Origin of the sequence: Geobacillus sp. FSL W8-1251, assembly GCF_038005945.1 — a bacterium.
GTDB lineage: Bacteria > Bacillota > Bacilli > Bacillales > Anoxybacillaceae > Geobacillus > Geobacillus stearothermophilus.
In genome coordinates, this window is the sequence record NZ_JBBOUF010000001.1 from 1049859 (window position 1) to 1280544 (window position 230686).

The following is a 230686-nucleotide window of genomic DNA, read 5'->3' on the forward strand; positions in this document are numbered from 1 at the left end:
AAACGCCGTCTGTCGTAATCAAAGAGGTGCGCTTGCGATAAAGATTCTTTTGTAGGCGCTAGCCGCTCCTAACGCCGGCAAGCCCACCCGGACCGCTGCCGGCAACAGCACCGCCCCCATTAAGGCAACGGCTGGAGACGGCCAGAAAAACCAGGAGATGACCATCATCAAAATCCCGATCGTCCAATACGCCCAAGCCGGCGTGCGGATCAAGCGGACAAACGGCGATACCATGACATCATTGATGCCGGTCGCCGACAACACTTTGCTCATCGACACAATGATTGAGATGACCAAAATCGGCGGCAGCAATTCGGTAATGGCGTAAATAAAACTGTTAAACACCCCGCTGACTGCCGCGCTCAGTGAATGGGTAGCGACCGCCGCCAACAAAAAGATCCCAGCAATGCAAACGAGCGATGTATCTTTGCGGGCAACCATAAACCCAATGATGAGCATGATAAACAGCAAGTAAATCCAGTGCAGCGCCACAAGCTCTACACCCATACACAATCCCCTTTCCCCAACTTCCAGCCCGGCCCGCCGGACATGCGCCTGGGCTGGTGTACTACAGCATATGAAGCGGGAAAGAAGGTGTGAAACAAAAAAGAAGCGCTGCGCTGGGAGAGCATCAAGCAGAAACAGCACGTTAAGGGCTTTCCGTCGCCCCTTTCAAAAAAGAAAGACGCCGGCCTTGGCTCGAAAAGCGCTAATAGCCGGCGTTGGCCCTCCGGCGCGGGCGTCCATAGCGCCCGGCCGCCCAGATCCCCCACGCGTTTCCGCCCACCCAAGTGGCAAGCCAAAGAAAACGGGGGGAGACAGCAGCCAATACAAGGTGAAACAACGTATTTTGCGCGATGAGCAAGATGGCGAACAGCCGCATGGCAGCGGCGGGCGATTCCGTCCGCGGCAGCGGGTACAGCCGCGTCCATAGCGAATAACGGTGGCGATGAGGAAGCGCCGCCAATTGAACAGCGGTCGCATACAACACCAAAAGCACCGTGGCCGCCCTCATGTATTCATGGTCGGCCGCCGCGAGCACGACGCATCCGATGGCGGTTAGCCGCACATACAGCCCTGCGTACTCGCCGGCGCGCAAAAACGTGCGTACATACAAATGGAAAAAGACGTGCCGCGGCCCGTACGGAATAAAGGCCAGCAACGGGTCGAGCCAACGCCGCCGCTTCGCCGTCTCCCGCCATTCCGGAACGTCCGTGAACAAGTTGGCCACCCGGTAAAACAATCGGGCTGCGCGCTGCTCTTCGGCGATGAGCCGCTCCCACTTCCATGTTTTCCCTTCTGTCCACCGCCATAAGCAGACGGAAAGAGCGGCCATCAACGCGGCGACCGTTCCGAAAAACGGCCACGGCGCCGCCGCCAGCCAAAAGTACACGACAAGCGCCGATGCGCCCAAGCGGACAAGCGCGCTCCAACGATGAAACGACGGTTCAGCGATGTAATTCCCCTTCCAACTCGCCCATAAATTCCATAGTTTTAAACAGACGATGCCTAGCAAAAAGAGTGGCCACGGCACCGGCGAAAACCGGACATGGAGCGGTCCGGCCGCCAAAAGAAGCAAACATAGGCCGTAGGAGTGCCACACTGCAGAGAAAACAAACGCCCGGCGAATATATGGACGCAGCCGGCGCTCGGCCGGCAGCAAAAACACCATATCCGCTTCACGAAACAAGGTGCGCACCGAGCCTGACGCCGCCGCCCAACCAAACACCGCCGCAGCGATGGCTGGGTACGGAAATGAGGGGGGGAGCTGTTCGATCGAGCGTTTATACACGACCGCCGCCCAGCCCAACACGATGAACAGGCCGACAAGCAAATGGTCATTGAACATGTAACGCAAGTACCGGAGCCTTCGCCTCCCCTCCGCTCGAAAGCGCTCCTGCCAAAGCTTGCCGGCGTCCATCATGGCGCATCATCCTTTGTTAATTCAATGTACACCTCATCAAGCGTCGCATGTTTCAACCCGGACTGGCGGCGGATGTCATCAAGCGTTCCTTTCGCTTTCACGCGCCCTTGGTGCAAAATGACAAACGAGTCGCAATACCGCTCGGCTGTTGCTAAAATATGGGTTGATAACAAAATGCCGGCTCCCTTCGCCTTTTGTTCATTCATCCGCTCGAGCAGCGCATGAATCGCAAGCGGATCAAGGCCAAGAAACGGCTCGTCGATCATATAAAGAGGCGGTTCAAGCAAAAAGGCGCAAACGATCATCACTTTTTGTTTCATCCCCTTGGAAAAATGGGCCGGAAACGAAGAAAGACGCCGCTCGAGGCGGAACTCGCGAAGCAAGGGAGGAAGGCGGCGTTCGTATTCCTCCTCGCTCAACCCGTACGCCATCGCCGCTAGACGCAAGTGTTCTTCCAATGTCAGTTCTTCATACAACACCGGCGTTTCCGGAATAAAGGCAAACTGCTTCCGGTACGCCTCCGGCTCGGCCGCGAGCGTATAGCCGTTGATCGAAACCGTCCCGCGGCGCGGCTCCATCAAACCGATAATATGTTTGATTGTCGTGCTTTTCCCGGCCCCGTTCAAGCCAATCAAGGCCACTATTTCGCCGCGCTCAACCGAAAATGTCACATCCTCAAGCACGTTTTGCGCTGTATACCCTCCGGATATATGATCCACTTGCAAAAGCGCCATCGTCCGCTAACCCCTTCCACCGCGAAATGGCTTTTGCCCCCATTGTATCAAAGAGAAGCGGTTTTTACCAAAAAAGTTTGTTGCCCCTCCCTGCATAAACACTGCCTCTGCGGGCATGATAAATAGCGAAGAGGGGATGGGGATTCACCAAGCAAAGGCTGATGAACGATCCATCTGAAATGGGGTGTTCGTCAAAGACACCGTTGTGAGCCGCAAGACGTTGTAAACCGTTCATGAACAAGGGCCATCTGTCTGTTGCTGAGAAGCAACGAACCTGTCCAAAGGGGATGGTCGCGTTGAACAAAGGAAGCGCTCACGCCTAAACGACTTTGTCGCAAATGGGGTGTTCATCAAACGCACATTTGATTGAATCATCCTCTCCCCTTTTCACCAGCCGGGATGTAACCGCATGCGGGATTACATCCCGGTTTTTTTATGGTAAAATGAAGAAAACGAAAGGAAAGGGTGACCGTTCCTATGAGTGATTGCATTTTTTGCAAAATCGTCAACGGTGAGTTGCCGGCGGCGAAAGTGTACGAAGACGAGCATGTGCTTGCCTTTTTGGATATCAGCCAAGTAACGAAAGGGCATACGCTTGTCATCCCAAAAGTACATACAGAAAACGTTTTTACGCTTACGTCGGAGGCAGCCGGCTGTCTGTTTCGCGCCGTGCCGGTAATCGCCAACGCGCTGAATAAAGCGTTTTCCCCCGTCGGGCTCAACTTATTGAACAACAATGGCGAGCAAGCGGGGCAGACGGTGTTCCATTACCATCTTCACCTCATTCCACGCTACGGCAAAGGGGATGGGTTTGGCGCGGTCTGGAAGTCGCATGCAAGCGACTATACGCCCGCTGACCTGCAGGCGATCGCGGCCGCCATTCGCGAGCAGCTCGGCTGATCTCCCGTTGTTGAACAGCAGAAAGGTCAAGCCCACAAATAAAAAAACGGAAGCAGGGATGTTCTGCTTCCGTTTTTTTACTGTTTTCCTTGCTGCTCGATCACATCTTGTAAATCTTTGTCTTTGATCTCAACACCGGCATCTTTCACCAATTTGTCCACTTTTGACTGCATCGTCGCAGGATCAAGCTTGTTCCGTTTGACTTCAAACACAATTTCGTCTTTCATTTCGTTGAACGACTTTTTCTTTTCTTTGTCCGTCACTTTAATGATATGGTAGCCGTAATCCGTTTTCACCGGATCGCTCACTTCGCCGACTTTCAGCTTATAGGCGGCTTCTTCAAACTCCTTGACCATTTTCCCTGGGCCAAACCAGCCTAAATCGCCGCCGTTGGACGCCGAACCTGGATCTTGGGAGTATTCTTTGGCCAACTTGGCGAAATCCTCGCCTTTATCAAGCTTCGCCTTTACTTCTTTTGCTGTTTTTTCATCTTTGACTAAAATATGGCTGGCACGAATTTTCGGCTTGTAGTTGTCATAATACTCCTTCAGCTCTTTCTCCGTCACTTTTATGTCTTCAACGGCTGCTTTCGTCCGCAGCAAATCGAGCTTGACCATTTCGCGGATCACTTTTTCTCCGTTCTGCTGCACGGCCAAATCATATTGCGTTCCATACGCTTCCTTGATTCGTTCGATTTCGCGGTCGATCTCTTCATCGGTTACCTTGTATTTTTGGCTCAACACTTTTTCGTCAATCAAATCACGAAGGACGGATTTGCCGACGCGCTCTTTCATCTCATTATAAAATTCGTCTTTCGTAATATTGCCGTTTTTCGTTTCCACAATCGCTTCCGAACCGTCGTTGCTGCAGGCCGACAAAGCCATGAGCGAAACGACGGCAGCGGCCATCATCCATTTTTTCATTCGCTTCACAACTCCTACATCTTTTTTCGATTGAATGTTCCCACGCTTTCAAGCGGCGCAGATCGAATGGCGCCCAAGCGCGCCCAAGAAACAACATGCTCGCCTCTTCAGCCACGACAATAATTATACCATATTTTCAATGAAAAAAAAACCTCTTTCCGCTTTAGTCATCCGCCCATAACATGCACGCTTGTCATACATATGATGAGGATGAAGCGCTCGACAGGCTTCTTCTTACGAAAGGGGGTGTTACGATGAGCACACCTTATTCCGGAGGCTTTGCGTTGATTGTTGTGCTGTTTATTTTGCTAATCATTGTCGGCTGCGCCTGCGTCATCTACTAAACAAAAGAGGGTGTCCCCCGAAACCGGGAACACCCTCTTGCTTCTTCTTTCCCGATCGGCCGCACCGGCTCCTCGTTATGTAAACAACACTTCAAAATAAGAAGAAATCAATAAAATCGTAATCAGTACGTTGATCGTCCGGAAAACCGCCGGCTGCTGCTCCTCCGGGATGTCTCGCTGCGCACAAAACGAGTGAGTGAGCTGATTCAGAAAAAATAAAACCGCCACTGCCAGAGGGATAAAGTAAAGCGCCAAAACTCTTCCCCTCCTTCTCATCTTCACCAAACACCGTCCATGGCTTTAACTTTACCTCGTCCGCCGCCGGAAATCAATCTTTTTTCTCTCGAAAAATACGGTGAAGCGATTTTCCCTATTGGTGAATGCGCACAAATCCGGTAAAATATACGTAAACACGGTTGCACTTTATGCCAGCCAAAGGAGCACGGTGTATGGAGTCGTTGGAAAAGCGAGTGGCCAAGCTCGAATTTCACCAGTCATTGTTGCTGGAAATGGTCGATGAAATGAAAAAACCGTTTTACTCCCTTGTGATCCGCGCTGATTTGACCAAAGAAGAAGTCGACGCATTCCTATCGTTTTGCCAAGAGCTCGCCGAGCAATATGAGCGGCAAAAAGCGGAAGGGTTGACGATTTTCACCCCTCTGCTCGTGCAGTTTGCCGGGATGCTCCATCCGAACCTTCCGCTCGAACAAACGGTTGACGCCATGTTGGCCCAACAACTGTTTGTGCCGCTGATGACCGAGCTGAAAATGCTCATTCAAACCGTCAATTAGCCTGGCTGGCCAGCTCTTTCTCCTGCTCTGTCGCTTTCGCCGTCCGCCTGACGAGCTTGCCGTCTTGCTCGACAAAGTCTTCCTTAATGTTCTCAAACGCCCGCTCAAAAATTTCCATGAAATCATCGCCATAAATATTGCGGACGATGCACATCATTTCTAAAATTTCCGGAAACTTTCCGTACAACTCGCGCAACGGCAGCACCCCATTAAAAACGGCATTTTTCGTCGGGTCATACGTCTCCATCAGCTTCATCAACACTTCTTCGCCTTTTTCGGTCAACTCAATGTACGTATTGCGCTTGTCGTCTTGCCTTTTGGAAAATGAAAGAAGTCCTTTTTCTTCCAGTTTTTTCGAAAAGTTAAAAGCTGTCGAAACGTGCATCACACCAAATTTGGAAATTTCTGATATCGATACTCCTTTAAAATGGTAAGCAATCCATAAAATATGATGCTCATTAATGTTCAAATCGAATGGCTTGATCCATTGCTGCCAGTCTTTTTCAATCGATTTCCATAGCGCCTTGCTCAGCTGGGCGATCCGTTGGCTAAATAGCATTGCCTCTTTAACGGAATAATGCTGTTCTGTCCCCTTCATCGTTCCACCCACTCTTTCCCTCACCGTATTTTTTATTTCCTATTATATCAATAAAACAAAAAAGAATAAAGACAAAAATATTTATTTTTATGATTTTTTTGCATATTCATAGTAATAAGCCTAAGGAGACTGCCGCATACAGGAGGGAAAACGCAATGATGTATATACAATGGATGCTTGCCGCAATCGGATTCGTATTTTTCTGTCTTTTTATAAACACTTTCTTTTCTTTATGGAAAGCGCGGGCGTACCCGCCAAAGGCGCTGCTCAAAGAGCAAGCTTTGCGCTATATTGGAATAGCATCGCTTTGTCTGTTTGCCGCCTGGCTTCTCAGCTACGCTTAGCATTTGTTTGAATTTTCAAATAAATAAAGACAGGGAAGGAGCTGCAAACCAGCATCGTTCCGCCTGTTTGATAGCAAAAAACCCGACCAGTCATGATCGGGTTTTTGCCGTTTACACGTGTGCTGTGACGTTCATCCGCCGGAAAATGGACGCCGCAATCGGATAGATAATGGCCATGGCCACCGCATTTAACGCCGCGGTTGGCAGCACAATCGTGACAAACAGCGCAGAAAAGGTCGTTCCACCCGGCAACCCAACAATAAGGAGCGCCGCGGTTAAAAACACCGACCCGGAAATGACGGTGCCGACAGCCGCCAGCACCGCCGCCCCGACCACGGTCTGGCTGTACTTTTTCACCGCAAAGATCAGGGCAAAGACGACGAAGGCCGTGATGATTTTGTCGATCATATTCGGAAGCTGCCCGCCCGGAAATGTCGTCGTCATGGCGGAAATCAACCCGGTGGCGACGCCGACAAGACCGGCTGCCTTGACGTTTGGAAACAGCAAAATCGCCAACACCATCATCGCCAGCATCATATCCGGCTTCATTCCGAAAAACAACCCCGGAATGGCGGCGTGCAACACGGCTCCGATTCCGACTAACAGCGCCATCAATACTAATGTTCTGGCATTCATGCTCATCTCTCCTCATCTATTCTCATCTATTCTCATGCTCGAGAATTTTCTATTATTATATCACTTTGCAATACAAAAGTGAAGAAGAAAGTTTCAGGCAAAGCGGCGGCGAAAATCGTTCATAAACGATGCGAGCGCTTCGCACGCCTCAAGCGGCACCGCATTGTAAATCGACGCCCGGCAGCCGCCGACCGATCGGTGCCCGCCGAGCCCGACAAACCCGCGTTCTTTCGCCTCGGCGAGGAACGTTTTCGTCAGCTCCTCATTTGGAAGCGTAAAGGTGACGTTCATGAGCGAACGGCTCCCCTTTTCGGCGTGCGGTTTGTAAAAGCCGCCGCTTTCATCAATCGCCTCATACAGCATGGCCGCCTTTTGCCGGTTGCGCTCTTCCATCGCCGCCACACCGCCTTGCTCTTCGACCCATTCGAGCACGAGCGACAGCATGTAAATCGCAAACGTCGGCGGCGTGTTGTACAGCGAATTGCTCTTCTGGTGCGTCCGGTAATCCAGCATCGTCGGCAGCCCGTCCGGAATGCGCTCCAGCAAATCGTTGCGGAGAATGACAACCGTGACTCCTGACGGGCCGAGATTTTTCTGCGCCCCGGCGTAAATGAGGGCAAATTGACTGACATCGAACGGACGGCTTAAAATATCGCTCGACATATCCGCGACCAGGTCAACCGGCGTGTCTGGAAATTCCTTCCATTGAGTGCCGAAGATCGTGTTGTTGGACGTAATATGGACATAGGCGGCGTTTTTCGGCCATTTCACATCATCGAGCGGCGGAATATACGTGTAGTTCGCTTCTTTGCTCGACGCGACAACCGTTGTCAAACCGATTTTTTGCGCTTCTTTCAGCGCTTTCTCCGACCACGCCCCGGTCAGCACATAACAGCCGATTTTCCCTTCCGTGAGGAGGTTCATCGGTACCATCGAAAACTGCAAGCTCGCCCCGCCTTGCAAAAATAAAACGTCATACCCGTCCGGCACATTTAGAAGTCGCTTGAGCCGCTCTTTCGCCGCATTGTGCACCGCCTCGTATTCCTTGCTTCGGTGGCTTAATTCCATCACCGACATGCCGGTGTTTTGAAAATTAAGCAGCTCTTTTTGCGCCCGCTCAAGCACCGGAAGCGGAAGCGCGGACGGGCCAGCGTTGAAGTTGTACGCGCGTTTCATTGTTATCCCTCACTTTGCCTCCTGGTAGTCCGTTGATATTACTATCCTAACACGATTCAAAAAAAAAGAAAGAGAATTTTTTAAAAAAGCGTTTTCAAAAATCAAAAAAAGAAAGCCCTTGGCTATTGCAAGGACTTCGCTTGCTTCCGCCGCTCCCGTTCTTGACGGATGCGCTCCATATAAATTTCGCCTTCTTTTTCTATAAACGCCTCGTCGATTTCCCGCTCGCGCGCCGCTGTTTTTACAGTCATGTAGCCGCTGAAAATAATGCCGGCCACGACCAAATAAATCCACCATGGCAAACTGAACATCGCCATCCCCTCCTTGTACGCTTGTCTTACTACACTATACGCGTGAACGGCCAGCTGTATGCATGAAGAAAGAGGCGGGGACACCGCCTCTTTCCTCGGGACAACGCTTATGCTTCGTTTCGCTTCTTCTTTGTTTTCTTCTTCGTTTTCTTCCACTGTCGGCGCAGTTCGCTCAACGTTTCTTTCGCCTGTTCGTGCTGGGATGTCGGGACGATTTCAATGATCGGTTCGATCATGATCCATCCCTCCCTTGATCCGCCCCCTACTCTTTACTACCCGCGTTTTTTGGCTTTGAAACAGATAAAAACACCGGCTTGTAAAACGAGCGATTGTCAAGGGCAAAGACGCGTTCGGTGAATTCACCTGGTTTTACTTTCTCAAGCGCACGGTCGATCATCGTAATTTTCGCATCCAAATTGTCAATGTAATGAAGCACCTCGGCTTCTTTGACAAGCGGCGGCTTCGGGCTGCCCCATTCCGCCTTGCCGTGATGCGACAACACGAGATGCTGCAAAATGACGACTTCCTCACCTTGAATGCCGAGCTGTTCCGCCGCCTTGCTGATCTCGCTCACCATGATCGAAATGTGTCCGAGCAAATTTCCTTCCAGCGTATACACCGTCGATACCGGACCAGATAATTCCATCACTTTGCCAAGGTCATGCAAAATGACGCCGGCATAAAGCAAGTCTTTATTGAGCGACGGATAGAGATGGACGAGCGCCTTGGCGAGCTCGAGCATCGACACGACGTGGTACGCCAGTCCGGAGATGAATTCATGATGGTTTTTCGTCGCCGCTGGGTACTCAAAAAACGCCTTTTCGTATTTTTTCAACAAATAGCGGGTAATGCGCTGGATGTTTGGATTTTCCATCGCAAATATGTATTCCATCACTTTCGCCTTCATTTCCTCGCGCCCGAGCGGAGCCGTCTCCAAAAAGTCATCGATGCGCACCGCATCGCCCGGATGAGCAGGACGGATCGAACGGATGCGCAACTGCAATTTGCCACGGTAGTTATGGATGTCTCCCGCCACTTTGACGATGCACTCCGGCACATACCGCTCTTCATCATCTGGCGAGACATCCCACAGTTTCGCTTCAATGTCGCCGCTTTTATCTTGCAAAATCAACGTTAAGAACGGCTTGCCATTGCTGGCGATGCCTTTCGTTGCGGATTTGATGAGCAAAAAGAGATCAACTTGTTCCCCAACCTCATAATGGATGATGCCTTTCGCCACTTCGTTCTCCTCCGTTTCTCTGTACGTACTTTCTAGTATATCATAACGGGCAAAGGGCAAAAAGAAAGCCTTGCCGAAACGGCAAGGGAACATTAGCCCAAACGGCCCGTCCACTGTTTATTTTTTTGTTAGCTGAATGGCCCGTTTTATCTTAATTAGGCGAGAAGACTCCCACTTCAACGAAGCGAAGCGGAGTAAGTGGGAGATGAATCGCCTTAACTATATTTTGCTGAAAATAGGATAGATTCAGTAAAATATAGTATAATATAGTTAGATGGGAGGTGAAAAAATGTATTTTTGTATCAAACAACAGCTAAATGGTTTGACCAAAGAAGAATACTTGACTCTTCGAGAACTGTGCCATATTGCCAAGAACATGTACAACGTCGGATTGTACAATGTCAGACAATACTATTTTGAACACAAGGAATTTCTTAATTATGAGAAAAACGATCATCTTGCAAAAACTAACGAAAACTATAAGCTGTTAAACAGCAACATGGCACAGCAAATTTTAAAAAAGGTCAATGAAGCCTTTAAATCTTTCTTTGGTTTGATCAGTCTTGCCAAACAAGGAAAATATGACCACAAGGCTATCAGTATTCCAAAATATCTTAAAAAAGATGGCTTTCATTCACTGATCATTGGCCAGATTCGTATAGACGGCAACAAATTCACGATACCGTATTCTCGCCTATTTAAAAAGACTCACAAGCCTATCACGATAACGATTCCGCCTGTGTTACTGGACAAAAAGATTAAGCAGATTGAAATCATTCCTAAGCATCATGCCAGGTTCTTTGAGATTCAGTACAAATATGAAATGCCTGAAGATCAAAGAGAATTAAACGACCAAAAAGCACTGGCAATTGATTTAGGATTAAACAATCTTGCCACTTGTGTCACATCAGACGGCAGATCATTCATCATTGATGGGCGGAGATTAAAAAGTATAAATCAATGGTTTAACAAAGAAAATGCCAGACTTCAAAGCATAAAAGATAAGCAAAAAATCAAAGGCACCACTCGTAAACAGGCTTTGCTTGCTATGAATCGCAATAATAAAGTGAATGATTATATCAACAAGACTTGCCGTTACATCATTAACTACTGTATTGAAAATCAAATTGGCAAACTTGTCATTGGCTATGCGGAAACATGGCAATGCAATATGAATCTAGGAAAAAAGACAAATCAAAACTTTGTCAATATTCCTCTCGGTAACATAAAAGAAAAACTATATACATGCAACATGAAGAGTTAACTTCTCAGTCATCCTGCACACCCTAAGCGCTGCAGCACTTCCTCCGGACGTTCGTGGATGTAGTGGACAAACCGAGTAATGGCTTGAATGATATCGTTGCGATCCTTGTGAAATACATTGGCAATCACCGTATCTTTCAGCCATTTCCATAAGCGTTCGATCGGGTTCAGCTGTGGCGAATAGGGAGGAAGGTAAATAAAGTGAAAACACTGCCCTTCTTCCTGCAAAAACTCCTTGACCATTTTGGCATGGTGAATGCGGGCGTTATCCAACACCAAGACCATGAGACGGTCCGGATAGCGCTCTTTGAGCATTCTCAAGAAATCCAAGAACGTCGCGGCATTGGCAGCGGTCGTTTGATGAAGCACCGTTTCGCCATCGTGGATGTTGACCGCGCCAAACAGCGATACGTGGGCATGATGGCCGAACGTCGGCACTTGTTTTTGGCGGCCGACTTCCGACCATGTGGACCGCAAGACATGGTAAGAGCGGATATGTGTTTCATCAAGGTACAACAAGACCGAATCAGGATCCATTAAGTTTTTTTTTATGAAGTCGATCTGTTTCTCAAAATTCTTTTGTCGATCCGGATCGCCTTTCGCCAATGTGTAGGTCGGCCGTGTCCACGACAGCCCTTTGCGGTGCAGGAGTTTTCGCAACGCTTCGCGGGAAATGGAAACACCGAAGTGCTTTTCGACATAGGATTGCAGGAGTTTGGTGTTCCACGCCGAAGCGACGTCCCAGCCCAGTTCCGCGGGAGTGGTGGTCAACACAAGCTGTTTGATCTCTTCCTGCTGTTCTTCGGTGAGAAACGGCTCCCGCCCGGGGGCGAAATCCCGATGAAGCAAGAGCTCCAGACCGCCTTCGTTGAACAGCGACACATAATGGGAAACGGTTTGTCGGCACACGTTGACCATGGAGGCCACCTCTTTGCCCAAATAGCCTTCCATGACCAGGCGAACCGCCATCACCCGTTGGCGAAGAAGGGTGTTTTTGATTTTCCGTTCCTGTTTGCGAAGTGTCCGAGGTGTCCATCCGTGATCGTTGGTGATTTTGAGACGTTTCATGCAGAATTCCGCTCCTTTTCCATGCTTTTCCTTAGGAGCAGTATAACCGGAGTGGGCACCACTTATACGAAGGTTAACTTTTCAATGAGCATATATATAGAATATCTTTGTGAATTTTACGGCATTGAATTCTTGAAACAGGAAGAATCCTATACGTCTCAAGCCAGCTTTTTTGACGGCGATGAGATTCCTGAATATAATGCCGACAATCCAAAAGAATATAAGTTCAGCGGCAAACGTATTAAGCGCGGCTTGTATCGAACAAAGTCTGGCAAACTAATGAATGCTGATGTCAATGGCGCATTAAACATCTTAAAGAAAAGTAAAGCTGTAGACCTGAGTGTCTTATGCTCTAGCGGCGAAGTGGACACGCCTCAAAGAATAAGGATTGCTTGAAGCAGTCAAACTTCTTTGGAAGCCCCCACTTCAAATTTTCGCTAGAAAATTAAGTGGGGTAGTTCACATCCTTGAAAATGTTCATTCGTCCATACATCAGCACACCGCCTCGATACACTTTGGCGCCAAAATAGATCAGCAAGGCAGTCGTCGCCGCTAAAAGCACAAGGCAAAGCGCCACTTCCCACCCCGGCACGGAAACGAGGCCGATGCGCAAAAACATGAGCATCGGAGCGAAAAAGGGAACAAACGAGGCGCCGGTCACGAACGCCGCCTCTGGCGCATTCAAGCCAAACATCGCGATCATAAAGGCAGCGACAACCAGCATCATGACCGGCGTAATCGCCGGCTGTACATCCTCAACCCGGCTGACGAGCGAACCGAGCACGGCAAACAGCACCGCATACAAGAGGTAACCGAGCAAGAAAAAAACGAGTGCATACACAAAGATCGAGGCCGGCAGGTGATCCAATCCGAGGAAACGCCACACTTCCTGCCCGCTCGTTTTTAACGCGGCGAACGCAACGGCGAAAAACACGAAAAATTGCGTCAAGCTGACAAGCGCAACGCCGATGATTTTGCCAAACAGCTGTTGGACTGGCGGGACGCTTGACACTAAAATTTCCATCACGCGCGACGATTTTTCCGTCGCCACCTCCGTCGCGATCATTCCTCCATACATCAAAACAAACATATACATCGCGCAATAAAGATATCATTCAGAGACGGTTCCTCCAAGGCAAACAGACGAACCGCGAAGTTTCAGATAAAAGCAGGAATTTGCCGATCCAACCTCTAAACGAAAGAGAAATGAATGATGATTCAGCGAAAGGAGATGGTGACATGCCGACGTATACGTTGACCGCGTTTGAGCGCGACGGGGAAAAATTGCTTGATGAAACGTTTGAAGCCGCCAATGATGAAGAAGCGAAAAAAATCGGCGAGCAAAAATTGCGTGAGCGCGGCTGTTGGGACAAAACACACCGTTGCGTCAATGCCAGCGGCAAGCTCATTTTATTTCACCGCTAATCAAAATACCCCGGGGTTGTTCCCGGGGTGTTGTTATTTATCCAAATATTCCCTTTAATAGATTGATTTTCTCTTCCGTATATTCGGCGAAATGTTCGTTGTACACTTTCGGCTCTTTTGGATTCGCCTGGCGGGTGATGTTCCGCGTTTTCGGATCGACGAATTTGCTTGACGCCCCGCAGCCAAGGCCGATGATCGACTGCTGTTCTTCCATGATCATAATGTTGTATAGGCTCTCGTGCCCCGGCAAGGCGTAGCCGACGTTTTCCAAGTTGCCGAGAATGTTTTTTTGTCGGTACAAGTAATATGGGACATAACCGTGCTCCTTTGTCCACTCCTGGGCCGCCTTCATCATCGCCTGCACTTCCTCGCGGCTGGCGACTTTGTACTTTTGTTTGTTCTTTGTCATTTCCGACGCCCGCTTAAACGACAGCGTATGAACGGTCAGCGACTCGGGCAGAAGCCGTTCCGTCTGTTCAAGCGTATACGTAAACTCTGGAAGCCCTTCGCCCGGCAGTCCGATGATTAAGTCCATGTTGATGTTGTTCATCCCCATCTGCCGCGCCAAGTGGAACTTCTCAATCGTTTCTTCAACGGTATGATGGCGGCCAATCGCTTTTAACGTCTCTTGAATGTACGACTGTGGATTGATGCTGATTCGGTCGATCTTCCATTTTTTCAATACGTCAATCTTCTCCGGCGTAATCGTATCCGGACGCCCGGCTTCGACCGTGATTTCGCGGACGCGGTCGACGTCTGGAAATACGTCATACATATGAGCGTATAACCGATCCATCTCGTCGGCCGTAATGCTCGTCGGCGTCCCGCCGCCGTAGTAGATCGTCGTAATGCGAATGCCGCGCTCGCGCAAAAAGCGGCCGACTGCTTCCATTTCGTAATGAAGGCCGGCCAAAAAGGCGTCGACCGACCCTTGGCGGCCGTTGATGGCGTACGCTGGAAATGTGCAATACGCGCATTTCGTCGGGCAAAACGGAATACCGATATAAATGCTCACTTCATGAGCCAAATCGTATAAATCCGGCACGACCGTGAGCTGGCGATCCACGATCGCCTGCATTAGTTCGATTTTCTCCTTAGTCACCAAGTACTCCTCGGCCAGCTTCCGATGCGCCTCTTCTTTCGAAAGGCCTGAGCGCAAAAGCTGATGAAGCAGCTTGACCGGGCGGACGCCGGTCAGCACGCCCCACGGCTGAATGAGGCCGGTAGAACGCTCAAGCAACGTCAAATAGACATGCAAAACGGCGTTTTTCAGCTGTTTTTCGTACGTTTTCCCGTCAGCATCCGCCGGCGTGCTGCGTTCATGACTTACTTCCTCCACGCGCCCCGACGTCTTGTCAAGCAGCGTCCCCGAAACAGCGATGCCCCCGTCTTTCTTGACGGAAAACATAACGGCCATATCGGCCTCGGGAAGCGGCACGAGCAACAGCTCCGGCGCTTCGAAGAACAGCTCGGTCATCACCTCAAGCGGGCGCTGAAACCGTTCCGGATGCGGCAGTCCTTGAATTTCGATCCGCACGTTCATCACCTTTTCTTTCAAACTTCTTTCAGTGTACTGAACGGCTGTTTCCTTCGTCAAGCGGAAGAATGCACCTTTGCCGCCGACTTTATGGAAATGACTCTCTCCCGGCCAACTAGATTAAAAAAAAAAGCCGGACATTCGCTCCGGCCTCATTTTTATGATTTTCGTGAAAACGGCAAGCGCCAGTTGTCCGCTCACGGTTCGCTCCCCGCTCAAGCCTCTTACTGTTTCGTTTTGAGTTTTTGCAAAAACTCGATTCGCTGCTGCTTGCGGAAATGTTCTTTCACCATGTAGGCGACGCCGAGCTGTTCGTTCGAACGCGTCACCCAGTCGGCCGCCCGCTTCACCTCAAGCGGCGCGTTGCCCATCGCGACGCCAAGCCCAGCCGCTTCAATCGCCGGCAAATCGTCAAGGCCGTCGCCAATGACAACCGTTTCTTTCAACGACACGCCGATATGTTGAGCCAGCCGGCGCAACCCCGCTAGTTTAGACACTCCTTGCGGGACAATTTCCATTTTTCCGTTTGGCTGCATAATCATATCAATGGACGGAATCGATTTCGTCAATAAAGCGGCCGCTGCATCCCTCTGTTCGTCTGTAGCAAAATATACATCAATTTTCGGCACAGCGATCGGTTCGTCGATCAGCACATCGCCAAGTGAATCGACAAATTGAGTCGGATAGAAAAACGGGTCGCTTGAGGAGAGAACCGTTTGCACGACAAGGTTTTTCTTCACTTTCTTCCGATTGCCGAGCGAATACCGCTCATGCATGAGGCGGATGTTGCAGTTGAAATTTTCCAAAATTTGCACGATATTAAACGTCCGCTCCTCAGGGATCACGGCGTCAAACAGCCTATCATCAAGCGTTCTGGCAATCATCGCTCCTTGGAATGCAATGAGCATCCCATCAAGCCGCAGCGCTTTCGCCACTTTGCGGGCGGAAAGCAAATTGCGGCTCGTGATTAACGTAACATAAACTCCTTTTTTCTTCACATAGTCGACCGCCTCTTTTGTTTCGCGCGGCAGGCGGCCGTTGTTTTTTAAAATCGTTCCGTCAATGTTGAGTGCCAACAGCTTATACACGGCTGTCTCCCCCTTTTGTCCGTCTCAACCTCTCTTGCCGCCGCCAGCAAGCTGGGGGCGGCTTTGCATTCCTTATCATTTTTATGACTATGACGAAACGGGCAAAAAAAGAACACCCGACCGGGTGTTTTTCCTACCTTCCTTCCATAAATGAACGATGCAGCTCTTCAAGCGGCTTCATGGCGATTTGTTGCACTTCCGCGATCGTCATGCTCATTTGCTGCTCGAGCGCCATCAGACGGGCCAGTTTCTCATTTTGCTGGGCAAGCGCCATCGCCTTTTGCGCCTGTTCAATTTCATCCGGCAAAATAGCGGCTCCACGCATTTGTTTTTCGTGTAGCCGAAGCTGAATGTCACGGAAGTTAGCAAATAGCCGATAGGCGGTGTCGTCGTGTCGGACATGATCGTACGCCTGTTTCAGCTGCTGAAACGGCTCGCTCGCCCAGATCGCCTGTTCAAGCTGTCTTGCGAGCGCACGAAGAGATTCGGACATAAGAAGAAGCCTCCCACTTCAATATCGTTTACGTTCTAGCGTATGCGCCAGTCGGCGGTCATATGACTCGCTGCTACAACCATAGGCCGATCATGCCCTGGACGGCGCCGATTATTGCGCCAAGCACAGCGCCTAAATAGGTGATCATCTTCAGCTCGCGTCGGGCGATGGCCAAAATGATCGCCTCCAGCCTTCGGAGCGAAAACGATTCGACTTGATCACGAACGACATCTGCCAATCCAAGCTGCGCCACAACCGACTCCATCTGATCGCCGAGCAGGCGGACAGCAGCGGCAACCGCCTGCGGAACGAACCGGTCGAGTACGTCCTGTTCATATGGCGCAAGAAGATCGGCGAGCGGGCGGTGCAGCCAGCCGCTTCCCCGGACGAGGCCGCGGGCTGCGGCCTGCACCGCCTCGCTCATGCGTCTTCGTCCGACCATCTCCTCCACCGTTGCCAGCGGATAGTCGATCCATTTGTTCCATTCTGTCCAAAGGAGGCGGGCGATCGCCGCCCTTGTGCCGGCATGGCGCAAAAATTTGCCGATTTCCGGCTGCACTTTATCCACTAAATTGACATTGCCAAGCAGCATTTGCAGCACGCCCCCGACCATTCCCCGCTCTTGAAAAAAGCGTTGGATCATGCCGGAAAGCTGTTGTTTTCCTTCCGCGCTGCTGAAATACTCGAGCGCCCGGTCGGCCAAGTAACCGGCCAGCTGCTCGATGCGCGCTTCCATCGTTTCTTTCAACTCAAGCGGCAGTATATCGCAAATCGGCCGCGTGCGCCACGTTTGGCTCCATCGCTCATACGCCTGCGCGGCTTGTCCGGCCGCCAACGCCTCAAGACGCTCATCCGGAGAACGAATGCCGAGGCGCTCAAGCAACTGCGCCGGCGTCTCCCGGCGCGCCAGCCACCGTTTCAGCCACTTCCGTCCTTCCTCGACCACCCCCGCCATGAAGGCTGAATCGTTGAGCTTGCGCCGGAGCCCTTCCGGCGTCACCAAATGCTCGACAACCGTTTTCCCAAGCTGTTCCGCCAGTTCCCGCCTCCGTTTTGGAATCAAGCCGGGCGTAAACGGCAGCCGTTTCCCAAACAAGTACATCGGCTCGTGCGGGCGGAACAACATGACAATGGCGATCAAATTCGTCACCCCGCCGATAAGCGCTCCAACCGCCACCATAAACGACAAATAAATGAACGTCCCCATCGCCTTCCCCTTTCATCCGCGCCGCTGTCACCAAACAGCGGCTCTCATCATACGATACGATATAAACGTTTGCCTAATTGTTCATTATAGAACTTGCCTGACAAATGCGCAAATGAGGGACTGCGATGAGCAACCAACGAACCGTTGCCGTATTGACTGAAATAAAGGAAGACCGGGAACGGGCCTCTTTTGGCTCCATCCACCTTTTTTGTGAGGAACTAGTAAAATATGGAGAAACGCACAACCTTTTTGTTTATGTCACATCGCCGTCACTCTATTTGCAGCACACCGGATATCGGTTAACCGGCAGCGAATGGATCAAGGGGGGCGTGCCGCGGGCGAACGTCGTCTACAACCGCCTTCACTCCCGCAAGTCTGAATATGCGCCTGCCTTTCAGCAGCTGCTCGCCCGGCTTGACGAGGAAGACGGGGCGATGTTCAACCGCCGCTTTTTGCATAAATGGGAGGTGCACCGTTATTTGGAGCGGCATGAGTACTTGCATCCGTACTTGCCGAAAACGGCGCTGTGGGACGGCCAAGACTCACTCGAGGCGTTTCTCGCCGCCTTCCCGTCCGTCTTTCTCAAGCCTGTGCACGGAAGCCAAGGGCGGGGGATTTTCCGCATTGAATGCACCGATGAAGGAATTTGTCTCCGCCGTTCCACCTCTTCGTCATCGGCGCTATACCGCTCGGTTGCCGCGGCCGTTTCTGCCTTGCAGCCACAAATCCGGACGCCGATGATCATCCAGCAAGGCCTTGAACTTCAAACGATTGACGGCCGCCCTGTCGATTTTCGCCTTCTTTGCCATCGCATCCGCCACAACGATTGGCGCGTCACGTCAGCGGTCGCCCGCGCGGCCCCTCCCGAGCAGTTTGTCGCGAACCTTGCCCGCGGCGGAGTACTGATGGCAGTCAATGATGTCTTGCGGAAGTGGTATACGAGAGCGGACGTGTTCCAGCAGAAACAGCTTCTGAAAGAAATCGCACTGGAATCCGCCGCCGTTCTCGCCTCGGAAGCGGAAGGACTGTATGGAGAGTTTGGCGTCGATCTGGCCATTGACGTCCATGGACGGCCATGGATCATCGAAGTGAATACAAAACCGTCCAAACAGGCGGAAATGACGTTTTCTCAACAAACGGTGCGCCCATCCGCGAAAGCCGTGATTGATTATTGCCTGACATTGATGGAAGAAAAGGAGTGAACGACATTGATTTCACTCGGTTTTGTCACCCTTGATGAGCAACAGGAAAGCGCGTACTGCACCGAAGTAGCCCGCCGCGCCAATCAGTATGGCATTTCCATATACCGTTTTTCGCCGCTAGCGATCGACCCGCGAACGGAAAATGTCCGCGGTGTCGTCTTTGATGACAAAAGTGGAGAATGGACCGATGCCGTCTTTCCCATTCCGCCGTTTTTGTACGACCGTTGCTTTTACGGCCACGACGACCGTTCCAAAAAAGCGAAACCGATTATGCATTGGCTGAAGCAACGCCCGGATGTCACGTTTTTAGGCTATGGCCTGCCCGGCAAGTGGAGCGTCTATGAGACGCTTTCCGCCCATCCGCTGTTGTCGGCATATGTGCCGCCGACCGTCCGTCTTGAGCGCGCCGATCACGTGCTTGATCTCCTTCGCCATGAACAAGCCATCGTCGCCAAACCGGTGCACGGCTCTGGCGGACGCGGCATTTATATTATCCAGAAGAAAGGGAAGACATTGTCCGTTCAAGACGGGTGCGGCCAAGAGCGGGCCGTGATCACCCGCCGAAACGAACTTGAACAATTCGTCGCTTCCTTGCAGCGCCGGGACGGCTATGCGCTTCAACCGCTTCTCTCCCTCTCCACCGAGGCAAGAGAACCGTTCGACCTTCGTTTTTTGCTGCAAAAAGATGAAACCGGACGCTGGGTTGAACGGGTGCGGGCTGTGCGCATCGGACGCCCTGGAACGTGGGTGGCCAATCTCCGTGCTGGTGCAGACATGAGCCCGTTCGCTGACTGGTTCGACCACCTTCCTTCTTCGAAACGCATCTTAGTGCTGGATGGCATTGACACGATCATCCGTACGTTGCCGGCTTATATGGACAATGAACTCGGTCCGCTGTTTGAAATCGGTCTGGATCTCGGCGTTGCTGACAACGGAGCGGTTTGGATTTTGGACGTCAATTCCAAGCCGGGAAGGAAAATCATCAGCCTTCTTCCGCCAGAGCAGCAAAACGATATTTACGAAGCGCCGCTTCAGTATTGCCGGTTTTTGGCGAGCGAGGTGGCCAACCGATGATCTATCCATTGGTCATTGATGACAACGAGTCCAATACAGTTATCCTTCCCTCCTCACTGAAAGCGGACGGACGAACAGCCGTTGCCTTTGGCAGCTTCCTCGCTCCATGCACGATCATCTCATCTTCCGGACCGTCCGACAGCATCATCGTCGCCGGCGATGTCGCCCAGCGTCTGTTGATCCCGTTTGCCGCTAAGGTGCACGTGTTTTTGACTGACGAAGCCGTCCATATCGGACCGCTCGTCGGCGTTTTCACTGCTGGATTTACCAAGTCGCCCCATCGTCCGGTCGGAGGGCGCAGTTTTTTCTTCGCCAAACTGTTAGCGCAAGAAAAACAAGTCGGCGGGTTCGCCTTCTTGTTTGGCCTTCCTCATATCGACTGGGAGCATGGAACGGTCAACGGCTATTTTTACACGGAACGCGGTTGGGAACGGCATACGGTTCCGTTGCCGACGGTGATTTACAACCGCCTGCCGAACCGGCGCATTGAAAATGACGACATGTTCCAAACCGTGACGAAAACGCTGCAGACCGCCTATGGCATTCCAGTGTTCAACGGACGCTTTTTCAATAAATGGGAGGTGTACCGCCGGCTTGCCGTCCATCGCGACGCACGTCCATATTTGCCGGAAACCTCCGCCTATGTCACGCGGCAGACGATCGAACAGTTTCTCAACCGATATACGGGAGCGTATGTGAAACCGGCTGATGGCAGCCTCGGGCGCGGCATTTACCATTTGGTGAAAAAAAAGGATGCATACGAATGCCGCTTTCGTGACGAACACGGCGAAACGAAAACAACGCTGTTTCCGACCGCCATGGCGCTATGGCATCATTTGCTCACCCACGCCCCGCTTCATCGTTACGTCATTCAGCAAGCCGTCCCGCTCATCACCATCAACGGACGGCCGACAGATTTCCGCGTCCATACGAACAAAAATGAAAACGGCCAATGGCAAGTAAGCGCCGTCGCCGCCAAAATAGCCGGGCGGCGAAGCATTACGACCCATATGAACAGCGGCGGCATGGTCAAAACATTGGAAGAAATTTTTCCAAACACCGCCAAGCGCGAAACGGTGCTCGCCCGCCTCCGCGACGCCGCCTTGACACTTAGCCGTTGCCTCGATGAAACATCAGACACGTTAATTGGCGAAATCGGTTTTGATTTTGGGGTAGATGAGCAGGGAAACATTTGGATGTTTGAAGCCAATTCCAAACCGGGGCGCTCCATCTTTAAACACCCGGGCCTCAAGGAGGCTGATGAGCGGACGGCGCTGCTGCCGCTTGCCTATGCGGTCCATCTAAGCAAAACGGCCATCATCGATCCAGAGGCGTTTGGACTATGATCACGATCGGTTACCGGCGCGACGCCAATGAATGGGTGAGCAGGCGGCCGGACGGCTTCTATCGGTTCGGCCGCGGCGAGCTTGCCGCCGCCTCCCTCCCCGATCTTACCTTTGCGGTCAACGAGCAAAACGGGCGGGTCGGGCCGCTTGTCGGCATATTGGTGAGCGAATCATCCATTTCGGCTTTGCTTGGCGGAAGGAAACCATGGGTGGAGACCGTCATCCGCTCGCTTCATGCTGATGGCGGCATCGCCATCGTCAGCACCGCGGCCGGCATTGGCGAGAATATGGTCTCCGGTTATGTATTCGCCCCGGCGCTCGAACGGTTTGTCGAATCGTCCACTCCGTTGCCGGACGTCGTCTACAACCGAGTCAAAAGCCGGGAAGAAGAACAAAGTGAGCCGTTTCAAACAGCAGCCGCCCGGCTTGCCTCCCATGGCATCCCGCTCGTCAACCGCTCTTTTTTCCGCAAATCGGACGTTTGCCGCGCGCTGCAGACGGACCGCCGTCTTTGGCCTCACCTGCTGCCAACGGCGCCGGTCCGTTCGTTGGCTGATATTCACTCTTGGCTCCATCAATACGGCTGTATTTACTTGAAACGAGACGACGGGGCAAGGGGGAGCGGATTGCTCCGTCTCACCGCCTCGCCTGGGGCGGGAGCCATATGCGAATCCCCCCGCGGCCAAAAACGGGTAAGGTCGCTCGACGAGCTAGAGCCGCTTGTCCAATCCCATCGTTATATTGTTCAAGCAGCCGCCTGTACGGACACATGGAACGGGCGCCGTTACGATTTGCGCGTGCTCGCCCACTGGCAGCGCCATCGCCATACGATCACCGGCGTCGGCGTCCGCCTCGCCGGCCCTCGGTCGTTGACAACCCATGTATTTCACGGCGGAACGATCCTTCCGTATTCGGAAATTCAAAGCCGCATTGATGAACAGGCGCTCGAGCGCCTCATCGCCTGGAGCGGCGAACGCCTCAACGAGCAGTTCGGCCTTGTCGGCGAATTTTCTGCCGACATCGGCGTCGGAAAACAGCAGGAGCTTTACATTTATGAAATAAACGCCAAACCGATGGCTTTTGACGAGCCGGATATTGAAGCACGTCGGCTTCAGCGGCTCAATCGACTGTTTGCCGAACTAGCTCATCTTGCGCCATAGCAAAAAATTCTTTGCTATAACGAAGTGCCTGCTGCAGCACACCGTCTGCCGCCTGCCGGACGGCTCCGCTTAAACGCTGACTTACTTGTCGGCACAGCTTCGCTTTTTTCCACTCATCGGCGGTCAGCGCTTGCAGCAACTCGAAGCGGCCAGTGCTGGCCGCTTCTTGCTGTTTCTTTCTCTCACCCCAGCCTGCACCGGTCATCAAATGGTGAACATACTGCCAAAGTTGACGTTGTCGCTGAACCTCGGCGAAATACGTTTCCCATGTTTGCCCGTCTTCTTCAAGCGCTGCCAACTGACGAGCTTTTTCTTCAGCCGCAGCGGTCGTTTCCAGCAATTGTTTGATCACAGCAACCACCCTATTTCCCTCCCTCTAGAAATGTTGATTTATCAAGGCTTTTCGGCTCCTCAGGGATGTCCAAAAAATATTTTTCGACAAAATCCCTTACACCCTCCTTCTTGCCAGTCCTCTTTCATCCATATGAGCGAAGCGGATAGTCTATGCCTGTTTCGGACAAACTAGGAAAAAACGATGAGGAAGGAGCGAAACCATGGAGCGGAACGAAGCGGGGCGCCAAGACGCCTTATATGAGGGGCGCGATGAATATTACATGGATATTGACCGCATGATTAATGAAGGGATGGCTGGCGGCGTCGTGCACGGCCGCGGTGATGAGGTCAACATCGAAGAAGCGCGCGACCTGGTCAAAGAAGAACCGCCATACGACGCCGGCGAGTAAACGGAGCCGATTTTCCTGTCCACCAGGAAAATCGGCCTTTCTGTTATAATGAATGAAAAAAGGTAGAAAAGGGGGCGCCGTGATGTTAAAAGAGCTCGAATCACTTTATAAAGGGGACATTATCATCAACGGTCAACCGGCCGATCCCGAGGCGTACGAATGGTTTTACACCGCCGGGGGCGATGAGGTGGGCATCGCCAAAGAGCGGTTGACGGAACGAGAGCGGCAGCTGTTGGCGCTGTTATTGACCCCAGCCAACCGCCGGCGGGAGCCGGAAAGCGAAGAAGAACGGGCGTGGAAACAATGGATGGCCACCGGCCGCCCCGACGCTCCTGCGATGCTCTCTGCCCCATACTGCCGGTTCATTCATTTTCTCGTCAATCGCCCGATCGCCAACAAACAGGAATTTGCCGAAACGATCCACAACCTATTTGCCTCGCGGGTGCTGATCGTTTGGAATGAAGACAAGCGCGGGCTGCTGATTGAGGCCAAACAAAAACGGACGGCCGAGCCGCTCTTGCTGGCCGAAATGGCGGATGCGCTCGCCGCCGATTTTTATGCGACGATGCATTTGCTGATCGGCCCCGTTCGCCCGGTGAACGGGGAGCTGTACGAGTCGTTCCTTCTCGAGCAGCAATGTTTTGCCGCCGCCCGGCGCTTTTGGCCGAAACAGACGGTGTACGAATGGGAGGACGTCATTCCGCTTCCACTCCTTGAAAGCGCAGCAGACGACGGCAAGACAGGGCAAATTTTATCGTTTCTCGATGGGCTGGGCGAAGAGGAAGTGCGCGCCATGGAAACATTTTTAGAGTGCAATTTAAACGTCTCCATGGCGGCGAAAAAACTATATATGCACCGCAATAGCTTGCAATATCGGATCGACAAATGGGCCGAGCAAACCGGCATTGACATCAAGCGGTTTAAAGGCGCCGCGGCTGCCTATTTGGCTATTTTGCACCAACGCCGTGCGTAGCAGCGGACGCTTCCCCGTCATGTTGCCGAAAACGGGCGACTTTTTTTGTGCACCTTGTCTATTCACGAATATTCACATTCATCTATATAATATGAGTGTGAGAAAACGATTTCAATAAAGGGGGATTCGTGATGGCGGAACTCGTGTTGGATCATGTGTATAAGATTTACGATAACAATGTCACGGCTGTAAAAGATTTTAACTTACATATTCAAGATAAGGAATTCATCGTCTTTGTCGGTCCGTCCGGCTGCGGCAAGTCGACAACATTGCGGATGATTGCAGGCCTGGAGGAAATTTCTAAAGGCGATCTCTACATCGATGGAAAACGAGTGAACGATGTACCGCCCAAAGACCGCGATATTGCCATGGTATTCCAAAACTACGCCCTTTATCCGCATATGAGCGTCTATGATAACATGGCGTTCGGCTTAAAACTGCGCAAGTTCCCGAAAGCGGAAATCGAGAAACGCGTCCGTGAAGCAGCTCGCATTCTCGGCCTTGAGCAATATTTGGACCGCAAACCGAAGGCGCTCTCCGGCGGACAGCGGCAGCGCGTAGCATTGGGACGCGCCATCGTCCGCGATGCGAAAGTGTTTTTAATGGACGAACCGCTTTCAAACTTGGACGCCAAATTACGCGTGCAAATGCGCTCGGAAATCGCCAAACTCCATCAGCGTCTTGAAACGACAACGATTTACGTCACCCATGACCAAACGGAAGCGATGACGATGGCCACCCGCCTCGTCGTCATGAAAGACGGCGTCATCCAGCAAGTCGGAACGCCGCGCGAAGTGTATGAGAAACCGGAAAACATCTTCGTCGGCGGCTTTATCGGCTCGCCAGCGATGAACTTTATTAGAGGAACGCTGCAAGACGGCAAGTTTGTCGTCGGCCAGACGACATTCGGCGTGCCAGAAGGGAAAATGAAAGTGCTGCGCAGCCAAGGGTACGTCGGCAAGGAAGTCATTTTGGGCATCCGTCCGGAAGACATTCATGATGAGCCGCTCTTCTTGGAGGCATCGCCAATGACAAAAATTACCGCGCATGTTGAAGTCGCTGAGCTGCTTGGCGCCGAATCGATGATTTATTCAAACATCGGCGGCCAGGAGTTTGTCGCCCGCATTGACGCCCGCACGGAAATCAAGCCGGGCCACCGCATCGACCTTGCGTTTGACTTGAACAAAGCGCATTTCTTCGACGTCGAGACGGAGCGGCGCATCCGGGCGGCGGATGAGAAGTAAGCTCCCCCCCATTGTTTGTATATAGACTTATTCGGCTCTAGCGCATCGCTAGAGCCTATTCTTTAATGAACCGCACCTCCTCCTCCCGGCAGTGCGGGCAATAGAACAGATGGACGCATTCATGGTTTCGATATGTGTGCGGGTAACCGTCAGCAAGCTTCATCACATCCGCATCCATGTACGGACTGTAGTCATCGAAATAATCCGTCACTTTCCCTTGGTCTTCCATCGGCTGCCGGCAATAGCTGCAATACACTGTCACCCGGCGCAGCCCGTTGCAAAGTGGACACACATTCATGCTGCTTCCTCCTCTAAGATGCCTCTTACTTTTACATATTTCCTAATGACGGCGTCGATAAAACGTAAAAAATTACCATATTATCGCAGTGAATAACGGGCAAAAAACGTTCCAAACTATGAGTACCGCCAGCGAAACAGGACGCATGCCAAAACACTTCCGCTGGCGAACGCAAAAGCAGGTGGGCCGTTGGGTTCAGCCAAGCTTGGCAGCACGCTTCTTCGCGTGCAGCGCTGGTGCAAATCCAGCCAACCCAGCCATCAAAATTTCTAAGGGGAGATGATCAACTATGGCACGCAACAACAACAATAACCAACTGCTCGTCGCTGGTGCCCAACAAGCGATCGACCAAATGAAGTACGAAATCGCCCAAGAATTTGGTGTAAACCTTGGCGCTGACACGACTTCGCGCGCAAACGGTTCGGTCGGCGGGGAAATTACCAAACGCCTTGTAGCGATGGCTCAACAACAACTCGGCGGCCAATTCGGCAACATTCAATAACCGGTTGACAGACAACTTCATAATAGATGGCAAAAGCCCCAGGCAGTCAGCCTGGGGCTCTTCTATATTCATGCGGTCCGAAAGCGCCTAGACGCCCCCCGCCTGCTCGGCGAGCGGTTGCTGGCTCAAGGAAACAAGCACTTTGCGGATGCGACGGTTGTCGACTTGGCGGACGGTCAACGTCAGCGGGCCGTATTGCAACGTTTCGCCGACCGCCGGAATGCGCTCAAACATTTCAAAAATCCAGCCGCCCAACGTATGCGATTCACTTTCCGGCACGTCGATGTTCATCACTTCGCAAAATTCGTCAAGCGGCAGTTCAGCGCTGAATTCAAAACTATGTTCATCGATTTGACGCACGGTTTTTACCGCTTCATCATGCTCATCCCATATTTCGCCGACGATTTGCTCAAGAATATCCTCAAGCGTAATCAAGCCGGCCGTGCCGCCGAACTCGTCAACAACGATCGCCATATGCACTTTGCTTTTTTGCAGCTCCGGCAGCAAATCGGACACTTTCATCGATTCGACGACAAACAGCGGCTGGCGCAACAGCTCGCGGACGCACACGTCACGCTTTTGGACAAGTTCGCTGAAAAAGTCACTTTCCGACAAAATGCCGATTACGTTGTCAATATCCCCTTCATAGACCGGGATTCGGGAATATTTTTCCTCCAAAAATACATCGCGAATCTCTTCAATCGGCTGGTTGACCTCGACCGCCACCATATCGGCGCGCGGCGTAAAAATTTCTCCGACTAAAATTTCATCAAAATCGAGCGAACGTTGAATCAGCTCTTTTTCCTTGTTGTCGATAACCCCTTCTTCTTCGCTCAGCTCGACCATCACCTTAATATCTTCCTCCGTGACGGCCGGCACGGCAGCCCCGTTGGCGAATCGCCGGGTCATACGCTCTTTCAGGGCTTGAAACAATGCCGTAATCGGCACCATGAGCTTCATCAGCCCATAGGCCAGGCCGGCATACCGGATGGCGAGCGGCTCCGCGTACTCTTTCGCCATCGATTTTGGCAAAATTTCACCGAAGACGACAGACAAAACGGTCATGACCGCAATGGCGACAAATAAACCGGTCTGCTCCCCAAGCAGAGAAGCAGCGATCTCGATAAATAGCGCCACCGCGATGATGCCTGTTAGACGGCTGGCCATAGCAAGCGCTAACAATGCACGGTCAAGATGCCCGACCACTGCTTGAAGCCGCTTGTTGTTTGAATGCTCTTCCGCGTAGTGTTTTAACCGGGCTTTGCTGGCGGATGAAAACGCCGCCTCAGCCGATGCAAACAATGCGTTCGCGAGCAAGAAAAGGAAAAACCAACCGAACAACCTTAACGGCCACTCTTCCAACGAATCTTCACACTCCTATCGGACCATGACTATGTTATTCATATCCATTCCTTTCCCAAAACATGCCTGCTGAAGCAAAACTTTCGGCATCGGGCGGAATGAGGCTGCGCGGCTATCGGCAGCTGTTTCCGTTCCTTACCTTAAATATAACAAATTTTTCGCCAGCTGACTATAGCGGGAGGAATTACTTTCCATATATTACCATAAATCCACCTCAAAAAACGCGCCGAGGTGCGCCGGCGCGTTTTACGATTCGATCCAGCAGGAGCCAATAAAGTAGACAAGCACTACCAACGAGGCGATGTTCAACGTGACGGACCACTCATCCATCCATCTCCCCTCCCTTTGCCTTCTTACCTTCATCGTACTATATGGATAGCGGGAAAAACAGGGAAAACAAGACGGCTTTTTGACAGTTTTGTGACTGAAAAAAACAGGGACTCAAAAAAAGAGGTCCCCGTTTTCATCCTAAATAACGGTAATAAATCGTTTTCGCCTCGTTCACATCCTTTGTGCCGTGCACAAGCGCGCGCCCGTCGGCGAATACGACAAGCCGCTTGGCGCCGAGCGATACGGAGACGAGATACGGATTCGCTTCGGCCCGGAGCCCTTGGCGGCGAAAAAGAGATGCCAATTCGTTTACATCGTACTGGCGCCGGGAAGACGGGCGAATTTGCACCGAGTCGCGCCCGCACAGCACAGCGGTCTTCGTCTGATGTTCATAAGAAAGAAACGGATAAGATGGACGATGTCCGCACGTCGGACAGTCGTCTCTTTTGACCGCGTCAATGCGAATCGCTGCGTATTCATTCGTCCAAAGATCAAACGAAACGAGCTTGCCGCGCAGCGCGGCCCAGTCCTCGACTAAAACTTTCAACGCCTCAGCCACTTGGTAACTGACGACCATCTGCACTGCCGGACTGATAATGCCGGCCGTGTCGCATGTCAATCCCCCTTGCGGCACCGTTTCAAGCAAGCAATATAAACATGGGGTACGTCCGGGAATAAACGCGTAACTTAATCCATAGCTGCCGACGCAGGCGCCGTAAATCCACGGAATGCCATATTTGTAGGCAACATCATTGATGATCATGCGCGCATCGAAGTTGTCCGTCGCATCGATCAATAGGTCGGGCCGCTGTTCGACAGCCAATGATTCCAACTGTTCGGCGTCAGCCTCACCGACTATCGCGTCGATCTTGACCTCGCTGTTGATTCGCTCGAGCCGCCGCTTGGCCGCGATCGCCTTCGGCAGCCGCTCTTTCGCATCCACTTCGCTGTAAAGCTGTTGGCGCTGCAAGTTGCTCCATTCGACATAATCGCGGTCAATGATCGTCAGTTTGCCAATGCCGGCGCGCACGAGCGCTTCGGCGTTTCCTGTGCCGAGCGCTCCGGCGCCGATTAAGACGACGTGCTTTTCCCGTATTTTCTTTTGCCCTTCCTCGCCAATCGGCGCAAATAGTTGTTGCCGGGAATACCGTTCATTCAAACAACACTCATTCCTTCCGTTGGGCTGCTTGCTGACGCGTATCGTTTTTTCGGGATGCGCCCGGCTTCATAACCGAGCCGTCCCGCTTCCACCGCCAGCTTCATCGCTTTTGCCATTTTTACGGGATCAGCTGCGCCGGACACGGCCGTATTCAACAGCACCCCATCCGCACCAAGCTCCATCGCCAGCGCCGCATCGGCCGGCCCGCCGATGCCGGCATCGACGATCACCGGCACGGTCGCTTGCTCGATGATAAAGCTCAAATTGAGCGGGTTAAGGATGCCTTGCCCGGACCCGATCGGCGATGCCCCCGGCATGACGGCATGGCAGCCAAGCTCTTGCAAGCGCTTGGCGAGCACGACGTCATCAGACGTGTACGGCAAGACGATAAACCCTTCTTCCAGCAGCATTTCCGCTGCTTTTAACGTCTCAACCGGGTCGGGAAGAAGCGTTTTGTCGCAGCCGATCACTTCTACCTTAATCATATCACATAGCCCCGATGCTTTGGCCAGTCGGGCGATGCGGACCGCTTCCTCAGCCGTTTTCGCCCCGGCGGTATTGGGCAGAAGCTTATATCGGCTTAAATCAAGCTGCTCTAAAAAATTCGGCTGCTCCGGCGCAAAAATGTTCATTCGCCGGACGGCAAAGGTCAAAATTTCTGCGCCGGATGCTTCCACCGCTTCTTTTTGCACCTCAAGGCTCGGATATTTGCCCGTCCCGAGCAACAACCGCGAAGAGAATTCATACGGACCAATTTTCAGCATTTCAACCGCCTCCTACAAAATGAACAATTTCGACTCGGTCGCCATCCGCCAACGCCGTCACCGCGTATTCATGCTTTTGAATAATGCGAACATTGACTTCGACAATGGCCAGCTTTTGATCAAGTCGAAAATGGGCGAGCAAATCGCTGACCGTTTTCACTTCATCCGGCACGGCAACGTTCTCGCCATTAATGACTAAATTCATTCAACCCCCACCTTTTCTTCCGCGTGACGCGTTAATGAAAACGGTGACAAGTCAAACGCCGGCTCTTTCCGCTCTACTAGGTCGGCAAGCAGCCGGCCGGTGAGCGGGCTAAGCAAAATGCCGTTCCGGTAATGGCCGGCAGCGACAAATATCCCGCGCCGCTTTGGATGCTCGCCGATATAGGGCAAACCGTCTTTCGTTTGCGGTCGGATGCCGCTCCATGCCTTCACCCATTCTGCCTGTTCGACATCTGGAAGCAGACGGGCGGCACGGCGAAGCAGGCTCATCACCCCCGCGATTGACACGCGCCGGTCGTACGTCCCCGGCGTGGACGTCGCACCGATCAGCAGCCGGTTGCCGCGCTTCGGCACGATGTAACAGCCATTTTTCGCAAACACCGTCATTTGCACGAGCGGGGTTGGCGTACGCACCATGATGCATTCCCCCTTGACCGGGAATACAAAAAGCGGCAGCTCGAGCGCGGCCCCCAGACGCGCCGCCCAGGCGCCCGAGGCGATCACGACAGCGGCAGCGGCGAACGTTCCGCTCGCTGTTTCCACGGTATGCCCGCCGACATCCGAACGAATGTCAAACACTTCCGTATGCTCATACAAATGCGCACCGGCGGAGACAGCGGCTGAAACAAGAGCGGCAGCCAAATCCGGGGTGCTCACTTGCCCGTCTCCGGGAATGTACATGGCGCCGGCCAGCGCCTCGCCCGCAAGACGCGGCTCCAGCTTAAGCGCTTCTTCTGTCGCCAGCCAGTGAACTGTCTCACCCATTTCCTTCCAAAATGTATAATGGTGGTGCAACTCCTCCGCTTCTTCCGCATTCGTCGCAACTTTGAGCATTCCTTTTTCGACAAGTCCGATGTCAATACCGGTTCTCTCCCGCAATTCCGCAGCGAGCGCCGGCACGAGCGCCCGGCTTTGCAGGGCGAGCGGGATGAGCGGACTCGGCGCGGCGAACTCCGATTGCGCCCCCAGCATACCGGCCGCCGCGCTTGACGCTTCGCCGGTCATTGTTCCTTTTTCGAAAATCGCCACGCGGTGCCGCCGTTTGGCGAGCTCAAAAGCTGTCGCCGCCCCGATCACCCCACCGCCGACAACGACGACATCATAATGTGCCCCCATTTTTCCTCTCCCCTTTCACGATTTGCGCCAAACGTCTTGCTTCCACAACCGGATCAGGCGCTAAAAAGACAGCCGATAACACCGCCACTCCCGCGGCACCGGCCTCCATCACCCGGCAGGCGTTGCCGGCATGAATGCCGCCGATCGCAATAACCGGGATGCAGACGGACGCGGCCATCTCCCGCAACGAATCGATGCTGCGCGGCGGCAATCCAGGCTTGCTGGCAGTCGGAAACATATGGCCGTACAGGCAAAAGTGAGCGCCGTCCTCTTCCGCCTGCTTCGCCTCCGTCAGGCTGTGCACGGAACAGCCGACTGTCAAGTCCGGAAACGAACGGCGGACGGCACGCACCGGCAAGCTGTGATACGCGATCTGCACCCCGCCGACACCGAAGACGGCCGCGACGTCAACACGGTCATTGACGATGATTTTTTGCGGCGGCACCCCGGTGTAAAGCAGCGCGGTGACAAACTCGGCCACTTCGCGCGCCGTTTTTTCTTTCTCGCGAATGTGAATGGCATCCGCATACGGATGGATACGCGCACAAATGGCCGCGAATTCGTCGGCTGTTTGCCGCCCGGTGGAAATGAAGTGAAGAGCCCCCATCACAATCCCTTTCTTTCTGCCTACCGTACATCATGGACTGAAATATACGGGTAATGGACGCCCGCATAATAAGCGGCAACCAACAACGCAACGGTCAAGACGACAAACCAAATATCGCATTTGCCAAACTTGATTTCATAATAAAACGTACGCTGGCCGCTGTTGGAAAATTGTTTCGCCTCCATCGCCACGGCGATGCGCTGGGCGCGGCGGATGCTTTGTGCCAAAAGCGGGATGGCATAACGCTTCACTTTGCCAAGGCCGCCGCGGTTTGGCACGCCGCGCACTCTCAGCGCATACCGGACCGTTTGAAACTCCTCAATCATGATCGGCAGCAGGCGGACCGCCGCCAAAAAACTGTACGCATACTTCGGTTTCAGCTTCAATTGCTGCATGAGCGAATAAAACAGCTGCACCGGCCGAGTCGTCAAGGAAAAAATCAAGCCTAACAGCCCGAGCGACAAGGCGCGAAATCCGAGATGCATGCCGCGCCAAAAGCTTTCCGCTGTTACGTGGATGAGCCCCCAGCGAAACCACGTTGTCGTCCCTTCGCCAAACATCATCATCGATGAAGCAGTGGAAACAAAGATCAGGAAAAACGGCAAAAACAGCCAAACAAGCAGCTTTGCTGGATACCCGGTGCCGAAGCAAAACAAAACGAACAGGGCGAGCGACAAATTGATGAGCACGTTCGGGTTATGAATGAACAACACCGCAAAAAAGAGCATGACGAGCACAATGAGCTTCAAACTCGGGTTCGCTTCATAAAGCCATGTCTCACGGCGCTGAATGTCCCAGTTCATCGCCATGTTCCTCCTTCAGCCAATACAGGCTCCACAGCAGCGAGGCGCTCATCGCGAACAAGCGCTCCGTCTTCCACCACCCATCGTCTCGTCGCAAAACGACGGACAATTTGTTCGTCGTGGGTGACCATGATGATCGCCGCCCCTTGCCTTCGGTATGACTCCAACATCGCCAACAACGCAAACGTGTTTTTCGCATCCTGTCCAAATGTCGGCTCATCAAGCAAAAAGAGGCGTTGACCGGCGACGATCGAAGCAGCCACGCTCAACCGCCGTTTTTGCCCGACTGACAGCTGGTACGGATGCACTTCTTCCTTTCCGTCAAGGCCAAACGCGCTGAGCAGGCGGGTGACCGTCTCATTGATTTCCTCTTCAGATCGCCCCTCAAGCCGCAGCGAATACGCCAGTTCATCGCGCACAGTATGGGTGACAAATTGAAATTCGGGATTTTGAAACACGAACGCGATATGGCGGTAAAGCGGCTGCCGGAGCTCGATATCCTCCCCGAACAATGTATATTCGCCTTCGGTGCGAATCAGTTGCATCAACCCATGCAAAAGCGTGCTTTTGCCCGCGCCGTTTCGGCCGGTGACGGCGATCCATTCTCCCGCCCGCACAACCGCCTCCGGTACGCTGATTTTCACCTCCCGGCCGCGAAAGCCGCGGAAACGGTGAAGGCGGATCAGCTCCTCGCCTTCCTGCCTTTCCTCCTGGCGCACGATCGGTCCGCATTCCTCCCAAACGTCCGGGTGCCAAATGCCTTCCGCCGTCATGACGTCCTTATATCGGGAAAATACTTCCCTCGCTCCTCCATCGGCGATGATGCACCCGTCGCTGCCAAGCAACACAATCCGGTCGACGAAGTCAAGAACATGGTTGATTTTATGCTCGACGATGACGACCGTTTTGTCCCGGCTCACATCCCGCACCGCCTGCCATACGGCTTTCGTCCCTTCCTCATCGAGCAAAGCCGTCGGCTCATCCAAAAACAAAACATCCGGCTCAAGCGCAAGAACAGAAGCGAGCGCCAACCGCTGCTTCATCCCGCCGGAAAGCGTATGAATGTCGGTGTGCGGTTCGATCGCCAACCCGACTTGGTCCAACAGCAAGCGGATGCGGGCGGGCATCTCGCGGCGCGGCACACTTCGATTTTCGAGGGCAAACGCGATTTCCTCATCGGCATACGGCATGCAAAACTGCGTATCCGGATCTTGAAACACATATCCCCATCGTTCCGGCCGCTCAAGGCGCCCGGCTTTCATCGGCACGTCGATCGAGTGGGGAATGATGCCGGCCATCACTTGCAAAAGCGTCGACTTGCCGCATCCAGACGGGCCGAGGAGAAGCACTTTCTCCCCGGCAGCAACGGACAGCGACAAATCGCGGAACAATAAGTCGCTATGCCCTGGAAACTTCAGGCGCAGCTGTTCGATGACAATGGCTTGCTTCATCGGTCATTCCCCTTACCGGTTCAGCGCATCATAGTCCTCTTTGGAAACCGGCCGCCACATTTGCGTCACCCCGGTTTTCTCAAGCGCCTTGGCCAACGAAACGGCGAACACGCCGGAGATAAGAACGGCGCCGACAAAACGCGCCAGCAAAAAGAGCGCCATGTTCCACGGGGCGAGCGCCTCGATATATCCTTTGTAAAAGTCCATGATCAGCGAACCGACCGTCGCGCCGACGGCGCTGAGCGACACGACAAACACGTCAAACCGCCGATAGCGGAACGCCGCAAAGACAAGCTCGGCAAACAGCCCTTGTACAACCCCATAAATCAACACCTCAAGCCCCCACTGCGACCCCATCACCAACTCGCCCGATGAAGCCGCGATCTCGGCAAGCAGCGCCACCCCCGGTTTGCGGATTAGCAAATACGCAAGCGACGACGCGATAAACCACATGCCATAAATCAGTTGATCGGCATGAAACCCGAATACTTTCACCACTTCATACAACGGCCCCCACACTTTGTAAATGACGCCGAACACAACGGCAATGACAATCGTCGTTAAAATATCGGCCAGTTTCAACCCTTTCGATGTTGTTCCCATGAAAACTCCTCATTTCGTGTTGTCGCCGTTTCACCGGCTCTTCATGAGTTCGGCCGATGGCCACCGCTCCAGTCGGTACGCCATCTCCCAAAACTGATACTCATAGTCACTGCTGATCAAAAAATGCTGTTCCATCCGGCGCCGATCTTCCTCAGTCACGGCAGCGGTAATGGCGTCAAGCCGGTCGATCTGCTCCTCAACAAGCGAGCGAAACCAATCGGAGCTGTATGTACTGATCCACTTTTCATAAATCGGATCGTTCGGCCGGCACGTTTTCAGCCGCTCACCGATTTCGTAATACAGCCAATAGCACGGCAAAATCGCGGCAATGACATCGCCCAAATGCCCTTCATACGCCGCCCGGTACATATGCGATGTATACGCGTAAGCCGTCGGCGCCGGCATGAACGCAGCCCGTTCCTCTTCGGTGATGCCAAGCAGTCCGGCAAACGTTTCATGAAGCGACAATTCCGCTTCGCATGTGCTTTGGGCATGGTGCGCCAGCCGGGCCGTCGTCGCCAAATCCGGCGATTTCGCCGCCCCGATCGCCTGCACACGGGCAAAATGGCGCAAATAGTACGCATCTTGCATGACATAATAGCGGAATTTTGCGCGATCCAACGTTCCTTCGCCAAGCTCTTTGACAAACGGGTGACGGAAACTCGCCTGCCAGATCGGATCAGCCGCCTGGCGCGCGCGCCTTGCAAACGACATTCGTATTCCCCCTTTTTCCAAAATAAAAGCGCCGCCTTCTTTACCGATTCGCGTAAAGAAGGCGGCGCGAGCATACAGATTTTCCAATGCGGCCAAAGCCGGCCTGCAGCTCCTCCACTTCCCTACGCTGGCATTACCCAGATCAGGTGCTAAGGGTCTCAAAGTCACACTTTGATCTCAGCCTGTTTACAGGCCCCCCTAGTGGATGTCTGATTGTGATGAAATTTTCTTTACATTTATCATATCACGGCCGCATCGGTTGTCAACCTTTTTTTTCGGCTGTCATTGCGCCGCGCTCCGCAATTCGCTATGATAAAAGCGCAACGATTGATTACCGGATGGGAGTTGGAACTGATGGCGAAAGTGATCTTGAAGCGGCAACGAAAAAAACGGCTCGAACAAGGCCATCCGTGGATTTTTCAGAGCGAAGTCGACCGTATCGAGGGTGACATCACACCGGGAGATTTTGTCGATGTCTATAACCATCAAGGGTACTGGTTGGCGAAAGGCTACATCAATCCAGCCTCGCAAATCATCGTCCGGGTGTTGACGCAAAACCCGGATGACGAGCTCGATGAGCGGTTTTTCATTGAGCGCATCCGCCGCGCTTGGGCGTATCGCGAACGGATGCTCCCGGGCGTCCGTTCATGCCGCGCCGTCTACGGCGAGGCCGATTTTCTGCCGGGGCTCATCGTCGATAAATATGAGGACGTGCTTGTGGTGCAAATTTTGGCGCTCGGGATGGAAGTGCACAAAGAGTGGATTTTGCGCGGCTTGCTTGACGTGTTCGCTCCAAGGGCCATTTATTTGCGCAACGATGTGTCCGTGCGGGAGCTTGAGGGTCTCAAACAGGAAAAAGGGTTTTGGTACGGGGAAGCGGAGACGGAGATGGAAATCGAGGAGAACGGCGTGAAATACATTGTCGACATTGAAAACGGGCAAAAAACCGGCTTTTTCTTCGACCAGCGGCAAAACCGCGCCGCCCTCCGCCCGCTCATCGGCCCGGAGACGACGGTGCTTGATTGTTTCACCCATACCGGCTCATTTATGCTGAACGCCTGCCTGTACGGAGCGAAGCACGCCACCGCCGTCGACATTTCCGAGCATGCAATTGAGACGGCAAAACGAAATGCGGCCTTAAACGGATTCACAAATGTAGAATTTGTCGTCGCCAACGCATTCGATTACTTACGCGAAGCAGTGCGATCCGGCAAACAGTGGGATGTCGTCATCATCGACCCGCCGGCGTTCGCCAAATCGGCCCACGCGGTGCCAAAAGCGCTGCGCGGCTATAAAGACATCAATTTGAACGGGTTGAAACTCGTCAAAGACGGCGGCTTTTTCGTCACGTCGAGCTGTTCGTACCATGTTCGCCCGCACATGTTCCAAGAGATGATCGCCGATGCGGCGTTTGACGCCAAAAAAGTGCTCCGACAAGTGTACTGGAACGGCGCCGGCTATGACCACCCGAAACTGCTTGCCGCCAATGAAGGCGACTATTTAAAATTTGCCATCTACGAAGTGCACTCGCGGCGCTAAAGAAAAACGCTTAAGGACAAACCTTAAGCGTTTCTTTCTTGCCGCGGATGAAAAGGTTGTTCTTTGCGCAGCACGCTCAAGTAAACGAGCATCGAAACAAGCACCGAACCGGCGGCGGTTACATAAATGCTCGGATAGCCGAACCAGTGGCTGATTTGGCCAAACACCATCGCCCCGATGCCAACGCCTAAATCAAAAAAGGAGAAAAACGTTGCATTCGCCATTCCTTTCCGATGAACAGGGGCCCGCTCAACCGACCACGCCTGCAGCCCTGGCTGCACCATGCCAAAACCGAAGCCATACAATACTGCCGCCAAAAGCAGCGCCCATTCCCCCGGCAGCCAGGAGAGCAGCAGCATCGCAAGCAAAATGAGCCCCGCACCTGGGAGAAAGACAGCCCGATGCCCTTTCCGGTCATACAGCTGGCCGGCGAACGTGCGCGTCACCATCAGGGCGAGCGCATAAAGCAAAAAATACAGCTGCAAACCGCCGATCCCTTTTTGCGCCGTATATAGCGGCAAAAACGAAGCAATGCCGCCGAACGTCACCGTTAAAAAGAAGAGAAGCACGGACGGAACGAGCGCCGTTTTTTCGTAAAGGTCCCACTTGTTCGTCTCATAGCGCGGCCTTCCCTCCACTTTTTTATAGGTGATGGCCGCCGCAAACAATACGGAAGCAACGCCAAGCAGAGCGCAAATCAGAAACAAATGGCTAAACGGAATCATAGCGGCAAGCACAAGTCCAAGCGACGGACCGAAAGCGAGGGCGATGTTTCCTGACAATCCGTAATAACCCATTCCCTCCCCGCGGCGGCTGGCCGGAATGATGTCCGTCGCCACCGTTCCGGAAGCGGTTGTCGAAAACCCCCAGCCAATTCCTTGGACGACGCGCATCAAAAAGAGAAGAAGCATGCTGGTGATGACACTGTACGAACCGACCGAAACGACAAAAATGAGCAGCCCAAGCAAAAAGACAAACCGCCGTCCCCGCGTCTCAAGCGCATGGCCGGCAAACGGACGGACGAGAAGTGCGGAAAAAGTGAAAATCCCGACGACAAGGCCGATGAGCTGGTCGTTGCCGCCTAAGTGTTCGACAAACAGCGGCAGTGTCGGCAGCGTCATTTGAAATCCAAGAAAAATGAAAAAGTTGGCCAAGCAAATCAAAATAAAATTGCGCGTCCAAATTTTTTCTTTCTGTTCCGCAACAACTTGCCTTTGTTGCGCATTCATACCGATCCCCCTTGTACGATATATATTTCGTGTCCCTTAATATTTGTCAGTATAGCATAACTGTATGTTTTCGTTTAACAAAAATGTTTGTCCAGCACGTTTTTTGAAAAAAGCCGCGCAAAGGCGGCTTTTCTCCGGAGCGAGCCTATATATCGGCCGCCCCAAGCGGTGCGGCCGATCGAGTAAGGGGCTGACCCAAAACGCGAATGCGTTTTGGGATCAGCCCCCACTTTTTTGCCTCAAATATAGAAGAATCGCCCTTTTTTCTGGTAGAATAGAGTCACCAAAACCACTACCACCGAAAGAAGGGCGATTCTTTTATGAAACATGATCATATTTCCTTTAAAGAGTATACCATGGACAACCTCTCTTTGCCAAGCAACATCGCCGATCTCATTCCACGGGATAACATGGCCCACGTGGTTCATGAGATGGTTGAACGCATCCCGATGGAGACGTTTCTTGCTTACTACAAAGGAGGGGGCGCCTCCGCCTATCATCCGAAAATGATGACCAAAATTCTCCTTTACGCTTACACCCAAAAAATGTATCATGGCCGTGAGATTGCACGGCAGCTCGAAGTCCACCTTCCCCTCATGTGGCTAAGTGGATTTCAAAAGCCGGACTTCCGCTCCATCAATCGGTTTCGTTCGGAGCGGATGAAAGACCTGATTGACGACCTGTTCCGGGAAATGATCACGCTGCTCGTGGCCGACGGCTATGTCAAGATGGAAGATTATTTTGTGGATGGAACGAAAATTGAAGCGAATGCCAACCGGTACACCTTCGTTTGGCGCAAATCGGCTGAGAAGTACCAGGAGAAACTCCAAGCCAATGTCGATCGGCTGATTGCCCAGATCGAGGTGATCGTGGAAGAAGAAAAGGCGGAAGACATCGACCCTTCGCCGGCCTTTACGTCAGAAGAAATCCGAAAGAAAACCGAGGAGTGGGAAAAACGGTTGGAGGCCGAGCCGGACAACCAACCGTTGAAGAAGGCCATCAAGAAGATGAAGGAGGACTACTTGCCCCGCAGTGAAAAGTATGAACACCAACTCCATGTATGCGGGGATCGCAACAGCTATTCCAAGACCGATGTGGATGCCACCTTCATGCGGTTGAAGGAGGATCACATGCGAAACGGCCAGCTCAAGCCGGCCTATAACGTACAGGTGGGTTCTTCCGGCCAATTTATTTTGGGGTATTCCCTTCATCAGAGGCCGGGCGACACTCGTTGTCTTCTCCCGCATTTGGAGACCGTTCGAGAGAAGTACGGCGTGGAACCCGAACGTTTGATCGCTGACGCGGCTTATGGCTCGGAAGAGAACTACGTGAAGCTGGAAGAGAAGCACATATCGGCCTTGATCAAGTACCATACGTATGAGAAGGAGAACACGCGCAAGGTCAAGAAAAATCCGCATCATCAGCAGAATTGGACCTATGTGGAAGAAGAAGACGTTTGGATTTGCGCCAATGGGAAAAAGCTGGTTCGCACCGGAACTTCGAAACAGACCACGGAATCAGGATACACCTCGGTCACCCGACACTACCAATGCCATGAATGCGAAGGATGTCCGTTCCGTTCGGCCTGCACGACTTCCAAGTATGGACGAACCACGCAATGGAACCCCATCTATCATGAACAAAAACAGAAAGCCCGCGAACGGTTGGAGAGTGAAGAAGGGCAAGCCCGATACCGCCAACGCCAAACCGACATTGAGAGTGTATTTGGGCAAATCAAACAAAATCGCGGGTTTCGTCGCTTTGTCCTGCGAGGCCTCCAAAAAGTTTCCATCGAATGGGGGCTGGTTTGTGCTGCCCACAATCTTCTCAAAAAAGCCGCTAGGGACAAGCAATTGTCCTTGGTGGCGTAAATGAGGGGGAGAACAGAGTCGGAATTTTGTTCCGTTTGGTAAAATATACAAAAACCAGAGAGGGCTGACTCCAAAAGTCCGCTTTTTGGCGGACTTTTGGGTCAGCCCCACCATCCTTTCCGTTTCCGCAATGACACAATTTGCGCCGTATGATGCCTGCCATGCCATGCATACAGCGCGGTCAATACGTACAGCGGCATCGGCCGCAACGCTCCTTCCGGTTGGATGAGGCGATGAAAATCGGCTTCTGTCATCGACTCGAGCAGCGTCGTCCACCGTGCATGCAGTCCGTCAAGCAATAAAAGCGACGGTTCAATGGGCAGCGAGCAAGCATCGGCCGTTTTCGCCCATTCGCTTTCCGCAAACGGCTTCACCGTTGGGTCGTCTTCCGTCACTCCCCATTTCGTGCGCAAAAACGCGTTCATGCTTGCATCGGCCAAATGGTGGACGACTTGGGCCACCGTCCAGCCGCCGTCGCGGTACGGCGTGTTGAGCTGCTCATCGTTTAAGCCGAAAACAGCGGCCCTTAAGTCGTTCGGCAGCCCGCGGATGGCAGCAATCCACTCTTGCACCTTCCCATCCTCAAACTGCTGCGGCGCTTGAAACGTTCCGATCGGGTAGCGAATCGGATCGACCGTCCCCGTGTTGATCATCTCCCTTCCGTATTCATTCCACACAGAAAGGCAAATTCCTTCTTATTCTTTCCAGATGTATACGCGCGCCTCGTACGGTTTCAGCTTAAAACGCGTCGCATTTTTATGCGGACGGACCGGGTAGTTCGAGAGCGCCAAATCGCTTGACTGAAGGCGGAAGCCGTCATAGCGGTAAAGTGACGGGCGGTCCGACAAGTTGACGACTACAAGCGCGCGATCACGTCCGAGCGTTCTTGTGTACGCGTAAATGGATGGGTGGTTTTCCAAAAGCAGATCGTACGTTCCGTAAACAAACAGCTCATTCGCTTTCCAAAGCTGAATCATTTGTCGATAAAACGACCATACCGAGTTCGGGTCGCGCCGCTCGGCCTCGACATTGATCGTACGATAGTTTTCGTTCACCTTGATCCATGGCGTACCTGTCGTGAATCCAGCGTTTGGGGCATCAGACCATTGCATCGGGGTGCGCGAGTTGTCGCGCCCGGTTTGCCAAATGATCTTCATCACTTCCTCATGGGTCCGCCCCTTCGCCCGTTCGAGTTCATACAGGCGAAGAGCGGACACATCACGATAATCACGGATGTCATCGAACCGCACGTTCGTCATCCCGATCTCTTGCCCCTGATAAATGAACGGCGTCCCTTGCATGAAAAAGTAGAGCGCGCCGAGCGCCTTGGCGCTTTCCGCCCAATAGTCGCGGTCATTGCCCCACGTCGAAACGGAGCGGGGCAAATCGTGGTTTTCCAAAAACAACGCATTCCACCCGCGGTTTTCAAGCCCTTTTTGCCATTTCGTCAACGTCCGCTTTAGGCGGCGGACATCGATGGAACCATCCGCACTCCTTTCCCATAGCCCTAGATGCTCAAACTGAAAAATCATATTGAACACGCCGTTTTCTTCCCCGACCCATTGTTCGGCCTCATCAACCGTTACTCCGTTCGCCTCGCCGACCGTCATAATGTCATATCGCGCAAACGTTCGCTCTTTCAACTCTCTTAAATATTCCATAATGCCAGGCTGGTTCATATGCCCGGCAAACGACGGTACATACTTCAGCCCCTTCGGGTTTGGCAAATCGGGAAGACCCGGCTTTTTCTTAATGTGGGAGATCGCGTCGATACGAAAGCCGTCGATACCTTTATCCAGCCACCAGTTGACCATCTCATAAAGCGCCTGGCGCACCTCACTGTTTTCCCAGTTCAAGTCGGGCTGTTTGACATCAAAAATATGCAGATAATATTGACCCGTCCGCTCATCATACTGCCACGCCGAGCCGCCGAAAATGCTTTCCCAGTTGTTCGGTTCGCGCCCGTCTTTGCCGTCACGCCAAATGTACCAGTCGCGCTTCGGATTGTCGCGCGATGACCGCGATTCGATAAACCACGGATGCTCATCACTCGTATGGTTGATGACCAAATCCAAAATGACTTTCAACCCGCGCCGATGGGCTTGGGCAAGCAATTCATCGAAGTCATCCATCGTTCCAAACTCATCCATAATGGCATAATAATCGCTGATGTCATATCCGTTATCGGCGTTCGGCGACCGGTAAATTGGACAAATCCAAACGATGTCGACTCCAAGCTCCACCAAATAATCCAGCTTTTCGATGATGCCGCGAAGATCGCCGATGCCGTCGCCGTTGGCATCCATAAAGCTGCGCGGATAAATTTGATAGGCGACGCCCTCTTTCCACCATGTTTTTTTCAAGGCTTCCTCCCCCTTTGTGCACACGTTTTCACTATCCACTGTACACTACATGACGGAAATATACAACTCTCTTTTTTCAAGACTAGCGAAAAAATGATTGATGAACCCGTGGTGCTAGTTGAGTCTTAACGCTCAACTAGCCCAAGAACAACAAGGGAGTAAGCCAGTAAAATACCATCCTGTGCCGTTTCAAATCCAGAAACCGAGTTCGCTCGAATCTCGGTGATCCGATACGAATCGACTAAAATCGAAAACACGGTTTCAACACTTTGCGTTTTCGTTTCATCCACTGTTTCCATGCGTCCGATTGGCGAATTCGCTGATTTTTTCGAACGGGCGTCCAAAAAGCGACTCGATGCTCTTCGTACAGCTTCTTTTGCAGCGTTTGGCTGATATACCCTTGTCACCTAGGTTATATGGATGTGGAATTTGCATCATGACGGTTTCAGCGGCCACCCGATCGTGACAAGACGCTTCAGTGACGACATATCCCATCGGAAGCCCTTGGTCAGTGACCTGCAGATGAAGTTTCAACCCATAGAAAGCGATCTTTTTCGAAGCACAATAGCCAATATCCGCAATTCCACGAAACCGTTTGGCGCGATACATTCGGGATGAATGACACAGCTCGATCGGCAAACTGTCCACGATCGCATACGCATGGTGTTGTCCACGCTTGGCCAGCTGGTGCCGCATCCACTTGATCGCAAAGCCAAGCGCTCGGCAGCGACGGTTGTATCGAGAACGTTCAGGGAACAAGTCCTTGGAAAACAAATTCCCGATCACAAACCGATGCCAAGCCCGTTCGGAAGTGAAGCCTAACAACTTTCCAAGGACATGGACGGCGATGATGACCTCGCCCTTCTGTTTCAACAAATGAAGATTTCGACGTTGAAGATGAATCTGGATACTCGATAGTTGAGCTGATACAAAACACAAAATCGATACATATTGTTTTTGAAGTTTGGCTCGATCTGTTCTTAAAATTTATGGTGGACTATGAAGAATATCTCTAGTATTCCATATATAGCTGCTCATTCTGGGAATTTTCTTGAATTTTGGGAAAAATAACAAGAGAAGTGAAAACGAACAGCTTACTTCCGTTTTGTTGTTTGCCAAAAAAGTTCATGTTATAAAGAAAAGGAAAGCGTTATCAAAAAATTTGAGAAGAAGGAGTGAGTGGGCATGATGCAAAAAATTCAGCGGTTTGGTGCAGCTATGTTTGTACCGGTGTTGCTTTTTCCGTTCGCTGGTATAGTCGTTGGCTTGACCATCTTGTTTAAAAATCCTGATATCATGGGATCCATTGCTGATCCGAACGGAATGTGGTACAAGTTTTGGACGGTAGTAGAAGAGGGTGGATGGACGGTCTTCCGACAAATGCCGTTATTGTTTGTTATAGGCATTCCGATTGCGTTGGCAAAAAAGGCCCATGCGAGAGCTTGTATGGAAGCGATTGTTACTTATTTAACATTCAACTATTTTATTAACGCTATATTGACTCTTTGGGGAGATAAATTTGGTGTAGATTTCAGCCAGGAAGCTGGCGGAGTTAGCGGTTTGACAATGATTGCGGGAATCAAAACATTAGATACGAGCATTATTGGAGCGATCGTTATATCTTCTATTGTTGTAGCGCTTCATAACCGCTTCTTCGATACGAAGCTTCCAGATTTCCTTGGCATTTTTCAAGGTTCATCATTTGTGGTGATTATTGCGTTCCTTGTGATGCTTCCAGTTGCTTTAATAACAGCCTATATTTGGCCAATCGTACAACATGGCATTGCATCTTTACAAGGATTTTTGGCAAGCTCAGGAGTGCTTGGGGTTTGGTTGTATACATTTTTAGAGCGCTTACTTATTCCAACAGGGCTGCATCACTTCATCTACGGTCCATTTGTCTTTGGCCCTGCGGTTGTTGAAGGAGGAATCGCTAAGTATTGGATCGAGCATTTACCAGAATACGCAACATCTGCGCATTCTTTAAAGGAAATGTTCCCGCAAGGCGGATTTGCATTGCATGGGATGTCTAAAATCTTTGGCATTCCAGGTATTGCATTAGCGATGTATGTTACTGCAAAGCCAGAAAAAAGAAAACAGGTTGCAGGGCTATTAATCTCTGCCGCTTTAACGGCTGTTATTGCTGGAGTTACAGAACCAATTGAATTTACTTTCCTATTTGTGGCACCTTGGTTATTTGCAGTGCATGCATTTTTAGCAGCCACAATGGCAGCGGTGATGTATGCATTCGGCGCTGTAGGAAATATGGGCGGGGGACTGTTAGAAATCGCTACTTCAAACTGGATTCCATTATTTAAATATCATAGCACGACTTATTTAATACAATGGGCAATCGGGTTCATATTTATGATCATTTACTTCTTTGTTTTCCGATATTTGATTCTTAAATTTAATGTTGCAACGCCGGGACGCGAAGCAGATGATTCATCAGAGATGAAATTATATACGAAAGCAGATTATAAAGCAAAAAAACAAGCTAACCAAGAGTCAGTCAAGACTTTGTGGAGAACATTTTTTCGGTTCACTACGGGCGTTGTCAATCACTAGTTAGCGAACCATTTTAAGGAATTCATATCGTAAGCGCTTTCGGACTCTCATCCCTCATCTTGAAGTGATGATATTGTATTCCATTTTTTTACACCCAACCACCATCCCGGAGCGCCGACAACGCTTGATGGATCGGCGTCCCGGATGACCGCTGCAGACACGGTAGATTCTGACGCACCACATCTGCCCATAACCGTCCGGCCTTCCGTTTGGCCTGTTCGATCCGCTTGGACTTTGTTGAGGCCGAGGCCGCCGTTCGGGTCTCTTCTTCCTCCACCAACTGCCCATTTCTCCGCCAAATCCCGTCGATTCGGGCCGCCATCGCCCTCAGAAACGCCCGAAGCCCTTGGTCTTTCCAGCTGCGGCGGGATTTCACCCGATGCGCAAACCGGCTCATCACGCTCTCGGCGTGGCCCATCGGACGCATGCCGGTCGTCTCCACCCCTTGCTCCGACAGCCACTCCCGATAGTCCCGGATGCATCCCGGCATCGACTCGATCCGGCGAATCAAGGCGGCCAGCTGTTGTTCTTTGCCTTCGTCCCCCAACGTGCCGACCGCGCTGTTCAGCTCGACCAAAAGTCCTTCTTCGTCTTGTTTCGCCAGCTTCCTCCGCACCTCCCGCCAACGCGGATGGCCGGACAGACACTGACGCAGCTCCCGCGCCACATGAAATCGATCCAGCTGAAAGCACGCCCGCTTCCCAAAATACTCCCGGCAGGCCGTGATCCACGACGCCGCGTCGCCGTTGATGATCAAAAGGTCCCGGCACGGATCATAGGCATATTCGTTCATCAGCCACTCTTCAAACCGTTCCCACACGTCTCCCGCCCCTTCATGGAGGTAGTGGCGCCGGTTCACGAGCTCGAGCTGCGAACCGTTTCGTTTCCATCCCTCGTGAACCGCCAGGATTTTCTCTTCTTTCGCCCGTTTCCCTTTCCCCTGGCGGGAAATGAACAGCCCATCCGCCTCCACAAATAGCACTCGGCCGTGCCGTTGGGAAACAGGGCGGTGCAGCGAGACAGGGGCCTCCAGCACCAGTTGGCGAATCGCCTCGTGGCTTAGGACCGCATACCCCACGATCGACTCCAACGTACGGGCCGCTTTGCGGTAGGAAGAGCACTCTACGGCCAACTCGACCGCCGTTTCCTCGAGGCAAGGGCTGATCGACTGCGCTCCATCAAAGCCCAGTTCGGCATCCAGCAAGAAGGTATAGTTCCCCGTTTGCCGGTCATAGTAGTAGTTCCGTCGAAACGTCACTTCTCCAAACAGCGTTTGGATCGTAGTCGGCCGTTTGTCTTTCAGCTGATACCGGCGCTTGTCCCGCGCTTCCGCCAGTTGTTGATCAATCTCCTCCAAAAGGGCCGCCAACAAGACAGCGAACACCTTTTGAAGAGTTCTGACTAATTGTTCCTCCAGCTCTTTTAATAAAGGCCATTCTGTGGTAAGATGTTTCATGGACTCTCTCCCTCCTGTTTTATGGATGTTGGTCATCACCATCATAGCAGGGAGAGAGTCCTTTTTGCATGACATTTGCTTTTTTCTACCGCGCTTCGCTTGGTGGCCCCGACGAGCGTCGCGAACAAAAGTTCGCAACCCTCGTCGGGGAATCATTCCGGAATGTCACCCACAAATATTTTACTCACACGCTAACCAAAATGGCAGTGGCAACAGCTATACGGTTCAAGCATTACAATTTTTAGATGCGCTTGGCGGTCCTGAAAATATCGAGGCGGTTACCAATTGTGCCACACGTCTTCGCGTTAGTGTGAATGATGAATCAAAAGTCGCGCCGGATAGTGTGTTCAAGTCTGCTGGAGCTCATGGTGTCGTTCGTAATGGCAAGGCAATTCAAGTGATCGTCGGTTTATCGGTCCCACAAGTGCGAGAGCAGTTTGAGAAAGCTTTGGAAGAAAAGGGATTTAAAACAGAATCGTAACGATCATCTCATAATGATGAAGCTGGGAAAATTCTTATCTAATGTGAAAAAGAACGGAAAGTGTGATTAGGTCCAGAATGGCTGGAATCCATTGTTCCCATATTTTCGATTTGCTATAACAGTAATGAAAGCGCTCATCATAATATAAAAAAGGAGCATTCCCGTTAGGAGCTTTTCCGGGGACTTGATCAAAAAAAGCCCTCTTGGTATGATGCAGGGGTGTCAACCACATCACTCACCATACCAAGGAGGACTTCAGATGAATTGTACACAAAACTATAAAATTGATCGCTGTTTTTTTAAAGCAGCCATTTACTTTTTTTATGCAGTGCCATTGATTTTTGTCACTTGCCTGTACTTAGTGACGCTTCATGCGCATCAAACATTTTTCACTCCGGTAATCCGCGAGCCGATCATCACCATTATGTTTGTTATAGCGATGCTAAATCCTTTTTTTGCTGTATTAACAAAAGTAGCGGTAAATGATTTAGAAAACAAAAGGCATGTCAAGTTATCATATGTAACATTGTGGATGGTAGCTGCATCTCAATTGCTTATTGGAAATCTCTTTGCCAGCATCATTCTCCTATTCGGTTTGTATCAACAAAGAAAAGAACAACCCACGAGTGTTGATTATCCAAAATTATACATACGCCTTCCATAAATTTGGGCATACTCAAACAAAGCAGCGGCCATCCCGGATTTCCAATCGAGAGGAAGCTGCCCAGAGAAAAAACGGCGAACAAACGAAATGAAGGAAAGAGAGACGTTCGTCCGTTTTTTGGTTTGATCATACAGCCATCGCAGCAACACATACGCAATGAACGCCCCAAACAGCTGATTGTATACCGCATTTTCCGTCGTGCCAAACAAGGTTGGGACATTCAGATATTGCTTTACCCAGCGGAAAAAGACTTCAACGGTCCAACGTTGTTGGTACATGTCGGCAATGGTTTCCGCAGACGCATGGAAGAGATTCGTCACGACCCGAATGTCGCGGCCATTTGCATCTCGAAAGATCACTACCCGGTGACGCTTGGTCGATCGGCATTGTTTCGTCCCCAACTGGCACGTGAAGTCGGCTTGAACCGATGAAGATGTGCTGGAAAGGCGTTTCAAGCTTTTTTTCTGATGAAGTTCGATGTTGTCCTTCATTCGAATGACAAAGAGCTGATGCTGCTCCACAAATCGATCGAGGCGTTCGATTTTGAAATACGCCCGGTCTTCCACCAGCACTTGTTGAGCGTTCGTCAACTGTTCTCCCACCGGGCCATCATGACGCAGTCCGATGGTTTCCACCACGTCTGCCGGCAACGAGGATTCCGGCGAATACGCGACGTGCAGCTTCACTCCGGCGCGTTCGCCGTGATACGGAGCCCATGGGAGGCGGTTTTTCCCGACCGTGACGGTCGTCGAATCCACCACCCGAAGCGGTTTGGGAAACCGAAGCGAACGGCGGGTTTGGCGGTTGCACTTGGAAATGATCAACGCCAACAAGCGTTTCATGATGTCATAGGGAACTTCTTTCGCTTTCTTGGATACTGTGGAATAATGGAATCGCGGCAATCCATACAGAGGCCCCACATCGGCTCCGTGGCGAAAGCTTTTCCATTGATGCATGGCGGCCAGCAGGAAGAAGTGAATCAACTCGCGCAACGTAAAGGTTCGAGACGAATCACGATACCCAACCGCTTCGGCAATCAGTTGAATCTCTTCATCCGAAACAAGTTTTTGCATCAAATTCGGGAGTGTGGTATGCTTGTTCATAGAGAGCACCTCCTGGGTTTGTTTGTGTCGTTACTCACATTCTACAGGAAAGGTGCTCTTTTTTCTATACCCTTTGGATTTTATTGGATAATCAACACGCCTGGTCAAAATCCTTTACACAACTATTATATTCATTATTCAGAAAAATTTAAAGTATTTTTTATCTTCAGCTAACATATCGTTTGGTTCTATAGGAAACCTGAATCCGTGATGGTTGGAAATCAACTTTGATTTTGGTGTTAGTTCTATGGATATATGATCCATACATCCCTTTTTTTGATGATTCCCTGCACCACTTTCATGTTTGAAAACGAGATAAATCCTCTTTTATGGAGATACAAACCAAAAAAGAGACAAAAAAAGTACAGGGGGGAGTGATGGATATGAGTACCCGAACATCTGTTTGTTATCTTGCCTCTTTCCATTTTTGATACACATTCAGTAGGAGTATACTGTACCCACTCCTTCGCGTCAGTTTCATCCAGATCTGTCGTGATCGGCGGACGAGTCGACCTGCCATCGTGATCACCGTCTGAATAATCGTCTTGATGCGACGGCGTTTCACTTTGTGGTGCAACGGATGTCTCGGATCGCTTAATAGATCTTGTCCAATCAGACGAAGAAGATTGTAAACGAAGGCTCCCATGACCAACACGAGCGCATTCGTTTTCATCTTCCCAGATGGAAGCCGCTCTAAATCTAAGTCGCTCTTCAGTTCGCTATGAAACTGTTCGCATGTCGCATGGTCATGATACAACGCGAGCACATCGCTCATTCGAACATGCTCGTATCCTTTGAGCCGCACCCAATAGCTTTCCACTTCATAATCAGGAACGAGCATCAGCTGTCCATTGCGTTCCATCGTCCGTTCCGTCACTTGGGTGACTTGAACGTACGTATACGTGTTTCCATCGATCGCTGCCTTCTGTGGAAGGCATAGCTCATAGGTTTGTACTCCTTCGCTTTGTCCATCATCGACGCGTCTGCCCTTTTGCGAAGCGATCTGGAACCAAAGCGCTTTCGATTCTCGGCGTAAGTTTCGCTTGATGACAAAGTCCACGTCTTCCTTTAGGCATACGTGCACATTCGCTTCTGCATCGTTTCCTGCATCCATGCGAACAAGCAGACGAGATGAAGTCAGTTGACGAGCTCGACGGATAGCGGTGACTAAAAACGAGGGCATGTTGTCTTGCACATGTTGTTTCCCTGGACGCAACTCGGCATGAACGAGATACCCTTCCTTCCCTGCATACGCAAACAACGGTGTAAAACCGTCAAATCCTTTATACGTTCGACTGACTCCTTCTTTTTTCGTATCGGAGTTGTCAAATGGGGAACCATCTATATCAAGGGGAAGCCATGTCGTCTTTCCTTTGGTCCAACAAGGGGACAAAGTGGCATGTCGTTGAATCAACAGACGTATGGACTCCTCCCAAAGAATCGTTTCGGTCATCGGAAGACAAGCGAGCTGATCGAGTCGTTGTCGCAAGGTTGGAGAGGAAGGCACGTGCTGAATCCCCATCGATGCCGAAAAGATATCGTCCTGACGATACGCTTCGATATGATCGAAATCCGTTTTTCCTGTGGCAAGCAAGCCAATCATCGAGCGAATGACATCGCTATGGGAAATGTGCACTTCTCGACGAACCGTTGGAAGCCGAAGTGCGTTTACCCGTTTATCCAGTTTCGTTTGGTGCAGTAAGTAGCCAACGAGAGCAAGCCCAGCACTTGGGGTAATCGCTTCATCTGTCAATACAAACCGAATCGGGAAATCTTTCATCATATCACCTACTTGATGAAGAATCGTCAACGTCGTTTTCCCTTATCGTATCAACGGTTTGCGACCATTGTAAAGATGTTTTGTCACGGATTCAGGTAGGAGAGTTTTCCTGCCTTCCTATTGCAAAAAAGTATAAAACAAGGCTCTTCACCACAAGTTGTACTTGATCATTTAAGGTAGGTGTGCATAGAGGGTACAAAAAATGCGAATTTTCCTGTATGGTAAAGGTGACCAAACCAAACCATGGAGGGAAATTCGCATGTACTCTCAGTTTATCAAAGAACTCATCGATTTACCAGATGTTTTGATTCAAAAGGTGCGAAAAGAAGGGGAACGTTGGATTTTCGAACTTTCTCTACCCGAACAATGCCCGTTATGTCCTGTCTGCTTGAAGCGCACGATCAAAATGACAGACAAAAAGAAGCAATGGATGCATGGCTATGCTCAGCGAATCGGAATTTTTTGGATCGAACTTCCTGTCGAGCGCAGACGTTGTAGCACGTGTGGCGTGACGTTCAGCACGTCGTATCCAGCCATCTCTCCTCGAAGTGTGGCGACGGATGCTTTTCAGCGATGGGTCGCGCAATCTTGCATCGGAACATCCATTCAGGCGGTGGCTCGTATGCTCAAGCTTCCTTACACGACCGTTGAACGATGGTTTTATACCCATGCCCCTTCCTTCCTATCGAATGACGTCCAACCAAAGGCGGTTTGTGTCGATGAGTTTGCTTTTCGAAAAGGGCACGACTATGGAGTGGCGATCATGGATGCCGAAACGGGAGAAGTGTATACCGTTGAAGCAGGAAAGAACGAGGAAGCCATTGGGCGTGCATTGGCTCATGTATCTCGTTCCGTTCAGTATGTCGTGAGTGACTTGGCTCCAGCGATGAAAAAAGCGATTCAACGGGTTTGCCCAGAGGCGACACATGTCGTCGACTATTTCCATGTCATTCAGCTGTTTACCGATGCGTTAGAACGTTGTCGCAAATATTTGGGCAAAGGAGGCAAGAAACACGGAAATGTTCGTTACGTTTGCCGTTTATTGAGCCAATGCCCAGAGAAATTGACGGAGGAAGAACGTCAAATCATACGAGAATGGTGTAATGAAAGCGATTACTTAAAGTCTGTTTACCAATCGCTCCAACATGTTCGCTATGTGTTCAAAAGCAAAGATGAGCAACAGGCGAAACGTCGTTTGAACGCCTGGGTTCATCGGTATTTGTTTTGTCCTTGTTCTGCTGTTCGCGCCATCGCAAAATCACTCGTCAAACGAACAGACGAAATCATATCGTGCATTTTATCCCCTTATTCAAATGGGAAAATGGAGGGAACAAATAACAAGATCAAGCTGATGAAACGTCGGGGATACGGATACAGAAATATCCAGCGTTTTGCATTGCGGGTTCGGCTAGAAACAGCTAACATACTTTCATGACAGGTGCAAGTACAACTTTTGGTGATGAACCATTTTTTTACTAAAAAGACTTGTTTTAGGCTCTTCACCACAACATGTACTTGACAAGCAATACGGTTTCCTGCCCAAAGATGTGCAAAAATCACTGATTTGTTGATTTTCCCTCACAAGCGTAAATAGAGTATGTTCAGAAAAAATCAAGTACAACTTTTGGTGATGAACCAAAAAAATGTAATTACACCCATCGATTGTCTCCAGGTCCATCTGACGGTGCAACGGACAAAGCAACGATCAACTAATACTATCTCAGTAAAGGGTTCGAAAAGGTGAAAGCGATCGAAGCATTGTTATGGAGCATTGCTTTGCCTGGATTCGGGCAACTGTTGAACAAAAAGTATATAAAAGGAATTTTGTTTATTGCGTTGGAATTTGTGATTAACACCCAATCCCATTTCAATGAAGCCATCCGCCTCAGCTTTTTGGGACGTACGGATGAGGCCGCCCGCATTGTCGATATCGGATGGCTGATGTTTTATCCATGTTTATACTTTTTTGCCATGTGGGATGCGTTTAAAGACGCTGGCGGCGGGCAAACGCCGTACTCGTTTTTGCCGTTTGTCGTCTCCGCCTACTTTGTGACGGTCGGCTTGATGTACTCGTCGCACGTGACGATCGGCGGCGTGTTTTTTGGACCGATTTGGCTGCCGATCTTATCTGTCATCCCCGGGCTCTCCATTGGATGGCTGCTGCAATTTCTGCTGCTGAAATGGAAATAGCCATCCGCTTGGTGATTGCCCAGCCACAAAAGCCGCCAATTATTCATTGGCGGCTTTCGGTTTCGTCTCTTTGGCGCTTTTTCGTTTTTTTATCGTTCCCGCCACAATGACAGCGGCAACAACAAGCAACTCAAATCCATACTTCACGGCAGGATTGGCAAAATACGCCTTTAAAAACGGCTCATCGACGATCATTTTCGCCGCCGTCCAGGCGAGGACACCGGCGCCGATCGTAATAATGATTGGGAAGCGCTCGATCCATTTTAAAATAAACGTGCTGCCCCACACCATGATTGGAACAGAAATGAGCAGCCCAAGGATAACAAGGAGAAAATTTCCATGCGCGGCACCGGCGACCGCCAACACGTTGTCAAGCCCCATCAACGCATCGGCAATAATAATCGTGCGCATCGCTTCCCATAAACTTCCCCCAGCCTCGATATCATCGTGCCCCTTTTCCTCAACGAGCAGCTTGTAAGCGATACAGACAAGTAAGAGACCGCCAACAAGCAAGAGGCCTGGAATTTTAAGAAGCCATACAACGAAAATCGTTGCTAACGCCCGAACAACAACGGCGCCGGCCGTTCCCCAAATGATGGCCTTTTTTTGCTGATGCTTTGGCAAGTTGCGAGCCGCCAATCCAATCACAATGGCGTTATCCCCTGCCAGCAAAAGATCGATAATAATGATCGACAGCAACGCCGTCCAAAACTCCGCTGACAATACATCCATGGAACAATCCCCCCTGAATCCGTGATAAAAACGCGTTCAAACTGCTGAGAAAGCTTGATAAATCAACAAATATCACACTTTTTGCTTTTCACTCAATAAGTGAACATCCGAAACTGGGCTAAACCCTTGATATGATTACGTTTTCCGGTGCTTTTGATGAGCTGCTGTCACGGATTCAGGTCCCCCTTCACAAGTTATATTTTTCCTTTAGCGAAATCGGCGCCATCTTGATGACTTGTTGCAAAATAAACAGGAAGACGGTCAAATCATCGATCAAACCAAACAACGCAATCCAATCTGGAATGAGGTCAAGCGGCAACGCTATATACAAAAGCAGCAAACCGACAGAAAACAATTTTTTTCGCATTGGCACTTCATGAGAAACGAAAAATTCGAACAAAAACGGTAGAAAACGCCGGACATGGACGATGAAGCGAAGTCGTTTCCACCATTTGCGCATGTCATCCCCTCCGCTTTTTGTTCTTTTTGAAGCTGAACCTATCTTCTTTTACGATTATCTTCCCCCTTTTGTTCCATGACATGAAAGAAGGCCTTTACCATCCTTGGTAAAGGCCTTCATAAGTAAAAGAGACCTTTACCAACATCGGTAAAGGTCTCGCTAACAACGTCGCCGTTGCCAACAAAGCCGAGGGCATGCGCCCTGAACTGACGACTTTGCTGTTAAAGCTACTCCCCTTTAACAAAAGAAACTATATTCGTTTTTATATTTTCATGATATTCAATATTTATACCTGTTGTCAACTCTTTTTCTTGGCAAGAAATGAATCCAATTTATTGCCCCGCCGTAAACTTCAAACCAATGACTCCGACAAGAATGCAAAGCAAAAACGCCACCCGCAGCGCGTTGACCGGCTCGTTTAAAAACAACATGCCGACCAAGGCCGCCCCGAGCGCTCCGATTCCCGTCCACACCGCATAGGCGGTGCCGATCGGCAACGTTTTTATCGCCAGTGATAAAAAGTAAAAGCTCGCCGCCATCCCCGCAATCGTCACAACAGAAGGCCAAGGGGGCCCCCATCCGTCTTACACCGGGTCGTTATCGACGCCACTGTACGATTCAATCGCTTGATCGAGCGCCCGGTAGGCCTCAGCGAAAGCGTTTGTCGCCGATTCATCTCCCGCCTCGGCCAGCTCCATTCGCGCATTGCGCGCGTGAGTCACCGCACGGATGACATCTTCGATCATTTGCCGTTTATCCCTGGCGCTCGCTTTTAACCGTTCAAGCTCATGAATCGCCCCATCAAGACTCGTCGAGCGCGGTTCGTCAAACGATTGTTCCAGCTGCTCTTTCACACGCTCCAATATTTCTTTCATGATCGCCCATCCTTTCTCTATTCGTTGTCATCCGCTAGTGTGGGCGATTGGCGGCAAACTATGCATTACCAAGACGCTGAAATTGTGTTTACTTATCTACGTGCACATCTTTCAAACCAGCCCAAAACGCGGCGATGATCGACAGGGCGACGATGATCATCGGCGCATACATGATCAAAAATGTTTGCATTATCCTTTTCCCCCTTCCCATTTTCCTTTAACGTACGCCTTGTTAAACACAAAGAGGCGCATAAGCAAATAAAGTGACGGAATTAATAACAGGAGGCCGGCAATAAACGCGACGATCAACGCCATAGCCATCGTCTCATTCGTAAACCCGTCATAAATCGTCAAATACGGGTATAACAAATACGGATAATGTGAAATGCCATAGGCGTAAAAGGCGAACGCGTATTGAAACACCAGCGCAATAAACGCCCAGCCGAACCGCCGCTGCCGCCAAAGCAGCCAAACGGTAATGACAAAACACAAAAAGGAAATGACCAGCATCCACGCCACATTCCATAGGTTGGCGTAATGCTCGGGATTATGGTAGCGGAGCTGGTAAATAATGAGCAGCGCTGACAACATCGTCGGCCCGCTCCAAAGAAGAGCGTAGCGGCGCAACAGCGCCCGCGCCCGTTCATCCTTGGCCTCGTCCGCATAGTACGTTAAGAAAACGGCAGAAATGTAAAGAACGCTCGTCACACTGAGCAGCACAATGCTCCATGACAACGGGCTTGCAAACAGCTTCCCATAATCCAGCGTAACGCCTGAGGCGCCTACCTCCACAAACCCGCCTTCAGAAATCGTCAACACGATGGACAGGGAGGCCGGAATAAACAACCCCGTCAATCCATAAGCGATTAAATACCAGTTCCGTTCCGTCCCCCCATACGTATGAAACGCATAGTACGAGCCGCGAATAGCTAACAAAATGATGGAGATGCTCGCCGGGACAAGCAAAATAGAACCGTAATAATACGCCGTTTTCGGAAAAAAGCCGACAATGCCGACAAAGAAAAAGACAAGAAAGACGTTCGTCACTTCCCATACAGGGGAAAGATAGCGCTGAATGATGCGGTGCAAAATATGCTGTTTGTTTGCCCAATGGCTATAGGCGCTGAAAAACCCAGCCCCGAAATCAATCGAGCCAACGATAATGTACCCGAACAAAAACAGCCATAACACCGAAATGCCAATGACTTCGAGCGTCATGGCGCCACCTCCCCATTATTGGCCCGCTCTGCCAGCTCCCGTTCAACCGGGTTGCGGCGGAACATACGGATGAGCACTATTGCGCTCGCAATTACTAACACCATATACAAAAGGCAAAACAACACAAGCATCGTATCCACATGCGCCGACGATGTCGCTCCTTCCGCCGTTTTCATATAGCCACGCAAAATCCACGGCTGCCGCCCGACTTCCGCTAAGTACCATCCCGCCTCAATCGCAACCATCGCCAGCGGCCCTCCCGCCACCAGCAGTCCAAAAAACCACTTTTTCGCCGTCCACTTCCAGCGGAAAATCGATCCGAGCCAATACGCGGCTGCGACAACCATTAAAAACACCCCGATCGTGACCATCACATCGAATAAGTAATGAATGTACAGTGGTGGGCGTTCATCTTCCGGAAATTCGTTCAGCCCGGTCACAACCGCCCCCGGGTGGTTGTGCGCCAAAATGCTTAACGCATATGGGATTTTAATGGCATACTTCACCTCGCCATCCTCTGTCAGCATGCCAAACAACACGAGCGGCGCGTGGGAGCTCGTTTCAAAATGCCATTCAGCGGCCGCCAGCTTTTCTGGCTGGTATTCGGCTAAAAATTTGCCCGATAAGTCGCCAATCAATACACTGGCTACCGAAAAAATAAAAGCTGTTTTCATCATTAAATGAAGTGCCTTGCGATGATAAATGTGACGATTGCCTTTCCATAAATGCCAAGCGGCGATCGAAGCAAGCACGAATGCTGACGTCATATACGAAGTCGCCAGCACATGGGCGACTTTCGTCGGCATCGCTGGGTTGAACATAGCCGCGATTGGATCGATGTTGACAAGCTCGCCGTTTTTAAATTCAAACCCTTGCGGCGTATTCATAAACGCGTTCACCATCGTAATAAACATGGCTGATGCTGAAGACCCGATTGCCACCGGGATAAGCAAAAGCAAATGTTTTTTCTGATTTTCGAACCGATCCCATGTATACAAATAAATGCCGAGGAAAATGGCTTCAAAAAAGAAGGCGAACGTCTCCATGAACAGCGGCAAGCTGATCACTTGGCCAGCCAGCTGCATAAAGTTCGGCCATAAAAGCGACAGCTGCAAGCCGATCGCTGTTCCTGTCACCACGCCGACCGCTACGGTGATGACAAAACCGCGCGTCCAGCGGCGAGCGAGTAAGATGTAATGCATATCATTTTTGCGAATCCCAACCCACTGGGCAATGGCGATCATCAGTGGAACCCCGACGCCGATCGTGGCATAAATGATGTGGACCGTCAGCGTCAATCCCGTCAAAATACGGCTAAGCAGCACCGGATCGTAACCGTTCACGATTCATCCCCCCTTATGAAAACAAGCGACCAATCAAGGAAAGCAAGACAACAGCCGCAACAGCAAAGCTAACGAACACAAGCGTTTTTTCATGCCGCTTCCACATATCTACCCCCCCCCGAGCGAACAAACAGTGGTGAAGAATTTGTGACAATCATCACAAATTATCCACTCCATATTATTTCATAAAATCGGGGACGCTATCCGGCATGATTTTGAATAATTTGTGTCATTTTTTCACATATTCATCGTGACAAACAAAAAAAGCAGGAGATCCCTGCCCTCATGTTATAAATATTTCCGATGCACCGTTTTCCCGTCATACGTAAACAACATCGGCTTTTCCTCGACGACCGTCTCCATATGGACCGGACGGCCCCACAACTGATAAATGTATGGGAGCACTTTTTCTAAATACTTCAGATCGAGTTCGATTCCTTCATACCAATGCTTCAAATACAACTCTCCGTTGCGCATATAATCGCCGTCATTGACCGTGATATACGGGAATCCGCCGTTTACCCGCATGCTGACGAGTTGGTCGCGGATATGATCCCAGTTTTTGTCGACGATTTTATATTCTTTCCCCTGTTTTTGGAACAAATACATATCTTCGCGCATAACGAGCTCTTTCGTTAAATAGTTGCGCAAAAACGAAATGTCGGATTCGAGTTCGCGCACTTCAAAAATTTTCGCCCTCCCCGACCCCGGCTTGACGCCGTATTTTTTCATCTCCTCAGTCGGGTTGTTCCACCGCTCTTCAATGTCTTCAAAAATTTTCAGTCCTAAATAATACGGATTGATGCCAGTGCGCGACGGTTGCACGACGTTGGCGTTCAGTTTCGCAAATTCAATCGCCTCATCGCTCGTCAAATCCATCTCGCGCAAAATGCGCTGATGCCAATACGTCGCCCATCCTTCGTTCATGATTTTCGTCTCCAGCTGCGGCCAAAAATAAAGCATTTCCTCGCGCATCATCGTTAAAATGTCGCGTTGCCAATCCTCCAGTTCGCGGCTGTATTCTTCAATGAACAATAGCACATCTTTTTCCGGTTGCGGCGGAAACTTGCGCCGTTTTTTTCGCGGCGGCGTTTTCAGTTTGTCTCGCTCGTCAAGCGACCATAAATCGTCGTACGGCGTCGATGTTTTCGGAGGCTCCTCCTCTTCGTACACTTCCGTATCTTCCCACGTCCATGACAGCTTCGGCCGCAGGAGCGAGGGATCGATATGCTCCTGAATGGCCAAGACGGCATCCAAAAATTTTTCCACTTCCAATTTTCCGTATTGATGTTCATAATGCTTGATCCGCTCCGCTGTCGCCGCCATGCTTTCCACCATATCGCGCTTCGTGTTGCTGAAGCGGACGTTGTTTTTGAAAAAGTCGCTGTGGGCCAACACATGGGCGACGATCAGCTTATTTTGGATGATCGTATTCGTATCGAGCAAAAACGCGTAGCAAGGGTCCGAATTGATGATGAGCTCGTAAATTTTGCTTAACCCTAAATCATAATGAAGCTTCATTTTGTAAAACTGTTTCCCAAAGCTCCAGTGGGAAAATCGCGTCGGCATCCCATAGGCACCAAACGTATAAAGAATGTCCGCCGGGCAAATTTCATAACGCATTGGATAAAAATCAAGGCCAAATCCTTCCGCAATTTCCGTAATTTCCGCAATCGCCCGTTCCAACTCTTTCAGCTCGTCCTGCCGCATCCATCTCCCCCCCTTTTTCCTCTTATCACAATGTATGAGGGAAACGGTGTTTTGATACGTTCCATCGTTTGGCATGAACGCGCAGCGCCCCATTTTCATTTGTGGACCGTTGGTTTATAATGGTCATATACAAGAAATCGCGGCAAAGCGTGGTGGTCATTTGCAGCACTATTTGCATTATCTTATCGAACACTTCGGCTACATCGGCATTATGGTTGCGCTGATGCTCGGCATTGTTGGGCTGCCGATCCCCGACGAGCTGCTGTTGACATATGCCGGTTACCGCGTTTCAACGGGGGCGTTTTCGTATCCGCTCGCTTTTCTTTCCTGCTGGCTTGGAGCCATCATTGGCATCTCGCTCAGCTATATGCTAGGGATTACGCTCGGGCTACCGTTTTTGCATAAATTCGGTCCCAAGCTCCATCTTACAGAAAAACGGCTCGAGCAAACAAAAGCGCTTTTTTCGAAGCTCGGCCCAGCGGTATTGTTCATTTGCTATTTCATCCCCGGCGTTCGGCATCTCGCCGCCTTTTGGGCCGGCATGAACGCCTACCGTTGGAGAAAGTTTGCTTTGTTCGCCTACAGCGGGGCGATGGTGTGGGTCGCTGTCTTTTTGACGATCGGCTCCTATTTTGAAAGCCGCTGGATGGCCGTCAAGCAGTACATCCATGCCTACCGTCCATTCTTATTTCCAGTCTTTTTGGTCGCTCTTGGTTTCGCCATCTTCTATTGGTACATCCAGCAAAAGCGAAAAACACCGAGGTAATCTCCGGTGTTTTTCATTCTCTATGCGCGCTATACGTTCTCGCGCGGGCCGCGATGGTACGTTTCCGTCAGCAGACCCATAAACAGGCCGAATACGAACATAAACATCGAGGTCCCGATAATGCCGAGACTGATGATCGTCAAGAAATAGTCTTTGTTGTAAGCGCTTGCGATAAAAATAAGCAAAAACAGTACAACTCCGACAATCAATCCCACTGACGCCATCCATTTGCACATGTTGATGATTTCTTGCCCTTCGTGCCGTTTGTTCATTCTCATCATCCCATTATTTTGAGGATACTATCCTTGTCACAAAATTGCAACATTTATTTTTCCTTTTTCGTTTTCATTTCGGTTACAATTTATATTTTGCCTTCTGTCGCAACATTTACAGGGCAACAAAACGCCCCGCCGTCATACACTAACAATGACTCCTTCTTGATAAAGGAGGCATGCCGCTTGAACACCGTCGACTATGATAAGGCGCTCTATTACACGCATCGCTCCGAATGGGACAATTTGCTCATTTTAATGGTGCGTACGCCTGATGATATTTTGTCGAAAAAAATCGAAAAGTTTCTCCACGCTTATAATTTTGAACATGATTACTCCGTCATCCAGGAGCGGTTGCACGCCTTGCTTCGCTATATTGACCATGCGCTTGAAGTGAGCGAACAAAAAATGGGAGTCGAGCAGTACGCGCAGTTTTACTCTAAGACGAACGGGGAATTGGCTGATGCCAATTCCCCGCAGATTGTGCTGATCATTGCGCATAAGAAGGAGAAACGGTGCTGAGCACATCCTTTACGCGCCGCATGACAGCTTCTGTTAAGCGGACTAGTTTTTCTTCGCTGTCCTCCAGCGACGTCCCTTTGACGCCGAAGTACGCCTTCATTTTCGGCTCCGTCCCTGATGGACGCAGACAAAACCACGAGCCATCCTCCAAGATATACTTGAGCACATTGGATGTCGGCAAATCAATGGCCGTTTTTTCGCCGGTCAACGTGTTCGTCCGCTCTTTCGTTTTGTAATCCTCAATCACCGTCACCTTTTTCCCCGCGGCCTCCACCGGCGGCTGTTGGCGGAACGACGCTAAAATCGCGGCAATTGCCTCTGCTCCTTCTTTGCCTTTCAGCGTGAGCGATCGCTGCTCCTCGCGATAATAGCCGTACTGGTCAAACAATTGCAAGAGCGCCTCATACAACGATAGCCCTTGCTTTTTATAAAACGCGCACACTTCCGCCGCGAGGACAGCCGCCTGCACGGCATCTTTGTCGCGGACAAAACCGCCGATCAGATACCCATAGCTTTCCTCATATCCGAACTGGAACGCATATTGCCCTGTTTGTTCGTATTCCTTCATTTTTTCGCCGATGAATTTGAAACCGGTCAACGTATCGACCGTCTCAAGACCAAACGATTGGGCGATCGCCCGACCAAATTCAGACGTCACGATCGTTTTTAAGACAACACCATTTTCCGGCAGAGTGCCTTGAGCTTTTCGTTGCGACAGCAAATAGTGGAGCAACAAGCCGCCGGTTTGATTGCCGGTCAGCACGACATAGTTTCCCTTGTCATTTTTAACCGCCACGCCCAGCCGGTCGGCATCCGGGTCGGTGGCGATCAACAGATCGGCGTTCACTTTCTTGCCCAACTCCATCGCCATGGCGAAGGCCGCGTGTTCTTCCGGATTGGGCGAGGCGACCGTCGAGAAATTCGGATCCGGCAACTCCTGCTCTTTGACGACAAAGACGTTTTGGTAGCCGAGCTCAGCGAGCGCGCGGCGCACCGGTTTGTTTGACGTGCCGTGAAGCGGCGTAAACACGATATTGATCGCCGTTTCCCGAGCGAGCTCTGGATGGATGGAAATCGTTTTGACCGCATGGATATAAGCATCATCGACTTCGCTTCCGATGATGCGAATAAGGCCTTTTTCTCTTAACGTTTTCTCATCTTCCACATGAATGGCGAGCTCATTTTCGACTTCATTGACATAGCGGATCACTTGGTCGGCGACAGCAGGCGGCAGCTGGCCCCCGTCCTCTCCATATACTTTATAGCCGTTATATTCGGGCGGATTATGGCTAGCGGTGATGACAATGCCGGCAAACGCCCGCAAATAGCGAACAGCAAACGACAGTTCCGGCGTTGGACGCAATTCATCAAACACGTATGTTTGAATGCCGTTCGTAGCCAACGTTTTCGCCGCCTCCATCGCAAATTCCGGCGACTTATGCCGGGAGTCATAGGCAATGACGACCCCGCGTTGCTTCGCCTCATCGCCAAACGATTGTATGTATCGCGCCAATCCTTCCGACGCTTTTCGCACCGTATACATGTTCATTCGGTTCGTCCCCGGGCCGATCTCGCCGCGCATGCCGCCGGTGCCGAATTCGAGATTTTTGTAAAAGCAATCCTCCAGCCATCGTTCATCATGGCGGCGTTGTTCCAACAACCGCTTCAATTCCGGATCGAGCTGCGGCTCACGCAGCCATTGTTCGTATTTTTGTCTCCACTCCATCGCTGTTCCCCCTTGATTTTCATTTTCCCCGTTTATATATTCGTTCCCATCATACAATATACCTGCCAAAAGAAAAAGGATACCCTGGAAAAATATGGGCATCCTTTTTCCTCATTACCCTTGCGGCTGCGACGGTTCCGAAATGTTCGTCAACGCCTGTTCAGCCGCTTCGTTTGATGCGCTGTTCGTCGCAATATCGCCTAGTGCAACAATGCCTTGTAGCTGGTTGTTTTCCACGATCGGCAAACGGCGAACTTGATGTTGGGCCATGACATTCGCGGCTTCCTGCACGCTCATATTCGGCGTACCGGTGACGACTTGATTCGTCATGACCTCCGCTACTTTGACGGTCGACGGGTCTTTTCCTTGGGACGAAACACGCAACGTAATATCGCGGTCCGTAATCATCCCTTTGACTTGCCCGTTTTCCACAACCGGAAGCGCCCCAATATTTTTTTGGCTCATGATTTGCGCTGCTTCTTGCACCGTTTGGTTCGGCGAAATCGTTGCGACGTTTTTCGTCATAATGTCCTGCACTTTGTTTCCGCTGTTGTTCGTCAATGTGATCCTCCCCTTTCACCGATTAGTATGGCTCGTTTGTCGAGCGATATAGATAGAAAATGTTGTTTTCTTTCCTGCCCTTTGCCAGTTATGAATGGACGTGCCGTTTTCCATCCCTTATAATGGAGCTGAACAGTGTAAGATCGGGCAACGGTGTCTGCAACGGAAGAAGGGGAGAAGGATGGAACAAGAAAAACGCGCGGAACACTTGCTTTTGGCCGCATGGGCGACTGCGCTCATCGCCACCCTCGGAAGCCTTTATTTTTCGGAGGTGCTTGGGTACATTCCGTGCGACCTGTGCTGGTTTCAACGCATTTTTATGTATCCGCAAGTCATCATTTTAGGAATCGCCATCGTGCGCAAAGACGCTGCGGCAGCTCGCTATAGCTTCACACTTTCATTGATTGGCGGGGGTATTTCTCTGTATCATTATGGATTGCAAAAAATTCCGCTGCTTCAAGAATACGCCATCAGCTGCGGCCGCATTCCGTGCACAGGGCAATATATAAACTGGCTTGGATTTATCACCATTCCATTTTTGGCGTTCACTGCCTTTATGATCATTATGTTGTTAAGTTGGACCGTCATGCGCCAGCAAAGAAAGGAGAGCGAACGTTGAAAAAACTGCTCGCATTTGGCGGCATCATTGTCGTCCTGTTCGCTGCGATCTCGTTTATTACGATGTACGAACAAAAAGAAGCCGCAAGCAACAATCCTTACCATAAAAGTGAGCTCAACCCAGCCACCATCGCCCAACTTGACGACCCGAACTACCGCAACATTATTTTGCCCGCGAAGTTGAAACAGCAGCTGGCTGACGGCAAGACGCTGACCGTTTACTTTTACAGCCCGACATGCCCTCACTGCCAGCGGACAACGCCGATCGTCGTTCCTTTGGCGAAACAGCTGGGCATCGACTTAAAATTGTTCAACTTGCTCGAATTTGAAGACGGTTGGGACATATACCATATTGAAGCAACCCCGACCATTGTCCATTATGAAAACGGCAAAGAGGCAAAACGCATCGAAGGATACCATGATGAAAAAACGTTTCGCCGATGGTTTGCCTCACTGCCAATGCCAAAAAAATAAGGAGCTGCGCCTTTTACAAGACGTAGCCCCTTGCCCTACATCACCCACTGGTTCACAGCGGGAACATACATGCTGCACGGCATCGCCCGCTTATGGATAAACTGCTTGGCCCGAAATGGAAAGGTAATGCCATGACGAGCCAAAATGTTTTGGTTGCGGGCAAACAGCCATTCATATTGGTCGCACTCTCCATGTTCCCCCATATATTCGATGACGGTAATGAGCGACTGCAGCGCCGAAATGATTTGGAAAGCCTCCTTCATTGTTCCATTATATGCCACATGTTCGTGGTCCAGCGAAAGAATGCCCCATTCCTCAAATTGACGGATTTGTTCATCATCGAAGTAATACGGGAACACATCGGTATAAAAGTAGTTGAGCAAATACTGCATGTAATGCTCTTGTTCCGGAGTCGCTGCATACATCATTTTCAACGTCCTACCACCTTTTCTCGCCGCAATGCTTGCGTTCTCCATCACTAAGACGATACTATGAGTGTACCATATCTCGCGCAAGGATAGGGGTAGAAAGTGTTTCCACAGCTAACAAACAATTGGGAGTGTGACAACCTTTGTGGACAAGAAAAGGCGATTGGCTGGAATGCATCATCCCTAGCTGGTGGAGCGGTTTGACGATTGAACAGCTCCTGAAAGACGTATGGGCCGCCTCGAAAAAGCTCGCCCACCGTTGGCGGATGGAACACGGCGTCAAACTGAACGGCCAGGCTGTTCCCTGGAAGACGGTGCTCAACGAACGCGACCGGCTTCAGCTTTACGCATATGAGCCGGAGCCGTCGTTCATCGTTCCAGAATATCGGGAGCTTTCGATTTTATGGGAGGACGACCATCTGCTCGTCTTGAACAAAGAAGCCGGCATCGACATTCATCCGTCCGAACCGGGGCAAACCGGCACGCTCGCCAATGCGGTCGCGTTTTATTTGCAGTCGCAGGCAATTTTAACAAAAGTGCGCCACATTCACCGCCTTGACCGCGACACGTCGGGAGCGATTTTATTTGCCAAACACCCGCTTGCCGGTGCGACGCTCGATCGGATGCTCGCCCACCGTGCCATCAAGCGGACGTACGTCGCCCTTGTTCACGGTCGTTTGTCCCCGGAATCAGGAACCATTTCCGCGCCAATCGGCCGCGACCGCCACCATCCAACGCGCCGGCGCGTCTCGAAGACGGGGGCAAAAGCGGTGACACACTATCGCGTCATCAAAACATTCCCGTCAACATCGCTTGTCGAGCTTTCTCTCGAGACTGGACGGACGCACCAAATCCGCGTCCATTTGGCCCATCTCGGCCATCCGCTCGTCGGCGATGTGCTTTATGGCGGCAAACCAGTGTTTCATCGCCATGCGCTTCATGCCGCTAAGCTAACGTTCCGCCATCCGTTTACAAACGAAGAGGTCATTTGTCTCGCGCCAACAAGCGATTTTCCCACCGACCTTTCGCGCATTTACAATTGATCTACTCCGCCGTCCTTCAATGGAGAAGGGGATTTCTCGGCCGAAACGAGAAAAGGCAGACGCCCCCGTCTGCCTTACAAACGCAACTCCTCCTCTTCGGCGCCTGCCGCCTCCTCCTCTTTGCTCGGCTCTTTTTTTGCCACTTCCAGCGATTTCACATGATGGCCATCCATTTCCTTCACCGTAAACAAGTAGCCATCGATTTCTACACTCTCGCCTGGTTTGATATCATAATGCTTCGTTAAAATCCAGCCGCCGATCGTATCGACGTCATCATCGTCAATGTCCAGCCCAAGCAAGTCATTCACTTCGCTGATCAACACTTTGCCCTCCAAGATCAATCGATCGTCCATTTTTTGAATCAGCGGCGTTTCATCAATATCAAACTCATCTTGGATTTCGCCAACGATTTCTTCCAAAATGTCCTCGACTGTAACCAGTCCAGACGTGCCGCCGTATTCATCGACCAAAATCGCCATATGGATGCGTTCTTTTTGCATTTTGACCAACAAATCGTGAATGGCGATCGATTCAATCACTTGAATGATCGGGCGGATATAGTCTTTCATCTGCTTTTCGTTGGACGGATTGGCAATAAAGTCCGTAAACACCTCTTTCACGTTGATGAGTCCAAGCACATGGTCTTTATCGCCGTCAATGACCGGATAGCGCGTATACTTTTCTTCGCGAATGATGTCCAAGTTTTCCTTGACGCTTTTGTTAATATCGAGCGCCACAATTTCTTTGCGCGGCACCATAATTTCCTTCGCTATGCGGTCGTCAAAACGAAAAATATTATTGACATAGCGGTACTCTGACTGATTGATCTCCCCGCTTTTGTAGCTTTCTGATAAAATGAGGCGCAACTCCTCCTCAGAGTGGGCGATTTCATGCTCCGCCACCGGCCTGAGGCCAAACAGGCGCGTCACGAGCCGCGCAGAGTTGTTGAGCGTCCAAATGAACGGATACATGATTTTGTAAAACCAGATGAGCGGCTGAGCCGTAAACAGCGTAATCGCTTCCGCCTTATGAATGGCAAACGTCTTCGGCGCTAATTCACCGACGACGACATGCAAAAAGGTGATGAGCGAAAACGAAATGATAAACGCTAAAAAGTGGGAGACGGATTCCGATAAATGGAGGCGTTCAAACAGCGGCAGCAACATCCGCGCCACCGTCGGCTCCCCGAGCCAGCCAAGACCAAGCGAGGTGAGCGTAATGCCGAGCTGGTTCGCCGATAAATAGCCGTCCAAATTCGAAATCACTTTTTTCGCCGCGACCGCCCGTCGATTCCCTTCATTGACAAGCTGATCGATGCGCGAGCTGCGCACCTTGACGATCGCAAATTCAGAAGCGACAAAAAAGGCGGTGCAAGCGATGAGAAACGCCACCAACAGCAAACTGGCTATATCCAATTCGTCTCCGAGCGCGGATGAAGCGCCCAGGTTACACCTCCTGCACACAAAGGTTTCCATTGCAGCTGATAGACGATGATGCCGCTGGGCCGCCTTAGGCGGCCCAATATGTTACGATTCCTCATTATTGTTCCCTTGGGTGAAAATGAGCACATATTTCAGCAGTTCAAATACGGCGATCAACGTTGCCGCGACGTATGTCAGCGCCGCCGCGCCAAGCACTTTGTTTACGCCTCGCGCTTCATTTGGGGCGATCAACCCTTCAGCCAGCATAAACCGCTTCGCCCGTGCGCTCGCGTTAAACTCCACCGGCAAGGTAATGATTTGGAAGGCCACCGCCAGCGAGAAAAACAAAATGCCGAGTCCAATCAGCGAAAATTGATGGAGCACAAATCCAACGAGCAACAACAACGGCGCAACGCCCGAAGCGAAGTTCACAATCGGAAACATCCGGTGGCGAAGGACGAGCGCCGCGTAGCCTTGCTGGTGTTGAACGGCATGGCCAACCTCGTGGGCGGCAACGGAAATGGAAGCGATTGAACGCCCATAAAAGACCGGCTCCGACAAACGGACCGTGCGGGAAATCGGATCATAATGGTCGGACAATCGTCCCGGAACGACCTCAACCGGCACATGGTACAACCCGTGGCGGTCTAAAATCATGCGCGCCACTTCCGCCCCCGTCAACCCCGATGAGGCTGGAACTTCAGACCAGGCATTGAAATTGCTTGATACCTTCCATTGCGCCCAAAGCGATATCAGGAAGGCGATAAAAATGAAAATATCCATCGGATGGAATAGCATCACAGCACCCTCCGTTTTTTCAATGTTCATCAAATGTGTATACTATTATTTATTGTACTTGCTCACCTTTTCATACGTCAAACGGCTCGCTCCGGTTTCAAAAAAAAAAAAAAACAGCACCTGCATCGAGGCGCTATTTGGCTGATGGGGACATCAAAAATTGAAATTGTCTGGGTCAGGACCGACCCGTTTGTTCAAGTTCAACGCGTCGATCTGTTTCATTTCTTCGTCGGTCAGCGAGAAATCAAAAATATCAGCGTTTTCCTTGATCCGCGCCGGCGTCACCGATTTCGGGATCGTCACGACGCTGTGCTGCAAATCCCAACGCAACACGACTTGCGCTGGCGTTTTCCCGTATTTTTTGCCAATTTCAACGATTGTCGGTTCGGTTAAAATTTCCCCGCGCATAAGCGGCGACCATGCCTCAAGCTGGATGCCGTTTTCCCGGCAAAACGTAAGCAACTCTTTTTGCGTCAGGCGCGGGTGATACTCGACTTGGTTGACCATCGGCTTAATTTCGCAGTCAGCCAGCACATCTTGCAAATGGTGAATTTGGAAGTTGCTGACGCCAATCGCGCGCACATAGCCGTCTTTATACAGCTTTTCCAGCGCTTTGTACGTCTCTTTATACTTCCCTTTCACCGGCCAGTGGACTAAGTACAGGTCAACATAATCAAACCCAAGCTTTTTCAAGCTTGCATCAAACGCCTTCAGCGTCGTCTCATACCCTTGGTCGGTGTTCCATACTTTCGTCGTCACAAATACTTGCTCGCGCGGAATGCCGGATTCACGGATCGCTTGCCCGACCCCTTCTTCGTTTTCTTGACACTCCACACGGCTAAAGCCGTGGGATTCTTGGGTCGTTAACGCCCTCATCCATTTCTGGTTCGGACAACGCCCAAGTTCAGGGCTGTGTCATCAGCCCGTCCTACGGCAGAGCGTATAGCTCCGTAGGCTGATGGACTTTCGCTTACGCTACTCCATCCATCACAGGTACACTCATAATATTTAATGCACCCACGCGATCTCGATGGGTCGTGTACCCACAGGCTTGACAACGGTATTGACGGTCTTTCGCTTTGTTCTTTGCTCCGCATTGCGGGCAGAGTTGCGATGTGTATTTCGGGTCCACATACACAACCGAGATTCCAGCTAATTTCGCCTTATATTCGATAAACTTGGAAAGTTGATAAAAGCTCCATGTATGCAAGTGTTTTTCGTTTTTACGGCTTGTTCTTGCCGTCTGACGAATGTTCGTCAGCTTCTCTAATTTGATAACAGATACCTCTTCTTGAATGGCCAGATTGACGATCTGGCGGCTGATTTTATGATTGATATCCGTCATTACACGATGTTCTTTATTGTTCAATTTTCGAATGGCAGACAACTTCTTGAGTTTTCCTAACTTCTTTCTCTGTTCTTGATATTTGCGGCGTATATATTTGTTCATACGGCCATTGCCAAAAAATCGAGTCTTTCCTGTGGAAGTGACCGCCACCGCCGGAACTTTCAATCCAAGATCGACACCCATGACTTTTTCATTGTCCTTTTCACTTACAGGGACGTCGATCGACACTTGAGCATACCATTTCCCTGACTTCTCAACGATTCGCATGAGTCCAAGTTTCGCATTCGCAAGAAACTTTTGATCACGTTCGGTGATCATGGCACGGAATTTCGTCTTTTTCACTTTCCCATTTTGCATAATAGGGAAAGCGATGATATCTTTGCCAATGGAATAGTTTTGATTATTGACAAAATAAACCCGCTTTTTGAGAATCGGACGTTTCCCTGTTTTTTTCATCTTTTTAAATACACTTCTTGCATCTCGAATCGCTTGATTTAACACAGCGGAAGGGAGATTGGCATTGACATGCTTCGTTGTGATTTTAGGAAAGGATTTTTGGTCTTCCATTTGTTCAGTCAATTCATTCACCACTCGAATATACTCTTCTCCCAACTGACGAAGCAGTTGAGGATTGTGGGGAAAAAAACGAATATTCAAGGTGATGGTTTGCAACTGAATCACCCCCTTTTTTTCTGCGCTTCAACATATCGCTTAATGGTTTCGCTTGATACATTTCCTGCTGTACTCACAAAAAATGAGCGTGTCCATAAACTTGGCAAATGAGCAAGATGCTTAAACTCTTGCCTTAAGATTCGAGATGTCACTCCTTTCACTTTCGCCATAATTGCTGAAGGAGAATCCATTGGAAGACAGTTTAGAAACAAATGACAATGATCCGGCATTACTTCCATTGCAAGGATACGCCAATCATTTTCTTTACAAATTTGTTGAACAAGCTGTTTGAATCGAATTTCAACTTCACCAACCAACACTTTTCTTCGATAACGCAGACAAAAAACAAAATGATAATTGATGAGAGAAACGGTCGTTTTGGTGCGTCTGTACTGTTCCATACTTAAATTGTATCAGTTTGATTATTAAACTGCAACAAAATAGACGTTTCATCCCACCTCTAAAGAAGTGGGCTTTCACGTCTATTTTTTTGTAATACAGCGCAGTCTTGCAAACTGTTCAATCTGCTTCCCCCTCCAACATCGATATAGCTTTATTATGGAAAAACGTCCAGGAAAAAGCAAAATATATGCACAAAAAACGAGGAAAATATCCCCTCTCCGTCTCGCTCCATCCTTTTTTCATCCGCCGATTTGCAATGTGCAGTGCGTTTCGGGGCTCGTTTTTCTATATTTTTTGCCAAAATAAAAAACCGCCCCCAAAGGCTGTTCATACAGCCCTTAGGGGCAGATTCCCGTTCCTCACTTCGCGATTGTCATCTTCCCTTCCGCTAGATTTTGTCCAGCAGAAGGATGAAACTGAGTCAGTCAAGACTTTGTGGAGAACATTTTTTCGGTTCACTACGGGTGTTGTCAATCACTAGTTAGCGAACCATTTTCAGGAATTCATATCGTAAGCGCTTTCGGACTCTCATCCCTCATCTTGAGGCGATGATACGATATTCCATTTTTTTACACCCAACCACCATCCCGGAGCGCCGACAACGCTTGATGGATCGGTGTCCCGGATGACCGCTGCAGACACGGTAGATTCTGACGCACCACATCTGCCCATAACCGTCCGGCCTTCCGTTTGGCCTGTTCGATCCGCTTGGACTTTGTTGAGGCCGAGGCCGCCGTTCGGGTCTCTTCTTCCTCCACCAACTGCCCATTTCTCCGCCAAATCCCGTCGATTCGGGCTGCCATCGCCCTCAGAAACGCCCGAAGCCCTTGGTCTTTCCAGCTGCGGCGGGATTTCACCCGATGCGCAAACCGGCTCATCACGCTCTCGGCGTGGCCCATCGGACGCATGCCGGTCGTCTCCACCCCTTGCTCCGACAGCCACTCCCGATAGTCCCGGATGCATCCCGGCATCGACTCGATCCGGCGAATCAAGGCGGCCAGCTGTTGTTCTTTGCCTTCGTCCTCCAACGTGCCGACCGCGCTGTTCAGCTCCACGAGAAGCCCCTCTTCGTCTTGTTTCGCCAGCTTCTTCCGCACCTCCCGCCAACGCGGATGGCCGGACAGACACTGACGCAGCTCCCGCGCCACATGAAATCGATCCAGCTGAAAGCACGCCCGCTTCCCAAAATACTCCCGGCAGGCCGTGATCCACGACGCCGCGTCGCCGTTGATGATCAACAGGTCCCGGCACGGATCATAGGCATATTCGTTCATCAGCCACTCTTCGAACCGTTCCCACACGTCTCCCTCCCCTTCATGGAGGTAGTGGCGCCGGTTCACGAGCTCGAGCTGCGAACCGTTTCGTTTCCATCCCTCGTGAACCGCCAGGATTTTCTCTTCTTTCGCCCGTTTCCCTTTCCCCTGGCGGGAAATAAACAGTCCATCCGCCTCCACAAACAGCACCCGGCCGTGCCGTTGGGAAACAGGGCGGTGCAGCGAGACAGGGGCCTCCAGCACCAGTTGGCGAATCGCCTCGTGGCTCATGACCGCATACCCCACGATCGACTCCAACGTACGGGCCGCTTTGCGGTAGGAAGAGCACTCTACGGCCAACTCGACCGCCGTTTCCTCGAGGCAAGGGCTGATCGACTGCGCTCCATCAAAGCCCAGTTCGGCATCCAGCAAGAAGGTATAGTTCCCCGTTTGCCGGTCATAGTAGTAGTTCCGTCGAAACGTCACTTCTCCAAACAGCGTTTGGATCGTAGTCGGCCGTTTGTCTTTCAGCTGATACCGGCGCTTGTCCCGCGCTTCCGCCAGTTGTTGATCAATCTCCTCCAAAAGGGCCGCCAACAAGACAGCGAACACCTTTTGAAGAGTTCTGACTAATTGTTCCTCCAGCTCTTTTAATAAAGGCCATTCTGTGGTAAGATGTTTCATGGACTCTCTCCCTCCTGTTTTCGGTTGATGTTGACAATCACCATCATAGCAGGGAGAGAGTCCTTTTTGCATGACATTTGCTTTTTTCTACCGCGCTTCGCTTGGTGGCCCCGACGAGCGTCGCGAACAAAAGTTCGCAACCCTCGTCGGGGATCATTTCGGAATGTCACCCACAAATATTTTACTCACACAAGCATGTACCGTGTACTGCTCATTGAAGACGATCCGATGGTCCAGGAAGTGAACCGGCAAATGATTGAACAAGTGGACGGCTTCACCGTCATCGGCCTCGCTGGAAACGGTGAAGAAGGACTCCACCTCATTCACGAGCTCCGTCCGGATTTAGCGATGATTGATATTTACATGCCGCAGCTGGACGGCCTTGAAACAGTAAAGCAAATCCGCGCCCGCGGCCATGAAGTTGATATCATCGCCATCACAGCGGCAAGCGACATTGAAACAGTGCGCCGCGTCCTGCAAAACGGCGCCTTCGATTACATTTTGAAACCGTTTAAATTTGAACGGCTCAAACAGGCGCTGGGAAATTACCGGGCGTTCCGCCAGTCGCTTGCAGAAAAGGAATCGCTCACCCAGGCAGAACTCGATGCACTACGGCAAACGGCTGAACAACCTGCCGCCTCGCTCCCTGAACTTCCGAAAGGATTAAACGAAGTGACGTTGGAAAAAGTCGTCGCCTACTTGCGCCAGCACCGCTTCCCTGTTTCCGCCGAGGAAGTGGCCGAGGGCGTCGGCATCGCCCGTGTGACGGCCCGCCGCTACTTGGAATACCTTGAGAAAACGGGACAAGTGATACTCGATGTGCAATACGGCGGCGTCGGACGCCCCGTCAACCGCTATCAGTTGAAACGACTATAGCCTACCCGGTAGCCCACACGATTAACCGGGTGGGCAACTCTTCTTGTTTTCGCGGAACATTTCCTGTCTCCAGCCAATGGTAAAGAAGGTGAAACGCTCTTTCCCCAAGCGTAAAATGGGGGAGCGCCACTCGTCGCCGCTGTTTGGCGCGGGGCGCATGTCGCCTTGCACACCAAACAACAAGCCAAAACGAACAAACAGAAAAAATAGGGAAACGAGTCTGTTTGTTTCCACCGTTTCAATTGGTATAATGGGGGGTATATGGAACGTAGGGAGGAATGAACATGATTCGATACTGGAAACTGTTGTTCTCTCTCGCTGTCGCCTTCGTCTTGCTGGTTGGCTGTGGAACGAAAGAGCACGAGACGACACAGGCGGCAAAGGAAGAGCAGACAGCCGCCGATCAAAAACCATCGTCTGATGCGCCGTCATCCAAGAACCCTTCTCCTTCGAAGGAAGCAAAAGAGCAAACATCAACGAAAAAGAACGAAGAAGAGCAACGAGCGGCAGGAGGAGGACAACCCGCTGCTTCACAACCGACCATTTCATTGTCCTACCAAGATGGAAACCAAACCGTCACGAAAACCGCAACGCTGCAAACAAGCAACAATCAGCATTTTTCCCTCTATGTTTTGGAAGGATGGACCCTTGACGCCGAAGAACCGGGCGCCGATGTCTTGCTTCATGGCGAAGCATTCGCCCGCATCCGCTTGCTTTCGGAGGGGGAAACAAACTACGAGCAACTAGCGCAAGAACATGCCCAAGCGGTTGACGCCAACGCCGCCCGCCAACAAACGAACGGATTGCCTAAGCCGTTCGCTGATGCCGTTTGGTACACTGCCCAAGCGGACGGTGTCACCGTTCATGTCATCGCCAGCGCCCAACCAGCGCCAATGCTATTGACCGTGCACGCTCCACGCAATGAAGACGTGCTTGGCGCCGTGCTCGCCATGGCGGCGACGCTGCAAAAGCAATAACTTATTTTAGGGAGGGCGATTGCCCTCCCTTTCCAAAAAGGGTATTGTCAAAAGTTTATCCTCCACACTCACGGTTTTCCCTTGAGTTTCAACGGTTGGAAGAAAAAAAGCTTGCCACCCCCGTTGTTTTCGGCCATCATTGAGGTAACGACACCCAACAGCCAAAACAAAGGAGTGACAAGCTTTGTTACCTCAATTATTAGCCTATTTGCTCGAAATAATCAAGACCCAATATCAAATCATTGTGTATTTGATGGGTGTGATCGTGGGAAAATCCTTGAATCTCGAGGACTTGGACGAACCCATCCAAAAGCCGTACCGGAAACTTCAGGTCGATGACCTTCCGATCATCGATGTGCCGGAAACCCTTGATTACCGGAAGCTGTTGGCAGACTATGAAGCCCAGCACGGACGTCCTTTACGGCCCATCCAGCGCCGCGCGAATGCGAAACACCGTGTTCCGGATTCGTTGACCTGCCCTCGCTGCCAGGCTCCCTCTTCTTACCTGTACGCCAATAACGGCGGAAACGGGCAATACCAATGCAAAGTGTGCCAGTGCCGGTTCAACCACCGAAATCGGTTCACCAAGCAAGCGGTCTTTCGCTGCCCGCACTGCAAAAAGACGCTGGAAAAAATCAAGGAACGCAAAGAATACAACATCTATAAGTGCAAGAACAACGCTTGCCCGTTTTACCAGGCCAACCTTCGCCGGATGACGAAGAAGGAGCGCCAACAGTTTCAACAGGATCCTCAAGCCTTCAAGGTGCGGTATTTGTTTCGAGAGTTCTTGTTTGACTTTCTCCCGTTGGCTTCCTCGTCGCTCATCAAGCCGAAGGTCGATTTGTCCCGGCTGGCTGCGTCGCCGCACGTGTTGGGGCTCGTGTTGACGTACTACGTCAACTTTGGGATGTCCTCGAGGGAGACCGCCGCCGCCATGAAGGACATCCATGGCGTCTCGATCTCCCATCAGACGGTGCTCAACTACGCCAACAGCGTCGCGCTTTGGATCAAGCCCTTTGTCGACCGGTTCCCGTATGAGCTGTCCGGTTCGTTTTGCGGGGACGAGACGTATATTCGCGTCAAAGGGCGCTGGCATTACCTGTTCTTTATGTTTGACGCCGTCAAAAAGATCGTGCTGTCGTATCGCGTCTCGCCCAACCGGGACACGCTCTCGGCCATCAAGGCCATCGATGATGTCCTCAGGAAGCTAGCGTCCCTCCCAGACGACTTGTCGTTCGTCGTGGATGGCAACCCGATTTACCTGCTGGCGCAACACTTCTTCGCCCAGCACGGGATTTCGTTTGACGTCCGCCAGGTGATCGGCCTAACCAACGAAGATCCGGTCTCGGAAGAGTTTCGCCCTCTCAAACAGATCATCGAGCGATTCAACCGGACCTTTAAAGGCAACTACCGCCCGACCCATGGGTTTGGTGCGGAAGAAGGCTCGGTGTCCTTTGTGACGCTGTTTGTGGCGTATTTCAACTTCCTGCGCCCGCATAGCGCACTCGAAGGCCGGGTCCCGGTCGTCATCCCGGAACTGGCGGATCTTCCGCATATGCCGGCCCGGTGGACGAAGCTCATCGCCATGGCACAAGCGTTTCTCCAACAAGAGGCGGCCTGACTTTTTTGTCCGCCGGAGCCCGTTGAACAGAACTCCTGCCGGATTCGGCGAAGCGAACCCTTGACCAACCGAACACCGCCAAAGGTAAAATTCGGTCATGGCAAGGGCGGCTTTCTTATTGCCTTCTTTTTTGTCCCCGTCGCCCTTGACGACTCTTCCGCACCTTTGGCGGGTGTTGGTCAAGGGCGAATCCGGCCCTCCGCATGCCCCACGATGCTCAATGGGATGATCTGTGTGGAGTTTTCATAGAACTTTTGACGCTACCCCAAAAAGAAAAACCCCCTTTTTTCAGCTGCCAGAGGGTCAAACGAGCTGCTTGCTCTCTTCTTTGCGGAAAAATGTTTTCATCGCGTGGAACACATCTGATTTTTGCTTCAAAATATAATAGCGGAACTTTTCATCCTTAATATTGCGATACGCCGACATGAGTGTGGAATGGCGGTTGTACTGGTTGACTTCTCCATACCCAAACATGTTCGACACTTTCATCAGCTCTTGAACAAGCTTCACACAGCGGGCATTGTCCGATGTCAAGTTGTCGCCGTCGGAGAAGTGGAACGGATAAATGTTGTAGCGCGACGGAGAATACTTCGTTTCGATCAGTTCCAGCGCCTTGCGGTAGGCGGATGAGCAAATCGTCCCGCCGCTTTCCCCTTTCGTGAAAAATTCATCCTCGCTGACAACTTTCGCTTCCGTATGATGGGCGATAAAGGCGATGTCCACCGTTTCGTATTTCGTGCGCAAAAAGCGGGTCATCCAGAAGAAAAAGCTGCGTGCCATATATTTTTCCCACATGCCCATCGAGCCGCTTGTGTCCATCATGGCCAAGACAACGGCCTTCGATTCCGGCTTGACGACTTCATTCCACGTTTTAAACTTCAAATCTTCACGGTAAATCGGATAAAAGCCTGGTTTGCCGTTCATGGCATTGCGCTTGAAGGCAGCGAGCATCGTCCGCTTCTTATCGATATTCCCCATCAGCCCGGTGCGGCGGATGTCGTTAAATTCGATATGTTGGGTTACATTTTGATCCAGCTCTTTTCGTTGCAAGTTGGGCAGCTCCAATTGGCTAAAGAACGCTTCCTCAATCTCCATCAGTGACACTTCAGCTTCGTAATAATCTTGGCCCGGCAAATCGCCAGCACCTTGGCCTTTTCCTGGCCCTTGCCCCTCCCCGCTTCCGTCTCGGGCCACGACATCGCCGACTTGGCTGTCTCCGTTTCCTTGGCCGACGTGTTTGTTTTTCTCATAATTGTAGCGAATTTTATATTCATCCAGCGAGCGAATCGGAATCTTAATTACATCGCGTCCGTTGGACATAATGATGCTTTCTTCCGTAATCAAATCCGGCAAATTGTTTTTGATCGCTTCCTTTACCTTTTCTTGATGCCGCTTTTGATCGTCATATCCTTTGCGGTGGAGGGACCAGTCTTCTTTCGATACAACGAAATTCCCTTTCATATTTTCCCCTCCCTCTAGAAATGTTGATCTATCAAGGCTCCTTTGTTAAAATGGTTCTCACACTTTTCACTTTCCCGCATATACTTATGTTGGCGTCATCAAAACGGACCATCACTATGCCAAGTTGTTTATTTTATCCTATGCAAAAATTCAAAATAATTGACAGATGAATGCCGAAAATAGAAAAGCGAACAACGGACGGACAAGCCCGATTATCGATGCAAAAAAGCATGCCCCGGCGCTCTAGGCATGCCTAGCGGTTCAACAAGCTGCCGACATAACGGAGCAATTCATTGGCTGACGTGGAGTTGTACCCGTATTCATCAATGAGGCGGGCGACGACTTCGTTAATTTTTTTCAACTGCTGCTCATCCGGTGTTTTCGTCGACGTTGTAATTTTGACAATGTCCTTTAAATCCGCAAACAATTTCTTCTGGATCGCTTCCCGCAACCGTTCATGTGAATTATAATCAAACCGCTGTCCTTTTCGTGCATATGCCGAAATGCGAATTAAAATTTCTTCGCGAAACGCTTTTTTCGCATTTTCGGAAATGCCGATTTGTTCCTCGATCGAGCGCATCAGCTTTTCATCCGGATTCATTTCCTCACCCGTAAGCGGATCGCGCAGTTTCGTCTTGTTGCAGTACGCCTCGACGTTGTCCAAATAGTTATCCATCAACGTTTTCGCTGACTCTTCATACGAATAGACGAACGCCTTTTGCACTTCTTGTTTGGCGATTTCATCATACTCCTTGCGCACGAGCGAAATGAAATTCAAATACCGCTCGCGGTCTTCCTTCGTGATCGACGGATGCTGATCCAACCCTTCTTTCAACGAACGAAGCACGTCAAGCGCATTGATCGACAGCACTCCTTTGCGAATGATGCAGGCAGAAATGCGGTTGATGACATAGCGTGGGTCGATGCCGCTCATCCCCTCGTCCGGATGCTCCTTTTTCAGCTCCTCCACATCGACCTCGCTGAATCCTTCGATCATTTCGCCATCATACAAGCGCATTTTCTTCAATAAATCCACATCCGGCCGCTTCGACTCTTTCAGCCGAGTCAAAATCGTAAACATGGCCGCAATCCGCAATGTATGCGGGGCGATATGCACGTCGGCGACATCGCTTTCGCGGATCATTTTTTCGTAAATGCGCTCTTCTTCCGAGACGCGCAAGTTGTATGGAATCGGCATGACGATGATGCGCGAATGGAGCGCCTCGTTCTTTTTGTTGGCGATGAACGACCGATATTCCGTTTCGTTCGTATGAGCGATAATCAATTCGTCGGCGCTGATTAAAGCAAACCGCCCAGCCTTGAAATTGCCTTCTTGCGTCAGCGACAGCAAATGCCAAAGAAATTTTTCATCGCACTTTAACATCTCTTGAAATTCCATAATCCCGCGGTTGGCTTTGTTCAGCTCGCCGTCAAACCGGTACGCGCGCGGGTCGGACTCGGAGCCGTATTCCGCGATCGTTGAAAAATCGATGCTTCCCGTTAAATCGGCGATGTCTTGCGATTTTGGATCAGACGGACTGAACGTCCCGATGCCGACGCGGCGGTTTTCCGAGAAGAAAATGCGCTCCACTAGCACGTCTTCAATGCGTCCGCCGTACTCTTTCTCAAGCCGCATCATATTGAGCGGCGACAGCTCGCCTTCGATGCGAATGCCGTATTCGCGGTAAAAATCGTCGCGCAAATGGTGAGGAATGAGGTGAAGCGGGTCTTCATGCATCGGGCACCCTTTAATCGCATAAACGGCTCCGCGCTCCGTTTTGGAGTACTCCTCAAGCCCGCGCTTCAGGAGCGTTACCAACGTCGATTTCCCGCCGCCGACCGGCCCCATCAGCAGCAAAATCCGTTTCCACACATCAAGCCGCTTCGCCGCCGGGTGGAAATATTCCTCAACGAGCCGCTCAAGCGCCTCCTCAAGCCCGAACAGGTGCTGGCTGAAAAACTTATATCGTTTCCGCCCATTCACCTCTTCGACCCCAGCATCTTTGATCATATTATAAACACGCGAATGAGCCGACTGGGCCACCCACGGCTTTTCTTTTAAAATCTTTAAATACTCGGCAAACGTTCCTTCCCATTTCAACTTTTCTTCCTCTTCCCGATACCGGGCGATTTTTTGCAAAATATCCATAAAGGACCTCCTCACCCTTGGATGTCTAACAGCAAGATTATTACAATTTATGCGAGGATGTCCCGTATCATTCGCCGCAAAAAATTTTGTCTCCTAACAACCAACTGCGGTCATTCACATGCTTAGCCATATTCGCTATAATAAAGAGGGAAACGCCTGCCACTTTCATTATGAAGGAGGAACAAACGATGCGCACGTTGCTTGTGCTAGGGGTTATCATTGCGTTTTTGACGGCCATTTTCACCGCTGGCTATGAAGACAAACCAGACGTCAGACAATAAGACCAAAAAAACGACCTCCAGAGCGAAGGTCGTTTTTTTTGTTTATGACAACCCATAAAACCGTTGTTGGCGCAACGCTTCGTACACTAAAATGGCAGCCGTGTTCGACAAGTTTAACGAGCGTACTTTGTCATTCATCGGGATGCGAAGGCAACGGTCCATATTGGCCTCAAGCAGCTCCTTCGGCAGTCCGGTCGTTTCACGGCCGAACACAAAGAAAATATGTTTTTCTGTATCGCTGAAATCAAACGAATCATAATACCGGCGCCCGAATTTCGTAATGAAATAAAACTCCCCTTCCGGAAAGCGGGCGAATAGTTCATCAAGCGAGTCATAATACGAAATATTGACATACGGCCAATAATCAAGCCCGGCGCGCTTTAACATTTTATCATCCGTAGAAAAACCGAGCGGGCGGATCAAATGGAGCGACGTATCGGTTGCTGCGCACGTACGAGCGATGTTTCCAGTATTGGCTGGAATTTCTGGCTGGTATAGCACTACATGAAGCGGCATTTCCTTCACCTCAGCAACGTTTATTTGCGATCGATGATGTGAAAAAACTTATAGCGAATGTTCGGCGTATAGGCGCTTGAATCTTCATACGACCAATAGCGCATTCGGCTGTTTGTCGTATGGGCGTTCACAAGCGGCATCCCGTTCTGATCTTTCGCCACCACAATCGTTGAGTGGTCGAAGCGTCCGTCCCCTTGAAAATCATAACAGATGACATCGCCTGCCATCAATTGCTCCGGCTCCGCCACTTCCACCGCCTGCAAGCCAATGCGCGACCCGCTCAAATACCAACGAAAGGAATGAGCGACAGCCCAGCTGTAACTCCAACTTCCGTTTTGACACCACCATCCCCTCGCCCGGTTCGGATAGCCCGTCATCGGTGCCCCGCCCGCATACAAGCATTGGGAAACAAAATTCGTGCAATCCACCGGAAACGACGGAAACACCGGGTTATGCCGATTCCACCACGTTTCCGCATACCGCACCGCCCGGGCGCGGTCATACTGGTAAGAAAGACGATCTCCCGTCCATTGCTCTCGTTCGACGCGCGGCTCCTCCATATCCCCCCCCAATCGGTTGATCGGTTCATCAGCAACAAGCTCACCGCCAACAAAACAGGCGCATCGCTCCTCAACCTGTTCTTCTATATATAGTGAACCCCTTTGCTTAATTAAAAATTGATGGTGGGCAATATACATCACTTTCGCTTCCCGCTCAATGGTCTGCCTGCCGACAATTTGCCCCCGGATCGTGCAACGAACGATCTCCGCACCGCGCTTTTGGCAAAGCTGTTGCTTTCTTGCCGCCTCTTCGCTTCGGATATTGCTTTCCGACACAAACGAGCGGGCTCGCTCATCCAACCACGCGCGCAACTGTTTTTTCATGCTGCTTTCCACCACTTTCGTTTTTGTTACTACCTTATGTGGGGAAGCTGCGTTTTTTTCCCTATTCCTTTGCCTCAGCCAACAGTTTTAGTCCTTTTTCAATCTCAGCGATCACATCGGCATCCGCCTCCATTTGCCGCGCGGCCTCCAAATAAGGCTTAGCGCTTGGATCCCCGATTTTCCCGAGCGCCCACGCCGCCGTCCCGCGGATGACGGGACGGCTATCCTCTTTCAACAAACGCAGCAAATGCGGCACCGCGGTTTGGTCTTTGTAATGGGCAAGCGCCAGAATGGCATTGCGCTGAATCGGCTTTTTCCCACGCCATGAACCCGCCATGGCCCCAAATGTTTCTTGAAATTCACGGTTGCTCATCTGAAGCAGCGGGATGAGTTTCGGCTTTACCGCTTCCGGATCCGGCTCGAATTCCGGATGCAAATGAAAGTCTTTTCCCTTATTTTCCGGGCAGACTTGCTGGCATGTATCGCAGCCATACAGCCGATTCCCGATTTTCTCTCGAAACTCGTCGGCCAAAAAGCCTTTCGTTTGTGTTAAAAAGGAAAGGCACCGCTGTGCGTTCAGTTGTCCCCCTTGCACAAGCGCCCCAGTCGGGCAGGCATCAATGCATTTCGTGCACGTGCCGCATCGGTTTTCAACCGGTTCATCAGGGGGAAATGGAATATTCGTAATCATTTCTCCCAAATACACATACGATCCAAACTCTGGTGTAATAATAGAGCAGTTTTTGCCACTCCAACCGATCCCTGCCCGTTCCGCCACCGCCCGATCGGCGAGCTCTCCGGTATCCACCATCGAGCGAACGCGGGCATGGGGCACTTTGGCCAGCAAAAACTCCTCGAGCTGCTGCAAACGTTCCCGCAACACATTGTGGTAGTCCTTTCCCCATGAAGCGCGGCAAAAAACGCCGCGCCGTTCCGTCTTTGTCCCCCGCGGCGCATTTTTCATTTTAGACGGATAGGCAAGAGCAATGGCAATAATCGATTTTGCTTCCGGAAGAAGCAATGAAGGATTCGTCCGTTTCTCAATATCTGGTTCCTCAAAACCGGACTGATAGCCGAGCTCCTGCTGGCGGCGCAGCCGTTCCTTTAATTCCACAAACGGATCAGCGCTCGCAAATCCGATTTTATCAATGCCGATTGACCGACTGTACTCAATGACTTCCTGCTTTAATGCCATAACATCCATCGTTTTCCCTCCTTTCGTCATATATGGTAAAATGAAATCCGAGGTGATCAAGATGAAATGCGTGATATCAGAACAACTAAAGCAACGCCTTCCTTCTGGTAAATTCGGCGTCATCCGCTATTATCATATCGAGGTCAGCGATTCACCGCAAATGTTAAGGGGGCGGCTTGAGCTGTTTCAAGAATCTCTTTACATCGAGCTGCAGGAAAAGTCGATTGCCGACATTCCTGAAATGGTCGAATGGCGCCGTACTTTCAAACAAATCGGAACGGACCCAAGCCGCTATCGACCGTCAAGTGAAAGCCTGTACCGACGCATCCAGAAAAAAAGCTTCATTCCGCCTATCCATTCAGCGGCAGACATAAACAACTTTTTTTCACTCTATTATAAAATTCCGCTCGGCATCTATGATCTAGACCGCATCAACGGGACAGTGACGCTCACGATCGGCACGGAAAAAGATGAATACATCGCGTTAAACGGCCGCACAGTCAACTTTGCCAACAAACTCGTCAGCAAAGATGAACGAGGGCCGTTTGGCAGTCCGATCGTCGATTCGGAGCGGACCGCCGTGACGAGAGAAACGAAAAACGCTTTGCAAATCGTTTACTTTCTCCCATCAACGCCAGAAGAAACCGCCAAGCGCCATCTTCAAGCCATCCAAACGATGTTTGTGCAAATTCATGGCGGCGAAGCCGACGCCCAATTGTTCGTTTGATCTTCTCCCCCCACTTTCCTGCCGTTGGAAACGGGGGACTCCCTCCCTACCTGAACTCTCTCCCTACGCTCACGCGTGGAAGTGAGGGTCTTCTCGGTTTAGGGTGGTAAATAAAAAAACGCAATGCCTCGTTCTTTAACGAAACGAAACACTGCGTTGTCCCCAACAATCATAACGTAATTTTAAAGCTAACGAGAGATATTATAACAGACTTCCACACGCATCGCAAGAAAAAACGCAAAAATCGACAAAAGAAATTGTACAAAAGGGCACCAGAATCTCTGGTGCCAGCAACCAGTGACCCGTACGGGATTCGAACCCGTGTTACCGCCGTGAAAGGGCGGTGTCTTAACCACTTGACCAACGGGCCATTATGGCGGAGAAGGCGGGATTTGAACCCGCGCGCCGCAAAACTGCGACCTAACGGTTTAGCAAACCGTCCCCTTCAGCCACTTGGGTACTTCTCCAAAGAAATGGCTCCGCAAGTAGGATTCGAACCTACGACCTACCGGTTAACAGCCGGTTGCTCTACCGCTGAGCTATTGCGGAATGATGAGTAAGAAAGCTAGCCCAATACTTGCCCTGTCCCTTCCTCTGCCAGCGCTAATTCTAGGAAGCGAGATGCGTCGAGGCAACTCGCAGCAAATTCGAAGATGTGAAGCTCGTCGCTCCGATTTTGCTGTGGAACAATGGGGCATTGTTCGCCCATTATTATAGCGAATGACCCAAAAATATTCAATGGAAAATAATGGGCCTAAGTGGACTTGAACCACCGACCTCACGCTTATCAGGCGTGCGCTCTGACCAGCTGAGCTATAGGCCCATCAAAAGCGGGTGATGGGAATCGAACCCACGACATCAGCTTGGAAGGCTGAGGTTTTACCACTAAACTACACCCGCATAATATTTGGCTTAACATCCGCCACGCTATTTCCATGCCCCTTCCTCTACCAGCTGATTCATAGAAGCCAGATGCGTCGGGGCAACTCGAAGCTAATTCGATGATGCAGATGCTCGTGGCTGAGGTTTTACCACTAAACTACACCCGCAAATATAGAATATAATATAATGAAAAGGGCGACTAGTGGGAATCGAACCCACGCATGCCAGAGCCACAATCTGGTGCGTTAACCACTTCGCCATAGTCGCCTCGTTCTGGTGCCGGCTGCAGGACTTGAACCCGCAACCTACTGATTACAAGTCAGTTGCTCTACCAATTGAGCTAAGCCGGCACATTTAACATGAGTTACTGGCTCATATGATCTGCTCGGTTGTGCCTCTTCCTCTACAAGCTGATTCGAGGAAGTCAAATGCTCGGTGTCCCTTCCTCTGCAAGCTTATTCAAAGAAGTGGGATGCGTCGGGACAACTCGAAGCAGATTCAACGATGCGAATGCTCGTCTCTACCAATTGAGCTAAGCCGGCACGATTTTAAAGTGCATGGCGGAGGAGGAGGGATTCGAACCCCCGCGCGCCTTGCGGCGCCTCTCGGTTTTCAAGACCGACCCCTTCAACCACTTGGGTACTCCTCCAAAAAAGCAACAATAATAATAATGGTGGACCTTGTAGGACTCGAACCTACGACCGGACGGTTATGAGCCGTCTGCTCTAACCAGCTGAGCTAAAGGTCCGATAATGGTGGCGGTGGAGGGGATCGAACCCCCGACCTCACGGGTATGAACCGTACGCTCTAGCCAGCTGAGCTACACCGCCAAATTTAAGTCAAAAGGTGGAGCCTATCGGGATCGAACCGATGACCTCCTGCTTGCAAAGCAGGCGCTCTCCCAGCTGAGCTAAGGCCCCATGATAAATCGGGAAGACAGGATTTGAACCTGCGACCTCACGGACCCGAACCGTGTGCTCTACCAAGCTGAGCTACTTCCCGACAAAACGCGCTCGAGAGGATTCGAACCCCTAACCTTCTGATCCGTAGTCAGATGCTCTATCCAATTGAGCTACGAGCGCACGTGCCGAGGGCCGGACTCGAACCGGCACGGTAGTCACCTACCCCAGGATTTTAAGTCCTGTGCGTCTGCCAATTCCGCCACCCCGGCGGAAGTGGAGCGGAAGACGGGGCTCGAACCCGCGACCCCCACCTTGGCAAGGTGGTGTTCTACCGCTGAACTACTTCCGCAAGACGATGAGCCATGGAGGACTCGAACCTCCGACCCTCTGATTAAAAGTCAGATGCTCTACCTACTGAGCTAATGGCTCATGGTTGGGTATACACTCACAGTGAACGATGTCCCTTCCTCTACTAGCATATTCGAAGATGCAAGATGCGTCGGGACAACTCGAAGCCAACTCGATGATGCATCGCTCGTTGCTCTACCTACTGAGCTAATGGCTCATGGTTAAGATAACACTCTAAGCTTCATTTCACTCTACCTGCCCCTTTCTCTACAAGCTTATTCGAAGAAGTCAAGTGCGTCGGGGCAACTCGAAGGCAACTCGAAGCCAACTCGAAGATGTATCGCTCGTTTCTGAGCTCATGTTTCGCTAGTTGAATTTTTTCAAAATGGAAGATGCCGGCTGCAGGACTTGAACCCGCAACCTACTGATTACAAGTCAGTTGCTCTACCAATTGAGCTAAGCCGGCACATTTAACATGAGTTACTGGCTCATATGATCTGCTCGGTTGTGCCTCTTCCTCTACAAGCTGATTCAAGGAAGTCAAATGCTAGGTGTCCCTTCCTCTGCAAGCTTATTCAAAGAAGTAGGATGCGTCGGGACAACTCGCAGCAGATTCAACGATGCGAATGCTCGTCTCTACCAATTGAGCTAAGCCGGTATAATTTATAGTTTGATGGTGGCTCGGGACGGAATCGAACCGCCGACACAAGGATTTTCAGTCCTTTGCTCTACCGACTGAGCTACCGAGCCATATATTATTTTTTAACTCGCTCGTTGAATTGCTCTGTGCCTCTTCCTCTACCAGCTGATTCAAAGACGCTCGATGCGTTGAGGCAACTCGAAGCGAATTCGATGAAGCAGATGCTCGTCTCTACCGAATGAGCTGCTGAGCCGTATTTTTCATCTTTCACAATTTTGAAAGAATGGCGGTCCCGACGGGACTCGAACCCGCGATCTCCTGCGTGACAGGCAGGCATGTTAACCACTACACTACGGGACCAATTTTGGTTGCGGGGGCAGGATTTGAACCTGCGACCTTCGGGTTATGAGCCCGACGAGCTACCGGACTGCTCCACCCCGCGGCGATAGGAAATGATTCAGTTTCGATCATGTTCTGAGTAAATTTTTCGTTGCCCCTTCCTCTACTAACTGATTCGAGGAAGCCAGATGCGTCGGGGCAACTCGAAGCGGTTTCGAGGAAGCAAAGGCTTGTTGCTCCACCCTACGGCGATAAGAATACACAATTGGTGTAAGTGGTGGAGGATGACGGGATCGAACCGCCGACCCCTTGCTTGTAAGGCAAGTGCTCTCCCAGCTGAGCTAATCCTCCACGAAATTGCCTAGCAGCGACCTACTCTTGCAGGGGCGCTGGCCCCAACTACCATCGGCGCTGGAGGGCTTAACTTCCGTGTTCGGGATGGGAACGGGTGTTTCCCCTCCGCTATCACCACTAGGCAAGCGATTCAGTTTCGACATCATTTATTATACTTAAAAAATAAATGTTGTCAAGAAGGAAAGTCATTCCTTCAAAACTAGATAACCGTTTCGGGAAGAAGCCGGGACGCTTTCACTTTTCATTGTCTAGCTCCGGCTCGCCGCCGCTCGCCTGCGCTTTTCACTGTCTAGTTCCGGCCGCCATCGGCTCGCGACGCTTCGGTCCTGCTGCGGCGGGCTAAGCCCGCTCGCAGGCCCTCCAGCGCGCCTCGCCGATAAGCAGGCGGCCTCCACTTTTCTTGTTAGGTTAAGCCCTCGATCGATTAGTATCCGTCAGCTCCACGTGTCGCCACGCTTCCACCTCGGACCTATCGACCTCGTCATCTTCGAGGGATCTTACCCGCCTGACGCGGTGGGAAATCTCATCTTGAGGGGGGCTTCACGCTTAGATGCTTTCAGCGCTTATCCCGTCCGCACATAGCTACCCAGCGGTGCCCCTGGCGGGACAACTGGTACACCAGCGGTGCGTCCATCCCGGTCCTCTCGTACTAAGGACAGCTCCTCTCAAATTTCCTGCGCCCGCGACGGATAGGGACCGAACTGTCTCACGACGTTCTGAACCCAGCTCGCGTACCGCTTTAATGGGCGAACAGCCCAACCCTTGGGACCGACTACAGCCCCAGGATGCGATGAGCCGACATCGAGGTGCCAAACCTCCCCGTCGATGTGGACTCTTGGGGGAGATCAGCCTGTTATCCCCGGGGTAGCTTTTATCCGTTGAGCGATGGCCCTTCCATGCGGAACCACCGGATCACTAAGCCCGACTTTCGTCCCTGCTCGACCTGTCCGTCTCGCAGTCAAGCTCCCTTGTGCCTTTGCACTCTCCGAATGATTTCCAACCATTCTGAGGGAACCTTTGGGCGCCTCCGTTACCTTTTGGGAGGCGACCGCCCCAGTCAAACTGCCCGCCTGACACTGTCTCCCACCCCGATCAGGGGTGCGGGTTAGAATTTCAATACCGCCAGGGTGGTATCCCACCGCCGCCTCCACCGAAGCTGGCGCTCCGGCTTCCCAGGCTCCCACCTATCCTGTACAAGCGATACCAAAATTCCATATCAGGCTGCAGTAAAGCTCCACGGGGTCTTTCCGTCCTGTCGCGGGTAACCTGCATCTTCACAGGTAGTATAATTTCACCGGGTCTCTCGTTGAGACAGCGCCCAAGTCGTTACACCTTTCGTGCGGGTCGGAACTTACCCGACAAGGAATTTCGCTACCTTAGGACCGTTATAGTTACGGCCGCCGTTTACTGGGGCTTCGGTTCGCACCTTCGCTTCCGCTAAGCGCTCCCCTTAACCTTCCAGCACCGGGCAGGTGTCAGCCCCTATACGTCGCCTTTCGGCTTCGCAGAGACCTGTGTTTTTGATAAACAGTCGCTTGGGCCTTTTCACTGCGGCTCGTTCGGGCTCTTCACCCAAACGAGCACCCCTTCTCCCGAAGTTACGGGGTCATTTTGCCGAGTTCCTTAACGAGAGTTCTCCCGCGCGCCTTAGGATTCTCTCCTCGCCTACCTGTGTCGGTTTGCGGTACGGGCACCTCTTCCCTCGCTAGAGGCTTTTCTTGGCAGTGTGAAATCGGGGACTTCCGGATGACTCCGTCGCCATCACCGCTTGGCCTTACAATCCGCGGATTTGCCTACGGATCAGCCTTGCGGCTTGGACAGGCTCTTCCAGCCGCCTGCTCGCCCTATCCTCCTGCGTCCCCCCATCGCTCAAACGGGAAGGAGGTGGTACAGGAATCTCAACCTGTTGTCCATCACCTACGCCTTTCGGCCTCGGCTTAGGTCCCGACTAACCCTGAGCGGACGAACCTTCCTCAGGAACCCTTAGGCTTTCGGCGCAGAGGATTCTCACCTCTGTTTTCGCTACTCATACCGGCATTCTCACTTCTAAGCGCTCCACCAGTCCTTCCGGTCTGGCTTCAACGCCCTTAGAACGCTCCCCTACCGATGACCAACGGTCATCCCGCAGCTTCGGCGGCACGTTTAGCCCCGGTACATTTTCGGCGCAGAGTCACTCGACCAGTGAGCTATTACGCACTCTTTAAATGGTGGCTGCTTCTAAGCCAACATCCTGGTTGTCTTTGCAACTCCACATCCTTTTCCACTGAACGTGCACTTTGGGGCCTTAGCTGGCGATCTGGGCTGTTTCCCTCTCGACCACGGATCTTATCACTCGCAGTCTGACTCCCGGGCATAAGTCGTTGGCATTCGGAGTTTGACTGGGTTCGGTAACCCGATGAGGGCCCCTAGCCCAATCAGTGCTCTACCTCCAACACTCTCCATCCCGAGGCTAGCCCTAAAGCTATTTCGGGGAGAACCAGCTATCTCCAAGTTCGATTGGCATTTCACCCCTACCCACACCTCATCCCCGCACTTTTCAACGTGCGTGGGTTCGGGCCTCCAGCCGGTGTTACCCGGCCTTCACCCTGGACATGGGTAGATCACCTGGTTTCGGGTCGACGACGACGTACTTTTCGCCCTGTTCAGACTCGCTTTCGCTGCGGCTCCGCCTCTTCGGCTTAACCTCGCACGCCATCGTCACTCGCCGGTTCATTCTACAAAAGGCACGCCATCACGCATGAACGCGCTCTGACTACTTGTAGGCACACGGTTTCAGGTTCTCTTTCACTCCCCTTCCGGGGTGCTTTTCACCTTTCCCTCACGGTACTGGTGCACTATCGGTCACTAGGGAGTATTTAGCCTTGGGAGATGGTCCTCCCTGCTTCCGACGGGATTTCCCGTGTCCCGCCGTACTCAGGATCCGCTCGGGAGGGAACGAAGTTTCGACTACAGGGCTGTCACCTTCTCTGGCCGGCCGTTCCAGACCGGTTCGTCTACCCCGTTCCTTTCTCACTCCCACAATGAGCGGTCCTACAACCCCAAGAGGCACGCCTCTTGGTTTGGGCTGTTCCCGTTTCGCTCGCCGCTACTCAGGGAATCGCGTTTGCTTTCTTCTCCTCCGGGTACTAAGATGTTTCAGTTCCCCGGGTGTGCCCTCCATGCCCTATGGATTCAGGCATGGATACTGCCCCATTACGGACAGTGGGTTCCCCCATTCGGACATCTCCGGATCAACGCTTGCTTACAGCTCCCCGGAGCGTTTCGGCGTTTGCCCCGTCCTTCATCGGCTCCTAGTGCCAAGGCATCCACCGTGCGCCCTTTCTAGCTTAACCTACAGCGCTCTCGGCTTCTTCCTTATTGTCTAGCGTCGGCTCGCCGCCGCTCGGGGTCAAATAACCTTCGCCTTCCGGGTGCAAGCACCCTTGCAGGCGAAGAACATTTGCCCATCGCGGCGACCCGCGAGCCTCCGCTTTTCCGGTTATCTAGTTTTCAAGGAACGAGACTACTTCTTGAATTTGCTTCTCTGCAGTCTTGCGTCGAGGAATCCAGCTTCTCTGAATTCACTTGTAGACGCAGACGCAAAGCAACTGAAGGAATTTCTCATTCCCTCAAAACTGAACGAAACGAAAGCGCTGTGTATCGACAGTTGGCCATTGCGGCCTCCACTTTTCGTCTTGTCTAGCTCCAGCGCCTGGCTCTCTTCTGCCAAATAACCTTCCCCCTCGGGGTGCCAGCACCCCTCCGGGTGAAGAACATTTGGCTTCGAGAGCCGAACGCGGCGCTTCCGCTTTTCGTCCTTAGAAAGGAGGTGATCCAGCCGCACCTTCCGGTACGGCTACCTTGTTACGACTTCACCCCAATCACTTGCCCCACCTTCGGCGGCTGGCTCCCTTGCGGGTTACCTCACCGACTTCGGGTGTTGCAAGCTCTCGTGGTGTGACGGGCGGTGTGTACAAGGCCCGGGAACGTATTCACCGCGGCATGCTGATCCGCGATTACTAGCGATTCCGGCTTCATGCAGGCGAGTTGCAGCCTGCAATCCGAACTGAGAGCGGCTTTTTGGGATTCGCTCCCCCTCGCGGGTTCGCAGCCCTTTGTACCGCCCATTGTAGCACGTGTGTAGCCCAGGTCATAAGGGGCATGATGATTTGACGTCATCCCCACCTTCCTCCGACTTGTCGCCGGCAGTCCCTCTAGAGTGCCCAACCGAATGCTGGCAACTAGAGGCGAGGGTTGCGCTCGTTGCGGGACTTAACCCAACATCTCACGACACGAGCTGACGACAACCATGCACCACCTGTCACCCTGTCCCCCCGAAGGGGGAACGCCCAATCTCTTGGGTTGTCAGGGGATGTCAAGACCTGGTAAGGTTCTTCGCGTTGCTTCGAATTAAACCACATGCTCCACCGCTTGTGCGGGCCCCCGTCAATTCCTTTGAGTTTCAGCCTTGCGGCCGTACTCCCCAGGCGGAGTGCTTATCGCGTTAGCTGCAGCACTAAAGGGTGTGACCCCTCTAACACTTAGCACTCATCGTTTACGGCGTGGACTACCAGGGTATCTAATCCTGTTTGCTCCCCACGCTTTCGCGCCTCAGCGTCAGGTGCAGGCCAGAGAGCCGCCTTCGCCACTGGTGTTCCTCCACATCTCTACGCATTTCACCGCTACACGTGGAATTCCGCTCTCCTCTCCTGCCCTCAAGTCCCCCAGTTTCCAATGACCCTCCACGGTTGAGCCGTGGGCTTTCACATCAGACTTAAGAGACCGCCTGCGCGCGCTTTACGCCCAATAATTCCGGACAACGCTCGCCCCCTACGTATTACCGCGGCTGCTGGCACGTAGTTAGCCGGGGCTTTCTCGTGAGGTACCGTCACCGCGCCGCCCTCTTCGAACGGCGCTCCTTCGTCCCTCACAACAGAGCTTTACGACCCGAAGGCCTTCTTCGCTCACGCGGCGTCGCTCCGTCAGGCTTTCGCCCATTGCGGAAGATTCCCTACTGCTGCCTCCCGTAGGAGTCTGGGCCGTGTCTCAGTCCCAGTGTGGCCGGTCACCCTCTCAGGCCGGCTACGCATCGTCGCCTTGGTGAGCCGTTACCTCACCAACTAGCTAATGCGCCGCGGGCCCATCCGCAAGTGACAGCCCAAAGGCCGCCTTTCAACCGAAGACCATGCGGTCTTCGGTGTTATCCGGTATTAGCTCCGGTTTCCCGGAGTTATCCCGGTCTTGCGGGCAGGTTGCCCACGTGTTACTCACCCGTCCGCCGCTGACCGAATCAAGGCAAGCCCCAATCCGGTCCGCTCGACTTGCATGTATTAGGCACGCCGCCAGCGTTCGTCCTGAGCCAGGATCAAACTCTCCAAAGAAAGTTGATTGGCTTTTGCTTCGGCCCATGCGGACCTCCGCTTTTCGTATTGTCCAGCTTCGGTCCGCCGCCGCTCGGGGTCAAATAACCTTCGCCTTCCGGGTGCAAGCACCCTTGCAGGCGAAGAACATTTGCCCGTCGCGGTGACCCGCGGACCTCCGCTTTTCGTCGCGCTTCGTTTCGTTCAGTTTTCAAGGAACGAGACCTCTTCTTGAACTTACTTCGTTGCAATCTTGCGCCGAGGAATCCAACTCCTCTGGACTCCCTCAAACGCAAATGTGTTTTCCGCTTCCTAAAGCGACCCTTACATCATAGCATTTTTATTGTTTATTGTCAACAGCCTTTTATTCATACCGCTCCGCAACATTTTCCCGGAGCGACAGCGATTTAAAATATATCATCGTTCGACAAGGAAGTCAAGAGCTTTTTTCGGCCGGGTTGCCTCCTTCCTTCAATGATCTTGGCAACTGACATTTGTATAAACACAATGAAATTCCTAATAGCATCCATCCTCTCACCGGCTCCCTTCCATTTTTGGGGATCAGCAGAAGGGGACCGTCAAAATTCTTTTTTTACAACGTGTAATACCGTTCGAGCATTGTATTTCCTTTTGTCGGCATTTCCACGACGGTTAGCACTTTCCTTTCGACAAGATACTCAAGCATGATAACAAGATCAACCGAGTAAGGCGCAAACTGCGGATGACCGGTCATTTCCTCAATGCTCCAAGCACCATTTTTTTCTTTCAGCGCTTCGCATAAATGAGAGGAACCTGATTCTACGTAAGAATGAATCAAAAATTCACTGGCCAGCAACAAAAGTTCCAGCCGTTTCGGAAGCGGTTCTTCACTTCCAACGAGTTCTTCATACAGTTTATAAATCCTTCCATCCATTCGCTTGACTTGATTCCATACGGTCACTTCCGGGTAAAGTCCGTGCTCGATTACGGTCAATCGCGCCAAATGATGGAGGGCTTGCACCATATGGTTGTATGAGTCGAGCCAATGCTTGGCGGCAAACAGCGCCTTGCCATCTGTATAATGGCGGATCAGTTTGGCAAACTCGAGTCCCATTTTCAATCGCCGTTCTTTAGGCGGGAATTGCTCAAGGCGCTGGCGCAACTGCTGAACATAGCCGTTTCGGTCAAACACGACTGTTCCGTTGAACACCCAGTCGACCGCCTTTCGATGTGACCCGAGAACAAGCCATTCATTTAACTGCCGTTCACTGACTGCATAAAGCACCGCCTTTTTCTCGTTTAGTGAATACTGTCTGAGAAGCATAGGCTCGCTTTGCGGGTCGACAATGACGAGCAGCACGACATCAAACGTATCCGTTGTTGCTGCATGGAAAGCCGTTTTTTCAATCATTAAAATTCCGTGCGTGTTGCAGCGGTTTGCCCATTCGTGACAGATGGGATGCAGCAATTCTTTCATACCTCGCGTCCGTTGCAGAAAACCGGCCGCGATATCCGGGCGGACAAATCCCTCAGATATCCCCACATATCGATTGACAGACAACCATACGTTCCTATTTTGAGACGGCTGTTTTTTCTGCAACGTTTTTTCCTCCCTTCCACCGTCATCAATCATCACATTGCGTTTGTGCAGATGTTCAAACAATGCTGTCAACGCCTGTTTCATTTCAGAAAGACCAGAATGCTTGCATCCATGAAGCTGTCGTTTGTTGCGTCATTCGTTATTCGACAAAAAACGAGGAATTCCTTTCTTTAAAACGTCGATTTTGTTGATTTCTTCTTCGCGATGGGACCCCGTTTTATGGTATAGTGGTCTATGTAGGAGGGACTGTGATGAGCATCAAATATTCGAGCAAAATCAACAAAATTCGCACTTTCGCCTTAAGCTTGATTTTTATCGGTGTCATTGTCATGTATCTGGGGCTGTTTTTTCGTACGTCCCCGGTCATCATGACGTTGTTTATGTTGTTTGGGATGTTGTTTCTTGTCGCCAGTGGCATTGTATATTTTTGGATCGGAACACTCTCGACGAGAGCCGTCCAAGTCGTTTGCCCGTCGTGCGGCAAAGTGACAAAAATGCTCGGACGCGTCGATTTATGCATGTTTTGCCGTGAACCGTTGACGTTAGACCGCGAACTGGAAGGAAAAGAGTTTGACGAAAAGTACAACAAAAAAAGAAAAAACTGATAGCCGCCTTGTGCTATCAGCCTTTTAATCCGAATGCGCCGGCGCCCCGCTTTTTTGACAGTCAGGGCAGACTCCGTACACTTCCATGCGATGATGGTCGACCTTAAAGCCGGTGACGTGAGCGGCAAGCTGCTCGACTTCATCAAGCGCTGGATAGTGGAAATCGACAATTTTGCCGCACTCTTCACAGATGACGTGATAATGATTGGAAGTGACGAAGTCAAACCGGCTTGATGAATCGCCATATGTCAGCTCTTTGACAAGCCCGATTTCTTTGAAGACGCGCAAATTATTGTAGACGGTCGCTACGCTCATATTCGGAAATTTCCCTTCCAGCGCTTTGTATATTTCATCCGCTGTCGGATGGGACATCGAGGTGATCAAATACTCTAATATCGCATGACGCTGCGGCGTGATGCGTATGCCCGTCTTTTTCAACATGTCAAGCGCTTCCTTCAGCTGCTCGTTGGTAGACACCGTCATGCACCTCACTCTCCGTATAAGATAAAAAAAATTATCATTTTATAATATTTGTAATTAGTCTACAAGGAGTATATGCCTTTTGTCAATATAGATACCATTAATATATGGGCTCATCCATCTTTTTAACAAAAAAAAGGGGGTGGGAATCACTTCCACCCGCCGCATTTCCTTCATTTGAGGAGGTTACTATGCATTGTACGCAAAAACGTTGTGATTGATTGGACACTCACCTAGACGATGCCAATCGGGCGACTTCCGCGAGCGCCTCATCGACGTGCCCCTTCACTTTCACCCCGCGCCATTCTTGAACCAACGTCCCATCGGGGGCGATAATGAACGTGGAGCGTTCGATCCCCATATACTCTTTGCCGAAGTTTTTCTTTTTCTTCCACACTCCGTACATTTCTGCCACTTCATGTCGCTCGTCGGAAAGAAGCAAAAACGGCAGTTTGTACTTTTCGATAAACGTTTCATGCCGTGCAACCGGATCCGGGCTCACCCCTAAAATGACAGCGTTCAGTCCGGCGAATTGCTCGTGACGGTCGCGAAAATCGCACGCTTCTGTCGTGCATCCAGGCGTCATATCCTTTGGATAAAAATAAAGGACGACATACTGGCCGCGGAAGTCTGAGAGCGAAACCATTTTCCCGTTGCTTGCCGGCAAGGTGAAATCTGGAGCTGGCTGGCCAATGGCGATCGTCATAGCGTTCCCTCCGTCTCCTTAATGTCTTCTTTTAGCGTAACGAAGACAGAGGAAAATTGCAACTGTCAACGGCGATCCGAGTCAAATACCGTGCGCGTGACGATAACAGCAGGCATAATGTAGCCAAGCAGCGCCTCGGCGATGGCGATCCACCGCCCGATGCCGACCGGGGTGACGTCTCCGTATCCGACCGACAGGAGGGTCATGCCGCTTAAATATAGACTGTCTTCCAGCATAGACAGGCGGTTTCCTGCTGCACTGCTTGGTGACGGAGTAAATACATGATGGCCGTTGGCTTGCAAAATCATATAAATCATCGCAAACCCTAGCAGCATCGTCCCATACCATTGAACGAGCACCCATAAACTGTCAAGGGAGAGGCGGTGCGTTGCTTGTACGCTCGCTGTCCAAAGCGAAGTGATGCTGCCGAGCAACACGGCGGTCACCACTCCGAGGAATGCGTAATCCATTCGCTTCCCTCCACAAATTGTCCGTAGTTCATATATACACCGTGAAACGGACAATTATGCGGGAATAAGCCGCCTTCCCAATCGGAACAGCGTGTCGCCCTCAGAGCCATACATCCCCCTGTTTGGACGAGAAAGACTGTCGGCACAACTTTTCGTTTGTTGCCTCATCGCGTAAAAGCACGGGCTAGCACGCTTTTTAATGTAGCTGCGCTATGATGGAATCGATTTTTTTCGTCATCATTCAATTCAATTTCGATCACCTCGCGGATGCCATTGCGGTTAATGACAGCCGGCACGCCGATGTAGACGTCGCGCTCCCCATATAGGCCATCGAGGTAGGCTGATACGGTCAAAATAGCGTTTTCGTTATGCAAAATGGCGCGCGTCACGCGGGCAAGCCCCATCGCAATCCCGTAGTACGTCGCTCCTTTTTTCTCAATAATTTGGTAGGCGGCATCGCGCACATTGACAAAAATGCGCTCGAGATCTTTTTGCGCTTCTTCCCCTTTGGACTCGACCAGCTTGCGGATCGGCATGACGCCGATATAAGCCTGGCTCCAGACCGGGAGTTCAGTGTCGCCGTGTTCCCCAATAATATAGGCATGAACATTTTGCGGAGCGACAGAGAAATACTCGCCCAACAAAAAGCGGAACCGCGCCGTATCTAAAATCGTCCCCGAACCGATCACCCGCTCATGCGGCAGGCCGCTGAATTTCCACGTCGCGTACGTTAAAATGTCGACCGGATTGGTGGCGACGAGAAACAGTCCTTGAAATCCGGATGCCATGACCGACTCAACGATCGAGCGGAAAATGGCAATGTTTTTGTCCACAAGATCAAGCCGCGTCTCGCCCGGTTTTTGGTTGGCGCCGGCGCAAATGACAACCAAATCGGCATCGCGGCAATCATCGTAATCGCCGTGCCAAATGTCAACCGGCTTCGGCGCAAATACTTTCCCATGGTTGAAGTCCATCGCATCGCCTATGGCCTTGCTTTCATTCGCATCGATGAGCACGATCTCATCGGCAATCCCTTGATTCATTAAGGCAAACACATAACTGGCGCCGACAAACCCGGCGCCGATGACCACTACTCGGGCTCCACCGTTGTTTTTCATTGCATTCATCCTCCCTCAATATAATGCGAACACAGGCGTGTTGATTATCCAATAAAATCCAAAGGGTATAGAAAAAAGAGCACCTTTCCTGTAACCCGTGGTGCTAGTTGAGCTTTAGCGCTCAACTAGCCCAAGTGTAACCAGGGAATAAGCTAACAATATACCGTCTAGTGCCACTTCAAATCCGATAATCGAATTGGCTCGGATCCCCGTGATGCGATAGTGGTCAACCAGAACCGAGAACACCGTCTCGATCACTTTGCGTTTTTGTTGGATCCACTGCTCCCATGTCTCAGACGCACGATGTTTCTGGTTTTTTCGAGACGGAGTCCAAAGCGCCATTTGGTATTCTTCGTACAGCCTTTTTTGCAAGTCACGGCTAATGAATCCTTTGTCCCCAAAGTTATACGGGTGGGGAATTTGGGTCATCACGCTTTCGGCTGCGATTCGATCGTGGCAAGATGCTTCCGTCACCACATACCCCATTGGCAGCCCTTGATCGGTCACTTGAAGGTGCAGCTTCAACCCGTAGTACCATTGCTTTTTGGAAGCGCAATACCCGATGTCGGCGATCTCTTGAAACCGTTTGACGCGATGCATTCTTGCCGTATGGCACAACGGGAGCGGCAAGCTGTCCACGACGGCATAGGCATGATGTTGACCGCGTTTTGCCAGCTCATGACGGATCCATTTGATGGCGAAACCAAGCGCCCGGCAACGGCGGTTGTATCGGGAGCGTTCAAGAAACGAGCCGTTTGTGAACAAATTTCCCGTGACAAAACGATGCCACGCCCGTTCAGAAGTAAAACCGAGCAACTTTCCTAAAAGATGAATCGCGATGACCACGGCGTCTTCCTGTTTGACCAAATGGCGGTTGCGACGCTGTAGGTACATCTGAATCGATGACAGTTGGGCAGAGACAAAAAAGAAAATGGCGGCATATTGCTTTTGAATCTTTGCTTGATCTGTAGTAAAATGAAAGTGCTCTTGCATAGGGATTCTCCTTTCAATGTTTGGTTGCACTTTCATTTTAAGGAGATCCTCATGCAAGGGCTATTTTTATGCTTGTTTGAGTTTATCTAGCACCACGGGTTTCCTGTAGAATGTGAGTAACGACACAAACAAACCCAGGAGGTGCTCTCTATGAACAAGCATACCACACTCCCGAATTTGATGCAAAAACTTGTTTCGGATGAAGAGATTCAACTGATTGCCGAAGCGGTTGGGTATCGTGATTCGTCTCGAACCTTTACGTTGCGCGAGTTGATTCACTTCTTCCTGCTGGCCGCCATGCATCAATGGAAAAGCTTTCGCCACGGAGCCGATGTGGGGCCTCTGTATGGATTGCCGCGATTCCATTATTCCACAGTATCCAAGAAAGCGAAAGAAGTTCCCTATGACATCATGAAACGCTTGTTGGCGTTGATCATTTCCAAGTGCAACCGCCAAACCCGCCGTTCGCTTCGGTTTCCCAAACCGCTTCGGGTGGTGGATTCGACGACCGTCACGGTCGGGAAAAACCGCCTCCCATGGGCTCCGTATCACGGCGAACGCGCCGGAGTGAAGCTGCACGTCGCGTATTCGCCGGAATCCTCGTTGCCGGCAGACGTGGTGGAAACCATCGGACTGCGTCATGATGGCCCGGTGGGAGAACAGTTGACGAACGCTCAACAAGTGCTCGTGGAAGACCGGGCGTATTTCAAAATCGAACGCCTCGATCGATTTGTGGAGCAGCATCAGCTCTTTGTCATTCGGATGAAGGACAACATCGAACTTCATCAGAAAAAAAGCTTGAACCGCCTTCCGAGCGCATCTTCATCGGTTCAAGCCGACTTCACGTGCCAGTTGGGAACGAAACAATACCGCTCCACCAAGCGTCACCGGGTAGTGATCTTTCGAGATGCGAATGGCCGCGACATTCGGGTCGTGACGAACCTCTTCCATGCGTCTGCGGAAACCATTGCCGACATGTACCAACAACGTTGGACTGTTGAGGTCTTTTTCCGTTGGGTGAAGCAATATCTGAATGTCCCGACCTTGTTTGGCACGACGGAAAATGCGGTATACAACCAACTGTTTGCGGCGTTCATCGCGTATGTGTTGCTGCGATGGCTGTATGATCAAACCAAAAAACAGACGAACGTCTCTCTTTCCTTCATTTCGTTCGTTCGCCGTTTTTTCTCTGGGCAGCTTCCTCTCGATTGGAAATCCGGGATGGCCGCTGCTTTGTTTGAGTATGCCCAAATTTATGGAAGGCGTATGTATAATTTTGGATAATCAACACTCGTGATGCGAACACTTTCATATAAATATTTTACGCGAAAGGCGCACCGCAATGCATGCGCGATTGTGGCGATTGTTTGACTATTGTTTGTCCATTTCATGACAGACGCCGCGGCAAACAACGGGAGCACTCAGCTCCCCGTCCCGCGGTACCTCCTGACCCCGGCGTTCCAGAGCATCACGGCGATGATGAAAAACAACATGCCGACAACCGGGGTCAAAAACGCATAACCATACCATTCCTGCTTATGGAGAAAATACGAAGCTGGATAAACGCCGACAAAGGCAAACGGCAGCACCCACGTTAATATATAGCGGATGACGCGGTGATAAATATCGACCGGATAGCGGCCGTAGCTGCTGATGTTGTACATCATCGGCATGATGGATGTGCGGGCGTCGGCAAAAAAACTGATCGTCGCCAGTGAAATGAAAATGCCGGCGTAAATCAATGCACCGCCAATCACAAGCAAAATAAACACGAAGACATCATACCAATGAAATGAAAGAGACAAGCGGCTGCCGGCATACAGCATAATGATCAGCCCGGGCACAGCGCCAAGCAACGATTCGAGCTCCATCCGCTCCAAAATGATCTGGAACAGGCTGTGAACCGGGCGCGTCAACACGCGATCCATTTCTCCCTGAACAATGTAGCGCTCGTTGAAATCCCATAGATTAAAAAAGGCGCCAAATACGGCGTACGGCACAAGGAAAAAGCCGTAAATAAACAACATCTCATCGCGCGACCAACCGTGAAGCAGCGTCGTATGGCCAAACACGACGAGCAAGAACACCAAGTTGACCGCCTGCGCCATGAAGTCGGACAACCATTCAATCAGCAAATCCGCGCGGTATTGCCATTTTGTCTTCATGTACTGGGCCATATATTGAAAAAAAAACGATACGTAAAACAAAGTCTACCCCCCTTGCACAACGAGCCGTTTTTTCGCCACCCGCCATAACAGCACAATCGGAAACCATAACAGCACGGACCATGCCGCCTGCAGAAGCAGGCCATCACGGACAGCAGCTCCTTGAAAACTTTCTGTGATGATCATGCTTGGAATGTAGCTGATGGCTTGAAACGGCATATACGCCATGAGCTGTTGCGCCCAATCCGGGTAAAACGACAACGGCAAAATCAGACCGGAAAATAGATCAATAATAAACCGTTTCGCCCTCAGCAGCCCTTCATTTCGGAACGTAAAAAATGTCACGACTCCCGCAAGCAAGTTCAGCTCCGAAAAGATGATAAAGCTGAATAGAAGCGACAAGCCGAAAGACAGCCATGTTTTGGCGTGTTCCGGAAACTCGAGCGGCAAAAAGAGCGATACAACCAGCAACCCCGGCAACGATAGGAAGAACAATCGGAACAGCCCTTCGCCAAGCCCTTGCACCGCTTTCATCCCTAAATAGCTGTACGGACGGATGAGTTCCGTCGCTATTTTTCCATCGCGGATTTCCATCGCGATTTCGCGGTCAAGGTTGTTAAAATAAAACGCCCGCGCCAGCCAGGAAATGGCGACATACGTCGTCATTTGCCCAAGCGACATCCCTTGCATCGATGATTTGCCGCCATAAATAGCCGACCAAAGGAAGTAATACGCTGAGATGTTAATGGCGTAAATCAAAATGCCAGTATAATAGTTTGTCCGGTAGGCAAGCATCATTAAAAAGCGGATGCGGATCATCTCGACATACTTACCCATTAGCCGCACCTTCTTGATAAATATTGCGGATGATCTCCTCCGTCGGCACTTCATGAATGTGGATGTCTTGCAGTGGATAGCGGGCGGCGACGCGGCTGACGACTTCCGGCACGCCTCCTGATGGAACGTGCGCCACCCAAACGTTCGGCTGTTCACCTTGTTTCCAATTAACATCCAATCCAGTTGTCAGCTCCTGCAAGGCAACGAGGGTGGCTTCTTCAACAAATGTAAACGAAATCCGTTTTCCTTGGCCCCATTTTTCTTTCAACTGCCCGAGCGAACCGTCATAAATGATTTTCCCTTCATCAAGCATAATCACCCGCTCGCAAAGCGCTTCAATGTCTGACATATCGTGCGTCGTCAGCAGGATCGTCGTGCCATACCGTTCATTCAATTGCTTTAAAAACTGGCGGATGTTCAGTTTCACCAGCACATCCAAACCGATGGTCGGCTCGTCCAAAAACAACAGCGGCGGGTTGTGAATGAGGGCGGCGGCGAGCTCGCAGCGCATCCGCTGGCCAAGCGACAGCTTGCGCACCGGCTTGTCAAGGAGCGGACCGATGTCTAGCATCTCGATGACTTCGCCCATATGACGGCGATATTGCTCATCGGGGACGCGGTATACTTTTTTTAACAGACGAAACGATTCTTGCACGGCGATGTCCCACCATAATTGCGAGCGCTGGCCGAAGACGACGCCGATCGTCCGCACAAATTTCTCCCGCTCTTTATGCGGATTCATCCCGTTGACGACAATGCGCCCGGATGTCGGCGTTAAAATGCCGGTCAACATTTTGATCGTCGTTGACTTGCCGGCGCCGTTTTCGCCAATATAGCCGACGATCTCTCCTTGCCTGACCGCAAACGAAATGCCGTCCACCGCCCGGATGGTCGCATAACGGCGCGTCCATAAATCGCGAAACGCTCCGACGAGGCCGGAGCGGCTTTTGTGCACTTTAAATTCTTTGCGCAATTGTTCTACTTCGATGGCGTTCATCGTTCTCCTCCTGCCTCTTCATCACATCAACATCAAAAAGGACGTCATCCGCCCTTCTCCTATGTTGCAATTATACATAAATCGTTGCTATTTTCACCTTTTTTGTTTTTCCAGACAAGTGTGCGCGCTATGGTAAAATAAAGAGGAAGTCATCGGGGACAGGAGGATGAAGCGATGCAATGGACAAAATCGGAGCAATTGTATGAAGAAGCGCTCCAGCACATCGTTGGCGGGGTGAACAGCCCGTCTCGCTCATACAAAGCGGTCGGCGGCGGTGCCCCAGTCGTGATGGAGCGGGCGCAAGGGGCGTATTTTTGGGATGTGGATGGAAACAAGTACATCGACTACTTGGCCGCCTACGGACCGATCATCGCCGGGCATGCCCATCCGCACATCGCGGAAGCCATCCGCCGCGCCGCCGAGACCGGTGTGTTGTACGGCACGCCGACGCCGCATGAGATTACATTTGCGAAGATGTTGAAAGAGGCGATTCCGTCGCTTGAGAAAGTCCGCTTTGTCAACTCGGGGACGGAAGCGGTGATGACGACAATCCGCGTCGCCCGCGCCTACACCGGACGAAGCAAAATCGTCAAATTCGAAGGCTGCTACCACGGCCATTCGGACCTTGTACTTGTCGCCGCCGGCTCGGGGCCATCGACGTTGGGGACGCCGGATTCAGCCGGCGTGCCGCAAAGCATCGCCCAAGAAGTCATTACCATGCCATACAACGATGTCGACTCATTCCGTGAAGCGATGAATGTTTGGGGCGAACAAGTCGCCGCCGTATTGGTTGAGCCGATCGTCGGCAACTTCGGCATCGTCCTACCAAAACCGGGCTTTTTAGAAGCGATCAATGAGATTGCTCACAAGGAAGGGGCGCTCGTCATTTACGACGAAGTGATCACCGCCTTCCGCTTTATGTACGGCGGAGCGCAAAACTTGCTTGGTGTGGAGCCCGACTTGACGGCGATGGGGAAAATTATTGGCGGCGGTCTGCCGATTGGGGCGTACGGAGGACGCCAGAACATTATGGAACAAGTCGCTCCGCTCGGACCGGCGTACCAGGCCGGGACGATGGCCGGCAACCCGGCATCGATGCTTGCGGGCATCGCCTGCCTTGAGGTGTTGAAACAAGAGGGCGTCTATGAGCATCTCGACCGATTGGGAGCCATGCTGGAAGAGGGCATCCTTGCCCATGCTCGCCAATGCGGCCTGCCGGTGACCGTCAACCGCTTAAAAGGCGCGCTCACCGTCTTCTTCACGGACGAAAAGGTGGAAAACTACAAGCAAGCCCAGCGCAGCGACGGCGAGTTGTTTGCGAAATTTTTCAAGCTCATGCTCAAACAAGGGGTCAATCTCGCGCCATCGAAATATGAAGCATGGTTTATCACCCTCGCCCATACAGAAGACGACATCGCCTATACGATCGAGGCGGTCGGCAAGGCGTTTCGGCAGCTATAAGCGCTTGCGCCTCCGTCCCCCTCGTCAAACAGCGCCCGCGTCAGGCAGGCGCTGTTTTGTTTTCACTGCATTTGTTGACAATTTTGTGAACAAAGAAGGAGAACAGGAAAGGGTCATTGATTTCCACCTGCCTGCATGATATGATAAACATCAAATTCTGAAAATTAAGACTCGTATTTTTCATCCAGCAAGCAGTGGAGGAGGTGACCGGCGCCGAGGGGAGAACGCCCTCCCGACCGCGCCTAAGTATACATGGAGCAACGTACATATCGTTCGGCAAACGAAGCGAACCAACGCGGCGCCATACTGTTGGCGGCAATGGAAAAGCGGAACATCCCGACCAACGAACATGTCCAAACTGTCCTTCAGGCGCTTGCCCAATGGGGCGCAAAAGGAAACGCTGCGATTCAGCTGGACATCCCGCGCAAACTATGGATGGAAAAACTCGCGAATGCTGGACAAAATCCGGAAATTGCAACAAACAGCTATTTCACCGTCGGCCATATACACGTTGCGCCTTCCGCTGACGCTGAGCGGGTTCGGGCGCACCTTCGCCAATTGTGCAAACAGTTCGGCTTCATTCTTCTGTTCGAAACCATCCGGCCATCCGCAGATGAAAGCGCCTTGTTTTGGCAAATCGCCATGCTGCCAGGCGATGTATTTTCGTTATCAGACCGCTTGTTTCGACTGACGGCCGCTATGGAACGCGAGCCGCACGTCCGCGTTGCTTCGCTCGGCCACACTCATGTGATCTATCAAGCTTATACACTGGCTGATTTGTTGCGCGAACCGGATGTATCCCATCCGTTTTTCGCCTCAGCCGCTTCGTTCGCCTATGCCAATGGGGCGGAGTCTTTCTTTTGCCATCAGCGGCTCGGTTCAGCCGGCATGCTTGTCCATTGCGGGGAAATGTCTGTTGGCGCTGTGGAAACGCTTATTTACGACCACGGTTACAGCCTGCTCGAGGCAGCCGGAGCTGCCTTTTGGCCCGACGCGGCCAAACGACACAGCTTGCCGTCTATCGGACAGCTGCCGGCATGTTTGGCCGCCAGCTTCGAACAAGAAGCCGTATGGGTCGCCGGAACAGCCGGAGCGCTTTGGAAAACGGATGATTCCTCCCGTGTATTCATCGCCTCTCGTCCGCAGGGCGGCCATGCTGAACCGCTCGCTCCCGGCCAGCCGCTGGCGCTCATCCGTTCCACAACGGGGCGAACCCAATGGCTGAATGGCGACCATTTCCTCCAAGAGATGGCAATCCGCCTCTCCAATCGGCGCGATGCACATGCTCCGATCACCTTTTGATCCTTCACGCCCTGCTGATTTCGGCAGGGCGTTATATTTTTTTCCTTGCACTTATATTTTTTTCCTTGCACTCATATCTAAAAGTGTGTATAGTACTGAATGGTCTACGAAAATGGAAAAGGAGAGGTTTCCATAGATGAAGCTCGGTGCCCGCATTTTCAAAACGGGGATCGCGGTGGCGCTCGCCTTGTTTTTGGCGGCGCTCTTTCACTTTCCGTCACCGGTGTTCGCCGGCATTTCCGCTGTATTTGCCATGCAGCCAACCATTTATCGCTCATATTTGTCACTCATCGAACAAGTGCAGGCGAACGTGATCGGCGCCTTGTTCGCGATTGCGGCGGTTCTTATCCTCGGCCGCGACCCGCTGGTCGTCGGCTTGACGCTCATGATTGTGATCGCTCTTTGCCTAAAAATGCGCCTTGAATCGTCGACAATTTCCGTGGCGCTTGTCACCGTCATTGCCATTATGGAATACACGGATCGCCAATTTATCGAATTTGCGGCCATCCGCTTTTTAACGATTATGTTCGGCATTTTCGCCGCCTTTCTTGTCAACTTGATTTTCTTGCCGCCAAAGTATGAAAAGAAATTGTACGAAAAAATTCGCGATGAGACGGAAGCGATTTTGAAATGGATTCGCCTTTGTCAACAGCAGGCGACCGATCATCATCACTTAAAGGACGAGATCGAAACGTTGCACGAGAAAATGACGAAACTGGAGCACTTGTATTTAATGTATAAAGAAGAACGCACCTATTTTCGACGCCAACGCTTCCAAAAGTCGCGCAAGCTTGTGCTGTACCGGCAAATGATTGCCTCAGCCGACCGGGCGCTGTCCGTATTAAAATGGCTCCACCGCCTTGAGAATGAGTTGGGCCGCCTGTCCGACCCGTTTCGCCATGCCATCTTCCTGCACCTTGGCAGCCTGGTTGGGTATCACGAGCAAATGTTGCTGAAGTTTGTCCATCAAGCAAAGCCGCTTCCCCATCACATGTGGGCAGAAGGCATCGATCGCGAACGGGGGCAGCTCGCTTCCATGATTTACGCCGACGGGCAGCCACCTTCCGATTACCGCCTATTTTCGTTACTCGGCGCCATCATTGATTATGGAGACCGGCTTGAGCATTTAGACAAGTTAATTGATAGTTTTCACCATTACCATTACGATGACGAATTGGCCAAACAGCTCGAAAAGTCGGCAGGCGGCCGCTCCTAGCAGGCCGCCTCTCTCAATTTTTCATCCGCGGGTCAAGCGCGTCGCGCAGCCCGTCGCCCATTAAGTTAAAGCCAAGCACCGTCAGCATGATCGCCAATCCAGGGAAAATCATCGTCCACGGTGCTTGGGTCAAGAAGTCTTTGGCATCAGACAACATTTTCTTAATATTTTTGCTTACTACTGCAACTGCTGGATCGTCAACAAATGATAATAGCTTCCTCCCTTTTCCATCAGTTCCTCATGCGCGCCTCTTTCGACAAAAAAGATCCATGGGCAATGGTTTGCCCTCCACCCAGGGATGAAAATCCCCCTTTTCTTCCCATAATGAAGAATAGGCGCAAACAGTTCAACAGGACGTTATGCTTAATGGTGGCTTAGACCCTGTACGGAAAAGTGTTTGAATCCACTGGGTGCACCACCCATTGTCCGCCCTTTCCCGATGCGGAGGAAAGGTGACGACGAACGGAAAACTGCCGCATTTCTCCCGTGGATTCGCTGTTTGCGCACTCGATCATCGAAAAGGAGGATTTTCATCATGGATGTCATCTATCCTCGCTGCGCAGGATTGGATGTTCATGCCGAAACCATCGTCGCCTGCGCGCTATGGGAAGAAGATGGACACATTCAAAAGGACATTCAAACCTTCTCCACGTTCTCGAAGGGACTTGGCGACCTGCTTGAGTGGCTCGAAGAACATGGCGTCACCCATGTCGCCATGGAATCCACCGGCGTGTATTGGAAACCGGTCTTCGCCTTCCTCGAGGGCTATGTCGACTTGACACTGGCCAATCCGCAGCGGATCAAAAATGTCCCGGGAAGAAAAACCGATGTCTCGGACGCCGAGTGGATCGCCAAGCTGCTCCGCCATGGACTCGTTGAAAAAAGTTTCGTCCCCCCAGCGGATATTCGCGAATTGCGGGATTTTACCCGCCTCCGCAAAAAGTGGGTCGGACAGCTGACTTCGGAGAAAAACCGGATTCAAAAAGTGCTCGAGTCTTCCAATGTCAAACTCGGCTCGGTCCTCTCCGATCTCTTCGGCGTTTCCGGAAAAGACATCCTCGCCCGGCTGCTGGAGAAGGGATACGTGGACAAGGACGAGTTGGATGAATGCCTGCGCGGAAGGCTCAAAAAGAAAAAGCAAGCGGTGTACGATTCGCTGCTCGGCACCTTGACCGAACACGAGCTCCGTCTCCTTCGCCTCTTGTGGAAACACGTTGAGGAATTGGAGCGGCTCATCGAAGAAGTCGACCAACACATCGACCGCCTGCTCGAGCCGTATCGCGAGGAAGTGAACCTGCTGATGACCATGCCCGGAGTGAAAAAACAAACCGCCGCCGTCATCATCGCCGAGATGGGAACCGACATGAGCGTCTTTGAAACGCCGGAACGGGCGGCTTCATGGACTGGATTGTCCCCCGGCAACCATGAAAGCGCCGGAAAGCGAAAGAGCACGCGCACGACAAAAGGCAATCCCCATCTCCGATCGGCGTTATGCGAGGCGGCATGGTCAGCAGCTCGATCCAAGACGCATCCCTTGTCCCGAAAGTTTTGGTCGTTGGCGGCCCGGTGCGGGAAGAAAAAAGCCCTCATCGCCATTGCTCGGCGGATGTTGGTGATCATCTTTTGCATGATCTCCCGCAAAGAGCCGTTCCGCCAACCACAACTTATTTAGTCTAGCCAAAAGGCAGACAGGTTATACGAGATGCCTAAAATCGGGCACCTCTGCTTTCCTATTGCCTTTTTTGGCCATTTTCAGTATACCCTCACGGATCAGGAGCGTATACCGCACTCACCAAGTGGTGGGGATTTTCACGGAAAAGCAGAAAAAACCTGCCAGCGATGCCGAACAGGCTTTTTTCACGCCGCTATTTATTTTTGGTAAGCTTGAAACATCGCGTACCATTTGTCGATAAACTCGGGCGCAAACGGCCCTTTTCGCTCTTGAATCCAGCCGACAAGCTTATGGACGTTGTCTTTTAAAATGCGGTCAATCACATCCGGATAGTGCATCTCGCGGCGGTGCCGTTCGTACTCATCCTCATCGAGCAGCATATACGTCATGTCCGGAAACACTTTAATGTCTAAATCGTAATCGATGTATTTGAGCGCTTCCTCATCCCAAACAAACGGTGAACTTAAATTGCAGTAATAATACACCCCGTCCTCGCGGATCATGGCGATAATGTTAAACCAGTGCTTAGCATAAAAAAAACAAATCGCCGGCTCGCGCGTCACCCACGTCCGGCCGTCTGCTTCCATGACGAGCGTCTTGTCGTTGCCGCCGATCACATAGGATGGCGTTCCTTTTAACACGATCGTTTCGTTCCAAATGCGGTGAATCATCCCATTATGTTTGTAGCTATGGATTTGAATGATTTTCCCTTCCCGAGGATATGCCGGCATCATTCTTCCCCACTTTCCGACGGGAGCTTTTCTTCTGTATTATACCGTATTATACCGTGTTCTTTTGGCAATGAAAAGAAAAGCAGGCCGATTTGCCCAGGCCGGAACGGCCAAGCGGCGCGCTCCGTCTAGGCTCTGGACGCCATCTGTCCGAAAAATGCGCGGCGGATGTCTTCGACTTGCTGCTTCATTCGCCGCACTTCCTCGCGAAGCGCGGAGGTCGGCGCTTCGCGTTCGAGCTCGTCCAACTCGCGAGCAAGCTGGTCGCAACGCTCCATCTCATGTCGCAAAAACAGCGCTTCGTCCCCGGCATTCATCCACCCATGCCCCATCATTCTTCCTCCATTCTCCCTTCCCCTTTTGCCTCCTGGCTTTAACAAAACAGTTCGCTCCTTAAGCCGTTAATCCCTTTCGCTAATCTTGCAAAAGAGTGGCGGTTTTTGTCGCAAAAAAAGCAGGGGCGCGCTGCCCCTGCTTTTTCCTTCCATCTTCGGCCTATCGCCTGCGCTCTTGTAGCAACATACGCCGTCGTCACAACCGCCAGGCGTCAGCCATGGATGATCGTTGGTTACTGATTGACATTTTGCGCTTTGCGAGCTTCCGCTTGCGCATTTTGTTGTTTTACTTGTTGCACATTCGTCTCAGCCGCAAATTCCGTTGCGAATTGGCCTGCTTGAGCAGCTTGAGCCGATTGGGCATTTTGTTGTCTTACTTCTTGAATGTTCGTGCCAGCTGCTGTTTTGTTCGGTTGTTTGGCCATTGTTCTCACCTCCACATGCCTTACTATGCCCCGGAGGTGACGGACTTATCCGTGGACACTACAAAAGCAAAGATCTTCCACCATCAACAATAATCGTCTGCCCGCGAATCATCTCGGCGGCATCGGATAATAAAAACAAAACGGCGTTGACGAGATCGTCCGGTTTGACTGGGCGCCCAGCTGGCGTGTTGGCCGCCGCATCGGCGAGCAGCTCGTCGCGGTTCGGAAAATGCTTCAACGCCTCCGTATCAACTGCTCCGCCGGAAACGGCGTTGACGGCGATGTTTTTCGGCGCCAGCTCGACAGCTAAGTAGCGGGTCAGCGCTTCCAGAGCGGCTTTCGAGACGCCGACCGCCGTATAGTTTTCCAAATAGCGGATCGACCCAAGCGAGCTGATACTCACAATTTTCCCGCCGCCAACCCGCTCCATCCGTTTCGCCGCTTCTTGGGCGCAAAAGAGAAGCGCTTTGCTGTTGATGTTCATCGTCCAGTTCCAATGCGTTTCCTCAAGTTCCAGCGCCGGGCGCAGCACGCCGGAGGCAGCGTTGTTCACGAGCACGTCGACCCGTCCGAACGTTTCATCAATTTTGGCAAACATCGCCCGGATTTTCTCGACATCGCCAACGTTCGCTTTGACGACGAGCGCTTTTCTCCCGAGCGCTTCAATTTCACGAGCCGTTTCTTCAGCAGCGGTTTTGCTGCGGGCATAATTGACCACGATATCATATCCTTCTTGCGCCAGCCGCATCGCAATGGCTTTGCCGATGCCGCGGCTGCTTCCTGTCACGACCGCTACTTTTCCACTCATGTTTTTCCGCCCCTTTACGTATAATATAGCCGAATTCCACCGCGAAGGAGGCGCAGCCTATGTACGTTGGCCGCGATATGACAGAATTGTCCATGATCCCGAAAACGGAATGGACAGACGACGAACTCGCTCATTTTCACCATTCATTCCAGCAAATCGCTCCGTATTTAAACGCCGAAGGGCAAACGATCTACCGCGAAATTCTCGAAGAAATCGAAGCGCGCGGCGGCCTTGGGCGCCGTGAAGCGACGTATACAAACGGCACGATGACAGTGCCTGACTAATGCAGGCGGTGCGCTTCGCCTGCCTGTTCTTTGTACTTACGCCAAATACGCTGATGTGACACCGGAAACACATAAGACTCAAGCTCGTCGCCTGGCACGAGCCGGAGCGGCTCTTCCACCGGTCCGCCGTCAACTAGACGCCCGCGATACACCGTCAGCCGCCAAACTAGATGGGAAAACGCGTGATCAAACGAGGCAAACGGCTCGGCCAGCTCGATTTGCAAACCGTACCGCTCATGCAACATTTGTCCGAGCTTCTCTTTCCCTTCTTCCCCGCCTGTTTCACAGCCCGGGAATTCCCATAAATTCGCCAACAAGCCGGTGTTGCTGCGCTTGCGGATGAGAATGCGTCCTTCATCATCGGCCAGCACCGCTACTGCGAGCGCCACTTGTTTGACCGCTGTTTTTTTCGTTTTCACCGGCAGCTCTTCCGGCACCCCTTCGGCGAACGCTTGACAGTAGGCTTGCACGGGACAAAGAAGGCATGATGGGCGGCGCGGCGTGCAAACAAGAGCGCCAAGCTCAATCAGCGCCTCGTTAAACGCTCCCGGGTTTTCGTACGCCATAATCTCGCGGACGATTTGTTCAAACCGTTTTCGCGTCGATGGTTTCGCAACATCATCCGTCACGAAAAACAAGCGCGACAACACGCGCATGACATTGCCGTCCACCGCCGGTTCCGGCACGCCGTAGGCAAGGCTCAACACCGCCCCGACTGTGTACGGACCGACTCCTTTTAGCTTCGAAAACTGCTCCGGATCGTCCGGCACCTGCCCGCCGTACCGTTCCTTTACTTCCTTGACCGCCGCGTGCAAATGGCGGACGCGCGAGTAGTAGCCAAGCCCTTCCCACGCCTTCAGCACCTCGTCTTCTTCAGCCTCGGCGAGCGCCTCCAGCGTCGGAAACTGTTCTACAAACTTTTCAAAATACGGGATCACCGTCTCGACGCGCGTCTGCTGCAGCATCACTTCCGACACCCATACTTTGTATGGGTCTCGGTCTTTTCGCCATGGCAAGTCGCGGCGCTCCCGGGCGAACCAGTCAAGCAAATCGCGCTGAAACTCGCACGCCGGAAACCGCTTAGTCCACGTTGTGATTTTCACTATTCTTCCCCCATGATGCCTATTGTCCATCCCATTATACCAAAAAGCCCTCGGCGTGGCTTGCCGCACGCCGAGGGGAAACGGAAGGAAATCGTTCTCAACTTTCCTTAGCCGCCGAAACATAGGCGATTTGTTCATGCTGGGCTCGCAATCGCCGCAGCAAACCCGAACCCCATAATCGCCATCCCTGTAGCCAACCTGCGCCGGTCCGGGAACCATTTCACAAGCGTCGACACCGGCGCAATGTATCCGACGCCAAGCCCAATTCCTCCCAACACCCCGTAAAACAAATACAGCAAGTATTTCGAACCAAGCGCCACGGCCAAACCAGACCCCGTCACCCCGAGGCCAAAGAAGACGGCCGCCAATAGCCCGGATTTCCGCGGCCCGTGCTTTTCCACAAAATGGCCAAGGAACGCAGCCGACAAACCTAAAAAGCTGACAACTGAAACCTCTTCTTCCAAAACCAACAGCGTCCTGTGCAAAAGCAGGGCGCTGTTTTGTTTGCCAAAACACCATCCGCTGCCGGCTTGCGTCGGCAATGAATTTTAGTGATTCCGCCCCTCCCCAGCTGTCGGCGTCGTATGATACAATAGCCATACCGTTGTTTGCCCCAACTGGACAAGAGAACGGTTATTGGCCCGACCCCGGACGGGATATACTAACAAACGACGCTGACAAAGGAGGCGCCTTCACGTTGGATACAGGCACACATGTTTTGATGGGAGTGGCGCTCGGCAGCTTAGCATCGCTCGACCCCACCATTGCCCATGACCCGTTTTTATCCCATGCCGTATTGATTGGCACGCTCGCCGGATCACAGGCACCCGATATCGATACAATTTTAAAGTTGCGCAATAACGCCAAATATATTCGCAATCATCGCGGCATCACCCATTCGATTCCCGCCGTTGTCATTTGGCCGCTGTTGATCGTCGGCATCATGGCCGCCGTCTATCCGGAAACGGACTGGCTCCGCGTTTGGCTTTGGACGTTTGTGGCTGTTGCCTTTCACGTGTTTGTCGATATTTTTAACGCTTACGGGACGCAAGCGCTGCGCCCGTTCACAAAAAAATGGATCGCCCTTGGCGTCGTTCATACGTTTGACCCAGTTATTTTTGCGCTTCATTTGCTCGGCGTCGGCGCCCTGTTTCTCAACGTCCACCCCGGTTATGCGTTTCTCGTCGTTTATGCGCTCGTGGCCGCGTATTATGTGTTCCGCTTCCGCGAACAAGCCAACATTAAACAGCTCGTGCACGCCTCTATACAAGGAGTGACGGACATCATTACTGTGCCGACGTGGCGGCCGCGCGAATGGCATTTAGCCATTTCAACCTGCGACGAATTTTACGTTGCCCGCGTCAAACACGGCGAGCTCATCATCCTCGACCGCTTCCAAAAACGGCCGCTTCCCGACCACCCGGTGATCAACGCCGCCAAGCGCGATGAAAACGTCGCCGCCTTTTTGTCGTTTTCCCCGGTGTACCGTTGGGAAATGAACGAATACGACGACTATTATGAAGTGCGCTTTACTGATTTGCGCTACCGGAGCAAAGGATACTATCCATTCGTGGCCGTCGTTCAGCTAGACCGCAACCTCAACATTGTCAGCTCATACACGGGCTGGATTTTCAGCGAAGGAAGGCTGCGGAAAAAGCTCGAGGTGACGCCAAACTGACAGAGCGGCTTGTTTTGATCCAACAATTTGCACACATAAGCGCCGCCCTTCGTTTCATAATAAGAATACGTGTTGGCCATCCAACACGAGCTCGCCTCAAAAGGGGGAATGGGCCGTGCGAAATAAGGAACGCAACTTCCCGAACCAAAACAACAACAAGCTCGAAGGCGAGCCGCGCGCCAAAGCGGAATACGCGTCCAAGCGGGCTGACGGGACGACCAACACTCACCCACAAGAGCGGATGCGCGCTTCAGGCAAGCGCAGCGACTTCTTCTAAAGAGAGAAAAACCGGGGAGCATGGACACATTCGCCTGCTCCCCGGCACATTCAGCAGCGAGGTGAACGGTCATGAGTCACCATCAGCGCAAAAAATTTTATGACAACTTTTACTCGAATCCGTTCCAGCAGCCGTGGGCCAATCCGAAACACGCTCATTCGCAGGTGAACGGTGAAACGCAGCAAACGCTCGACCTCATCATTTTAGAGCGGGAGACGCGCAAGCAGTCGTAGCGAAAAAACTTAGGGGTTGTTCCCCCTAAGTTTTTTCTTTCGACTCGCTTTCCGTCTGGCTGCAAATTGATCCCGCCTGTCATGAGGAGGGCAAATTCGGCTTGCGGAGAAGCGAAATCGGCAACGCTTCTTCCTCCCCGTTTCCTTTCAGCCGCCAGCCCCAGGCAAACACTCCTTTTAAATAGCGAACTTTGAAATATTCCCCAGGTGCTCCTTCAATTTCATAAATCTCTCCCGGAGGAAAATCAGCAGGGTTAAGCATATACGCTTTCGCCATGGCCATTTTTCGCTCATAGACAGCATATTCATTCACCATGCCCATCTGCTCCGCCTTGCGCGCTTTCTCAGCCAACACGGCGATTTCCCGCTGCAACTCCTCTTTCGTCATCTCGCTATACCGTTTTTGGTCCTCTCTCATGGTCACGATCCCCCTTTTTGGTTTTCACCGCTGCCTTGCCCGCGCAGCCATTCATCGATCAAGTCGAGTGAAAACCCTTTCCGATAAAGGGCTTGGCGCATCTTTTGCTCATAAAGCGGCCGCGGGTGGTGCGCATAACGGCGGTGCGCTTTCTCCGCCTGAACACTGAGCGCCTCCCGTTCTTCTTGTTCAGTATGAGCGCCGCCATCCGCCAAAACGGCGGCAATCACCTCATGCGGAAACCCTTTGCGCATCAGCTGCTGCCGCACCCGTTCCAAAAACGCGCGAGCCGATTCAGCCCGGCGCTGTTTTTTCGCCTTTTCGTAAAGCGAGCGGGCGATGGCCATCTGTTCATCCAACGTATACTCCGCCAAACTCTGCTCGATCAAGCAGCCCAAAACACCGAGCCGTTCCAGTTCAGCGCGGATGAGAAGCGGCCCTTTCGCCGCCGTCTTTTTTTGCGTGCGCACGTAGGCGGCCGCAAACGCCCCGTCATCAACATACCGCTCAGCGCGAAGTTTTTTGAGCACTTCATCAATCACCGAATCCGGAGCGCCTTTTTTTCGCAAATGTGCAGCGACCTCATGCTCCGAACGCATCCGGTGCGCCAAAAAGTAAAGCGCCTGTTGATACGCCTTTTTCACCTCATCGGCATACACAATATGTTGAAGCAGGTCGTCGCTGATCTCCAACCCTTTTTTCAAGCGGAATTGAAGCAATACATCTTGATCAACTGTCAATCTCAACGACGGTGCGCCGTCACGGTGCACGACAATCCAAAATCGTTCAGCATTTTGTTCGGTTGCGACAATGTCGGCAATCGTTCCCATTGTTTGTCCCCCTTATCTTTTATGGTATCATAAGCAGGAACTTCTGACACCAAAAGCGAAGTCATAAAATAAACCAGTCGTACGGTCTCCCGCCTGCTTCGCCGCCCGCACTGGCTTCCGGTTCCCGCCTGGGCACTTCGCCTTCTCCTCGGCGAAATGAGCATGCTTGTTGCCGAAGGGCAACGCGTCATTCCGGAAAAGCTGCTGCAAGCTGGGTTCCGCTTTTCGTTTCCAACGTTAGAAGATTGTCTCACGGATTTGTTTTTGCCGCAAGGCTGACAAAAAATATCCAAAAAAATTAACAAAAAAGCAATTCCCTTTTTTCATCTAATCGTGTATGATAAAGAAGACTTCAGGGCAGTTGTGGTTCATAACCGCATACGGACAGGAATAAGGGGAAGGTAAATGGTGCGCCACCAGCGCTCGCGCTGGTTCTAGTGGGTTCCCGCTGGGAGGCTGCCCTCGGCATCCAAAGGAGGGATTGGCCATGTTGAAAAAACGCGAGCTGCAAGACTGCCATGCGCTGTACGAGCTGATGGTGCATCCGGACGTCTTCCCTTTCGTGCGCCAAAAAGCCAGCTCGTACGAAGAGTTTTTATTCATGACAAAACAGCTCATGGAGGCGGAAGAACGCGGCGAATTGATTTCGCGCACGATTTTAGACGAATGGGGAAACCCAATCGGCACGATCAGCCTCTTTGACATTCAAGACGGCGCCGGCTTTTTAGGAACGTGGCTTGGCAAACCGTACCACGGGCGCGGCTACAATCAGCGCGCCAAGGAAGCGTTTTTCCACGAACTGTTTTATGAGCTTTCCATCGAAACGGTGTTTTTGCGCATCCGCAAAGTCAATGTGCGCTCGATCAAAGCGGCGGAAAAACTGCCGTACGTCACGCCGGCCAATGAAACGCGGCGGGCGCTGCTCGAGCAAATCGGCGCGGATGTATACAATTTGTACGAAATTACAAAAGACAACTACACGCTTTATACGATGCGCCATCCCTCCTTTACGCTGGAAAAGGAACAACGAAAAGAAGCGTAAGCGCGGAAGGACGCATGACGATCGAAAAAGAGGCTGTCCGTTCGGACATCCTCTTTTATTTATGTATGCATAAAAACGGCTGGCCTCGTCCAAAATGGAACTAAAGGCATATCATGCAAAGCGAGGGAACGAGCGATGGAGGAAAAACGAAAACGCGAAAAAGTGAAGCATACGTTGACAAGCGCCCAAGAAGTAAGCTATGCCCGCGATTTTAAAATGGCGGACCAAGCGGGCGGTTACACTGCCAAAAAAGCGCGCCATTAGAAATGATTGCTATTTATATGGCGGCGCCGTCCATGCCATGCTAATGAATGAATCGTACGATTCACACTTCTTTATAGGGGGCATGGACGATGGGCCGATCTCGCGGACAACGGACGCGCGACAAAAACAAAGCAACTTTGCCGCAGGTTCCCAAACAATTGAAATCTGACGGCATTGACGTCGAATATTCGGCGGAATTTGCCGACCATGAAGACCTCGAGGCGCAGGCGCGCGCGGCCGCTGCTGGCATCCGCCGGCAAGAGCGCAAACGGTAACGGAAAGAGGTGTCCTTTCAATGGGACACCTCTTTCCTGTGCAGACCGCACCGTTATGTCGCCGCCTCCCCCGCCGGTTCGAGCACTTGGCTGTATCGCCTGTAAAAGAGGCCGAGCTCCCCTTTGTAATTGTCTTTCCATGGTTTTTCTTTGCCGCAATAATGAATAAAGACGGTGTTTTCCTCGATCCACGCCAAATTATGTTTTGGGTTGGGCAACAGCTGCAAAAAATCGTAATAACGGGCATCATAGTTGTAACGGTAGCCATCGACCGGTTTGATTTTGTCCCAATACAGCCCATTGAGCACATCTTGGTCAGGAAGGACAAGCTTAAACCGGTTGTCGCGGATAAACTGGTAAATGTCCGCGAGCCGGACGTGTTCGCGCATCGCCGCGATGTTCATCATCATGACGCCCGTGTTGAAATAACCTTTCGCATTCGGCGTTTTCAAGCGAAGTTTGTTGAACAAATTAGCCACTTTGGTCGAATGCGTATGCTCGGCGGCGATAAACCAGTTCCCCTCAAAGTCCATCTCATACAGCTCATCGATCGGATTGATGGCGACAATGTCCGGATCCAAGTACAGCACCCGGTCGACATCGGGCGGAAGAAACAAATGCGCCGCCAGCCGGTAGTACATCTCAGCCGTATAGTGGCGAAACACCGGAGCATCATGAAACAGCTGCGGGTCGACATAAATTGGCACCAGTTCATGCCCTTGCTTGCGAACGAAATCACTAAGCGCCCGAATCTCCTCCTCCGCAATGCGCGAATAAAGCAAATAAAATGTAAACGGGCGCCGGTTATTGCAAAATAACGAATACATAAGCACTTTCAGCGGTGGAAGATAATTGGCGTCTGCCGTCACTAAAATGCGGAACATGCATCATCACTTCCTTTGCGTCATCGTTTCCCCTTTCTCTAATTATATCTGAACGCAGGCAAATGTTGCCCCTTTTGGCCTTGGACAGCAATGTTTTCCTATCATCCTTTTCGTTGGATCATATTTCCTGTCCATGATATAGTGGAAAGAGAACAGAAAAAGGGGGATTGGAAACATATAGGGAATGTTCGTTGGGTGTTGGCTCTCATTTCGTTTTTAGCAATCACACTTTTCTCCTGCAGCAAACCGCCATCGCCGCACGATGCATTAAAAACGTACACCTCCTACTGGACGAAACAGCAATTTGCGAAAATGTACGACATGCTCTCAGAAGAAACGAAAAAAACAGTCGGCAAAGAGCAATTTGTTGACCGCTATAAAAAAATTTACGGCGACATCCAGGTGTCTCACTTATCCGTTGCCCCAGTCCCTGTTCATTCAGTAGCCAGTGTGCATGATGCCTCCACGATCCCCCCGTACTTTTTATCAATTTCCGCCGTAATCGTCAGCGTATCGTAAAGGCTTTTGGCCGCCATTCCGGCCGGCAGCCGCGCATGGCCGGCGATAAACTGCGTTTTCATCCGCTTTCCCTCTTTCCTCGTCTTTCTTGTTGCTGTTATACCAACTATTATCTTGTTTCGCGGCGTACATCTATTTTCCCTGCCTCGTTTGGCAGGCAGCAAAAAAAGCCGCCCGCCAAGCAAACTCGGCAAGCGGCAAATCGTTGCTTTTTAGCGCTTCTGCCTTGATGCAAGACGGCCTGCCTCCCAGTTCACCCACGCCCCGCTGTCTGGGTCAATCGAGGCGAGACGGAGCCAACCGTTTTGCACTTTGCGACGAAACTCTTCATTTCTGTCGAGCAGCTGCTCGATATAATAGGACGGCGCTTCGATGATGACAAGCAACCGAAGCGGGGCATGAAACAGTTCGCGATCGGACGCGGCGACCGACTGCCATGGAAAGCCGGCTAACAAGTCGCTCCCGTTCCCTTGCATGACGCCGATGCCGCCGGTCACCGTCTGGGTCGTTTTATCGCCGCTCCCGTAGTAGTGCGGTGCGACTGTTGAAGCGTAATATTGCAAGTTAATCCATTGTCCGACGGTCGCCGGCCCGGCGATAATGCCGGCGAGCGCCTCACCGGTCGGATCTTCGCGCCAATCGTAGCTATGCAAAAACACCCGGCCGTCTAAGTCCTTTCCTTTTGTCAACTTGCGGCGGCCGATCAAGAACGCAGCGTTCCGGGCCAATCCCCATTCTGGACGGATCTCGCTCCAATCAATGGCGCGCCGTTGCGCTTCCGCCACCGGATCGCGCGGCGTCTGTCCGACATGGGGGAGCTTTGCCATCCGCTCAGCGTTCGCACGGCGGCTCGCTTCGCCAAGCGCCTGCTTCAGCTGTCGAAACGCCGCCTCAGCCGCTGCGGACAACGGCGGCATATCAAGCCAGCGGACTTCATCGACGGTCGTAATATGTTCCGCAGCGACAAACACCGTTTCATCCGGAATGTTGATCCCTTCAGCCGCCAGTCCAGCGCGCACTTCCGGCAAGTTGGCCAACGCGGCGAATACGCGGGCGTTGAACGCTCCGGCCGCACCACCGCACGCCCCGCAATCGAGCGCCGAAGCGTACGGGTTGTTGGCCGTCTCGCTTTCATGGCCGCAAACAACCACAAGCGGAGCGAACGAAGACGTCAAGCCAATGTTGACGAGCAGCTGCTTCACGTATTGCACTTGTTCCTCGGTTGTAAAGCCGATCGGCAGTCCAGACGATTCATCCTTTCCATGGCGGTGGAGCGACAAGTCCGTCTTCGGCTTATGTTCGGCTGCCGCTTCCGCCTGGCGGACGACCCGGCCAGCCCAAGCCGGCGCGGCGCTGCGGGCGAAGGTATGAAGGCCGAGCCATGGTCCGCTCATTTCCGGAAGCAATAAGCCGGCCAACATATGCTGTTTGATCTTTTTAAACGTCTGGCCGACAAAGCGGAATGCATCGCGCCGGCGACGGTACGGACGCGCCGCTTCCAAAGCGGCGGTTTCGTTGATTTCATGCTGCGGCGCGACGATCGCCGGGCATGACGGGTGAGCGTCATCGCTGTCAAGTGCGCGCGTTTGAATCGGCAAGCCGAAAAAGCCGGCGCAGCCATACGTTTCAAACGGTCCGGCCGCTTCCAAATGGCGGCGGAACGGCTCGGAACGGACGTCGATGCAAAACAATAGCTGCGCTACCGCCTTCTTCGTCTCATCCATCGGCTGATGCGCCAATACCGCTTCTTTCAATTTCGCTTCATACGTATCTTCCCACGCTTCAAGCCAAAGATGACACCGGTCAATTCGCCAAAACCGATCGATAAACGCCAACCGGGCGCGCTGCTCTTTGCCGGACAGGTTCCGCCAGTCTTCCAGCGTCATCCCTCCCCAATGCAGCCAAGCGGCCAACAGTGAAAGAGCAGCGCCGATGTCCGCATGATCCTCCCGTTCAAGCGGCAAATATGGCGCCACAAGCGTCCATTCAAGCGACAGACGGACCGCCAAATAGTCAATCAATCCCCGCAATTCGTCGCCCGTCCGGCGCGACTGCCATACAACCATGCCAGCCCAGCCGGGCAACGCCAACAAATGCGCCTCCAAGTAAGCGGCGGTCTCTTCCTCCTGTACGCCAAGCTTCATCAACGCTTGACGCAGCGCCTCTTCCCCGTCGTGCGGCCAATCGGCAAGCCGCTTCCGTTCCTCTTTCGAGAGCGCCGGGTCGGCGGCGATGAGCCGGCGCCATGCTCCGTAAAACCCCAGCTCACGATGTGGAAGCGCCCATGGCGCCGTGTTCGAACCATAAAACAGTTTGCACCATTTGACGGTTTGTTGGTCAAGGCGTTGGCTTACGCCGTGCAACGCGGCGCCCGCCGTCCGAACAGCCGCCGGACGCCATGCCGCCGCATGCGCCAGCTCCGCCAGTTCCGGCAGACGAAGCGCCTCCTTGGGCACCGTCTCATTCCAAAGGAGGGCGCGGCACATTCGCTCTGCTTCTTGGCGCCGCACCGGGAGCGGCTTGTTGTCAAGCCAACGCTGCAGCCGCCGCTCGACGAATACAAGGTCAATCTCCCCTTTTGCCATCGCCGCATGGAAAACCGCCATCGGCGGATACAAATCAATTCCATGCGCCTGCTGCAGGCGGTCGGCTGCGTCGGCAAACGTCTGCTCTTCAAGCCCCATCCACGGATGGCGGGCGATAAAGGCGGAAATCGGCCAAAGCGGCGCAACCGCCTTTGCCGCTTCGCTGACAAGCATAGCAAGCGGGAGGGCTTCTGCGCCGGTGGGCTTCGATTCCCCCGTTAGCCGTTCAAGCGGCATTGCACTTTTACTCATGAGCCATTCCCTCCTTCAGATAGGATGCCAAATAACGGGGATGCGCCTCCATAGCCGCTGGGCGCGGCTCCCCGAGATGAACGAGATGCATATACACCCGAACGGCAAGCGCCGATGTGCACCGGTTTGCCAGCCAGGCGGCGGTCAATGCCGCCATCGCAAACAAGACGACTACTGTCCATTCAAACGCGGCAGGCGGCACAAAAACCGTCGCTTCCCCCTGGCCGAGCAGCGTCAAAAACTGATGGCGCACCGTTTCCGAACCAAACGCCAACACAGCCACCGCCGCCAGGCCCATCCAGCGGCCTTCGCGGAAATCGGCTAGCCGTCCCCAAGCGACCGCCGCCGAGGCCCCAAGCAAAAGCGCGCTCAGCAGGCGGGCCTGTTCATTCGGGGAAGCGAACCAAAAAGACACCCCAAGCAGCACGCCAAGGAGAAGACCTCCCTGCCATGACCCGCTTCCTCGTTGGAATCCCGGCCGGCCGATCCTCGGAACAACCGAACCGGACTGCAGAAAAAGCGTCGCTTTAAACAGCCCGTGCAGCACCAAATGCACAACCGCCGCCCCGTAGGCGCCGAGGGCGCATTGCACAAGCATAACTCCCATTTGCGCCATCGTGGACGCGACCAGCTGGCGTTTATAGTCCGCCTGCACCAAACTAATGCCCATACCAATCAAAATCGAGCAAAAGGAGATCACAAACAATGCGATATGCGCCCCCGTCCCGCTAAAGAGCGGGGAAAAGCGCCAAAGCAGCAGCCCGCCGGCATTGACGAGCCCCGCATGCATCACCGCCGACACCGGCGTCGGCGTCACCGCCGATTCCATCAGCCAACGATGGAACGGCCATTGTCCAGCCGGGATAATGGCGGCCAAAATAAGCAGTCCGTTCATCACCGCCTTCTCCCAGGCGTCTAGGCGGGCAAGGCGCTCCGCCGACAGCGCAGAAGCAAGCTGCCATTCGCCGGCCGCCGTTCCGAGCCAGACGGCAGCGATGACGACGGCCAGCCAACTCAGGCTGAACACGACCGCCATTTGCCGGGCGACAAACTGCGCCGGCCTCCATTCTTTTTTCAATGCCGTTAACGCCACAAGGCCCATCAATGGAAGCCCCCAGCAGACGGCAACGAGGCGCATGTCGCCGCTTGCCCATGTCAGAGAAGCGGCCGACACCGTCCACGTCAACAAGGAAAAATAGCGCCGGTAAGCGCGGTCGCCATGCAAATAGCGAACGGCAAACCGTTGAATCGCCCAACTGAGAAGTGAAATATAGACGGCCACCAACCAACTGACCGCATCAAACCGCCACGGCCCGGCCTCTGCGTTGCCGGCGCCGATCCATCCGGCGGCAGCCGCCGCTCCCGGAAGAAGCAACAGCCAGACGTGCACATGCACATACCGCTCCGGCATGCGCGGATGCAGCCATGCGGCTGCGCTGATGAAAACGATGGCCACTGCGGCGAGCCATCCCCATATGAACCATTGTGCTGCCATCACATTCTCCTCCCCTCGTCCTTTGTCTTCGTTCGGGAGAAAAAAGAAAAAACCGGCTATGTCAATCAGGCAACGCGACCAAAAAGGCCGCACCATTGCCTATAGATTGCCCATAGCCGGTTTACCTTCAACCAATCGTGAGGCGATTGTTTGAAGATCTCCCGCTGTGCAACAGACACCGGTCGGTTTCCCTTCAACGAACTTACACTGGCGTAAGTTTTTTGAAGGGCTCCCGACATGCTGTCCTTTATGTTTATCCTATACTTACTATACAAAAGTTGTTTCAATTATACAATAACTTTATAAAAAAATGCCTTCTTCAACTTTATAAAAAAATGCCTTCTTCGTCCGGAGCGCCGTTTTATGGCGATGCGGGCGAACATTTAGCCCGTCAGCTGTTTTTCTAAATCGTTGAACAGCTTAAAGACGATCACCCGCTCGCCCGTTCGGGTGCTTAAATCCGTATGGAAGCTCTTCACCTTCTCGCCGGTGATTTCAAAAATCATTTCTTTCAAGTCATCGACTCCAGACTCCACTAAACTCGTCCGCGACCGCTTCACCGATAACATTCCTTCTTTTGATTCGCAAAGCGCGTACTCGGCGGGCGTCAGGATGCCGTGCAACGAAACGATGATCATATCGCGCAAAATATCGGTTTTCACCGATACCGAACCGCGGCCAAGAAAATCTTTTTCCCATTTTGTCAATGCTTTGCTGATTTCCGATTCAATCGAACCTTTTGATTTGCCCATGCCTCGATCCCCCTTCAGCCAAACCGCGGCCTCCCCGCCGCCATCCGTTTCATTGAACTGATAAACATAATTATAACGATAATCGAAAGGGGACGCTAGACAAAATCAACGGAAACGAAAAGCGAAAGCAGGTTCAATCCGCTTCCGCCCGCAATGGTTCAGCGTTGGCGGCAACGGAGCGTCCGCAGCCGATTGAGCGCCGCCGCCAGCTCGAATCGGCGTGGTCGGGCAAGTTCACCCGGATGCCCTTTTCGGAACGAAACGGAGCCCAAGCCTTGGCGATCCCATTGTTCTTCGATCGCATCGAGCAGTTGGCGGACGGTTTTCTTTCCGTCGAACCATCCTTTTCGTTCCATATACAGCAGCGCCGCGACAATCGCCCGCGTTTGGCTGTCATCGACCAGCTGCTCAAGCGCATAAAGCAATAGATCGGTTTGCCCGTACTGAATGACGTGCCGTCCGCGCGCGACCGCTTTTTCTTTTTTTCCTTTTTGGCTGTTTAAACTCCCAGGCAGCGGAATGCGCTCATGAATGCAGCCGAACGACTCGCCGCCTTCCGCTTTCCGTCCCGACGGCATCTGCAAGGCGATTTGTTTTGCCTCTGCCGTCACATCAAACGGGACGTACTGCTCCATTTTGATCACGCAATCCGCGATATCCAAGTAATCCCCCAATCCGCCGACGACAAGAACGGTCGAAATGCCGTAATCGCGAAATAGTTGACGCGCCTTGTCGATATACGGCGTGATAGGTTCGGCATCTTTCGCCACGAGCGCCTGCATGCGTCCATCTCGGATGAGCAAATTCGTCGCGCTCGTATCTTCATCAATCAAAAACGCCGATGCCCCCGCTTCAATCATTTCGATCATGCTCGCGGCCTGTGAGGTGCTGCCGCTCGCGTTTTCCGTCGAAAACTGTTTCGTCTCTTTTCCATACGGCAGCGTGCCAATGAGCGGGGAAATGTCAACACTGGCGACGCTCCGGCCGTCTTCGGCGCGAATTTTCACCGCCCCGCTGTCCGTGATGACAAACTCCCGCCCGTCGCCGGCGACATGATCATACACGCCGTGCTCCAGCGCCTGCAGCAACGTCGATTTGCCGTGATAGCCGCCGCCGACAATCAGCGTAATCCCTTTGCGGATGCCCATGCCTTTGATCGGTTCAGCGCGATGCGGAACGGGGATCGCAATCTCCAGCTCTGGCGGACTTTGAAACGGCACCGCTCCACGTCGAAGCGGCTTGTCGCTCACTCCGCTCTCCCGCGGCAAAACCGCACCGTTCGCGACAAACGCCACCAATCCGTGTTCACGCAAATAGCGGCGAATGGCGTGCTGCTGATCGGCAAGCTCGACTGCCGCACGAATATCCTCCTCCCGAAGGCCGTACACCGCCCGCTCGATGACGGATGGAATTTGCTCGAAAAAGATGGCCTCGGCTTCTTTCGCCAAAATGCGACGCCCGTTCGCCGGCAACCCGACCGACAAACAGACAGTGACCGTCTCGTCTGTCACTTGCACTGCTGTCCGCTCGAGCACCTTCTGCTCCGGGGCATCGATCAAGACGAGCCCGCTTTTTCCCGATCCACGCGCCCGCAGCGGCCATTGCCGCAATTCATGATAGACGCGGCGCGCCAGCACATCTTCACAGCGGATGCGGCGCGGTTTCGTATTCATCCACTCCGCTGCCAACGCCGTTTTCGCCCGCGGTATGATCACGCGGACCTTGGACGGCTCAGCGAACGGATCGCCCTGCACGTGGTCAATCGCGAGCGTAAACAATGGAAACGAATACGTCCCTTCGATCGTTTTATACGCTTTATATCCCTTTTGATCAATGGATCGCAGCCGTTGTCTGAGCGTTTCCATGAAACCAGCTCCTTTTCCTCTTCATTCGTTGCCTCAACATACCCGAGTATGGCAAGACGACCTATATTGCCATTTTAAACGGGTAATATCCGTTCGAATCGACACGTATTGATACGGCTTTCCTCGTTCATCCAAAAAGGGGACAATGGTAGACTGAACCCAGTAGTAACTCCCGTCTTTCGCTTTATTTTTGATCTCTCTCCTCCATATCTTCCCTGTCCCGATGGTTTTCCACATATGACAAACATCTTCCAATACTCAACTTTCTTTCTCGTGATGAACGGTTATGTTTTCAGTGGAACGAGTTTATTTTGTGTTTACAACTTTAATACTAATCGAGCTACACTTTCTACATGCGCCGTGTGCGGAAACATGTCGACCGGCTGGATGTAGTCGACGCGGTATTGGGCCGCCAAGGCGTCGAGGTCGCGGGCGAGGCTCGATGGGTTGCACGAGACGTAGACGACCGTTTTCGGGCGGACGCCAAGGATCGTGTCAAGCAGCGCCCGGTCGCAGCCGACGCGGGGTGGGTCGACGATGATGACGTCCGGCTTCCAGCCTTCGTTCACCCATTTGGGCAGCCAATATTCCGCTTTGCCGACGACATAGTGCGTGTTCGTAAAGCCATGTTTGTCTGCGTTTTTCTTGGCGTCTTCAATCGCTTCGGGGATCGTATCCATGCCGCGCACTTCTTTCGCATCGCGGGCGAGCCACAGCCCGATCGTGCCGACGCCGCAGTAGGCGTCAACGATCCGCTCCGTTCCGGTGAGGGCGGCCGCTTTTTTCACTTCTTCGTACAGCTTGACCGTTTGGATCGGGTTAAGCTGGAAAAAGGCGCGCGCCGACAGTTCAAATGACAAGTCGCCGAGCGTTTCTTGAATGTACTCGTCGCCGGCGAGCACTTCGGTTTCGTTGCCAAAAATGAGCGACGTTTTTTCGCCGTTGATGTTTTGCACGATTGATTTCACTTCCGGAAGGCGGCGGCGAATTTCGTCAATGAGCAGCTGTTTGCGCGGAATGTCTTTTGTCGCTGTCACCAGCACAAGCTGGATGTCGCCCGTATGGAAGCCGACACGGACGACGATCGTCCGCACGACGCCCGTTCTCGTCCGCTCGTTGTAAATCGGGATGCGCAAGTCTTGCAAAATCGTTTTCACGATGTTCGTCACGCGCGTCGTTTGCGGATGCTGGATGCGGCATTCCGATAGGTCGACGAGTCGGTGGGAGTTGAGGCCGTACAGCCCGGCGAGCACCTTCCCTCTTTTCATCCCGACTTGAAATTGGCTTTTGTTTCGGTATTGCCACGGGTCGGCCATGCCGATCGTCGGGCGGATGTCAAGTTTGTCGACATCGAGGCGGCGGGCGTGGCGGCGCAATGCTTGGATGACGATGTCGCGTTTGGCTTCAAGCTGCGCTTCGTACGATAAGTGCTGGAGCTGGCAGCCGCCGCACTGGTCATAGAGCGGGCATGGCGGCTTGATACGGTTTGGCGAGCGCTTGCGGATGCGCTTGATTTTCGCCTCAGCGTAGGTTGGATGGATGTCCGTCGCTTCGACGACGACTTCTTCCCCCGGCAACGCGCCGGGGACGAAGACGACTTGTTTTTGGAAATAGCCGACCCCTTCGCCGTTAATGCCGATCCGTTGAATGGTCACAGGAAATTGGTCGCCTTTTTTGATTTTGATGTTCGTTTGTTGCTTTTCCATATCGGTCCCTCTCATTCAATGCTTCGCCACAAATAAAGCGCCGCATAGCTGGCGTACGGTTTCCACCGCTCGCCGAGCGCCGCCATCTCTTTTGCGGTCGGCCGCTTCGGAAGCCCGAATTGTTTTTCAACCGCCCGCTGCAAGCCGATATCCGCCGGCGGGAAGACGTTTGGACGACCAAGGCCGAAGAGGAGGAAGTTTTGCACCGTCCACGGGCCGATGCCGCGCACGGCCGTCAGCCGCTCCATCACCTCGCCGTCTTCCATCTGCTTAAGTTCATCAAGCCGCAGCTTTCCGTCAGCGATGAGGCGCGACACATCGACGATATATTCCGCTTTCCGCCCGCTCAGCTGCAAGGCGCGCACATCCTCGTACGAACGGGCGGCCACTTCTTCCGGGCGCGGGTAAAACCAAACGCCATCCACTTCTGTTCCGAACGTTTTCACAAACCGCTCCGTCAGCCGATAGCCGACTTTGAGATGAAGTTGCTGATGGATCAAACATTTGATGAGGCAAAAATATAGATCAAAATCGAGCACAAGCGGCATTCCTTCATACTCGGCAAACAGCGGCGCCAGGTCAGTGCGGCGGAAATGCTCGTGAATGGGCCCGAGCGGCGTCCGCCATTGAAACAGATGCGAAATCCGCTCCATCACCTCGTCTTGCCGCTCGGGAAAAGGAGCTGAAACGACAAATCTCGGGTCATCTTTTGTGCCGACGCCTTCCACCGTTACGGGCACGAAACAGCCGTCGAGGGCGAGCGGCACGGTGATGCGCTGCCGTTCCCGATCCACGGCCAACAGCGGGTCGAGCGAAAGCCGCTCAAGGGCGTGGGCGAAATCGTACGGCGCCGGCACCGTCACTGTTTTTGTCCACATCGCATTCACCTGTTTCTTTCGTCCGTATCCTCATTATAACGAAAAACACCCGCTGAACCAAACGGCTCACGGGTGGGGCTATTTTTCAAACGAAACCGCTTATGGGCGAAACAGCCACGGATGGAGTCCCATCTTTTTCGCCATCAATTCATCTAAGCTGGCAAACGTATACCCTTGTTTGCGCAAGTCGTCGATCACCTTCGGCAGCGCGTCGGCGTTGTCTTTCGATACGGAGTGCAGCAACAAAATCGCGCCTGGGTGAATTTGTTTCATGATTTGGTCATAGGCATATTGCCAGCCGCGCTGACGGTCGGTTTGCCAGTCGACGAACGCCAGCGACCAAAAGACGTGGTAATAGCCGAGCTCGCGGGCGAGAGATAACGTCCGTTCGCTGAAAATGCCGCGCGGCGGGCGAAGGTACATCATCCCTTTTTGCCCGGTCAGCTCTTCTGTCTTTTCCTTGACTTTTTCGAACTCTTCGCGCACCCGCTCATCGCTGGCGGTCGTTAAATCGGGATGGTGCCACGAATGGTTGCCGATGATATGTCCTTCGGCAGCCATTCGTTTCACTAAATCAGGCGCGGTTTGCAAATAATGGCCGGTGACAAAAAAGGCGGCCGGCACATGTTTTTCTTTCAAGATGTCCAAAATTTGCACCGTATAGCCGTTTTCATAGCCGTTGTCAAACGTCAAGTAAATCGTTTTTTCACTCGTATCGCCTAAATAAAACGCGTCATATTTGGCAAGCAGCTCATCGAGCTCTTTTCCCGCCGACGGGGGCTCGTGGTTTTCGCTCCGCTTGAATCCCCAATGGATCGCTTGATTGCTTGCGGCAAACGCAGAAGCGGGAAAAAGCGCAATCGCTAAAACGAGAGAAATAAGCCATCTCATGCCTGGTTCCTCCTTGGCCGCCGTCTTTTCCTCTTTTTTATTGTTTTCGCCCTCAGCTGCTTTACGCACGCCATTTTTTGCAAAAAAAGACCCCAAAAGCGGATGCTTTTGGGGAGTCACGCTGCCAATCGTTTCTTCACGTTTATTTGAACACCGGTTCTTTGAATTGGGCCAGTTTTTCCAACGATGATTTTTCTACATCTTCATGCAAGCTGTTGCCGTGCGAGTCCATCGTAACGACGGCGGTGAAGTTTTCAACACGCAAATGCCACATGGCTTCTGGAATGCCAAATTCCATGAGATCCACGCCTTCGACTGATTTGATACAGTCCGCATAATATTGGGCCGCGCCGCCGATGGCGTTTAAGTACACGCCGCCGTGTTCTTTTAACGCTTGCAGCGTCTTTGCGCCCATGCCGCCTTTGCCGATGACAGCGCGGACGCCGAATTTTTTCATAATGTCGCCTTGATACGGCTCTTCGCGGATGCTGGTCGTCGGGCCGGCGGCTTTGGCGTGCCAGCGGCCGTCTTCATCTTTTAGCATGACCGGGCCGCAATGGTAAATGATTTGCCCGTTCAAATCGACGGGGGCATCGTGATCCATCAAATATTTATGAATGGCGTCGCGGCCGGTGTAAATGACGCCGCTGATGCGGACGACGTCGCCGACGCGGAGCTTCCGCACTTGTTCTTCCGACAGCGGCGGAACGAGATCGATGACGCGCGTCTCTCCTTGTTCAAGCGCCGCGGCCGCTTCCGCTTTTTCCAACTCTTTTGCAAAATCGACGTCTTCGCCGTCTTGGTACAGCCATTCGATGATCTCACCGGTGGCCGGATCGATTTTCACGCCCATGCGCCGGAACGCCCAGCAGTTGTAGGCGACGGAGACGAAGAAGCTCGCCGGGATGCGATGCATGACGCCGATTTTACAGCCAAGCAGCGTCGATTCGCCGCCAAAGCCCATCGTGCCGATGCCGAGCTTGTTGGCGTTTTCCATAATGTATTCTTCCAGTTGGCGCAATTCTTCAATCGGGTTGACGTCATCAACCGGACGGAACAGCTGTTCTTTGGCGAGCTCATAGCCGGATGAGCGGTCGCCGCCGATGCCGACGCCGATGAAGCCGGCGCTGCACCCTTGCCCTTGCGCCTGATACACCGCATGCAAAATGCATTTGCGGATGCCGTCCAAATCGCGGCCGGCGCGGCCGAGCCCTTCGAGTTCACACGGCAGGCTGTATTGGATGTTTTTGTTTTCACAGCCGCCGCCTTTTAAAATAAGGCGAACGTCAATGTAATCGCTTTCCCACTGTTCAAATTTAATGACCGGCACGCCTTCCCCTAAGTTATCGCCGCTGTTTTTGCCGGTGAGCGAATCGACCGAGTTCGGGCGCAGTTTGCCATTTTTCGTCGCTTCGACAATGGCAGCCCGGATCGCTTTTTTCATTTCGATTTGGTTGACGCCGACCGGCACTTTGATTTTAAACGTCGGCAAGCCCGTATCTTGGCAAATCGGCGATACGTTTTCGTCCGCCATTTGAATGTTGCCAACGATTGTATCCAATGCCATCGCCGCCCGCGTGCCGGCGTTTTCGCGCGCTTTCGCCCGAGCGATCGCTCGACGGACGTCCTTCGGCAGCTTCGTCGACGTCTCGACGATCAAGTCGTACATGCTTTGCTGGAACTTTTCCATTTGTCTAAACGCCCCTTCCCATGCTCATCGTGCATAGGCAGTTGTCCTTATCTTTTTCTATTATACTCCGTTTCTCGCTGTTGTGTAAAAAATCTTTCTTTCCCATCTCATGATGGTTCCTTTCTCATCATACGAATGGGGTAGAGGCAAAACAGCTAAAACGATTGACAAGGGCTTATAAGGCGGCTAATAATGAAGGATGGAACTTTTTTATATAGAGAGAGGAGAAAGCGATGCGTTCATTCGCCATGCCGGCCATTACGCCAGCGTACGATCCGTGGGAGGCGTACGTTGATCTAGAAGAGTATGGAAAGTTGGAACTGACGAACGTCGAGTTTACGACAACGACGCTTTGCAATATGCGCTGTGAACATTGCGCCGTCGGCTATACGTTGACAGCGAAGGATCCCGAGGCGCTGCCGCTTGAGTTGTTGCTCCGCCGGCTTGAAGAAATTCCGCATTTACGCTCATTAAGCATCACCGGCGGCGAGCCGATGCTGTCATTAAAATCGGTTGAACAATACGTCGTTCCGCTTCTCCGCTATGCACATGAGCGCGGGGTGCGAACGCAGCTGAATTCGAATTTGACGCTTGACTTGTCCCGCTACGAAAAAGTGATTCCGTATTTGGATGTGCTCCATATCTCCCACAACTGGGGGACAATCGACGATTTCATCGACGGTGGATTCGCTATGATGGAGCGGAAACCGACGCGCGCCCAACGCGAGAAATACTTCCAGCGCATGCTTGACAATGCAAAAGCGCTGGCCAATGCCGGCGTGATGGTATCGGCGGAAACGATGTTAAACAAACGGACCGTCCGCCATTTGGAAACGATCCATCGCCAAGTCGTTGAGGAAATGGGCTGCCGGCGCCATGAAATTCACCCGATGTACCCAAGCGATTTTGCCAGCGCCTTAGAGACGCTAAGTCTCGATGAGCTGCGCGCGGCGATCCACCATTTGCTTGACATTCGCGATGAAAACGTCTGGATGTTGTTTGGCACGCTGCCATTTTACCCGTGCAGCGACAATGAAGACGATCTTCGCCTATTAAAGCGGCTGTATGAAAGCAAAAACGTCACCGTCCGCAACGACCCTGACGGCCGTTCGCGGCTTAATGTCAACATTTTCACCGGCGATGTCATCGTCACCGATTTCGGCGATGAACCGCCGCTTGGCAACATCGTCCGCGATTCATTGCCGGATGTGTATAACCGATGGCGGCGCTCGAAACTCGCCAATGAACTTCTTTGCCGCTGCCCGGCCGCTCGCTGCTTAGGGCCCAATGTGCTCGTCAAGCAGACGTATTACCGCGGCGTCGATTTTACAAAACGGGCGGCGCGCATCGCCCGATAAACAGCAACGCCGCAGAGGCAAGCGCATCATCGGCCATGCGCATAAAAAAGAGTCGGGCCCAAAACGCGCCTGCTTTTTGGGCCCGACTCTTTTATCTCGGCTGCTCGCTGACGACATAGGACATATACAGCCGGTCTTGCACCGGAATCCATGCCCCGACCCCTCTTGTCGTCACGTTTTTGACGACGATTTTCTTTTTGTTTCCTTTCAAGACGATATACACTTCCCCGTACGTCACTTTCCCTTTTTCATTCACAGCCGGAGCATACGCATACAAATAGCCCATTTTTTTCGCCGGCACGTTGTACGGCTGATCCTTTTTCGTGCCAAGACCGACAACGGTGCTGAAAGCGAGCGGTAAATTTGTTTTTTCCATGGCCTTGTTCAACATCATCCGTTTGACGGCGTCTTCATTCGGCACTTTCACCGTCAAGCCGCCACGGACGTATTTTTGCATTTCCTGTTTGTAATACAGTTTTTGTGCTGTGTCGCCGCCGCGGTTGTCGAGAAAATTCGTATTGACCTTTTGATACTCCCAATTTGTTGATGTTTCGAGCGATTGGTAGTTGAGTGGCCATTGGCCTAAATAAATCGTCGCCCGGTAGCCGATGGCCCACGGCGCGTTCGTTGCCGAAGATTCATTAAAGAGATGAACCAATTCAGGATTCTCAATGTTCACATTGGCTGATTTCAGCAGCTGTTTCGTAAACGAGCTTGGCTCTAGATGCGGCAAGTCTTGCGTTGGATTCGGGTATGTGTTCTCTTTCGAGATATCGATCACCGCACCGGGCGCCGGCTTTCCGGAAGCCGCCAATGCCGGGAACGCTGCCGCATACAGAAGCAGTGCGCTCGCAAACAGCGAAACCGCCCATTTTTTCATCGCATTCGCTCCTTTCTATCTCATATTCACTGTTATTTTCCGTCAAAACGCACCGTTTATCCGTGACAGTGAAAATTTCTTCCGTCCCGGCGCCGTGCCTCTGTCCAAAAAACCCGAGCGCCAACCGCCCGGGTGAATCCGTCAAAGCAAATAAAAACCAATGCCCATAATGATATAGGCCGCCAGCAGCGTCGCCCCTTCAAACCAGTTCGTATCGCCGTCGTTGGACAATACGATCATCAAGAGCACCGAAGCGGCCATCGCGACGAGTTCGGGAAGTGAAAAGACAAGCGGCATTTTTTCCGGAAACAAAAGCGAAACGAGCACAAGCACCGGCGCGACGAACATGGCGATTTGCAAGGTCGAGCCGACGGCGATCTCGACGGCGACGTTCATTTTATTTTTGTATGCCATCATGACAGCCGAAGCATGCTCCGCCGCATTGCCGACGATGGCGACGATGATGATCCCGATAAACAGCTCGCTCCAGCCAAACGACTCCGCCACGGTTTCGAACGTATGGACGAGCCGCTCTGACAAGTAGGCAACCGCGAGCGTAGCCAGTGCCAAAATGGCGGTCGCTTTTCCTTTTCCCCATTCCGGCTCCTCATGTTCTTCCGCTTCGTCCGATTTATGCTGGTATACGCCGCGGTGGGTGACAAGCCGGAAGTAAAGGGCAGCGATGTAAAGCAAAATCATAATAATCGAAATGCCGACGCTCAACGCAAGCCGTTCGCCGCCGTCCATTTGCATTGTAAACACTTCCGGAATGACAAACGCGACGAAAATGGCAAACGTCAGCAACCCGGCGTTATGGCGGGCGTCATAAATATTGAATTCTTGCCGTTTATATTTCAAACCGCCGACAAAAAACGATAACCCGGCAACCAACAGCAAATTTCCCAGCACCGAGCCGGTCAAGGAGGCGAGCACGACATCCACGAGTCCGGCTTGCAAGGCAAAAATCGAGATGATCAACTCGACCGCATTGCCAAAAGTGGCGTTTAACAGCCCGCCGATGCGCGGTCCGGCGACGATGGCCAAACTCTCTGTCGCCCGCCCCATATAGCTGGCGAGCGCAATGATCGTCAAACAATACAGCCCAAACATCAAGACGGTCGGCCAGTGAAGAAAGCCGCCGATTACTGACACCGGCACGCCGATCCATGCCATCCAGGCAAACAACCTGTTCATTTGTGTTTCTTCCACCTTTCCCATCAACATTTTTTCGTTGCATTGATCGTTGCTTGTATGTACGATGGAATACGGGCCAGCCGTTCCGCCGTGAAAAGACGGATTCTGTTTGTTCGCGGGCTGGCCAATTTAAAGAAGTGAGGATATGACGATGCGTTTTGCCATTTTAACTGCGGTCGTGGCCATCTCTGGCTTGTCCCAAGGAATGTTGCTTCCGCTGTTAGCCATGTTGCTTGATGAACAAGGCGTCCCTTCGTCCGTCAACGGGGTGCATGCTGCTGCTCTATATATCGGCGTGCTGGCCATTTCACCGTTTCTGGAGCGTCCGTTGGTGAAGTATGGGTATCGACCCATCATTCTCCTTGGTGGTTCTATTGTAATATGTTCGCTCACTCTTTTTCCACTTTTTTCTTCATTTTTTATTTGGCTGGCTCTCCGTTTTTTGATCGGCGTCGGCGACCATATGCTTCATTTCGCGACGCAGACATGGATCACCGACTTTTCGCTGCCGGCTAAGCGCGGGCGGCGTCTGTCACTGTATGGTTTGGCATTCGGCCTTGGTTTTACAGCCGGCCCGCTTCTCGCTTCGCTCGCCTCGATCAATGAGGCGTGGCCGTTTTATTTGGCCGCTCTCCTCAGTTTCAGCGGATGGGTGGCCGTCTTTTGGCTGCCAAAAGAAAAACCGAAGCCGTTTGAACGCTCTTCCTCAGCCGCCGGCCGGTGGGTCGGTGCATGGAAACATGCATGGCCAGCGCTCTTGCTGCCGCTTGCCTACGGCTTTTTGGAAGCGTCCCTTCATTCCGTGTTCCCGCTGTATGCCTTGCGCAAGCAGATGAGCGCTGAACAGATCGCCTTCATTTTGCCGTTTTTCTCGTTAGGCGGCATCGTCTTTCAGCTCCCGCTCGGGGCGCTCAGCGACCGGTTCGGGCGGCGGGCGGTAATTCGTTTTGCCTTGCTGGCCGGCGCCAGCTGTTTTTTGGCCGTGCTCACGGTCGGTGCGTCCACTGTCGGGCTTGCTGCCTGTCTGTTTGCCGCCGGCATGTTTACTGGCTCCCTTTTTTCCCTTGGCATTGCCTATATGACCGACTTGTTGCCGAAAGCGCTCCTCCCGACCGGCAACTTGTTGTGCGGAATGCTGTACAGCCTCGGCAGCATGGTGGGCCCGCCCCTTGCCGGAAGCGCCGTCGATGCGGCAACGAACGCCTTTTTTCTAACGGTCACCGCTGTTCTTCTCATCCCCGCCGTCTGCCTTTCCGGACGGAAGGAACAGGAAAAAGCGGCTTGACCGCTTTTTTATTTTTTGTTTTTTTAAAAAAATCATTGACCATTTTATTTTCAGTGTTATATAATAAAACAAGATAACAAGTTACTGTTTTAAAACAGAAAAAAGGAGTGGCGATGATGAGCAGAGCAGAACGGAAAAACATGATCGATTTTATCGAAAAAGTGCGGGGTTGTCGCGGGAAGAGCTCGCCTGCATAACTGACGCCGAGATCGAGTACATTTACGAGCGGTATTACCACCATCATGAAGAAATTGTGGAGTAAAGCGCCGTTCGCTGACCGCCCCAGCGAAAAAGGTGTCCCGCATTGGGACACCTTTTCTAATGATAGCCGTTTTGGCCGTTGGCGCTGCCGCTCGTTTTATGTTTCGGCCTGTTTTTCCCTTTTTGCTTCGTACCCCCGTCTTTTTTCGTGTGCTTCGTCATCGCAATCCCCCCTGTATCAAAATCCCCCGCATCGTTACGTTATCCGGTTTGCGGAGCATTTATGCACATCAACGGAGCCGCTTTCTTCCTTCACGTTCACAATCGAAAATGGCGTTCATTTCCCCTCCTAACACGAGAATCATGCCCGATAAATAAAACCAAATCATCAGCACAATCATCCCGCCGAGACTTCCGTACATGGCTGTATAGTCAGCAAAATGGTTGACATAATAGGCAAACGCCCATGATATCGCAATCCAGCCGGCGGTGGCGAACAAAGCGCCGCGCACGACATTGACGCAACGCAGCTGTTTGTTCGGGGCAAAATAATAAAGGGCGGTAAAAACAACAAACAAGATGATCACACTCGTCACCCAGCGAAATGTGTTCCATATCGTCAAAAACGGCTGCGACAACCCGAGGGTGGAAAACAAAAACAACCCGATCATCCGCCCGAATACCGGCAATACAAGCATAACGATAATGACCGCGATCATCCCGAGCGTCAGCACAATCGACAGGCCCCGCACAACCCAAAACGGACGGTCCTCTTGTACGTCATATGCGCGGTTTAACGCCCGCATAATGGCGCTCATGCCGTTCGATGCCGACCAAATGGCGCCGATAATGCTTAACGACAGCAGCTTTCCGTTTTGCTCATCCATCAGACGGTGGACATTCGTCTCGATCAGATGAAGCGCTTCTTTCGGCGCATACTGCCGCACAAGCATAAGCACATCTTCGTGCGGGATCGGCAAGTAAGCCAGCAGCGTCATTAAAAACAATAAAAACGGGAACAACGACAACAGAAAGTAATACGCCAATTCCGCCGACAGCCGCGGAACTTCATCCTCCGTAAAGCGCCGGGCCAACTCGCGGATGAACGTCATATCCACCAACACGGGTCGCCCTCCTTTTCCGTTTTTTCATCATTTTCTTTCCCTAGGGGCCAGCCGATGATCGCGGACGATCGCGTCAAGCAAATGCTCGCAGCCGGAGCGAATCAAGCGGTACACTTCGGCAAAATTCCCGGTATAATACGGATCCGGCACATCGTCTTTTTCCCGATCCGGGACAAAATCAAGCAGCCGGGCGATCACCGCCGGCGAATTCGGCCCGGCGAGCCGGCGCAAATCGCTCAAATTGGCGGCGTCCATGGCGATGATGTAATCAAATTCCTCCAAGTCGCGGCGCCCGACTTGCCGGGCGCGGATGCCGGAATAATCAATGTCGTTTTCACTCAAAATCCGCCTTGTCCCCTCATGCGGCGGCTCCCCGACATGCCAGCTGCCCGTTCCCGCTGAATCAACGACAATCTGTCCGTCAAGCCCCCGTTCGTTCACCAAATGACGGAATACCGCTTCCGCCATCGGCGAACGGCAAATGTTGCCGAGGCAAACAAACAACACTTTGACCATCGAAGCAGCCACTCCTTTCCATCCCGTTTTCTTGGCATTAGTTTTCCCTTTTCATCCAAGCGCTTGATAGCCGCTTTCTAGCAGCTCGTGCACATGCACCTATATTTTACCACCTAACGCTGGCGTGGACTATATTGCCTCTCCCCTTTTTCACCGCCGGTGTGGTACAATACATGATAACCTGCCACGAAAGGAGCGAAACCATGGATTTATCGAAACCGTCCGCAGAAAACGTCGAATATATCGTTGAACAGCTGAAGAAAAAATTAAAAGTGCTCAATTTTGATGCGATTAAGCCGGCCCATTTTTCCGAGGCATGGTATGACGAACTGAAAGACATTTACGACATGGTCATGAAGCGTGAAACGTTCAGTCCAAGCGAAATACAGGCCATTGTTGAGGAGCTCGGAAGCCTGCGCAAGCGGTAATCCTCTCCTTCCGTCACCGGATGGAAGCATCGCGAAGCTGCCTATGTATATAAAAAAATTCCTATCGAAAAACTAGGATTGACATTAGCGCCAATTGTGTTAAAATTTTAATCAATATAAATTGCATACGCTTATCAAGAGCGGGGGAGGGACTGGCCCGATGAACTCCGGCAACCTGCCGCGTTTGGCAAGGTGCTAATTCCAGCAAAATGGGATCCATTTTGGAAGATAAGGCGTCCCTCGTTCTTCCGCTCTTTCCGAAATGGAAGGGGCGTTTTTATCGCCAGGCTGCCCGTTGCCGGATGAATATCCGACTAATTATGTTGATTTTCTTTGTTTTTAAGGAGGGGGAAACGATGCTCACGTATGACCAATGGGAAACGGCCGAAAAACCGTCTTTTCCGTCCGATGATGAAACGAAAGGGGCGTTGGCTGTCCTTGCTTGGGCGTACCGCGAATACGGCGATGACATTGTCTATGCGTGCAGTTTCGGCATTGAAGGGATTGTGCTCATTGATTTGATTTCCCAAGTCAAGCCGGATGCGGAAATCGTCTTTTTGGATACAGGGCTGCATTTCCAAGAGACGTACGACACGATCGCGAACGTACAGGAAAAATACCCGTCGCTCCGCATCGTGATGAAACAGCCGCACTTGACGCTGGAGGAGCAGGCTGCACAGTTCGGCGATGAACTATGGAAACGCGATCCGAACAAATGCTGTGAGTTGCGCAAAGTCATTCCGCTGCGGGAAGTCTTGACCGGCGTCACCGCCTGGATTTCCGGCTTGCGCCGCGAACAGTCGCCGACGCGGCGCCATGTCGAGTACATCAATAAAGACGACAAATTCCGCTCCATTAAAGTGTGCCCGCTCATTCATTGGACGTGGAAAGACGTTTGGAATTACGTATATAAACACGGTCTTCCGTACAACGTGCTCCATGACCGGGGCTACCCGAGCATCGGCTGCGCCCCTTGCACAGCGCCGGCATCGGATCCGAACGATTTGCGCTCCGGGCGCTGGGCCGGCCAGGGGAAAACGGAGTGCGGGCTCCATCTCACATAAGGGGAGAACAACGATATGCTCCTTGCCATTGCCTTTATTGTGTCCTTTTTCTTCGCCATGAACATCGGGGCGAGCGGCGCGGCCGCCTCGATGGGCGTCGCGTACGGGTCGGGCGCCATTCCGAAAAAGTCGATGGCCCTCCTTCTTTGCGGCATCGGCGTGTTTCTCGGCAGCCTCGGCGGCGGAGAAGTAGTGAAAACGATCGGGTCGGGCATTATTCCGTCTTCGATCCTCACCGTCAAAATCGTCGTCATCATTTTAACGGCGGCGGCCATTTCACTTTTTGCGGCGAACATCATGGGCATTCCGCTCTCGACGAGCGAGATCACCGTCGGATCAGTCGTCGGCGTTGGCATCGCCTATCAGGCGTTGTACTTTCATAAGCTGCTGTTTATCGTGTCGGTATGGATCGTGATCCCGATCGTCGCCTTTTCGTTTACGCTGGCTGTCGGCAAATGGTTTTTGGCGCTCAAGCGAAAATATCCGCAGCTTGAACAAGGGCGCTGGCAAAAAACATTCATGGCCTTGCTCGTTGTCACCGGCTTTCTCGAGGCGTTTTCCGCCGGCATGAACAATGTGGCCAATGCCGTCGGGCCGCTCGTCGGCGCCGGGCTGATGGCGGTCGGGCCGGCAACTATCTTCGGCGGCTTGTTTGTCGCTGCCGGCGCCCTGTTGCTTGGGCATCGCGTGTTAGAAACAAACGGAAAGAAAATTACAAACTTCTCCCCGTTTGAAGGAAGCGCCATTTCCGGCACGGGAGCCGTGCTCGTCATCATTTCGTCGCTGTTTGGTTTGCCTGTTCCGCTTACGCAGATTACGACATCGGCGATCATCGGCATCGGCACGGCGAAAAGCGGGATGTCGATTTGGCAAAAGCGGATTGTCGTGCAACTGTTGAAAGTGTGGTTTGTTTCGCCAATATTTTCCCTTGTCATTTCGTACAGCCTTGTGAAACTGTTGCTTGACAGCGATGTTTACACGGTGATTGCCATCTTCAGCGTCTGCCTGGCGACGCTTGGCGTCATCAGCTTAAAAAAAACAGTCGCCGAAGAAGAGCGTTCGCTTCATGAACATGGCGGCGGCATTTAATGAACATCTATCAATCTAGGAGGTTATGAACATGAGTTTGAGCATTCCGCATGGCGGCACATTGATCAACCGTTGGAATCCGGATTACCCAATCGATGAAGCAACGAAAACGATCGAGCTGTCCAAAGCCGAACTAAGCGACCTTGAGCTGATCGGCACAGGCGCCTACAGCCCGCTCACCGGGTTTTTAACGAAAGCCGATTACGATGCGGTCGTAGAAACGATGCGCCTCGCTGATGGCACTGTCTGGAGCATTCCGATCACGCTGGCGGTGACGGAAGAAAAAGCGAGTGAACTCGCTGTCGGCGACAAAGCGAAACTCGTTTATGGCGGCGACGTCTACGGCGTCATTGAAATCGCCGATATTTACCGCCCGGATAAAACGAAAGAAGCCAAGCTCGTCTATAAAACCGATGAACTCGCTCACCCGGGCGTGCGCAAGCTGTTTGAAAAACCAGATGTGTACGTCGGCGGAGCGGTTACGCTCGTCAAACGGACCGACAAAGGCCAGTTTGCTCCGTTTTATTTCGATCCGGCCGAAACGCGGAAACGATTTGCCGAACTCGGCTGGAATACCGTCGTCGGCTTCCAAACACGCAACCCGGTTCACCGCGCCCATGAATACATTCAAAAATGCGCGCTTGAAATCGTGGACGGCTTGTTTTTAAACCCGCTCGTCGGCGAAACGAAAGCGGACGATATTCCGGCCGACATCCGGATGGAAAGCTATCAAGTGCTGCTGGAAAACTATTATCCGAAAGACCGCGTTTTCTTGGGCGTCTTCCAAGCTGCGATGCGCTATGCCGGTCCGCGCGAAGCGATTTTCCATGCCATGGTGCGGAAAAACTTCGGCTGCACGCACTTCATCGTCGGCCGCGACCATGCGGGCGTCGGCAACTATTACGGCACGTATGATGCGCAAAAAATCTTCTCGAACTTTACAGCCGAAGAGCTTGGCATTACACCGCTCTTTTTCGAACACAGCTTTTATTGCACGAAATGCGAAGGCATGGCATCGACGAAAACATGCCCGCACGACGCGCAATATCACGTTGTCCTTTCTGGCACGAAAGTCCGTGAAATGTTGCGTAACGGCCAAGTGCCGCCGAGCACATTCAGCCGTCCGGAAGTGGCCGCCGTTTTGATCAAAGGGCTGCAAGAACGCGAAACGGTCACCCCGTCGACACGCTAAAGGAGGAGCGAGATGAGCACGAATATCGTTTGGCATCATACATCGGTGACAAAAGAAGATCGCCGCCAACGCAACGGCCATCATAGCGCCGTCCTTTGGTTCACCGGCCTGTCCGGATCCGGCAAATCGACGGTGGCGAACGCCGTCTCCAGACGGCTGTTTGAGCTTGGCATTCAAAATTACGTTCTCGATGGTGACAATATCCGCCACGGGCTCAATAAAGACCTCGGCTTTTCCGCCGCCGATCGGACAGAAAACATCCGTCGCATCGGCGAAGTCGCCAAACTGTTTGTCGACAGCGGCCAGTTCGTGTTAACGGCATTCATTTCGCCGTTTGCCGAAGACCGGGCGCTCGTTCGCCGCTTAGTCGAGGAAGACGAATTCATTGAGATATATGTCAACTGCCCGATTGAGGAGTGCGAGAAGCGCGATCCAAAGGGGCTGTATCAAAAAGCGCGCCGCGGGGAAATCCGCGAATTCACCGGCATCGATTCGCCGTATGAAGCGCCGGAAGCGCCGGAGCTGACCATCGAAACGCATCGTTATTCGGTGGACGAATGTGTCGAGCAAGTGCTCGCGTATTTGCGGGAGCGCGGATTCATCCCCGCATCGGAAACCCATTAACGATACCGTGTCTCCCACTCGAAAAAAGAGTGGGAGACGATTTTACAAAGTCGTTTTCATGCCACGGCCAGGCGTTTACAATGAACATCAACGGAACGTTTGCGCTGCTGCCGGCAGCTGACGGGATCACGACAGAAAGGGCTGAAACAACGATGGGGAAAGTATATTTGGTCGGGGCCGGCCCCGGCGATCCGGAACTCATTACCGTCAAAGGGTTGAAATGCATTCAACAAGCCGACGTCATTTTGTACGACCGCCTCATTAATGAGGACTTGCTGGCATATGCCAAGCCAGACGCTGAACTCATTTTTTGCGGCAAGCTGCCCGGCTACCATGCTATGCAGCAGGAAACGATCAACCGTTCACTCGTTCTGCATGCAAAAAAAGGAAAAACAGTTGTCCGTTTAAAAGGCGGCGATCCGTTTGTGTTCGGGCGCGGCGGTGAAGAGGCGGAAGCGCTCGTTCAGCACGGGATCGAGTTTGAGATCGTCCCTGGCGTCACATCGGCCATCGCGGCGGCCGCTTACGCCGGTATTCCTGTCACCCATCGCGAGTTCAGCTCCAGCGTCGCCTTTGTCACGGGGCATCGCCGCGACGGAACCCGCGAAGACATTAAGTGGGAAAGCCTCACCAAAGGCATTGATACGATCGCCATTTACATGGGCGTCCACAATTTGCCATACATTTGCGGTCAGCTGATTAAATACGGCAAGGCGCCGGATACGCCGACGGCGATCATTCAGTGGGGAACGACCCCCATCCAGCGCACGGTCACCGGCACGCTGTCGACAATCGCCGCTATTGCCGCCAAAGAACGCATCGAAAATCCAAGCATGGTCATCATCGGGGATGTCGTCCGGCTGCGCGCCAACATTCAATGGTTTGAGCGGTTGTTGTCATCATCGGCAGCCGCTGGCGCCACCTCGTGAGGCAATGGCGATGGAAGCCATTTTGTACGTCAGCCACGGCAGCCGGGTTCCGGCTGCGCGCCGAGAAGCAGCCCGCTTCGTTGAACAATGCAAGGCGGCCATCGACATCCCGATTCAAGAACTGTGCTTCGTTGAGCTGGCTGAGCCGGATATTGCGACCGGCGTTGACCGTTGCGCCGCCCAAGGGGCAACCCGTGTGATCGTCATCCCGTTGCTGCTTCTATCCGCCGGACATGCCAAACAGGACATTCCGGCTGCGCTTAAAGCAGCGAAACAGCGCCATCCGTCTTTGGAGATCGTCTGCGGAGCGCCGTTTGGCGTCCACGATGCAATGATTGACATCATCATCGACCGCATCGGCGAGCAGCCGGCGCCGCTTGACCATGAATCAATGGTTCTGCTGATTGGCCGAGGCAGCAGCGACCCGGATACGAAGCGCGACATCGCCGCTATCGCCCGGCGCTTGCAAGAAAAAACGAGCGTGCCGCACGTTGACGTTTGTTTTCTCGCCGCCATCCGCCCGACGCTTGACGAAGGGTTCAAGCGGGCGCAGGCATCCATATACCGGCGCGTCTTTATCGTGCCGTATTTGCTGTTTACCGGCGTTTTAATGAAAACAGTCGAACGGAAGCTGCAAGCGATGCCTGTTTCCGATCAACAGTGGCATTTATGCTCATACTTAGGGGATCATCCGCGGCTTGTAACGCTCATTCAACAACAGGTGCAGGCGCTGTCGGCAGCGAAAAAAGGAGCTTGAGCAGACAAGCTCCTTTTTTCATGGTATGATGGAAGCGAAGCGACCGCAGCGAAGGAGGTCTTCAATCATGATGAAACGGGTTCATGTCATGGTCGAAGGGCGCGTGCAAGGCGTCGGGTTTCGCTATTTCGTCCAACACGAAGCGCTCAAACGCCAGCTGACCGGCTGGGTGAAAAACAACGATGACGGGACGGTGGAGATGGAAGCCCAAGGGCATGAAAGCGAGCTCCAACTGTTTTTGGATACGATTGAAGCCGGCACGATGTTTGCCAAAGTTTCCCGCATGCACGTTGAGCCGCGCCCCGTCCGCCCTGACGAAACTAAGTTCCGCATTGTGTACGGAAGCGGCATTTGACTGTTGCACCGCTTTGGATCTATTCCCAGCGCAGACGTTGTCCGTCTGCCGCCAAGCGCTCTTTCCACCAATGAAAAAGCGCGATCACCATCCGTCCTGCTTAAGCCGGCCGCAAATGCGGCGCCGCATATTGAAAACACGTCTCCAAAATGGCCGTATTCGCACGCTCATTTTTTTGCTGCGCTTCACGGCAAAACGGATGGAATACATCGACAGCCGCTTGCGGGTACTCCCCGCATATGTCCACGCCGAGCACTTTTTTATAGAATAGCAGAAGGCGCAAACAAGCGAGCAGCCGGGAAAGCGGCATCATCCCCTGATCCCAGTTCGTCACGGCGTCTTCGCGGCGCAGCGCATCTTTATCAATGCTGATATAGACGCTCCCGGTCGGAATAGCGTCCAAAAGCGCCGTCGGCCATTCATCGTGATCATCGAAAGGAAGAACTGTAATCTTTGGAGATAAACGAAGATGGCTTGGAGAACATGACGGACCAACAATGATGACTTTTTGCAGCTGCGGATGTCCGAGTGCGTAAGCGACCCACGAGCCGCATGAAATGAGGCGGTCGCTCCCCCCTTCGGCATCGGTATGATGGTCAAACAAGACGAGCGTAAACGGCTCTTTCATCTCCTTTATGAGCAAATAGCTTACATAATGGAAGTTGCCGTTCCCGATTAAAACCGCTCCGCGCATCCGCCGACGGCGCAGCCGCCGTTCGATTTCGGCGAGAGCCTCCCCGCTGCAATACAAATTCGTCTCCGGCACATCCGACAGATCGATCCATTCGTGCGGAAAGCGGAACAATCGCTTTTGCGGCCGGTAAGTGCCGTCAAAATTGAGCATCGTGACACCATTGCCTTGAAACCCCATCGATCATCACCCTTCTTTCGTTGAATCATCATTCAACGCTTTGTAGGTGCGGATGAGTCCAAGATGTGTCTCTTTTTTTATTATACAATAGAAGTCGAAATAGTTCCGCTCACACGCCTCGGTCATGTACAATAATAGAAAAACAAACAGCAAGGAGGGAGCCGCTTGCAACCGATCGACACGGCCGCCGTACAAGAGGCGCTGAATCGTTTTGCCAATCGCGACGTATATATTCATTTGGAAACGACGAACGGAGCATACGCCTCCCATCATAACGATGGCTTTTATTCCGTCGGCGCCTACATCCGCAACGCCCGCATCCGCTTCACCCGCGGCAAAATCACCGGCCCGGGGCCGTACCGCGTCGGGCTGAAGCTTCAAATCGGCTGGGTGTACGCCGAAGGGCTGACCCATTGGGAATGGACGAACGAAGGACAATTGTTGTTGGCCGGACACGATTACGAAGGGAAACTGGCTGTCGCTCTTGAGCTGAGCGACACGCCGTTCGCATAAGGAGGGGCTTGCGATGAAGGAACGACACGTACTTGTTGTGTTTCCCCACCCGGATGATGAGGCGTTTGGCGTTTCGGGCACCATCGCCCAGCATGTGCAAAGCGGCACACCGGTGACGTACGCCTGCCTGACCCTTGGGGAAATGGGGCGAAACATGGGCGTGCCCCCGTTTGCCAACCGCGAAACGCTTCCGCTCATCCGCAAGCAGGAGCTGGAAGAAGCGTGTCGCGTTCTCGGCATTCGCGATTTGCGCCTGCTCGGGTATCGCGACAAAACGGTCGAATTTGAGGATGAAAACGAACTCGCTGACCGGATTGCCGCCATCGTGGCAGAAACAAACCCGTCGCTCGTCATCACGTTTTACCCCGGCTACAGCGTTCACCCTGACCACGATGCATGCGGCGCTGCAGTCATCAGCGCCTTGACGCGCTGGCCGAAAGAAGAACGGCCGACCGTCCATTGTGTGGCGTTTGCGAAAAACTGTGAACAAGATCTTGGCCAGCCAGACGTCATCCGCGATGTCAGCCCGGTGATCGAGACGAAGCTGGCCGCCATCCGCGCCCACCGTTCGCAAACCGAAGGGCTGATGCAAGCGGCATCCAAACGCGGCGATGCACTTGCTTGGCTCAAAACAGAACGGTTTTGGACGTATCGGTGGGATGACTAAACGTATACAGGCGCCGGCCGCACCTCCAAGCTGGCTGAACCGGCACGGCCGGCCCGCCGCCGAAAAAAGGAAGCCCGCCTTTCACGTGAGGCTTGGGCGCCTTTTTCGTTGGCATAGGCAGTGAAGAAAACACCAGCCCGCCCAACCGGATCCGGAACAGGCATTGTTTCCGCTGGAATGTTTCAGATGGGTTGCAATCCGAAAGCGGCCTCGGCGGCCAGATCCCCTTTCAGCACGGTGACGGCTTTTCCTTCGAGCTGAACCCTCTCGCCTGCCACCATCACCCGCACAATGCCGCCGCGGGCTGAAGCTTGGTAGCCGACTAACGTCGTTTTCCCAAGCTTGTCCGCCCAATACGGCCCGAGGCAACAGTGGGCGGAGCCGGTAACCGGGTCTTCCGGCACACCGAGAGCTGGAAAAAAGGACCGCGATACAAAATCCACTTCTTCTGCCGCTGAACGGCTTGTCACAATGATGCCGCGCGCATCTACTTCTTGAAGCAGGCGGAAATCCGGGGTCAGTCTGCGCACCTCCTGTTCTGAGCCGATTTCCACCAAATAATCGAACCGGTTGCGCCCGATAAACAGCGGTTCAGCTGGCAAGGCACCAACAAGCGCAGCAGGAGGCGACTCAACCCGCACTGGCGTTTCGTTCGGAAAATCGAGCCGAATCCAACCATCGTTGTTTATAGCCGTCAATACTCCGCTGTTCGTGAAAAAGGCAATCGCTTCATCTCGGCGGTGTTCCCCGCGCTCCCACAGCACATGGGCACTCGCCAACGTTGCATGGCCGCACAAATCAACCTCTGCTTTAGGGGTAAACCAGCGCAGACGATAGCCGCCCTCATGTGGAACTATATACATGCAACATGAAGAGTTAACTTCTCAGTCATCCTGCACACCCTAAGCGCTGCAGCACTTCCTCCGGACGTTCGTGGATGTAGTGGACAAACCGAGTAATGGCTTGAATGATATCGTTGCGATCCTTGTGAAATACATTGGCAATCACCGTATCTTTCAGCCATTTCCATAAGCGTTCGATCGGGTTCAGCTGTGGCGAATAGGGAGGAAGGTAAATAAAGTGAAAACACTGCCCTTCTTCCTGCAAAAACTCCTTGACCATTTTGGCATGGTGAATGCGGGCGTTATCCAACACCAAGACCATGAGACGGTCCGGATAGCGCTCTTTGAGCATTCTCAAGAAATCCAAGAACGTCGCGGCATTGGCAGCGGTCGTTTGATGAAGCACCGTTTCGCCATCGTGGATGTTGACCGCGCCAAACAGCGATACGTGGGCATGATGGCCGAACGTCGGCACTTGTTTTTGGCGGCCGACTTCCGACCATGTGGACCGCAAGACATGGTAAGAGCGGATATGTGTTTCATCAAGGTACAACAAGACCGAATCAGGATCCATTAAGTTTTTTTTTATGAAGTCGATCTGTTTCTCAAAATTCTTTTGTCGATCCGGATCGCCTTTCGCCAATGTGTAGGTCGGCCGTGTCCACGACAGCCCTTTGCGGTGCAGGAGTTTTCGCAACGCTTCGCGGGAAATGGAAACACCGAAGTGCTTTTCGACATAGGATTGCAGGAGTTTGGTGTTCCACGCCGAAGCGACGTCCCAGCCCAGTTCCGCGGGAGTGGTGGTCAACACAAGCTGTTTGATCTCTTCCTGCTGTTCTTCGGTGAGAAACGGCTCCCGCCCGGGGGCGAAATCCCGATGAAGCAAGAGCTCCAGACCGCCTTCGTTGAACAGCGACACATAATGGGAAACGGTTTGTCGGCACACGTTGACCATGGAGGCCACCTCTTTGCCCAAATAGCCTTCCATGACCAGGCGAACCGCCATCACCCGTTGGCGAAGAAGGGTGTTTTTGATTTTCCGTTCCTGTTTGCGAAGTGTCCGAGGTGTCCATCCGTGATCGTTGGTGATTTTGAGACGTTTCATGCAGAATTCCGCTCCTTTTCCATGCTTTTCCTTAGGAGCAGTATAACCGGAGTGGGCACCACTTATACGAAGGTTAACTTTTCAATGAGCATATATATAAAAAGGCCGTCTCAGACAAATTCATTTCTGCGGCAACACGCTGCATCCACTCATCACGGGCCGGCTGCGGCAACAAGCAGACGGCCGCCGGGTTGCCGGCAAACGGCCGGTCAGTGAACGCATCGACAATATACATCGGAATGTTTATGGCTCTTTCCCTCTTTCCCCGTTTCGTTCTTTTTCGTTCACCAATAGCTGGGCCAACTCTTCATCCCATCGGCCGCGCTGCCGGAAAGACTCAGCAGCGAGCGCCCGAAACAGCCGCTTTCGTGCGGCATCGTCCGCCACCTCACGCAAAATGATATCGCGGGCCTTCTGCAAAAACTGAAGATACGGCTCATACTCTTCACCATACTTCTCCTCAAGCTCGCGGCGGATGCGACGGGCAAGCGCCGGACTTGCTCCCCCGGTCGACACGGCAATGGTGAGCGGACCGCGGCGGATGACAGCGGGAACGTGAAAATCACACCGTTTCGGGTCATCCACGACATTTACGAGTTGGCCGGGCGCTGCTGCTTGCGCCACCGCTTCGTTCACATTCCGGTCGTTTGTCGCCGCAATGACAAGAAACGCTCCTGCCAAGTCGTCTTCAGCGAACGTTTTCTTACGCCAAACGATCTCTCCTTTGGCCGCGAGCGCTTCAATGTCCGGCACCGCCTCCGGGGCGATTACCACAACGTCCGCTTCTGCTTCAAGCAAACCGTAAACTTTCCGCGCCGCCACCTTCCCGCCGCCAACGACGACCGCGCGGCGGCCGCGCACATGAAGAACAATCGGATACCCCACGGCGCAACCCCCCATTCCGGCATCCATCAGGCAGACTGAGTCGGTTTCTGCGCACAAACAGGCGCAATCTTCCCCGACCGCCTGCCTTGGCTGACAACAAAAAGTAAAAAAAGAAGCCGTGCATCGAACACGGCCTTTTTCTTCATTATATCATCCTTGTTTCACTTCTTGAAGCCATTTCGCCAACCGTTCATTTTTCTTTTTCATATGCTCAAGCCATTGCGGGAGCAGTTTTTTCATGGCCTGTAAACTAGCACATTATTTCAGAATCCCTTTTTCAAATTATTTCAGGCGGATTCGGAAATAATGTGCAAAATTTTTGCGGATTGTTCCGGATTTTGCACATTCTTTCGGAACGTTTGCACGCTCTTTCAGATGAAGATTTCCAGCGCGCCTGATGGACCTATGGAAAAGAGAAAGCACAAAAGAGGCCGATTCGGCCCCTTTCGTGCTAATACCCCATTTCCTCTGCGGCCATGCGCACCACTTCTTCGTCAATGGCGTCCTTTTTCAGCTGATACCCGTATAACAGGCACGTCGTGGCCAACGTGTTGATCACCCGAGGCCATCCCCGCGACTGCAGGGCAATCGCCTCTAACGCCGATGGGGTGAAGATCGGATGCTTCGCCCCGGCCTGTTTCATCCGATGTTCGATGTAGCCCGCCACCTCTTCCTTCTCCAGCGGCCCCATCCGGTATCGCATGATGATCCGCTGGTCGAGAGGGCGGTGCTGATTGAGCCGCAGCTTCCCCTGTAAATGGGGCAGCCCGGCCAAAATCAAGACAAATGGGTTGGTCGAATCCATCTCAAAGTTGAACAAGATCGCGATGTCCTGTAAAAATGCATCCTTCGCTAAATGCATCTCATCCAAAATGAACACCGGCGTGATCCGCCGTTCATGATACAATCGCTCGATCGCCTGCTGGATTTGGCGGAAGAGGTCTACCTTGCGGTACTTCGGTTCCTCTCCTAATCCCAAGGCCAGTCCACGGTAAAAATCCATCACGCCTCCGGTGGATAACGGAAAGTAGACGACATGATACAATGATGGATTCAATGACTCTTTCAGCGCCCGAAGGGCGAACGTCTTGCCCGCCCCCGGCTCTCCGATCAACAGCCCGATCCCCCGGGTTCGTTTCACGTACTCCAGCGCCCGCAACGCTTCCTGAAATGACGCCCCTTGATACGCCTCGGACGGGTCTGTTTCTTTCGCAAACGGCTCCCGCGAAAGGGAGTAAAACGATTTATACACCGTGTTCTCCCTCCTTCGCCGGAATCGCCGCAAACGGGGACCGATGGCGTTTTACATAGGCATTGTCCTCCAAACGCACCCGAATGGCTTCCGCCACCCGTTTGCCCTCTTCGTACACATAGACGCCTCGTTCGTCATAGCGGAGCTCAATCGATTGCCCAATGAACCGAGGCGGCACTTCGTATAGCTGTTTATTCAGGGTGATTGTGCCATCGGCTTTCACCTTGCGGTGCTCCCGTTTCAGAAAAATCGCATCCAGCCAATCGCCATCTTCGATGAACGACACGAGATGCACTTGCGATTGAAACACCTCATGCGGCGTTTTTCCGTCCAGTGAGGCGTGCGGTTTTCGATGATACTCCTCTTCAAGCCACTTCCAAAAACGCTCGTTCAACTCGTCAAGCGATTTCGGCGGATTCAGCTCCAACAGTGGATAAAACCGTGTCTGTACGGTGCGGAAGAACCGTTCGATTTTTCCCTTGCTTTGCGGGTCATACGGCTGGGTGTGGATGAGTGTAATCCCCATCTCGGCGCACGCATACTGCAGCACCTCGGACCGATAAATTTTCCCGTTGTCCGAGTAAATGCGTTTCGGCTTCCCGCAACGAAGCACCGCTTCCTTCGTGACGATCCGCAGCCCGTCAAACTTCTCCGAAGGGAAAAATTGGGCATATGGCACTAACCGCGAGCAGTCATCGATATACGCGATCAAAAACGTTTTCTGGGCTTTCCCATGGACGCGAATCGTGGGTCCATGGGATAAGTCCCCTTGCCATAGCTCATTGATCTGGTCATACGCAAAACGCTTTCGCTCCGGCATCGGCAAGATTTCTTTTCCCACCAGGTTGTGTTTTTTCAACAATCGGTATATAGTAAAGTAAGAGGTATGATTTTCTGGGATTTCCCCCTGCTCGATCAGGTGTTCGTAGAACACCGTCACGGGCATGGTGGGATGTTCTTTTCTTAGGGCTAAAATATGATCCTCATCATCGGGCGACAGACGCCTTGAGTGGCCGCGGTCCGAACGGCGCTTCGGCTTTAAGGCGTCAAAGCCCCCTTTTTTGTATCGGGTGCACCAATCGAGGATCGTCTTGGCTGCGATTCGTTTGTCGCCCTGGTGGGGAACATGGTGCACTCGCTCGCTCACCTCTTTCAGATACGTCTTCGGTTCCACCTGCCCATTCACCAACGGAGCGATTAGCCCGTACCGAAACAGGGCAATGTCGTGTCTCATCGACTCATTCATTCAAATCTCCTCCTGGTCTCACTTGGAATCAGGACCGTTCCGGTCCGTCTGCCCTTATCGTACCGGATCGCTTCTTCTCCGTCGATAGGAAAGGTTTGTGGGAACCTCAACCATTTCCAATTTAGGATATATATGTAAAATCAGGATCCCATTTAATTCGCAAAAGGGTGTCGGAATCCGTCCTCCCACATGTCTCTGATGACCGAATCAAGACCGTGTTTCTCCAACGTCCGGATCCACCAGGAAGCCCGTTCCTTTTCTTTTTTCACGATAGGGCCTATGATCCTCCACCGCCTCGCAAAAAAACTATGAAGGCTTGATAGGTTTCGGTAGAACCGTCGGACATAAAAGATGATGCCGTCCTTTGTCAGGAGGAACGGAGCCCGGTTCGTCCCCTCGGTCAATCCCAACTGCTCTTTCACGACTTGCCATATGGCGGACAACGTATACTGAAAATACGGGAGGAGAAAGGAAGGCAGCACACTCACCGTCTTCAAGCATTCCCGACAGCGATACCGGACAATCCAAATGCGATAATCACCATGTGGGGTCAATGCGTTTCGCTCATAGTAACCGTGGCGGTGCAACGGGCGCTTGGCCCGGCAATGCGGACACTTTTTCAGAAGAGGGAAGTCGTTTTCTTTTCCACGCTCTGCATACGTTTGGACGTCAATGCCAAAGTCATGAAATTGAATCACGTCCTCTTCCCCCTCCTATGAACCGATGGATTTTCTCTTCCGAAATAATTCACAAAAAATTTAGCACATTCTTTCAGAAAAGGGGAGAGGGCTTTCTGAAGGAATGTGCAAAAAAATGTCTCTTTTGTTCCGAAATAAAGTGATAATTTACAATGGCCTCCTGATCATTGTTCTCCATCGCTTGCCTCGTTTGTTCATGAAGCTGATGAAGCTGTTGTTTTTCTTCTTTCGTCATCCACCGTTTCATTTTATGCAACTGTTTCAGCTCTTGTTTAAAAAAAACGTTTAGCGAAATTTCTCTTCAATACGCCGCCCATAGTCGCGCAACGCCTTCGAGTTTGCCCGTTGCCGTTTTTTCATCAGTTCGGAAAAACGAAGCTGTTTTTCCGTCCATTTTTTCGTAAGTTCCTGCTTTTTCTCGTCATCCTCGCAGCAACGAAGCAAGTCCTCGAGCGTCAAAAGCTCTTTGCGCAACTCCGCTTCTTCCCTCACATAGCCGGCGTTTTTCAGCAACAAATACCCGAGCCGCAGCTCCTCTGGAATGCGGGAAAGGTCTTCAATCTCAAGCGGTTTGCCGAAGCCGGGCAAGTTGTCAAACTCGCCGTTTTTCATCGCCTCGCGAATTTTCTCCTCGGCGATGCGCCAAAATCCGTCCATTTCACGTCAACTCCTGCGCCCGCCGCCTCACATGCTGCTCTTTCAAAAAGCGAACAAACTCATCATACGGAAGCGGTGGGGAAAAGTAGTAGCCTTGCGCCTCATCGCACCGTTTTCCTTGCAAATAGGCCGCTTCGGTCTCCGTTTCGACCCCTTCGGTCAACACTTTGACACCTATATTATGCCCGAGGCGGATGATCGCCGGCAAGATGACATCTTTTTTTCCTTGAATGCTCCTTCCCCATTCATCCGTTGTCGGATGCTGTTCCAACGCAAACCGGCCGTGGAACGCCTCTTCGATCTCTGGAAAATGGCGGCGGTAAACTGTCCCAGGTGGAACCGCTTGTTCCTTTTCGCCGTCGATGCGGCCGTTCCGATTGTAGTCAGTCGCTGGCACTGCCACGAAATATATATAAGTTGGAACTTTGTTTTACATCCAGTAGAGCACCCGCTGCATTCTATCAAAATGACTTGTTATGAAGGAAAACAGAATCGAACAATCGGAAAATCTTTATTGCAACTTAATATAACCCGTGGTGCTAGATAAACTTGATCAAGCATAAAAATAGCCCTTGCTGGCGGATCTCCAGTAGAATGAAAGTGTCACCCAACATTCGAAAGGAGAGATCCCCCATGCAAGAGCACTTTCATTTTACTACAGATCCAGCCAAACTTCAAAAACAATATGCCGCTAGAGTCAGTCAAGACTTTGTGGAGAACATTTTTTCGGTTCACTACGGGCGTTGTCAATCACTAGTTAGCGAACCATTTTAAGGAATTCATATCGTAAGCGCTTTCGGACTCTCATCCCTCATCTTGAAGTGATGATATTGTATTCCATTTTTTTACACCCAACCACCATCCCGGAGCGCCGACAACGCTTGATGGATCGGCGTCCCGGATGACCGCTGCAGACACGGTAGATTCTGACGCACCACATCTGCCCATAACCGTCCGGCCTTCCGTTTGGCCTGTTCGATCCGCTTGGACTTTGTTGAGGCCGAGGCCGCCGTTCGGGTCTCTTCTTCCTCCACCAACTGCCCATTTCTCCGCCAAATCCCGTCGATTCGGGCCGCCATCGCCCTCAGAAACGCCCGAAGCCCTTGGTCTTTCCAGCTGCGGCGGGATTTCACCCGATGCGCAAACCGGCTCATCACGCTCTCGGCGTGGCCCATCGGACGCATGCCGGTCGTCTCCACCCCTTGCTCCGACAGCCACTCCCGATAGTCCCGGATGCATCCCGGCATCGACTCGATCCGGCGAATCAAGGCGGCCAGCTGTTGTTCTTTGCCTTCGTCCCCCAACGTGCCGACCGCGCTGTTCAGCTCGACCAAAAGTCCTTCTTCGTCTTGTTTCGCCAGCTTCCTCCGCACCTCCCGCCAACGCGGATGGCCGGACAGACACTGACGCAGCTCCCGCGCCACATGAAATCGATCCAGCTGAAAGCACGCCCGCTTCCCAAAATACTCCCGGCAGGCCGTGATCCACGACGCCGCGTCGCCGTTGATGATCAAAAGGTCCCGGCACGGATCATAGGCATATTCGTTCATCAGCCACTCTTCAAACCGTTCCCACACGTCTCCCGCCCCTTCATGGAGGTAGTGGCGCCGGTTCACGAGCTCGAGCTGCGAACCGTTTCGTTTCCATCCCTCGTGAACCGCCAGGATTTTCTCTTCTTTCGCCCGTTTCCCTTTCCCCTGGCGGGAAATGAACAGCCCATCCGCCTCCACAAATAGCACTCGGCCGTGCCGTTGGGAAACAGGGCGGTGCAGCGAGACAGGGGCCTCCAGCACCAGTTGGCGAATCGCCTCGTGGCTTAGGACCGCATACCCCACGATCGACTCCAACGTACGGGCCGCTTTGCGGTAGGAAGAGCACTCTACGGCCAACTCGACCGCCGTTTCCTCGAGGCAAGGGCTGATCGACTGCGCTCCATCAAAGCCCAGTTCGGCATCCAGCAAGAAGGTATAGTTCCCCGTTTGCCGGTCATAGTAGTAGTTCCGTCGAAACGTCACTTCTCCAAACAGCGTTTGGATCGTAGTCGGCCGTTTGTCTTTCAGCTGATACCGGCGCTTGTCCCGCGCTTCCGCCAGTTGTTGATCAATCTCCTCCAAAAGGGCCGCCAACAAGACAGCGAACACCTTTTGAAGAGTTCTGACTAATTGTTCCTCCAGCTCTTTTAATAAAGGCCATTCTGTGGTAAGATGTTTCATGGACTCTCTCCCTCCTGTTTTATGGATGTTGGTCATCACCATCATAGCAGGGAGAGAGTCCTTTTTGCATGACATTTGCTTTTTTCTACCGCGCTTCGCTTGGTGGCCCCGACGAGCGTCGCGAACAAAAGTTCGCAACCCTCGTCGGGGAATCATTCCGGAATGTCACCCACAAATATTTTACTCACACATGCCGCTATTTTCTGTTTTGTTTCTGCCCAACTGTCGTTGATTCAAATGTATCTTCATCGCCGCAACCGTCACTTGGTCAAGCAAGAAGACGAAGTGGTCATGGCGGTTCACCTTTTGGGGAAGCTGCTGGGCTTTTCTTCCGAACGAGCCTGGCATCGTTTTGTCACGGGAAATTTGTTCACAAACGGCTCGTTTCTTGAACGCTCCCGATACAACCGCCGCTGCCGAGCGCTTGGTTTCGCCATCAAATGGATCCGTCATGAGCTGGCGAAACGTGGCCAACACCATGCTTATGCGGTCGTCGACAGCTTGCCTCTTCCGTTGTGCCATCCCGCAAGAATGCAGCGCGTCAAGCGATTTCGAGGGATCGCGGATATGGGGTATTGTGCTTCCAAAAAGCAATGGTACTACGGTTTCAAGCTGCATCTTCAAGTGACCAATCAAGGGCTGGCCATGGGCTATGTCGTGACGGAAGCGTCCTGCCACGACGTCAAAGCCGCTGAAACGGTGATGACTCAAATCCCTCATCCCTACAACTTTGGGGACAAAGGGTACATCAGCCACGCTCTTCGAGAAAAGCTGTACGAAGAACACCAAGCTGCGTTCTGGACACCGTCTCGACACAATCAAAAGCACGGCCCATCCAAAGCATGGGAAGAATGGATCCGAAAAAAACGCAAAGTCATCGAGACGGTGTTTTCGATTCTCGTAGACCAATACCGGATCACCGACATTCGAGCGAATTCCATGGCCGGGTTTGAAGTGGCACTCGATGGCATCTTGTTGGCGTATTCCTTGGTCACACTAGGGCTGGTTGAGCGCTGACACTCAACTAGCACCACGGGTTTAATATATATTTGTAATCACACTGTAACATTATTTAATTCAACTGTAAAAAACAAGACTGTTTTCCTCTGTTATACTGTAATCAAACAACGTCGAATGGAAAATGATTTTGTCGGGGGTTCGGGAAAATGAAAAAATGGCTCACTCTTGTTTCTGTAGCATTCATCGTTCTTTTTTCCTGCTTCTTTGTAAGCACTCCCAGTTCTGACGCAGCCGCCAACAAGACGAGGCTGATCGCCGAGGCCAAAAAACTGGTCGGCACTCCGTATCGGTATGGCGGCACAACGCCAAAAGGATTTGACTGCTCCGGATTTGTTTACTATACCCATAAAAAAGTCGGCGTCACGTTGCCGCGCGCGTCCAAAGAAATGTATAAAAAAGGAAAATACGTACATAAATCGAAATTGCAGCCAGGGGATTTGGTGTTTTTTGACACTTCGAAACAGACAAAAGGCGTCTCCCACGTTGCCATCTATATTGGGAACAATCAAGTTATTCATGCCGTTTCCCGCGGTGTCAAAATCGACAGCTTAAACAGCAGCTATTGGAAAACAAGATATGTCGGAGCCAAGCGTCTGTAGCGGTTCATTGCAAAAGCTCTCTGTCATATTAAGCGCGCTTAATAGGCAGGGGGTTTTTATTATGCCAAAAAAGCAGCCCTCCGAAACCGGAGGGCCTAATATATATTCATAGGGGATCGGGGGAATACCTGGAAACGTTACGCTATTATTCATTTCCTCCCTTTTCGTCTTTTATACATGAAAACAAAAAAATTTTTTATGATCCCCAGCCGCAACGGCTGCCCCCTCCCGTTTCGACAATATGGACATAAAGCCGCGGCTCTTGTCGAATGGTATAGATGATGACTAGTTGTCCGTTCATCGATTTTTGACAAAGGCAGGTGTTTCCGTTGTTCGCTTCCTCACAGCTGGGCGTTGATTTAGGGACGATGAATGTCAGGCTGTTCAGCCAGACGAAAGGGCTTCTGTTTGACGAACCAGCAACGGTCGCCTATAACCGCCAGGCGGACAAGCTCATGGCAATCGGCCAAAAGGCAAAACAAATGATCGGCAAGACTCCTCCCCATGTTGGGAGGCGCCTTGCTGCATGGCATCGAGCAATGGCTGAGCACGGAACTGCACGTGCCGGTGCATGTCGCGCCCAATCCGGCTGAAGCGGTCGCCATCGGCACGGGGAAGGCGCTCCAGGCGATGCCAAAGCGCCTCGATGCAGCGCTGTAGCTCATTTCCAACTCCCGATCATTGAATCAACTCAAAACCCCCGCGCCATCGCGGGGGTTCTTGTTAGACCAGCTATGGGCATTCCTGGCACGGAGAGGCCGCCCACTGTGGTGTTAGGACGTCTGCCGAATGCGCTCCTCCCCTTGCGTTGCTTGTGCTCCCTCGGCGGCCTCAAGCAGCAAATCCACAATATGGACGGCGCGGACGCTTCCTGACAGCCCGGCCCGTTCAATGCCAAGCTTCATTTGTAGCAAACACCCCGGGTTGGCGGTGACGATCGTCGTCGCTTTCGTTTGTTTCGCCATTTCCATTTTGTGGTCTAAAATTTGCATTGACATCTCCGGTTCCACAAGGTTGTAAATGCCGGCCGATCCGCAGCAGCGGTCAGCATCGTTCATCTCGCGGAACTCGACGCCGTCAATCGCCCGCAACAAACGGCGCGGGGCGGCCGCCGTTTTCATGACGTTGCGCAAATGGCACGAATCTTGGTAGGTGATCGTTTGCGGCGCCACGCGAAGCGGTAGTTGGTGAAACCCGAGTTCAACCAACACTTCAGAAATGTCTTTGATTTTCGCCGCAAACGCCTCCGCCCGGTCGCGCCATTCGGGATCATCCTTTAACAGGTGGTCATATTCAAGCAAAAACGCACCGCAGCCGCCGGCGTTCGTCACAATGCAGTCGACATCAAGCTGCTCAAAAGCGGAAATGTTTCGCTTGGCCAACTCTTTCGCCATCTCTTTTTCCCCGCCATGGCCGTGCAGCGCCCCGCAGCACCCTTGGGACGGCGGGATGATGACTTCGCAGCCGGCGAGCTGCAATAGACGCAGCGTCGCATCGTTTGTTTCCATAAACATCGTATCCATCAAACAGCCAGCGAAAAAGGCGACCCGCTTTTTCACCGTACCGTCCGGATTCAAACGATGCGGCCGGTTTTTCATCTCTTTTGCCGTCGGCACGTCCGGCAGCACGCGCTCCATTTGCCGGAACGAGGCCGGAAGCAGGCGAAGCAGCCCCGTTTTGCGGGCAAGCGTCCGCAAGCCGGAACGCTGATACCAACCGAGAAGCGCCGTCGCCTTCCGCATCCGTTCTTGATGCGGAAACAGTCCGGCAAACACAAGCTTACGGATGAAGCGAACCGGAAGCGGCATTTTTTTATGCTGGGCGATAATGTCGCGCGCCTCTTCCAGCAGATGGCCGTAGCGGACCCCGGACGGACAGACCGACTCGCATGCCCGGCAGCCTAAACATAAGTTGAGCGCCCGCTCCACCTCTTCGTCCGGCTCAATCAGTCCATCGACGACCGCCTTCATTAAGGCAATCCGTCCGCGCGGCGACTGGGCTTCTTGCTGCCCCGATTCGATGTACGTCGGACATGATGGCAGGCAAAAGCCACAGCGCATACAGTTCATCAGTTCATCCTCATCCATCCGTTCTTGAAACGCTTTCTGAATGAGCGCTCGTTCTATCTTCGTTGTCATCGTGTCACCACCACCCGTTTTCTCGTGCTTTTGGCGAACACTTTGCCCGGATTCATAATATTGTTCGGGTCGAGCGCCTGCTTGACCGCTTTCATGGCAGCGATGCCGGCCGGACCGAGCTTCCATTCCAAATACGGCGCTTTCATTACCCCGACGCCGTGTTCGCCGGTAATCGTGCCACCCAATTCAATCGCTTTGGCGAAAATTTCTTCAAACGCTCGTTCCACCCGCTCCATTTCTTCACGATTGCGGGCGTCGGTCGGACAGGTCGGGTGCAAGTTGCCATCGCCGGCATGGCCGAACGTACAGATCTTCAACTGGTACTTCTCGGCAATTTCATTGATTGCTTTGACCATTTTGGCGATTTCCGAACGCGGCACGGTTGCGTCCTCTAAAATCGTCGTTGGCTTTAAGCGCGCCAACGCCGACAGCGCCGCCCTCCGCGCCGTCCGCAGCGCCTCTGCTTCTTCCTCCGAACGGGCGAGTTGAACGGACACCGCCTGCTCGGCCCGGCAAATATCGGCCATCTTTTTCATATCGCGCTCTACCACTTCCTTCGGCCCATCCTGCTCAATGAGCAAAACGGCTTTCACATCGGTCGGCAAGCCGATGCGGGCGAAATCTTCGACCACTTCCAATGTCGGCTGGTCCAAAAACTCGAGCGTCACTGGAATGATCTTGTTGGCGATGATTTTCGACACCGAACGGGCGGCCGCCTCCAAATCTTGATAAAGAGCGAGCATCGTCTGCTTCGCCTCTGGCATCGGAATAAGTTTTAACGTCGCTTCGGTGACAATGCCAAGCGTTCCTTCCGATCCGACAAACAGACGGGTTAAGTCATAGCCAGCTACATCTTTTGCCAGCTTGCCACCGGTGCGGATGACATCGCCGTTCGCCAAGACGACTTCCAACCCGAGCACATAGTCGCGCGTCACCCCGTATTTCAGGCCGCGCAAGCCGCCTGAGTTTTCGCTGATGTTGCCGCCAATCGTTGAAATTTTCATCGACCCCGGGTCCGGCGGATAAAACAATCCTTTTTCTTCAACGGCTTTCGCCAAATCAAGCGTCACCACTCCCGGCTGAACGGTCGCGGTTAAGTTTTCCTCATCAATTTCCAAAATGCGGTTCATATGGTTAAACAGAAGAACGATCCCGCCTTCGACCGGACACGTGCCGGCGCAAAGGTTCGTTCCTGACCCGCGCGGCACGATCGGGATGCGATACTCGTTGCAAATTTTCGCAATTTCCGCGACCTCTTTCGTATTTCGCGGCGCAATGACTGCATCGGGGAGCGACTGAAACTGCGGAGTCGCATCATACGAATAGACGAGCCGCCCCGTTTTCGTGTCATCGTAGTTTTCAGCTCCCACGACTTGAATCAACCGTTTTTTCGCTTCATTTGGAATCAATGGTCTCACCCTTTCCACATCCATTTGCATTCGCCGACAGCGGAAAAGGGGCCGGGCTTGGCGTCTGTTTCCATCCAGGCCAAGCCTCGTCCCCCTTCGCTGCCGTTACGGAATCATCCACGATAATACCGTCGATTGCAGGTACACGAGAATACCAACCAAGATAATTAAGAATATGCTATGTTTGACCGTAAAGCGGAACAAGTCGGACTCTTTGCCGGTCAAGCCGACGGCCGCGCAGGCGACCGCGATCGACTGCGGCGACATCATTTTCCCGACGACGCCGCCCGATGAGTTGGCCGCCAACGCCAGCACCGGATCCATGCCGATCGATGTTGCCGTCACTTTTTGCAAATTGCCAAACAATAAGTTCGACGACGTATCCGAACCGGTGATAAACACGCCGAGCCAGCCTAAAATCGGCGAGAAGAACGGGAACAACGGGCCTGTTTTGGCCAACGCCATCCCAAGCGTCGTGCTCATGCCTGAAGAGTTGGCGATGTAGGCAAAGCCGACGACCGAAGCGATCGTCACAATCGGATATTTCAGCTCGTTAAGCGTTTCCACAAACGTGCGTCCCCAATCTTTCCACGAGATGCCGATGATGAACTTGGTGACGACCGCCGCCAACAAAATCGCCGTCCCAGCCGAGCCGAGCAGCTCAAGCTTATACACCGCCGCAATCGGCTGACCGCTTGGGTTCAAAATTTGGTTATTGAGCCCCGGCACAGGCGGCATAAACGTCAAATGGGCTCCGATGGCATTGACAAGCTTGAGCAAACCGTTTGTTCCTTCATAATGGCCGGTGAGCGCCGCTTTCACCTGCGGGATGCCCCAAAGCGAGATCAACGCCGTCAGCACGAGAAACGGCGACCAAGCGCGGAACACTTCCCCGCCGCGTTGCGTCGCGCGAGCAACTTGCCCAGCAGCCGCCACTTCCGACTCCGTTGAAAAGCGGAATGTGCTTTTCGGCTTCCAATATTTCAAAAAGACAGCCAATGCGACGATCGAAACGAGCGAGGACAAAATGTCCGGCAGCTCCGGTCCTAAAAAGTTCGATGTCAAATATTGCGTGAGCGCGAACGAAACGCCGGAGACGATAATGGCCGGCAACACTTCGACTGTCTTTTTCCATCCTGCCATAATCAAAACGAGATAGAACGGAATGAACACCGATAAAAACGGCAGCTGCCGCCCGACCATTTTCGAAATTTCCATCGCCGGCACACCGGTCGGCCCTTCCATCGAGATGATCGGAATCCCGACCGCCCCGAACGCCACCGGCGCTGTGTTGGCGATCAAACAGATGCCTGCGGCGTACAGTGGGTTAAACCCCAATCCGGCCAGAAGCGCTGCTGAAATCGCCACCGGCGCGCCAAACCCGGCCGCCCCTTCCAAAAACGCCCCGAACGAAAAGGCAATGAGCAGCGCCTGCAGCCGCCGGTCTTCGGTGAGGGAAACGACGGAGTTGCGAATGATGTCAAAATGGCCGGTCTTCACCGTCAGCTTATATAAAAAGACGGACGTAATGATGATCCAGCCGATCGGGAGCAGCCCGTACACCGCTCCTTGCGTCACCGACATGACCGCTTTGCCGGCCGGCATCCTGTAAGCGATTACAGACAACACCAAAGCAAGCAGCAACGTCGTCAGCCCGGTGACATGCCCTTTCATCCGCTTGACGGCCAAAGCCCAAAAGAAATACAAAATCGGAATGAGTGCGACAATGGCCGATAACCAAAGCTGGTCGGCGATTGGCGTAAAATCTTGCTTCCACTGCATGCGGTTTTCTCCTCCCCTTTATGTCCGACTTATCGGCGTTTGCAAATGATCGCCCACTGATCTTTCTGTTTCACTCTTCCAGTCATCAGATGACCGGATAAGAAACGCCGTCTGTCTCAAATTATAAAAGCGTTTTCTCCAAAAGACAATAGGCATTTTTTCATTTTTTTGAACTTTCCACTCACTGCTTCCTCTCCCCAGCTGCAAAAAGCGCTTGTCTCTTCCCATGATGCTGTATCATAATAGACATTGCAGGAGATTTCCCCTACAATCGGAAATCTATTTATCGTATTGAGGTGGATCCATTGGCATTTAAACGGATCAAAACGAAAAAAATTTACGAAGAAGTGGCCGAAGCGATTTTTGATATGATCAAAAACGGCGAGTTGAAGCCCGGTGATAAGCTCGATTCCGTCCAGCAGCTCGCCGAGCAGTTCCAAGTCGGACGGGCCGCCATCCGCGAAGCGCTCACCGCGTTAAAAGCGATGGGGCTGATTGAATTGAAGCAAGGCGATGGGACGTACGTGCGTGAGTTCGATCCAACGATGATGGCATTTCCGCTTTCGATCGCCGTCTTAATGAACAAAGAAGATATTTGGCACTTGCTTGAGGTGCGCAAACTGCTCGAAGCAGGCGCCGCCTCGCTCGCTGCTGCCAAACGGACAGAGCGCGATCTTGAAGCCATGGCGGAAGCGCTCCGACAAATGAAAGAAGGCATCGGCAACGATGAGCTTGGCGAAAAAGCCGACTTGGCGTTTCATATGGCCATCGCCGAAGCATCGCAAAATCCGATGCTCACAAGCATCATGAACAGCGTTTCCGGGATGATCGTTGAAACGATGCGGGAAACGCGCCGCATTTGGCTGTTTTCGAAACAAACGACGACCGAAAAACTGCTTGCGGAACACCAGGCCATTTTTGAAGCCATTCGCAAACAAAATCCAGACGCCGCCCGGGCACGCATGCTCGACCATTTGACAAACGTCGAAAACGTGTTGCGCCGCTACGTTCGCACTCAGCAGCCAAACTGAGTGCGTTTTTTGCAAAAAAGAGCTACGAATCTGAAAAAATGGTTTATAATAGACATATAGTCATCAGATGACCAGTTCACTGAATCTTCAAAAAACAGGAGGGAAACGAATGAAAGTGTCCTTGTTCGTCACTTGCCTCATCGATCTTTTTTATACGAACGCCGGCAAGGCGACCGTCGAACTGCTCGAGCGGCTCGGCTGCGAAGTAGATTTTCCAGAAGCGCAAACATGCTGCGGCCAGCCGGCGTATAACAGCGGTTACGTCAAAGAGGCGAAAGAAGCCATGAAACAGATGATGCGCGCGTTCGCCCACGCTGATTACGTCGTCACCCCATCCGGCTCGTGCGCGGCGATGGTAAAAGAATATCCACACCTTTTCCACGGCGACCCGGAATGGGAAGAGGAAGCGAAACAGCTTGCGGCGAAAACGTACGAATTGACGCAATTTCTCGTTGATGTCCTAAAAGTCGAAGATGTCGGCGCCTCGCTCCACGGACGGGCGACGTACCATACGTCTTGCCATATGACCCGCCTTCTTGGCGTCAAAGAAGCGCCGCTTTGCCTATTGAAAAACGTCAAAGGGCTTGAGCTCGTTCCGCTGCCGAACGCCCACCAGTGTTGCGGGTTTGGCGGCACATTTTCCGTCAAAATGGGGCCGATTTCCGAACAAATGGTCGATGAAAAAATCGCACATATCGAAGAAGTGGACGCCGACTATTTAATCGGCGCCGACTGCGGCTGTTTAATGAACATCGGCGGGCGCATCGAGCGGCTCGGTAAGCCGATTCGCGTCATGCATATCGCCGAAGTGCTCAATCAACGAAAGTAAGAGAGGAGGATCCCGGACATGCCGATGAAAATTGAAAACGGTCCGTTTTGGAAGCGGGTCGAAGAAAACTTGCACAACGATTTTATGCGCGGGGCGGTCGCCGGCATGCAAGACCGCGGCTATGTGCGGCGGCTTGGCGTCATCGAAGAGCTCGGCCATTGGGAAGAGTGGCGGTCGCTTGCTGAACAAATCCGCAAGCATACGCTCGAAAACTTGGACTTTTATTTAATGCAACTCAGTGAAAACGTTGCCAAACGGGGCGGCCACGTCTTTTTCGCCCAAACAGCCGAAGAGGCGAACGACTACATCCGCCGCGTCGCTTTGGAAAAGCAAGCGAAAAAAATCGTCAAATCGAAATCAATGGTGACAGAAGAAATCAACTTAAATCCGGTGCTTGAGGCCATCGGCTGTCAAGTGGTCGAAACCGACCTCGGTGAGTACATTTTGCAGATTGACGACCATGACCCGCCGTCGCATATCGTCGGTCCGGCGCTCCATAAAAACAAAGAGCAAATCCGCGATGTCTTTCAACGGAAGCTGGGCTATACGAAATCGTCCGACCCCGTTGAGCTTGCGCGCCACGCCCGTGAAATGCTGCGGCGCGACTATTTGACGGCTGACATCGGCATCACCGGCTGCAATTTCGCCATCGCTGAATCGGGATCGATCACGCTTGTGACGAACGAAGGCAACGCCGATTTGGTGACCGCATTGCCGAAAACGCAAATTACCGTCATGGGGATGGAGCGGATCGTGCCGACGTTTGAGGAGATGGAAGTGCTGGTGAGCATGCTCACACGAAGCTCTGTCGGGCAAAAACTGACGAGCTACATCACCGTTCTCACCGGTCCGCGCGATGAAGGCGACGTCGATGGTCCGGAAGAATTCCATCTCGTCATCGTCGACAACGGGCGTTCATCAATTTTAGGCACGGAGTTTCAACCGGTGCTGCAGTGCATCCGCTGCGCGGCTTGCGTCAATGTCTGCCCGGTCTACCGCCATATCGGCGGCCATTCGTACGGTTCCATTTACTCCGGCCCGATCGGTGCGGTATTGTCGCCGCTGTTGGGCGGCTACGACGACTACAAGGAGCTTCCGTACGCCTCCTCGCTGTGCGCCGCCTGTACCGAGGCGTGCCCGGTGAAAATCCCGCTTCACGAGCTGCTCATCAAGCATCGCCAAATCATCGTCGAGCGGGAAGGAAAAGCGCCGGTCGCAGAAAAACTGGCGATGAAAGCGTTCCGCCTCGGGACAGCCTCATCGTCGCTCTACCGCTTCGGCACAAAATTCGCACCGAGCGCCTTCGCTCCGTTTGTAGAGGACGGGCGCGTCACAAAAGGACCTGGGCCGCTGAAAGCATGGACGGAAAGCCGCGAATTTCCGGCGCCGAGCAAAGAACGGTTCCGTGACTGGTTCCAAACACGCCAAAAAGGAGGGAATCCATCATGACGCGTGGCACCATTCAAAACCGCGATGCGTTTTTGCAAACCATCGCCGAGCGCCTTGGGAGAAGCCCGCGCCTGTCCGGCGTCTCCCGGCCGCAATGGGATTATGCGCCGCAATGGACGGTGTTTGCCGGCTATAGCCAAGACGACTTGCTGAACGTGCTGCAAAAACAATGCGGATTGATCCATACCGATTACATCGAGACGACAAGCGCCGAACTTGCCGGCGCGCTGAGGCGGCAAGTGGCCGCCTATGGCGGCGGTCCGGTCATCGTGCCGGATGACCCGCGCTTTGCCGAGTACGGGCTGTCCGCCTTGCTTCGCGACGAATGGCCTGCGGAACAAACGACCGTCCATATTTGGAATCCGGCGCTTGGACGCCAAAACATTGACGCCGCCGAGCAGGCGAACGTCGGCATCGTCTTCAGCGACATCACGCTCGCGGAATCAGGGACAGTCGTGTTGTTTTCGCGCAATGAACAAGGGCGGGCCATTCACTTTTTGCCGAAAACATATATCGCCATCGTCCCGAAAAGCACGGTCGTGCCGCGCATGACGCAAGCGGCGGCGGTCATTCACGAGCAAATCGAAAAAGGCGGGCTCGTCCCGTCGTGCATCAACTTCATCACCGGCCCAAGCAACTCGGCCGACATTGAAATGAACTTGGTCGTCGGCGTCCACGGGCCGATGAAAGCGGCGTATATCGTCGTCACCGACCGTTGACCAAAACGAAACGGTGCCCCTTCTTGATATCATGGGGCACCTTTTTTCCTTCAATATTGCCGGCTGACATCGACCGCATTGGCAAGCGGTTCGCCGGTTTCGATGCAACGGAGCGTGTCTAAAATGCTTTGGGCGGCGTCTTCGGCTGACGTGAGCGCCGCGATATGCGGGGTGATGATGACATTCGGATGAACCCAAAGCGGCGAGTGCGGCGGCAGCGGCTCTTCTTCGAACACATCGAGCACCGCCAGGCGGACATTTCGGTTTTCCAAGGCGCCGATAAGCGCCGTCTCATCAACCGTCGCCCCACGCCCAACATTGATAAAGCCCGCGTTGTGCAAACAGGCAAAAAACGTCTCGTCAAAGAGATGATGCGTTTCCTCGGTGAGCGGAAGGGCCGCGATCACCCAATCAGCGCAGGCAAGCGCTTCCCCCGCCTCTTCATGGCGGTAAACAGCCGAAAACGGCGGCGTGTCTCGGCCGCTTCGCGAGACGCCGATCGGGGAAACCCCAAATAAACGAAGCGTTTCCGCGATGCGCCGGCCGATCTCACCCGTCCCATAAATGACAATCCGCTGTTCACCAAGCCGTTTCGGAGCGAGCGGCTTCCACTGCCGCTGTTCTTGATACCATGCATACACGTCATGACATTGGGCGTCGCGCAGCAAGTAGCTGAGACAATATTCGGCGATCTGCTCGCCGAACGAGCCGACCGTCCGCGTCAGCAGCACGTCCTTCTTCCATTCCCGCTTCCATAAAAACGCGTCAACGCCCGCGCCAAGCGAATGAACCCAGCGCAAGTTGGCAAGCGAAAACGGCCCGGCCGGCCGAAAGCCGACGTACGCATCCGCCCAGACGAAATCATCGTCCGTCAGTTCTTCCTCCGCCACAAAGCGAAACGCTTTATCGGACCGCTTGTCCGGAAGAAGGGCGGCAAGCTCGGCATAAAGCCTTCCCGTCACGAGAATGCGTCGGATGTTCATGGCATCACACCACCCCCAACCGCTCAAATCAACGTCCCTTCTTCACGCTCGGCTCTTTTATTCGTGATGTAGCCGGCAGACACGACCAAAATCGTCACGCCGGCGGCAACCGCGTAGACGAACGGGCCATAAGAAAGGTGAAACCAATGCAGCACCCCTTCATCCCCCGCCATCATCTTTCCGGCCGTCCACGCCAAAATGCCGGAGCCAACGTACGCGATCCATCGATGTTGTTCCATCACCCGGACGATCGCTTTGGAGCCGAAAATCATAATCGGGATGCTGATGGCTACCCCGAGCGCCAGCATGCCAAGATGCCCTTCGGCCGCCCCGGCCACAGCAACAACGTTATCAAGGCTCATCACTGCATCGGCAATGATAATCGTCGCAATCGCCTTCAACAACCGGTCTGATGATTGTACGTTCGCTTCCTCTTCCCGTTCGACAAGCACTTTATAGGCGATCCATACAAGCAGCAATCCGCCAACGAAGTGAACGAACGGGATGTTCAGTAAAAAGACAATGATGGCTGCAAACAAGATGCGCAGCAACACCGCCCCCGCTGTTCCCCAAAAAATCGCTTTGTTTCGCTGGTCGTTCGGCAGCCGCCGCGTCGCCATCGCAATGACGACCGCATTATCCCCAGACAAAATGATATCAATCGCAATAATCTTCCATAACGCCAACAGCGCCGCGGCAGAAATAGTCAACAAAAGCCCCCCTCTCCCCTTTGCTTTTCTTCTTCATCATACTGCAAATTTCAGTGGGGGACAACTATCAACCCATCCACTGCCTCACTGGAAATCAACCGAAAATCTCGGATGAGATGATACACAATGGGCGATGATCCCGCTGCCTACACTGACACTGAAAGCAGAAGCTTCACGAGTCCATCTCGTGAAAAGTCGCAGAAAACGGACTCTCTTCTCAAACGGACTTCTCTTTCAGCCGAAAGCAGTGGGTTTGGCGAAATCGGTCATCTTTCACCAACCTTTTTGGCTGCGCTTAGCCAACATTCGTCTCCCGTTTTCTAAAGAGACGTGAATGGACGGTCCAAGGCCCATGAAGTCGTCTCTAAAAAAGGATGAAGTCCGTTTGCACTTCTGGGGAGTTGCAAGCCTCCACTTCAAGCGTGAGCGAAGTGGGGGTAGTTGACTGGTTTTCCCAATCAAGCTCCTTTCCCAATTAAAAAGGAGGCGGCCTGCCATATGGCAGTGTTCGCCTCCTCATGACTCATCGCTCTAGGCATGGAGCGTGCTTATATATGATTGATTCCAAGCCCCGCCGCCTCGTGCTCGAGCCCGCGCACCGGGGCGCCGATCGTCCCGTACAACGCAACGGCGATCCATTCCCCTTCGTTCGGCTGTTTATACGGCATGCCGCGCACGACGGCGAAACGAAGGCCAGCGGTTCTCAACAAATCTCCCAGCTCTACCTGCCCCCCTCGTCACGCCATGCACCGCCTCTAAAATCGCATGGTATAAGGCGTGCATCTCGCGGTACAAGCCGCCGTCCACCACTCCATGCCGCTTTGCCGCCGTCTCAATCGCCGCGACGATTTTGTGCGGCTCCATCGCCCCGACCCGCCCTTGGCAATAGCGCCACGAAAGCGCCTCAAGCTGGCTCAAGACCGGGCCTTCCTCCCCCTCATCCAGCATCGCCAGCAGCAACGCCTGCCGGCCGATGCGCGCTTGTCTTGGTTCCATGGCTTCTACACACCTATCGGTCTTTTTTTCTATTGTATGATGACAATGAAAGCGATGTCAATGATGGATTTCCATTTTTTAGTTCATTAAAACAGTAACAGGATGAATGATCGCCGTTGATGCCTCTGGATGAAAAATTAGGGGAAACATGTGCTTCGCGGCGAGCCATCAACCACTCCACCTTCTCATCTTCAGCTTTCCATTTTTTTGATTATATGATATCATATAAATATCCAATCGACATTATAAGGGGGATAGGGATGAGAGAACAAGAAGCATGGCGCATAGATGGATTTATCGGCATCGGATGCGTCGCCCTTTTCGTTCTGGCTGGTTTTGTCAGCCTCATTCAAGCGCAGCTCTTATTGGCCGTTTTCTGCTTCGCCCTTGCCGCCTTCTTGGCGACTGGCATCACGATCGTTCAGCCGAATCAAGCAAAAGTGATCATTTTTTTCGGCCGCTACTTTGGCACGATTCGCGACAGCGGGCTGTTTTTCACCGTGCCGCTCACCGTTCGAAAGAAAGTATCGCTGCGCGTGCGCAACTTCACGAGCAAGAAGCTGAAAGTGAACGATGTTCAAGGCAATCCAATTGAAATCGCCGCCGTCGTCGTCTTTCGCGTCATCGATTCAGCCAAGGCAGTGTTTGACGTTGATGATTATGAACAATTTGTTGAGATTCAAAGCGAAGCGGCCATCCGCCATGTCGCAACGAAATATCCATACGACACGTTTGAAGACGACAACGAGATCACGCTGCGCGGCAATGCGGATGTCATTTCTGATGTGCTTGCCCAAGAATTGCAAGACCGGCTGCGCATTGCCGGAGTTGACGTGATGGAAGCGCGCCTCACCCACTTGGCCTACTCGCCGGAAATCGCGGGCGCCATGCTCCAACGCCAGCAAGCCGCCGCCATTTTGGCCGCCCGGAAAAAGATCGTCGAAGGCGCCGTCTCGATGGCGCGCATGGCGATCGAACAGCTTGACAAAGAAAACGTTTTAGAGTTAGATGATGAACGAAAAGCCGCAATGGTGAACAACTTGATGGTGGCGATCGTCTCCGAGCGCGCCGCCCAGCCGGTGATCAATACCGGCAGTCTATACTGATGGTTGTGGAGTGCGATGGCAGCGAAAAAACAATTCCCTTTGCGCATTGATTATGACCTGTACGCCATACTAGAGCAATGGGCGCAGGACGAGTTTCGCAGCGTCAACGCCCAAATCGAGTATTTGCTGCGGGAGGCGGCAAAGCGCGCTGGACGGCTCGGAAAAGGAAAAAACGATCCAAAACAAGGAAGCTAGCCGATGACGGCTGGCTTCTTTCCTTTTTCAGTCATGGGCATTTGTTGCCGAAATATAATGATAGCAGAGCTCTTTTTCGAAAGGGGGACGACCTGATGGCCCACCCGCTGCCGCCGCTTACAACCATTACGAAATCTTATGGATCGTCCGTCCCACCGCGCTTTCAACAGCTCAGCCGCCTTTGGCGCAATGCGAAAGGAGGATGAGCCATGGAGAGTTCCCATGCTGTGCTCGAGGCGATCGCCGCCGCGCCGGGCGACGGTGTGTTAGCCATCATCATCAGTGTGGAAGGCTCAGCCTACCAAAAAGAAGGGACGTGCATGTGGATTGGCGCCAACGGAGAAACAGTCGGGCTGCTGAGCGGCGGATGCCTCGAAGAAGCGGTGGCGGCCTACGCGCGTGACGTATTGGCCAACCGCCAGGCAGCTGCTGTCTCGTTTGATTTGCGGATCGAGGACGATTTGTCGTGGGGGCAGGGTGCTGGTTGCAACGGCCTCGTCCACATTTGGCTCGAGCCGGTCACAAGCGACGCAAAACTCGATTGGCTGGCGCTCAAGCGTTGCCTTGACCGCGGCGAACATGTACTGATGGTCCGAAGCATCATGTATCCAGACGAGCGGCCGTTTTTCCAAAGTGAAACAGGCGAACAATTCGGCGGTTGCCGTCGGACGCCGCATCGGGAATGGCGCGAATGGCTTCACAAAACGCCGTTTTATCAAGGGCGAAGCGGTTTGTACGAAGTGGACGGGGAAACATTTTACGTTCAGCACTTTTGGCCAAAGCCGCGCCTCGTCATTTTCGGCGCCGGTCCGGACGCCCCGCCGCTCGTCGCGGCGGCCAAAGCGGCGGGATTTTCCGTTACCGTGAGTGATTGGCGCCCAGCGTTTTGCCATCCATCCCATGTGTCCGACGCTGATGAATGGGTGGTTGGCTTTCCGCATGAAACGGTGCCAATGCTCCATTTGAATGAACGCGATTTTGTCATCGTGATGACCCACCAATTTGAACGCGACCGCGAACTCGTCTCGCTGCTGGCTGACAAACCGCTCGCCTACCTTGGCGTGCTCGGCCCGCGGCGGCGCACCGACCGCCTCTTTCCTTCCGGCTCCGCCCCGCCGTTTGTCCGTTCGCCGGTTGGGCTGTCCATCGGCGCGCGCAGCCCACATGAAATCGCCATCAGCATCACCGCCGAGCTGATCAGCGTGTTGCGCAGGCATGGAGCGGAGGCCGCCCAATGAAGGACATCACGATCGCCGCCATTTATTTAGCGGCCGGACAAAGCAGGCGGATGGGGGCCGATAAACGCGCCCTGCCATGGGGGGATGGGACGCTTGGCGCCTCCGGCCTGAAAGCGGCGCTTCATTCTTGCCTTGCGCCCGTCATCGTTGTCGTCCCTCCAGACGATGCGCTCGCCTGGCTTCCTGACGCGCTGCTAGTCCATGACAAATGCCGCCTTGTCCGTTGCGCCGCTTGTCACCGCGGCCTGGCTCATTCGCTGGCCTGCGGGTTGCGCCGAGCGATGGAGGAAAGAGCGGACGCCGCTGCTGTCTTATTGGCCGACCAACCGTTCGTCACATCCGACACGATCAATGCGCTGGCCGGCCTTTATCGACGCCATCGTCCCGATTACGCCGCCTTCTCCTGCTCCGGTGTGCCGATGCCCCCAGTTATTTTTGGAAGCCCAATGTTTCCCGCTCTCTTGGCGCTGGACGGCGATGCCGGTGGGCGCACGCTCTTTCGCGATCCCCACTGGCATGGTCTTTTGTACGAAGGTGATGCGTCAACCGGTATTGACATCGACACAAAAGACGATTATGAACGCGCCACCATCTATCGAGAAGAAAAGGAGGGACGCCCCCATGGCCGTCGGTAAAAGCATTATCCGCAAAGAAGCGTGGGATAAAGTGACCGGCCGGGCGAAATATACGAACGATTTCAAAGAACAGGGGATGCTTCATGCCTCTTTGGTGACAAGCCCATACGCCCACGCGCGCATCCTCTCGCTGGAGGCACGCCGCGCGCTCGCCGCCCCCGGCGTCCATGCTGTTGTGACCGGCGAGGGGCTGCCGCTTACCGGTGAAGACATGCGCGACCGCCCTCCGATCGCTTTCGACAAAGTGCGCTACTATGGCGAAGTCGTCGCCGTCGTCGTCGCCGATACACTCGTTCAAGCCGAACAGGCGGCCCGCCTCGTCCGCGTCGCCTACGAGCCGCTTCCGGCGGTCGGCTCGCCGCGTGAGGCGCTGAAAGAAGGCGCCCCGTTGCTGCACGAACATCTCGACCGCTATGAAAAAAACAAAACCACTTATCCTGAGCCAGGGACAAACGTCGCCCACCGGACGAAAATCCGAAAAGGCAACATTGAACAAGGGTTTGCGGAAAGCGACGTCATCGTCGAAACAAGCGTATCGTTCGCCCCTTCCGATCATATCGCGATGGAAACACGCTGCGCCACGGCAGAAATTTGGCCGGACGGCACGATCCATATTTCCGCCTCCTCACAGTCACCGTTTATGATCAAGAAGTTGCTTCATACGTATTTTGGCGAAGAAACCGGCAAAGTCATCGTCCATACGCCGCTTGTCGGCGGCGCCTACGGAGGAAAAGCGCCCGTCCAGCTTGAGCTGCTTGCCTACCTTGCCTCCAAAGCGGTCGGCGGCCGAAAAGTGAGCGTCTGGAACAGCCGCGAGCATGACATGGTCACTTCACCCGTCCATATCGGTTTGGAGGCAACCGTCAAAATCGGCGCGACAAAAGAGGGCTTGTTCAAGGCCATGGAAATCTTATTTCTATTTGACGGCGGGGCTTATTCCGACAAGGCGATCGATGTCAGCCGCGCCGCAGCCGTCGATTGCACCGGCCCGTACCATGTCGAAAACGTCTTTTGTGATTCATTGTGCGTCTATACGAATCGCCCGTACGCGACGCCGTTTCGCAGTTTTGGCCATTGCGAACAGGCATTTGCCGTCGAGCGGGCCATCGATGAATTGGCACGAACGCTTCAACTTGACCCATGGGAGGTGCGGCGCAAAAATGCCATCCGCCCGGGGCATACGACCCCGACGCAAGTGCGGCTCACGAAAAGCAACGTCGGCAACATGCCAGCCTGCCTCGACCGGTTGCGCGAGCTGATGCGCTGGGACGAGTGGCAGCGCGTCGAAGTGGACGCTTATACGGTAAGAGCAAAGGGAATCAGAAGCGGCTGGAAAACATCGACGATCGACACAGATGCTAGCTCGGGCGTCATCTTAACGTTCAACTCCGACGGCAGTGTCAACGTCATCTCCGGCGTCGTCGAAATCGGAACCGGAACGAAAACGGTGCTCGCGCAAATCGTTGCTGAACGGCTGAAGATGGACGTCGATTGTGTCCATGTCAAAATGGATATTGATACGCAAACGACGCCGGAACATTGGAAAACAGTCGCCAGCCGCGGGACGTTTATGGCCGGACGTGCGGCGCTTGCCGCTGCCGACGACGCCATCCGTCAGTTAAAAGACATCGCCGCCTGCGTCTTGCGGGCCTCGCCGGACGATTTGGAAGTCGGGTTCGGGCGCGTCTTTTTGCGCGATGACCCGTCCATCTTTCTTCCGATCAAAGACATCGCCTATGGCTACAAGTTTCCGAACGGCAACGCCATCGGCGGGCAAGTGATCGGGCGCGGCCGCTACATTTTGCGCCACTTGACCACGCTTGATCCAAAGACCGGCGCCGGCAAACCGGGACCGGAATGGGGCGTATGCGCCGAGGGAGTGGAAATTGAATTCAACCGCCGCGACTACACGTATCGCATTGTCAAAGCGTATGCGGTCATTGATGCCGGCAAAGTGCTCAACCCAAAGGCAGCGCTTGGCCAAGCGATGGGGGCGATGAGCATGGGTCTAAGCTTTTCCAGCCGCGAAGGGTTTCTGTTTGACAACGAACAGCGCGTGTTAAACCCACAGTTGCGCACATACCGGCCGATTCGCTTCGGCGAACATCCAGAGTACATCGTTGAGTTTGTCGAAACACCGCAAATCGATGCCCCATACGGCGCTCGCGGCATCGGCGAACATGGCTTGATCGGCATGCCCGCCGCCTTGGCAAACGCCTTGTCTCTCGCTGCCGGCGTGCCGCTCAATGAACTGCCGCTTGTGCCTGAACTCATTTGGCGGACACAGAAAGGGGACTCCTATGGTTCCGTTTGACTTTGCCTACTACCGGCCGCAGTCGATCGCTGAAGCGACAGCGCTGTTTGCGGCGCTCGAGCGGGATGGAAAACGACCGCTCTACTACGGCGGCGGCACGGAAATCATCACGTTGTCTCGGTTGAACCTTGTCCGCACCGCGGCCGTCATTGACATAAAATCGATCCCTGAATGTCGGTCGCTTGATGTCGACAATGGTTCTCTCGTGCTCGGAGCGGCGCTCTCCCTCGGCGAGCTCGAAGAAGCAAATCCGTTCCTGTTATTGACAAAAGCGGCGCGAGAAGTCGCCGACCGGACAGCGCGCAACCAAATTACGCTCGGCGGCAACATCTGCGGACAAATTTTTTACCGTGAGACCGCACTACCGCTATTCGTCGCCGAGGCGGATGTCATCATCGCCGGACCATACGGCATCAGGCAATGCCGCTTCCTTGACTTGTTTCATCAACAGCTGCAGCTTGGCCGCGGTGAATTTGTCGTCCAGTTCAAGGTTGACCGTGCCACCGCCACCCTGCCCCATTTCCACCGCAAGCGCCGCAAGCAAGGGGAAGTCGGCTACCCGCTTGTGACGATTGCAGCGCTGAAAAAAGACGGGACGGTTCGCGTTGCCCTAAGCGGCATCTGCCCGTTTCCGTTTCGCTCGGCTGACGTTGAGGCGCACCTCAACGACCGGAACCGCCCAGTTGGTGAACGAATCCAAGCAGCGGTTGACGCCTTCCCGCGCCCGATTTTGCACGATATTGAAGGCTCGACAGACTACCGGCTGTTTGTCGTCGCCCAGTTGCTTGAAGATATGCTTCGTGAGCTCGGAGACGGAGAAACCGTCTAAACAGGAGGTGAGCATGCGGACATGGAGGAAACGACAAAGCGGGAGCTTGTGCTGCACGTTAATGGAGAACGAAGATCGATCGTCACTCGCCAAGCCGAAACGCTGCTGTTTGTTTTGCGCGATGGGCTGGGGCTGACCGGGGCCAAGCCAGGCTGTTTGAACGGCGACTGCGGCGCCTGCACCGTCTTAGTCGACGGCACGCCAATCAAATCGTGCATGATGCTCGCGATTGAGACAGTCGGCAAAGAAATCACCACGATCGAAGGGCTTGATGATGCCCCCATTCAGCACGCCTTCGTCCGCCACTTCGGCTTTCAGTGCGGCTATTGCACTCCTGGGTTCATTATGAACGCCCACGCGCTCATCGAGCGGCACCCAAACGCCGATGAGGCGACGATTCAAGAATGGCTGGAGTCGAATATTTGCCGCTGCACAAGCTATCAAGAAATTGAAGCGGCGGTCAAAGAAGTGCTCGAAGCCAAAAAAGCAAAACCAACAGATCCTTGACGAGCAATGGATATCCCGCACCCAATCGGGATATTCTTTTTTGATGCGGTATACATCTCATCGAAAAGGCCGGTGATTTACTAGGGCAACAGCTTCCCGGAATCGCTTCTCAAGTAGAAAAAGCTTGTAGCATCGACCCTATTTTCACACGTTCACCCATCGATCAAGGCAAACAGCGGTTTTTCACCAGCCTTCTGGAAAAACGCGATCCAACCATCTGAAACCCGGCCCTTTCGCCATAAAAAGAAGCGGCCAGCATCATCCACGGTTCGATGACGCAACTGGCCGCTGTCTATGGAAGCGAAGCACCGGCGAAGGCGCCGCGATAGACTGCGCAGTTTTCCCCTCATGATCATTCTATGATTCAAAATTTGCACCTTATGCCATTATCATAATCCATCTGAAACGATTTGTAAATATATTTTTTGAAAATTATATATTTTAAAAACAATAAAGAACCACACCCATTTGCACAACAAACAAGAGGGGCGATGAACGTTCGCCCCCCTCCGCTGCTTCGATCAGCACTGAGCGCTTTCCAGCTCATGCTTTTTCCGTTGATCGAACTTCCATATTCTCTCCACCATGCCGAGCATCGCAGCCCGCTTCTTGTCATTGATACAGCGACGAGCCTTGCCGAATAAATTGTTGCGCTTTTTCTTTCATCCCTCCCTCTAGAAATGTTGATTTATCAAGGCTTTTCGGCCCCTCAGGGGTGTCCAAAAAATATTTTTCGACAAAATCTCTTACATCCTTTTTCAGTTTTGTGTATATCTTACAGACCTAGGGTGCGCTTCGCGGCCACGGCTGGTTATATTTTCCTGCCGTGGGGGAAGCGTATTCGATGCACCCTTTGGATCTCCGCGTCGCTGATGAGGACGAACCCTCCCATGTCTCCGGGCGTCTTCGCGCCAACATTCCCTCGTTCGGTCTCGTCATCAGGCGGAGGCCGGCCAAGCTCCTTTGGGGACTCAAGGTCGAATGGATAAAATCACGCCAGCTTCTCCGGTGTCATCTCGTTGTCCAACGATTCTTCCGTTCGCAGGGGGAGGCCTTAGGCCGCCCGTTGCACCTGGGACAAGACGTCCTGTTTCATTCGCTCCGCGTCAAACGCTTGTTTCTTCGTACAAATCGCAAACAGCACATTCAACAGCTTCCGGCACAAGGCGACGATGGACTGCTTTCCGGTCAGCGGATTGACGGATCGGGTCGTATAATACTCATGCAGCTCGCGAAACGCCTCGTTGTGCCGAATCAGCGGAATCATCGCCCGAAACAGCACCGAGCGCAGCCGTTTCCGTCCCCGTTTGGAGATGTGCTTTTGCCCTTTGCGCTGGCCGGAGGAGTTCTCCTTGAGCGTCAGGCCCGCCAACTTCACCAATTGGCGCGGGTCCCGATAATGGGCGAAGCTGCCGATCTCCGCCAGCAGATCGATGATCGTGGCGTCTCCCAACCCGTCGACCGTTTTCAACCATTGGTACTCCATCGTCGTTTGAACCAATGCCTTCAACTCGGCGTCCAGTGCAGCGATCTCCGCCTCCAATTGGCGGTATCGGCGGACGAGCGCGGCGATCTCAAACCGGGCCATCGCTGTCCCTTCCGTCACCCCAATCGAGTCCTTCGCGGTGTTGATCAACGCCTGAATTTTGGCCTTCTGCGGGCATTTCATCCCTTCGCTTTGCCGGTACACCTCAAGAAGCTCCTCCACCGTCCGGCCGGCCATATCAGCCGGAAGCGGCGTCCACTCCAACACCGAAAGCGCCGTTTTCCCCAAGTCACGAAACACGGTCCAAAACTCTGGAAAATACCGATCCGTCCAGCGGACGATCGCGTTTTTCACCGCCGTCTGTTCCTTGCGGAGCTTCTCTTTGAGCGTGCTCCCCACGCGCAAATCGGCTTCAATCTCGTGCAGCAGCCGGGGAACGAGGAATCGTCCGTCTTTTGCCAGTCTGGCAATGACCAGGGCGTCTTTGGCGTCGTGTTTCGTCGGCAGGTTGTCATCAAGTTCTTTCGACCGGCACACATGCGCCGGGTTGACCATGACCAACGGGATCCCGTGCTCCTCGAGGAAGTAGGCCAGGTTCAACCAGTAGTGCCCGGTCGGCTCCACGGCGACGATCACCTCTGACTTCCCGAACGCTTGCATCGCCCCCTGAATCGCTTTATACAGCTGTTGAAACCCCTCTTTCGACTGGAAGATCGGGAACGATTTGCGAAGCACGCGCCCCCGGTCATCCACGAAGCAGGCGTAGTGGGTTCGTTTCGCGATATCGATGCCCACGACAAGCGTTTGTTCCGTAACTTGATCAATTTTATAGTTTTGTGTACAATTCATCTGAAGTCCTCCTTGGCATGATGGTAGGTATTGTTTGACACCCCTGCATCATACCAAGAGGGCTTTTTTTGATCAAGTCCCCGGAAAAGCTCCTAACGGGAATGCTCCTTTGGGAAGCCCGCCGTTTTTCATTGTTTACGCCGCCGGTTTGTCCGTCGTCACATATGTGCCGGCGATAAAATCGTGAATGGAGCGTTTGTCTTCTCTCGCCGCGACCATAATCGCACTAATGATGAGACCTATGCCGAACGTGATAAAGTATACGAGTCCGCCAACGAACGAGCGCAAAAACATTGTGCCGATGCCGACTTTGCCGCCGTTCACTTTCGCAATCCGGATGCCAATCATCCGCTTGCCGACCGTATATCCGTACCAAACAGCAGGAACGATTAACGCGTAAAGGATGTTCGCCAATGACGTAAACCAGTTCGTTTCCCCACTGCCCGTGATGAAATAGCCGATGATCGAAATCGGAAAGCCAACGACAATCGCATCCAATATATTAGCCAACAACCGCTTCCAAAACCCCACCGGGTTCGTCACCGCCATACGGTTTTCCCTCCTCCTGCCTTTTCTATCATTGTATTCGCTCCTGACAGCGAATTGCCTTTATTTTAGCCAAATTTCAAAAAGAAATCTACATCCGTCCAAGGCGGCCCTCCCTTGAATTTTCCCCGCCTGTTTGGGGTGTGAGCGTTGGAGGGCTCAAGAAGGACGGCGATTTGAGGGGAAACACCGCTCTTCAATAAGTTTCTTAAAAGACCTTACAACGCCACCGCTTCGTTGGGTTTTATCCTTATCTATTATGGACAAACCATTTGCAAGAAATCAAGCATGAGCCCCCTCACAACAAAAATAAACCGGCGTGGGATCCCTACGGACGACCCACGCCGGAACGAATCTTTTGAAACGGACAAAGGGCGACAAGCGCAGACCATTCGGAGAAAAGGCGTCACCAGTCAATGCGCAATTCAAGGGTGGCGAGGCAATCAGCCAGCTGCCGCTTAATCTCCGCCAATGCAGCCTCCGTCTTGGCTTCTGCACGCAACACAAGAATCGGCTGCGTGTTCGACGGCCGCACCAACCCCCAGCCTTCCGGGAACTGGATGCGGGCGCCATCGACGTCAACAACCGGATAGCGGCCAGCGAACCGGTTTTTCACCGCGGCAATGGCAGCTGGTTTTTTCTCTTCCGGGCAAGCAACGCGCGTCTCCGGCGTCGCCGCGTACCGCGGCACATCGGCAAACCACTCGGACAGCGGGCGCTCATCGTGCGACAACAGCCGAAGCAGCCGGCCGGCGGCGTACAACGCGTCGTCATAGCCGTAAAATTCATCGTTGAAGAACAAATGGCCCGACATTTCACCGGCAAACGGGATCTCCGGACGACGGCGCAACGTCGCTTTGACGTGCGAATGGCCGGTGCGATGGAAGAACGGTTTCCCGCCGAGTCGCTCAATTTCCTCAACGAGCGCTTGCGAACATTTCACTTCGACGGGCGCGTCGGCTCCCGGATGGCGCTTCAAAATTTCGCGCCAGAACAGCACCATCAGTTGGTCGCCCCAGCGGATCGCACCTGTTTCATCCACGACTCCGATCCGGTCGCCGTCGCCGTCAAACGCGATGCCAAGATCCGCCTGCTCCTTGCGCACCATCTCAATCAAGTCCGTTAAGTTCTCCGGCACGACCGGGTCCGGATGATGATTCGGAAACGTCGGATCGGATTCACAGTAAAGCGGGATGACATCGCATCCCCACTCTTTGAGCACTTGTGGCGCAATGATCGATGGGGTGCCGTTGCCGCAGTCGACGACGACCTTCAGCTTGCGCGGACCGAGCTTAATTTTCTCCTTCAACATCTTGATATAGGCCGGAGCAAGGTCAAGCGTTTCCTCGCGCCCCCGCGCTGTTTCAGGACGCGGCTGTTCCTGGCTGAGCCGCTCCATCGCCCGCCGCAGCGCTTGGATGCGCTCGCCATAAATTGTCGTTTTCCCCATGGCGATTTTAAATCCGTTCTCATCCCCTGGGTTATGGCTGGCGGTGATGATCATGCCGCATGGAATGTTCGTGTAGTATAAGCTGTAGTAAAACATCGGCGTCGTCGAAAGCCCAATATCGACGACATCGCAGCCGCCATCGAGCAGCCCATCTTTGAGCGCCCGATGCAAGCCAGGCGATGACAGACGATTGTCATGACCGACAACCGCCCTCTTCTCGCCTTCCTTTTGCATCATGTCGGCAAAGGCCCGTCCGAGCCAATACGCAAACGGCTCGTCAAGCTCCTCTCCGGCTCGTCCGCGGATGTCGTATTCTTTAAACACGTGTGCTGGCCATGTGAATCGTTTCGTTGCTGAAAAGCTCATCCATAACCACCTCCACCGAAATCGATTGAGCGATTGCTGCGGTTAACAAGTAAGATAATGTCGATTCTGCCCCCCGATTCGGGTTCGGGCCGTTCGGGCCAAGCCCGTCGCAGCAACTGCCGTCGCTTGGGTCCGCAAGCGGCGCGTTGCCGTCGTTTTGTCCGTAAAACCAAGCGAGGCAGCGGCGGACGACGCCGCGATAACGCTCGTCGTCCGTTGCCCAATACGCTTCGCGCGCCGCCAAAGCGAGCTTCATCACATCAAGCGGCTGTTGATCCCAATCGGCACGGTAGCGGCGGCTGCACCAGCCGCAGTTGCCGACCGGACGGATGACACCTCCCGGTCCGCTCATTTTTTCAATAAGGAAAGCAAGGCTTTTTTCCGCCACTTCCTTCACCTCATCCCGCGGCGCGCGCCGATATGCCGTCCAAAGCGCCCACGGCAGCACCCCGTTGGCGTACGTCAACTCCGGCTCATACCAATGCCAATCGTCGCCAGCATGCTCCCAATACGCCGCAAGCAGCCGCTGCTCAAGCCGTGCAGCCAAAGCTGCCACTTCCTCTTGATCGATGCCAAGCGGGCGTCCTTCTGTCAATAAGACGCCGCAAGTGGCCAGCCCCCAGGCGACGCCGCGCAGCGAGCGAAGCTCCCATGCCGCCGGCAGCGCCCTCCTCAACATGTCCGCAGCCGCCTCGCGCCGCGCCGCATCATCCAATTGCCTATACGCGATCGCCGCTGCCCAAAACGACCGCCCGAAGCAGTCGTCTGAGGGCGTCTCTTCCTCTTTCGTCCGATCGAAGAAAAAGTTGTTATGGAACGTCCCGTCATCGTTTTGCGCCCAAAGCAAAAACGCCAAATATCGGTCAAGCAGACGATACAGCCGCTCCTTTGTTTCTTGATCGTCGAGCAACGCCAGCCACTCGAGGCACGCCCATACGGCGCGGGCGTTGTCATCGGTCGAATACCCTTCGCGCCGCCGCGGAATGCGGCCGAGGCTATGCTCGAGCAACCCGGTGTCGTCAGTCATGCGCTCGAGATGGTCGAACTTAATGACCGACGAAGCCAACCGCCTTCACCTCCCCGCGTTTTGCGGCGCACACGCGCTCAAATAAGGCGACATGCTGTTCGCCGACGCGCGGCCAATGCGTGTTCGCCCCAATTTGGCGCACGGTTTCTTCCCAGCGTTTTAACGCCGCCTCATCGGCCAACAGCTGCCCAAGCCGCTCTTCCCATCGGGCGGTATCGCCATACGGCAACAGTAGCTCCTCGCAGCCCCGCAACAAATCGCGCGCATGCTCATACGGGGTCGAAACGACCGGACGGCCGACGCCGACCGCATAGGCGAGCGTGCCGCTTGTGATTTGCTGAATGCCCGGGTACGGGGTGACATACAAATCGCACGCCGTCAAATAATCAATCAGCTCTTCTTCGCTGAAATACCGGTCCTCCATGCGGACATGGCCGTCGAGTCCAAGCCGATGAATCAACGCTTTCAGTTCATCGCGGTACGCCTCGCCCTCCCGTTTTTTCACTTCCGGATGTGTCTGTCCGGCGATGACATACAGCGCTTCCGGCACCTTGCGCACGACGCCCGGCAATGCGGCGAGCACCGACTCGATTCCTTTGCCGCGGCTTAGAAGCCCGAACGTCAACATCACTTTGCGGCCGCTGAATCCGAGACGTCGGCGAAGCGAATCGCGATTTTCGCTGCTTGGGCCTGGAGCACCGTGCGGAATGTAGACAATTTTTCCTTCCGGCAGGCCAAACGCTTTGACCAAATACGGGATCGCCTGCCGGTTCATGACGATGATGGCGTCGCTTGCCGCCGCGATTTTTTCTTGAATCGGGCGGTACGGCAGCGGCGGTTCGGCAAACACCGTATGGAACGTCGTCACGAGCGGCTTTTCGAGCGCCGCGATGAAATCGAGAATGTATTCGCCTGCCTCGCCGCCGAAAATGCCAAATTCATGCTGTAGGACGACAACATCGATGTCGCTCTCATTCACCCGTTTCGCCATTTCGGCATACGCCGTGCGGTTTTGCGCCGGGAGCGGCCAATACGCCGGGTTGTGGCGATAGGCGTCATCGCCGTCGCTTTCGTTGTACAACACGATGACGCGGTCGCCATCGGACGGTCCGCGGACGCCGTCAATACTTTGCCGCAAATGTTCCGTAAACGTCGCCAGCCCGCACCGCCGCGGCGGATACGTGCTGACGTAGGCAATTCGAATCATGCTTGCACCGCCTCCTTGAACTGATTAATAATCGAATCTTCGAACACTTTTCCCGCCGGCGTCACCGTCCGATAGCCGAAAATGCTGTTTTGCAAACGGCTGCGGTCACGAATGACAGAGCGGTCCCAAACGATGGTTTGCGCGCAATGGACGCGGGCGCCGATTTGGCAGTGGTCACCGATGACCGCATTCGGGCCGATCACAGCCTGCCGTCCGATTTTCACATGGTCGCCGATGAGCACAGGCGGTACAAACAAGACGCCCGACCCAATCTCGACATGTTCGCCGACAAATACCCCTGGCTGGATTTCACGGCCTTTCAGCGGAATCGGAAACTCCCGACGCAACGCATCCCAGTGAACTTGGCGGTAGCGGGCCGGCGTCCCCATATCACGCCAGTATCCGTTGCTGACGATGCCATAGACACCGACATTCTTCTCGATCAGCAGCGGGAATGTTTCGCGTTCAATCGATACTTCCCGCTCAGCCGGAATATAGCGCATCACGTCCGGCTCGAAAATATACATGCCGGCATTGATGCGGTTCGATGGCGCTTCTTCGCGGCGCGGCTTTTCGACAAAGCGTAAAATTCGCCCGCTGTCGTCTTGTTCTACGACCCCATAGGAAGAAGGATCGTCTACTTCCGTTAAAACAATGGTCGCCAAACCGCCATGTTGACGATGGAAATCAAGCAGCGGGATCAATTGCGGCAAATGCACAATGTCGGCGTTAAACACGAGAAACCGTTCCTTCAGCCAGCGCTCGGCGTTTTTGATCGCCCCAGCCGTTCCGAGCGGGAACGGTTCGAGCGCGTATGTAATCTTGACGTTCCAGCGCTTCCCATCTTCGAAATAGCGACGGATCACTTCTGAACAATGATGTGCGGCGATGACAAATTCGTTGACTCCTTGGTCGCGAAGATGAACGATAAGGTGTTCAAGCCATGGCCGATTCGCAATCGGGGCCATCGGTTTGGGGATGTTTTCGGTCAATGGACGAAGACGCGTACCTAATCCTCCTGCCAGCAACAATGCTTTCATTTCGTCATCCCTCCATATCTTTTTTTCACAAAAATAGACACCTTTTTTGACGGATGAACGAGAAAATGAAAGTAGTTCATAGATTGCTAGCACTCGGCTGTGATGGTTGCTAATAATAATATACATAATATTCCTCCTTCTATGCAAGCGAAATAATTGTCGGATGGTGTCGATGAGGAATGATTGATGCTTGCAAATTTCAAAACTTTCATTTTCTCGTTCTTCTTTTTCTTTGCGGTATAATGAGTATCGTTAATGCTATATATATGTGAGGGAGGAGGAGAATACGCCATGATTTCTTCATCATCTTTCCGTTACCATGTTGGCATTGCCGGTGCCGGTGCGTTCGCTGAATTTTTAGCCGGCGCGCTCGCCCCGCTTCCTTCCTTCCATCTCGCCGCTGTCGCCGGGCGGACGGACGAAAAACGCCAGCGCGTCATCGACGCCTATCGCCGCCGTCAGGCACAGGCGGGCGACGTGCGCGAATACCGCGAAGCTGAACAATTGATCGTTGACCCGCATGTTGACATCGTCATTCTCACCACCCCGCCGCATTTGCACGCCCCGCTTGCCGAGCGGGCGCTTGAGGAAGGCAAACATGTGTTGCTTGAAAAGCCAGGCGGCCTCACCGCCGAGGCGCTGCGGGCGAACATCCAGCTCGCCGCCCGCCAAAACCGGGCGTTGGCGGTCAATCTCGTCCTTCGCTACCATCCGCTCGCTGAAGCTGTCAAGCAACTCATCCACCGCGCGCTTCTTGGACCAGTGGACTACGCAAGCCTTCACAACGCGGCTCACCGCGTCGCCAAAGGCCATTGGTTTTGGGACGAGCGGCGAAGCGGAGGCATTCTCATTGAACACGGCGTCCACTTTTTTGAAGTCGGCCGCGATTGGTTTGGCGAAGCGGTTTCCGCCCACGGATTCGCGCTTCAGGAAACAGACGGCACACGGCCGCGCGTCGGCGCTACGGTGATTCATGAAGGCAACGGACGGCGCATCCCCGTCCATTATTACCACGGCTTTACGATGGACCCTGCCGCTTCGGAATCGACGCACTGGGACATTCATACGAAACGCGGCCGCATCGTGCTTGACGGCTGGATTCCGACGCAGCTGTCCGTCTCCGGCCTCGTCACTGACGAGGAGGCAGCCTGCATTGACGCCTGGCTTGACGCCATCCCGACAAAGCCGTCGGCTGACGCTATCGAACAACTGCAGCAAGCGGCCGACCGGCTGTTGCCGCCCACGGAACCTTCAGCCGCTCCGCGCCGCCCATACGAGCGCACCGTGGTGCTCTCGGACCGCCACGGGTGGTACGAAGCGATTGCCCAAACGCGCTTTCTTGATTTTTGCCGTTTGATCGAGAACCCGAGCTGGCGCGTCCTCGTCACTGCCGAAGACGCCGCCGCCGACCTCGCTTTGGCGGAAGCGTGCACCGTGACGGATAAAGCAGTCGACCCACTTGACATCCGCTAACTGCTGACACCAAAAGAGCCTGGTGCGGCCACATGGCAAACGGCCGCAACCAGGCTTTCTTCACCTCAATCGTCGATAGATCTCGGTCTCATCAGAACGTCCAAAACGCCCTTCTGCGCTTCCCCCTCAACCAACAACGCCTCAACAGTCGGAATGTCCGCCGGCGCCCACTCAAGAGAGCGCAATGCTTGAAGCGGCACCCACCGAAGCTCAGCATGCTCCCGCGCCCGCGGCTCCCCATCGACTAAGCGGGCTTCATACGTCCGCAAATGCACGATGGCGTGTTCATACTCATGGAACACATCAGCCAACAACTCACCGACCGAAATGGTGCAGCCAAGCTCCTCGCGAATTTCCCGAACTAAAGCGTCTTCGGGCCGCTCCCCCTCTTCCACTTTGCCGCCCGGAAACTCCCACACGTTGGGCAGCGACATGTCGGGAGCGCGCAAGGCGCATAGGATGTCCCCGCGTTCATTGCGAATGGCTGCCCCGACGACATAGATGGTTCGTTTCATGACGACCGGCTCCTTGTTATGATCTCCCAACCATTGTAGCAAAAACTTGGCTCTTCACCAAAAGTTGTACTTGATTTTTTCTGAACATCCCCTATTTACGCTTGTGAGGGAACATCAGCACTTTTTTCCTATCCTTGTCAGGAAACCGTTGTCAAGTACATGTTGTGGTGATTAGCCAAAAACTTCCCTATTTTCCAAAATAATGTAACCATTTTCGGTGTTATGTTACTCTCAACAGTAGAATCATGACAGGCAAAGGTCGGGACGGCATCGTTCCCGCCTTTTTAATTAAGAAGGACGGAACCTTTTCACCAGGTGCTCCGTATTCTCAACTGAAATCGCTGACAAGGGGGAGAACGTGTTGTTCAAAAAACTGTTAAGTTCGATCGGCATCGGTGCCGCCACTGTTGATACGAAGCTCGCCAAAGCGCAATATGTCCAAGGCGAAACCGTCGAAGGGGTTGTCGACATTCGCGGCGGCAGCGTCGAACAGCACATTGATGAAATTTACTTGGCATTAGTCACAACGTACATCCGCGAAATCGATGATAAGAAATTTGAAGAAAAAGCCGTGCTGGCGCGCTACAAAGTGAGCGGCCCGCTGACGATCGCGCCGAACGAAACGAAAACGATCCCGTTTCAATTCGCCTTGCCGTACGACGTACCGGTCACGCTCGGTTCTTCGCGGGTATGGCTGCAAACCGGCCTTGACAATGAACCTCCCCCACTTATCGAAGTGGGGGTTTCCTGTTTCCCCTTCGGAGGTGGATGCATGATAGGCTGGTTGGCAGCCTATCTGCAGGCAACACCTGGCACCCGTCCCGTTGGGAGCCACAGGCAACATGAGTATCCATGATACTCAAGGGCGGGAACTCGCCATCTACGACTTCATACCTAAGCAATCCGTCGATACGTAAACGGTTTGACCGTAAATTCCAATGGGCGGATTTCACCATAATATACTTTGGCAAATAAATTCATTGCCCCATGGATATCACGGTGTCGTTTGTACCCGCATTGACATGTATAATTTCTAGAAGAAGATTTATTTTTCTTCCCGCAAACAGGGCATGTTTGCGAGGTATAACTTTCATCTTTTTTCTCGATTTGAATTCCTTCGGCATTCAATTTGTATTTGAGATAATCAAATAATTTTCCAAACGACCAATTGGATAATTTCTGATTGGTCTTTTTGTTTCGTTTCTTTTTCGTATTCCGTTGGATTCCTTCGATATCTCCAATGACGACTTCTTTCACTTGGTTTTCCAAACACCAACGAACAAATTGTCTCGTGGTTTTGTGCAGTGCATCCTTTAGTTGTGCCTCTGATTTCGAAAGTACATATTGTTTCGCCCGATTGTACTTTTTCCATTGTTTGGAGCCTTTTTTGCATCTGCTCATGAGTTTTTGCAGTTCTTTTAATTTCTTGTTTCTCAACCGATGAATGCTTCTTATTTTTCTTCCCGTGATAATGAGGCTTTCCCCATTTTCACAAATGGCTGCGATGGTGTGAATTTCCCCTGGGTCAATAGCAACACGGTTTTTACATGGATTTTCTTTTGGTTTTTTCCCATCTTCATACGATAAACAAAGCCACAAACCACGGTCATAGACCAACTCGATTTCTTTGACTTTTCCGTTTGGAAGTTTCTCTTTGTCGATTTTCACCACCAAAGGAGATTGTCGTTTTCGATTCCAAATTCCTAGCGACAGTTCCAACGTTCCGTCTTCATGCAAAACAAACCCATCTTTTGCCCACTTCGTGTTGAAATGTTTTTTCTTTTTGTATGGATATTTGATTTTTTCTCCTTTTTTCCGTGCTTCTTTTGCCCCATCACGGGCAAAGATATATTTATGCACAACCGCCTGGATGCTTTGGCTGTGGATAGAAAAACGACCTTTTGTTGCTTTTTGCAGTTCCGTTTTGGTTATCCATTTTCCTGTTTCCAAATGATGTTCTTTTGCCAAACGAAGGCATTCGTTCCAAACTTCTGCGGAGATACGATTGCATTCAAATAGTTTTTGGATAACTTCTTTCTTTGCCCGAAAACGGGTTTTCAGCGTTCGATACATGGTTTCACCTCCTATGTTTATTGTATTCTATTGCCATCCAAAGAAGAAAGAAAAAAACAGAAAAACCGAACGCCATTCATCCCCCACCTGTAGAGGTGGGGGACTTCTGGCTGATTTATGTTAAAACGGCGCTCGACCCGCAAGACCGCGACCATCTCGCCATCGAACCGCACCCGCTTGTCGCCGCGTTTCTCGAGGCGGCCCGCCAATTAGGTTTCCGCCTTCGCCATGTGCAATGCGAACAAGCGCCGCGCTATTGGCAACAGCGGCTGCCGTTTGTCCAAGAGTTTGAATTCAAGCCGGCAAGCGGACCGTTTAAAGGCCGACTTGACGAACTGGAGGCCATTTTCTTTGTCTCCGAGCATGGGGTTGAAGCCATTTTAGAGATTGACCGCAAAGCGCGCGGGTTTGCTGGATTGCTTTCCGAGGCGCTTGATATGGACGAAACGCTTGTCCGGTTCACCTATGGGCCGAGCGATGTCGCTTCATTGGCGCAATGGTTGGCGAATGCAATTAGCCGGTATAGCTGAGCGAAAAGGGGCAAAAAACGAAGGGGCCACTCGGCCCTTTTGTACTATGTGCTATACGGATGCAGTGAAAAGCTTGTCTATCTTCCCTGCAGTCGACCCAACTGTTCTGCAAAAACCACATTACTACAATTTCAAATTGCACCACACACTCCTTTTGTTTTGATTCATACGGCTAGGATTCAGTGAGCTTTTTGCTTTGCAACCGATGTCAACCCCATCGCGGCTGGCTTCTTTTTCGACCTTGCCATAAGCGCAAAAGGCAATGCAATATTTGGACAATTCAAGCTATTCTAATATAACAATCTATTCGTTAATCACTAATATTCATGCTAAAATAGTGTTTGTTCACCACTAGAAAACACTTGTGCATGTACGGTGAATTTCATTCTTGATCATCCATGAGTGTCAGGAGGAACGTTATGAAGCAACTCATTGTAAGGTGGAATCAGCTTAGCCTTGTCAGACGTATCCTTGTCGGTATCATCATCGGGATTGTCCTCGCCATGGCCGTCCCGGAATCAACAAAATGGGTGTCCATTTTTGGTTCCTTGTTTGTCAACGCTCTAAAGGCCGTCGCACCCGTATTGGTGTTCTTTCTCGTGGTCTCCGCCATTTCCCGCCATCAAAGCGGCCAAAAAACAAATATCCAACACATTCTTGTCCTATACGGGGCCAGCACGTTCTTAGCCGGTCTTACCGCCGTCGTGGCCAGCTTCATCTTTCCGGTTCATTTATCTTTAGCTGAAGGGATGAAAGATATCTCTCCCCCTAGCGGCATAACAGAGGTACTTCAGTCATTGTTGCTTAATATTGTTGATAACCCTATTCATGCACTGATCAATGCGAATTATATCGGTATCCTGACTTGGGCGGTGCTGCTTGGCATCGCATTAAGACCTGCGCCGGAGACGGTCAAAAACGTCATCGCCAGTTTTTCTGACGCCATTTCAAACATTGTCACATGGGTCATCAATTTGGCACCCATCGGAATCATGGGGCTTGTTTTTGACGCGATGGTCACCAACGGGCTTTCCGCTTTCATCGAATACGGAAAGTTATTGGCCGTTCTTCTTGGGACGATGTTTTTCGTGGCATTCGTCATAAATCCGCTGATTGTCTTTGTGAACATTCGCCAAAATCCGTACCCGCTCGTGTGGAGATGCATTCGGGAAAGCGGAATGACCGCCTTCTTTACGCGCAGCTCGGCCGCAAACATTCCGGTGAATATGAATTTGGCTGAAAAACTCGGATTAAACAAAGATACGTATTCGGTCTCGATCCCTCTCGGTGCAACGATTAATATGGCTGGCGCCGCCGTTACGATTTCCGTGTTGACGCTTGCTGCGGTTCACACATTGGGGATTGAAGTCGATCTAGGTACAGCGCTGATTCTTAGCATTCTTTCCACCATCGCCGCTACAGGGGCATCCGGCGTCGCGGGCGGCTCGCTTCTCCTTATCCCGTTGGCATGCAGTTTGTTTGGCATCCCAAATGATATTGCCATGCAAGTAGTAGGGGTTGGTTTTATCATTGGCGTGTTGCAAGATTCATGTGAAACGGCCCTGAACTCCTCTTCCGATGTTCTTTTCACCGCAACAGCGGAATATGCGAAGAGACGCAAAGAAAAAACCGCCGTCATCATCGAATCTGAATTTCATGCAAAACGAGCGGGTGGCAACTGAAACCCTTCTTGTATAAAGCCCGTTTCCCTCTCACTTGGGGGAACGGGCTTTTCCTGATTTATGATGATTTGACAAGCAACGCACAGCACTCGACATGCGCCGTATGCGGAAACATGTCCACCGGTTGGACAGTTTTCAACACATAGCCAAACGGGGCTAGCTCCGCAATATCCGCCACAAACGTCTCCGGATTGCAGGAGACATACACCACCCGCTTCGGTTGCGCTCGGCCGATTTTGCGCATCACTTTTCCGCCTGCGCCAGAACGTGGAGGATCCAAAAGCAGCAGCTCCGGCCGCCCGAACTGCTCCAACACGTCATCAATCCCGCGCCGCGCATCCCGCGCCAAAAAGTACGTATTGTCAACGCCGTTGTCTTTCGCGTTTCGTTTCGCCGACTCGATCGACGTTTCCACAATTTCAATGCCCGCCAACGCCTTCACCCGCTTGGCGAACGGCAAGGAAAACGTGCCGACTCCGCAGAAGAGATCGATCATTTTCTCATGGGGCTTGGGCTCGCCCATCTCCAACGCCAGTTCAACCAATTTGGCCGCCTGCACCGGGTTCGTTTGGAAAAACGTATCAAACCAAAGACGGTAGCGGAACCCGCACAATTCATCGTAAATGAAATCCCGTCCGGCCAGCACGTGCGTTCGTTCCGCCTGGGTGCGGTCGGCCCACGCCCGATTCTCCAGCCAAAGCAAACTTTTCACGTCCGGGAGCGCCTTCGTGATCCGCTCCGTCAAATCAGCCGCCGCTTCTTTCAACTCCCCTTCCGGCGCCTCGGTCGCAAAGAGCGCCACCATCACCTCTCCTGTCGCAAACGACTCGCGCACCATGACGTGGCGAAGCAGCCCTTCATGGGTGTCTTTGTGATACCCAGGCAGCTGATGATCGCGCGCCCAACGCGCCACTTCCATAGCGGCTTTGACGATCTTCTCGCCGGCAATGAGACATGTCTCCAACGAAACCACTTGCCGGAAATTCCCTTGCTCGTGCAGTCCAAGCAGGCCCTCAGGAGAGAACGTAAACTCCATTTTATTGCGGTAATGCCACGGATGTTCCATCCCGATCGTCTCGCGCACAACGTCCGGATCAAATCCGTGCTGGGCAAGCAGCGCCTTCACCTGTTCGGTCTTATGCCGCAGCTGTCCCTCATAGCGCCAGTGCTGCCAGACACAGCCGCCGCAGCGGTCAAAGTGCGGACACGGCGGATCGAGCCGCTCTGGATGCCGCTCAATCACTTCTTCCACTCGGGCATGGGCCCTCCGGCGTTTCGGCCAATCGATCAAAACCCGCACCCTTTCACCAGGAAGCGTGGACGGAACAGTGAGTTTGAGCTTTTTTCTCCTCCCTTCTTCTTCCTGCCAAACGACCGCTTGTCCCGCTCCTTTTTTATCCAACTGATGAATGTCCGTAATGAACGATTGTTTTCCGCTGTCTGTCAACGGCTTTCCTCCTTCCGAGATGAACGATGTTGTCACCCTTTATGTATTGTACACGATCAGTGGACGAATCCAAAGAAACTTCGCGCAGGGGAAAAGATTGGGAATGAAAAGCATTGGAAGACGGAAAAACGGAATTCACCTTGATTCATTCCGGATGGGATGCGGACAAAGCAACCGAATTTGGGCAGCCTCACACAGTCGTTCGCAAGATTATGGATGACGGGTGGGAGAACATTGTCAACCAAAAACTTCCCACATATCTCGAAGGATAAACGAACCGTTTCCACGCCGAAGCACGATGTGTTTCACACCATCGCCAATCCAACCCGCCGCCAGATGTTGCAGCTGCTCGCGGACAACGAATTGTCGATTGCCGCGATTGCCAAATCCTTCCCGATCAGCCGCACAGCTGTCAATAAACATCTTCGTGTGCTTTCGGAAGCAAGGTTGGGCAGCTGTCGGAAAACGGGACGCGAAACAAGGTACAGGCTGGAGCCCGAACCTCTCGTCGAACTGAAAACGTGGCTTTCCTTCTTTGAAGGGTATTGGATGAACGGCTTGCGGCTCTCAAGCGTATGGTGGAAGCGGATGAGGAGCCATCATAATGGCAAAATCGCATGAATTCACGGGGGGCAAGATGGTTCGAGGATGCCCATCCTAGAGAATGTCTAACGAAAGTGTTCCTTATCCATATAGATGATGATGAAAAAAGGGTGTCCCGCTGCATCCGGGACACCGTCGACTCCAACCAATCAACCTGTTACAATGTCTTCTCTTTCTTTTCTTCCCATCTCTTATATCCATTTTCCCAGAATTTCGCGTTCTTGATTCCGTATTTCGACGCGTTGAACTCCGGATCTTTCCCTTGCTTCAGCTGTTCTTCATAATCTTTCAAGGCCATATAGGCCGGTTTAAACAACAACAAGATCGCAATCAAGTTGAGCCACACCATGATGCCAAGCCCGATGTCGCCCATCGCCCACGCCGTCGTCGCCGTTTTGACCGTTCCATAGAACGTGGCCGCCAAAAAGACGAGCTTCAAGGCAAAGAAGGCCGTTCCCCTCTTTTCACTGCGCACCAAATAGGCGAGGTTCGTCTCGGCAATATAGTAATACGCGTACATCGTCGTAAACGCGAAGAAGAACAGAGCGATCGCAATAAAGGCCGACCCGAATCCCGGGAAGAGCGTGTCCACCGCCGCCTGCGTATACCCTGCGCCCGGTTCCACCCCTTTCAAATGCTCGACAATCGTCTCTCCCGTTTTTTCATTGATCACATTGTATTGACCTGTAAACAAAATCATCAGCGCCGTCGCCGTCACGACCAAGAACACATCCAAATAGATCGAAAATGCCTGCACAAGCCCCTGCTTCGCCGGGTGGGACACTTCCGCCGCCGCTGCCGGGTGGGCGCCCGTCCCTTGCCCCGCTTCATTCGCATAAAGGCCGCGTTTGACCCCCCACATCACCGCCGAACCAAGAATGCCGCCAAACACTTGATCAGCGCCAAACGCGCTTTTGAAAATCAAACCAAACACATCCGGGACTTTTTCAATATTGGCCGCAATAATGGCAATCGCGACCAACAAATAGCCAACTGCCATAAACGGCACGACAATTTCCGCCGTTTTCGCGATCCGCTTCACTCCGCCAAAAATCGTAAAGCCAAGAACGGCAATCACGAAAATTCCCGTCACCAATTTCGGAATGCCAAACGCATTCGAAAAGCTGTCGGCAATCGAGTTTGCTTGAATTCCCGGCATCAGCACCGCCATCGAGAGAATAATCGCCGCGGCGATCACCACCGCAAACCATTTCCAGCCAAGGCCTTTTTCAATGTAGAACGCCGGACCGCCGCGGTATTGTCCGTCTTGTTCCTCTTTATAAATTTGCGCCAGCGTCGACTCGACATACGCCGTCGCCGCTCCGATAAAGGTGATCACCCACATCCAAAAGACCGCGCCCGGCCCCCCGTACGCAATCCCCGTCGCCGTCCCGGCCACGTTCCCGACGCCGATGCGGCCGGACAACGACATCGTCAACGCCTGGAAAGAAGACACCCCGGCCTCAGAACTTTTCCCCGTCGTCACAAGCCGGACCATCTCTTTCACATGGCGGATTTGCAGAAAACGGGTGCGAATGCTAAAATACAAACCGCAACAAACAATGAATGCAATCAAAAAAGGACTCCATAGCCACCCGTTCACCGTTTCTACAAGCTTTTCAATCAACCCAATCCCTCCTATGCCAGCTGATTATTTTTGTTGTACAACACACAGATAATATTATAAATATTACACATTTCAGCTTCAATAATTTTTTCATATATCATTCTTTTCTGCATTTTCTTTATATTTCCTGCGCTTGTCCTCGTGTAGAAAAATGAACGACTTTCTTCGCTTTTTTTAAAATAACTTTGAAGCCCAAAAATGATAGATGAGGCAAGACAGAGAAATCCGCCTCGAACGGTCCCCTAATGCCAGTCCTTGAGGCCTTGAGCGCGAGCCCCATCTCCCCCAATGATCCCCATCTGAATCGCCGCAAACGCAAAGCCGAACACACAGAACAGCGTGTTCGTCTTTGACTGTTGTTACATATAGCCGATGAGAAACACGACAAAACCGGCCAATCCGACCGATGCGACGAAGAGGCCAAAGGCGATCCGTTTCGCGGCTTTGCTCTTTTGGACAACACCATACACGAGCAACACGATCGACATGATCAACAAAAGCAAAATGAGAGACGAAATGCTCACGTTCAGCGCTCCTTATCATGCACTGCCACTTGTGGTGAAGAGCCTATTCTTTAACTTTTAGCAATCGCATGCTGTTTAATGTTACGATTAATGTTGCTCCCATATCGGCAAATACCGCTAACCATAGCGTTAACCAACCAGGCACAATTAACAGTAATGCCAATGCCTTAATCCCTAAAGAGAAAGTAATGTTTTGCTTAATAATCGCTAAAGCTTTGCGGCTCAATTTAATCGTATATGGCAATTTGCTTAAATCATCAGACATTAAGACAATATCGGCTGTTTCTAGGGCTGTATCGGTTCCAGCACCACCCATTGCCACACCAACGGTTGAAGCTGCAAGAGCTGGTGCATCGTTCACACCATCTCCAACCATCGCCACGCTTTGATGCTTGTCACGAAGCTCTTTGATGAAATTCAGTTTATCTTCTGGAAGTAAATCGGCTTTAATATCGGAAACGCCGACTTGTTTTCCGATGGCTTCGGCTGTTCTTTGGTTATCTCCCGTCAGCATCACCGTTTTTTCAATACCGACTTGATGAAGTTTTCGAATAACCTCTTTGGATGATTCTCTTATTTCGTCTGCCACGGCAATTAACGCCAGAATTTCTTTTTCCGTCCCTAATATCATGACCGTTTTCCCTTGTGTTTGAAGGGTTGTAATTTGTTCTTTTATTTCTGATTGGATGCCATTTGGAAGAAGTTCTTCAAAAAGACCTGGACTTCCGACATAATACATTGCGTTATTTACTTTGGCTTTGACCCCTTTACCTGTAATGGATTGGAATTCTTCAACCGATACATCATTAAAATTCAATCCATCTTCTTCTGCTTTTCTTATAATGGCGGAAGCAAGTGGATGTTGTGAGCCTTTTTCAATGGCTGCTGTAATGGTCATTAGTTCATTTTCATCGCCATTATAAGTGACCACATCGGTGACGGAAGGAACACCTTTTGTTAATGTTCCTGTTTTATCAAAAGCGATGACTTTTAGAGATCCTGCTTCCTCTAAATAAATACCACCTTTAATTAACACACCGTTTTTCGCTGCATTTCCAATGGCAGTTACAATCGAAACAGGCGTGGAAATAACCAACGCACACGGACAACCAACCACTAATACAGCTAGACCTCGATAAATCCATTCGCTCCAATCAGCACCCATAAATAATGGAAGAATAACGGCTAGTAAAAGAGCAAAAATGATAATGGCTGGTGTATAGTATTTGGCAAAACGATCTACAAACGCTTGAGAAGGTGCTCGTTCTGCTTGAGCTTCTTCCACTAAATGGATGATTTTCGAAAGAGTTGTATCTTCCACTCGTTTTGTAACTTTTACTTCCAATAACCCTTCTTCATTCAATGTTCCTGCAAAGACTTCATCACCGACTGTTTTGGTTACTGGAACACTTTCTCCCGTAATGGCAGCCTGATTTAGCGTAGATGTACCCTTGATGACGATTCCATCCATCGCTAATTTCTGACCAGGCTTTACGATCATAATATCTCCGACTTGAATATCGTCAACAGGGACCATCATTTCTTCATTTCCGCGACGAATTAATGCTTCTTTTGGAGCAATATCCATCAACGATTCAATGGATTGACGAGCTTTATCCATGGAATAACGCTCTAAGGCTTCGCTAATGGCGAATAGAATAACAACCGTTGCACCTTCTCCCCATTCACCAATCGCTGCAGCTCCTAAAATCGCCACTGTCATCAGCGTATTCATATCAAAATTCAATCGAACTAGGTTTTTGAAACCTTTTATAAATAACGAATATCCACCGATTAAAATTGCTGCAGCATATCCAATTGTCGCAAAGATATGCTCTTCTCCGTATTGCTTCCCTAAAAACCAACTGATCACAAGCAAAACGGCGGAAATATACACTTTAATGTTCTCTTTTTGCTTCCAAAAAGGTTCACGCTTGACTGCTTTTTCTTTATCTTCCCGAACCTTTAAGTTTTCAAAAGCTCCTGCTTTTTCTAATTCTTCGATGGTTGTTGTACCCCAAACGGTAATTTTAGATGCTCCAAAGTTTACTTTAGCATCTTGAACACCTGGCAATGATTTTACATTATTTTCAAACTTTGCCGCACAGTTTGCACAAGTAAATCCTTGAACACGGTAGGTTTTCGCTTCTGATTTAGATAATTTTGCTTGTTGTTCAGACACGGACTTTCACCTCTTTCTCATGTACTAACGCAATCATGATTAACTGCTTAATATGGTCATCATCCAGCGAATAAAATGCTAGCTTTCCTTCTTTTCGATACTTTACAATCCCTTGTTTATAAAGAGTCCGTAAATGATGGGAAGTTGTTGCAACAGAAGCCCCGATGATATTAGCAATATCACATACACATAACTCTTCATCTTGGCAAAGTGAATAGACAATTTTTGCCCTATTTTCATCTGCCAGTGCTTTAAACAACAGGACAACACTGGATATATCTTCTTTTTGCAATTCCCCTTGTATTCGATTGACTTTTTCTTCGTCATAACAATAAATTTCACATGTATCTTTCTTACTCATTCATTATCCCCCTTTCATATTCAAATTTCCGTTTGAATATATTATACCCCCATTTCTTTATATTATTCAATATTTATTTGAATTAAAAACAAAAAAAGAATGGAATTTAAAAAAATCAACCCAATATTTGTCAAGGCCGATTATTTTTTCCCCAAAATCGCCGGTTTAAAATTCCCCAGAAGGACCTTTCATTGATCCTTCTGTTTTTCTTCTTGGAGCCTCTTTTCCCGTAATCGATAGCTTTCCCCCTTTAGGTTGAAAATGATGGAATGATGCAGTAATCGATCTAACATCGCTGTCGCCAAAACCGAGTCTCCCACGATTTCTCCCCATTCCCCAAAGCTTTTGTTGGAGGTGAGGATAATCGGGGCATGCTCGTACCGCCGGGCGATCACTTGAAATAAGTAATGAGCGCTGTTCGGGTCCAGTTTTAGATACCCCATTTCATCAATAATGAGAACGGTTGGCTTCACAAAGACACGAAGCTTTTTCTCCAACTTTCCTTCCTGGTCGGCTCTTCTTAACTGATTGACCAAATCGTGGGCGGTAATAAAATACGTTTTATATCCTCTTGCGATCGCCTCCATTCCAATCGAAATTGCCAGATGTGTCTTCCCAATCCCCGGTGGACCGAGAAAGAGGATATTTTCTTTCCGGTCAATAAAGGACAACGTAAGCAGTTCTCGAATCCGGCGCTCATCCACCGAAGGCTGCGCGGTAAAATCAAACGTATCGATCGTCTTGCGATACGGCAGTTTGGACAGCTTGATGAGCGTTTGGATCGATCGTGCCTGTTTTTCGACGATTTCTGCCTCTAATAAGCGGAATAAAAACTCTGAATATGATATATTATGAGTAGAGGCGTATTCTGCCATGGCGGACCATCGCTCCGCCATGACAGGCAAATGGAGTTGGTGGCAATACTCGTGTATTCGTTCTTTCATGAGCTTTCCCCTCGCAGGAATGCGTCATAAACGGACAATGGACGAGTATCCACTTCCACCGAAATAGGCGAAATGGTGGCGGCCATTTCCGTCTGTTTCTTTTTTATTTTTTCGGCGAATGAAATCACTTTTTTCTGTTGGTCCACGTGAGAAATCTCCTCCCCTCGAAAGTACAATCGAATATCTCCATTTAATCGCTCCTTCACCAGAATTTCTTTGCCCGCATACTCCGCCGATAAGAGCCATTGTTCCCCTTTGTAGGAGAAACTGCCATCCCAATGCACCTTCCGATAGGAAAGATAGCTCGTATCGTAATCTTTCAACGGGAGAGGTTTCAGCTGTTCCTCTGCCCAACGCTCTTGCGGAGGAATGCCGGTAGTGGCGTTTGGCTTCCGATTCGCCACTTGATCGAGCCAACGATGTAAAAGGAAATTTAATTCTTCGATGCTTTCAAACGATGTTCCTACATAGAAGTGATCCATAATATACTGAATGGCTCGTTCGACTTTTCCCTTTGTCTGGGCCCGGTAAGGCCGGCATACTTTTGGAATAAATCCGTAGTAACTCGCAAATTCGGAAAATCGTTGATTCCATTTCACCACTCCTTGTTCTCGCCCGTCTGTAACGGTCTTCATATTGTCAAATAACACCTTCTTCGGAACCCCGCCAAAGTACTTGAAGCTCTGAATTAGGCATTCCATTAAGTGTTCCTGATCCTGGCTGACCGTAAATACCGCGTATTTCATCCGCGAATAGCCTAACACAGCCACAAATAGCGATAACTTGACTTTTCTCCCTTCGATCACGACCTCCCCGACTTCTTTCCAATCGACTTGCATTTGTTCGCCAGGAAGCGTTTCATAACGAACGGTGTATTTCTTTTTCGCCGTCTCTCGGAAAGGTTTCATATAGTCTTTTAAAATCGTCTTTCCTCCCGTATAGCCCTGTTGTCGAATTTCAAAAAACAACTTTTCGCTATTAAACACCCCATCTTCTAACATTCGTTTTTGAAGATACGGCTTAAATGGATCTAACTTGCTTTTTCTTTGTTTTCGCTTGGATTTGGAAGGAGGATTGGGGGAGTGAATATATTTTCGGACGGTTTTCCGATCGATCCCCAATTCCCTCGCAATATCGGAAATACTCATTCCCCTTTCATACATCTCTTTGATCATAAAAAATTCCCCTCTCGTAATCATGAACCATAGCTCCTCTCATTGACACTATGGTTCTATTGTAAGTGGGGAATTTTATTCCGGCTATATTGGGGATTTTATCATCGGCTTTAACAATATTTACCGTGCGATTCATTTAATTAGCTACATCAAAAAATTCTATTAGCTAAAAACAATAAACCTCATTATCCGCAAAAAGATAATGAGGTTTACTATTTCTTAACCAAAGAATGTTTGGAACAATAAATATGCGTTTAAGCTGATAATCACCATCGCTACCATCCAAGCAAGAACTTTCAACCATAATGGATTTGCGAACTCGCCCATTTTCTTTTTATCGCTAGTGAATTGAACGAGAGGCACTACCGCGAAAGAGAGCTGTAAAGAAAGAATAACTTGGCTCAAAATAAGTAATTGAGCCGTTCCGCTTTCGCCATAAAGAGCAGTTACAACAACGGCTGGGACAATGGCAATCAATCGAGTGATCAGCCTTCTTAACCAAGCAGGAAGGCGAATGTTTAGAAAACCTTCCATCACAATTTGACCAGCTAAGGTTCCTGTTAATGTGGAGTTTTGACCAGAAGCCAACAAAGCAACTCCAAATAAAATACTTCCAAGTGTTGTTCCAAGCAGTGGAGCAAGCAAGTGATAAGCATCTTCAATCTCCGCAACATCTTTCATTCCTGCTTTATGGAATGTAGCAGCAGAAACAATAAGGATAGATGCATTAATAAATAAAGCGAAAAAGAGTGCAATGGTTGAATCCCAAGTGGCATATTTGATCGCTTGTCGTTTACCCGAGCTGGTTTGTTCGTATTGACGTGTCTGCACAATGGAAGAATGCAGATAAAGATTATGAGGCATTACGGTTGCACCTAAAATACCGATTGCAATATAGAGCATGGATGGATTGTTAATAATCTCTGGGCTTGGAACAAATCCCTTCAATATGCCACCTACATCTGGCTTAGAAAGAAAGATTTCAGTCACAAAGCAAGCACCAATGGTTAGAATTAAAACAATTACCAACGTTTCAATATAACGAAACCCTTTATTCTGTAATAGCAATACGACCAGTACATCCAGAGCTGTAATAATCACTCCATATATTAACGGAATGCCAAACAACAATTTCAAAGCGATTGCCGAACCGATCACTTCGGCTAGATCACAAGCTGCGATTGCCAACTCGCATAAAACCCATAAGATCATTGCTACAGGCTTGCTGTAATGGTCGCGACAAGCTTGGGCTAAATCCCTTCCCGTTACAATTCCCAACTTGCCAGCCAATGCTTGAAGCAATATTGCCATTAAATTGGAAAGCAAAATAACGGAAAGCAACGTGTATCCGAACTGGGAACCTCCTGCGATATCAGTCGCCCAGTTTCCCGGGTCCATATACCCCACGGCAACTAAGTATCCTGGTCCAGCAAACGCAAGAAACTTTTTCATCCAAGAACCCGTTTTTGGTATACGCAAACTTCTATATACTTCGGGCAACGTTGGTTGCGTCCGTTTATTTCTCCAACCTTCTTCAACTGCTAACGGCAGTTTTTTTATATTTTCACTCATGATGATCACCTCATGATTGGTTTTTGCTAAATATTTTGCATAAGGGAAACTTTTAAGGTAAAAAAATTTGCTCCTACACTTAGAATTAGATATATGTAAGAGCAAAGAAAATGTTGCCTAAATAAATTGTACATCAGAAACTTTTTTAGTCAATGGAAACTTTTATCGCTTATTAGTCTAGGCTCGCTAAAATATTGAACAAGGTACTGACCTTGCTCTATATTGATCATATTTTTCGTTAGACTTTCATTTCCCCATGATGGATTTGAGAGGTTTCAATTTGAATGGTTGTATGCTGAATTTTAAAGTGTTCCTCAATAAAATGGATCGCTTCTTGTAAAACCTTTTGGCTGTCTTGATGATCTTCAATCAAAATATGGCAACTTAACGAGTCCAATCCTGAAGTAATGGTCCAAATATGAAGGTCGTGAACGTTAATCACTCCTTCAATACTTTCTAAGGCTTTTTTCACTTCATTTTGGTCAATGGTAATTGGCGTTCCTTCCATCAAAATGTGAACCGTATGTTTAATCACTCCCCAGGCACCTTTCAAGATTAATAAGGCAACCAAAACGGAAATAATGGGATCTGCGACATACCAACCAAAGAGCCACATGACGAGTCCTGCAACAATGGCTCCAACAGAACCTAAAGCGTCACCGATTACATGAAGATAGGCACTACGAAGATTGACATTATTTTTCACATCCCCTTTTCTCATTAACGCCCAGGCACTTAAAAGATTGGCAAACAGACCAATGGAAGCAATCAGCATCATAGAGCCGCTAGCTACGGTTGGTGGGTTGTAAAAACGCTGAATCGCTTCCCATACGATAAATCCAGCGATAACAAACAAGGTAACTCCATTAAATAAAGCGGCTAAGATTTCAAAACGATAAAAACCATACGTTTTATTCGGCGAAGCTGGTTTGGTGGCAAACCAAATAGCCACTAAGCTAAGAACAAGTGAACTGGCATCACTAAGCATATGACCAGAGTCAGAAAGAAGGGCTAGGCTGTTTGTAATTAAACCTCCGAAAAACTCTAATAACATAATTCCAGCGGTAATGAGAAGGGCAATCATAAGCCCTTTTTTATTCCCTTCTCTGCCGTGATCGTGGTGATGATGGTGTCCGTGGTGATGATGGTGACCATGGTGGTCGTGAGAATGATGGTGATGATGATGCATGATAAAACGCCTCCCTCTAGAAATGTTGATCTATCAAGGCTTTTCGGCCTCTCAGGGGTGTCCAAAAAATATTTTTCGACAAAATCCCTTACATCCTTTTTCAGTTTTGTGGATATCTTACAGACCTAGGGTGCGCTTCGCGGCCACGGCTGGTTATATTTTCCTGCCGTGGGGGAAGCGTATTCGATGCACCCTTTGGATCTCCGCGTCGCTGATGAGGACGAACCCTCCCATGTCTCCGGGCGTCTTCGCGCCAACATTCCCTCGTTCGGTCTCGTCATCAGGCGGAGGCCGGCCAAGCTCCTTTAGGGACTCAAGGTCGAATGGATGAAATCACGCCAGCTTCTCCGGTGTCATCTCGTTGTCCAACGATTCTTCCGTTCGCAGGGGGAGGCCTTAGGCCGCCCGTTGCACCTGGGACAAGACGTCCTGTTTCATTCGCTCCGCGTCAAACGCTTGTTTCTTCGTACAAATCGCAAACAGCACATTCAACAGCTTCCGGCACAAGGCGACGATGGACTGCTTTCCGGTCAGCGGATTGACGGATCGGGTCGTATAATACTCATGCAGCTCGCGAAACGCCTTGTTATGCCGAATCAGCGGAATCATCGCCCGAAACAGCACCGAGCGCAACCGTTTCCGTCCCCGTTTGGAGATGTGCTTTTGCCCTTTGCGCTGGCCGGAGGAGTTCTCCTTGAGCGTCAGGCCCGCCAACTTCACCAATTGGCGCGGGTCCCGATAATGGGCGAAGCTGCCGATCTCCGCCAGCAGATCGATGATCGTGGCGTCTCCCAACCCGTCGACCGTTTTCAACCATTGGTACTCCATCGTCGTTTGAACCAATGCCTTCAACTCGGCGTCCAGTGCAGCGATCTCCGCCTCCAATTGGCGGTATCGGCGGACGAGCGCGGCGATCTCAAACCGGGCCATCGCTGTCCCTTCCGTCACCCCAATCGAGTCCTTCGCGGTGTTGATCAACGCCTGAATTTTGGCCTTCTGCGGGCATTTCATCCCTTCGCTTTGCCGGTACACCTCAAGAAGCTCCTCCACCGTCCGGCCGGCCATATCAGCCGGAAGCGGCGTCCACTCCAACACCGAAAGCGCCGTTTTCCCCAAGTCACGAAACACGGTCCAAAACTCTGGAAAATACCGATCCGTCCAGCGGACGATCGCGTTTTTCACCGCCGTCTGTTCCTTGCGGAGCTTCTCTTTGAGCGTGCTTCCCACGCGCAAATCGGCTTCAATCTCGTGCAGCAGCCGGGGAACGAGGAATCGTCCGTCTTTTGCCAGTCTGGCAATGACCAGGGCGTCTTTGGCGTCGTGTTTCGTCGGCAGGTTGTCATCAAGTTCTTTCGACCGGCACACATGCGCCGGGTTGACCATGACCAACGGGATCCCGTGCTCCTCGAGGAAGTAGGCCAGGTTCAACCAGTAGTGCCCGGTCGGCTCCACCGCGACGATCACCTCTGACTTCCCAAACGCTTGCATCGCCTCCTGAATCGCTTTATACAGCTGCTGAAACCCCTCTTTCGACTGGAAGATCGGGAACGACTTGCGAAGCACGCGCCCCCGGTCATCCACGAAGCAGGCGTAGTGGGTTCGTTTCGCGATATCGATGCCCACGACAAGCGTTTGTTCCGTAACTTGATCAATTTTATAGTTTTGTGTACAATTCATCTGAAGTCCTCCTTGGCATGATGGTAGGTATTGTTTGACACCCCTGCATCATACCAAGAGGGCTTTTTTTGATCAAGTCCCCGGAAAAGCTCCTAACGGGAATGCTCCTTAATGATGTTCAGCATGGTCAATGGCTTGTTTTAATAGTGAAATAACATGTTCGTCATCGCAGGAGTAAAACAGTGTTTTTCCTTCACGGCGATACTTAACCAGTCTCAGATTTCGTAACAGACTAAGCTGATGGGAAATGGCTGATTGAGACATTTCCAACACTTCTGCAATGTGATTGACATTGCACTCTTCTTGCGATAACAAATAAAGAATTTTGATTCTTGTTGGATCGGATAATACCTTAAATATTTGCGATACATTTTCGATGGTTTCAGATTTTAAGAACGAATGGTCTTCAGTCTTCATGATGATTTCCCTCACTTTATTTATTATATATGAGCATATGTTCATACGTATGTATCATATTTTACATTCATTTTTTTGTCAAGTTTAGGAAATGTTTTTTAATGAAAATGGATGATTTAGCTCATAATGAATGGAAGGAGGCTGATGATATGGGACACAATCATAATCATTCCCACGTACCGGATAACAAAAAGGGATTAACGATCGCTCTTCTTATTACTTCGGGGATAACGGTTTTGGAGTTCTTTGGTGGACTATTGACGAATAGCCTAGCATTACTATCAGACGCAGGGCATATGTTAAGCGATATTGGCTCTCTAGCTTTGAGCTTGGTCGCTATGTGGTTCGCCGCAAGACCGCCTTCTCCACGAAAAACATACGGTTTTTACCGATTTGAAATACTGGCAGCTCTGTTGAATGGACTTCTCTTATTCGTCATTGCGGGATTTATTTCTTACGAAGCTTATAAACGTTTTTTTGAACCTCCAACGGTCGCAAGTGGTACAATGATGCTCATTGCTACTATTGGATTGTTGGCAAATATCACCAGCGCATTTATTTTAACAAAAAAGAGTGATACCAAAGAAAATGTAAATGTGCGAAGTGCCTATTTGCATATTATTTCTGATGCATTAGGTGCGGTTGGGGCAATCGTGGCAGGGATTGTAATGTACTTCTTCGGCTGGTATGTGGCTGACCCCATCATCAGTGTTGTCGTGTCGCTATTAATCCTAAAAAGCGCTTGGGGTGTGGTAAGCAACTCCTTCCACATTCTGATGGAAGGAACGCCGATTACCATTGATATGGAGAAAGTAAAGCAAACGCTTCAATCCATTGAGGGGGTAAAAGATGTTCACGATTTACACGTCTGGACAATCACCTCTGGGTTGGATTCGCTCAGTTGCCATTTGCTCATCGATGATACCAAGGATAGTCAGGACATTTTGAAACAGTCCATCCAACGGATTGAGGAAGAATTTCACATCTTGCATACGACCATTCAAGTGGAAAAATCGGACTTGCAACATGCCGATTTAAGGATATAAAAAGGACAGCAGTAAGCTGTCCTTTAAAATATCAGCACATCTTTTGTAAATTCTTCTTCAAATTCCCGTATGACCTTGTTAAGTTCTGTATACCATATAATCCCCGCATTTTAGTTGTGTCACATCCGCTTTCATACTTTTAGCGATGTCTTGAGTCATTTGCTTTTGTTCTTCTTCATCGGTTGCGAGTAAAGCCAAAACATTTCCGCTTATAACACGATTTTGATTTAACGTAATATAAGCCAGTATTTCATAATTTGGTTTTGGATTTGTTTCTTTGCCCATTTATTTTCCTCCTAACCAATTGGTTTTCATCACAGAATGGCTCTTTTTTACACTTTCAAGTAAAGGCGTTTTCTTTATTGCTTCAATAAACGCATCTTCTCTTCGAACAAGCGGAACTAATGTAACAACCACACGCCCTTGTTCATAATCCTTGCGTGTAAAGTTATACCGTTTCACCCCAACAGCTCTTGTTGCTTCAAAAAGGATGGCTTGTCTTTGACCAAAGTGATCTAATGTAATACGAAAATGTTCTTCACGGGGATAAATAACCGCTGCGATCCCCTCTTTCCGGTAAAGTTCTCTTGCATTATCCGTTCCTAACTGGTTCGTAACATAAATACCATCAACAAACAATTCCGAATCTCTGACTTCCACTTTCCCTAATTGAACATCCGCAATATCCCCAACTGTTTTCCCTTTGGAAAAACGTTTCAATATAAACAAGACGACTAACCCAGCTAATGACCCGATTAAAATATTCACCCATTGTATCTTATGGGATACAAGCTGCATTGTTATGCCCGTAACTAAGGCGACAACCAACGCAAAATAATTTCTTGCTTCAAAGGTCTTCGCAATCCCGTCTATGTAAGCATCTCCTCTTGGAGTAAATTCGGTATTCTCCAAGTCCTTTAAACTGTCCCGTTCTGTCCTCCGAACATCCCTAAATTGCTGTATGGCTAATGCTAGAAAGGTTACTGCAACAAAATTTTTGGTCATAATCGCCGGAATAGTCACTGCACCTAGAGCTGCGGCTACAAATCCAGTCACCAAATGGATTAAATATCCGTTGGGGTAGCTTGGATACTGTCGATAATCTTCTTTAATGGTTATAAGACGAGCAAAAAAACCTACAACCAACGCTGTTATCATAAGAACCAAATGCTCCGATGCAATAACATCGTTTTTCATAAAACCTCCCAAGAGAACCATTTTTGGATTATTTTCTTTAAACATCCGCTAAATTATTCTTTGGGAGAACATACAAAAAAGGCACAACTTAACGTGCACCTTTTTAGTAAAGTCTTCTACAGAAAAAATAAGTAAAATGAAACCAATACAAAACCGATTACAGCCATGATAACGCAGTATAGTTTTGTAGATGTGCGTAAAGCTGTTCCAAAAATTTCTTTTCCCGTCACGGAAAGCATGACCCCCATCGCCAATGCGATAATCATTGCTACTAGCCAAGGGACCCCCATTCCATAATTGCTTCCAATGAAGGCTCCAACTCCTACGGGGGCGGAGGCTATGGTTGCCCCAAGTATGATGCTGAGAATTCCAAACCCAGCCATCAGCAAGGGAGTAAAAACAGCAATCCCTTCTGGAATATTGTGAAGCATGATCGTCGTCATCATTGGTTTAGTCAATGAATCGTGAGTATTGGCTCCAAGTGCGATACCTGTTGGAAAATTGTGCAGGGCAATACTGAATGTTAAAAATAGACCAGAATGTACAAATAAGTCTTTTTTAGCGTCATTGGTAATAATGATCACATGATGGGAAACCTTTTCTAGATGCTTATAAATAAAATAACCAAAAATCAATCCGACAATAGCAATAAACCAACCTCCAATTTCTATGCTTTCAGGCAAAATTTCCATCGTGACCAGTCCAAATATCATACCACTACATACTGAAAAAATGGTTGGCGTTCCTTTTTGCCAGCCTTTAAACAACCAAGCAATCACTCCGCCAGATAACATTCCAATAGCAGAAGCAGAAAACCCTAAAAGCCAAAGTGAGTTCATCCATCATCCCCCTTGTACTAAGTTGTCTTTACTTTTATATCTGCCAAACTTATAAAATATGCCTTAAGAAAACAAAAAATCCTCCACCGTGGGAGGATTTTTTGGTTCATCACCAAAAGTTGTACTTGCACCTGTCATGAAAGTATGTTAGCTGTTTCTAGCCGAACCCGCAATGCAAAACGCTGGATATTTCTGTATCCGTATCCCCGACGTTTCATCAGCTTGATCTTGTTATTTGTTCCCTCCATTTTCCCATTTGAATAAGGGGATAAAATGCACGATATGATTTCGTCTGTTCGTTTGACGAGTGATTTTGCGATGGCGCGAACAGCAGAACAAGGACAAAACAAATACCGATGAACCCAGGCGTTCAAACGACGTTTCGCTTGTCGCTCGCTTTGGCTTTTGGATACATAACGAAAATGTTGAAGGGATTGATAGACAGCCTGCAAGGAATCGCTCTCTTTCTGCCACTCCCGCACCGTTTGGCGCTCCTCCTCGGTGAGTTTCTCGGGGCACTGGGTCAATAAGCGGCAAACATGCCGAACATGCCCATGTTTCTTGTTCCCTTTTCCGAAGGATTTGCGGCATCGATCCAACGCTTCCGTAAACAATTGAATCACATGAAAATAATCGACCACATGCTTCGCTTCCGGACACACCTCTTGAATGGCTTTTTTCATCGCTGGAGCCAAATCACTCACGACATACTGAACAGAACCAGACACAGGAGCCAACACACGTCCAATGGCTTCCTCGTTCTTTCCTGCTTCAACGGCATACACTTCTCCCGTTTCGGCATCCATGACTGCCACTCCGTAATCATGTCCTTTTCGAAACGCAAACTCATCGACACAAACTGCCTTTGGTTGGATGTCATTCGATAGGAAGGAAGGGGCATGGGTATAAAACCAGCGTTCAACGGTCGTGTACGGAAGCTTGAGCATACGAGCCACCGCCTGAATGGATGTTCCGATGCAAGATTGCGCCACCCATTGCTGAAACGCATCCGTCGCTGCACTTCGAGGGGAAATTCCGGGATAAGACGTGCTGAATGTCATGCCACATGTACAACAACGTCTACGCTCCACAGGGAGTTCCACCCAAAAGATGCCGATCCGTTGAGCATACCCATGCATCCATTGCTTCTTTTTTCCTGTCATTTTGATCGTGCGTTTCAAGCAAACAGGACATAACGGGCATTGTTCAGGAAGAGAAAGTTCGAAAATCCAACGTTCTTCTTCTTTTCGCACCTTTTGAATCAAAACATCTGGTAAATCGATGAGTTCTTTGATAAACTGAGCGTACATGCGAATTTTCCTCCAATGGTTTGGTTTGGACACCTTTACCATACAGGAAAATTCGCATTTTTTGTACCCTCTATTTTCTCTATGCACACCGATCTTCAATGATCAAGTACAACTTGTGGTGAAGAGCCGATTTTTTGCAGACTGTTGAAAAAGTCGGACGTCAAGAAAAAGTTCACGAGGAGTGTGAACTTTTTCTTTTCTTTTTCTCTTCCATTTGGTAGGTTAGATATAGACCATATTGTTGGAGTGATCGCAATTTGGTCCACTTTTTGAGGTTTTGGATCATGGCGGTGATCCAAACCTGAATTTGTACTTGCTGGACTCCACGGTATCGTGTGAAACGAAGACCGTGGAGTTCTTTGCTTTCGGCGAAACTTCGCTCCATCGTCGATGGACGTACCGATCGCAACACTCTTCCTCTCATCGATAACCGTTGTTTCCGCATTCGTTCGTAGATATCTTGATGAACGGAAACTCGAAATACACGATCCTTTGCGCCTTGTGCGGCAGGACATCCCACACAACTTCCTTTCACTGCTAGTTTATACTCATGATATCCAGAACGGGTGGACGTCGAATACATGAACTTTACGCCACAGGGACACGCATACACATCGTCTGTGACTTGCTGGAACTTTACGGAACGACAATCGGGATGTTCCTTTCGATGAAAACGTCGATACGACATATACGCCAAAATCCCTTTTTCTCTAATTCTCTTGCTAGTCGGGCGTTATAATAGCCAGCGTCTAACACTATTTCCTTTAGGAGAATATCCTACTCGATGTTCAACACGCTCGATTCGCCCCATCAAAATACGATGACCAGGCACGGTGGCGGCAGTCACGTAAGCATCCAAAATAAAATTATGCAAGGTGTCAACGATTCGATGATCGTGGAACGCAAAGAGACCACGCGGATCATGTTTGACCGATAGCCCAGCATCTGGATCTGTGGTGCTACATATCATCTTTTTGGTTGCCAGCTTCTCTGCTTTGGGAGCTAACGGTTTTTTTCCATGTTGTTGTCGTTTTTCATTGACCAGTTGTAACACGTCCTCGTCTTCTTTCACCACCATCGTCTGAATCACTTGGATGCGTTTTCGTTTATTGGCATTCGCTTTTAACTCTGTTTCATCCGCTGCCCACGTGTCCGGAGACAAGAACCCATCTTCTTGAATCCATTGAAGGACATGATCAAATAACGCTTCCCATACACCGGGATCGACCCGATGGCGAAGAAACTTGGAAACGCTGGAGTGGCAAGGGACTTTATCGGTGGGGGAAATGCCTAAAAACCAGCGATACGTGGCGTGTTGCTGGATTTGTTTACAGGTAAACCGAACGGATCGAAACCCTTCCAGATATTGAATCATGAGGATTTTTACAAAAATCAACGGATCAATCGTGGGGCGACCAATGGTACTTGGATAAAACGGTTCAAGTAACTGATATACATGATTCCAATCCATCAATTTGTCGATTTGAACCAAGATATGGTTAGGATCATACATGGATTCATAAGCTTGACGATTTTGTTGAATCTCTAAGTTCGATTGGTAGTAGTACATAAGTGGTTTCTCCTAATCAGTTGTTTTCTCAACATATATCATAAAAAAAACGATTTTGTCCCTTGACAAAATCGTTTTTCAACAGTCTGAAAGCCCTTCAAAAAAGAAGGGCTTTTATCGATTTTTACACGACGGTTTTATTCAGCTTTATTATAAGATTCCATGAATTCTCCGCATGCCTTCATCATTTTTTGTCCTTGAGGAGAATTCATCGCTTCCATCATCTTCATCATACCGTTTCCATTCATCATGTTCGTCATGCTGTCTGGCTTTTCCGCATAAGAAAACTGTCCGACTACTAACAATGTTGCTAGCGCAAATGAAGAAACAAATGCAATTTTCTTTTTCATCTATGATCCCTCCCTTCGTTTTAAGGTATTGTCAAAAGTTTATCCTCCACACTCACGGTTTTCCCTTGAGTTTCAACGGTTGGAAGAAAAAAAGCTTGCCACCCCCGTTGTTTTCGGCCATCATTGAGGTAACGACACCCAACAGCCAAAACAAAGGAGGAAGGGCGATTCCTCCCCGACTTTCGCTCTCGCTTAGAAGTCGGGGTCTCCTCGCCAAAGATGATGAAAATTGGAAATCGGGTGGCTCATTTTTTATGTGATCGAACCGTTGAAAAGTGGCTCAATTTTAGATTATCAAATACCCGTGGTGCTAGATAAAACTCAGACAAGCATAAAAATAGCCCTTGCTGGCGGATCTCCAGTAGAATGAAAGTGTCACCCAACATTCGAAAGGAGAGATCCCCCATGCAAGAGCACTTTCATTTTACTACAGATCCAGCCAAACTTCAAAAACAATATGCCGCTATTTTCTGTTTTGTTTCTGCCCAACTGTCGTTGATTCAAATGTATCTTCATCGCCGCAACCGTCACTTGGTCAAGCAAGAAGACGAAGTGGTCATGGCGGTTCACCTTTTGGGGAAGCTGCTGGGCTTTTCTTCCGAACGAGCCTGGCATCGTTTTGTCACGGGAAATTTGTTCACAAACGGCTCGTTTCTTGAACGCTCCCGATACAACCGCCGCTGCCGAGCGCTTGGTTTCGCCATCAAATGGGTCCGTCATGAGCTGGCGAAACGTGGCCAACACCATGCTTATGCGGTCGTCGACAGCTTGCCTCTTCCGTTGTGCCATCCCGTGAGAATGCAGCGCGTCAAGCGATTTCGAGGGATCGCAGATATGGGGTATTGTGCTTCCAAAAAGCAATGGTACTACGGTTTCAAGCTGCATCTTCAAGTGACCAATCAAGGGCTGGCCTGTCGTGACGGAAGCGTCCTGCCACGACGTCAAAGCCGCTGAAACGGTGATGACTCAAATCCCTCATCCCTACAACTTTGGGGACAAAGGGTACATCAGCCACGCTCTTCGAGAAAAGCTGTACGAAGAACACCAAGTCGCGTTCTGGACACCGTCTCGACACAATCAAAAGCACGGCCCATCCAAGGCATGGGAAGAATGGATCAGGAAAAAACGCAAAGTCATCGAGACGGTGTTTTCGATTCTCGTAGACCAATACCGGATCACCGACATTCGAGCGAATTCCATTGCCGGGTTTGAAGTGGCACTCGATGGCATCTTGTTGGCTTATTCCTTGGTCACACTAGGGCTGGTTGAGCGCTGACGCTCAACTAGCACCACGGGTTATCAAATACATGGATATTTGCCGAACCATTTCGACTCAATATGGGCTATCTACACAACATTTATACTCGTTTCGTTCTATATGTATAAGAAATAGAAGGCACCTTTGAGATACTTCACTCTCAAAGATGCCTTAACACCAAAGAAAAACAGAATATATTGAAACGTTAGCAACAACACCCAACGGCTAACTAGATACCACAAAGAACGCTTTTGCTACGCCCCCACAATATCTTCTGAATTTCTGTTAATCTCATCGATAATGCGAATAATCTTCCGCGCATCGTCCATGTTGTCTTGAAAGAGTTCAACAATGCTGCCGACGGTTTTAAACGGTTCTTCCTGCAGCACCCGCTTGTCCATGACTCCGTTTTTCACAAAGTAATCGACGATTAGTTTGACAAAACGGCTTTGTTGGATGTTCAACCGTTCGCTTGATAAAAATTCAGAAAACGCTTCGTTGGCTGCCTGCGGGTCAAGGCCGACGATTTGGCGGACGAGTTTTGTAATCGGTGTGTCTCCGAATTCTCTTTTATAATCTTCCTGTGTGCCAAGCTCATTCCAAAGAATATGCTCCAACGTTTTTACGTCTTGGACGGTTAGCTTTTTATTATTTCGCAACTTGTAAATGGCCATCTGGTCGCGGTGTTCGTGCAGATAATGTTCCACCTTTTTCCGATAATTTTTCAGATCATTGACAGTAAACATCGGACCGTTTTCTTTGACCTCTAAAACTTGGTCTTTAAAGTTCGTATAGTAAATTTTTTGCGTTTCTTTTTCAAGGAATTTGACTAAATCACGCAACGCTTCGCGAACGGCTTCCAATTCGAAAATATCGGCTTCGCTCCAAAACTCTTCCGTCTGCACCTTTTCGATGATGTATTTTTGCTCCATCACTTGCGGAATCGAACCGAGTTTCGACAATGCCTCTGCAGTACGAATCACACTCCGAATCGGCTTTGTGGCATTTTTCGTTTGCAGCTTCGCCAACTCAATCGTATACATAAGCAAATCAAACCGTTTCGCCAATTCATCATCATTCAACGGAACAATCAGCGGCGAAATATGTTCTTTAATTTCATTGACATCCATCGCCGTTAAGGAATCCCATTTAGCCCGGCTTTTAAACTTGTGTACGTATTGAATATGTTGGCGTACACGGAAGTTTTCTTCGTTTAACTTATTGATTTCCGCCAGCACCTCGTCAATCAATTCATTGCGATAGGCAATATACTCTTCTTCTTGGTACTGTAAATGCTGCAGTTCTTTAATGATTTCGACTTTGGCGTTAAATAGACGCTCGGTCAAACTTTCCACCGCTTTTCCTTCGATTCCCTTTGGATTTTCGCGGAAAAACTCGAAGTTGCCGCAATAGTCAAAAATAAGGAAATGCGTTTTATCTTGCCCGACTCCGAATAAGTCTTTGCATAAACGGGTTCCGCGTCCGATCATTTGCCAAAACTTTGATTTGGAGCGTACTTTCTTGAAGAACACAAGGTTGACGACTTCCGGAATATCCACTCCTGTATCGAGCATATCGACCGATACCGCAATTTGCGGCCATTTGTTACGGTCGGAAAAATCATCGATTAAGGTTTGGTAGTAGTTCACGCTGTAATCAATGACCCGCGCAAAGCCGCCCTTGTATTCAGGGAACAATTGATCAAAGCGCTCCACAATCCGTTCCGCATGACGATGATTTTTCGCAAAAATAATCGTTTTGCCGAGTTTGTCCCCGCCTTCGACGCGAATTCCTTTTTCCATTAAATCTCTCAGTACCGTATCAATCGTATCGTCATTAAACAACCATTCATTTAACGCGGCACTGTCAATGTCCTCGCCCACTTCATCATCAAACGTTTCTTCATACCGCTCTTTTTCTTCATCCGACAACTCATCGTAATGAATGCCTTCTTCAAGAAATTTAAGCTTTGTTTCAATCGTCCGATAATCGACTAAATAGCCGTCCTGAACGGCTTGATCTAACTCATAGGCATAGGTCGGCACGCCGTTTTCTAAATCAAACACTTCATACGTATTGCGATCAATGTCATCTTTCGGCGTGGCGGTCAGCCCGAGCAATATGGCATCGAAATAGTCGAAAATGGCTCGGTACTTCTTGTAAATGCTCCGATGCGACTCGTCGATGATGATGAGATCAAAATGCCCGACCGTAAAAAGCCGTCTGCCGTCTTTTCGCTTCGCTTCGTCAATCGCGTTCATCATTGTCGGGTACGTCGAAAACACCATGCGGCTTTCCTCTGGATTGTCTTTGTTATCGAGCAAATTGCAAAGCGTCAAGTTCGGCAACAAATGGCTAAAGCTATTTTTCGCTTGCGTTACAAGCGTTTTGCGATCCGCTAAAAACAAAATATTTTTTACCCAATTATGACGGGTAAGAACATCGACAATCGAAATCGCCGTCCGGGTTTTGCCGCTCCCTGTTGCCATGACAAGCAACGCTTTGCGCCGTTTGTTCTCAAGCGCGTCGCATACGGCTAACACCGCTTCTTTTTGGTAATAGCGATTCGTTATGTTGTCATTGATTTGCACATTTTTTAGCGGCTTCTTCATCGTCCGACGATCAATAAGCAAGCTTAATTCTTCCTTATTGTAAAAGCCGGAAACTCTCCGCGCCGGATAGTTAAGGTCGTCCCACATATACGTTTCAAAACCGTTTGTGTAAAAAATAATCGGACGTTGGCCGTGCATCTTCTCAATACAGTCGGCATATAGCTTGGCTTGTTGCTTTCCTCTGTTCGGGTCAGCGGTTGTCCGTTTCGCTTCGATGACCGCCAGCGGCTTCCCGTTGTCGCCAAAAAGGACGTAATCGACATAGCCGACTCCTTCCTGATTCCGCATGCCAACCACAGGATATTCCACAACAACATCCTTTTTAAATTCCCAACCCGCCAGCTTCAAATCTAAATCGATATATTTCTTTCTTGTTTCCCATTCGCTCAGTTCATCGACTTGGAAGTGGTACTCTTTTGTATTCGCTTCCCGTTTGGCGGTGAGAAGGGCGCGGAGCTGTTCGTTTTCTTTCATCATTTCCTCAAGACGCTTGTCTTTGGAGCTTAACCGTTCGTATAAATCTTTTAATTCTTCCGGACGCTCGCGCTTTTCCTCTCCGATTGGCAGCAATGATTCATCAAAATCCGTAGCCGTATATTCATCTGAATAACAATAATCAATCCAAGACACAAACTGATGAAGATGATGCAGGGAAAGAATCGCTTCTTCCCTCGTAATCATCGAGTTCGTATGAACCGCGACATTCCCCAGTTTGACAATGTAACGCAACAATGGCAACAAGTCTTCATCAATAATGGACAAAAAGACGTTGTCATGAATCAAACTGGAAAGATTATCTTGATACGGAACTTTCAACGCGCTGTCAAAGCTGTACACCCACTTAACGGCAAGCTCCAGCGCACGGCGCGTCAAAATCGCGCACGTCGCCGGACTCACCACCAAACTTTTCTCTGCCTCTAAACACGCATTCGTAAAGTTCTCATAATGAGGTTTTCCTATTAGAAAACTAAAGTTGGATAGCAACAAACACCCCTCCCTTGACCAGCACGAATTCCTTTTACACTTACTAATCGTTGAATAATTCTCCCTTAAATGCACGTTGCATGAGGGAATTAAACATATTTTGTATCTCTGCTTGACTTTTTAAAAGAAGTTCTTTCTTTAAGTTTATTTGTTGTATAGTAGCTGCAAATAATTCCTGTAACTCTAAAGGTGGAATAATGATCTCAAGTTCTTTTAAATTTTTTAACGGAAGCTGCGGTTGAGAAGATCCTGTTTGTGTTTTCTTTAAAACTAATTGAAAGCTATTAGATGTATAAAGTTGCTGGAAAAAAATTCGATTAACATTTTTCAATCTAAGAATCGCCATTTGAGCATTTATGAACCCTGTGTCATAACCTTCTTCATCAAAAATGACTATATTCCCAATGGATCCCCTCAGTGTAACAATTAAATCTCCCCGTCTTAATTTTCCTTTTCTCAATTGACTAAACTTTTCCTTTGTAATATACGTTACTTTCGATAAGTCTAATTTGTTGTTCACAAAGTTTGAGGTAGACAAAAAAAGTATACCTTCACTAACAAGCTCATGTTGCTTCGGATAGTTTTCACCTCGATCTCCATCCTCAATTTCCGCAATATCTTTTAATTTCTTAACATCCCATCCCTTTGGATTACTTACTGGATCCCCAAACATCTCCAAAAACACACTTTGCGTTAACTGGTCTAACGCTTCAATTTGGGCTTTTCGTTTGTCGATGAGTTCTTGGGATTTGTCTAATGCATTTACAATTTTATTTTGAGTACTATAATCAGGAATTTTAACTTCTATTTTCTCTAATGCAGACTTAGTTAGTTTACCTCTTGTTGTCCCTGTAATATGTTTACTTAGATCAGCATAGTTTAAATAGTAACATAAGTACTTAACATTAACGTTTTCTTTTGCTACTAACACATGAGCATGGTTATTTACCCAACACGGTTCATTCATGATGTAAGCACACTTTTCTCTAAATCCCCAACTTCCTCCGTCTTCTGCTATACATAGAATTTCTTGGTCGAAAATGAATTCATCAATATAGTCTAACACTCCATTTGCACCACAATATGGATATAAACCTTTCTTTTTTAGAGATTTTCTTTCTAACTCATTCAAGGGCTTTCTTTTATTATCTAAATTAATAGTTAAATCTTTTAGTTTAACCGTCTCAAATCCCATGTTACACACTACCCTCTAATCATTTCTTTCAACTCTTGTAATCCCTGCATAATCTCTTTTTCCAACGTTTCCACTCTTTCAAGTATCACACTCGGCGCTTCATACTCCACCTCTTCATACTCAATCTCTTTATACTTGTTAATCGAAAGGTCATAGTCGTTTTCCCGGATTTCTTCCACCGGCACGAAGAACGATTGCTCTGTCCGTTTCCGGTCTTTTTCCGCTTCACGGTTATGGAAGCGGGCAATGATATCCGGGATGTCGTTGTCTTCAATCGGCGTGCGCTTGTCATCCAATGAATAGCCATCGGCTTTCATATCATAGAACCATACTTGATCCGTACCGCCGACGCCTGTTTTGGTGAAAATCATAATCGCCGTCGAAACCCCGGCATATGGTTTAAATACGCCGCTTGGCATGGAAATAATGGCTTCTAATTTATGATTTTCCACAATTTCTTTGCGGATATCTTTATGCGCCTTCGAGCTGCCGAACAATACCCCATCTGGCACGATGCAGGCACAGCGTCCGCCCGTTTTTAAGATGCGCAGGAATAAGGCCAAGAATAAAAGCTCTGTCTTCTTTGTTTTAACGACTCTTAATAAGTCGCTGGAAACGGCTTCGTAATCCAACGAGCCTTTAAACGGCGGATTGGCAAGGACAAGGGTGTATTTGTCCTTATCTTTGTTTTGTTCCGACAAGGAGTCGCGATATTCGATATTCGGATTTTCAATGCCATGGAGCATCATGTTCATCGCGCCAATCCGCAACATCGTACGGTCCATGTCAAAACCGTAAAACATATGATTATTAAAATGCTCTTTTAAACTTTGCACTAAAAATAAGTCACTGCGATGTTTGCGCAAATATTCGCCCGCCGCCACCAAAAACCCCGCCGACCCCGCCGCCGGGTCGACGATGATGTCTTCCGGCGTCGGTTTCATCAGCTCGACCATCATGTGAATGATATGACGCGGGGTGCGGAATTGGCCGTTTGTGCCTGCGGTGGCGATTTTCGATAACAAATACTCGTACAAATCGCCTTTCGTATCGCGGTCTTTCATCGGAATGCGGTCAATGCCGTCGACGATTTTGACGAGCATTTGCGGCGTCGGGATCATGAAAATGGCGTCGCCCATATATTTTGCATAGGCCGATTCCCGATTGCCGTGCAAGTTTTTGATGAACGGAAACACTTCATTGGACACGACATCGTACATATGGGCGGCTTCAAAATGTTTGAATTTGCTCCAGCGCAAGTGTTGCTTATCGGGAGGAAAGATGCGTTCCGATTCAATGCCGAGCAGCGCATCCTCCTGCTCGCGCTGTGTTTCGACTTCATCCAAGCCTTTGATGAACAATAAGTAGGTAAACTGTTCAATAACCGTCAGCGGGTTCGTAATGCCGCCTGTCCAAAACGTTTCCCATATTTTATCGACTTTATGGCGCAATTCGCCTGTGAGCATGGCTTCTATGTACCTCCTTGTGATTTCCAATCTCCATTATATACGGTTTTCGATACAAAAAGGGGAAGAAAAATACGTTTTATGCCGGTTGACGCTCAGGAAGACGGAGAATGTCTTTCTTTGTGGAACAAAGAAACTCCCACTGTGCATTCGTGTCGTCATGGCCGTTTGCCCAATTCGACTGCAAACAACAAGGCCGGATCCACCGGCCCGTTGTCTTATCTCAACCGAATTTTCGCCACACACTCCACATGCGCCGTGTGCGGAAACATGTCCACTGGCTGGACTTCGATCGTTTCGTAGCCGCCGTCTTCTAGGATGCGCAAGTCGCGGGCGAGCGTCGCCGGGTTGCACGAGACGTAGACGACGCGGGGCGGTTTCATGGCGATGATCGTCTCAAGCAGCGAGGCGTCACAGCCTTTGCGCGGCGGGTCAACGACCAAGCAGTCGGCGCGGATGCCTTCTTGATACCAACGCGGGATGACGTCTTCGGCGGCGCCGACTTCGAAGGTGACGTTTTGGATGCCGTTGAGTTTGGCGTTGCGCTTGGCGTCTTCGATCGCTTCGGGGACGATTTCGACGCCGTAGACGTGTTTCGCTTTACGCGCCAAAAAGAGCGAGATCGTGCCGATGCCGCAGTAGGCGTCGATCACCGTCTCCCGCCCGGTCAGCTCCGCGTATTCGAGCGCTTTGTCGTACAGCACTTTCGTCTGTTCCGGGTTGACTTGGTAAAACGAGCGGGCCGAGATGGCGAATTGGATGTCGCCGATGCGGTCGGTGATGAACTCGCTCCCCCATAACACCCGCGTTTTGGCGCCGAAAATGACGTTCGTCCGCTCGGGGTTGATATTTTGCACGATCGATGTCACGTCCGGGATTTCACGGACGATGGCGCGGACGATTTCTTGTTCATGCGGCAAATGCTCGGTGCGGGTGACGAGAACGACCATCACCTCGCCTGTTGCCGCGCCGTAGCGGGCGACAATATGGCGAAGAACGCCCTTGTGCGTGGTTTCGTCGTATGGGGGAATACCATAGCGCTCGGCGATGCGCTTCACGGCCTGGACGACGACATCGTTCGCCTCTTGCTGGATGAGGCAGGCGTCCATATCGATGATTTCATGCGTCCGCTCCTTGTAAAAGCCCGCGACCAAGCCCCCTTCGCGCTCGCCGACCGGCACTTGCGCCTTGTTGCGGTAGCGCCATGGGTTCTTCATCCCGATGACGGGATGGACGGTGACGCCGTCAAGCTTGCCGATGCGGGCGAGCACTTCTTTCACCTGCTTTTCCTTCGCTTTCAGCTGGCCTTCGTAGCTGAGGTGTTGCAGCTGGCAGCCGCCGCATTGGCGATAGACGGGGCACGGCGGCTCAACGCGGTCGGGGCTTGGTTCGTACAGCTCCACGAGGCGGCCGTACCCATACCCTTTTTTCACTTTGATCGCTTTCACCTTCGCCCGCTCGCCGGGAAGCGCGTGTTTCACAAACAACGGAAAGCCGTCGACTTTCGCCACCCCGAGCCCGTCGTGGGTCAAATCCGTGAATGTGACGTCATAATACTCGTTTTTGGCGACTGGTGCTTGCTGCTTGGTCATGTCCGTCTCCTTTCTGCCGATCGGTTTATACCGTTAGCGTTCCCTTATTGGCTTAGAGGCATAAGAAAAGAACAGGCTCATCGTCCTGTTCTCACTTGTTCCGCCTTGTCTTTCGGCATGATGACTTCCAAATGGCGGTACAAATTGACAAATTCCCCTGGAAGCATGCCGCCGAATTCGCCGTCTAAGTTTAGCTGCATCGGCGAGTGCACTTTCACCCGGTTCGCTTTCGTGTAAATGACGTGTGGGTCGTTGATGTGCTCGCCGCGCGCGGCGAGCGTGACAAGGCGAATGAATTCGGCCAAGTTCGTTTTTTTGACGATGATGAAATCGAACAGACCGTCATTGAGCGACGAATCGGGCGCCAGTTTTTCAAACCCGCCGACCGAGTTCGTGAGCGAAACCAAAAACATCATAATCTCGCCTTCAAACAGTTTGCCGTCATACTCAATTTGCGCTTCGGTCGCCTTGATGGACGGAAGCATCTCGATCCCTTTTAAGTAATAGGCCAGCTGGCCGAGCATCGTTTTCAGCTTGCTTGGCACTTCGTAGGTGAGCTCCGTCAGGCGCCCGCCGCCCGCGATGTTGATGAAATAGCGTGTTTTGTCTTCGTTCGTCACACAGCCGATGTCAATGGGTACGGGCTCGCCCGTGGCGATCACGTCGCACGCCCCTTCGATCGAACGCGGCACGCCGATGGCGCGGGCGAAATCGTTCGTCGTCCCGACAGGAATGACGCCCAGTTTCGGCCGATACGGCTGATCGGCGATGCCGTTGACGACTTCATTGATCGTTCCGTCGCCCCCTGCGGCGACAACGAGATCAAATTCCCGCAGGACGGCCTGGCGCGCTGCTTCCGTCGCATCCCCCGGCCCTTCGGTGGCGTGGCACGACGTTTCATAGCCCGCCTTTTCCAACCACGCGAGCACATCAGGCAAATGGCGCTTAAACAACTCGCGACCCGATGTCGGGTTATAAATAATTCGAGCTCGTTTCATTATTCTCAACCTACTTCCTTTTTTCCATTCCACCCGTTCCCATCATAACGAAACAACGCTTCATGCGCAACTCCGACGAATGTCGTGAACAAGGCGGCGAGAAACAGCGCCCTCGGGTTCAAACGAAGGGCGCTGTGGGAGGATAGGCATCATTCTGTTGTCTTCGCCTCTTGGGACGATGCTGGCGCACCGAGCGGCTGGGCATGGGCGGGTGCGCCCCCTTGGGCGATGTTCTCAAGCAACTGCTTCACATCGATGCCGGTTGACGCTTTCAACGTCTCCTGCAAGCTCGCCATTAAGTTCGTCGCATAGCCCGTGACGCGGTTGGCGCCGCCTCCCGCTCCTGAGCCGGTGTCGACGATCGTCAGCTTCTCGATGTTCGCAAGCGGGCTCGCCACTTGTTTCGCATACTCCGGAAGCATCTTGATGATCATGTCGAGCACCGCAGCCTGGCCGTAGCGCTCGAACGCTTCGGCGATCTTTTGTTTCGCTTCCGCTTCGGCGAGGCCTTTCAGTCGGATGATTTCCGCTTCCGCTTCCCCTTTCGCTTTCTCCGCCTCGGCTTTTGCCAACCCGTCGAGTCGGACGCGCTCCGCTTCCGCTTTCGCCAGCGTTTCGACGCGGTATTTTTGCGCATCGGCTTCGGCGATTTGCTTCGCCTTTTCCGCCGCCGCTTTTTGTTCGATCGCATAGCGCTCGGCATCGGCTTTTTTCTTCACTTCCGAGTCGTATTGGCGCTCGCGGCGCAAAATTTCTTTTTCTTCGAGCTCGATTTGTTTTTGCCGCTCGATGATTTTGATTTGCATTTGTTGGGCCATCACTTCTTGTTTCGCCTTCGCTTCCTCCAAATGATACGCCTGATCGGCGCGCGCTTTGGCGATGTCTTGCTCGCGGCGGAACTCAGCGAGCTTCAACTGGTTGATTTTCTCCGCCTCCGCGATTTCCGTCAGCCGCTCGAGCTCCGCCTTGCGCGCTTCCTTGTCTGCTTCAGCCCGCTTGATGCGCGTCTCTTTTTCCGCCTCGGCCGTGGCGATGTCAGCATCGCGCTTCACTTGGGCGATGCGCGGCTTCCCGAGCGCATCGAGGTAACCGTTTTTGTCGCGCACGTCTTTGATCGTGAACGAGACGATGACAAGCCCCATTTTCGCCAAATCTTGCGAGGCGACACGCTGCACTTCTTGCGAAAACTTGTCGCGGTTTTTATAAATTTCTTCAACCGTCATCGACCCGAGAATGGAGCGAAGATGGCCTTCAAGCACTTCACGCGCTTCGTTTTCCATATCTTGGCGTGTTTTCCCTAAAAACTGCTCGGCCGCGGTCGCGATTTCGCCGATTGAGCTGCCGACTTTAATAATGGCCACCCCGTCCGCCATCACGGGCACGCCTTGTTCGGTGTACACCTCGGGCGTTTGCACGTCAAGCTTGATCGACAATAGGCTCAGCGGCTCAGCCTGTTGGAAAATCGGCACGACGAACGTGCCGCCGCCGCGGACGATTTTGATTTTGTTTCCCGATTCATCGACATGAACGTTTTTGCTTCCTAAGTAGCTGCCCGTCACAATGAGCGCCTCGTCCGGCCCGACGGTGCGGTAGCGGGCGATAAAAATGGCAATAAGTCCGACAAGAAGCAAGACGACGACACCAATGACCATCAACCATGGCGCAACCATGACAAGTCCCCTTTCTTTGTTTTAGATGGAAAGGTGATACGGATCGTGCCTCGCCACCACAGCGACGCCGTTTTCCATTTGTACGATGATGACCTCTTCCCCTGACGGAATGGCCTCATTATTTGCGCTTTTCGCCGCTTTGGCCACCGCGCCGCTTTTACGGGAGATGAGAATTTCGCCCAACCCGTCAGGCGGCACCGAGACGATCACTTTAGCAAGCGCCCCCTCCAAATCGGCGTCCGTATACCCAAGTGACGCCTCAGCCGAACGGAGCGGCAAAAAAACGAAAAAGTGCAACAGCAACACAGCAACAAGCGCCACGCCGATGGCAAGCCACAGAACCAAGCTCGATGCCCAGTCTGTGTACCATTCCGCCAGCAATCCGACCGCGCTGCCAACAATGAAAAACGATAAAACTAACTGCGGACTGAACAGCGGATGATCAGCCACATCGAACAAACCGTCAAGCACATCGCTGAAGAAAAAATACAAAACCGTCAACAACGCACTGACGACAAGCACCCATCCGTACACAACTTCAGGCGAATGGCTGAACAACTCCCCTCCCTCCTTTCCCCTTCACTTATACATACGGCGAAGGCAGCCGTTGGTTTCATCATTTTTCCAATGTCATCCACCGTTTCGTTTCCGTTTTTGACCGTTCTCGATTTCCGTTTTTTGACGGTGGAATTGTCCAAACTCCCATGGCGCACATACATCCGCCATGACAACCCGGTCGCCGCCGCCCTGTTAAGCAAAATGGGGTATAATGAAGAGGAGAAGGTGGAAGTGAAAAAGGAATTTTTGCGCATGCTCACCCGCCTCGAGCTCGATGAGGCGAGACAGCGTCTGTTGTTCGGCTTTTTCGAAACGTATTTGCGGTTATCGGAGGAAGAAGAAGTCCGACTGCGAGATGAGGTGAAGACCATGGAGGAAAAGGAGGCTGCCAAAGTCATGGAACTCATCGTTTCATACGAGAAGAAAGGCATGGAGAAAGGAATAGAAAAAGGAATAGAGAAAGGAATAGAGAAAGGAATGGAGAAAGCAAAGCTAGATGTTGCGAAACGAATGTTGGCAAAAGGATTTGATGCTGACACGATCCATGAACTGACCGGACTGCCGCTAGAAACGATTGAACAATTGAAGCCATGAGAAGGCAAACCCCTTCTCCCTGAATCATTCGAATGGCCGCCCCCACTCCTTCGAACTTTGAAACATCTTCAGGGAGAAGGCCTTTTCATCGTTCTTCGCTTTATTCCTCTGAAATCCCCAGCCGCTCCAATTCCCGCCAAAGCTGCCCCGTAAGCATGAGCCTGTACATGCGAAAATCGGCCCGAAGCGACCCAAACGGATGGCCGAAGGTGGCGGGGTTGTTTCCTTCGATGAAAAAGTGGCTGAACCAGGCAAGCGCATAGGCGGCGATTGGCGCGCCGAGCAACCACCACGCATTCCTCGTCGCGATCGCGATGATCACAAACAAAAACACGAAGCTCGTTCCGACAAAATGCCAACGCCTTGTCGCTCGTTTCCGGTGCTGGGTCAAATAAAAGGGCCAAAACTCTTCATAATCACGGAATTCCATCTCCCTTTCCCCCTTCGACGGATGCGGCGCGCCGCCACGCCAGCGATGAACGTGGCGATGCCGACAGCCCAGTATCCAATCAACATCCATAACGGCATGCTCGGACCTATCGTTATCCCCTACTCCTATTGTATTTCATCCATCACCTGAAATGTCTGCAAGTTGTGCTTTTGCTTCGGCACGGTAAACTTGGCGGCAAGTTGGCCTGTACGAAGATGGAAAATGTTCATTTCTCCAGCATGGTCCGCCTTGTTCCCCTCCTGCGGCTCAAACAATGCATACACATAGTCGCCGTAAAACCGCGCTTCCCAGTATACCGACGGCAGCTCATGCTTCTCCATCACCGTGACATACTCCCACCACCTACGCTTCGCTTAGAGGTGGGGGCTTCTCGGGTAATCCCATCTCATGATGGGAAGTTGACCGAGCGATCCCCGTGTGCCCCACGGTTCGAGGACAAATTAGACGATCGCCAATCGTTTCATGCCCTCATGTTTGATATTGATAGCCGCATTGACGTCCCTGTCGCTCTCGAATCCACATTCACAACGGAATGTCCGTTCAGAAAGCGATAGAGACTCCTTGACTCGACCGCAGCACGAACACGTTTTGGACGAGGGGAACCATTTGTCGATTTTGATCAGCTTCTTCCCCTGTTCGGCCAGCTTGTACTGAAGGAAAGTGGTGAACATGCCCCAGCCGTTGTCATGAACGCCTTGACCGAAATGGAGGGCTTGTGACATCCCTTTCATGTTGAGGTCTTCGATGACCACGCAATCATACCGTTTCGCTAATTTGTGCGACTCCTTATGCAGAAAGTCCTTGCGCTGGTTGGCAATTTTCTCATGCAGCTTCGCTACTTTCAGACGCTGTTTGTGCCAACGATTCGAGCCTTTCTTTTTACGAGACAATTTACGCTGTTCTTTCGCTAATGTTTCCAATGCTTTGCGATAGAATCGAGGATAATTGGCTCTCTTACCCTCGCTATCGACATACAACGTACTCATGGAAAAATCAAGCCCAACAACCGTTTGTACTTCTTTTGGGGCAGGTTGATGTTCGTACTCTGTGAGAATAGAAATATAGTATTTTCCTGTTTTGGTTTTCGTGATCGTACAAGACTTGATGATATGGTGGGCAGGGATCTCCCGATGTTGCTTGAGCTTGATCCATTTCAGTTTGGGCAGCTTGATATAGCCATCTGAAAGCTTGATGTTGCCATTTACCATATTTGTGGTGTACGACTGTTTCGCCTTGCGGTTTTTGAACTTGGGAAATCCAGCGCGGCCAGAAAAGAAGTGTTGAAATGCTTTCTGCAAATTCAATTGGGCGTTTGCCAGCGCAAGGCTGTCCACTTCTTTTAGCCAAGGAAACTCCTTTTTGTACTTGGCAGGGGTCGGACATGTTTGCTGTTTCAAGGATTCTTGATCGTCCTTGAACTTTTCAAACATTTGTATGCGCTCTTCAAGCATTTTGTTATACACGAAACGGACACAACCGAAGGTTTTGGCGAGCAGTTGTTCTTGTTCTTTTGTTGGGTATAGACGGAACTGATAGGCTTTGTTTGCCATATCGACACCACATCACTTCATACCTTGATTTTCGATATATTTTTTCTATAACTGATTATATTGTAATACACAAAAAAGAGACAATTTTAGGCTATACCTAACCGAAATTCATCTCCCACTTTCACTTCGTTTAGAAGTGGGAGACTTCTTTCGGAAAGATGTTAAACTGATCATTCAGCGCAAGCCATCCTGACTTTCCCCTCTGGACATAGCTCACCCACAGCGTGTCTCCCTTCACGTAAAGCTGATCGAACTGCGTCTCTTCTTGCCCCATGCCCCAATAGGCCACTCGCCATGAATGCGGATCCACGATGGTGAGGCGAGGTTTCGTGGCGATGACAAGGCGGCCGTGAAAGACCGCCATGGAGCGCGCGAAGGACGTAGGCAACGAAATTTCCTTCACTACGGAACCGCGCTGATCCAACACATACAATACACCGTGCTCCTGTTCCATCGCATCAGCAAACACATATATAGATGCAACGAAGAAGTTTAACATATCCTTGACGGAAAAGCGGTTTGTCCATTTTCGACTGTCGAAGGCAAGCCTATGGCTTGCCCCGTCACGCCAAGGCGTGACGGAAGACCGAACAACCACCGCTTCACAGACCCATATATGGGTCTGTGAAGCGGTGTTGTTCGGTCGCCTGACAGTCGATAAAAGCTGCAAATGGTAAATCTTCAAATTGCATCTATCCTGAAAATACCCGAACTCTAAGTTGTAAAATTCAACATAGAGGTCTTTTCATCCTTCCGATGGTGACGAAATTTTTTGTCATGGGAGTCTATATAGAAATGCGGCCCTGCGCGCAAAACTTGAAGAATGTAAGGAGGGAACCGCTTCGAAAATAGCAATTTTCCCCCTTTCCGGACTTCTAGTTTATGGGTGTTGACATCTTGATTCAGTGAACGAATCTCCCACTCCCCCTCCATCGAGGCAAACGAAAGAGGGCTGGAGACCGCTTCTTGATCGACCAATGTCCATGTGTCTCGATTCAGTCGATAGACATGCCGTCCCGTATAATCTGACCACAACAACAGTTCCTTCGTTGATGAACCACGCGAAAGCTGGGACACCCCAGCAGCTTCTAGCGTCACCACGTTGCGCACGTGCAGTCCATCCGCCTCCACGATATACGAATCTCGCGCAAACGGGTGAGAATACAAAAAGAAGATGCGTCCAAGCGGTTCGTTCGCCGAGCGGCTCTCAGACGGCTCATACGTCCTCACTGAGGAGACGACGGAATCATCCAAACTCTGCACCCCATACACAATGACAGGCGCGGCAGCCGCCAGCACCACCCATATCCATTGTTGCCGCTTCCACCAAACTTGTCCTTCCTTTTGACCTCCTATGCGTTGGACAAGCCATCCCCAATACCAGACGATGTAAAGAAACAACGCAAGCGACAGCCACGCCCACCATTGTCCTTCGATGAGGGATTGCTGCCAGTAGGCGAACGGATCGACGCCGACCCTGGCGATGGTGTGAAAATTGTTCAGAAAAAAGAGCGGCACTGCGATCACTGCAACGAGCGAATACAAGCGGCGAACCGTTCCTTTCACCAGCATCGCCATACCGACAATCAAGGTGGCTATGCACATAATGTAGTACAACACGGACATCCATAGCGGCGCACTCGGGCCCATTTCAAATCCCCTTTCATCCGTAGTGATGGCCATATTCGATGAGAACCAAAAGAGTTCCTTCCTGTTAGAACGATGTTCCCTTCCTCTGTGAGGGAGCGGCTGCTCAAGTTCAACACACATTTGGCCTGCACCCACAAAGCTCCCCTTCATAATGAATTGTGTTTTCAAGTTGCGGGAAAGAGTGTGGGAACACAGAAGGACGTAACTCTTAGAACGGGATCTCCTCCATTTTTGGGATCATGCCCGCTCAGCTGCAGTCAGTTCGCTTTTGTTATGTTTAGCACTTGAGAATCAATACCTAATTCTATATACATGCAACATGAAGAGTTAACTTCTCAGTCATCCTGCACACCCTAAGCGTTGCAGCACTTCCTGCGGACGTTCGTGGATGTCGTCCGCAAACCGAGCAATGGCCTGGACGATATCGTTTCGATGTTTGTGAAACACATTGGCGATCACGGTGTCTTTCAGCCATTTCCACAAGCTGAATGCGGGCGTGATCCAACACCAAGACGATGAGATGGTCTGGATAGCGCTCTTTGAGCATTCTCAAGAAATTCAAGAACGTCGCGGCATTGGCGCGGCAGTCGTTTGATGAAGCACCGTTTCGCCATCGTGGATGTTGACCGCGCCAAACCGCGATACGTGGGCATGATGGCCGAACGTCGGCACTTGTTTTTGGCGGCCGACTTCTGACCATGTGGACCGCAAGACATGGTAAGAGCGGATATGGGTTTCATCGATGTACAGAAGAACGGCATCTTCTGTCTCCTTGGTGATCAAGTTTTTTGATCAGATCCATTTGCTTTTCCAATTGCTTTTGCTCATCCGGGTTCCCTTTCGCCAGTGTGTACGTCGGTCGTGTCCACGACAGCCCTTTGCGGTGCAGGAGTTTTCGCAGCGCTTCGCGGGAAATGGAAACACCGAATTGCTTTGCGACATAGGATTGCAGGAGTTTGGTGTTCCACGCCGAGGCGACGTCCCAGCCCAGTTCGGCGGGAGTGGTGGTCAACACAAGCTGTTTGATCTTTTCCTGCTGTTCTTCGGTGAGAAACGGCTCTCGCCCGGGGGCGAAATCCCGATGAAGCAGGAGTTCAAGGCCGCCTTCGTTGAACAGTGAGACATAATGGGACGCCGTTTGTCGGCACACGTTGACCATGGAGGCCGCTTCTTTGCCCGAATAGCCTTCCATGACGAGGCGAACGGCCATCACCCGTTGGCGAAGAAGGGTGTTTTTGATTTTCCATTCCTGTTTGCGAAGTGTCCGAGGTGTCCATCCGTGATCGTTGGTGATTTTGAGACGTTTCATGCAGAATTCCGCTCCTTTTCCATACTTTTCCTTAGGGACAGTATAACCGGAGTGGGCACCGCTTATGCGAAGGTTAACTTTTCAATGAGCATGTATATACAATGAATGGTCAAAACATCAGCAACAATCTGCTGATCCATTCATGCAACGAACATACCAGGACACTGACCGCTCGCTTTCGTAAGCGTAAATCACGAATCATGCGGAAGACAACAACATGAGTCATACAAAAACGGGTCTCTTAATCATACGGTTCCTCTCCTACATGAATGATCGTTATCCGTTACATGTGAGGAAAATATTGTAGGTCATATTCATGTTCCCCAACAAGCGCAGTGGAGTGAAAAAAGAAAAAGATATACAAAACGAACCTGTCCCTGCTATAATGTCAATTGAAAAAAGAACCAATATTGGAGAAAAACGTTCATGAACGTTCAACAACATGCCATTGTCAACCACCTACATGTAGAATGGACGAATTTCGTTACCAATGGGTGTTAGTGGATTTACTTAAGTGATAAGTGATAAATAATGACTAGGGGTTTTCTTGCACTTTTTCAACTAGACAGGGGGAGCAACAGATGCCAGATGTGACTATATCGATTTGGACTGCTGCAGTCGGCTTTTTTCTCGGTTTCTTGGCATACTTTTTTAAAAAATGGTGTCCTTCTTTATATGTACATATCCTCACTGCGATACTCGGAATCGGATGGATCGTCTATGTGTTCTTAGATCAAGGGTTTATAAAAACGGTGTCCATTTTTTTTATATTTGGATTTAGCTTTTTTAGCTCTCCGGTACCGGAAAGAAGCAAAACCCAATTGAAAGAGATCATCGATCAACTAAAAGAACAAGGTGCGAGAGAAATAGTCTTGTCTAAAAATAAAGAGCGCCTATTAGCGGATTTGTTATTTTCCGGATTTTTCATCGTCATTGCTGTTCTTTATTTCCTTTTCGGGCCGAATTCCGCGATTACGTTCATCCTTTTATATAGCTTCATCTCTCTTTTTGTTGGGCTGACAAAAAGAGTGGGACTGCTTCGCTCTCTCCGCCTTTTTTACGCAGAACACGAAGAAGCATTATATGCTGTATCTTTGTTTGAAACCAAAAAATATCCATTGAAGGAACTTTCAGAAGTAAGCGTTCAGACAAGGCCGGATGTGTTGCAACTATTCCAGCTTTTTTCTTTGTTCTCTCCTAATATCGACTATACGACCAGCATGGGGAAAACGTGGAAGTTATCTTTTTCCGGTGAAAAAGTTTATCTCACCCCTGATCCATTAGAATCGATGGATTTTCTCCTTAAAGGAGAAATACATAAAATGGAAGAGTTCGAAGTAAAGCCTTTTTATCATCCGAAAAATTGGAAACGACTTTTAGGAAAATGGTATTTTGCAGCAACGGTGAAAGGGGTGGGAGCTTATGCAGCCCTTCTCACACTGTTTACTTTGCTGGGGATCGGGCCGATCGCAACAACCGCTGTTATTATACTATTTTGGATATTCAATCTATGGATTTCGGATCGCGTATTGAAAATCGCTTTAGATATGAGGAAAATAGACGATCCCGATTTGCTGCCCATCATCGAGAAAGTCTTTTCACGTGCCGGCCTTTCTCATGTTGATATTTATGTTACGGAATCGGCCGAATATAACGGTTTTGCGATAGGTGCGAATATTGGTCGATCATTGGTAGCGTTAACTTCAGAAACGCTGAAACTTCCCCATGAAGCCATTGAAGGCATTTTGGCTCATGAGGCGATTCATGTGAAAAAGCGAGATGTCTTGATAGGACAGTTATTGCGATTTGCGTTGATTGGGTTAGTTTTTGCTGGTGTTTTCCTTATCCATGAAGCCTTTCCAAATTGGCTAGAACATAATCAAATCTTTGTTTTTCTCGGCCTATGGCTCTTGATTTTTCTGCTTCCTGCTTTCCAATCTCTATTCACACAGTGGATGGAAGTCCGGGCAGATCATTTAGGAGCAACGCTGTTGGACGGTGGGAATGCTCAAATGGCTAACAGTTTGACGATCCTGTGTGAATATCAAGATCGAGCATTGGAAAAGTCTGTAGGATACCACATTGATTTTAAAAACGAGCAAGAAGCAAATAAAAAGGACAAAAAAATCTCTTCCTTAGAAAGAGATTCTTGGTTTTTTCACGAGTGTTGATTATCCAAAATTAGACATACGCCTTCCATAAATTTGGGCATACTCAAACAAAGCAGCGGCCATCCCGGATTTCCAATCGAGAGGAAGCTGCCCAGAGAAAAAACGGCGAACAAACGAAATGAAGGAAAGAGAGACGTTCGTCCGTTTTTTGGTTTGATCATACAGCCATCGCAGCAACACATACGCGATGAACGCCGCAAACAGTTGGTTGTATACCGCATTTTCCGTCGTGCCAAACAAGGTCGGGACATTCAGATATTGCTTCACCCAACGGAAAAAGATCTCAACAGTCCAACGTTGTTGGTACATGTCGGCAATGGTTTCCGCAGACGCATGGAAGAGGTTCGTCACGACCCGAATGTCGCGGCCATTCGCATCTCGAAAGATCACCACCCGGTGACGCTTGGTGGAGCGGTATTGTTTCGTTCCCAACTGGCACGTGAAGTCGGCTTGAACCGATGAAGATGCGCTCGGAAGGCGGTTCAAGCTTTTTTTCTGATGAAGTTCGATGTTGTCCTTCATCCGAATGACAAAGAGCTGATGCTGCTCCACAAATCGATCGAGGCGTTCGATTTTGAAATACGCCCGGTCTTCCACGAGCACTTGTTGAGCGTTCGTCAACTGTTCTCCCACCGGGCCATCATGACGCAGTCCGATGGTTTCCACCACGTCTGCCGGCAACGAGGATTCCGGCGAATACGCGACGTGCAGCTTCACTCCGGCGCGTTCGCCGTGATACGGAGCCCATGGGAGGCGGTTTTTCCCGACCGTGACGGTCGTCGAATCCACCACCCGAAGCGGTTTGGGAAACCGAAGCGAACGGCGGGTTTGGCGGTTGCACTTGGAAATGATCAACGCCAACAAGCGTTTCATGATGTCATAGGGAACTTCTTTCGCTTTCTTGGATACTGTGGAATAATGGAATCGCGGCAATCCATACAGAGGCCCCACATCGGCTCCGTGGCGAAAGCTTTTCCATTGATGCATGGCGGCCAGCAGGAAGAAGTGAATCAACTCGCGCAACGTAAAGGTTCGAGACGAATCACGATACCCAACCGCTTCGGCAATCAGTTGAATCTCTTCATCCGAAACAAGTTTTTGCATCAAATTCGGGAGTGTGGTATGCTTGTTCATAGAGAGCACCTCCTGGGTTTGTTTGTGTCGTTACTCACATTCTACAGGAAAGGTGCTCTTTTTTCTATACCCTTTGGATTTTATTGGATAATCAACACGCCTGTGGTTTTTTAGATTTTTGGAATTCCAGTTTATGCCCCATCCGCCCATGTATTGGCGTGTTCATGCGCTTCAAACAACAGAAACCGAATGGAGCATCAGGAAAATCAAATTATGGTGGTGCAGCCGCTTCCGAGAGTCGTTGCCCAATTGAAACCGTAGGTGAGCAAACTTACTCATCTCCATGGACAACTGAGATCCCTTCGTGAGACTTCGCTGTTGTACATATGAGGCACGAACGTCCTTGTGGCTCGTAGTAGGCACGCCTATTCTAGCCAAGGAATTCGGTCCTTGTGACAACAGCAAACGAAGCCCTTCCTCCAACATCATTCCGAGCGAAGTGATGATTCGGATCATGGGGCCCCCTGTATTGCGGGCGCACCCACTCTCGGACATGCAACGGCTGCACGTCGTCCTGCCAGCTCTCGCAATATGAGCAGACTCGATACAAAAAGTGCTGACGACACGGAATCAACGTACAGCCGTCTCATTTCGCTTTATACTCCAGCATCATGAGCAAGCGCCGCACACGAAAATGAACATCGCCCCTTCCCCGCCGATTCGCTGGAAAAGAGGCGATGTCTTCTTATGACTGGCTGCTGTCTCTCGCTTTTAAGGTGACGGATACGGTCGTCTCAAACCCGTCGCGATAGATCGTCAGTTTGATGCGATCACCGACCGCTGTTTTCGTATACAAATATTTGCGCAACGCGCTGACGCTGTCGATTTTCTCCCCGTTGATCGCCGTGATGACGTCTTTCGATTTCAATCCGGCCTCGGCGGCTGGGGAGAACGGTTCGACGGACGTGACGGCCGCCCCGCTTGTGATGTTCGACGGCAATTTCAATTCATTCGTGCGGACGTCATCGGACAAATCCGCCACATCGACAAGCTGGACGCCAAGGTACGGGCGTTTGATTTTCCCATCTTTCATCAGCTGTTCGACGATCGGTTTGACGTTTTCGCTCGGGATCGCAAAGCCGAGCCCTTCGACGCCCGTTTCGGCGATTTTCATGCTGTTGATGCCGATCACTTGCCCCGCGCTGTTGATGAGCGCCCCACCGCTGTTGCCCGGGTTGATCGCGGCGTCCGTTTGGATGACGTCAATTTCCCAATCGCCCGCTGAGGTC

206 protein-coding genes, 21 tRNA genes, 3 rRNA genes, 29 pseudogenes and 2 riboswitches (2 of these 261 only partly in view) are annotated in these 230686 nt (G+C 51.5%); of the genes and pseudogenes, 84 read left to right on the forward strand and 175 right to left on the reverse strand.

Going from position 1 to position 230686, the window contains the following annotated elements; translation table 11 throughout:
* A protein-coding gene (locus tag NSS88_RS05480; RefSeq protein WP_341083491.1) for a recombinase family protein crosses the window boundary here: on the forward strand, positions 1-41 show its final stretch. The gene continues 1384 nt to the left of window position 1, outside the view; the window shows 41 of its 1425 coding nt (coding positions 1385-1425); its start codon lies off the left edge, out of view; its stop codon occupies positions 39-41.
* A 13-nt stretch (positions 42-54) separates the two neighbouring features.
* Here the strand turns inward: NSS88_RS05480 and NSS88_RS05485 are convergent.
* The 3 genes and pseudogenes from NSS88_RS05485 to NSS88_RS05495 all read right to left on the reverse strand — a co-directional run.
* Positions 55-507 (reverse strand): annotated as a pseudogene (locus NSS88_RS05485) (hypothetical protein); the annotation flags it as partial.
* Between the two features lie 202 nt (positions 508-709).
* Complete coding sequence (locus NSS88_RS05490) at positions 710-1924, reverse strand: ABC transporter permease (RefSeq protein WP_055358338.1); 1215 nt, start codon at positions 1922-1924, stop codon at positions 710-712.
* A complete protein-coding gene (locus NSS88_RS05495; protein WP_055358337.1) occupies positions 1921-2658 on the reverse strand; it encodes an ABC transporter ATP-binding protein in 738 nt (245 codons plus the stop codon). The genes NSS88_RS05490 and NSS88_RS05495 overlap by 4 nt, the downstream gene beginning before the upstream one ends.
* A 477-nt stretch (positions 2659-3135) precedes the next feature.
* On the opposite strand from NSS88_RS05495, the gene NSS88_RS05500 reads away from it, so the two are divergent.
* Positions 3136-3558, forward strand: coding sequence for an HIT family protein (locus tag NSS88_RS05500; RefSeq protein ID WP_055358336.1), 423 nt, complete (start codon positions 3136-3138; stop codon positions 3556-3558).
* A gap of 77 nt (positions 3559-3635) precedes the next feature.
* On the opposite strand, the gene NSS88_RS05505 is transcribed toward NSS88_RS05500, so the two are convergent.
* The gene (locus tag NSS88_RS05505; protein ID WP_055358335.1) at positions 3636-4481 is read right to left on the reverse strand and encodes a peptidylprolyl isomerase; all 846 of its coding nucleotides are present in this window, start codon (positions 4479-4481) and stop codon (positions 3636-3638) included.
* A 254-nt stretch (positions 4482-4735) separates the two neighbouring features.
* Here NSS88_RS05505 and NSS88_RS05510 point away from each other — a divergent pair, with 254 nt between their 5' ends.
* A complete protein-coding gene (locus tag NSS88_RS05510) occupies positions 4736-4825 on the forward strand; it encodes a YjcZ family sporulation protein (RefSeq protein WP_101878870.1) in 90 nt (29 codons plus the stop codon).
* A 75-nt stretch (positions 4826-4900) separates the two neighbouring features.
* Here NSS88_RS05510 and NSS88_RS05515 read toward each other — a convergent pair whose 3' ends face one another.
* On the reverse strand, positions 4901-5080 hold the full coding sequence (locus NSS88_RS05515) for a hypothetical protein (RefSeq protein ID WP_033013838.1): 180 nt from the start codon (positions 5078-5080) through the stop codon (positions 4901-4903).
* 194 nt (positions 5081-5274) lie between these two features.
* Between NSS88_RS05515 and NSS88_RS05520 the strand changes: the two genes are divergently transcribed.
* Positions 5275-5616 carry a YhaI family protein gene (locus NSS88_RS05520; protein ID WP_055358334.1) on the forward strand — a complete coding sequence of 114 codons (342 nt, stop codon included), beginning with the start codon at positions 5275-5277 and terminating at the stop codon, positions 5614-5616.
* Here the strand turns inward: NSS88_RS05520 and NSS88_RS05525 are convergent.
* The 6 genes from NSS88_RS05525 to yhaM form a co-directional block, all read right to left on the reverse strand.
* Positions 5609-6214: an HTH-type transcriptional regulator Hpr gene (locus NSS88_RS05525; RefSeq protein WP_200910058.1), complete on the reverse strand. Its 606-nt coding sequence runs from the start codon at positions 6212-6214 to the stop codon at positions 5609-5611. The two genes, NSS88_RS05520 and NSS88_RS05525, sit on opposite strands and share 8 nt — an antisense overlap.
* 455 nt (positions 6215-6669) lie before the next feature.
* The gene (locus tag NSS88_RS05535; RefSeq protein ID WP_055358332.1) at positions 6670-7194 is read right to left on the reverse strand and encodes a tryptophan transporter; all 525 of its coding nucleotides are present in this window, start codon (positions 7192-7194) and stop codon (positions 6670-6672) included.
* 93 nt (positions 7195-7287) lie between these two features.
* Positions 7288-8370 carry a 3-phosphoserine/phosphohydroxythreonine transaminase gene (gene serC, locus NSS88_RS05540; RefSeq protein WP_055358331.1) on the reverse strand — a complete coding sequence of 361 codons (1083 nt, stop codon included), beginning with the start codon at positions 8368-8370 and terminating at the stop codon, positions 7288-7290.
* Between the two features lie 122 nt (positions 8371-8492).
* Positions 8493-8681, reverse strand: a complete 189-nt coding sequence (locus NSS88_RS05545) for a sporulation YhaL family protein (protein ID WP_033011581.1) — start codon at positions 8679-8681, stop codon at positions 8493-8495.
* 107 nt (positions 8682-8788) lie between these two features.
* The gene (locus tag NSS88_RS05550; RefSeq protein WP_033013844.1) at positions 8789-8917 is read right to left on the reverse strand and encodes a hypothetical protein; all 129 of its coding nucleotides are present in this window, start codon (positions 8915-8917) and stop codon (positions 8789-8791) included.
* Positions 8918-8943: 26 nt separating this feature from the next.
* On the reverse strand, positions 8944-9921 hold the full coding sequence (gene yhaM, locus NSS88_RS05555) for a 3'-5' exoribonuclease YhaM (RefSeq protein ID WP_055358330.1): 978 nt from the start codon (positions 9919-9921) through the stop codon (positions 8944-8946).
* Positions 9922-10210: 289 nt separating this feature from the next.
* Here yhaM and NSS88_RS05560 point away from each other — a divergent pair.
* Positions 10211-11170: pseudogene (locus tag NSS88_RS05560) on the forward strand (RNA-guided endonuclease InsQ/TnpB family protein); the annotation flags it as partial.
* 23 nt (positions 11171-11193) lie between these two features.
* On the opposite strand, the gene NSS88_RS05565 reads toward NSS88_RS05560, so the two are convergent.
* On the reverse strand, positions 11194-12252 hold the full coding sequence (locus NSS88_RS05565; protein WP_339239467.1) for an IS630 family transposase: 1059 nt from the start codon (positions 12250-12252) through the stop codon (positions 11194-11196).
* Between the two features lie 96 nt (positions 12253-12348).
* On the opposite strand from NSS88_RS05565, the pseudogene NSS88_RS05570 reads away from it, so the two are divergent.
* Positions 12349-12648: pseudogene (locus NSS88_RS05570) on the forward strand (zinc ribbon domain-containing protein); the annotation flags it as partial.
* A 49-nt stretch (positions 12649-12697) separates the two neighbouring features.
* Here NSS88_RS05570 and NSS88_RS05575 read toward each other — a convergent pair.
* Positions 12698-13360 (reverse strand): annotated as a pseudogene (locus NSS88_RS05575) (ABC transporter permease); the annotation flags it as partial.
* 131 nt (positions 13361-13491) lie between these two features.
* Between NSS88_RS05575 and NSS88_RS05580 the strand changes: the two are divergent.
* Positions 13492-13677, forward strand: coding sequence for a YhzD family protein (locus NSS88_RS05580; RefSeq protein WP_015374028.1), 186 nt, complete (start codon positions 13492-13494; stop codon positions 13675-13677).
* A 37-nt stretch (positions 13678-13714) separates the two neighbouring features.
* Here the strand turns inward: NSS88_RS05580 and NSS88_RS05585 are convergent, their stop codons facing one another.
* From NSS88_RS05585 to NSS88_RS05600, 4 genes are all read right to left on the reverse strand, one after another.
* Complete coding sequence (locus NSS88_RS05585) at positions 13715-15220, reverse strand: coproporphyrinogen III oxidase (protein ID WP_341085353.1); 1506 nt, start codon at positions 15218-15220, stop codon at positions 13715-13717.
* A gap of 218 nt (positions 15221-15438) precedes the next feature.
* On the reverse strand, positions 15439-16302 hold the full coding sequence (locus NSS88_RS05590) for a Cof-type HAD-IIB family hydrolase (RefSeq protein ID WP_049624764.1): 864 nt from the start codon (positions 16300-16302) through the stop codon (positions 15439-15441).
* A 133-nt stretch (positions 16303-16435) separates the two neighbouring features.
* Positions 16436-16795, reverse strand: coding sequence for a YlbF family regulator (locus NSS88_RS05595; RefSeq protein WP_033013848.1), 360 nt, complete (start codon positions 16793-16795; stop codon positions 16436-16438).
* Positions 16796-16868: 73 nt separating this feature from the next.
* Positions 16869-18002 (reverse strand): DUF445 domain-containing protein, encoded by a 1134-nt coding sequence (locus NSS88_RS05600; protein WP_033013849.1) that lies wholly within the window; start codon positions 18000-18002, stop codon positions 16869-16871.
* A gap of 125 nt (positions 18003-18127) precedes the next feature.
* Between NSS88_RS05600 and NSS88_RS05605 the strand changes: the two genes are divergently transcribed.
* From NSS88_RS05605 to NSS88_RS05620, 4 genes are read left to right on the forward strand one after another with little or no spacing between them, the layout of a single operon-like run.
* A complete protein-coding gene (locus NSS88_RS05605; RefSeq protein ID WP_033013850.1) occupies positions 18128-19204 on the forward strand; it encodes a YheC/YheD family endospore coat-associated protein in 1077 nt (358 codons plus the stop codon).
* 6 nt (positions 19205-19210) lie between these two features.
* Entirely contained in the window at positions 19211-20278 is a 1068-nt protein-coding gene (locus NSS88_RS05610) for a YheC/YheD family endospore coat-associated protein (RefSeq protein WP_033013851.1), read from the forward strand.
* Positions 20275-21624, forward strand: coding sequence for a YheC/YheD family endospore coat-associated protein (locus tag NSS88_RS05615; RefSeq protein ID WP_033013852.1), 1350 nt, complete (start codon positions 20275-20277; stop codon positions 21622-21624). Before NSS88_RS05610 ends, NSS88_RS05615 begins: the two co-directional genes overlap by 4 nt.
* The gene (locus NSS88_RS05620; RefSeq protein ID WP_033013853.1) at positions 21621-22784 is read left to right on the forward strand and encodes a YheC/YheD family endospore coat-associated protein; all 1164 of its coding nucleotides are present in this window, start codon (positions 21621-21623) and stop codon (positions 22782-22784) included. The genes NSS88_RS05615 and NSS88_RS05620 overlap by 4 nt, the downstream gene beginning before the upstream one ends.
* On the opposite strand, the gene NSS88_RS05625 is transcribed toward NSS88_RS05620, so the two are convergent.
* Positions 22744-23145, reverse strand: a complete 402-nt coding sequence (locus NSS88_RS05625) for a hypothetical protein (protein ID WP_033013854.1) — start codon at positions 23143-23145, stop codon at positions 22744-22746. The genes NSS88_RS05620 and NSS88_RS05625 overlap by 41 nt on opposite strands.
* Before the next feature lie 193 nt (positions 23146-23338).
* Between NSS88_RS05625 and NSS88_RS05630 the strand changes: the two genes are divergently transcribed.
* The 3 genes from NSS88_RS05630 (at position 23339) to NSS88_RS05640 (ending at position 25744) form a co-directional block, all read left to right on the forward strand.
* Positions 23339-23527: a hypothetical protein gene (locus NSS88_RS05630; protein ID WP_033011064.1), complete on the forward strand. Its 189-nt coding sequence runs from the start codon at positions 23339-23341 to the stop codon at positions 23525-23527.
* Between the two features lie 82 nt (positions 23528-23609).
* The gene (locus tag NSS88_RS05635) at positions 23610-24500 is read left to right on the forward strand and encodes a PucR family transcriptional regulator (protein ID WP_033011061.1); all 891 of its coding nucleotides are present in this window, start codon (positions 23610-23612) and stop codon (positions 24498-24500) included.
* 131 nt (positions 24501-24631) lie between these two features.
* Positions 24632-25744, forward strand: coding sequence for an ABC transporter ATP-binding protein (locus NSS88_RS05640; protein WP_033013855.1), 1113 nt, complete (start codon positions 24632-24634; stop codon positions 25742-25744).
* A gap of 55 nt (positions 25745-25799) precedes the next feature.
* Here the strand turns inward: NSS88_RS05640 and NSS88_RS05645 are convergent, their stop codons facing one another.
* Positions 25800-26042: a hypothetical protein gene (locus tag NSS88_RS05645; RefSeq protein WP_033013856.1), complete on the reverse strand. Its 243-nt coding sequence runs from the start codon at positions 26040-26042 to the stop codon at positions 25800-25802.
* A 289-nt stretch (positions 26043-26331) separates the two neighbouring features.
* Here NSS88_RS05645 and NSS88_RS05650 point away from each other — a divergent pair, with 289 nt between their 5' ends.
* A complete protein-coding gene (locus NSS88_RS05650) occupies positions 26332-26544 on the forward strand; it encodes an alpha/beta-type small acid-soluble spore protein (protein WP_011230133.1) in 213 nt (70 codons plus the stop codon).
* Between the two features lie 87 nt (positions 26545-26631).
* On the opposite strand, the gene NSS88_RS05655 is transcribed toward NSS88_RS05650, so the two are convergent.
* The 10 genes from NSS88_RS05655 to tenA all read right to left on the reverse strand — a co-directional run bounded on the left by NSS88_RS05655 (position 26632) and on the right by tenA (position 35675).
* Positions 26632-27906 (reverse strand): hemolysin family protein, encoded by a 1275-nt coding sequence (locus NSS88_RS05655; protein WP_049624768.1) that lies wholly within the window; start codon positions 27904-27906, stop codon positions 26632-26634.
* A gap of 463 nt (positions 27907-28369) precedes the next feature.
* On the reverse strand, positions 28370-29395 hold the full coding sequence (locus NSS88_RS05660) for a thiazole biosynthesis adenylyltransferase ThiF (protein ID WP_033013858.1): 1026 nt from the start codon (positions 29393-29395) through the stop codon (positions 28370-28372).
* Complete coding sequence (locus NSS88_RS05665; RefSeq protein WP_033013859.1) at positions 29392-30159, reverse strand: thiazole synthase; 768 nt, start codon at positions 30157-30159, stop codon at positions 29392-29394. Before NSS88_RS05665 ends, NSS88_RS05660 begins: the two co-directional genes overlap by 4 nt.
* A 1-nt stretch (position 30160) precedes the next feature.
* Positions 30161-30364 (reverse strand): sulfur carrier protein ThiS, encoded by a 204-nt coding sequence (gene thiS, locus NSS88_RS05670; RefSeq protein WP_033011052.1) that lies wholly within the window; start codon positions 30362-30364, stop codon positions 30161-30163.
* On the reverse strand, positions 30361-31497 hold the full coding sequence (gene thiO / locus NSS88_RS05675) for a glycine oxidase ThiO (RefSeq protein ID WP_341083526.1): 1137 nt from the start codon (positions 31495-31497) through the stop codon (positions 30361-30363). The genes thiS and thiO overlap by 4 nt, the downstream gene beginning before the upstream one ends.
* A complete protein-coding gene (gene tenI / locus NSS88_RS05680) occupies positions 31481-32104 on the reverse strand; it encodes a thiazole tautomerase TenI (RefSeq protein ID WP_341083528.1) in 624 nt (207 codons plus the stop codon). Before tenI ends, thiO begins: the two co-directional genes overlap by 17 nt.
* Positions 32105-32124: 20 nt before the next feature.
* Positions 32125-32907, reverse strand: a complete 783-nt coding sequence (locus NSS88_RS05685) for an energy-coupling factor transporter transmembrane component T family protein (RefSeq protein WP_033013862.1) — start codon at positions 32905-32907, stop codon at positions 32125-32127.
* The gene (locus tag NSS88_RS05690; protein ID WP_341083530.1) at positions 32904-34358 is read right to left on the reverse strand and encodes an ABC transporter ATP-binding protein; all 1455 of its coding nucleotides are present in this window, start codon (positions 34356-34358) and stop codon (positions 32904-32906) included. The genes NSS88_RS05685 and NSS88_RS05690 overlap by 4 nt, the downstream gene beginning before the upstream one ends.
* A gap of 12 nt (positions 34359-34370) precedes the next feature.
* Positions 34371-34961, reverse strand: a complete 591-nt coding sequence (locus NSS88_RS05695) for an ECF transporter S component (protein WP_033013864.1) — start codon at positions 34959-34961, stop codon at positions 34371-34373.
* A gap of 30 nt (positions 34962-34991) precedes the next feature.
* Positions 34992-35675 carry a thiaminase II gene (gene tenA, locus NSS88_RS05700; protein WP_341083533.1) on the reverse strand — a complete coding sequence of 228 codons (684 nt, stop codon included), beginning with the start codon at positions 35673-35675 and terminating at the stop codon, positions 34992-34994.
* 102 nt (positions 35676-35777) lie between these two features.
* A riboswitch (TPP riboswitch) is annotated at positions 35778-35885 on the reverse strand.
* Positions 35886-36029: 144 nt separating this feature from the next.
* On the opposite strand from tenA, the gene NSS88_RS05705 reads away from it, so the two are divergent.
* Positions 36030-37214: a class I SAM-dependent rRNA methyltransferase gene (locus tag NSS88_RS05705; protein ID WP_033013866.1), complete on the forward strand. Its 1185-nt coding sequence runs from the start codon at positions 36030-36032 to the stop codon at positions 37212-37214.
* Positions 37215-37237: 23 nt separating this feature from the next.
* Here NSS88_RS05705 and NSS88_RS05710 read toward each other — a convergent pair whose 3' ends face one another.
* Positions 37238-38443, reverse strand: coding sequence for an MFS transporter (locus tag NSS88_RS05710; protein WP_033013867.1), 1206 nt, complete (start codon positions 38441-38443; stop codon positions 37238-37240).
* Between the two features lie 320 nt (positions 38444-38763).
* Between NSS88_RS05710 and NSS88_RS05715 the strand changes: the two genes are divergently transcribed.
* Positions 38764-40314, forward strand: coding sequence for an IS1182 family transposase (locus NSS88_RS05715; protein ID WP_341083536.1), 1551 nt, complete (start codon positions 38764-38766; stop codon positions 40312-40314).
* 101 nt (positions 40315-40415) lie between these two features.
* Here NSS88_RS05715 and NSS88_RS05720 read toward each other — a convergent pair whose 3' ends face one another.
* The 3 genes and pseudogenes from NSS88_RS05720 to NSS88_RS05730 form a co-directional block, all read right to left on the reverse strand.
* Positions 40416-40967, reverse strand: coding sequence for a YfiT family bacillithiol transferase (locus NSS88_RS05720; protein ID WP_341085354.1), 552 nt, complete (start codon positions 40965-40967; stop codon positions 40416-40418).
* A gap of 42 nt (positions 40968-41009) precedes the next feature.
* The gene (locus tag NSS88_RS05725; RefSeq protein WP_341083538.1) at positions 41010-42677 is read right to left on the reverse strand and encodes a glycoside hydrolase family 13 protein; all 1668 of its coding nucleotides are present in this window, start codon (positions 42675-42677) and stop codon (positions 41010-41012) included.
* Between the two features lie 125 nt (positions 42678-42802).
* Positions 42803-43664 (reverse strand): annotated as a pseudogene (locus NSS88_RS05730) (IS982 family transposase).
* Between the two features lie 198 nt (positions 43665-43862).
* Here NSS88_RS05730 and NSS88_RS05735 point away from each other — a divergent pair.
* A pseudogene (locus NSS88_RS05735) lies at positions 43863-45185 on the forward strand (alpha-glucoside-specific PTS transporter subunit IIBC); the annotation flags it as partial.
* 148 nt (positions 45186-45333) lie between these two features.
* Here NSS88_RS05735 and NSS88_RS05740 read toward each other — a convergent pair.
* Positions 45334-46701: an ISLre2 family transposase gene (locus NSS88_RS05740; protein ID WP_341082615.1), complete on the reverse strand. Its 1368-nt coding sequence runs from the start codon at positions 46699-46701 to the stop codon at positions 45334-45336.
* 217 nt (positions 46702-46918) lie between these two features.
* Here NSS88_RS05740 and NSS88_RS05745 point away from each other — a divergent pair.
* Positions 46919-47182, forward strand: a pseudogene (locus tag NSS88_RS05745) (glucose PTS transporter subunit EIIB); the annotation flags it as partial.
* 259 nt (positions 47183-47441) lie between these two features.
* Positions 47442-47846, forward strand: a complete 405-nt coding sequence (locus NSS88_RS05750) for a hypothetical protein (RefSeq protein ID WP_341083539.1) — start codon at positions 47442-47444, stop codon at positions 47844-47846.
* On the opposite strand, the gene NSS88_RS05755 is transcribed toward NSS88_RS05750, so the two are convergent.
* Together NSS88_RS05755 and NSS88_RS05760 are read right to left on the reverse strand one after the other, a co-directional pair.
* Complete coding sequence (locus tag NSS88_RS05755) at positions 47816-48949, reverse strand: IS4-like element IS5377 family transposase (RefSeq protein ID WP_341083543.1); 1134 nt, start codon at positions 48947-48949, stop codon at positions 47816-47818. The genes NSS88_RS05750 and NSS88_RS05755 overlap by 31 nt on opposite strands.
* A 406-nt stretch (positions 48950-49355) precedes the next feature.
* Positions 49356-50729, reverse strand: coding sequence for an IS1380-like element ISGsp2 family transposase (locus NSS88_RS05760; RefSeq protein ID WP_287464754.1), 1374 nt, complete (start codon positions 50727-50729; stop codon positions 49356-49358).
* Positions 50730-50988: 259 nt separating this feature from the next.
* Between NSS88_RS05760 and NSS88_RS05765 the strand changes: the two genes are divergently transcribed.
* Together NSS88_RS05765 and NSS88_RS05770 are read left to right on the forward strand one after the other, a co-directional pair.
* The gene (locus NSS88_RS05765; RefSeq protein ID WP_041470235.1) at positions 50989-52164 is read left to right on the forward strand and encodes an ISL3 family transposase; all 1176 of its coding nucleotides are present in this window, start codon (positions 50989-50991) and stop codon (positions 52162-52164) included.
* A gap of 305 nt (positions 52165-52469) precedes the next feature.
* The gene (locus NSS88_RS05770) at positions 52470-52919 is read left to right on the forward strand and encodes a hypothetical protein (RefSeq protein WP_014194961.1); all 450 of its coding nucleotides are present in this window, start codon (positions 52470-52472) and stop codon (positions 52917-52919) included.
* 39 nt (positions 52920-52958) lie between these two features.
* Here NSS88_RS05770 and NSS88_RS05775 read toward each other — a convergent pair whose 3' ends face one another.
* From NSS88_RS05775 to NSS88_RS05805, 8 genes and pseudogenes are all read right to left on the reverse strand, one after another.
* Positions 52959-53651 (reverse strand): TerC family protein, encoded by a 693-nt coding sequence (locus NSS88_RS05775; protein WP_341083554.1) that lies wholly within the window; start codon positions 53649-53651, stop codon positions 52959-52961.
* Between the two features lie 187 nt (positions 53652-53838).
* Positions 53839-54111: a YkvA family protein gene (locus tag NSS88_RS05780; protein WP_033013877.1), complete on the reverse strand. Its 273-nt coding sequence runs from the start codon at positions 54109-54111 to the stop codon at positions 53839-53841.
* A gap of 332 nt (positions 54112-54443) precedes the next feature.
* Positions 54444-54683 (reverse strand): annotated as a pseudogene (locus tag NSS88_RS05785) (DMT family transporter); the annotation flags it as partial.
* A gap of 12 nt (positions 54684-54695) precedes the next feature.
* Positions 54696-54986 carry a hypothetical protein gene (locus NSS88_RS05790; RefSeq protein ID WP_033013879.1) on the reverse strand — a complete coding sequence of 97 codons (291 nt, stop codon included), beginning with the start codon at positions 54984-54986 and terminating at the stop codon, positions 54696-54698.
* A gap of 88 nt (positions 54987-55074) precedes the next feature.
* Positions 55075-55176 (reverse strand): cytochrome bd oxidase small subunit CydS, encoded by a 102-nt coding sequence (gene cydS / locus NSS88_RS16720; protein WP_375153661.1) that lies wholly within the window; start codon positions 55174-55176, stop codon positions 55075-55077.
* On the reverse strand, positions 55176-56204 hold the full coding sequence (locus NSS88_RS05795) for a cytochrome d ubiquinol oxidase subunit II (RefSeq protein WP_033013880.1): 1029 nt from the start codon (positions 56202-56204) through the stop codon (positions 55176-55178). Before NSS88_RS05795 ends, cydS begins: the two co-directional genes overlap by 1 nt.
* Positions 56201-57547: a cytochrome ubiquinol oxidase subunit I gene (locus NSS88_RS05800; protein WP_049625100.1), complete on the reverse strand. Its 1347-nt coding sequence runs from the start codon at positions 57545-57547 to the stop codon at positions 56201-56203. The genes NSS88_RS05795 and NSS88_RS05800 overlap by 4 nt, the downstream gene beginning before the upstream one ends.
* Positions 57548-57835: 288 nt before the next feature.
* Positions 57836-59257 (reverse strand): SpoVR family protein, encoded by a 1422-nt coding sequence (locus NSS88_RS05805; RefSeq protein ID WP_341083560.1) that lies wholly within the window; start codon positions 59255-59257, stop codon positions 57836-57838.
* 160 nt (positions 59258-59417) lie between these two features.
* Here NSS88_RS05805 and NSS88_RS05810 point away from each other — a divergent pair, with 160 nt between their 5' ends.
* Positions 59418-60023: a DedA family protein gene (locus NSS88_RS05810; RefSeq protein ID WP_033013898.1), complete on the forward strand. Its 606-nt coding sequence runs from the start codon at positions 59418-59420 to the stop codon at positions 60021-60023.
* Between the two features lie 29 nt (positions 60024-60052).
* Here NSS88_RS05810 and NSS88_RS05815 read toward each other — a convergent pair whose 3' ends face one another.
* Positions 60053-60301, reverse strand: coding sequence for a hypothetical protein (locus NSS88_RS05815; RefSeq protein ID WP_053532487.1), 249 nt, complete (start codon positions 60299-60301; stop codon positions 60053-60055).
* Positions 60302-60481: 180 nt separating this feature from the next.
* On the opposite strand from NSS88_RS05815, the pseudogene NSS88_RS05820 reads away from it, so the two are divergent.
* Positions 60482-60736: pseudogene (locus NSS88_RS05820) on the forward strand (YhdB family protein); the annotation flags it as partial.
* A 49-nt stretch (positions 60737-60785) separates the two neighbouring features.
* Here NSS88_RS05820 and NSS88_RS05825 read toward each other — a convergent pair.
* On the reverse strand, positions 60786-62543 hold the full coding sequence (locus tag NSS88_RS05825) for a phospho-sugar mutase (RefSeq protein WP_049625102.1): 1758 nt from the start codon (positions 62541-62543) through the stop codon (positions 60786-60788).
* 114 nt (positions 62544-62657) lie between these two features.
* Positions 62658-63104 (reverse strand): CBS domain-containing protein, encoded by a 447-nt coding sequence (locus NSS88_RS05830; protein WP_011230073.1) that lies wholly within the window; start codon positions 63102-63104, stop codon positions 62658-62660.
* Positions 63105-63285: 181 nt separating this feature from the next.
* Between NSS88_RS05830 and NSS88_RS05835 the strand changes: the two genes are divergently transcribed.
* Positions 63286-63723, forward strand: coding sequence for a disulfide formation protein C (locus NSS88_RS05835; RefSeq protein ID WP_033013884.1), 438 nt, complete (start codon positions 63286-63288; stop codon positions 63721-63723).
* Entirely contained in the window at positions 63720-64196 is a 477-nt protein-coding gene (locus NSS88_RS05840; protein ID WP_033013885.1) for a thioredoxin family protein, read from the forward strand. Before NSS88_RS05835 ends, NSS88_RS05840 begins: the two co-directional genes overlap by 4 nt.
* A 35-nt stretch (positions 64197-64231) precedes the next feature.
* Here NSS88_RS05840 and NSS88_RS05845 read toward each other — a convergent pair whose 3' ends face one another.
* A complete protein-coding gene (locus NSS88_RS05845; RefSeq protein ID WP_033013886.1) occupies positions 64232-64630 on the reverse strand; it encodes a YhcU family protein in 399 nt (132 codons plus the stop codon).
* Between the two features lie 137 nt (positions 64631-64767).
* Between NSS88_RS05845 and NSS88_RS05850 the strand changes: the two genes are divergently transcribed.
* Entirely contained in the window at positions 64768-65667 is a 900-nt protein-coding gene (locus tag NSS88_RS05850) for an RluA family pseudouridine synthase (protein ID WP_033013887.1), read from the forward strand.
* Positions 65668-65741: 74 nt separating this feature from the next.
* Here NSS88_RS05850 and NSS88_RS05855 read toward each other — a convergent pair whose 3' ends face one another.
* The 6 genes and pseudogenes from NSS88_RS05855 to NSS88_RS05880 all read right to left on the reverse strand — a co-directional run bounded on the left by NSS88_RS05855 (position 65742) and on the right by NSS88_RS05880 (position 72245).
* Entirely contained in the window at positions 65742-67082 is a 1341-nt protein-coding gene (locus tag NSS88_RS05855; protein ID WP_341083575.1) for a hemolysin family protein, read from the reverse strand.
* Positions 67083-67193: 111 nt separating this feature from the next.
* The gene (locus NSS88_RS05860) at positions 67194-67886 is read right to left on the reverse strand and encodes a zinc metallopeptidase (protein WP_055358627.1); all 693 of its coding nucleotides are present in this window, start codon (positions 67884-67886) and stop codon (positions 67194-67196) included.
* A 153-nt stretch (positions 67887-68039) separates the two neighbouring features.
* Positions 68040-68708: pseudogene (locus NSS88_RS05865) on the reverse strand (aldo/keto reductase); the annotation flags it as partial.
* A 148-nt stretch (positions 68709-68856) separates the two neighbouring features.
* Positions 68857-69906: an RNA-guided endonuclease InsQ/TnpB family protein gene (locus tag NSS88_RS05870; RefSeq protein ID WP_044737120.1), complete on the reverse strand. Its 1050-nt coding sequence runs from the start codon at positions 69904-69906 to the stop codon at positions 68857-68859.
* 5 nt (positions 69907-69911) lie between these two features.
* Complete coding sequence (tnpA, locus tag NSS88_RS05875) at positions 69912-70307, reverse strand: IS200/IS605 family transposase (RefSeq protein ID WP_081106632.1); 396 nt, start codon at positions 70305-70307, stop codon at positions 69912-69914.
* 570 nt (positions 70308-70877) lie between these two features.
* A complete protein-coding gene (locus NSS88_RS05880; protein ID WP_341082419.1) occupies positions 70878-72245 on the reverse strand; it encodes an ISLre2-like element ISGsp3 family transposase in 1368 nt (455 codons plus the stop codon).
* Between the two features lie 195 nt (positions 72246-72440).
* On the opposite strand from NSS88_RS05880, the gene NSS88_RS05885 reads away from it, so the two are divergent.
* The 3 genes from NSS88_RS05885 (at position 72441) to NSS88_RS05895 (ending at position 75719) form a co-directional block, all read left to right on the forward strand.
* Positions 72441-73121: a response regulator gene (locus NSS88_RS05885; protein ID WP_055358607.1), complete on the forward strand. Its 681-nt coding sequence runs from the start codon at positions 72441-72443 to the stop codon at positions 73119-73121.
* A gap of 284 nt (positions 73122-73405) precedes the next feature.
* On the forward strand, positions 73406-74098 hold the full coding sequence (locus tag NSS88_RS05890) for a hypothetical protein (protein ID WP_033016566.1): 693 nt from the start codon (positions 73406-73408) through the stop codon (positions 74096-74098).
* A 184-nt stretch (positions 74099-74282) separates the two neighbouring features.
* Entirely contained in the window at positions 74283-75719 is a 1437-nt protein-coding gene (locus tag NSS88_RS05895) for a DDE-type integrase/transposase/recombinase (protein ID WP_095859072.1), read from the forward strand.
* Positions 75720-76022: 303 nt separating this feature from the next.
* On the opposite strand, the gene yhbH is transcribed toward NSS88_RS05895, so the two are convergent.
* The 5 genes from yhbH to queG all read right to left on the reverse strand — a co-directional run bounded on the left by yhbH (position 76023) and on the right by queG (position 82214).
* Positions 76023-77180 carry a sporulation protein YhbH gene (gene yhbH / locus NSS88_RS05900; protein WP_061580893.1) on the reverse strand — a complete coding sequence of 386 codons (1158 nt, stop codon included), beginning with the start codon at positions 77178-77180 and terminating at the stop codon, positions 76023-76025.
* A gap of 253 nt (positions 77181-77433) precedes the next feature.
* Positions 77434-79329, reverse strand: coding sequence for a PrkA family serine protein kinase (locus NSS88_RS05905; RefSeq protein ID WP_341083586.1), 1896 nt, complete (start codon positions 79327-79329; stop codon positions 77434-77436).
* A gap of 323 nt (positions 79330-79652) precedes the next feature.
* Complete coding sequence (gene trmL / locus NSS88_RS05910; protein WP_011229988.1) at positions 79653-80126, reverse strand: tRNA (uridine(34)/cytosine(34)/5-carboxymethylaminomethyluridine(34)-2'-O)-methyltransferase TrmL; 474 nt, start codon at positions 80124-80126, stop codon at positions 79653-79655.
* Between the two features lie 20 nt (positions 80127-80146).
* Entirely contained in the window at positions 80147-81010 is an 864-nt protein-coding gene (locus NSS88_RS05915; RefSeq protein WP_055357850.1) for an amidase domain-containing protein, read from the reverse strand.
* Between the two features lie 61 nt (positions 81011-81071).
* The gene (queG, locus tag NSS88_RS05920) at positions 81072-82214 is read right to left on the reverse strand and encodes a tRNA epoxyqueuosine(34) reductase QueG (RefSeq protein WP_055357849.1); all 1143 of its coding nucleotides are present in this window, start codon (positions 82212-82214) and stop codon (positions 81072-81074) included.
* 52 nt (positions 82215-82266) lie between these two features.
* Between queG and NSS88_RS05925 the strand changes: the two genes are divergently transcribed.
* Positions 82267-82932 carry a B3/B4 domain-containing protein gene (locus NSS88_RS05925; protein WP_055357848.1) on the forward strand — a complete coding sequence of 222 codons (666 nt, stop codon included), beginning with the start codon at positions 82267-82269 and terminating at the stop codon, positions 82930-82932.
* Positions 82933-83230: 298 nt separating this feature from the next.
* On the opposite strand, the gene NSS88_RS05930 is transcribed toward NSS88_RS05925, so the two are convergent.
* From NSS88_RS05930 to NSS88_RS06050, 25 genes are all read right to left on the reverse strand, one after another.
* Positions 83231-83302 (reverse strand) — tRNA-Glu (locus tag NSS88_RS05930).
* A gap of 4 nt (positions 83303-83306) precedes the next feature.
* Positions 83307-83399, reverse strand: a tRNA-Ser gene (locus NSS88_RS05935).
* A gap of 7 nt (positions 83400-83406) precedes the next feature.
* A tRNA-Asn gene (locus NSS88_RS05940) sits at positions 83407-83481 on the reverse strand.
* Positions 83482-83681: 200 nt separating this feature from the next.
* Positions 83682-83755 (reverse strand) — tRNA-Ile (locus tag NSS88_RS05945).
* A 6-nt stretch (positions 83756-83761) separates the two neighbouring features.
* Positions 83762-83832, reverse strand: a tRNA-Gly gene (locus tag NSS88_RS05950).
* Between the two features lie 176 nt (positions 83833-84008).
* A tRNA-His gene (locus NSS88_RS05955) sits at positions 84009-84081 on the reverse strand.
* A 7-nt stretch (positions 84082-84088) separates the two neighbouring features.
* Positions 84089-84164 (reverse strand) — tRNA-Thr (locus NSS88_RS05960).
* A 208-nt stretch (positions 84165-84372) separates the two neighbouring features.
* Positions 84373-84463, reverse strand: a tRNA-Ser gene (locus NSS88_RS05965).
* Between the two features lie 22 nt (positions 84464-84485).
* Positions 84486-84562 (reverse strand) — tRNA-Ile (locus tag NSS88_RS05970).
* Positions 84563-84567: 5 nt separating this feature from the next.
* Positions 84568-84644, reverse strand: a tRNA-Met gene (locus NSS88_RS05975).
* 17 nt (positions 84645-84661) lie between these two features.
* Positions 84662-84734: transfer RNA gene (locus NSS88_RS05980), tRNA-Ala, on the reverse strand.
* Between the two features lie 8 nt (positions 84735-84742).
* Positions 84743-84816 (reverse strand) — tRNA-Pro (locus NSS88_RS05985).
* A 6-nt stretch (positions 84817-84822) separates the two neighbouring features.
* Positions 84823-84896, reverse strand: a tRNA-Arg gene (locus tag NSS88_RS05990).
* A gap of 3 nt (positions 84897-84899) precedes the next feature.
* Positions 84900-84985 (reverse strand) — tRNA-Leu (locus tag NSS88_RS05995).
* Between the two features lie 5 nt (positions 84986-84990).
* A tRNA-Gly gene (locus NSS88_RS06000) sits at positions 84991-85065 on the reverse strand.
* Positions 85066-85072: 7 nt separating this feature from the next.
* A tRNA-Lys gene (locus tag NSS88_RS06005) sits at positions 85073-85145 on the reverse strand.
* A 312-nt stretch (positions 85146-85457) separates the two neighbouring features.
* Positions 85458-85530: transfer RNA gene (locus tag NSS88_RS06010), tRNA-Thr, on the reverse strand.
* A 208-nt stretch (positions 85531-85738) separates the two neighbouring features.
* Positions 85739-85814, reverse strand: a tRNA-Phe gene (locus NSS88_RS06015).
* Positions 85815-85988: 174 nt separating this feature from the next.
* Positions 85989-86064: transfer RNA gene (locus NSS88_RS06020), tRNA-Asp, on the reverse strand.
* Between the two features lie 5 nt (positions 86065-86069).
* Positions 86070-86146, reverse strand: a tRNA-Met gene (locus NSS88_RS06025).
* Between the two features lie 172 nt (positions 86147-86318).
* Positions 86319-86394: transfer RNA gene (locus NSS88_RS06030), tRNA-Val, on the reverse strand.
* An 8-nt stretch (positions 86395-86402) separates the two neighbouring features.
* Positions 86403-86519, reverse strand: a 5S ribosomal RNA gene (gene rrf / locus NSS88_RS06035).
* A 282-nt stretch (positions 86520-86801) separates the two neighbouring features.
* Positions 86802-89729, reverse strand: a 23S ribosomal RNA gene (locus NSS88_RS06040).
* Between the two features lie 469 nt (positions 89730-90198).
* A 16S ribosomal RNA gene (locus tag NSS88_RS06045) occupies positions 90199-91757 on the reverse strand.
* Together the 16S, 23S and 5S rRNA genes with 21 tRNA genes alongside form the textbook arrangement of a ribosomal RNA operon.
* 571 nt (positions 91758-92328) lie before the next feature.
* A complete protein-coding gene (locus NSS88_RS06050) occupies positions 92329-93192 on the reverse strand; it encodes a nucleotidyltransferase-like protein (protein ID WP_055358851.1) in 864 nt (287 codons plus the stop codon).
* A gap of 374 nt (positions 93193-93566) precedes the next feature.
* Between NSS88_RS06050 and NSS88_RS06055 the strand changes: the two genes are divergently transcribed.
* The gene (locus NSS88_RS06055; protein ID WP_055358850.1) at positions 93567-93920 is read left to right on the forward strand and encodes a YgzB family protein; all 354 of its coding nucleotides are present in this window, start codon (positions 93567-93569) and stop codon (positions 93918-93920) included.
* 24 nt (positions 93921-93944) lie between these two features.
* Here NSS88_RS06055 and perR read toward each other — a convergent pair whose 3' ends face one another.
* The 5 genes from perR to NSS88_RS06080 all read right to left on the reverse strand — a co-directional run bounded on the left by perR (position 93945) and on the right by NSS88_RS06080 (position 97687).
* Complete coding sequence (gene perR / locus NSS88_RS06060) at positions 93945-94403, reverse strand: peroxide-responsive transcriptional repressor PerR (protein ID WP_033016718.1); 459 nt, start codon at positions 94401-94403, stop codon at positions 93945-93947.
* 226 nt (positions 94404-94629) lie between these two features.
* Positions 94630-95106 carry a thioredoxin-dependent thiol peroxidase gene (gene bcp, locus NSS88_RS06065; RefSeq protein ID WP_033009906.1) on the reverse strand — a complete coding sequence of 159 codons (477 nt, stop codon included), beginning with the start codon at positions 95104-95106 and terminating at the stop codon, positions 94630-94632.
* A 65-nt stretch (positions 95107-95171) separates the two neighbouring features.
* Positions 95172-95576, reverse strand: a complete 405-nt coding sequence (locus NSS88_RS06070) for a potassium channel family protein (RefSeq protein WP_033016717.1) — start codon at positions 95574-95576, stop codon at positions 95172-95174.
* A 164-nt stretch (positions 95577-95740) separates the two neighbouring features.
* The gene (locus NSS88_RS06075) at positions 95741-96694 is read right to left on the reverse strand and encodes an L-lactate dehydrogenase (RefSeq protein WP_033016716.1); all 954 of its coding nucleotides are present in this window, start codon (positions 96692-96694) and stop codon (positions 95741-95743) included.
* 114 nt (positions 96695-96808) lie between these two features.
* Positions 96809-97687 carry an IS982 family transposase gene (locus tag NSS88_RS06080; protein WP_055357903.1) on the reverse strand — a complete coding sequence of 293 codons (879 nt, stop codon included), beginning with the start codon at positions 97685-97687 and terminating at the stop codon, positions 96809-96811.
* A 150-nt stretch (positions 97688-97837) separates the two neighbouring features.
* Here NSS88_RS06080 and NSS88_RS06085 point away from each other — a divergent pair, with 150 nt between their 5' ends.
* Positions 97838-98971, forward strand: coding sequence for an IS4-like element IS5377 family transposase (locus NSS88_RS06085; protein ID WP_341083596.1), 1134 nt, complete (start codon positions 97838-97840; stop codon positions 98969-98971).
* A gap of 137 nt (positions 98972-99108) precedes the next feature.
* On the opposite strand, the gene NSS88_RS06090 is transcribed toward NSS88_RS06085, so the two are convergent.
* From NSS88_RS06090 to NSS88_RS06100, 3 genes are read right to left on the reverse strand one after another with little or no spacing between them, the layout of a single operon-like run.
* On the reverse strand, positions 99109-99894 hold the full coding sequence (locus NSS88_RS06090; protein WP_341083597.1) for an ABC transporter permease: 786 nt from the start codon (positions 99892-99894) through the stop codon (positions 99109-99111).
* 3 nt (positions 99895-99897) lie between these two features.
* Entirely contained in the window at positions 99898-100689 is a 792-nt protein-coding gene (locus tag NSS88_RS06095; protein ID WP_049624101.1) for an ABC transporter permease, read from the reverse strand.
* Positions 100682-101686, reverse strand: a complete 1005-nt coding sequence (locus tag NSS88_RS06100; protein ID WP_047817807.1) for an ABC transporter ATP-binding protein — start codon at positions 101684-101686, stop codon at positions 100682-100684. The genes NSS88_RS06095 and NSS88_RS06100 overlap by 8 nt, the downstream gene beginning before the upstream one ends.
* Positions 101687-101860: 174 nt before the next feature.
* Here NSS88_RS06100 and NSS88_RS06105 point away from each other — a divergent pair, with 174 nt between their 5' ends.
* The 3 genes from NSS88_RS06105 (at position 101861) to NSS88_RS06115 (ending at position 105665) form a co-directional block, all read left to right on the forward strand.
* Positions 101861-103147, forward strand: a complete 1287-nt coding sequence (locus tag NSS88_RS06105; protein WP_341083600.1) for a glutamate-1-semialdehyde 2,1-aminomutase — start codon at positions 101861-101863, stop codon at positions 103145-103147.
* Positions 103148-103399: 252 nt separating this feature from the next.
* Positions 103400-104449, forward strand: a complete 1050-nt coding sequence (locus tag NSS88_RS06110; RefSeq protein ID WP_049624098.1) for a glutamate synthase — start codon at positions 103400-103402, stop codon at positions 104447-104449.
* Between the two features lie 136 nt (positions 104450-104585).
* Positions 104586-105665, forward strand: coding sequence for an FUSC family protein (locus NSS88_RS06115; protein ID WP_049624097.1), 1080 nt, complete (start codon positions 104586-104588; stop codon positions 105663-105665).
* 13 nt (positions 105666-105678) lie between these two features.
* Here the strand turns inward: NSS88_RS06115 and NSS88_RS06120 are convergent.
* Positions 105679-105825 (reverse strand): annotated as a pseudogene (locus NSS88_RS06120) (ABC transporter permease); the annotation flags it as partial.
* A gap of 375 nt (positions 105826-106200) precedes the next feature.
* On the opposite strand from NSS88_RS06120, the gene NSS88_RS06125 reads away from it, so the two are divergent.
* Entirely contained in the window at positions 106201-107337 is a 1137-nt protein-coding gene (locus NSS88_RS06125) for an IS110-like element ISGka2 family transposase (protein ID WP_064213609.1), read from the forward strand.
* Positions 107338-107534: 197 nt separating this feature from the next.
* Here the strand turns inward: NSS88_RS06125 and ntdP are convergent, their stop codons facing one another.
* The 4 genes from ntdP to fabL form a co-directional block, all read right to left on the reverse strand.
* Positions 107535-108068 (reverse strand): nucleoside tri-diphosphate phosphatase, encoded by a 534-nt coding sequence (gene ntdP / locus NSS88_RS06130; RefSeq protein ID WP_033016708.1) that lies wholly within the window; start codon positions 108066-108068, stop codon positions 107535-107537.
* A gap of 128 nt (positions 108069-108196) precedes the next feature.
* A complete protein-coding gene (locus tag NSS88_RS06135; RefSeq protein ID WP_230581390.1) occupies positions 108197-108400 on the reverse strand; it encodes a YgaB family protein in 204 nt (67 codons plus the stop codon).
* 236 nt (positions 108401-108636) lie between these two features.
* Positions 108637-108828 (reverse strand): gamma-type small acid-soluble spore protein, encoded by a 192-nt coding sequence (locus NSS88_RS06140; protein WP_033016706.1) that lies wholly within the window; start codon positions 108826-108828, stop codon positions 108637-108639.
* A 58-nt stretch (positions 108829-108886) separates the two neighbouring features.
* Positions 108887-109636 carry an enoyl-[acyl-carrier-protein] reductase FabL gene (fabL, locus tag NSS88_RS06145; RefSeq protein WP_033016705.1) on the reverse strand — a complete coding sequence of 250 codons (750 nt, stop codon included), beginning with the start codon at positions 109634-109636 and terminating at the stop codon, positions 108887-108889.
* 59 nt (positions 109637-109695) lie between these two features.
* Between fabL and NSS88_RS06150 the strand changes: the two genes are divergently transcribed.
* Entirely contained in the window at positions 109696-109920 is a 225-nt protein-coding gene (locus NSS88_RS06150; protein WP_033016704.1) for a hypothetical protein, read from the forward strand.
* On the opposite strand, the gene mutY is transcribed toward NSS88_RS06150, so the two are convergent.
* Both mutY and NSS88_RS06160 read right to left on the reverse strand, forming a co-directional pair.
* Positions 109917-111017, reverse strand: a complete 1101-nt coding sequence (gene mutY, locus NSS88_RS06155) for an A/G-specific adenine glycosylase (protein WP_341085356.1) — start codon at positions 111015-111017, stop codon at positions 109917-109919. The two genes, NSS88_RS06150 and mutY, sit on opposite strands and share 4 nt — an antisense overlap.
* 146 nt (positions 111018-111163) lie before the next feature.
* Positions 111164-111565 (reverse strand): annotated as a pseudogene (locus NSS88_RS06160) (MFS transporter); the annotation flags it as partial.
* 155 nt (positions 111566-111720) lie between these two features.
* Here NSS88_RS06160 and NSS88_RS06165 point away from each other — a divergent pair.
* The 3 genes from NSS88_RS06165 to NSS88_RS06175 all read left to right on the forward strand — a co-directional run bounded on the left by NSS88_RS06165 (position 111721) and on the right by NSS88_RS06175 (position 113211).
* Complete coding sequence (locus NSS88_RS06165; protein WP_033016701.1) at positions 111721-112701, forward strand: metal-dependent hydrolase; 981 nt, start codon at positions 111721-111723, stop codon at positions 112699-112701.
* 115 nt (positions 112702-112816) lie between these two features.
* Positions 112817-112978, forward strand: coding sequence for a small, acid-soluble spore protein K (locus tag NSS88_RS06170; RefSeq protein ID WP_033009883.1), 162 nt, complete (start codon positions 112817-112819; stop codon positions 112976-112978).
* 71 nt (positions 112979-113049) lie between these two features.
* Positions 113050-113211: a YpzG family protein gene (locus NSS88_RS06175; RefSeq protein ID WP_080706561.1), complete on the forward strand. Its 162-nt coding sequence runs from the start codon at positions 113050-113052 to the stop codon at positions 113209-113211.
* A 79-nt stretch (positions 113212-113290) separates the two neighbouring features.
* Here NSS88_RS06175 and NSS88_RS06180 read toward each other — a convergent pair whose 3' ends face one another.
* Together NSS88_RS06180 and recX are read right to left on the reverse strand one after the other, a co-directional pair.
* Positions 113291-113629, reverse strand: a complete 339-nt coding sequence (locus NSS88_RS06180) for a YfhH family protein (RefSeq protein WP_033009882.1) — start codon at positions 113627-113629, stop codon at positions 113291-113293.
* 2 nt (positions 113630-113631) lie between these two features.
* The gene (recX, locus tag NSS88_RS06185; RefSeq protein WP_033009880.1) at positions 113632-114459 is read right to left on the reverse strand and encodes a recombination regulator RecX; all 828 of its coding nucleotides are present in this window, start codon (positions 114457-114459) and stop codon (positions 113632-113634) included.
* Between the two features lie 81 nt (positions 114460-114540).
* Here recX and NSS88_RS06190 point away from each other — a divergent pair.
* From NSS88_RS06190 to NSS88_RS06205, 4 genes and pseudogenes are all read left to right on the forward strand, one after another.
* Positions 114541-114738: pseudogene (locus tag NSS88_RS06190) on the forward strand (DUF1731 domain-containing protein); the annotation flags it as partial.
* Between the two features lie 208 nt (positions 114739-114946).
* The gene (locus NSS88_RS06195) at positions 114947-115501 is read left to right on the forward strand and encodes a GNAT family N-acetyltransferase (protein ID WP_055358389.1); all 555 of its coding nucleotides are present in this window, start codon (positions 114947-114949) and stop codon (positions 115499-115501) included.
* Between the two features lie 135 nt (positions 115502-115636).
* Positions 115637-115765 carry a YfhE family protein gene (locus tag NSS88_RS06200; protein WP_080706560.1) on the forward strand — a complete coding sequence of 43 codons (129 nt, stop codon included), beginning with the start codon at positions 115637-115639 and terminating at the stop codon, positions 115763-115765.
* An 89-nt stretch (positions 115766-115854) separates the two neighbouring features.
* On the forward strand, positions 115855-116040 hold the full coding sequence (locus tag NSS88_RS06205) for a YfhD family protein (protein ID WP_033009876.1): 186 nt from the start codon (positions 115855-115857) through the stop codon (positions 116038-116040).
* Positions 116041-116093: 53 nt separating this feature from the next.
* Here NSS88_RS06205 and NSS88_RS06210 read toward each other — a convergent pair whose 3' ends face one another.
* Complete coding sequence (locus NSS88_RS06210; RefSeq protein WP_055358388.1) at positions 116094-116924, reverse strand: glycosyltransferase family 8 protein; 831 nt, start codon at positions 116922-116924, stop codon at positions 116094-116096.
* A gap of 312 nt (positions 116925-117236) precedes the next feature.
* On the opposite strand from NSS88_RS06210, the pseudogene NSS88_RS06215 reads away from it, so the two are divergent.
* Positions 117237-117317 (forward strand): annotated as a pseudogene (locus NSS88_RS06215) (hypothetical protein); the annotation flags it as partial.
* 44 nt (positions 117318-117361) lie between these two features.
* Here NSS88_RS06215 and NSS88_RS06220 read toward each other — a convergent pair.
* From NSS88_RS06220 to NSS88_RS06265, 10 genes and pseudogenes are all read right to left on the reverse strand, one after another.
* Positions 117362-117505: pseudogene (locus NSS88_RS06220) on the reverse strand (DUF3870 domain-containing protein); the annotation flags it as partial.
* A gap of 150 nt (positions 117506-117655) precedes the next feature.
* A complete protein-coding gene (locus NSS88_RS06225) occupies positions 117656-120280 on the reverse strand; it encodes a DUF2309 domain-containing protein (protein ID WP_055358386.1) in 2625 nt (874 codons plus the stop codon).
* Positions 120273-121775, reverse strand: coding sequence for an NADH dehydrogenase subunit 5 (locus tag NSS88_RS06230; protein WP_055358385.1), 1503 nt, complete (start codon positions 121773-121775; stop codon positions 120273-120275). The genes NSS88_RS06225 and NSS88_RS06230 overlap by 8 nt, the downstream gene beginning before the upstream one ends.
* Before the next feature lie 383 nt (positions 121776-122158).
* The gene (locus tag NSS88_RS06235; protein ID WP_033016693.1) at positions 122159-122527 is read right to left on the reverse strand and encodes a DUF2294 domain-containing protein; all 369 of its coding nucleotides are present in this window, start codon (positions 122525-122527) and stop codon (positions 122159-122161) included.
* A 158-nt stretch (positions 122528-122685) separates the two neighbouring features.
* Positions 122686-124392: an ABC-ATPase domain-containing protein gene (locus NSS88_RS06240; RefSeq protein WP_061580509.1), complete on the reverse strand. Its 1707-nt coding sequence runs from the start codon at positions 124390-124392 to the stop codon at positions 122686-122688.
* Between the two features lie 72 nt (positions 124393-124464).
* Positions 124465-124629: pseudogene (locus tag NSS88_RS06245) on the reverse strand (PAS domain-containing protein); the annotation flags it as partial.
* 80 nt (positions 124630-124709) lie between these two features.
* Entirely contained in the window at positions 124710-126113 is a 1404-nt protein-coding gene (gene rlmD, locus NSS88_RS06250; RefSeq protein ID WP_061580508.1) for a 23S rRNA (uracil(1939)-C(5))-methyltransferase RlmD, read from the reverse strand.
* Complete coding sequence (locus NSS88_RS06255) at positions 126110-126976, reverse strand: DNA-3-methyladenine glycosylase family protein (RefSeq protein WP_061580507.1); 867 nt, start codon at positions 126974-126976, stop codon at positions 126110-126112. Before NSS88_RS06255 ends, rlmD (NSS88_RS06250) begins: the two co-directional genes overlap by 4 nt.
* A gap of 99 nt (positions 126977-127075) precedes the next feature.
* Entirely contained in the window at positions 127076-127867 is a 792-nt protein-coding gene (pdaA, locus tag NSS88_RS06260) for a delta-lactam-biosynthetic de-N-acetylase (RefSeq protein WP_049625096.1), read from the reverse strand.
* Between the two features lie 142 nt (positions 127868-128009).
* Positions 128010-129557, reverse strand: coding sequence for a fumarate hydratase (locus tag NSS88_RS06265; protein ID WP_055358379.1), 1548 nt, complete (start codon positions 129555-129557; stop codon positions 128010-128012).
* A 233-nt stretch (positions 129558-129790) separates the two neighbouring features.
* Here NSS88_RS06265 and yfkAB point away from each other — a divergent pair, with 233 nt between their 5' ends.
* Positions 129791-130915 (forward strand): radical SAM/CxCxxxxC motif protein YfkAB, encoded by a 1125-nt coding sequence (gene yfkAB, locus NSS88_RS06270; protein WP_055358378.1) that lies wholly within the window; start codon positions 129791-129793, stop codon positions 130913-130915.
* 91 nt (positions 130916-131006) lie between these two features.
* Here yfkAB and NSS88_RS06275 read toward each other — a convergent pair whose 3' ends face one another.
* Entirely contained in the window at positions 131007-131795 is a 789-nt protein-coding gene (locus NSS88_RS06275) for a YfkD famly protein (protein ID WP_047817777.1), read from the reverse strand.
* 141 nt (positions 131796-131936) lie between these two features.
* Positions 131937-132989, reverse strand: coding sequence for a calcium/proton exchanger (gene cax / locus NSS88_RS06280; protein WP_033013951.1), 1053 nt, complete (start codon positions 132987-132989; stop codon positions 131937-131939).
* 151 nt (positions 132990-133140) lie between these two features.
* Between cax and NSS88_RS06285 the strand changes: the two genes are divergently transcribed.
* Positions 133141-134274, forward strand: a complete 1134-nt coding sequence (locus NSS88_RS06285; RefSeq protein WP_055358539.1) for an MFS transporter — start codon at positions 133141-133143, stop codon at positions 134272-134274.
* Between the two features lie 116 nt (positions 134275-134390).
* Positions 134391-134536 (forward strand): annotated as a pseudogene (locus NSS88_RS06290) (BH0509 family protein).
* 229 nt (positions 134537-134765) lie between these two features.
* On the opposite strand, the gene NSS88_RS06295 reads toward NSS88_RS06290, so the two are convergent.
* On the reverse strand, positions 134766-135587 hold the full coding sequence (locus NSS88_RS06295) for a YihY/virulence factor BrkB family protein (RefSeq protein ID WP_369813959.1): 822 nt from the start codon (positions 135585-135587) through the stop codon (positions 134766-134768).
* 39 nt (positions 135588-135626) lie between these two features.
* A complete protein-coding gene (locus tag NSS88_RS06300) occupies positions 135627-136115 on the reverse strand; it encodes a low molecular weight protein-tyrosine-phosphatase (protein ID WP_033009583.1) in 489 nt (162 codons plus the stop codon).
* Positions 136116-136318: 203 nt separating this feature from the next.
* On the opposite strand from NSS88_RS06300, the gene NSS88_RS06305 reads away from it, so the two are divergent.
* The 8 genes from NSS88_RS06305 to NSS88_RS06340 all read left to right on the forward strand — a co-directional run bounded on the left by NSS88_RS06305 (position 136319) and on the right by NSS88_RS06340 (position 142553).
* Complete coding sequence (locus NSS88_RS06305; RefSeq protein WP_033013939.1) at positions 136319-136543, forward strand: DUF1128 domain-containing protein; 225 nt, start codon at positions 136319-136321, stop codon at positions 136541-136543.
* Between the two features lie 128 nt (positions 136544-136671).
* Positions 136672-136778, forward strand: a riboswitch (SAM riboswitch).
* 121 nt (positions 136779-136899) lie between these two features.
* Entirely contained in the window at positions 136900-137607 is a 708-nt protein-coding gene (locus tag NSS88_RS06310) for a phosphoadenylyl-sulfate reductase (RefSeq protein ID WP_033009598.1), read from the forward strand.
* A 15-nt stretch (positions 137608-137622) separates the two neighbouring features.
* Positions 137623-138696 carry an inorganic phosphate transporter gene (locus NSS88_RS06315; protein WP_055358377.1) on the forward strand — a complete coding sequence of 358 codons (1074 nt, stop codon included), beginning with the start codon at positions 137623-137625 and terminating at the stop codon, positions 138694-138696.
* A gap of 31 nt (positions 138697-138727) precedes the next feature.
* Positions 138728-139888 carry a sulfate adenylyltransferase gene (gene sat / locus NSS88_RS06320; RefSeq protein ID WP_033009578.1) on the forward strand — a complete coding sequence of 387 codons (1161 nt, stop codon included), beginning with the start codon at positions 138728-138730 and terminating at the stop codon, positions 139886-139888.
* Positions 139889-139900: 12 nt separating this feature from the next.
* Positions 139901-140512, forward strand: coding sequence for an adenylyl-sulfate kinase (gene cysC / locus NSS88_RS06325; RefSeq protein ID WP_033009577.1), 612 nt, complete (start codon positions 139901-139903; stop codon positions 140510-140512).
* Positions 140513-140664: 152 nt separating this feature from the next.
* Positions 140665-141441, forward strand: a complete 777-nt coding sequence (gene cobA, locus NSS88_RS06330; protein ID WP_049624345.1) for a uroporphyrinogen-III C-methyltransferase — start codon at positions 140665-140667, stop codon at positions 141439-141441.
* A gap of 10 nt (positions 141442-141451) precedes the next feature.
* The gene (locus NSS88_RS06335; RefSeq protein ID WP_055358375.1) at positions 141452-142198 is read left to right on the forward strand and encodes a sirohydrochlorin chelatase; all 747 of its coding nucleotides are present in this window, start codon (positions 141452-141454) and stop codon (positions 142196-142198) included.
* A 70-nt stretch (positions 142199-142268) separates the two neighbouring features.
* A complete protein-coding gene (locus tag NSS88_RS06340) occupies positions 142269-142553 on the forward strand; it encodes an acylphosphatase (RefSeq protein WP_055358538.1) in 285 nt (94 codons plus the stop codon).
* A 100-nt stretch (positions 142554-142653) separates the two neighbouring features.
* On the opposite strand, the gene NSS88_RS06345 is transcribed toward NSS88_RS06340, so the two are convergent.
* Positions 142654-143424, reverse strand: coding sequence for an arginase family protein (locus NSS88_RS06345; protein ID WP_044743039.1), 771 nt, complete (start codon positions 143422-143424; stop codon positions 142654-142656).
* A gap of 165 nt (positions 143425-143589) precedes the next feature.
* Here NSS88_RS06345 and NSS88_RS06350 point away from each other — a divergent pair, with 165 nt between their 5' ends.
* Entirely contained in the window at positions 143590-143937 is a 348-nt protein-coding gene (locus NSS88_RS06350) for a YojF family protein (RefSeq protein ID WP_055358374.1), read from the forward strand.
* Positions 143938-143950: 13 nt separating this feature from the next.
* Positions 143951-144604 (forward strand): bacillithiol biosynthesis deacetylase BshB2, encoded by a 654-nt coding sequence (bshB2, locus tag NSS88_RS06355; RefSeq protein WP_033009572.1) that lies wholly within the window; start codon positions 143951-143953, stop codon positions 144602-144604.
* A gap of 182 nt (positions 144605-144786) precedes the next feature.
* Here the strand turns inward: bshB2 and NSS88_RS06360 are convergent.
* From NSS88_RS06360 to NSS88_RS06405, 10 genes and pseudogenes are all read right to left on the reverse strand, one after another.
* Positions 144787-145473: pseudogene (locus NSS88_RS06360) on the reverse strand (PhzF family phenazine biosynthesis protein); the annotation flags it as partial.
* Positions 145474-145492: 19 nt separating this feature from the next.
* The gene (locus NSS88_RS06365) at positions 145493-146551 is read right to left on the reverse strand and encodes an IS630 family transposase (protein ID WP_339239467.1); all 1059 of its coding nucleotides are present in this window, start codon (positions 146549-146551) and stop codon (positions 145493-145495) included.
* Between the two features lie 97 nt (positions 146552-146648).
* Positions 146649-146798 (reverse strand): annotated as a pseudogene (locus NSS88_RS06370) (PhzF family phenazine biosynthesis protein); the annotation flags it as partial.
* Positions 146795-147436 carry a precorrin-2 dehydrogenase/sirohydrochlorin ferrochelatase family protein gene (locus tag NSS88_RS06375; RefSeq protein WP_033013936.1) on the reverse strand — a complete coding sequence of 214 codons (642 nt, stop codon included), beginning with the start codon at positions 147434-147436 and terminating at the stop codon, positions 146795-146797. The gene NSS88_RS06375 and the pseudogene NSS88_RS06370, both read right to left, overlap by 4 nt.
* Before the next feature lie 451 nt (positions 147437-147887).
* Positions 147888-148688 (reverse strand): ExeA family protein, encoded by an 801-nt coding sequence (locus NSS88_RS06380; RefSeq protein ID WP_064213564.1) that lies wholly within the window; start codon positions 148686-148688, stop codon positions 147888-147890.
* Positions 148681-149934 carry an IS481 family transposase gene (locus NSS88_RS06385; protein ID WP_094239815.1) on the reverse strand — a complete coding sequence of 418 codons (1254 nt, stop codon included), beginning with the start codon at positions 149932-149934 and terminating at the stop codon, positions 148681-148683. The genes NSS88_RS06380 and NSS88_RS06385 overlap by 8 nt, the downstream gene beginning before the upstream one ends.
* Positions 149935-150086: 152 nt before the next feature.
* Positions 150087-150632, reverse strand: coding sequence for a DUF6431 domain-containing protein (locus NSS88_RS06390; RefSeq protein WP_289643825.1), 546 nt, complete (start codon positions 150630-150632; stop codon positions 150087-150089).
* Positions 150633-150917: 285 nt separating this feature from the next.
* Positions 150918-151289 carry a DnaJ family domain-containing protein gene (locus NSS88_RS06395; protein ID WP_055358372.1) on the reverse strand — a complete coding sequence of 124 codons (372 nt, stop codon included), beginning with the start codon at positions 151287-151289 and terminating at the stop codon, positions 150918-150920.
* A gap of 1 nt (position 151290) precedes the next feature.
* A pseudogene (locus tag NSS88_RS06400) lies at positions 151291-151521 on the reverse strand (EAL domain-containing protein); the annotation flags it as partial.
* Positions 151522-152134: 613 nt separating this feature from the next.
* Positions 152135-153502 carry an ISLre2 family transposase gene (locus NSS88_RS06405; protein ID WP_341082615.1) on the reverse strand — a complete coding sequence of 456 codons (1368 nt, stop codon included), beginning with the start codon at positions 153500-153502 and terminating at the stop codon, positions 152135-152137.
* Positions 153503-153664: 162 nt separating this feature from the next.
* Here NSS88_RS06405 and NSS88_RS06410 point away from each other — a divergent pair, with 162 nt between their 5' ends.
* The 4 genes and pseudogenes from NSS88_RS06410 to NSS88_RS06425 all read left to right on the forward strand — a co-directional run bounded on the left by NSS88_RS06410 (position 153665) and on the right by NSS88_RS06425 (position 155781).
* Positions 153665-154519, forward strand: coding sequence for an IS982 family transposase (locus NSS88_RS06410; protein WP_341083635.1), 855 nt, complete (start codon positions 153665-153667; stop codon positions 154517-154519).
* A 149-nt stretch (positions 154520-154668) separates the two neighbouring features.
* Positions 154669-155121 (forward strand): C40 family peptidase, encoded by a 453-nt coding sequence (locus tag NSS88_RS06415; RefSeq protein WP_049626124.1) that lies wholly within the window; start codon positions 154669-154671, stop codon positions 155119-155121.
* A gap of 329 nt (positions 155122-155450) precedes the next feature.
* Positions 155451-155630 (forward strand): annotated as a pseudogene (locus tag NSS88_RS16725) (rod shape-determining protein); the annotation flags it as partial.
* 10 nt (positions 155631-155640) lie between these two features.
* The gene (locus NSS88_RS06425; protein WP_233130451.1) at positions 155641-155781 is read left to right on the forward strand and encodes a rod shape-determining protein; all 141 of its coding nucleotides are present in this window, start codon (positions 155641-155643) and stop codon (positions 155779-155781) included.
* Positions 155782-155894: 113 nt separating this feature from the next.
* On the opposite strand, the gene NSS88_RS06430 is transcribed toward NSS88_RS06425, so the two are convergent.
* From NSS88_RS06430 to NSS88_RS06440, 3 genes are all read right to left on the reverse strand, one after another.
* Positions 155895-157259, reverse strand: a complete 1365-nt coding sequence (locus NSS88_RS06430; protein WP_121678148.1) for a (Fe-S)-binding protein — start codon at positions 157257-157259, stop codon at positions 155895-155897.
* A complete protein-coding gene (glcD, locus tag NSS88_RS06435) occupies positions 157256-158668 on the reverse strand; it encodes a glycolate oxidase subunit GlcD (protein ID WP_341085359.1) in 1413 nt (470 codons plus the stop codon). The genes NSS88_RS06430 and glcD overlap by 4 nt, the downstream gene beginning before the upstream one ends.
* 105 nt (positions 158669-158773) lie before the next feature.
* Entirely contained in the window at positions 158774-160450 is a 1677-nt protein-coding gene (locus tag NSS88_RS06440; RefSeq protein ID WP_121678149.1) for an L-lactate permease, read from the reverse strand.
* A 305-nt stretch (positions 160451-160755) separates the two neighbouring features.
* Here NSS88_RS06440 and NSS88_RS06445 point away from each other — a divergent pair, with 305 nt between their 5' ends.
* From NSS88_RS06445 to NSS88_RS06460, 4 genes are all read left to right on the forward strand, one after another.
* Entirely contained in the window at positions 160756-161481 is a 726-nt protein-coding gene (locus NSS88_RS06445) for a FadR/GntR family transcriptional regulator (protein WP_061580880.1), read from the forward strand.
* 109 nt (positions 161482-161590) lie between these two features.
* Entirely contained in the window at positions 161591-162310 is a 720-nt protein-coding gene (locus tag NSS88_RS06450; protein ID WP_023633721.1) for a (Fe-S)-binding protein, read from the forward strand.
* A gap of 18 nt (positions 162311-162328) precedes the next feature.
* Positions 162329-163759 carry a LutB/LldF family L-lactate oxidation iron-sulfur protein gene (locus NSS88_RS06455; protein ID WP_055358366.1) on the forward strand — a complete coding sequence of 477 codons (1431 nt, stop codon included), beginning with the start codon at positions 162329-162331 and terminating at the stop codon, positions 163757-163759.
* The gene (locus NSS88_RS06460; RefSeq protein ID WP_055358365.1) at positions 163756-164478 is read left to right on the forward strand and encodes a LutC/YkgG family protein; all 723 of its coding nucleotides are present in this window, start codon (positions 163756-163758) and stop codon (positions 164476-164478) included. The genes NSS88_RS06455 and NSS88_RS06460 overlap by 4 nt, the downstream gene beginning before the upstream one ends.
* A gap of 50 nt (positions 164479-164528) precedes the next feature.
* Here the strand turns inward: NSS88_RS06460 and NSS88_RS06465 are convergent, their stop codons facing one another.
* The 3 genes and pseudogenes from NSS88_RS06465 to hutP form a co-directional block, all read right to left on the reverse strand.
* Positions 164529-165461, reverse strand: coding sequence for a D-2-hydroxyacid dehydrogenase (locus NSS88_RS06465; RefSeq protein ID WP_341083640.1), 933 nt, complete (start codon positions 165459-165461; stop codon positions 164529-164531).
* Positions 165462-165484: 23 nt separating this feature from the next.
* Complete coding sequence (locus tag NSS88_RS06470) at positions 165485-166171, reverse strand: TerC family protein (RefSeq protein WP_341083642.1); 687 nt, start codon at positions 166169-166171, stop codon at positions 165485-165487.
* Between the two features lie 548 nt (positions 166172-166719).
* Positions 166720-167167: pseudogene (gene hutP / locus NSS88_RS06475) on the reverse strand (hut operon transcriptional regulator HutP).
* A 260-nt stretch (positions 167168-167427) separates the two neighbouring features.
* Between hutP and NSS88_RS06480 the strand changes: the two are divergent.
* From NSS88_RS06480 to NSS88_RS06510, 7 genes are all read left to right on the forward strand, one after another.
* Positions 167428-168273 (forward strand): SPFH domain-containing protein, encoded by an 846-nt coding sequence (locus tag NSS88_RS06480; RefSeq protein WP_055358363.1) that lies wholly within the window; start codon positions 167428-167430, stop codon positions 168271-168273.
* A gap of 15 nt (positions 168274-168288) precedes the next feature.
* On the forward strand, positions 168289-168468 hold the full coding sequence (locus NSS88_RS06485) for a hypothetical protein (RefSeq protein WP_015373907.1): 180 nt from the start codon (positions 168289-168291) through the stop codon (positions 168466-168468).
* Positions 168469-168677: 209 nt separating this feature from the next.
* Positions 168678-169706, forward strand: a complete 1029-nt coding sequence (locus NSS88_RS06490; protein ID WP_055358362.1) for an XdhC family protein — start codon at positions 168678-168680, stop codon at positions 169704-169706.
* On the forward strand, positions 169703-170341 hold the full coding sequence (gene pucB / locus NSS88_RS06495; RefSeq protein ID WP_055358361.1) for a xanthine dehydrogenase accessory protein PucB: 639 nt from the start codon (positions 169703-169705) through the stop codon (positions 170339-170341). Before NSS88_RS06490 ends, pucB begins: the two co-directional genes overlap by 4 nt.
* Complete coding sequence (locus NSS88_RS06500; protein WP_341083644.1) at positions 170328-172655, forward strand: xanthine dehydrogenase family protein molybdopterin-binding subunit; 2328 nt, start codon at positions 170328-170330, stop codon at positions 172653-172655. Before pucB ends, NSS88_RS06500 begins: the two co-directional genes overlap by 14 nt.
* Positions 172642-173484, forward strand: coding sequence for an FAD binding domain-containing protein (locus NSS88_RS06505; RefSeq protein WP_055358359.1), 843 nt, complete (start codon positions 172642-172644; stop codon positions 173482-173484). Before NSS88_RS06500 ends, NSS88_RS06505 begins: the two co-directional genes overlap by 14 nt.
* 21 nt (positions 173485-173505) lie before the next feature.
* Positions 173506-173991 carry a (2Fe-2S)-binding protein gene (locus tag NSS88_RS06510; RefSeq protein WP_055358358.1) on the forward strand — a complete coding sequence of 162 codons (486 nt, stop codon included), beginning with the start codon at positions 173506-173508 and terminating at the stop codon, positions 173989-173991.
* A gap of 1054 nt (positions 173992-175045) precedes the next feature.
* Here NSS88_RS06510 and NSS88_RS06515 read toward each other — a convergent pair.
* From NSS88_RS06515 to NSS88_RS06540, 6 genes are all read right to left on the reverse strand, one after another.
* A complete protein-coding gene (locus NSS88_RS06515; RefSeq protein ID WP_012749092.1) occupies positions 175046-176326 on the reverse strand; it encodes an IS110 family transposase in 1281 nt (426 codons plus the stop codon).
* Between the two features lie 135 nt (positions 176327-176461).
* Positions 176462-176875 (reverse strand): RDD family protein, encoded by a 414-nt coding sequence (locus NSS88_RS06520; RefSeq protein WP_055358356.1) that lies wholly within the window; start codon positions 176873-176875, stop codon positions 176462-176464.
* A 403-nt stretch (positions 176876-177278) separates the two neighbouring features.
* Positions 177279-178688, reverse strand: a complete 1410-nt coding sequence (locus NSS88_RS06525) for a phosphomannomutase/phosphoglucomutase (protein WP_055358355.1) — start codon at positions 178686-178688, stop codon at positions 177279-177281.
* Positions 178639-179754 (reverse strand): hypothetical protein, encoded by a 1116-nt coding sequence (locus NSS88_RS06530; protein ID WP_055358354.1) that lies wholly within the window; start codon positions 179752-179754, stop codon positions 178639-178641. Before NSS88_RS06530 ends, NSS88_RS06525 begins: the two co-directional genes overlap by 50 nt.
* Positions 179735-180922 carry a glycosyltransferase family 4 protein gene (locus tag NSS88_RS06535; RefSeq protein ID WP_237419757.1) on the reverse strand — a complete coding sequence of 396 codons (1188 nt, stop codon included), beginning with the start codon at positions 180920-180922 and terminating at the stop codon, positions 179735-179737. Before NSS88_RS06535 ends, NSS88_RS06530 begins: the two co-directional genes overlap by 20 nt.
* Complete coding sequence (locus NSS88_RS06540) at positions 180919-181962, reverse strand: sugar phosphate nucleotidyltransferase (protein WP_055358352.1); 1044 nt, start codon at positions 181960-181962, stop codon at positions 180919-180921. The genes NSS88_RS06535 and NSS88_RS06540 overlap by 4 nt, the downstream gene beginning before the upstream one ends.
* A gap of 291 nt (positions 181963-182253) precedes the next feature.
* On the opposite strand from NSS88_RS06540, the gene NSS88_RS06545 reads away from it, so the two are divergent.
* Positions 182254-183435, forward strand: a complete 1182-nt coding sequence (locus NSS88_RS06545) for a Gfo/Idh/MocA family protein (protein WP_055358351.1) — start codon at positions 182254-182256, stop codon at positions 183433-183435.
* 65 nt (positions 183436-183500) lie between these two features.
* Here the strand turns inward: NSS88_RS06545 and NSS88_RS06550 are convergent, their stop codons facing one another.
* Entirely contained in the window at positions 183501-183950 is a 450-nt protein-coding gene (locus tag NSS88_RS06550; protein WP_055358350.1) for a (deoxy)nucleoside triphosphate pyrophosphohydrolase, read from the reverse strand.
* Between the two features lie 358 nt (positions 183951-184308).
* Here NSS88_RS06550 and NSS88_RS06555 point away from each other — a divergent pair.
* Positions 184309-184662 (forward strand): annotated as a pseudogene (locus tag NSS88_RS06555) (sporulation protein); the annotation flags it as partial.
* A gap of 182 nt (positions 184663-184844) precedes the next feature.
* Here NSS88_RS06555 and NSS88_RS06560 read toward each other — a convergent pair.
* The gene (locus NSS88_RS06560) at positions 184845-186023 is read right to left on the reverse strand and encodes an RNA-guided endonuclease InsQ/TnpB family protein (RefSeq protein ID WP_011231306.1); all 1179 of its coding nucleotides are present in this window, start codon (positions 186021-186023) and stop codon (positions 184845-184847) included.
* Between the two features lie 122 nt (positions 186024-186145).
* Between NSS88_RS06560 and NSS88_RS06565 the strand changes: the two are divergent.
* Both NSS88_RS06565 and sstT read left to right on the forward strand, forming a co-directional pair.
* Positions 186146-186553: pseudogene (locus tag NSS88_RS06565) on the forward strand (sporulation protein); the annotation flags it as partial.
* A gap of 419 nt (positions 186554-186972) precedes the next feature.
* The gene (gene sstT, locus NSS88_RS06570; protein WP_049625516.1) at positions 186973-188235 is read left to right on the forward strand and encodes a serine/threonine transporter SstT; all 1263 of its coding nucleotides are present in this window, start codon (positions 186973-186975) and stop codon (positions 188233-188235) included.
* A gap of 58 nt (positions 188236-188293) precedes the next feature.
* Here the strand turns inward: sstT and rlmD (NSS88_RS06575) are convergent, their stop codons facing one another.
* Complete coding sequence (gene rlmD, locus NSS88_RS06575) at positions 188294-189682, reverse strand: 23S rRNA (uracil(1939)-C(5))-methyltransferase RlmD (protein WP_061580598.1); 1389 nt, start codon at positions 189680-189682, stop codon at positions 188294-188296.
* Positions 189683-189789: 107 nt separating this feature from the next.
* Between rlmD (NSS88_RS06575) and NSS88_RS06580 the strand changes: the two are divergent.
* A pseudogene (locus NSS88_RS06580) lies at positions 189790-189954 on the forward strand (SRPBCC domain-containing protein); the annotation flags it as partial.
* Positions 189917-190287, forward strand: a pseudogene (locus NSS88_RS06585) (ArsR/SmtB family transcription factor). The pseudogenes NSS88_RS06580 and NSS88_RS06585, both read left to right, overlap by 38 nt.
* Before the next feature lie 155 nt (positions 190288-190442).
* Here the strand turns inward: NSS88_RS06585 and NSS88_RS06590 are convergent.
* The 10 genes from NSS88_RS06590 to NSS88_RS06635 form a co-directional block, all read right to left on the reverse strand.
* Positions 190443-191912: an alanine/glycine:cation symporter family protein gene (locus NSS88_RS06590; protein WP_061580599.1), complete on the reverse strand. Its 1470-nt coding sequence runs from the start codon at positions 191910-191912 to the stop codon at positions 190443-190445.
* 359 nt (positions 191913-192271) lie between these two features.
* On the reverse strand, positions 192272-192436 hold the full coding sequence (locus tag NSS88_RS06595) for a hypothetical protein (RefSeq protein ID WP_200910072.1): 165 nt from the start codon (positions 192434-192436) through the stop codon (positions 192272-192274).
* Between the two features lie 43 nt (positions 192437-192479).
* Complete coding sequence (locus tag NSS88_RS06600) at positions 192480-194618, reverse strand: heavy metal translocating P-type ATPase (protein ID WP_341083666.1); 2139 nt, start codon at positions 194616-194618, stop codon at positions 192480-192482.
* The gene (locus tag NSS88_RS06605) at positions 194611-194979 is read right to left on the reverse strand and encodes an ArsR/SmtB family transcription factor (protein WP_014196256.1); all 369 of its coding nucleotides are present in this window, start codon (positions 194977-194979) and stop codon (positions 194611-194613) included. The genes NSS88_RS06600 and NSS88_RS06605 overlap by 8 nt, the downstream gene beginning before the upstream one ends.
* 188 nt (positions 194980-195167) lie before the next feature.
* On the reverse strand, positions 195168-195923 hold the full coding sequence (gene istB / locus NSS88_RS06610) for an IS21-like element IS5376 family helper ATPase IstB (protein WP_061580738.1): 756 nt from the start codon (positions 195921-195923) through the stop codon (positions 195168-195170).
* Positions 195920-197122, reverse strand: a complete 1203-nt coding sequence (gene istA, locus NSS88_RS06615; RefSeq protein WP_061580737.1) for an IS21-like element IS5376 family transposase — start codon at positions 197120-197122, stop codon at positions 195920-195922. Before istA ends, istB begins: the two co-directional genes overlap by 4 nt.
* A 195-nt stretch (positions 197123-197317) precedes the next feature.
* Positions 197318-198670 carry an Nramp family divalent metal transporter gene (locus NSS88_RS06620; RefSeq protein ID WP_081106616.1) on the reverse strand — a complete coding sequence of 451 codons (1353 nt, stop codon included), beginning with the start codon at positions 198668-198670 and terminating at the stop codon, positions 197318-197320.
* A gap of 238 nt (positions 198671-198908) precedes the next feature.
* On the reverse strand, positions 198909-199859 hold the full coding sequence (locus NSS88_RS06625; RefSeq protein ID WP_055358809.1) for a cation diffusion facilitator family transporter: 951 nt from the start codon (positions 199857-199859) through the stop codon (positions 198909-198911).
* 396 nt (positions 199860-200255) lie between these two features.
* Entirely contained in the window at positions 200256-201536 is a 1281-nt protein-coding gene (locus NSS88_RS06630; RefSeq protein WP_341083684.1) for an IS110 family transposase, read from the reverse strand.
* A gap of 108 nt (positions 201537-201644) precedes the next feature.
* Positions 201645-201953 carry an ArsR/SmtB family transcription factor gene (locus tag NSS88_RS06635; protein ID WP_055359075.1) on the reverse strand — a complete coding sequence of 103 codons (309 nt, stop codon included), beginning with the start codon at positions 201951-201953 and terminating at the stop codon, positions 201645-201647.
* Between the two features lie 101 nt (positions 201954-202054).
* Between NSS88_RS06635 and NSS88_RS06640 the strand changes: the two genes are divergently transcribed.
* A complete protein-coding gene (locus NSS88_RS06640) occupies positions 202055-202999 on the forward strand; it encodes a cation diffusion facilitator family transporter (RefSeq protein WP_369813967.1) in 945 nt (314 codons plus the stop codon).
* Positions 203000-203077: 78 nt separating this feature from the next.
* Here the strand turns inward: NSS88_RS06640 and NSS88_RS06645 are convergent, their stop codons facing one another.
* From NSS88_RS06645 to NSS88_RS06675, 6 genes and pseudogenes are all read right to left on the reverse strand, one after another.
* On the reverse strand, positions 203078-203284 hold the full coding sequence (locus NSS88_RS06645) for a capping complex subunit for YIEGIA (RefSeq protein WP_055359074.1): 207 nt from the start codon (positions 203282-203284) through the stop codon (positions 203078-203080).
* The gene (locus NSS88_RS06650) at positions 203285-204241 is read right to left on the reverse strand and encodes a YIEGIA family protein (RefSeq protein ID WP_235468603.1); all 957 of its coding nucleotides are present in this window, start codon (positions 204239-204241) and stop codon (positions 203285-203287) included.
* 71 nt (positions 204242-204312) lie between these two features.
* Positions 204313-205035 carry a ZIP family metal transporter gene (locus NSS88_RS06655; protein ID WP_055359073.1) on the reverse strand — a complete coding sequence of 241 codons (723 nt, stop codon included), beginning with the start codon at positions 205033-205035 and terminating at the stop codon, positions 204313-204315.
* 134 nt (positions 205036-205169) lie between these two features.
* A complete protein-coding gene (locus NSS88_RS06660) occupies positions 205170-206345 on the reverse strand; it encodes an ISL3 family transposase (RefSeq protein ID WP_341083693.1) in 1176 nt (391 codons plus the stop codon).
* 172 nt (positions 206346-206517) lie between these two features.
* Positions 206518-207915: pseudogene (locus NSS88_RS16730) on the reverse strand (IS1182 family transposase).
* Positions 207916-208052: 137 nt separating this feature from the next.
* Positions 208053-208265 carry a hypothetical protein gene (locus tag NSS88_RS06675; protein ID WP_061580489.1) on the reverse strand — a complete coding sequence of 71 codons (213 nt, stop codon included), beginning with the start codon at positions 208263-208265 and terminating at the stop codon, positions 208053-208055.
* Positions 208266-208670: 405 nt separating this feature from the next.
* Here NSS88_RS06675 and NSS88_RS06680 point away from each other — a divergent pair.
* A pseudogene (locus NSS88_RS06680) lies at positions 208671-209541 on the forward strand (IS982 family transposase).
* A 236-nt stretch (positions 209542-209777) separates the two neighbouring features.
* On the opposite strand, the gene NSS88_RS06685 reads toward NSS88_RS06680, so the two are convergent.
* From NSS88_RS06685 to NSS88_RS06715, 7 genes are all read right to left on the reverse strand, one after another.
* Positions 209778-213119 carry a DEAD/DEAH box helicase family protein gene (locus NSS88_RS06685; protein WP_341083703.1) on the reverse strand — a complete coding sequence of 1114 codons (3342 nt, stop codon included), beginning with the start codon at positions 213117-213119 and terminating at the stop codon, positions 209778-209780.
* A gap of 43 nt (positions 213120-213162) precedes the next feature.
* Positions 213163-214314, reverse strand: a complete 1152-nt coding sequence (locus NSS88_RS06690; RefSeq protein WP_080986149.1) for a restriction endonuclease subunit S — start codon at positions 214312-214314, stop codon at positions 213163-213165.
* An 8-nt stretch (positions 214315-214322) separates the two neighbouring features.
* Positions 214323-215780, reverse strand: a complete 1458-nt coding sequence (locus NSS88_RS06695) for a type I restriction-modification system subunit M (RefSeq protein ID WP_341083706.1) — start codon at positions 215778-215780, stop codon at positions 214323-214325.
* 218 nt (positions 215781-215998) lie between these two features.
* Positions 215999-217372 (reverse strand): 23S rRNA (uracil(1939)-C(5))-methyltransferase RlmD, encoded by a 1374-nt coding sequence (rlmD, locus tag NSS88_RS06700; protein ID WP_341083709.1) that lies wholly within the window; start codon positions 217370-217372, stop codon positions 215999-216001.
* Positions 217373-217449: 77 nt separating this feature from the next.
* The gene (locus NSS88_RS06705) at positions 217450-218370 is read right to left on the reverse strand and encodes a diacylglycerol kinase (protein ID WP_341083711.1); all 921 of its coding nucleotides are present in this window, start codon (positions 218368-218370) and stop codon (positions 217450-217452) included.
* A 149-nt stretch (positions 218371-218519) separates the two neighbouring features.
* On the reverse strand, positions 218520-220040 hold the full coding sequence (locus NSS88_RS06710; RefSeq protein WP_095858812.1) for a flotillin family protein: 1521 nt from the start codon (positions 220038-220040) through the stop codon (positions 218520-218522).
* A 21-nt stretch (positions 220041-220061) separates the two neighbouring features.
* Positions 220062-220598 (reverse strand): NfeD family protein, encoded by a 537-nt coding sequence (locus NSS88_RS06715; protein WP_033013903.1) that lies wholly within the window; start codon positions 220596-220598, stop codon positions 220062-220064.
* Positions 220599-220664: 66 nt separating this feature from the next.
* On the opposite strand from NSS88_RS06715, the pseudogene NSS88_RS06720 reads away from it, so the two are divergent.
* Positions 220665-221192: pseudogene (locus NSS88_RS06720) on the forward strand (DUF4351 domain-containing protein); the annotation flags it as partial.
* Between the two features lie 100 nt (positions 221193-221292).
* On the opposite strand, the gene NSS88_RS06725 reads toward NSS88_RS06720, so the two are convergent.
* The 8 genes from NSS88_RS06725 to NSS88_RS06760 all read right to left on the reverse strand — a co-directional run bounded on the left by NSS88_RS06725 (position 221293) and on the right by NSS88_RS06760 (position 226152).
* On the reverse strand, positions 221293-221622 hold the full coding sequence (locus NSS88_RS06725) for a DUF962 domain-containing protein (RefSeq protein WP_049625058.1): 330 nt from the start codon (positions 221620-221622) through the stop codon (positions 221293-221295).
* A 125-nt stretch (positions 221623-221747) separates the two neighbouring features.
* Positions 221748-221966: a hypothetical protein gene (locus NSS88_RS06730; RefSeq protein WP_235598994.1), complete on the reverse strand. Its 219-nt coding sequence runs from the start codon at positions 221964-221966 to the stop codon at positions 221748-221750.
* Between the two features lie 117 nt (positions 221967-222083).
* Positions 222084-223193: an RNA-guided endonuclease InsQ/TnpB family protein gene (locus NSS88_RS06735; RefSeq protein ID WP_063193317.1), complete on the reverse strand. Its 1110-nt coding sequence runs from the start codon at positions 223191-223193 to the stop codon at positions 222084-222086.
* A 130-nt stretch (positions 223194-223323) separates the two neighbouring features.
* Entirely contained in the window at positions 223324-223878 is a 555-nt protein-coding gene (locus NSS88_RS06740; RefSeq protein WP_235599010.1) for a hypothetical protein, read from the reverse strand.
* Between the two features lie 29 nt (positions 223879-223907).
* Entirely contained in the window at positions 223908-224843 is a 936-nt protein-coding gene (locus NSS88_RS06745) for a hypothetical protein (protein ID WP_235599009.1), read from the reverse strand.
* 339 nt (positions 224844-225182) lie between these two features.
* Positions 225183-225326, reverse strand: coding sequence for a hypothetical protein (locus tag NSS88_RS06750; protein WP_020755015.1), 144 nt, complete (start codon positions 225324-225326; stop codon positions 225183-225185).
* Positions 225327-225401: 75 nt separating this feature from the next.
* Positions 225402-225626, reverse strand: coding sequence for a transposase (locus NSS88_RS06755; protein WP_049625057.1), 225 nt, complete (start codon positions 225624-225626; stop codon positions 225402-225404).
* Entirely contained in the window at positions 225580-226152 is a 573-nt protein-coding gene (locus tag NSS88_RS06760) for a helix-turn-helix domain-containing protein (RefSeq protein WP_061580615.1), read from the reverse strand. The genes NSS88_RS06755 and NSS88_RS06760 overlap by 47 nt, the downstream gene beginning before the upstream one ends.
* Positions 226153-226733: 581 nt before the next feature.
* Between NSS88_RS06760 and NSS88_RS06765 the strand changes: the two genes are divergently transcribed.
* A complete protein-coding gene (locus NSS88_RS06765; protein WP_341083726.1) occupies positions 226734-228323 on the forward strand; it encodes a M56 family metallopeptidase in 1590 nt (529 codons plus the stop codon).
* Here NSS88_RS06765 and NSS88_RS06770 read toward each other — a convergent pair whose 3' ends face one another.
* A complete protein-coding gene (locus tag NSS88_RS06770) occupies positions 228324-229457 on the reverse strand; it encodes an IS4 family transposase (protein ID WP_121678437.1) in 1134 nt (377 codons plus the stop codon).
* A gap of 685 nt (positions 229458-230142) precedes the next feature.
* On the reverse strand, positions 230143-230686 hold the end of the coding sequence (locus NSS88_RS06775) for a S1C family serine protease (protein WP_049624127.1). It continues 662 nt past the right edge of the window; only the last 544 of its 1206 coding nucleotides appear in the window; its start codon lies off the right edge, out of view; it ends in the stop codon at positions 230143-230145.

Bases quoted from the DNA above. Each gene is read 5' to 3' on its own strand.
- bcp (WP_033009906.1), bottom strand. From the start codon at position 95,106: ATGACGATCGCCATTGGCCAGCCAGCTCCAGATTTCACCTTGCCGGCA.
- istB (WP_061580738.1), bottom strand. From the start codon at position 195,923: ATGAAAGAACGAATACACGAGTATTGCCACCAACTCCATTTGCCTGTC.
- NSS88_RS06095 (WP_049624101.1), bottom strand. From the start codon at position 100,689: ATGGGTAAGTATGTCGAGATGATCCGCATCCGCTTTTTAATGATGCTT.
- NSS88_RS06385 (WP_094239815.1), bottom strand. From the start codon at position 149,934: ATGAATGAGTCGATGAGACACGACATTGCCCTGTTTCGGTACGGGCTA.
- NSS88_RS06405 (WP_341082615.1), bottom strand. From the start codon at position 153,502: ATGAAACATCTTACCACAGAATGGCCTTTATTAAAAGAGCTGGAGGAA.
- NSS88_RS06550 (WP_055358350.1), bottom strand. From the start codon at position 183,950: ATGAAACGAACCATCTATGTCGTCGGGGCAGCCATTCGCAATGAACGC.
- NSS88_RS05695 (WP_033013864.1), bottom strand. From the start codon at position 34,961: ATGGGAACAACATCGAAAGGGTTGAAACTGGCCGATATTTTAACGACG.
- NSS88_RS05815 (WP_053532487.1), bottom strand. From the start codon at position 60,301: ATGAGAATGAACAAACGGCACGAAGGGCAAGAAATCATCAACATGTGC.
- NSS88_RS05620 (WP_033013853.1), top strand. From the start codon at position 21,621: ATGATCACGATCGGTTACCGGCGCGACGCCAATGAATGGGTGAGCAGG.
- NSS88_RS05925 (WP_055357848.1), top strand. From the start codon at position 82,267: ATGAAATGCGTGATATCAGAACAACTAAAGCAACGCCTTCCTTCTGGT.
- yfkAB (WP_055358378.1), top strand. From the start codon at position 129,791: ATGCGTTCATTCGCCATGCCGGCCATTACGCCAGCGTACGATCCGTGG.
- NSS88_RS05740 (WP_341082615.1), bottom strand. From the start codon at position 46,701: ATGAAACATCTTACCACAGAATGGCCTTTATTAAAAGAGCTGGAGGAA.
- tenA (WP_341083533.1), bottom strand. From the start codon at position 35,675: ATGTCGTTTGCAAGGCGCGCGCGCCAGGCGGCTGATCCGATCTGGCAG.
- NSS88_RS05890 (WP_033016566.1), top strand. From the start codon at position 73,406: ATGATTCGATACTGGAAACTGTTGTTCTCTCTCGCTGTCGCCTTCGTC.
- cobA (WP_049624345.1), top strand. From the start codon at position 140,665: ATGGGGAAAGTATATTTGGTCGGGGCCGGCCCCGGCGATCCGGAACTC.
- NSS88_RS06055 (WP_055358850.1), top strand. From the start codon at position 93,567: ATGAGCATCAAATATTCGAGCAAAATCAACAAAATTCGCACTTTCGCC.
- NSS88_RS06265 (WP_055358379.1), bottom strand. From the start codon at position 129,557: ATGGAAAAGTTCCAGCAAAGCATGTACGACTTGATCGTCGAGACGTCG.
- NSS88_RS06660 (WP_341083693.1), bottom strand. From the start codon at position 206,345: ATGTACGCTCAGTTTATCAAAGAACTCATCGATTTACCAGATGTTTTG.
- ntdP (WP_033016708.1), bottom strand. From the start codon at position 108,068: ATGCCGGCATATCCTCGGGAAGGGAAAATCATTCAAATCCATAGCTAC.
- NSS88_RS05685 (WP_033013862.1), bottom strand. From the start codon at position 32,907: ATGAACTGGGACATTCAGCGCCGTGAGACATGGCTTTATGAAGCGAAC.
- NSS88_RS05580 (WP_015374028.1), top strand. From the start codon at position 13,492: ATGCCGACGTATACGTTGACCGCGTTTGAGCGCGACGGGGAAAAATTG.
- NSS88_RS06285 (WP_055358539.1), top strand. From the start codon at position 133,141: ATGCGTTTTGCCATTTTAACTGCGGTCGTGGCCATCTCTGGCTTGTCC.
- NSS88_RS05750 (WP_341083539.1), top strand. From the start codon at position 47,442: ATGAATTGTACACAAAACTATAAAATTGATCGCTGTTTTTTTAAAGCA.
- NSS88_RS06070 (WP_033016717.1), bottom strand. From the start codon at position 95,576: ATGGATTACGCATTCCTCGGAGTGGTGACCGCCGTGTTGCTCGGCAGC.
- NSS88_RS06525 (WP_055358355.1), bottom strand. From the start codon at position 178,688: ATGAGCTTTTCAGCAACGAAACGATTCACATGGCCAGCACACGTGTTT.
- rlmD (WP_341083709.1), bottom strand. From the start codon at position 217,372: ATGACCAAGCAGCAAGCACCAGTCGCCAAAAACGAGTATTATGACGTC.
- NSS88_RS06535 (WP_237419757.1), bottom strand. From the start codon at position 180,922: ATGATTCGAATTGCCTACGTCAGCACGTATCCGCCGCGGCGGTGCGGG.
- cysC (WP_033009577.1), top strand. From the start codon at position 139,901: ATGAGCACGAATATCGTTTGGCATCATACATCGGTGACAAAAGAAGAT.
- NSS88_RS06295 (WP_369813959.1), bottom strand. From the start codon at position 135,587: ATGACGTTCATCCGCGAGTTGGCCCGGCGCTTTACGGAGGATGAAGTT.
- rlmD (WP_061580508.1), bottom strand. From the start codon at position 126,113: ATGAGAGGGACCGATATGGAAAAGCAACAAACGAACATCAAAATCAAA.
- NSS88_RS05505 (WP_055358335.1), bottom strand. From the start codon at position 4,481: ATGAAAAAATGGATGATGGCCGCTGCCGTCGTTTCGCTCATGGCTTTG.
- NSS88_RS06410 (WP_341083635.1), top strand. From the start codon at position 153,665: ATGTCACCCACAAATATTTTACTCACACATGCCGCTATTTTCTGTTTT.
- NSS88_RS06770 (WP_121678437.1), bottom strand. From the start codon at position 229,457: ATGAACAAGCATACCACACTCCCGAATTTGATGCAAAAACTTGTTTCG.
- NSS88_RS06710 (WP_095858812.1), bottom strand. From the start codon at position 220,040: ATGGTTGCGCCATGGTTGATGGTCATTGGTGTCGTCGTCTTGCTTCTT.
- NSS88_RS05775 (WP_341083554.1), bottom strand. From the start codon at position 53,651: ATGGATGTATTGTCAGCGGAGTTTTGGACGGCGTTGCTGTCGATCATT.
- NSS88_RS06725 (WP_049625058.1), bottom strand. From the start codon at position 221,622: ATGGAATTCCGTGATTATGAAGAGTTTTGGCCCTTTTATTTGACCCAG.
- NSS88_RS05825 (WP_049625102.1), bottom strand. From the start codon at position 62,543: ATGGAGTGGAGACAAAAATACGAACAATGGCTGCGTGAGCCGCAGCTC.
- NSS88_RS05915 (WP_055357850.1), bottom strand. From the start codon at position 81,010: ATGAAAAAACAGTTGCGCGCGTGGTTGGATGAGCGAGCCCGCTCGTTT.
- NSS88_RS05520 (WP_055358334.1), top strand. From the start codon at position 5,275: ATGGAGTCGTTGGAAAAGCGAGTGGCCAAGCTCGAATTTCACCAGTCA.
- NSS88_RS05880 (WP_341082419.1), bottom strand. From the start codon at position 72,245: ATGAAACATCTTACCACAGAATGGCCTTTATTAAAAGAGCTGGAGGAA.
- NSS88_RS06240 (WP_061580509.1), bottom strand. From the start codon at position 124,392: ATGGAAACGCTCAGACAACGGCTGCGATCCATTGATCAAAAGGGATAT.
- NSS88_RS05550 (WP_033013844.1), bottom strand. From the start codon at position 8,917: ATGATCGAACCGATCATTGAAATCGTCCCGACATCCCAGCACGAACAG.
- NSS88_RS06695 (WP_341083706.1), bottom strand. From the start codon at position 215,780: ATGCTCACAGGCGAATTGCGCCATAAAGTCGATAAAATATGGGAAACG.
- NSS88_RS06510 (WP_055358358.1), top strand. From the start codon at position 173,506: ATGGAGGAAACGACAAAGCGGGAGCTTGTGCTGCACGTTAATGGAGAA.
- NSS88_RS06560 (WP_011231306.1), bottom strand. From the start codon at position 186,023: ATGTATCGAACGCTGAAAACCCGTTTTCGGGCAAAGAAAGAAGTTATC.
- NSS88_RS06140 (WP_033016706.1), bottom strand. From the start codon at position 108,828: ATGGCCAAACAACCGAACAAAACAGCAGCTGGCACGAACATTCAAGAA.
- NSS88_RS06180 (WP_033009882.1), bottom strand. From the start codon at position 113,629: ATGAGAGAGGACCAAAAACGGTATAGCGAGATGACGAAAGAGGAGTTG.
- NSS88_RS05905 (WP_341083586.1), bottom strand. From the start codon at position 79,329: ATGGATATTTTGCAAAAAATCGCCCGGTATCGGGAAGAGGAAGAAAAG.
- NSS88_RS05510 (WP_101878870.1), top strand. From the start codon at position 4,736: ATGAGCACACCTTATTCCGGAGGCTTTGCGTTGATTGTTGTGCTGTTT.
- perR (WP_033016718.1), bottom strand. From the start codon at position 94,403: ATGACGGTGTCTACCAACGAGCAGCTGAAGGAAGCGCTTGACATGTTG.
- NSS88_RS06520 (WP_055358356.1), bottom strand. From the start codon at position 176,875: ATGGCGGTGACGAACCCGGTGGGGTTTTGGAAGCGGTTGTTGGCTAAT.
- thiS (WP_033011052.1), bottom strand. From the start codon at position 30,364: ATGAATTTAGTCATTAATGGCGAGAACGTTGCCGTGCCGGATGAAGTG.
- pucB (WP_055358361.1), top strand. From the start codon at position 169,703: ATGAAGGACATCACGATCGCCGCCATTTATTTAGCGGCCGGACAAAGC.
- NSS88_RS06395 (WP_055358372.1), bottom strand. From the start codon at position 151,289: ATGGACGGATTTTGGCGCATCGCCGAGGAGAAAATTCGCGAGGCGATG.
- NSS88_RS06465 (WP_341083640.1), bottom strand. From the start codon at position 165,461: ATGAACATCCGACGCATTCTCGTGACGGGAAGGCTTTATGCCGAGCTT.
- NSS88_RS06205 (WP_033009876.1), top strand. From the start codon at position 115,855: ATGGGCCGATCTCGCGGACAACGGACGCGCGACAAAAACAAAGCAACT.
- NSS88_RS06080 (WP_055357903.1), bottom strand. From the start codon at position 97,687: ATGCAAGAGCACTTTCATTTTACTACAGATCAAGCAAAGATTCAAAAG.
- queG (WP_055357849.1), bottom strand. From the start codon at position 82,214: ATGGATGTTATGGCATTAAAGCAGGAAGTCATTGAGTACAGTCGGTCA.
- NSS88_RS06050 (WP_055358851.1), bottom strand. From the start codon at position 93,192: ATGAAAGAATTGCTGCATCCCATCTGTCACGAATGGGCAAACCGCTGC.
- NSS88_RS06480 (WP_055358363.1), top strand. From the start codon at position 167,428: ATGAGAGAACAAGAAGCATGGCGCATAGATGGATTTATCGGCATCGGA.
- NSS88_RS05715 (WP_341083536.1), top strand. From the start codon at position 38,764: ATGAAACATGATCATATTTCCTTTAAAGAGTATACCATGGACAACCTC.
- NSS88_RS06460 (WP_055358365.1), top strand. From the start codon at position 163,756: ATGACGCGTGGCACCATTCAAAACCGCGATGCGTTTTTGCAAACCATC.
- NSS88_RS06505 (WP_055358359.1), top strand. From the start codon at position 172,642: ATGGTTCCGTTTGACTTTGCCTACTACCGGCCGCAGTCGATCGCTGAA.
- NSS88_RS06745 (WP_235599009.1), bottom strand. From the start codon at position 224,843: ATGGGCCCGAGTGCGCCGCTATGGATGTCCGTGTTGTACTACATTATG.
- NSS88_RS06450 (WP_023633721.1), top strand. From the start codon at position 161,591: ATGAAAGTGTCCTTGTTCGTCACTTGCCTCATCGATCTTTTTTATACG.
- NSS88_RS06085 (WP_341083596.1), top strand. From the start codon at position 97,838: ATGAACAAGCATACCACACTCCCGAATTTGATGCAAAAACTTGTTTCG.
- NSS88_RS05795 (WP_033013880.1), bottom strand. From the start codon at position 56,204: ATGACGCTCGAAGTCATTGGCATTTCGGTGTTATGGCTGTTTTTGTTC.
- NSS88_RS06340 (WP_055358538.1), top strand. From the start codon at position 142,269: ATGAAACGGGTTCATGTCATGGTCGAAGGGCGCGTGCAAGGCGTCGGG.
- NSS88_RS05605 (WP_033013850.1), top strand. From the start codon at position 18,128: ATGAGCAACCAACGAACCGTTGCCGTATTGACTGAAATAAAGGAAGAC.
- NSS88_RS05635 (WP_033011061.1), top strand. From the start codon at position 23,610: ATGTTAAAAGAGCTCGAATCACTTTATAAAGGGGACATTATCATCAAC.
- NSS88_RS06690 (WP_080986149.1), bottom strand. From the start codon at position 214,314: ATGGGATTTGAGACGGTTAAACTAAAAGATTTAACTATTAATTTAGAT.
- NSS88_RS06105 (WP_341083600.1), top strand. From the start codon at position 101,861: ATGCAATGGACAAAATCGGAGCAATTGTATGAAGAAGCGCTCCAGCAC.
- thiO (WP_341083526.1), bottom strand. From the start codon at position 31,497: ATGGGGGCACATTATGATGTCGTCGTTGTCGGCGGTGGGGTGATCGGG.
- NSS88_RS05535 (WP_055358332.1), bottom strand. From the start codon at position 7,194: ATGAATGCCAGAACATTAGTATTGATGGCGCTGTTAGTCGGAATCGGA.
- NSS88_RS06135 (WP_230581390.1), bottom strand. From the start codon at position 108,400: ATGGGGCATGGGTGGATGAATGCCGGGGACGAAGCGCTGTTTTTGCGA.
- NSS88_RS06760 (WP_061580615.1), bottom strand. From the start codon at position 226,152: ATGAAACGTCTCAAAATCACCAACGATCACGGATGGACACCTCGGACA.
- istA (WP_061580737.1), bottom strand. From the start codon at position 197,122: ATGATTACGAGAGGGGAATTTTTTATGATCAAAGAGATGTATGAAAGG.
- NSS88_RS05565 (WP_339239467.1), bottom strand. From the start codon at position 12,252: ATGAAACGTCTCAAAATCACCAACGATCACGGATGGACACCTCGGACA.
- yhbH (WP_061580893.1), bottom strand. From the start codon at position 77,180: ATGAAAGGGAATTTCGTTGTATCGAAAGAAGACTGGTCCCTCCACCGC.
- NSS88_RS06440 (WP_121678149.1), bottom strand. From the start codon at position 160,450: ATGCAGTGGAAGCAAGATTTTACGCCAATCGCCGACCAGCTTTGGTTA.
- NSS88_RS05525 (WP_200910058.1), bottom strand. From the start codon at position 6,214: ATGAAGGGGACAGAACAGCATTATTCCGTTAAAGAGGCAATGCTATTT.
- NSS88_RS06365 (WP_339239467.1), bottom strand. From the start codon at position 146,551: ATGAAACGTCTCAAAATCACCAACGATCACGGATGGACACCTCGGACA.
- NSS88_RS06310 (WP_033009598.1), top strand. From the start codon at position 136,900: ATGCTCACGTATGACCAATGGGAAACGGCCGAAAAACCGTCTTTTCCG.
- NSS88_RS06305 (WP_033013939.1), top strand. From the start codon at position 136,319: ATGGATTTATCGAAACCGTCCGCAGAAAACGTCGAATATATCGTTGAA.
- cax (WP_033013951.1), bottom strand. From the start codon at position 132,989: ATGAACAGGTTGTTTGCCTGGATGGCATGGATCGGCGTGCCGGTGTCA.
- NSS88_RS06275 (WP_047817777.1), bottom strand. From the start codon at position 131,795: ATGAAAAAATGGGCGGTTTCGCTGTTTGCGAGCGCACTGCTTCTGTAT.
- NSS88_RS06545 (WP_055358351.1), top strand. From the start codon at position 182,254: ATGATTTCTTCATCATCTTTCCGTTACCATGTTGGCATTGCCGGTGCC.
- NSS88_RS05705 (WP_033013866.1), top strand. From the start codon at position 36,030: ATGGCGAAAGTGATCTTGAAGCGGCAACGAAAAAAACGGCTCGAACAA.
- NSS88_RS06230 (WP_055358385.1), bottom strand. From the start codon at position 121,775: ATGGCAGCACAATGGTTCATATGGGGATGGCTCGCCGCAGTGGCCATC.
- NSS88_RS05690 (WP_341083530.1), bottom strand. From the start codon at position 34,358: ATGAAGCAAGCCATTGTCATCGAACAGCTGCGCCTGAAGTTTCCAGGG.
- sat (WP_033009578.1), top strand. From the start codon at position 138,728: ATGAGTTTGAGCATTCCGCATGGCGGCACATTGATCAACCGTTGGAAT.
- NSS88_RS06430 (WP_121678148.1), bottom strand. From the start codon at position 157,259: ATGACAACGAAGATAGAACGAGCGCTCATTCAGAAAGCGTTTCAAGAA.
- NSS88_RS05805 (WP_341083560.1), bottom strand. From the start codon at position 59,257: ATGCGGCAGGACGAGCTGAAAGAGTTGGAACGGGCGATTGCGGAAATT.
- NSS88_RS06455 (WP_055358366.1), top strand. From the start codon at position 162,329: ATGCCGATGAAAATTGAAAACGGTCCGTTTTGGAAGCGGGTCGAAGAA.
- NSS88_RS05790 (WP_033013879.1), bottom strand. From the start codon at position 54,986: ATGAAAGAAATATTGGAGCGTGTGAAAGAGCAGCTGGAACAATCGTTT.
- NSS88_RS05600 (WP_033013849.1), bottom strand. From the start codon at position 18,002: ATGGGGACGTTCATTTATTTGTCGTTTATGGTGGCGGTTGGAGCGCTT.
- NSS88_RS06110 (WP_049624098.1), top strand. From the start codon at position 103,400: ATGGAGCAACGTACATATCGTTCGGCAAACGAAGCGAACCAACGCGGC.
- NSS88_RS05860 (WP_055358627.1), bottom strand. From the start codon at position 67,886: ATGCTATTCCATCCGATGGATATTTTCATTTTTATCGCCTTCCTGATA.
- NSS88_RS06625 (WP_055358809.1), bottom strand. From the start codon at position 199,859: ATGCATCATCATCACCATCATTCTCACGACCACCATGGTCACCATCAT.
- NSS88_RS06195 (WP_055358389.1), top strand. From the start codon at position 114,947: ATGTTGAAAAAACGCGAGCTGCAAGACTGCCATGCGCTGTACGAGCTG.
- NSS88_RS05720 (WP_341085354.1), bottom strand. From the start codon at position 40,967: ATGATCAACACGGGGACGGTCGATCCGATTCGCTACCCGATCGGAACG.
- NSS88_RS06735 (WP_063193317.1), bottom strand. From the start codon at position 223,193: ATGGCAAACAAAGCCTATCAGTTCCGTCTATACCCAACAAAAGAACAA.
- NSS88_RS05595 (WP_033013848.1), bottom strand. From the start codon at position 16,795: ATGTCCGAATCTCTTCGTGCGCTCGCAAGACAGCTTGAACAGGCGATC.
- NSS88_RS05545 (WP_033011581.1), bottom strand. From the start codon at position 8,681: ATGTTCAGTTTGCCATGGTGGATTTATTTGGTCGTGGCCGGCATTATT.
- cydS (WP_375153661.1), bottom strand. From the start codon at position 55,176: ATGCAAACATTTTTGATCATGTATGCGCCGATGATCATCGTCGCCCTG.
- serC (WP_055358331.1), bottom strand. From the start codon at position 8,370: ATGAAACGCGCGTACAACTTCAACGCTGGCCCGTCCGCGCTTCCGCTT.
- NSS88_RS06515 (WP_012749092.1), bottom strand. From the start codon at position 176,326: ATGAATTGTACACAAAACTATAAAATTGATCAAGTTACGGAACAAACG.
- NSS88_RS06490 (WP_055358362.1), top strand. From the start codon at position 168,678: ATGGAGAGTTCCCATGCTGTGCTCGAGGCGATCGCCGCCGCGCCGGGC.
- NSS88_RS06645 (WP_055359074.1), bottom strand. From the start codon at position 203,284: ATGGGCAAAGAAACAAATCCAAAACCAAATTATGAAATACTGGCTTAT.
- NSS88_RS06255 (WP_061580507.1), bottom strand. From the start codon at position 126,976: ATGTGGACAAAAACAGTGACGGTGCCGGCGCCGTACGATTTCGCCCAC.
- NSS88_RS05645 (WP_033013856.1), bottom strand. From the start codon at position 26,042: ATGAATGTGTGTCCACTTTGCAACGGGCTGCGCCGGGTGACAGTGTAT.
- NSS88_RS06075 (WP_033016716.1), bottom strand. From the start codon at position 96,694: ATGAAAAACAACGGTGGAGCCCGAGTAGTGGTCATCGGCGCCGGGTTT.
- NSS88_RS06225 (WP_055358386.1), bottom strand. From the start codon at position 120,280: ATGAGTAAAAGTGCAATGCCGCTTGAACGGCTAACGGGGGAATCGAAG.
- NSS88_RS05755 (WP_341083543.1), bottom strand. From the start codon at position 48,949: ATGAACAAGCATACCACACTCCCGAATTTGATGCAAAAACTTGTTTCG.
- NSS88_RS05760 (WP_287464754.1), bottom strand. From the start codon at position 50,729: ATGAAAGATTTCCCGATTCGGTTTGTATTGACAGATGAAGCGATTACC.
- NSS88_RS06345 (WP_044743039.1), bottom strand. From the start codon at position 143,424: ATGGGGTTTCAAGGCAATGGTGTCACGATGCTCAATTTTGACGGCACT.
- NSS88_RS06150 (WP_033016704.1), top strand. From the start codon at position 109,696: ATGTACGTTGGCCGCGATATGACAGAATTGTCCATGATCCCGAAAACG.
- NSS88_RS06620 (WP_081106616.1), bottom strand. From the start codon at position 198,670: ATGAGTGAAAATATAAAAAAACTGCCGTTAGCAGTTGAAGAAGGTTGG.
- NSS88_RS06210 (WP_055358388.1), bottom strand. From the start codon at position 116,924: ATGTTCCGCATTTTAGTGACGGCAGACGCCAATTATCTTCCACCGCTG.
- NSS88_RS06640 (WP_369813967.1), top strand. From the start codon at position 202,055: ATGAAAATGGATGATTTAGCTCATAATGAATGGAAGGAGGCTGATGAT.
- NSS88_RS06115 (WP_049624097.1), top strand. From the start codon at position 104,586: ATGAAGCTCGGTGCCCGCATTTTCAAAACGGGGATCGCGGTGGCGCTC.
- NSS88_RS06635 (WP_055359075.1), bottom strand. From the start codon at position 201,953: ATGAAGACTGAAGACCATTCGTTCTTAAAATCTGAAACCATCGAAAAT.
- NSS88_RS05495 (WP_055358337.1), bottom strand. From the start codon at position 2,658: ATGGCGCTTTTGCAAGTGGATCATATATCCGGAGGGTATACAGCGCAA.
- NSS88_RS05640 (WP_033013855.1), top strand. From the start codon at position 24,632: ATGGCGGAACTCGTGTTGGATCATGTGTATAAGATTTACGATAACAAT.
- sstT (WP_049625516.1), top strand. From the start codon at position 186,973: ATGAAGCAACTCATTGTAAGGTGGAATCAGCTTAGCCTTGTCAGACGT.
- NSS88_RS06500 (WP_341083644.1), top strand. From the start codon at position 170,328: ATGGCCGTCGGTAAAAGCATTATCCGCAAAGAAGCGTGGGATAAAGTG.
- NSS88_RS05500 (WP_055358336.1), top strand. From the start codon at position 3,136: ATGAGTGATTGCATTTTTTGCAAAATCGTCAACGGTGAGTTGCCGGCG.
- NSS88_RS06315 (WP_055358377.1), top strand. From the start codon at position 137,623: ATGCTCCTTGCCATTGCCTTTATTGTGTCCTTTTTCTTCGCCATGAAC.
- NSS88_RS05885 (WP_055358607.1), top strand. From the start codon at position 72,441: ATGTACCGTGTACTGCTCATTGAAGACGATCCGATGGTCCAGGAAGTG.
- NSS88_RS05835 (WP_033013884.1), top strand. From the start codon at position 63,286: ATGGAACAAGAAAAACGCGCGGAACACTTGCTTTTGGCCGCATGGGCG.
- NSS88_RS06200 (WP_080706560.1), top strand. From the start codon at position 115,637: ATGGAGGAAAAACGAAAACGCGAAAAAGTGAAGCATACGTTGACAAGC.
- NSS88_RS06630 (WP_341083684.1), bottom strand. From the start codon at position 201,536: ATGAATTGTACACAAAACTATAAAATTGATCAAGTTACGGAACAAACG.
- NSS88_RS06235 (WP_033016693.1), bottom strand. From the start codon at position 122,527: ATGGGCAAATCAAAAGGTTCGATTGAATCGGAAATCAGCAAAGCATTG.
- NSS88_RS05780 (WP_033013877.1), bottom strand. From the start codon at position 54,111: ATGCGCAAATGGTGGAAACGACTTCGCTTCATCGTCCATGTCCGGCGT.
- NSS88_RS06655 (WP_055359073.1), bottom strand. From the start codon at position 205,035: ATGAACTCACTTTGGCTTTTAGGGTTTTCTGCTTCTGCTATTGGAATG.
- NSS88_RS06100 (WP_047817807.1), bottom strand. From the start codon at position 101,686: ATGAACGCCATCGAAGTAGAACAATTGCGCAAAGAATTTAAAGTGCAC.
- NSS88_RS06540 (WP_055358352.1), bottom strand. From the start codon at position 181,962: ATGAAAGCATTGTTGCTGGCAGGAGGATTAGGTACGCGTCTTCGTCCA.
- NSS88_RS06415 (WP_049626124.1), top strand. From the start codon at position 154,669: ATGAAAAAATGGCTCACTCTTGTTTCTGTAGCATTCATCGTTCTTTTT.
- NSS88_RS06675 (WP_061580489.1), bottom strand. From the start codon at position 208,265: ATGAAAAAGAAAATTGCATTTGTTTCTTCATTTGCGCTAGCAACATTG.
- fabL (WP_033016705.1), bottom strand. From the start codon at position 109,636: ATGAGTGGAAAAGTAGCGGTCGTGACAGGAAGCAGCCGCGGCATCGGC.
- tnpA (WP_081106632.1), bottom strand. From the start codon at position 70,307: ATGGAACAGTACAGACGCACCAAAACGACCGTTTCTCTCATCAATTAT.
- pdaA (WP_049625096.1), bottom strand. From the start codon at position 127,867: ATGAGATGGCTTATTTCTCTCGTTTTAGCGATTGCGCTTTTTCCCGCT.
- NSS88_RS05585 (WP_341085353.1), bottom strand. From the start codon at position 15,220: ATGAACGTGCGGATCGAAATTCAAGGACTGCCGCATCCGGAACGGTTT.
- NSS88_RS06705 (WP_341083711.1), bottom strand. From the start codon at position 218,370: ATGAAACGAGCTCGAATTATTTATAACCCGACATCGGGTCGCGAGTTG.
- NSS88_RS05765 (WP_041470235.1), top strand. From the start codon at position 50,989: ATGTACTCTCAGTTTATCAAAGAACTCATCGATTTACCAGATGTTTTG.
- NSS88_RS05490 (WP_055358338.1), bottom strand. From the start codon at position 1,924: ATGATGGACGCCGGCAAGCTTTGGCAGGAGCGCTTTCGAGCGGAGGGG.
- NSS88_RS06765 (WP_341083726.1), top strand. From the start codon at position 226,734: ATGCCAGATGTGACTATATCGATTTGGACTGCTGCAGTCGGCTTTTTT.
- NSS88_RS06125 (WP_064213609.1), top strand. From the start codon at position 106,201: ATGGATGTCATCTATCCTCGCTGCGCAGGATTGGATGTTCATGCCGAA.
- NSS88_RS05650 (WP_011230133.1), top strand. From the start codon at position 26,332: ATGGCACGCAACAACAACAATAACCAACTGCTCGTCGCTGGTGCCCAA.
- tenI (WP_341083528.1), bottom strand. From the start codon at position 32,104: ATGGGGGCTCTTCACTTCATTTCCACCGGGCGGCAAACAGCCGACGAA.
- recX (WP_033009880.1), bottom strand. From the start codon at position 114,459: ATGGGAACGATTGCCGACATTGTCGCAACCGAACAAAATGCTGAACGA.
- NSS88_RS06485 (WP_015373907.1), top strand. From the start codon at position 168,289: ATGGCAGCGAAAAAACAATTCCCTTTGCGCATTGATTATGACCTGTAC.
- NSS88_RS06175 (WP_080706561.1), top strand. From the start codon at position 113,050: ATGAGTCACCATCAGCGCAAAAAATTTTATGACAACTTTTACTCGAAT.
- NSS88_RS05665 (WP_033013859.1), bottom strand. From the start codon at position 30,159: ATGCTGAAAATTGGTCCGTATGAATTCTCTTCGCGGTTGTTGCTCGGG.
- trmL (WP_011229988.1), bottom strand. From the start codon at position 80,126: ATGCCGCTTCATGTAGTGCTATACCAGCCAGAAATTCCAGCCAATACT.
- NSS88_RS05710 (WP_033013867.1), bottom strand. From the start codon at position 38,443: ATGAATGCGCAACAAAGGCAAGTTGTTGCGGAACAGAAAGAAAAAATT.
- NSS88_RS05630 (WP_033011064.1), top strand. From the start codon at position 23,339: ATGGAGCGGAACGAAGCGGGGCGCCAAGACGCCTTATATGAGGGGCGC.
- NSS88_RS05615 (WP_033013852.1), top strand. From the start codon at position 20,275: ATGATCTATCCATTGGTCATTGATGACAACGAGTCCAATACAGTTATC.
- NSS88_RS06650 (WP_235468603.1), bottom strand. From the start codon at position 204,241: ATGTTTAAAGAAAATAATCCAAAAATGGTTCTCTTGGGAGGTTTTATG.
- NSS88_RS06605 (WP_014196256.1), bottom strand. From the start codon at position 194,979: ATGAGTAAGAAAGATACATGTGAAATTTATTGTTATGACGAAGAAAAA.
- NSS88_RS06335 (WP_055358375.1), top strand. From the start codon at position 141,452: ATGGAAGCCATTTTGTACGTCAGCCACGGCAGCCGGGTTCCGGCTGCG.
- bshB2 (WP_033009572.1), top strand. From the start codon at position 143,951: ATGAAGGAACGACACGTACTTGTTGTGTTTCCCCACCCGGATGATGAG.
- NSS88_RS06300 (WP_033009583.1), bottom strand. From the start codon at position 136,115: ATGGTCAAAGTGTTGTTTGTTTGCCTCGGCAACATTTGCCGTTCGCCG.